The organism is Streptomyces griseorubiginosus (assembly GCF_001514195.1).
GTDB classification, from domain to species: Bacteria; Actinomycetota; Actinomycetes; order Streptomycetales; family Streptomycetaceae; genus Streptomyces; species Streptomyces griseorubiginosus.
In genome coordinates this window covers 1053706-1284391 of sequence record NZ_KQ948734.1, presented here as the reverse complement: position 1 = coordinate 1284391, position 230686 = coordinate 1053706, and the positions used below count along the sequence as shown (strand labels likewise).

At 71.2% G+C, this 230686-nt stretch carries 195 protein-coding genes and 2 riboswitches (1 of these 197 cut by a window edge); of the genes, 77 read left to right on the top strand and 118 right to left on the bottom strand.

Annotation, left to right across the window (positions count from 1 at the left end; all coding sequences use genetic code 11):
* The 5 genes from AQJ54_RS05710 to AQJ54_RS05690 form a co-directional block, all read left to right on the top strand.
* Nucleotides 1-219: the final stretch of a GTP-binding protein gene (locus AQJ54_RS05710; protein ID WP_007384912.1), read on the top strand. It extends 357 nt beyond the left edge of the window; the window shows 219 of its 576 coding nt (coding positions 358-576); its start codon lies beyond the left edge, outside the window; it ends in the stop codon at nt 217-219.
* Between the two features lie 402 nt (nt 220-621).
* Complete coding sequence (locus AQJ54_RS05705) at nt 622-3921, top strand: nitrate- and nitrite sensing domain-containing protein (RefSeq protein ID WP_062026780.1); 3300 nt, start codon at nt 622-624, stop codon at nt 3919-3921.
* 10 nt (nt 3922-3931) lie between these two features.
* Nucleotides 3932-4345, top strand: a complete 414-nt coding sequence (locus tag AQJ54_RS05700) for a roadblock/LC7 domain-containing protein (protein WP_004983065.1) — start codon at nt 3932-3934, stop codon at nt 4343-4345.
* A 96-nt stretch (nt 4346-4441) separates the two neighbouring features.
* A complete protein-coding gene (locus tag AQJ54_RS05695; RefSeq protein ID WP_028809822.1) occupies nt 4442-5014 on the top strand; it encodes a DUF742 domain-containing protein in 573 nt (190 codons plus the stop codon).
* Nucleotides 4995-5576 (top strand): GTP-binding protein, encoded by a 582-nt coding sequence (locus AQJ54_RS05690; protein ID WP_026248371.1) that lies wholly within the window; start codon nt 4995-4997, stop codon nt 5574-5576. Before AQJ54_RS05695 ends, AQJ54_RS05690 begins: the two co-directional genes overlap by 20 nt.
* Before the next feature lie 157 nt (nt 5577-5733).
* Here AQJ54_RS05690 and AQJ54_RS05685 read toward each other — a convergent pair whose 3' ends face one another.
* The 3 genes from AQJ54_RS05685 to AQJ54_RS05675 all read right to left on the bottom strand — a co-directional run bounded on the left by AQJ54_RS05685 (nt 5734) and on the right by AQJ54_RS05675 (nt 10057).
* Nucleotides 5734-5925, bottom strand: a complete 192-nt coding sequence (locus tag AQJ54_RS05685) for an acyl-CoA carboxylase subunit epsilon (RefSeq protein WP_062026781.1) — start codon at nt 5923-5925, stop codon at nt 5734-5736.
* A 57-nt stretch (nt 5926-5982) separates the two neighbouring features.
* Nucleotides 5983-7578 (bottom strand): acyl-CoA carboxylase subunit beta, encoded by a 1596-nt coding sequence (locus AQJ54_RS05680; RefSeq protein WP_062234465.1) that lies wholly within the window; start codon nt 7576-7578, stop codon nt 5983-5985.
* A gap of 151 nt (nt 7579-7729) precedes the next feature.
* Nucleotides 7730-10057, bottom strand: coding sequence for a polysaccharide lyase 8 family protein (locus AQJ54_RS05675; RefSeq protein ID WP_062234462.1), 2328 nt, complete (start codon nt 10055-10057; stop codon nt 7730-7732).
* A gap of 133 nt (nt 10058-10190) precedes the next feature.
* Between AQJ54_RS05675 and AQJ54_RS05670 the strand changes: the two genes are divergently transcribed.
* Entirely contained in the window at nt 10191-10745 is a 555-nt protein-coding gene (locus tag AQJ54_RS05670) for a YceI family protein (protein WP_062026784.1), read from the top strand.
* Between the two features lie 56 nt (nt 10746-10801).
* Here AQJ54_RS05670 and AQJ54_RS05665 read toward each other — a convergent pair whose 3' ends face one another.
* Entirely contained in the window at nt 10802-14974 is a 4173-nt protein-coding gene (locus AQJ54_RS05665; protein ID WP_062234460.1) for an nSTAND1 domain-containing NTPase, read from the bottom strand.
* A gap of 248 nt (nt 14975-15222) precedes the next feature.
* Between AQJ54_RS05665 and AQJ54_RS05660 the strand changes: the two genes are divergently transcribed.
* Nucleotides 15223-16506, top strand: coding sequence for a glycosyltransferase 87 family protein (locus AQJ54_RS05660; RefSeq protein ID WP_062234457.1), 1284 nt, complete (start codon nt 15223-15225; stop codon nt 16504-16506).
* A 251-nt stretch (nt 16507-16757) separates the two neighbouring features.
* A complete protein-coding gene (locus AQJ54_RS05655) occupies nt 16758-17540 on the top strand; it encodes a serine protease (protein WP_062234456.1) in 783 nt (260 codons plus the stop codon).
* A 299-nt stretch (nt 17541-17839) separates the two neighbouring features.
* Here AQJ54_RS05655 and AQJ54_RS05650 read toward each other — a convergent pair whose 3' ends face one another.
* Together AQJ54_RS05650 and AQJ54_RS05645 are read right to left on the bottom strand one after the other, a co-directional pair.
* The gene (locus tag AQJ54_RS05650) at nt 17840-19237 is read right to left on the bottom strand and encodes a hypothetical protein (protein WP_062234454.1); all 1398 of its coding nucleotides are present in this window, start codon (nt 19235-19237) and stop codon (nt 17840-17842) included.
* Between the two features lie 106 nt (nt 19238-19343).
* Nucleotides 19344-22358, bottom strand: a complete 3015-nt coding sequence (locus tag AQJ54_RS05645) for a glycoside hydrolase family 3 protein (RefSeq protein ID WP_062234452.1) — start codon at nt 22356-22358, stop codon at nt 19344-19346.
* 183 nt (nt 22359-22541) lie between these two features.
* Between AQJ54_RS05645 and AQJ54_RS05640 the strand changes: the two genes are divergently transcribed.
* Nucleotides 22542-23042 carry a hypothetical protein gene (locus AQJ54_RS05640; protein ID WP_062234450.1) on the top strand — a complete coding sequence of 167 codons (501 nt, stop codon included), beginning with the start codon at nt 22542-22544 and terminating at the stop codon, nt 23040-23042.
* A gap of 7 nt (nt 23043-23049) precedes the next feature.
* Here AQJ54_RS05640 and cimA read toward each other — a convergent pair whose 3' ends face one another.
* The 8 genes from cimA to AQJ54_RS05605 all read right to left on the bottom strand — a co-directional run bounded on the left by cimA (nt 23050) and on the right by AQJ54_RS05605 (nt 32034).
* Entirely contained in the window at nt 23050-24654 is a 1605-nt protein-coding gene (gene cimA / locus AQJ54_RS05635) for a citramalate synthase (protein WP_062234448.1), read from the bottom strand.
* Nucleotides 24655-25159: 505 nt separating this feature from the next.
* On the bottom strand, nt 25160-25762 hold the full coding sequence (locus tag AQJ54_RS05630; RefSeq protein WP_062234445.1) for a TetR/AcrR family transcriptional regulator: 603 nt from the start codon (nt 25760-25762) through the stop codon (nt 25160-25162).
* Nucleotides 25759-25908, bottom strand: a complete 150-nt coding sequence (locus AQJ54_RS45565; RefSeq protein ID WP_159055502.1) for a hypothetical protein — start codon at nt 25906-25908, stop codon at nt 25759-25761. Before AQJ54_RS45565 ends, AQJ54_RS05630 begins: the two co-directional genes overlap by 4 nt.
* A 9-nt stretch (nt 25909-25917) precedes the next feature.
* Entirely contained in the window at nt 25918-26943 is a 1026-nt protein-coding gene (locus AQJ54_RS05625) for an agmatine deiminase family protein (protein WP_062234443.1), read from the bottom strand.
* A 16-nt stretch (nt 26944-26959) separates the two neighbouring features.
* Complete coding sequence (locus AQJ54_RS05620; RefSeq protein WP_062234439.1) at nt 26960-28672, bottom strand: urease subunit alpha; 1713 nt, start codon at nt 28670-28672, stop codon at nt 26960-26962.
* Nucleotides 28673-28763: 91 nt separating this feature from the next.
* The gene (ureA, locus tag AQJ54_RS05615; RefSeq protein ID WP_062234436.1) at nt 28764-29459 is read right to left on the bottom strand and encodes an urease subunit gamma; all 696 of its coding nucleotides are present in this window, start codon (nt 29457-29459) and stop codon (nt 28764-28766) included.
* Between the two features lie 188 nt (nt 29460-29647).
* Nucleotides 29648-30736 carry a branched-chain amino acid aminotransferase gene (locus tag AQJ54_RS05610; protein WP_062026795.1) on the bottom strand — a complete coding sequence of 363 codons (1089 nt, stop codon included), beginning with the start codon at nt 30734-30736 and terminating at the stop codon, nt 29648-29650.
* Between the two features lie 254 nt (nt 30737-30990).
* On the bottom strand, nt 30991-32034 hold the full coding sequence (locus tag AQJ54_RS05605; protein WP_062026796.1) for a 3-isopropylmalate dehydrogenase: 1044 nt from the start codon (nt 32032-32034) through the stop codon (nt 30991-30993).
* 142 nt (nt 32035-32176) lie between these two features.
* Between AQJ54_RS05605 and AQJ54_RS05600 the strand changes: the two genes are divergently transcribed.
* Nucleotides 32177-33739 carry a purple acid phosphatase family protein gene (locus AQJ54_RS05600; protein ID WP_062234433.1) on the top strand — a complete coding sequence of 521 codons (1563 nt, stop codon included), beginning with the start codon at nt 32177-32179 and terminating at the stop codon, nt 33737-33739.
* 185 nt (nt 33740-33924) lie between these two features.
* Here the strand turns inward: AQJ54_RS05600 and AQJ54_RS47380 are convergent, their stop codons facing one another.
* From AQJ54_RS47380 to AQJ54_RS05585, 4 genes are all read right to left on the bottom strand, one after another.
* Nucleotides 33925-34056, bottom strand: a complete 132-nt coding sequence (locus tag AQJ54_RS47380) for a hypothetical protein (RefSeq protein ID WP_020138683.1) — start codon at nt 34054-34056, stop codon at nt 33925-33927.
* 271 nt (nt 34057-34327) lie between these two features.
* Nucleotides 34328-35146, bottom strand: a complete 819-nt coding sequence (locus AQJ54_RS05595; protein ID WP_062234431.1) for an alpha/beta fold hydrolase — start codon at nt 35144-35146, stop codon at nt 34328-34330.
* Between the two features lie 66 nt (nt 35147-35212).
* On the bottom strand, nt 35213-36844 hold the full coding sequence (pruA, locus tag AQJ54_RS05590; protein WP_062026799.1) for an L-glutamate gamma-semialdehyde dehydrogenase: 1632 nt from the start codon (nt 36842-36844) through the stop codon (nt 35213-35215).
* 77 nt (nt 36845-36921) lie between these two features.
* The gene (locus tag AQJ54_RS05585; RefSeq protein WP_062234429.1) at nt 36922-37848 is read right to left on the bottom strand and encodes a proline dehydrogenase family protein; all 927 of its coding nucleotides are present in this window, start codon (nt 37846-37848) and stop codon (nt 36922-36924) included.
* 146 nt (nt 37849-37994) lie between these two features.
* Between AQJ54_RS05585 and AQJ54_RS05580 the strand changes: the two genes are divergently transcribed.
* Nucleotides 37995-39536 (top strand): PucR family transcriptional regulator, encoded by a 1542-nt coding sequence (locus tag AQJ54_RS05580; protein WP_062234428.1) that lies wholly within the window; start codon nt 37995-37997, stop codon nt 39534-39536.
* Nucleotides 39537-39579: 43 nt separating this feature from the next.
* Complete coding sequence (locus AQJ54_RS05575) at nt 39580-40212, top strand: HAD family hydrolase (RefSeq protein ID WP_062234425.1); 633 nt, start codon at nt 39580-39582, stop codon at nt 40210-40212.
* A gap of 42 nt (nt 40213-40254) precedes the next feature.
* Here AQJ54_RS05575 and AQJ54_RS05570 read toward each other — a convergent pair whose 3' ends face one another.
* A complete protein-coding gene (locus AQJ54_RS05570; protein ID WP_062234421.1) occupies nt 40255-40845 on the bottom strand; it encodes a TetR/AcrR family transcriptional regulator in 591 nt (196 codons plus the stop codon).
* A 76-nt stretch (nt 40846-40921) separates the two neighbouring features.
* On the opposite strand from AQJ54_RS05570, the gene AQJ54_RS05565 reads away from it, so the two are divergent.
* Entirely contained in the window at nt 40922-42451 is a 1530-nt protein-coding gene (locus tag AQJ54_RS05565) for an MFS transporter (RefSeq protein ID WP_062234418.1), read from the top strand.
* A gap of 8 nt (nt 42452-42459) precedes the next feature.
* Here the strand turns inward: AQJ54_RS05565 and serA are convergent, their stop codons facing one another.
* The 6 genes from serA to AQJ54_RS05535 form a co-directional block, all read right to left on the bottom strand.
* Entirely contained in the window at nt 42460-44049 is a 1590-nt protein-coding gene (gene serA / locus AQJ54_RS05560) for a phosphoglycerate dehydrogenase (protein WP_062026805.1), read from the bottom strand.
* 392 nt (nt 44050-44441) lie between these two features.
* Entirely contained in the window at nt 44442-45440 is a 999-nt protein-coding gene (gene ilvC, locus AQJ54_RS05555) for a ketol-acid reductoisomerase (protein WP_037712202.1), read from the bottom strand.
* A gap of 112 nt (nt 45441-45552) precedes the next feature.
* A complete protein-coding gene (gene ilvN / locus AQJ54_RS05550) occupies nt 45553-46077 on the bottom strand; it encodes an acetolactate synthase small subunit (protein WP_062026806.1) in 525 nt (174 codons plus the stop codon).
* A gap of 33 nt (nt 46078-46110) precedes the next feature.
* Nucleotides 46111-47955, bottom strand: coding sequence for an acetolactate synthase large subunit (locus AQJ54_RS05545; protein WP_211278499.1), 1845 nt, complete (start codon nt 47953-47955; stop codon nt 46111-46113).
* 207 nt (nt 47956-48162) lie between these two features.
* Nucleotides 48163-51150 (bottom strand): putative bifunctional diguanylate cyclase/phosphodiesterase, encoded by a 2988-nt coding sequence (locus tag AQJ54_RS05540; RefSeq protein WP_062234414.1) that lies wholly within the window; start codon nt 51148-51150, stop codon nt 48163-48165.
* A gap of 393 nt (nt 51151-51543) precedes the next feature.
* The gene (locus AQJ54_RS05535; RefSeq protein WP_062026809.1) at nt 51544-52506 is read right to left on the bottom strand and encodes a 2-hydroxyacid dehydrogenase; all 963 of its coding nucleotides are present in this window, start codon (nt 52504-52506) and stop codon (nt 51544-51546) included.
* 76 nt (nt 52507-52582) lie between these two features.
* On the opposite strand from AQJ54_RS05535, the gene AQJ54_RS05530 reads away from it, so the two are divergent.
* A complete protein-coding gene (locus tag AQJ54_RS05530) occupies nt 52583-53581 on the top strand; it encodes an aldo/keto reductase (RefSeq protein ID WP_062234412.1) in 999 nt (332 codons plus the stop codon).
* Nucleotides 53582-53834: 253 nt separating this feature from the next.
* On the top strand, nt 53835-55010 hold the full coding sequence (locus AQJ54_RS05525) for a PQQ-dependent sugar dehydrogenase (RefSeq protein WP_079069747.1): 1176 nt from the start codon (nt 53835-53837) through the stop codon (nt 55008-55010).
* Here the strand turns inward: AQJ54_RS05525 and AQJ54_RS05520 are convergent.
* From AQJ54_RS05520 to AQJ54_RS05490, 7 genes are all read right to left on the bottom strand, one after another.
* Nucleotides 55003-55236 (bottom strand): DUF6191 domain-containing protein, encoded by a 234-nt coding sequence (locus AQJ54_RS05520; protein ID WP_062026812.1) that lies wholly within the window; start codon nt 55234-55236, stop codon nt 55003-55005. The genes AQJ54_RS05525 and AQJ54_RS05520 overlap by 8 nt on opposite strands.
* 34 nt (nt 55237-55270) lie before the next feature.
* Nucleotides 55271-58327, bottom strand: a complete 3057-nt coding sequence (locus AQJ54_RS05515) for a helix-turn-helix transcriptional regulator (protein WP_062234408.1) — start codon at nt 58325-58327, stop codon at nt 55271-55273.
* 140 nt (nt 58328-58467) lie between these two features.
* Nucleotides 58468-58656, bottom strand: coding sequence for a hypothetical protein (locus AQJ54_RS05510; protein WP_030315981.1), 189 nt, complete (start codon nt 58654-58656; stop codon nt 58468-58470).
* Nucleotides 58657-58852: 196 nt separating this feature from the next.
* Entirely contained in the window at nt 58853-59446 is a 594-nt protein-coding gene (locus AQJ54_RS05505) for a hypothetical protein (RefSeq protein ID WP_062234405.1), read from the bottom strand.
* 35 nt (nt 59447-59481) lie between these two features.
* A complete protein-coding gene (locus AQJ54_RS05500; RefSeq protein WP_062234403.1) occupies nt 59482-60054 on the bottom strand; it encodes a GNAT family N-acetyltransferase in 573 nt (190 codons plus the stop codon).
* Nucleotides 60032-62275, bottom strand: a complete 2244-nt coding sequence (locus tag AQJ54_RS05495; RefSeq protein ID WP_062234401.1) for an MMPL family transporter — start codon at nt 62273-62275, stop codon at nt 60032-60034. Before AQJ54_RS05495 ends, AQJ54_RS05500 begins: the two co-directional genes overlap by 23 nt.
* A gap of 205 nt (nt 62276-62480) precedes the next feature.
* Nucleotides 62481-62798, bottom strand: a complete 318-nt coding sequence (locus AQJ54_RS05490) for a hypothetical protein (RefSeq protein ID WP_030315986.1) — start codon at nt 62796-62798, stop codon at nt 62481-62483.
* A gap of 138 nt (nt 62799-62936) precedes the next feature.
* Here AQJ54_RS05490 and AQJ54_RS05485 point away from each other — a divergent pair, with 138 nt between their 5' ends.
* Nucleotides 62937-63740 carry an SAM-dependent methyltransferase gene (locus tag AQJ54_RS05485; protein ID WP_062234398.1) on the top strand — a complete coding sequence of 268 codons (804 nt, stop codon included), beginning with the start codon at nt 62937-62939 and terminating at the stop codon, nt 63738-63740.
* A gap of 61 nt (nt 63741-63801) precedes the next feature.
* On the opposite strand, the gene gatB is transcribed toward AQJ54_RS05485, so the two are convergent.
* The 9 genes from gatB to AQJ54_RS05440 all read right to left on the bottom strand — a co-directional run bounded on the left by gatB (nt 63802) and on the right by AQJ54_RS05440 (nt 74583).
* Nucleotides 63802-65316, bottom strand: coding sequence for an Asp-tRNA(Asn)/Glu-tRNA(Gln) amidotransferase subunit GatB (gene gatB / locus AQJ54_RS05480; protein WP_062234396.1), 1515 nt, complete (start codon nt 65314-65316; stop codon nt 63802-63804).
* Nucleotides 65317-65331: 15 nt separating this feature from the next.
* Entirely contained in the window at nt 65332-65571 is a 240-nt protein-coding gene (locus AQJ54_RS05475) for a hypothetical protein (protein WP_020139935.1), read from the bottom strand.
* Nucleotides 65568-67061, bottom strand: coding sequence for an Asp-tRNA(Asn)/Glu-tRNA(Gln) amidotransferase subunit GatA (gene gatA / locus AQJ54_RS05470; protein ID WP_062026818.1), 1494 nt, complete (start codon nt 67059-67061; stop codon nt 65568-65570). The genes AQJ54_RS05475 and gatA overlap by 4 nt, the downstream gene beginning before the upstream one ends.
* Nucleotides 67062-67066: 5 nt before the next feature.
* The gene (gene gatC, locus AQJ54_RS05465; protein WP_007384860.1) at nt 67067-67363 is read right to left on the bottom strand and encodes an Asp-tRNA(Asn)/Glu-tRNA(Gln) amidotransferase subunit GatC; all 297 of its coding nucleotides are present in this window, start codon (nt 67361-67363) and stop codon (nt 67067-67069) included.
* 168 nt (nt 67364-67531) lie between these two features.
* Nucleotides 67532-69766 (bottom strand): putative bifunctional diguanylate cyclase/phosphodiesterase, encoded by a 2235-nt coding sequence (locus AQJ54_RS05460; RefSeq protein WP_062234392.1) that lies wholly within the window; start codon nt 69764-69766, stop codon nt 67532-67534.
* A gap of 272 nt (nt 69767-70038) precedes the next feature.
* A complete protein-coding gene (ligA, locus tag AQJ54_RS05455) occupies nt 70039-72231 on the bottom strand; it encodes an NAD-dependent DNA ligase LigA (protein WP_062234389.1) in 2193 nt (730 codons plus the stop codon).
* A 15-nt stretch (nt 72232-72246) separates the two neighbouring features.
* Nucleotides 72247-73248, bottom strand: coding sequence for a methionine synthase (locus AQJ54_RS05450; protein WP_062234386.1), 1002 nt, complete (start codon nt 73246-73248; stop codon nt 72247-72249).
* An 82-nt stretch (nt 73249-73330) separates the two neighbouring features.
* On the bottom strand, nt 73331-74020 hold the full coding sequence (locus tag AQJ54_RS05445) for an SDR family oxidoreductase (protein ID WP_079069745.1): 690 nt from the start codon (nt 74018-74020) through the stop codon (nt 73331-73333).
* A 23-nt stretch (nt 74021-74043) separates the two neighbouring features.
* Nucleotides 74044-74583: an LOG family protein gene (locus tag AQJ54_RS05440; RefSeq protein ID WP_062234383.1), complete on the bottom strand. Its 540-nt coding sequence runs from the start codon at nt 74581-74583 to the stop codon at nt 74044-74046.
* A gap of 50 nt (nt 74584-74633) precedes the next feature.
* On the opposite strand from AQJ54_RS05440, the gene AQJ54_RS05435 reads away from it, so the two are divergent.
* The 5 genes from AQJ54_RS05435 to AQJ54_RS05415 all read left to right on the top strand — a co-directional run bounded on the left by AQJ54_RS05435 (nt 74634) and on the right by AQJ54_RS05415 (nt 80224).
* The gene (locus AQJ54_RS05435) at nt 74634-74957 is read left to right on the top strand and encodes a DUF427 domain-containing protein (protein WP_062026824.1); all 324 of its coding nucleotides are present in this window, start codon (nt 74634-74636) and stop codon (nt 74955-74957) included.
* Between the two features lie 37 nt (nt 74958-74994).
* Nucleotides 74995-75780, top strand: a complete 786-nt coding sequence (locus tag AQJ54_RS05430) for an alpha/beta fold hydrolase (RefSeq protein ID WP_062234379.1) — start codon at nt 74995-74997, stop codon at nt 75778-75780.
* Between the two features lie 120 nt (nt 75781-75900).
* Nucleotides 75901-77565, top strand: coding sequence for a glycosyltransferase family 2 protein (locus AQJ54_RS05425; RefSeq protein WP_079069744.1), 1665 nt, complete (start codon nt 75901-75903; stop codon nt 77563-77565).
* A complete protein-coding gene (locus AQJ54_RS05420) occupies nt 77562-78572 on the top strand; it encodes a glycoside hydrolase family 26 protein (RefSeq protein ID WP_062234376.1) in 1011 nt (336 codons plus the stop codon). Before AQJ54_RS05425 ends, AQJ54_RS05420 begins: the two co-directional genes overlap by 4 nt.
* Nucleotides 78573-78583: 11 nt before the next feature.
* Complete coding sequence (locus AQJ54_RS05415; protein WP_246091032.1) at nt 78584-80224, top strand: glycosyltransferase family 39 protein; 1641 nt, start codon at nt 78584-78586, stop codon at nt 80222-80224.
* 43 nt (nt 80225-80267) lie between these two features.
* On the opposite strand, the gene mnmA is transcribed toward AQJ54_RS05415, so the two are convergent.
* Entirely contained in the window at nt 80268-81398 is a 1131-nt protein-coding gene (gene mnmA, locus AQJ54_RS05410; RefSeq protein ID WP_062234373.1) for a tRNA 2-thiouridine(34) synthase MnmA, read from the bottom strand.
* Nucleotides 81399-81458: 60 nt separating this feature from the next.
* On the opposite strand from mnmA, the gene AQJ54_RS05405 reads away from it, so the two are divergent.
* Both AQJ54_RS05405 and AQJ54_RS05400 read left to right on the top strand, forming a co-directional pair.
* Nucleotides 81459-82124, top strand: coding sequence for an N-acetylmuramoyl-L-alanine amidase (locus tag AQJ54_RS05405; RefSeq protein ID WP_062234370.1), 666 nt, complete (start codon nt 81459-81461; stop codon nt 82122-82124).
* Between the two features lie 180 nt (nt 82125-82304).
* Nucleotides 82305-83855: a multicopper oxidase family protein gene (locus tag AQJ54_RS05400; protein WP_062234367.1), complete on the top strand. Its 1551-nt coding sequence runs from the start codon at nt 82305-82307 to the stop codon at nt 83853-83855.
* Nucleotides 83856-83879: 24 nt separating this feature from the next.
* On the opposite strand, the gene AQJ54_RS05395 is transcribed toward AQJ54_RS05400, so the two are convergent.
* The 3 genes from AQJ54_RS05395 to AQJ54_RS46015 all read right to left on the bottom strand — a co-directional run bounded on the left by AQJ54_RS05395 (nt 83880) and on the right by AQJ54_RS46015 (nt 85590).
* Nucleotides 83880-85049: a cysteine desulfurase family protein gene (locus tag AQJ54_RS05395; protein ID WP_062026837.1), complete on the bottom strand. Its 1170-nt coding sequence runs from the start codon at nt 85047-85049 to the stop codon at nt 83880-83882.
* A gap of 66 nt (nt 85050-85115) precedes the next feature.
* Nucleotides 85116-85382, bottom strand: a complete 267-nt coding sequence (locus AQJ54_RS05390) for a hypothetical protein (RefSeq protein ID WP_020139923.1) — start codon at nt 85380-85382, stop codon at nt 85116-85118.
* A gap of 43 nt (nt 85383-85425) precedes the next feature.
* Complete coding sequence (locus AQJ54_RS46015; protein ID WP_020139922.1) at nt 85426-85590, bottom strand: hypothetical protein; 165 nt, start codon at nt 85588-85590, stop codon at nt 85426-85428.
* Between the two features lie 157 nt (nt 85591-85747).
* Between AQJ54_RS46015 and AQJ54_RS05385 the strand changes: the two genes are divergently transcribed.
* Nucleotides 85748-86374, top strand: a complete 627-nt coding sequence (locus AQJ54_RS05385; protein ID WP_062026838.1) for a TetR family transcriptional regulator — start codon at nt 85748-85750, stop codon at nt 86372-86374.
* A 78-nt stretch (nt 86375-86452) separates the two neighbouring features.
* Here AQJ54_RS05385 and AQJ54_RS46340 read toward each other — a convergent pair whose 3' ends face one another.
* The 3 genes from AQJ54_RS46340 to AQJ54_RS05370 all read right to left on the bottom strand — a co-directional run bounded on the left by AQJ54_RS46340 (nt 86453) and on the right by AQJ54_RS05370 (nt 88987).
* Nucleotides 86453-86836, bottom strand: coding sequence for a hypothetical protein (locus tag AQJ54_RS46340; RefSeq protein WP_062026839.1), 384 nt, complete (start codon nt 86834-86836; stop codon nt 86453-86455).
* A gap of 114 nt (nt 86837-86950) precedes the next feature.
* Complete coding sequence (locus AQJ54_RS05375) at nt 86951-87955, bottom strand: helix-turn-helix transcriptional regulator (RefSeq protein WP_062234365.1); 1005 nt, start codon at nt 87953-87955, stop codon at nt 86951-86953.
* A 177-nt stretch (nt 87956-88132) separates the two neighbouring features.
* Nucleotides 88133-88987: a thioesterase family protein gene (locus AQJ54_RS05370; protein ID WP_062026840.1), complete on the bottom strand. Its 855-nt coding sequence runs from the start codon at nt 88985-88987 to the stop codon at nt 88133-88135.
* A 154-nt stretch (nt 88988-89141) separates the two neighbouring features.
* Between AQJ54_RS05370 and AQJ54_RS05365 the strand changes: the two genes are divergently transcribed.
* Nucleotides 89142-90362 (top strand): alpha/beta hydrolase, encoded by a 1221-nt coding sequence (locus AQJ54_RS05365; protein ID WP_062234362.1) that lies wholly within the window; start codon nt 89142-89144, stop codon nt 90360-90362.
* On the opposite strand, the gene AQJ54_RS05360 is transcribed toward AQJ54_RS05365, so the two are convergent.
* The 10 genes from AQJ54_RS05360 to AQJ54_RS05315 all read right to left on the bottom strand — a co-directional run bounded on the left by AQJ54_RS05360 (nt 90271) and on the right by AQJ54_RS05315 (nt 101678).
* Nucleotides 90271-90927: a trimeric intracellular cation channel family protein gene (locus tag AQJ54_RS05360; RefSeq protein ID WP_062026842.1), complete on the bottom strand. Its 657-nt coding sequence runs from the start codon at nt 90925-90927 to the stop codon at nt 90271-90273. The two genes, AQJ54_RS05365 and AQJ54_RS05360, sit on opposite strands and share 92 nt — an antisense overlap.
* Before the next feature lie 23 nt (nt 90928-90950).
* Nucleotides 90951-92342, bottom strand: coding sequence for a M1 family metallopeptidase (locus AQJ54_RS05355; protein ID WP_062234359.1), 1392 nt, complete (start codon nt 92340-92342; stop codon nt 90951-90953).
* Between the two features lie 98 nt (nt 92343-92440).
* Nucleotides 92441-93802, bottom strand: coding sequence for an ABC transporter ATP-binding protein (locus tag AQJ54_RS05350; protein WP_062234355.1), 1362 nt, complete (start codon nt 93800-93802; stop codon nt 92441-92443).
* Nucleotides 93799-94890, bottom strand: a complete 1092-nt coding sequence (locus AQJ54_RS05345) for an ABC transporter ATP-binding protein (protein ID WP_062234352.1) — start codon at nt 94888-94890, stop codon at nt 93799-93801. Before AQJ54_RS05345 ends, AQJ54_RS05350 begins: the two co-directional genes overlap by 4 nt.
* Nucleotides 94887-95894 (bottom strand): ABC transporter permease, encoded by a 1008-nt coding sequence (locus tag AQJ54_RS05340; RefSeq protein WP_020139913.1) that lies wholly within the window; start codon nt 95892-95894, stop codon nt 94887-94889. Before AQJ54_RS05340 ends, AQJ54_RS05345 begins: the two co-directional genes overlap by 4 nt.
* Before the next feature lie 69 nt (nt 95895-95963).
* Nucleotides 95964-97715, bottom strand: coding sequence for an ABC transporter substrate-binding protein (locus AQJ54_RS05335; RefSeq protein WP_062234936.1), 1752 nt, complete (start codon nt 97713-97715; stop codon nt 95964-95966).
* Between the two features lie 59 nt (nt 97716-97774).
* On the bottom strand, nt 97775-98773 hold the full coding sequence (locus AQJ54_RS05330) for an ABC transporter permease (protein WP_062026847.1): 999 nt from the start codon (nt 98771-98773) through the stop codon (nt 97775-97777).
* 335 nt (nt 98774-99108) lie between these two features.
* The gene (locus tag AQJ54_RS05325; protein ID WP_062234349.1) at nt 99109-99903 is read right to left on the bottom strand and encodes an enhanced serine sensitivity protein SseB C-terminal domain-containing protein; all 795 of its coding nucleotides are present in this window, start codon (nt 99901-99903) and stop codon (nt 99109-99111) included.
* Nucleotides 99904-100036: 133 nt separating this feature from the next.
* A complete protein-coding gene (locus AQJ54_RS05320) occupies nt 100037-100831 on the bottom strand; it encodes an enhanced serine sensitivity protein SseB (protein WP_062234347.1) in 795 nt (264 codons plus the stop codon).
* Nucleotides 100832-101009: 178 nt separating this feature from the next.
* The gene (locus tag AQJ54_RS05315; RefSeq protein ID WP_062234344.1) at nt 101010-101678 is read right to left on the bottom strand and encodes an AAA family ATPase; all 669 of its coding nucleotides are present in this window, start codon (nt 101676-101678) and stop codon (nt 101010-101012) included.
* Nucleotides 101679-101865: 187 nt separating this feature from the next.
* Nucleotides 101866-101962: riboswitch (glycine riboswitch) on the top strand.
* A riboswitch (glycine riboswitch) is annotated at nt 101963-102064 on the top strand. It abuts the riboswitch before it with no gap.
* A 44-nt stretch (nt 102065-102108) separates the two neighbouring features.
* On the opposite strand from AQJ54_RS05315, the gene gcvT reads away from it, so the two are divergent.
* From gcvT to AQJ54_RS05280, 7 genes are all read left to right on the top strand, one after another.
* Nucleotides 102109-103224, top strand: a complete 1116-nt coding sequence (gene gcvT / locus AQJ54_RS05310; protein WP_062234342.1) for a glycine cleavage system aminomethyltransferase GcvT — start codon at nt 102109-102111, stop codon at nt 103222-103224.
* A 98-nt stretch (nt 103225-103322) separates the two neighbouring features.
* On the top strand, nt 103323-103700 hold the full coding sequence (gene gcvH / locus AQJ54_RS05305; RefSeq protein ID WP_062026852.1) for a glycine cleavage system protein GcvH: 378 nt from the start codon (nt 103323-103325) through the stop codon (nt 103698-103700).
* 15 nt (nt 103701-103715) lie between these two features.
* Complete coding sequence (glyA, locus tag AQJ54_RS05300) at nt 103716-105002, top strand: serine hydroxymethyltransferase (protein WP_062026853.1); 1287 nt, start codon at nt 103716-103718, stop codon at nt 105000-105002.
* Nucleotides 105003-105058: 56 nt separating this feature from the next.
* Nucleotides 105059-106426: an L-serine ammonia-lyase gene (locus tag AQJ54_RS05295; RefSeq protein ID WP_062026854.1), complete on the top strand. Its 1368-nt coding sequence runs from the start codon at nt 105059-105061 to the stop codon at nt 106424-106426.
* A 35-nt stretch (nt 106427-106461) separates the two neighbouring features.
* A complete protein-coding gene (locus AQJ54_RS05290) occupies nt 106462-106824 on the top strand; it encodes a hypothetical protein (protein ID WP_062234339.1) in 363 nt (120 codons plus the stop codon).
* A 108-nt stretch (nt 106825-106932) separates the two neighbouring features.
* A complete protein-coding gene (locus AQJ54_RS05285) occupies nt 106933-107517 on the top strand; it encodes a sigma-70 family RNA polymerase sigma factor (RefSeq protein WP_062026875.1) in 585 nt (194 codons plus the stop codon).
* Nucleotides 107514-108266, top strand: a complete 753-nt coding sequence (locus AQJ54_RS05280; RefSeq protein ID WP_062234336.1) for an anti-sigma factor — start codon at nt 107514-107516, stop codon at nt 108264-108266. The genes AQJ54_RS05285 and AQJ54_RS05280 overlap by 4 nt, the downstream gene beginning before the upstream one ends.
* Nucleotides 108267-108300: 34 nt before the next feature.
* Here AQJ54_RS05280 and AQJ54_RS05275 read toward each other — a convergent pair whose 3' ends face one another.
* Genes AQJ54_RS05275 through AQJ54_RS05265 form a run of 3 tightly spaced genes read right to left on the bottom strand, consistent with a single transcriptional unit; the run spans nt 108301 to nt 109864 of the window.
* On the bottom strand, nt 108301-108651 hold the full coding sequence (locus AQJ54_RS05275) for an Asp23/Gls24 family envelope stress response protein (protein ID WP_062234333.1): 351 nt from the start codon (nt 108649-108651) through the stop codon (nt 108301-108303).
* Nucleotides 108648-109298, bottom strand: a complete 651-nt coding sequence (locus AQJ54_RS05270; protein ID WP_062234332.1) for an Asp23/Gls24 family envelope stress response protein — start codon at nt 109296-109298, stop codon at nt 108648-108650. Before AQJ54_RS05270 ends, AQJ54_RS05275 begins: the two co-directional genes overlap by 4 nt.
* A complete protein-coding gene (locus AQJ54_RS05265) occupies nt 109295-109864 on the bottom strand; it encodes an RNA polymerase sigma factor (protein ID WP_051735361.1) in 570 nt (189 codons plus the stop codon). The genes AQJ54_RS05270 and AQJ54_RS05265 overlap by 4 nt, the downstream gene beginning before the upstream one ends.
* 215 nt (nt 109865-110079) lie before the next feature.
* Between AQJ54_RS05265 and AQJ54_RS05260 the strand changes: the two genes are divergently transcribed.
* From AQJ54_RS05260 to AQJ54_RS05235, 7 genes are all read left to right on the top strand, one after another.
* Complete coding sequence (locus tag AQJ54_RS05260; RefSeq protein WP_062234329.1) at nt 110080-111657, top strand: molybdopterin-dependent oxidoreductase; 1578 nt, start codon at nt 110080-110082, stop codon at nt 111655-111657.
* 66 nt (nt 111658-111723) lie between these two features.
* Nucleotides 111724-112389 (top strand): fasciclin domain-containing protein, encoded by a 666-nt coding sequence (locus AQJ54_RS05255; RefSeq protein WP_062234327.1) that lies wholly within the window; start codon nt 111724-111726, stop codon nt 112387-112389.
* 131 nt (nt 112390-112520) lie between these two features.
* Nucleotides 112521-113048 (top strand): Asp23/Gls24 family envelope stress response protein, encoded by a 528-nt coding sequence (locus tag AQJ54_RS05250; RefSeq protein ID WP_062234322.1) that lies wholly within the window; start codon nt 112521-112523, stop codon nt 113046-113048.
* A 56-nt stretch (nt 113049-113104) separates the two neighbouring features.
* Nucleotides 113105-113290 (top strand): hypothetical protein, encoded by a 186-nt coding sequence (locus tag AQJ54_RS45560; RefSeq protein WP_132837562.1) that lies wholly within the window; start codon nt 113105-113107, stop codon nt 113288-113290.
* Nucleotides 113287-114273 (top strand): DUF6286 domain-containing Asp23/Gls24 family envelope stress response protein, encoded by a 987-nt coding sequence (locus AQJ54_RS05245; protein WP_062234319.1) that lies wholly within the window; start codon nt 113287-113289, stop codon nt 114271-114273. Before AQJ54_RS45560 ends, AQJ54_RS05245 begins: the two co-directional genes overlap by 4 nt.
* A complete protein-coding gene (locus AQJ54_RS05240) occupies nt 114273-114842 on the top strand; it encodes a hypothetical protein (RefSeq protein WP_062234316.1) in 570 nt (189 codons plus the stop codon). The genes AQJ54_RS05245 and AQJ54_RS05240 overlap by 1 nt, the downstream gene beginning before the upstream one ends.
* A gap of 16 nt (nt 114843-114858) precedes the next feature.
* The gene (locus tag AQJ54_RS05235; RefSeq protein WP_063806400.1) at nt 114859-115761 is read left to right on the top strand and encodes a YihY/virulence factor BrkB family protein; all 903 of its coding nucleotides are present in this window, start codon (nt 114859-114861) and stop codon (nt 115759-115761) included.
* On the opposite strand, the gene AQJ54_RS05230 is transcribed toward AQJ54_RS05235, so the two are convergent.
* The 11 genes from AQJ54_RS05230 to hisD all read right to left on the bottom strand — a co-directional run bounded on the left by AQJ54_RS05230 (nt 115731) and on the right by hisD (nt 128078).
* On the bottom strand, nt 115731-116441 hold the full coding sequence (locus AQJ54_RS05230; protein ID WP_062234310.1) for an alpha/beta hydrolase: 711 nt from the start codon (nt 116439-116441) through the stop codon (nt 115731-115733). The two genes, AQJ54_RS05235 and AQJ54_RS05230, sit on opposite strands and share 31 nt — an antisense overlap.
* Before the next feature lie 58 nt (nt 116442-116499).
* On the bottom strand, nt 116500-117321 hold the full coding sequence (locus tag AQJ54_RS05225; RefSeq protein WP_062234307.1) for a DUF1295 domain-containing protein: 822 nt from the start codon (nt 117319-117321) through the stop codon (nt 116500-116502).
* Nucleotides 117318-118613 carry an SAM-dependent methyltransferase gene (locus AQJ54_RS05220; protein WP_062234304.1) on the bottom strand — a complete coding sequence of 432 codons (1296 nt, stop codon included), beginning with the start codon at nt 118611-118613 and terminating at the stop codon, nt 117318-117320. Before AQJ54_RS05220 ends, AQJ54_RS05225 begins: the two co-directional genes overlap by 4 nt.
* Complete coding sequence (locus AQJ54_RS05215; RefSeq protein WP_062234301.1) at nt 118610-119860, bottom strand: SAM-dependent methyltransferase; 1251 nt, start codon at nt 119858-119860, stop codon at nt 118610-118612. Before AQJ54_RS05215 ends, AQJ54_RS05220 begins: the two co-directional genes overlap by 4 nt.
* On the bottom strand, nt 119857-120588 hold the full coding sequence (locus tag AQJ54_RS05210; protein WP_062234298.1) for a DUF1365 domain-containing protein: 732 nt from the start codon (nt 120586-120588) through the stop codon (nt 119857-119859). The genes AQJ54_RS05215 and AQJ54_RS05210 overlap by 4 nt, the downstream gene beginning before the upstream one ends.
* Nucleotides 120585-121853 (bottom strand): NAD(P)/FAD-dependent oxidoreductase, encoded by a 1269-nt coding sequence (locus tag AQJ54_RS05205; RefSeq protein WP_062234295.1) that lies wholly within the window; start codon nt 121851-121853, stop codon nt 120585-120587. Before AQJ54_RS05205 ends, AQJ54_RS05210 begins: the two co-directional genes overlap by 4 nt.
* A gap of 229 nt (nt 121854-122082) precedes the next feature.
* Nucleotides 122083-122337, bottom strand: coding sequence for a hypothetical protein (locus AQJ54_RS46605; RefSeq protein ID WP_248845302.1), 255 nt, complete (start codon nt 122335-122337; stop codon nt 122083-122085).
* Nucleotides 122338-122561: 224 nt separating this feature from the next.
* Nucleotides 122562-124349: a thiamine pyrophosphate-binding protein gene (locus AQJ54_RS05195; protein ID WP_062234292.1), complete on the bottom strand. Its 1788-nt coding sequence runs from the start codon at nt 124347-124349 to the stop codon at nt 122562-122564.
* Between the two features lie 23 nt (nt 124350-124372).
* Nucleotides 124373-125041, bottom strand: coding sequence for a ThuA domain-containing protein (locus AQJ54_RS05190; RefSeq protein WP_062234290.1), 669 nt, complete (start codon nt 125039-125041; stop codon nt 124373-124375).
* Nucleotides 125038-126648 carry an APC family permease gene (locus tag AQJ54_RS05185; protein WP_079069743.1) on the bottom strand — a complete coding sequence of 537 codons (1611 nt, stop codon included), beginning with the start codon at nt 126646-126648 and terminating at the stop codon, nt 125038-125040. The genes AQJ54_RS05190 and AQJ54_RS05185 overlap by 4 nt, the downstream gene beginning before the upstream one ends.
* A gap of 104 nt (nt 126649-126752) precedes the next feature.
* Nucleotides 126753-128078 carry a histidinol dehydrogenase gene (gene hisD, locus AQJ54_RS05180; protein WP_062234288.1) on the bottom strand — a complete coding sequence of 442 codons (1326 nt, stop codon included), beginning with the start codon at nt 128076-128078 and terminating at the stop codon, nt 126753-126755.
* 126 nt (nt 128079-128204) lie between these two features.
* Here hisD and AQJ54_RS05175 point away from each other — a divergent pair, with 126 nt between their 5' ends.
* The gene (locus AQJ54_RS05175; protein ID WP_062234286.1) at nt 128205-129812 is read left to right on the top strand and encodes a PucR family transcriptional regulator; all 1608 of its coding nucleotides are present in this window, start codon (nt 128205-128207) and stop codon (nt 129810-129812) included.
* A gap of 19 nt (nt 129813-129831) precedes the next feature.
* Here the strand turns inward: AQJ54_RS05175 and AQJ54_RS05170 are convergent, their stop codons facing one another.
* Nucleotides 129832-131418, bottom strand: coding sequence for a GMC oxidoreductase (locus AQJ54_RS05170; protein ID WP_062234283.1), 1587 nt, complete (start codon nt 131416-131418; stop codon nt 129832-129834).
* A 172-nt stretch (nt 131419-131590) separates the two neighbouring features.
* Between AQJ54_RS05170 and AQJ54_RS05165 the strand changes: the two genes are divergently transcribed.
* Complete coding sequence (locus AQJ54_RS05165) at nt 131591-133171, top strand: GMC family oxidoreductase (protein WP_062234280.1); 1581 nt, start codon at nt 131591-131593, stop codon at nt 133169-133171.
* A gap of 108 nt (nt 133172-133279) precedes the next feature.
* On the opposite strand, the gene AQJ54_RS05160 is transcribed toward AQJ54_RS05165, so the two are convergent.
* Nucleotides 133280-134041, bottom strand: a complete 762-nt coding sequence (locus tag AQJ54_RS05160; RefSeq protein ID WP_062234277.1) for a DeoR/GlpR family DNA-binding transcription regulator — start codon at nt 134039-134041, stop codon at nt 133280-133282.
* A gap of 90 nt (nt 134042-134131) precedes the next feature.
* Here AQJ54_RS05160 and AQJ54_RS05155 point away from each other — a divergent pair, with 90 nt between their 5' ends.
* The 3 genes from AQJ54_RS05155 (at nt 134132) to AQJ54_RS05145 (ending at nt 137073) form a co-directional block, all read left to right on the top strand.
* Nucleotides 134132-135349, top strand: a complete 1218-nt coding sequence (locus AQJ54_RS05155; RefSeq protein ID WP_248845301.1) for an MFS transporter — start codon at nt 134132-134134, stop codon at nt 135347-135349.
* Between the two features lie 80 nt (nt 135350-135429).
* Nucleotides 135430-136416 carry an LLM class flavin-dependent oxidoreductase gene (locus tag AQJ54_RS05150; protein ID WP_062234271.1) on the top strand — a complete coding sequence of 329 codons (987 nt, stop codon included), beginning with the start codon at nt 135430-135432 and terminating at the stop codon, nt 136414-136416.
* Between the two features lie 36 nt (nt 136417-136452).
* Nucleotides 136453-137073, top strand: a complete 621-nt coding sequence (locus AQJ54_RS05145; RefSeq protein WP_062234268.1) for an HAD family hydrolase — start codon at nt 136453-136455, stop codon at nt 137071-137073.
* A gap of 64 nt (nt 137074-137137) precedes the next feature.
* Here the strand turns inward: AQJ54_RS05145 and araD are convergent, their stop codons facing one another.
* The 9 genes from araD to AQJ54_RS05100 form a co-directional block, all read right to left on the bottom strand.
* Nucleotides 137138-137845 carry an L-ribulose-5-phosphate 4-epimerase AraD gene (gene araD / locus AQJ54_RS05140; RefSeq protein WP_062234266.1) on the bottom strand — a complete coding sequence of 236 codons (708 nt, stop codon included), beginning with the start codon at nt 137843-137845 and terminating at the stop codon, nt 137138-137140.
* Nucleotides 137846-137876: 31 nt separating this feature from the next.
* A complete protein-coding gene (gene araA, locus AQJ54_RS05135) occupies nt 137877-139394 on the bottom strand; it encodes an L-arabinose isomerase (RefSeq protein WP_062234263.1) in 1518 nt (505 codons plus the stop codon).
* 28 nt (nt 139395-139422) lie between these two features.
* On the bottom strand, nt 139423-141111 hold the full coding sequence (araB, locus tag AQJ54_RS05130) for a ribulokinase (protein WP_062234260.1): 1689 nt from the start codon (nt 141109-141111) through the stop codon (nt 139423-139425).
* A gap of 127 nt (nt 141112-141238) precedes the next feature.
* On the bottom strand, nt 141239-142975 hold the full coding sequence (locus AQJ54_RS05125; protein WP_107121018.1) for an RICIN domain-containing protein: 1737 nt from the start codon (nt 142973-142975) through the stop codon (nt 141239-141241).
* Nucleotides 142976-143063: 88 nt separating this feature from the next.
* Entirely contained in the window at nt 143064-145190 is a 2127-nt protein-coding gene (locus AQJ54_RS05120; RefSeq protein ID WP_062234257.1) for a beta-galactosidase, read from the bottom strand.
* A 42-nt stretch (nt 145191-145232) separates the two neighbouring features.
* Nucleotides 145233-146159, bottom strand: a complete 927-nt coding sequence (locus tag AQJ54_RS05115; RefSeq protein ID WP_062234932.1) for a carbohydrate ABC transporter permease — start codon at nt 146157-146159, stop codon at nt 145233-145235.
* Between the two features lie 23 nt (nt 146160-146182).
* Nucleotides 146183-147124, bottom strand: coding sequence for a carbohydrate ABC transporter permease (locus AQJ54_RS05110; protein ID WP_079069742.1), 942 nt, complete (start codon nt 147122-147124; stop codon nt 146183-146185).
* A gap of 79 nt (nt 147125-147203) precedes the next feature.
* Complete coding sequence (locus AQJ54_RS05105; RefSeq protein ID WP_062234247.1) at nt 147204-148601, bottom strand: ABC transporter substrate-binding protein; 1398 nt, start codon at nt 148599-148601, stop codon at nt 147204-147206.
* 470 nt (nt 148602-149071) lie between these two features.
* Nucleotides 149072-150322, bottom strand: a complete 1251-nt coding sequence (locus tag AQJ54_RS05100) for a LacI family DNA-binding transcriptional regulator (RefSeq protein WP_062234241.1) — start codon at nt 150320-150322, stop codon at nt 149072-149074.
* A gap of 265 nt (nt 150323-150587) precedes the next feature.
* Here AQJ54_RS05100 and AQJ54_RS05095 point away from each other — a divergent pair, with 265 nt between their 5' ends.
* From AQJ54_RS05095 to AQJ54_RS05085, 3 genes are all read left to right on the top strand, one after another.
* Nucleotides 150588-150962 (top strand): cupin domain-containing protein, encoded by a 375-nt coding sequence (locus tag AQJ54_RS05095; RefSeq protein WP_062234237.1) that lies wholly within the window; start codon nt 150588-150590, stop codon nt 150960-150962.
* A gap of 91 nt (nt 150963-151053) precedes the next feature.
* Nucleotides 151054-151611, top strand: coding sequence for a glycoside hydrolase family 25 protein (locus AQJ54_RS05090; protein ID WP_062026945.1), 558 nt, complete (start codon nt 151054-151056; stop codon nt 151609-151611).
* A 27-nt stretch (nt 151612-151638) separates the two neighbouring features.
* The gene (locus tag AQJ54_RS05085; RefSeq protein WP_062234232.1) at nt 151639-152181 is read left to right on the top strand and encodes an MOSC domain-containing protein; all 543 of its coding nucleotides are present in this window, start codon (nt 151639-151641) and stop codon (nt 152179-152181) included.
* A gap of 10 nt (nt 152182-152191) precedes the next feature.
* Here the strand turns inward: AQJ54_RS05085 and AQJ54_RS05080 are convergent, their stop codons facing one another.
* A complete protein-coding gene (locus AQJ54_RS05080) occupies nt 152192-152878 on the bottom strand; it encodes a FadR/GntR family transcriptional regulator (RefSeq protein ID WP_062026949.1) in 687 nt (228 codons plus the stop codon).
* A 214-nt stretch (nt 152879-153092) separates the two neighbouring features.
* On the opposite strand from AQJ54_RS05080, the gene AQJ54_RS05075 reads away from it, so the two are divergent.
* Nucleotides 153093-154838, top strand: coding sequence for a 2-isopropylmalate synthase (locus AQJ54_RS05075; protein WP_391146664.1), 1746 nt, complete (start codon nt 153093-153095; stop codon nt 154836-154838).
* Complete coding sequence (locus AQJ54_RS05070; RefSeq protein ID WP_062234225.1) at nt 154835-155635, top strand: ABC transporter ATP-binding protein; 801 nt, start codon at nt 154835-154837, stop codon at nt 155633-155635. Before AQJ54_RS05075 ends, AQJ54_RS05070 begins: the two co-directional genes overlap by 4 nt.
* A gap of 52 nt (nt 155636-155687) precedes the next feature.
* On the opposite strand, the gene AQJ54_RS05065 is transcribed toward AQJ54_RS05070, so the two are convergent.
* Nucleotides 155688-155906: an EF-hand domain-containing protein gene (locus tag AQJ54_RS05065; RefSeq protein ID WP_020139823.1), complete on the bottom strand. Its 219-nt coding sequence runs from the start codon at nt 155904-155906 to the stop codon at nt 155688-155690.
* Nucleotides 155907-156077: 171 nt separating this feature from the next.
* Between AQJ54_RS05065 and AQJ54_RS05060 the strand changes: the two genes are divergently transcribed.
* Nucleotides 156078-156713 carry a GNAT family N-acetyltransferase gene (locus AQJ54_RS05060; RefSeq protein ID WP_062234219.1) on the top strand — a complete coding sequence of 212 codons (636 nt, stop codon included), beginning with the start codon at nt 156078-156080 and terminating at the stop codon, nt 156711-156713.
* A gap of 28 nt (nt 156714-156741) precedes the next feature.
* On the opposite strand, the gene AQJ54_RS05055 is transcribed toward AQJ54_RS05060, so the two are convergent.
* From AQJ54_RS05055 to AQJ54_RS05030, 6 genes are all read right to left on the bottom strand, one after another.
* Nucleotides 156742-157935, bottom strand: coding sequence for a YncE family protein (locus AQJ54_RS05055; RefSeq protein ID WP_062234212.1), 1194 nt, complete (start codon nt 157933-157935; stop codon nt 156742-156744).
* Nucleotides 157935-158666 (bottom strand): polysaccharide deacetylase family protein, encoded by a 732-nt coding sequence (locus AQJ54_RS05050; RefSeq protein WP_062026956.1) that lies wholly within the window; start codon nt 158664-158666, stop codon nt 157935-157937. The genes AQJ54_RS05055 and AQJ54_RS05050 overlap by 1 nt, the downstream gene beginning before the upstream one ends.
* A gap of 101 nt (nt 158667-158767) precedes the next feature.
* A complete protein-coding gene (locus tag AQJ54_RS05045) occupies nt 158768-159271 on the bottom strand; it encodes an ATP-binding protein (RefSeq protein ID WP_062026958.1) in 504 nt (167 codons plus the stop codon).
* Between the two features lie 262 nt (nt 159272-159533).
* Nucleotides 159534-160301 (bottom strand): enoyl-CoA hydratase/isomerase family protein, encoded by a 768-nt coding sequence (locus tag AQJ54_RS05040; RefSeq protein ID WP_030316136.1) that lies wholly within the window; start codon nt 160299-160301, stop codon nt 159534-159536.
* 77 nt (nt 160302-160378) lie between these two features.
* Nucleotides 160379-161635 carry a L,D-transpeptidase gene (locus tag AQJ54_RS05035; protein WP_211278490.1) on the bottom strand — a complete coding sequence of 419 codons (1257 nt, stop codon included), beginning with the start codon at nt 161633-161635 and terminating at the stop codon, nt 160379-160381.
* Between the two features lie 112 nt (nt 161636-161747).
* The gene (locus tag AQJ54_RS05030) at nt 161748-162974 is read right to left on the bottom strand and encodes a L,D-transpeptidase (protein ID WP_162952015.1); all 1227 of its coding nucleotides are present in this window, start codon (nt 162972-162974) and stop codon (nt 161748-161750) included.
* Nucleotides 162975-163270: 296 nt separating this feature from the next.
* Between AQJ54_RS05030 and glgX the strand changes: the two genes are divergently transcribed.
* Both glgX and AQJ54_RS05020 read left to right on the top strand, forming a co-directional pair.
* Nucleotides 163271-165517, top strand: coding sequence for a glycogen debranching protein GlgX (gene glgX, locus AQJ54_RS05025; RefSeq protein ID WP_062234206.1), 2247 nt, complete (start codon nt 163271-163273; stop codon nt 165515-165517).
* Nucleotides 165518-165592: 75 nt separating this feature from the next.
* Nucleotides 165593-167005, top strand: a complete 1413-nt coding sequence (locus AQJ54_RS05020; RefSeq protein WP_211278489.1) for a sulfatase family protein — start codon at nt 165593-165595, stop codon at nt 167003-167005.
* Here the strand turns inward: AQJ54_RS05020 and AQJ54_RS05015 are convergent.
* The 4 genes from AQJ54_RS05015 to AQJ54_RS05000 are packed head-to-tail and all read right to left on the bottom strand — an operon-like array spanning nt 167002 to nt 170590.
* The gene (locus AQJ54_RS05015) at nt 167002-167640 is read right to left on the bottom strand and encodes a response regulator (protein WP_062026964.1); all 639 of its coding nucleotides are present in this window, start codon (nt 167638-167640) and stop codon (nt 167002-167004) included. The genes AQJ54_RS05020 and AQJ54_RS05015 overlap by 4 nt on opposite strands.
* Nucleotides 167630-168880 (bottom strand): sensor histidine kinase, encoded by a 1251-nt coding sequence (locus AQJ54_RS05010; RefSeq protein WP_107121000.1) that lies wholly within the window; start codon nt 168878-168880, stop codon nt 167630-167632. The genes AQJ54_RS05015 and AQJ54_RS05010 overlap by 11 nt, the downstream gene beginning before the upstream one ends.
* A gap of 25 nt (nt 168881-168905) precedes the next feature.
* Nucleotides 168906-169640, bottom strand: a complete 735-nt coding sequence (locus AQJ54_RS05005) for an ABC transporter permease (RefSeq protein ID WP_062026968.1) — start codon at nt 169638-169640, stop codon at nt 168906-168908.
* Nucleotides 169637-170590 (bottom strand): ABC transporter ATP-binding protein, encoded by a 954-nt coding sequence (locus AQJ54_RS05000; protein ID WP_062234192.1) that lies wholly within the window; start codon nt 170588-170590, stop codon nt 169637-169639. Before AQJ54_RS05000 ends, AQJ54_RS05005 begins: the two co-directional genes overlap by 4 nt.
* Nucleotides 170591-170796: 206 nt before the next feature.
* Here AQJ54_RS05000 and AQJ54_RS04995 point away from each other — a divergent pair, with 206 nt between their 5' ends.
* The 7 genes from AQJ54_RS04995 (at nt 170797) to AQJ54_RS04965 (ending at nt 182835) form a co-directional block, all read left to right on the top strand.
* Nucleotides 170797-172605 carry an ABC transporter ATP-binding protein gene (locus AQJ54_RS04995; protein WP_062234188.1) on the top strand — a complete coding sequence of 603 codons (1809 nt, stop codon included), beginning with the start codon at nt 170797-170799 and terminating at the stop codon, nt 172603-172605.
* Nucleotides 172602-174467, top strand: a complete 1866-nt coding sequence (locus tag AQJ54_RS04990) for an ABC transporter ATP-binding protein (RefSeq protein WP_062234186.1) — start codon at nt 172602-172604, stop codon at nt 174465-174467. Before AQJ54_RS04995 ends, AQJ54_RS04990 begins: the two co-directional genes overlap by 4 nt.
* Nucleotides 174468-174495: 28 nt before the next feature.
* On the top strand, nt 174496-176214 hold the full coding sequence (locus AQJ54_RS04985) for an ABC transporter transmembrane domain-containing protein (RefSeq protein WP_062234182.1): 1719 nt from the start codon (nt 174496-174498) through the stop codon (nt 176212-176214).
* Nucleotides 176211-177965 carry an ABC transporter ATP-binding protein gene (locus AQJ54_RS04980; protein WP_062234180.1) on the top strand — a complete coding sequence of 585 codons (1755 nt, stop codon included), beginning with the start codon at nt 176211-176213 and terminating at the stop codon, nt 177963-177965. Before AQJ54_RS04985 ends, AQJ54_RS04980 begins: the two co-directional genes overlap by 4 nt.
* 250 nt (nt 177966-178215) lie before the next feature.
* Nucleotides 178216-180273 (top strand): M4 family metallopeptidase, encoded by a 2058-nt coding sequence (locus AQJ54_RS04975; protein ID WP_062234177.1) that lies wholly within the window; start codon nt 178216-178218, stop codon nt 180271-180273.
* Between the two features lie 284 nt (nt 180274-180557).
* Nucleotides 180558-182222: a M4 family metallopeptidase gene (locus AQJ54_RS04970; protein WP_062026980.1), complete on the top strand. Its 1665-nt coding sequence runs from the start codon at nt 180558-180560 to the stop codon at nt 182220-182222.
* Between the two features lie 103 nt (nt 182223-182325).
* Nucleotides 182326-182835: a DUF1990 domain-containing protein gene (locus AQJ54_RS04965; RefSeq protein ID WP_062026983.1), complete on the top strand. Its 510-nt coding sequence runs from the start codon at nt 182326-182328 to the stop codon at nt 182833-182835.
* Nucleotides 182836-182890: 55 nt separating this feature from the next.
* Here AQJ54_RS04965 and AQJ54_RS04960 read toward each other — a convergent pair whose 3' ends face one another.
* Nucleotides 182891-185509, bottom strand: coding sequence for a glycosyltransferase family 1 protein (locus AQJ54_RS04960; protein ID WP_062234174.1), 2619 nt, complete (start codon nt 185507-185509; stop codon nt 182891-182893).
* Between the two features lie 298 nt (nt 185510-185807).
* On the opposite strand from AQJ54_RS04960, the gene AQJ54_RS04955 reads away from it, so the two are divergent.
* From AQJ54_RS04955 to glgB, 5 genes are all read left to right on the top strand, one after another.
* Nucleotides 185808-187010, top strand: coding sequence for a S8 family peptidase (locus AQJ54_RS04955; protein ID WP_062234171.1), 1203 nt, complete (start codon nt 185808-185810; stop codon nt 187008-187010).
* Nucleotides 187011-187226: 216 nt separating this feature from the next.
* The gene (locus AQJ54_RS04950) at nt 187227-189314 is read left to right on the top strand and encodes an alpha-1,4-glucan--maltose-1-phosphate maltosyltransferase (protein WP_062234169.1); all 2088 of its coding nucleotides are present in this window, start codon (nt 187227-187229) and stop codon (nt 189312-189314) included.
* Nucleotides 189311-191011 carry a maltose alpha-D-glucosyltransferase gene (gene treS / locus AQJ54_RS04945; protein WP_062234166.1) on the top strand — a complete coding sequence of 567 codons (1701 nt, stop codon included), beginning with the start codon at nt 189311-189313 and terminating at the stop codon, nt 191009-191011. The genes AQJ54_RS04950 and treS overlap by 4 nt, the downstream gene beginning before the upstream one ends.
* Before the next feature lie 96 nt (nt 191012-191107).
* Nucleotides 191108-192496 (top strand): maltokinase N-terminal cap-like domain-containing protein, encoded by a 1389-nt coding sequence (locus AQJ54_RS04940; RefSeq protein WP_062234163.1) that lies wholly within the window; start codon nt 191108-191110, stop codon nt 192494-192496.
* A gap of 31 nt (nt 192497-192527) precedes the next feature.
* Nucleotides 192528-195638 (top strand): 1,4-alpha-glucan branching enzyme, encoded by a 3111-nt coding sequence (glgB, locus tag AQJ54_RS04935; protein ID WP_248845300.1) that lies wholly within the window; start codon nt 192528-192530, stop codon nt 195636-195638.
* Between the two features lie 107 nt (nt 195639-195745).
* Here the strand turns inward: glgB and AQJ54_RS04930 are convergent, their stop codons facing one another.
* The 5 genes from AQJ54_RS04930 to AQJ54_RS04910 all read right to left on the bottom strand — a co-directional run bounded on the left by AQJ54_RS04930 (nt 195746) and on the right by AQJ54_RS04910 (nt 200832).
* Nucleotides 195746-197152 (bottom strand): cytochrome P450 family protein, encoded by a 1407-nt coding sequence (locus tag AQJ54_RS04930; protein ID WP_062234922.1) that lies wholly within the window; start codon nt 197150-197152, stop codon nt 195746-195748.
* A 78-nt stretch (nt 197153-197230) separates the two neighbouring features.
* On the bottom strand, nt 197231-199447 hold the full coding sequence (locus tag AQJ54_RS04925; RefSeq protein WP_062234919.1) for a HelD family protein: 2217 nt from the start codon (nt 199445-199447) through the stop codon (nt 197231-197233).
* A gap of 169 nt (nt 199448-199616) precedes the next feature.
* Nucleotides 199617-199931: a thioredoxin family protein gene (locus AQJ54_RS04920; protein WP_062234160.1), complete on the bottom strand. Its 315-nt coding sequence runs from the start codon at nt 199929-199931 to the stop codon at nt 199617-199619.
* A gap of 14 nt (nt 199932-199945) precedes the next feature.
* Nucleotides 199946-200332 (bottom strand): MerR family transcriptional regulator, encoded by a 387-nt coding sequence (locus AQJ54_RS04915; protein ID WP_030320191.1) that lies wholly within the window; start codon nt 200330-200332, stop codon nt 199946-199948.
* A 29-nt stretch (nt 200333-200361) separates the two neighbouring features.
* Nucleotides 200362-200832 carry an Lrp/AsnC family transcriptional regulator gene (locus AQJ54_RS04910; RefSeq protein WP_062234157.1) on the bottom strand — a complete coding sequence of 157 codons (471 nt, stop codon included), beginning with the start codon at nt 200830-200832 and terminating at the stop codon, nt 200362-200364.
* Between the two features lie 84 nt (nt 200833-200916).
* Between AQJ54_RS04910 and AQJ54_RS04905 the strand changes: the two genes are divergently transcribed.
* Complete coding sequence (locus AQJ54_RS04905) at nt 200917-201828, top strand: NAD-dependent epimerase/dehydratase family protein (protein WP_079069766.1); 912 nt, start codon at nt 200917-200919, stop codon at nt 201826-201828.
* A 69-nt stretch (nt 201829-201897) separates the two neighbouring features.
* Here the strand turns inward: AQJ54_RS04905 and AQJ54_RS46335 are convergent, their stop codons facing one another.
* Nucleotides 201898-202110 carry a hypothetical protein gene (locus AQJ54_RS46335; RefSeq protein WP_062234153.1) on the bottom strand — a complete coding sequence of 71 codons (213 nt, stop codon included), beginning with the start codon at nt 202108-202110 and terminating at the stop codon, nt 201898-201900.
* 57 nt (nt 202111-202167) lie between these two features.
* Nucleotides 202168-202836 (bottom strand): maleylpyruvate isomerase family mycothiol-dependent enzyme, encoded by a 669-nt coding sequence (locus AQJ54_RS04895; RefSeq protein ID WP_062026996.1) that lies wholly within the window; start codon nt 202834-202836, stop codon nt 202168-202170.
* Nucleotides 202837-202914: 78 nt separating this feature from the next.
* On the opposite strand from AQJ54_RS04895, the gene AQJ54_RS04890 reads away from it, so the two are divergent.
* Entirely contained in the window at nt 202915-203364 is a 450-nt protein-coding gene (locus AQJ54_RS04890) for a MarR family winged helix-turn-helix transcriptional regulator (protein WP_062234151.1), read from the top strand.
* An 18-nt stretch (nt 203365-203382) separates the two neighbouring features.
* Here AQJ54_RS04890 and AQJ54_RS04885 read toward each other — a convergent pair whose 3' ends face one another.
* A complete protein-coding gene (locus AQJ54_RS04885; RefSeq protein ID WP_062027000.1) occupies nt 203383-204150 on the bottom strand; it encodes a DUF2127 domain-containing protein in 768 nt (255 codons plus the stop codon).
* Nucleotides 204151-204318: 168 nt separating this feature from the next.
* Between AQJ54_RS04885 and AQJ54_RS04880 the strand changes: the two genes are divergently transcribed.
* On the top strand, nt 204319-204936 hold the full coding sequence (locus AQJ54_RS04880) for a TetR/AcrR family transcriptional regulator (RefSeq protein ID WP_079069738.1): 618 nt from the start codon (nt 204319-204321) through the stop codon (nt 204934-204936).
* 155 nt (nt 204937-205091) lie between these two features.
* Here the strand turns inward: AQJ54_RS04880 and AQJ54_RS04875 are convergent, their stop codons facing one another.
* Nucleotides 205092-206498 (bottom strand): cation:dicarboxylate symporter family transporter, encoded by a 1407-nt coding sequence (locus tag AQJ54_RS04875; RefSeq protein ID WP_062027004.1) that lies wholly within the window; start codon nt 206496-206498, stop codon nt 205092-205094.
* A gap of 121 nt (nt 206499-206619) precedes the next feature.
* Here AQJ54_RS04875 and AQJ54_RS04870 point away from each other — a divergent pair, with 121 nt between their 5' ends.
* The 3 genes from AQJ54_RS04870 (at nt 206620) to AQJ54_RS04860 (ending at nt 210102) form a co-directional block, all read left to right on the top strand.
* Complete coding sequence (locus AQJ54_RS04870; protein ID WP_062027006.1) at nt 206620-208296, top strand: ATP-binding protein; 1677 nt, start codon at nt 206620-206622, stop codon at nt 208294-208296.
* A complete protein-coding gene (locus AQJ54_RS04865) occupies nt 208293-208979 on the top strand; it encodes a response regulator (protein WP_062027008.1) in 687 nt (228 codons plus the stop codon). Before AQJ54_RS04870 ends, AQJ54_RS04865 begins: the two co-directional genes overlap by 4 nt.
* Nucleotides 208980-209397: 418 nt before the next feature.
* Entirely contained in the window at nt 209398-210102 is a 705-nt protein-coding gene (locus AQJ54_RS04860) for a helix-turn-helix domain-containing protein (RefSeq protein WP_107121016.1), read from the top strand.
* A 33-nt stretch (nt 210103-210135) separates the two neighbouring features.
* Here the strand turns inward: AQJ54_RS04860 and AQJ54_RS04855 are convergent, their stop codons facing one another.
* Nucleotides 210136-211161, bottom strand: coding sequence for an ATP-dependent 6-phosphofructokinase (locus tag AQJ54_RS04855; protein ID WP_030320213.1), 1026 nt, complete (start codon nt 211159-211161; stop codon nt 210136-210138).
* 196 nt (nt 211162-211357) lie between these two features.
* On the opposite strand from AQJ54_RS04855, the gene pta reads away from it, so the two are divergent.
* The 3 genes from pta to pyk all read left to right on the top strand — a co-directional run bounded on the left by pta (nt 211358) and on the right by pyk (nt 216171).
* Nucleotides 211358-213448, top strand: coding sequence for a phosphate acetyltransferase (gene pta, locus AQJ54_RS04850; RefSeq protein WP_062234147.1), 2091 nt, complete (start codon nt 211358-211360; stop codon nt 213446-213448).
* A complete protein-coding gene (locus AQJ54_RS04845) occupies nt 213445-214653 on the top strand; it encodes an acetate kinase (RefSeq protein WP_062234145.1) in 1209 nt (402 codons plus the stop codon). Before pta ends, AQJ54_RS04845 begins: the two co-directional genes overlap by 4 nt.
* A 90-nt stretch (nt 214654-214743) precedes the next feature.
* Nucleotides 214744-216171 (top strand): pyruvate kinase, encoded by a 1428-nt coding sequence (pyk, locus tag AQJ54_RS04840; RefSeq protein ID WP_062234143.1) that lies wholly within the window; start codon nt 214744-214746, stop codon nt 216169-216171.
* 96 nt (nt 216172-216267) lie between these two features.
* On the opposite strand, the gene AQJ54_RS04835 is transcribed toward pyk, so the two are convergent.
* The 4 genes from AQJ54_RS04835 to AQJ54_RS04820 all read right to left on the bottom strand — a co-directional run bounded on the left by AQJ54_RS04835 (nt 216268) and on the right by AQJ54_RS04820 (nt 220646).
* Nucleotides 216268-217578 carry a hypothetical protein gene (locus AQJ54_RS04835; RefSeq protein ID WP_062234141.1) on the bottom strand — a complete coding sequence of 437 codons (1311 nt, stop codon included), beginning with the start codon at nt 217576-217578 and terminating at the stop codon, nt 216268-216270.
* Nucleotides 217568-218170 carry a DUF6114 domain-containing protein gene (locus tag AQJ54_RS04830; protein WP_062027020.1) on the bottom strand — a complete coding sequence of 201 codons (603 nt, stop codon included), beginning with the start codon at nt 218168-218170 and terminating at the stop codon, nt 217568-217570. Before AQJ54_RS04830 ends, AQJ54_RS04835 begins: the two co-directional genes overlap by 11 nt.
* Nucleotides 218171-218356: 186 nt before the next feature.
* The gene (locus AQJ54_RS04825) at nt 218357-218998 is read right to left on the bottom strand and encodes a DUF6230 family protein (protein WP_062027022.1); all 642 of its coding nucleotides are present in this window, start codon (nt 218996-218998) and stop codon (nt 218357-218359) included.
* Between the two features lie 661 nt (nt 218999-219659).
* Nucleotides 219660-220646, bottom strand: a complete 987-nt coding sequence (locus AQJ54_RS04820) for a tetratricopeptide repeat protein (protein ID WP_062234138.1) — start codon at nt 220644-220646, stop codon at nt 219660-219662.
* A 247-nt stretch (nt 220647-220893) separates the two neighbouring features.
* Here AQJ54_RS04820 and AQJ54_RS04815 point away from each other — a divergent pair, with 247 nt between their 5' ends.
* Nucleotides 220894-221520, top strand: coding sequence for a TetR/AcrR family transcriptional regulator (locus AQJ54_RS04815; RefSeq protein ID WP_062027025.1), 627 nt, complete (start codon nt 220894-220896; stop codon nt 221518-221520).
* A gap of 95 nt (nt 221521-221615) precedes the next feature.
* On the opposite strand, the gene icmA is transcribed toward AQJ54_RS04815, so the two are convergent.
* The 8 genes from icmA to AQJ54_RS04775 form a co-directional block, all read right to left on the bottom strand.
* Nucleotides 221616-223316, bottom strand: coding sequence for a coenzyme B12-dependent isobutyryl-CoA mutase large subunit (gene icmA / locus AQJ54_RS04810; RefSeq protein ID WP_062234135.1), 1701 nt, complete (start codon nt 223314-223316; stop codon nt 221616-221618).
* An 86-nt stretch (nt 223317-223402) separates the two neighbouring features.
* Nucleotides 223403-223741, bottom strand: coding sequence for a DUF3817 domain-containing protein (locus AQJ54_RS04805; protein WP_062027028.1), 339 nt, complete (start codon nt 223739-223741; stop codon nt 223403-223405).
* A 78-nt stretch (nt 223742-223819) separates the two neighbouring features.
* Entirely contained in the window at nt 223820-224329 is a 510-nt protein-coding gene (locus tag AQJ54_RS04800; RefSeq protein WP_062027030.1) for a MarR family winged helix-turn-helix transcriptional regulator, read from the bottom strand.
* Nucleotides 224330-224890: 561 nt separating this feature from the next.
* Entirely contained in the window at nt 224891-225541 is a 651-nt protein-coding gene (locus AQJ54_RS04795; RefSeq protein ID WP_062234132.1) for a TetR/AcrR family transcriptional regulator, read from the bottom strand.
* Nucleotides 225538-226218, bottom strand: a complete 681-nt coding sequence (locus tag AQJ54_RS04790; protein ID WP_062234128.1) for a DUF4166 domain-containing protein — start codon at nt 226216-226218, stop codon at nt 225538-225540. Before AQJ54_RS04790 ends, AQJ54_RS04795 begins: the two co-directional genes overlap by 4 nt.
* Nucleotides 226215-226967 carry a hypothetical protein gene (locus AQJ54_RS04785; RefSeq protein WP_062234125.1) on the bottom strand — a complete coding sequence of 251 codons (753 nt, stop codon included), beginning with the start codon at nt 226965-226967 and terminating at the stop codon, nt 226215-226217. The genes AQJ54_RS04790 and AQJ54_RS04785 overlap by 4 nt, the downstream gene beginning before the upstream one ends.
* Nucleotides 226968-227108: 141 nt before the next feature.
* Nucleotides 227109-227402, bottom strand: coding sequence for an MTH1187 family thiamine-binding protein (locus tag AQJ54_RS04780; protein ID WP_020136527.1), 294 nt, complete (start codon nt 227400-227402; stop codon nt 227109-227111).
* On the bottom strand, nt 227399-227743 hold the full coding sequence (locus AQJ54_RS04775) for a DUF3817 domain-containing protein (protein ID WP_020136528.1): 345 nt from the start codon (nt 227741-227743) through the stop codon (nt 227399-227401). Before AQJ54_RS04775 ends, AQJ54_RS04780 begins: the two co-directional genes overlap by 4 nt.
* Before the next feature lie 826 nt (nt 227744-228569).
* Between AQJ54_RS04775 and AQJ54_RS04770 the strand changes: the two genes are divergently transcribed.
* Genes AQJ54_RS04770 through AQJ54_RS04760 form a run of 3 tightly spaced genes read left to right on the top strand, consistent with a single transcriptional unit; the run spans nt 228570 to nt 230648 of the window.
* Entirely contained in the window at nt 228570-229202 is a 633-nt protein-coding gene (locus AQJ54_RS04770; RefSeq protein WP_043217583.1) for an AIM24 family protein, read from the top strand.
* 1 nt (nt 229203) lies between these two features.
* Entirely contained in the window at nt 229204-229854 is a 651-nt protein-coding gene (locus AQJ54_RS04765) for an AIM24 family protein (RefSeq protein ID WP_020136530.1), read from the top strand.
* On the top strand, nt 229851-230648 hold the full coding sequence (locus AQJ54_RS04760) for an AIM24 family protein (RefSeq protein WP_062027042.1): 798 nt from the start codon (nt 229851-229853) through the stop codon (nt 230646-230648). The genes AQJ54_RS04765 and AQJ54_RS04760 overlap by 4 nt, the downstream gene beginning before the upstream one ends.
* Nucleotides 230649-230686 lie beyond the last annotated feature (38 nt).

Here is a 230686-nt window from a genome sequence, read left to right as displayed (position 1 = left end):
TTCCCGGCGGTCGACTACTTCGAGAACAGCGGTCTGCCGTTCGTCGTGGCCCTGAACGGGTTCGACGGGCACCAGCCGTACGCTCCCGAGGAGGTGCGCGAGGCCCTGCAGATCGGGCCGGACGCCCCGATCATCACGACCGACGCCCGGCACCGGTCGGACGCCAAGAGTGCCCTGATCACACTGGTCGAGCACGCCCTGATGGCCCGTCTGCGGTAACGCCCTCAGAGTGTGTCGAGCGACTGCCAAATCAACATCGTCATACGGCAGTTGTCGTAGATGTACCGGAGCCGGCTGTGGCCTTGGACACGGTCGGCCCCGGTGTTCATAACGTTTCGGCAGAGGAATCGGGTGGTATGGCCACGCGTGGTTGCCAACCGGTCTCGCTGCGCTCACAACAGCCCCGTCTTTTGACGGGGCTCGCTCTTTATGACCGTTTTATCTGGGGTTTACATCACGCGTAATCCCCGCGTACCAATGTTTGGAGGTGCGCAGGACGTCGTGCTGGAATGCCTGAACTGCCCAATAGTCAAAGACGTACTCACTAGTCGATGGCGTACTGGGCTCTGAGAGACTGCGGCACAACGTAGGTGCCGACCCCTCCGAGAGGTTGTTGGTCGAGTGAGGCGAAGCAAGAACGGTCCCGAGCCGTCGGCCCGGGGCAACTTCACCCCGCCGCCGCGCGGAGCGGCGCCCGCCCCTGTGTCCGGTCCGGAACCGACGGCCGCGCCGCCGTCGAGCGGCGGCCGTTTCTCCCCGCGCAACTGGCGGGTGCCGACCCGGCTGAACGCGATCCTGCTCATACCCGTGATCGTCGGCCTCGTCATGGGCGGCTTCCAGGTCAAGAGCTCGATCGACACCTGGCGGGAGGCCGAGGACGCGGAGAACACCGCGCGTCTGGTGCGGGCCTCCCTCAGTTACGCCGACGCCCTCTACAACGAGCGCGACAGCACGGCGGCCCCGCTGCTCAGCGGCCAGGGCCAGGACAACCCCACGGTCGTCGCCGCCCGCAAGAAGACCGACCAGGCCGCCGAGGTCTTCAACGAGGCCGCCGAGAAGATGCCGAAGAAGGCGGGCCTCGAACGCCGCCTGAAGCTGTTCCGGGACGGTGAGGGCGGCCTCCAGACGCTGCGCGCCGGCGCCTACACCTCCTCCAAGTTCACCGGGGTGAAGACCGAGGAGGGCTACACCCAGGTCGCGCACCCGCTGACCGAGTTCGCCAACGAGCTCGGTCTGGGCACCGGAAACATCACCAGCTACGGCCGTACGGTCTACGCCATCGAGCTCACCAAGGCGGCCCTGTCGCTCCAGCGCTCCATCGGCATGCACCTGCTGATCAAGCCGGGCCCCGGGCTGAGCAGCTTCGCCAGCCAGCGGGTCGCCCTGTCCTCGTACGCGTACCTCGAGGGCATCGCCGTCGAGGAGTACGTCGGCGGTGGCACCGCGGCCGACGCGGCGAAGCTCGACGCGGCCAAGAAGGAGATCCAGACGGAGGGCGTGGCGCTGGCCAAGGAGGCCGCCGCCAAGAACCCGAACTACGTTCCGCCGCCGTCCAACCCGGTGGTCATGGTCTCCAGCCTCGCCCAGCTGTCGTCGATGGACCAGAGCGCCCGTGAGTCGCTCGCCAAGGACGGCATCACCGCCGAGAACTGGTGGGCGGTCAACACCCTCAAGTACAACGCGTACCGCCAGATCGAGACCGACCTGGCCGACACCGCGGTGAACGAGGCCGCGGACATCGCCGACAACGCCAAGCGGGACGCCTTCATCGTGGGTGCCGCCGTCGTGGTCGCGCTGCTCCTCGCGTTCATCCTGGCCGGTGCCGTGGCCCGCCAGATGTCCCGCTCGATGCGCCAGCTGCGCAACGCCGCCTTCGGCATCGCCGAGCAGCGTCTGCCGATGCTGGTCGACCAGCTCTCCCGCACCGACCCCGGCCGGGTCGACACCCGGGTCGCGCCGATCCCGATCAACACCAAGGACGAGATCGGCGAGGTCGCCCGCGCCTTCGACCAGGTCCACCGCGAGGCGGTCCGGCTCGCCTCCGAGCAGGCCCTGCTGCGGGGCAACATCAACGCGATCTTCACCAACCTCTCGCGCCGCAACCAGTCCCTGATCGAGGGCCAGCTGACCCTGATCACCGACCTGGAGAACAACGAGGCCGACCCGGACCAGCTGGAGAACCTCTTCCGCCTGGACCACCTCGCGACCCGTATGCGCCGCAACGGCGAGAACCTCCTCGTCCTCGCCGGCGAGGAGCCCGGCCGCCGCTGGGACCAGCCGGTCCCGCTGGTCGACGTGCTCCGTGCCGCCTCCTCCGAGGTGGAGCAGTACGAGCGCATCGAGCTGTCCGGCGTCCCGGAGGCCGAGATCCACGGCCGCGCGGTCACCGACCTCGTGCACCTGCTCGCCGAGCTGCTGGAGAACGCGACCACGTTCTCCTCGCCGCAGACGAAGGTCCGGGTCACCGCGACCCGGCTGCCCGACGGCCGCATCATGATCGAGATCCACGACAAGGGCATCGGCCTCACCGCCGAGGACTTCGCGGACATCAACCACAAGCTGGCCAACCCGCCGACCGTGGACGCCGCGATCTCCCAGCGCATGGGTCTGTTCGTGGTCGGCCGGCTGTCCGACCGGCACGGCATCCGCGTCCAGCTGCGCCCCTCGGGCGAGCAGGCCGGCACCACCTCGCTGGTCATGCTGCCCGACGCGATCACCCACGGCGGTGGCGGCGAGCACCAGCCGGCCAACGACGAGTTCACCGTCTCGCAGATCATGCCGGAGCAGCAGTACCAGGGCGAGGACTTCAACAACGGTCTGCCCATGCGTACGGCCGCGGAGCTCGGCTTCGACGACAGCCGCTACTCCGAGGTCCCGGACGACATACGCGAGCTGGACCCGGTCGGCCGCTCCCTGATGCGTGAGGAGCGCCGCGCGGCCCTGGAGGCCCAGAGCCACGACCAGCCGCCGGCCCTCCAGGCCCCGGACCCGTCGTACACCGAGGCGTTCGACGGTCCCCAGAACGCCCCGCAGGGCGGCGGGCAGAACGGCTACGACCCCAACCGCAACGGCTTCCCCGAGCAGCAGCCCGCCGGGTACGACCAGCAGACGTCGTACGAGGAGGCTCAGCAGGCTCCGTACGAGGAGCAGCGGCAGCCGTCGTACGAGGAGCCGGGGCGCCCGGCGTACGACGAGCCGTACTTCGCGCAGAACGGCGGCCTGCCGCAGAACGACCCGTTCTCCACCAACGGCGGCTACCCGGAACCCGCGTATGCGGAGCAGGTCCAGGAGGAGCCGGCCGCGGTGCACGCGGCCGCCCCGGAGACCTTCTCGGGCTTCGAGGAGCGCCGCCACCAGGATGACTGGCCGCAGCCGGACGGTTACCGGGGCGGTTACGCGGACCAGTACGCTCCGGAAACGGAATCCGTGCAGGCCGCTGACGTGAGTGAGCGTGACCGCGTAGGCTTCGACCGTCCGGGGCCGGCCCCCGCCAACGTGGGTCACGAGTTGACCGACGCCGGGCTCCCCCGCCGTGGCTCCACCGGGAGCGGCGCGAACGGCTCGAACGGTACGCGGCACGCGCACCAGGAGTCGCCGGCCTCCGCGCCGGAGAGCAACGGCGGCGGCGACATCTGGCGCTCGGCCAACGACGCGCGGTGGCAGCAGGCCTCCCAGCTCCGGAAGCCCAAGGCGGGCGGGGTCACCTCCTCCGGTCTGCCGCGGCGGGTACCCAAGGCCAACCTGGTCGAGGGAGCCGCCGAGTCCACCCCGCAGGGGGGCCCATCGGTCTCCCGCGCCCCCGAGGACGTCCGGGGCAGGCTGAGCAACCTGCGTCGAGGGGTCCAGCGGGGCCGCAACGCAGGCAGTGAAACGAACGGTCAGGGCTTCGGTTCTGACAGCACCTACAACCAGGAGCGTTAGTGTGAGCCCGATGAGCCAGGCGGCGCAGAACCTGAACTGGTTGATCACCAACTTCGTGGACAACACCCCGGGGGTGTCCCACACGGTGGTGGTCTCCGCCGACGGACTCCTTCTGGCGATGTCCGAAGGCTTTCCGCGCGACCGAGCCGATCAGCTTGCGGCCGTCGCCTCCGGTCTGACCTCGCTGACCGCGGGTGCCTCGCGCATCTTCGAGGGCGGCAGCGTGAACCAGACCGTTGTGGAGATGGAACGGGGATTCCTGTTCATCATGTCCATCTCCGACGGTTCGTCGCTCGCGGTTCTCGCGCACCCCGAGGCGGACATCGGCCTCATCGGGTACGAGATGGCTCTTCTGGTGGACCGTGCCGGAACGGTCCTGACGCCCGATCTGCGTGCGGAGCTCCAGGGCAGCCTGCTCAACTGACAGACAGACGGTGCGTTTTGGCGTCCCGGGGCCGTAAGGTTTCGGGACGCGGCTCCACAGTGATGGGTGCGCGGCGCAGTCGGAGGAGGAGAGAAAGTGGCAACACCCCCAGGCGGTTCATCTGGCAATTGGTCGTACGGACCTGGCCAGGGTCCGAACGACGGCCAGAACCCGAACCGTTACAACTTCCCCTCCGCCCCCAGCCATCGGCAGCAGCCGTACGCGCCCCAGGGCCCCGGTCCTTCGCCGTACGACCAGCCGCCGGCCCCGCGCATCCAGCCCGTGCAGCCGCAGCGACGCTCCGAGCCGGCGCCCGCCGGGGCCTCGAACAACCCCCTGGTGCGTCCGTACGCCATGACCGGCGGCCGGACTCGCCCGCGCTACCAGCTCGCCATCGAGGCGCTGGTGCACACCACCGCGCAGCCGCACCAGATGCAGGGCCAGTTGCCCGAGCATCAGCGGATCTGCAACCTCTGCCGGGAGATCAAGTCGGTGGCGGAAATCTCCGCGCTCCTGACGATCCCTCTCGGCGTGGCCAGGATCCTCGTCGCCGACTTGGCGGAGGCGGGCCTGGTCGCCATCCATCAGCCCGGCGGCGACGAGAACGCCGGCGGCCAGCCAGACGTGACACTGCTCGAAAGGGTGCTCAGTGGACTTCGCAAGCTCTAGCGGCGGTCCTTCCCGCTCCACCACCTCGGCGAAGATCGTGGTGGCGGGTGGCTTCGGCGTGGGCAAGACCACGTTCGTCGGGGCCGTTTCGGAGATCAACCCGCTGCGCACAGAGGCCGTGATGACGTCCGCGTCGGCCGGCATCGACGACCTGACCCACACCGGGGACAAGACGACCACCACGGTCGCCATGGACTTCGGCCGCATCACCCTGGACCAGGACCTGATCCTGTACCTCTTCGGTACGCCCGGTCAGGACCGCTTCTGGTTCATGTGGGACGACCTGGTCCGCGGTGCCATCGGCGCGATCGTCCTCGTGGACACCCGGCGCCTCGCCGACTGCTTCCCGGCCGTCGACTACTTCGAGAACTCGGGTCTTCCGTTCGTGATCGCCCTGAACGGGTTCGACGGGAACCAGCCGTACAACCCGGACGAGGTCCGGGAGGCTCTGCAGATCGGGCCGGACACGCCGATCATCACGACGGATGCGCGGCATCGGGCGGATGCGAAGTCTGCTCTCATCACGCTGGTCGAGCATGCGCTGATGGCTCGACTGCGGTAGGCACGTGGTTCTTGCGGCTACTGGGCTGCCGCGGACGGTTGTGTGCCGTCTGCGGCAGCCTTGTGGCTTGTCGCGCAGTTCCCCGCGCCCCTGAAAGCGCCAAAACGCTCTGAGGGCCCCTCTCTTTCGAGAGGGGCCCTCAGGCGTCGTTACGGGCTCAGTGCCAGCTGTGCGGGGCGCGGAAGCCGCCCTCGCGCTCCAGGCGGCGCCAGCGGGCCTTGGGGTGGCCGGGGTGGGACGGGGTCTCGGAGGGCCGGGCTGCTGCGCGGGCCAGGAGGATCGCCGTGATGGCGGCGACTTCCTCGGGCTCGGCGTGGCCCTTCTCGACGCGGATGTCAGGGGTGCTCATAGGTCACAGTCTCCGTGAGAGAGGTTTCCGCGAGGGTGACGCGGAGGGTCCGCCGGGTTACTGCGGAGGGTTGCCGTGCTTGCGGGAGGGCAGGTCGGCGTGCTTGGACTGGAGCATGGCGAGGGACTTGATCAGGACCTCGCGGGTCTCGGCGGGGTCGATGACGTCGTCGACCAGGCCGCGCTCGGCCGCGTAGTACGGGTGCATGAGCTCGGACTTGTACTCCTTGACCATGCGGGCCCGCATCGCCTCGGAGTCCTCCGCCTCCGCGATCTGGCGGCGGAAGATGACGTTCGCGGCACCTTCGGCGCCCATCACGGCGATCTCGTTGGTGGGCCAGGCGTAGGTGAGGTCCGCGCCGATGGACTGGCTGTCCATGACGATGTAGGCACCGCCGTAGGCCTTGCGCAGGATCAGCGAGATCCGCGGCACGGTGGCGTTGCAGTAGGCGTAGAGCAGCTTGGCGCCGTGCCGGATGATGCCGCCGTGCTCCTGGTCGACGCCCGGGAGGAAGCCGGGGACGTCCAGGAAGGTGACGATCGGGATGTTGAAGGCGTCGCACATCTGGACGAAGCGCGCGGCCTTCTCCGAGGCCTCGATGTCCAGGACACCGGCGAGCGTGGAGGGCTGGTTGGCGACGATGCCGACGACCTGGCCGTCCAGGCGGGCCAGCGCGCAGATGATGTTGCGGGCCCAGCGCTCGTGGACCTCGAGGTAGTCGCCGTCGTCGACGATCTCCTCGATGACCTTGGCCATGTCGTACGGCCGGTTGCCGTCCGCCGGCACCAGGTCCAGCAGGACCTCGCCGCGCCGGTCGGCCGCGTCGGAGGACTCCACCCGCGGCGGGTTCTCCCGGTTGTTCTGCGGGAGCATCGACAGCAGGTAGCGGACCTCGGCGAGGCAGGTCTCCTCGTCGTCGTAGGCGAAGTGGCAGACCCCGGAGGTCTCGGCGTGCACGTCCGCGCCGCCCAGGCCGTTCTGGGTGATCTCCTCGCCGGTGACCGCCTTGACGACGTCCGGTCCGGTGATGAACATCTGCGAGGTCTCGCGGACCATGAACACGAAGTCGGTCAGGGCGGGGCTGTAGGCCGCGCCGCCCGCGCACGGGCCCAGCATCACCGAGATCTGCGGGATGACACCCGAGGCCTTGGTGTTGCGCTGGAAGATGCCGCCGTAGCCGGCGAGCGCCGAGACGCCCTCCTGGATGCGGGCGCCCGCGCCGTCGTTGAGGGAGACCAGCGGGGCACCGGCCGCGATGGCCATGTCCATGATCTTGTGGATCTTGGTGGCGTGGGCCTCGCCCAGCGCGCCGCCGAAGATGCGGAAGTCGTGGGCGTAGACGAAGACCGTGCGGCCCTCGACGGTGCCCCAGCCGGTGATCACACCGTCGGTGTACGGCTTCTTGGCCTCCAGGCCGAACCCGGTCGCCCGGTGCCTGCGCAGCTGCTCGACCTCCTGGAAGGACCCGGCGTCGAGGAGCAGTTCGATGCGCTCGCGTGCGGTCAGCTTGCCCTTGGCGTGCTGCGCCTCGGTCGCCTTCTCGCTGGGGCCGGCCAGGGCCGCCGCACGGATCTCGTGCAGCTCGGCCACTCGCCCGCGCGCGTCCGTCGGCTCGCCCGTCGACTCACTCGGCGCCTCATCCAAAACGGTCATGTAGCGACCTTACGAAGACCCGCGAGGAAAGCGAGCCGTCGACTCCGTACAGTCTCCGGCCCGTTTTCCTGGTGCCACTGAACAGAACCCTGGAGCCATGCAGGCCTTCTGACTGCTCAGGGGGTCTCTCGCTTGTAGGGGTCGCACAAAGTCAGCCCGTGAGAGCCACCTCACACACATGGGTGGCGCATACCTCCCCCGGAGTGACGCGCAGCCGGAGCAGACGGCCCGCGGCGAGCACCTCGACCGTGTCGTCGGCGCGGATCACCGAGCGCACCGGCCGGTTCCAGACGATCTCGAGGGGTTCACCCGTTCGGGTGGGTTCGGCCACGCAGAGCGTAGCCGTACGGCCCGTGCGGCGGACCAGCACGCTCGCCGGCGCCGACGTGGTGAGCGGTCCGGCCGTGCCCGGCCGCCAGAAGTTCGCGGCGGTCAGGCCGAGGCGGTCGACGTGGACCGCCTGGCAGGTGCCGTCGTTGGCGAGGACCGACAGCCAGTGGCGGTCGGCGGCCCGGGCGGCGACGGTACGGCGGGCGGCTCCTGGCAGGAGGACGTAGACGTACGTGGCGTCCACGGGGTCGGTGCCGTGGTCGAGCCAGAGGGTCTGCCAGCGCCGGGTGCGCCGCTCGGCCGTACTGCCGGTGTTGATGTCGGACCAGGCGCCGGTGCGGTCCTCGCGCAGGGTGTGCACCGCGTCGGGGACGAGCCAGCCGCCGTGTCCCTCCAGATGCGCCCAGCCCGGCCCCCGTACGAAGGCCTGCTCCCCGCCCTCCCCGAGGTTGCGGTTGTCGACGACGGTCTCGACCGGGACGCCGTCCGTGCAGGTGATCCCGGCGCCGAGACAGACCACGGCGTCCGCGAGGCAGAACCACGACTTGCGGGCCTGGAGCGTCGACTCCAGACCCTTCAGGTGCTGGCCGATCGCCGCGTACTCGCCGTCGGTGGTGCCGCCGACCCAGCGGACGTCCGGCCGGGGCTCGCCCCATTCGCCGCCCGCGCGGTCGGGAAGGCGACGGGTGGAGACGGTGGTGCCGGGGAGGCGGTACCAGTCGACGGTGGGCCAGTACCAGTCCGTGTACTGGTCGCTCCGCTTCCCGGTCCACCAGGAGAGCATTCCGGCGCCGGTGTGCCAGCCGCGCGGGTTCTCGCCGTTGCCGCACTCGTAGGCGGCGATGCGGTCGCTCGCCATGGCGATGCCGGCGACGAAACCGGGGCGGTGGTGGACGGCCCGGTCCATGGCGGCGAAGAGGCGGTGGCCGACGGGTGCGGGGGCGGCCGGGACCGGTGAGGCGGCCACCGCGTGCAGCCGGGCGAGGTCGGCGACGCCGAACTGGGGGGAGGTCAGGACCGGCGTGACGGTGTCCCGTTCGATCCACCCCTTCACCAGGCCGTACCAGCGCTCCCGTTCCGCCGTGCCCGCTCCGCCCGCGAGCAGTGCGACGGCGGCGACGATGCCGTGGCCGTGGAAGTGGTCGCTGCGCAGCACGTGCCGGTCGTCGGTCTTGAGATGGCCCCGGCTGATGGCACGGCCGTTGACGCCGTCCATCACCAGCCCGTCGTGGATCAGCGGGGCGAAGGCGTGCTCGACGCTGTCGAGGACGGTCCGCCGGTTGGGGTCGGTCACCTCCCACTCGGAGCCGGCGAGGAGGGTGAGGAGGCGGCCCAGGCCGTCGAGCAGGACCTGGCCGTAGGTGCCGGAGTAGGCGACCCGGGTGTGCTGGACGAAGGACCCGTCGGCATACAGGCCGTCGCCCGTCGTGACGTACGGGAAGACCGGGGAGAGTGCGTCGCGGGCCAGGGCGATCCGGTCGGGGGCCCGGCCGAGGATGCCCCGCAGGGCGACCGAGCGGCACAGGTCGACGCGGTTGGCGCCGGTGGAGGTGCCGGAGTAGTCGGTGAGCAGCGCGTCCGGGACGAAGTGGTCCACGGCGGCGCAGGCCGCTTCCCGGCGGGCGTCGGTGAGGCGGTCGTACAGCGCGGCCGTGATGTCCATGAGGAGCCGGGGGCTGCCGATCTGCCATTCCCACCAGTTGCCGTAGCGGGTGGTGGAGGGGTTGTAGACGGTGGCGGAGAGGTGGTCGAGGCCGCGCAGGACGGCCGCGAGGAGGTCCTCGTCGCCGGTCGAGCCGGTGCCCTGCTGGACGTGGGCCTGGGTCATGGTCCACAGGCGGCCGTAGCTCTGGGTGATGCCCGCCGGGGGGTCGAAGGGGATGCCGGGCCACAGGGAGGTGGGGGTCGGGGCCATGGCAGCGGCGAAGCCGCGGGCGAGTTCGCCGGTCTCGGCGAGGCGGCCGGCGTAGGGCTCGGTCGCGGGGTCGTAGCCGGTGCCGAGGGCGATGTCGAGCCAGCGGTGGCGCAGGGTGTCGTAGGGGTCGGCGGCGGCGCGGGCGGACGGAGCGGCGGTGGCCAGGAGCGCCGCCGCGAGTAAGACCGCTCTGCGGGTGGGAGGTCGCACGGGAGCTCTGCGCTGCGGTTTCATACGGGGGCATGTACCACCGCGGGACGGCGCCGCCAACACTTCGCGGATGACGTTGAAACCTTCAAGGAATAGGTCTACGGTCGTTTGCGTTGAGTGGTTCAACGTTCAACATCCTCAGCAAAGGAGCCCCGTCATGACGAACACCGACCTGACCGCGCTGACCGGCGACTACACGATCGACCCCTCGCACTCCACGATCGGCTTCACCGTCCGGCACGCCATGGTCACCAACGTCAAGGGCAAGTTCGACGAGTTCAGCGGCTCGCTGCACCTGGACGGCGGCGACCCGTCCCAGTCGACGGCCTCCATCGACGTCAAGATGGACAGCATCGACACCGGGGCGCCGGACCGCGACGGGCACCTCAAGAGCGCGGACTTCTTCAAGACCGACGAGTTCCCGACGATGACCTTCCGCTCCACCAAGGCGGAGGCGCTGGGCGACGAGGACTACCGCATCACCGGTGACCTGACCATCCTCGGCACCACCAAGCCGCTCACCATCGACCTGGAGTTCAACGGCGCCGCCAAGGACCCCTTCGGCAACGAGCGCGTGGGCTTCGAGGGCAAGGCCGAGATCAAGCGCTCCGAGTGGGGCCTGACCTGGAACGCGGCCCTGGAGACGGGCGGCGTCCTGGTCTCCGACAAGATCAAGCTGCACTTCGACATCTCGGCGATCAAGAACGCCTGAGCCGCCTGATAACGCCCGAGAACGCCTGAGCCGCCGACTGCGCTCGCGTCCGTACGTCAGCAGGTGCGCCGGTACGGCAGGTCCGGGAGGTAGGTCTTCCAGGCCGCCTCGGACAGTCCCGAACCGGCGCGCTCGCAGACCTCGCCGATCAGCCGGTCCGGGCGCAGGTCGTAGCGCAGTACGGGGACGTGGGCGCCGGAGGCGTGGAGCGTGCCGTCCGGGGCGAACGCAAGGGCGCGGATGTCGTCGCCCGGGGTGGGCAGTGCCGTTCCCAGGAGCGTCTGGGACGCCAGGTCCCACAGGTGCAGGGTGCCGCCCGCTCCGGCGGCGGCGAGCGTCCCCCCGTCCGGAGAGAAGGCGAGCGCGGTCACCCCGCCGGTGGCGTCGGTCGTCGGGTCGGACGTGGTGGCGTCCAGCACGCCGAGGCGGGCCCGCGCGGCACCGTCCCAGAGCGTGACCCGGCCCAGCACGTCACCCACGGCCAGCCGCGAGCCGTCCGGGCCGTAGGCCGCGGCGCTGATCAGGTCCTCGCCCAGCACCCGCGGCTCCATGCGGCCGACGCGCAGATCGGCGACCAGCCCCTCCTGCGTCACCAGGGCGGCCCCGTCGGACCGCAGGGCCAGGCGCACGCCCTCCGAACCGGCGGTGACGGAGTCGGCCTCCCGGACGCTGCGCACGGTCCTCACCCGCTGGTGCCGGTCCACGTCCCACACCTCGACCGCAGGCCGTGCCACCGACCGGTACACCAGCAGGGTGCGGCCGTGGGTGTCGAGGGCGAGACCGTCCACCGCGAGCGAGCCGCCCGGGGCGGCGCCGATCACCACGGTCGCGTGGACCCGGCGGTGCGCGAGGTCCCACACCGTGATCCTGGTCCGGTCGCGCGGCGGCCCCTGTCCCTCGGCGTAGGGGTTGAGGCCGGTGGCCAGGTATCTGCCGTCGCCGCTGAGCGCCATGAGGCCGGCGCAGGACTCGGTGCGGGGGCACGGCGTGGCCGGCGGCTCGAAGACCACGCGCCCCGCGCGCCCGACCCGGGTGTCCAGCACCTGCACCCGCCGCTCGCCACCCGTCTCCACGGAACGGGCCAGGACCCGGCCGTCGTCGGAGAGTTCCGCCCGGTACGCCGTGGGCTCCTGCCAGGGCGCGGCCGGGGCCGTGCCGAGGGCCAGTGAGCGTACGACAGTCGCGGAGCCGTTGAGATAACGCACGGCTCCCGCGGTCCGGTCGAAGGCGATGTCGTCCCAGTCGTCCGCGTCGATCCGCCGGCTCAGCACGGTCACCTGCGGGTGGGCGGTCCGCAGCACGACGAGCCGGTGGGGTCCGGTGGCCACCAGGAAGGCGCCGCCCCCGCCGGGCCACACCTGGGTCAGTCCGTCGGCCGTGAAGGACGGGGTCGCGCGTCCGGTGCGCAGGTCCCAGCCGTGGATCCCGTCGGCGGCGGCGACGGTGAGCGCGCGGCTGTCCGGGGTGAACGCCAGCGCGTGGTCACGGCAGTCGGCGGGCCGCGCGTTCGCCACCCAGGGCGCCGAGACCCGTCGCCGGTGCGTGACGTCCCAGAGCTCCGGGGCGTGACCGTCGCGCGTGCACAGGGCGAGCCACCGGCCGTCCGGGCTGGCCGCGACACCGCTCACGCCGCCGGCCGGTTCCGGGAGCCGCAGGGCGGAGCGACCGGTGCGCGGGTCCCGGACGTGCACACTGCCGTCGTCCCAGTCGACGGCGACCAGGGCGTGCGCGGTGTAGGCGAACGGGGTCTGCATGGCGTCCACGCCGGGGAGTGTCCTGGTCACCCGCCCGGTCCCCACGTCCCACAGCTCGACGCGGTCCCCGGCCAGCAGCGCGAGGGTCCGGCCGTCCGGGGCGACGGCGGCCGGGACGCCGTCCATCAGCTTTCCGGGTCCCGGCACGGAGCGGGTGAGCCGCCGGGTGCGCAGGTCCCAGATCCGGACCCGGTCCGCGGTGACGGACACCACGGACCGGCCGTCCGCCGTCAGCCGGTGCACGTCGTTGCCGGAGCCGTCGAAACCGGCGTCCGCGCCCGGCACCGCGAACACGTCCTCGTCCCGCTGGGCCATCGCCCCGATCAGCGCCGACCGGGTCTCCGTCGTGTCGGCGAGCCGGGCGGCGGCCACGCTGAGCCGCATCGCGGTGCGCGGGTCGGAGAACCGCATACCGTCGGCCACGGCGGCGATCCGACGGGCCTCGGCCTCCACCTGGCGGCGGTCGCTCGTCCGGTTCTGCTGCCAGGCTGCGGCCCCCGCGACCAGCGCGAGCACGAGCAGCGCGGCGAGGGCCCCGACGAGTCCGCGGCGCCTGCGGCGCTCACCCCGGTGTGCGGCACTGCTCGCCGTGAGGAAGGCCCGCTCCTGCGCGGTCAGCGAGGCCCCGGCCAGCTGTTCCTCGGCCGTGGCCAGCCGGGTGCCGCGGTACAGGGCGCCGGGGTCCCGCCCCAGGTCGTCCCAGGCCCGGGCCGCCTCGGTCAGCCGCCGGTGCGTGCGCAACTGCTCCCGCTCCTGCTCGATCCAGCCGGACAGCCGGGGCCAGGCGGTGATCAAGGCCTCGTGGGCGAGATCGACGGTGCCGTGATCGAGGGTCAGGAGCCGGGCACGGACGAGACGGTCCAGGACGAGGGCTGTGTCGGGGGTGGGGCCCAGGTCGGGGGTGGGGGCGCCGGAAGGGGGCGGGGGTGTCTGAGCGGGAGGCGGGCCGGGAAGGGCAGCGGGCGTCGGACAGGGGTGCGCGGCGGGCGTCGGGCAGGGGTGCGCGGCGGGTGTCGGGCCAGTGGATTCGGCGAGCGCCGAGCCAAGGGACACGGCGGCCCCTGAGGCGGGCGACCCGGCGGGTCCCGAGGCAGGCGACCCGGCGAACCCTGAGGCAGGCGACCCGGCAGACCCTGAGGCAGGCGACCCGGCGAACCCCGAGCCAGGCGACCCGGTGCGTGTCCGGCCGAGGCGCCACGTCGTGGGGCCCGGGGTCCCCGTACCCGCCGTCGGTGCCGTGAAGTCGAGTTCCGTGCGGTCGATCGGGCGGCGGGTGTCCTGGGAGCCCTCGCCGGGGGTGATGAGGCGGAGCAGGACGAGCCGGGCAAGTTCCGCGTGGTGCGGGGAGAGGTCCGCCCAGACCTCCTCGGCGCTCTGGGCGATGGCCCCGCGGACACCGCCCGCGGCCTCGTACGCCTCCTCGGTCAGCGCCCGGCCGCGACGGCGGCGCCAGGTCTCGCGCAGGACGTGCGACAGCAGCGGCAGTCCCCCGGGCTCGTCGGCGATCTCGTCGACCAGGCGGGCGGTGAGGGCCCGTTCGACGATGTACCCGGCGCCCTGGGCCGGCTTGACGATGACGTCGCGCAGCTCGGCCGGGTCCATCGGGCCGACCAGCAGCCCGGCCTCGCCCAACACGTCCGCCAGACCCCGGTGTTCGGCGCAGCGGCCGTAGAAGTCCGCCCGTACGGCGATGACGACCCGCAGTCCGCTGCCGGGCTCCCGGGCGGCGAGCAGCAGGTCGAGGAAGGCGCGGCGTTCGTCCGGGTCGCGGCAGAGGGTGAAGACCTCCTCGAACTGGTCGACGACGACCAGGGTGTCGCCCGCGGGCCCTGACTCGCCCGCCGCGACCGACGCGTCCGCCACCCCCGGCTCGCCCGCCGCGACCGACGCGTCCGCCGGCCCCGGCTCCCCCGCCGGTCGCAGCGCGTCCGCGTGGGTGCGGGCCGGGTGGGCGCCAGGGGTGAGGACGCGGATCGCGGCGAGTCCGCGCTCGGCGCGCAGGGCGGGGATGAGCCCGGCCCGCAGGAGGGAGGACTTGCCGCTGCCGGAGGGGCCGAACACCGCGGTGAAGCGCCGGTCCCGGACCAGCCGGCACAGCGCCGTGACCAGCCGGTCGCGCCCGAAGTACCGGTCGTGGTCGTCGGGTTCGAAGCGGGCCAGGCCCTGGTAGGGCGGTTCCACGTCGTCGTCCAGGCCGGCGGCCGCCTCGCGGACCTCCCGCTCGGCCTCCTTCCAGCGCCGCTCCCACTCCCCCGCGTCGCCGCCGCAGGCCGTGGCGTAGGCCAGGGTCACCTGGAGCGAGGGCAGGTGCTCGCCGGCCGCGGCCTGGGAGAGCGCGGTCACGGAGAAGTGCGCCCGGCGGGCGAGTTCGCGGTAGGTGGGGCCGCCGGCCTCCTGGCGGAGCTTGCGCAGTTCGTAGGCGAACCTCGGCACCGGTCCCGCGGCCGGATCGACCGGGGTCTCCCGACGGCCCATGTGCGCTCGTCTCCCCCGTGTCCACGCCCCGTGCTGCGGACGCCTGTTCGTCGCGGCCACCCTAAGGAACCGTCCCGACCCCCCGCAAGGTTCCGCCGCGCCCGTCACCAGGGGCTTTCGTTTTGTTCAGGGTGGCGGGCGGGGGCTGCTGAACAACGCGCCGCCCGCTGGACTCATGGTCACGGGCCTTGTTCCGGAGGCCGTACCGCAGCGTGCGGTCCCCGCGCTCAGACGCCATGAGAGACGACATGACCCTCATCGACAGGGCGGCGACGCCGGCCCCGCACACGGCCCGAGGTGTCCTCACGGGGGTGGGACACCTCGGGCAGACCACCCCGCCCGCACCACCGGCCGGACGGCTCGCCTTCCTCGCCCGCCGGATGTGGACGTACTGGCTCGGGTGCGCGGGCTTCGCGCTGATCCTGGCGACGACGACGGGGCTCGGCCCGCACCGGGTCTGGGGCGCCTGCGCGGCGGTCGGATACGGCACGGCTGCGGTGTTCGCCGTACGGAACTCGCCCCGCCGCGCCGCTTGGGCCGCGCTCGTGGGAGCGGTCCTGGTGCCGCTGACGGTGCTCGTCGTCTCGGGCGAGGCCCAGTCGGAGGTCGGCGTCGTCGAGCGGTCGGCGGCGCTGCTGCTGCACTCCGGCAGCCCCTACCTTCCGCATCCCGTCCACACGGTGGACTACGACCCGTACCTGCCCGGCATGGCGCTCTTCGGCGTTCCTCGGGCGCTCTTCGGGAACGGCCCGCTCACCGATGCCCGGGTCTGGTTCTGCCTCACCTTCCTGGCCTGCATGGGCGTCGCCGCGGGCTTCGGCCGTAGGCAACGCCGGTCGGACGGGGTGCTGTCGCTGGCCGCGTTCCCGGCGGTGGCCCTGCCGCTGGCCGTGGGCGGGGTGGATCTGCCGGTGGTCGCGCTGATGTGCCTGGGTCTGGCGCTGGCGGGCCGGGGCGGTTCGGGCACGGCGGCCGGCGTGGCCATGGGGGCGGCGGCAGCGCTGAAGTGGACGGCATGGCCGTTGCTGCCGGTGGGTCTGGTGCTGCTCGCGGTCACGGCGGGGCGCCGCCCGGCGCTGCGGGCGGGTCTGGCCGCGCTGTCGGTCGCTGCCACGGCGGTCGTGCCCGTCGCCCTCGCCGACCCGCACGCCTTCGTCGAGCACGTGGTGCTCTTCCCGCTCGGTGAGGGCGGCGTCCGCTCCCCGGCGACCAGCCCGCTGCCGGGCCGTCTGCTGGCCGAGTACGTCCCGGACGGTGCCGTGCTCGCGACGGCCGGGCTCGTCGTCGCCGCCGTGGGGGTGGCGGTGTCGCTGCTGATACGACCGCCCCGGACCGTCCGCGCGGCGGCGGACCGGCTGGCGGTGGGCCTGGGCCTCGCCATCTGCCTGATCCCGGCGACCCGCTTCGGCTACCTTGTCCTGCCGTTGGTCCTCGCGGGCTGGTTCCGGTACCCGACCGAAAAGGGTGGGGCCTCCTCCGCCGAGGCGGTCGGTCTGCCCGCGTGTCCGGTCGGCGGCGACACGGGCCCCTGACGCTCCGTCATCGCCGCTGCGGTGGCGCTCCGGGCGGTGGCGGTCGTACGGCTCACGAGGCGGGGGCGTACGACGTCACCGCTCCCCGCCGGCCAGGTGCTTGGCTGAATCGCGCCCCTTGTGCGGGAGTTCACGGGATTCTCATAATCCATCAGCAGATTTGACCGGCCCATGTCAGAACTTGGGCGTCTCTTTGCCGCCCAGATTTGGCATGTGCTCGCCAAAGCCACCCCCACCTGGAAGGCAGCACTGTGAAGAAACTCGTCTCGGCCCTCAAGAGATGTCTGGCGGTCGGAGCCGCCGCGCTCGCGATCGCCAGTCTCCAGCCCCTCTCCTCCGCCCAGGCCGCCCCCGCCCCCGTCGTCGGCGGCACCCGTGCCGCGCAGGGCGAGTTCCCGTTCATGGTCCGGCTCTCCATGGGCTGCGGCGGGGCGCTGTACACCCAGCAGATCGTGCTGACCGCCGCGCACTGCGTGAACGGCACCGGCGCCAACACCGGCATCACCGCGACCGCCGGCGTCGTGGACCTCCAGTCCACCAGCGGCCGGGTCCAGGTCAGGTCGACCTACGTCTACCGGGCCCCCGGCTACAACGGCGACGGCAAGGACTGGGCGCTCATCAAGCTCGCCCAGCCCATCAACCTGCCGACGCTGCCCATCGCCACGACCACGCAGTACAACACCGGCACCTTCACCGTCGCCGGATGGGGCGCGGCCACGCAGGGCGGTGCCCAGCAGCGGTATCTGCTCAAGGCGACCGTGCCGTTCGTCAGCGACGCCACCTGCAAGTCGTACAGCGGGTACAGCGGGCTCATCGCGAACGAGGAGATCTGCGCGGGGTATGCGACCGGCGGGGTGGACACGTGCCAGGGGGACTCCGGTGGGCCGATGTTCCGGCGGGACGCGAACAACGCGTGGGTCCAGGTCGGGATCGTGAGCTGGGGCATCGGCTGCGCCAGGCCGAACGCGCCCGGGGTCTACACCGAGGTGTCCACGTTCGCCTCGGCGATCGCGTCCGCGGCGGCGACGCTGTGAGGTGACGGGTTTCTTTGCGCGGGTCCGGTGCGGTGTGCCGGGCCCGTGCTTTTTCGCCCCCGCCGCCCCTACCCGTCCCATCTCCAGGGGGCGCGGCCCCCTTCGACCCCCGATTCGGGGGCGCTGCCCCCGGACCCCCGCTCCTCAAACGCCGGAGGGGCTGAATTGCCCGACCGGCTCCCGAGGGGCTGAACGGGACCAACCGGCTCGGCGGGACTGAACGGGACCGGCCGGCCCGGAGGGGCTGAACGGGACCAACCGGCTTGGAGGGGCTGGATGGGACCGACCGGCTGGGCGCCTCAGAAGCCGCCGCCTCCGAAGTCCCCGCCCCCTCCGCCGAAATCGCCGCCCCCGCCGAAGTCTCCGCCGCCCCCGAAGTCCCCGAAGTCGCCCGCGGCGAAGTCCGAGCCCGAGAGGTCGCCGCCCTCGTAGCCGGTGCCGAAGTCGCCGTAGCCGGAGCCGTAGTCGGCCGCGTAGGCGGGGGTGGCCATCATGGAGCCGAGGACCGTGCCGACGAGCAGGCCGGGGAGGATGCCGCCGCCGAAGTAGCCGCCCGCCCAGGGGCCGTAGGCCGGGCCCGCGTCCCAGTAGGGGCGACGGCCCTGGTCGGTGTCGACCTCGCGCATCACCGGGTCCCGGCCGTCGGACAGCCGGGTGGCGTCGGCCGCGCACACCGGCACCTCGCGCGCGGCACCGCCCGGCGGCGTCCACGTGGCGTCGGTGACGGACGGGCCGTGGCGCGGGTCGAAGAAGCAGGGCACCCGGCGTTCGGGCAGCGGCCGGCCCTCGCGGCGGGCGGCGAGCTGGGCCAGCGAGAAGCGGCCGTCCTCCAGGGCCTGGGTCACCCCGCGCACGTCCTCGGGCCGGGTGGCCGCCGCCATGAGCGACTTCGCCTGGTCGTAGGCGTCCAGCGCCCGCTCGTAGTCGGCACGCATCACGTCGTCGGCGCCCGCCTCGGCCGGATGGAAGTCCAGCCGGTCCAGTTCCTCGCCGAACGCGGTGATGTCCTCGTCCACCACCACCCGCAGCTTCTCCAGCGCGGCCCGCTGCTCCTCGGCGTGCCGGCGTCGGTTGCGGCGCACCAGCGTGTACGCGCCCGCGCCGCCCGCCACCAGGACGGCGCCGACGGTGATCAACGCGGTGCCGGACACCCCTCCGCCGTCCTGACGCGGGGACCGCCAGGTCGAGGGGGCCGAGCCGCCCATGTTGGTGACCGCGGCGGAGGTGAAGTCGGTGAGCTGGGTGCGGGTGTCCTCGCCCTGGACGGTGGTCACCAGGTTGCGCACGGCCGTGTGCGGCAGGACGGCGGAGTCGGCCCGGGCGTCGAAGGCGTCGCCGAGGCGGACCGCGTACAGGCCGGTGATGCCGGTCGCCGTGCGCAGCTTGGAGAACAGGTCCTTCTTCGGGTAGTCGGCGGGCAGCACCGCGATGAACAGCGGTCGGTCCGCCTTGGCGATCCGGTCCGCGAGGGCGTCCGCGTCCTTGGCCGACAGCTGGGCCGCGGCGGCCGGATCGACGTAGACGGGATTCCTCCGGAGGGCCTGCCCGATCTCCGAGGCGCTAGTGACGGAGTCGGCCGAGGCCGGCGGGGTGCCCGTCGACAGCACGGCCAGAGCCGCCACCACCAGGGCGAGCAACAGCTCCGGGAGGCTTCGGGTCCGTACGGTCCGTGTCACGGCCTGTGCGCTGGCCTTCATATCTCGACGCTACCCGAAGCCTCCCGGATGAGACCTCTGCGAAGGGCCCCGCCCGAAACCGCGGGGCCCTCCCGTGAGATCCCTTCGAGATCCCTGCGAGCTCCCCTCAGGCCGCCCGGTACGCCTGGGTCAGCTTCGCCACCGCCTCCCCGTAGCGTCCGGTCAGCAGCAGGTGGTCGGCGTCCGCGAAGGGAGCGGCCACGGCGGCCGTCATCCGCCCGGCCGCCCGCTGCTGGACGATCAGCCGGGCCTCGGCGACGAGCGCGCGGCCCGTCCCGTCGGCGCCCGCCCGCTCGGCCCTGCTCGCCGCGGCCCCGAGCGCCTTCAGGGTGCTCTGCCCGCCCTTGGGGACCTTGGTGAGGGTGGTCAGGCCCCAGCCGTACGGGAACTGCGGGTCGTACGCCGGGTCGCCGACGTTGATCGGCAGCTGGGCCTGTGACCGGGGCCAGGTGACGGGCAGCCGGCCGGTGAAGGGCCGCTTGCCGTACAGGACGTCCGCGACGCCGTCGCCCTCGGTGCCCGGCAGCCAGGAGGCGACCAGGGCGTCGATGTCGCCGAGCCGGTCGCCGACGATCTGCGGCCGCCCGGAGACGATCAGCACCGCGCACTTCATCGCCGCGCACACCTTGTCGACGGCTGCCTGGTCGGCGGCGGACAGCGCCAGGTCGTGGCCGTTGCCCACGTCCCCGACGCCCTCGGCGTACGGGGTCTCGCCGACGACGACCACGCCGACGTCGTAGCCGCTCAGCGGTGCGGAGGCGTCCTTCGAGTACGTCAGCGCGGTGGAGTTCTTCCGCATGGCCTCCAGGATCGTCGTCCCGGGGGTGATGGCGCCGGACGAGCCCTGCCAGGTGACGGTCCAGCCGCCGGACTGGTTGCCGATGTCGTCGGCGTTGGACCCGGCGACGTACACCTTCTGGGATTTCCGCAGCGGCAGCACGTCGCCCGCGTTCTTGAGCAGCACCTGCGACGCGGCGGCCGCCTCGCGTGCCACGGCGCGGTGACCGGCGGAACCGATCTTCGAGGCGCCGCTGGTGTCGGCGTACGGCTTCTCGAAGAGGCCCAGCCTGAACTTCTGGGTGAGGATGCGGGAGACGGCGTCGTCGATCCGCTGTTCGCTGACGCGCCCGGCCCGCACCTCCGCCATGAGCGCGGAGTGGAAGTCCTTGTACGCGTAGGGCGCCATGATCATGTCGACGCCGGCGTTGACGGAGGTCCGGACGTCGGAGGCGTAGTCGCCGGGGATCTGGTCGATGCCGTTCCAGTCGCTGATGACGAAGCCGTCGAAGCCCAGCTTCTGCTTCAGCACCCCGTCGATCATGTCGGCGCGGGCGTGCATCTTGACCGGGCCGAGGCCGTCGCCGACGACGTCGAGGGAGGAGTAGGACGGCATGACCGTGCCGACGCCCCGCTGCACGGCCTCCTCGAAGGGTGCGAGATGGACGGCTTCGAGCTGCTGCCGGGTGACCGTGGTGACGCCCTGGTCGATGGTGTACGTCCCCGTCGTGGACGAGCCGTAGGCGGTGCCGCCGTCGCCGACGAAGTGCTTGGCGGTGGCGAGGACCTTGTCGTCGCGGTCGAGGTCGTTGCCGTTCCTCGCCCCTTGGAGGCCCTGGATGATCGTCTCCATGGACTCGACGAGGGCCGGGTCCTCGCCGAAGGACTCGTAGGAGCGGCCCCACCGTTCGTCGCGGGTGACGCAGAGGCAGGGTGCGAAGTCCCACGGGACGCCGGTGGCGCGGACCTCGGCTGCGGTCACGGCCCCTGTGCGCTGGACGAGTTGGGGATTCCGGGTCGCGCCGAGTCCGATGTTGTGGGGCATCACGGTGGCGCCGACCAGGTTGTTGTGACCGTGGACGGCGTCGACGCCGTAGATCAGCGGGATCTGGAACCGCGTGGCCCGCGACCGGAGTTGGAAGGAGTCGATCATCTTCGCCCAGGCCTCGGGGGTGTTGGGCGTGGGGGTCGAACCGCCGCCGGAGAGCAGCGAACCGAGGTCGTAGGCGGTGACGTCGGCCCCGCCTCCGACGGCTCCGCGCTCGGCCTGGGTCATCTGCCCGGCCTTCTCCGCGAGGCTCATCCGGGAGAGCAGGTCGGCGACCCGTCTCTGCACAGGGAGCTTGCTGTTCAGGTACGGCAGTCCGTGCGCGTCGATGACGATCTGCGGGGTCTCGGCGGGCGGCTTGGCGCCGGTGACGGTGAGCTTGAGGGGGATGGTCTCGGCGGACTCGGCGCCCTTGTCCTTGAGGGTCGGGACCTGGACGGTCCTGGTCGCGCCGGAGGCCGTACCCGCCGGGAAGGTGAGGGTGCCGGAGGCGGGGGTGTAGTCCTTGCCGGGGGTGGCGGTGCCGCCGGACGTCTCGTAGGCGACCGTCACGGGGTCGCCGAGCGGGGCGGAGCCGGTGGTGGCGACGGTGACCTTGATCTTCGCGGTCCCGCCCTCCCGGACCGGGTGGACGACGGAGTCGGTGCTGACGCTCGCGCGCAGGGACTGGTCGGCCCGGCCGTACAACTCGACGCCGTCCATGGCGAATCGGCCGGGCGCTCCGACCGGGAGGGTGACGGCGTAGCCCCAGGTCTCGGTGAGTCCGAGGACCTGGTCGATGCCGCCGACGGGCTGGTAGTCGGTGCGGTAGGCGAAGTCGGTGAAGGGGAGCTCGATCTGCTTCCAGCCGGTGAAGTCGTCGGTGAAGGAGGTGGTCCACAGCTCGGCGGCCTCGCCGTTGGCGCCGCCGTCCTTGAGCTCGAAGGCGACCTTCTTGCCGTTGTTCTGTCCCTCCCACCAGAAGCGGACGCCCTTGCGGGCGGACCAGTCGTGGGCGGGCTCGGCGAAGGCGAAGTCGTGGGTGAAGCCGCCGTAGCCGCTGATGTCGTAGGTGCCGGCGAGGACCTTGTCGCCCTCGGGGGCGTCGCCGCGTGTGCTCAGCTGGAGGGCCGGCGGGTCGTCGCTGTCGCCGCCCCAGGTGAAGATGCCGCCCGCGGGCGGGCTCGCGAAGGGGACCTCGCCCTCGAAGCGGTCGACGGGGACCGGGGGCGGATCGTCGGCCGCCGCGCGGGCGACCGCCACGGGCAGCAGGGAGGTGAGCAGGGCGGCGGAGACGAGCAGGGCGGTTCTTCGCATGGACCTTCCCTCGGCTCTCAGTGGTGCACACAGGACTTACGTCACGGCGTGAGTGAACTGAGAGCACACAGATCCGTCAAGACACTCCGTCGGACATCGCGCTCGGGGCGAGTTGTACGACCGCAACCCGACCGGTGCACAACAGTGGTCGCACGCACGGTCGTTCGCCGGTGTGCTGGAGGGATGAGACGGGGCATCGTCGCGGTCGCCGGAGTGGTCGCCGCCGTAGGGCTGTTGAGCGGGTGCGGGGCGGAGGACCTGCCGTTGGTCGCGGTGCGGGTCGATGACGCGGGGGCGGCCGAGGTCGTGCTGCGGCCCTGCGGGGACGATCGGGTGCTGGGGCCTTCCCTGGAGGGCGTGCCCTCCGACCGCTTCGGTCAGGAGGACTCCGGCCCGAACGTGTCGGGTTGGAAGGCCCGGGGCAGCCGGCGTCCGGTGGACGCCGAGTTCCCGCTCTTCTCGCCGCCCGGCGCCTGGCATGTCCTCCCGGTCGGCGAGCAGCGGCTGTTGCCCGGCCACACCTATCAACTCGCCTTCGGCAAGGACGAGTACAACTACGAGTACACCGGCCTCGTGACCTTCACGGCCGCCGACCTCGCGCGCCTGACACCCGGTCAGGTCTGGGCCGACGGCCGGGCGATGAGCCTCGGCGAGTTCGAGAAGCTCGCCGAGGACTCCTGTTGAGCGGAGGCTACTCCGCGGGCTCCACCCCGGCCCGCAGCAGGCCGTACGTGTAGGCGTCCTCCAGGGCCTGCCAGGAGGCGGCGATCACGTTCTCCGCGACGCCCACCGTGGACCACTCGCCGGAGCCGTCCGACGTGGAGATCAGGACGCGGGTGGTGGACTGGGTGCCGTGCACGCCCTCCAGGATGCGGACCTTGTAGTCGACGAGGTCGAGCTTGGCGAGCTGCGGGTAGATCTTCTCCAGGGCCACGCGCAGGGCGCGGTCCAGGGCGTTCACCGGGCCGTTGCCCTCGGCCGTGGCGACGATCCGCTCGCCCTTGGCGAAGAGCTTCACGGTGGCCTCGTTGGCGTGGCTGCCGTCGGGGCGGTCCTCGACGATCGCCCGCCAGGACTCGACGGCGAAGTACTTCAGGGGCTTGCCCTGGACCTCGGCGCGCAGCAGGAGTTCGAAGGAGGCGTCCGCCGCCTCGTAGGTGTAGCCCTCGAGCTCGCGCTCCTTGACCCGCTCCACCACCCGGCCGACCAGTTCGCGGTCGCCGCCGAGGTCGACGCCGAGTTCCTTGCCCTTGAGCTCGATCGAGGCGCGGCCCGCCATGTCGGAGACCAGCATCCGCATGGTGTTGCCGACCTGCTCGGGGTCGATGTGCTGGTAGAGGTCCGGGTCGACCTTGATCGCGGAGGCGTGCAGGCCGGCCTTGTGGGCGAAGGCCGAGACGCCGACGTAGGGCTGGTGGGTGGAGGGGGTGAGGTTGACGACCTCGGCGATGGCGTGCGAGATCCGCGTCATCTCGCGGAGCCTGCCCTCGGGGAGGACCTTCTTGCCGTACTTCAGCTCCAGGGCGGCGACCACCGGGAACAGGTTGGCGTTGCCGACCCGCTCGCCGTAGCCGTTGGCCGTGCACTGGACGTGGGTCGCGCCCGCGTCCACGGCGGCGAGGGTGTTGGCGACCGCGCAGCCCGTGTCGTCCTGGGCGTGGATGCCGAGCCGGGCGCCGGTGTCGGCGAGGACGGTGGCGACGACCGCCTGGATCTGCGCGGGGAGCATGCCGCCGTTGGTGTCGCAGAGGATGACCACGGAGGCGCCGGCCTCCGAGGCGGCCCGTACGACGGCCTTCGCGTACTCGGGGTTGGCGCGGTAGCCGTCGAAGAAGTGCTCGCAGTCGACGAAGACCCGGCGGCCCTGCTCGCGCAGGTAGGACACCGTGTCGCGGACCATCTCCAGGTTCTCGTCCAGGGTCGTCCTGAGCGCCAGCTCGACATGCCGGTCGTGGGACTTGGCGACCAGGGTGATCACCTCGGCGCCCGAGTCCAGGAGGGCCTTGACCTGCGGGTCCTCGGAGGCCTTCGCCCCGGCCCGGCGGGTCGCACCGAAGGCGACCAGCTGGGCGTGCCTGAAGTCGATCTCCTGACGGGCCCGCGCGAAGAACTCGGTGTCCCGCGGGTTGGCGCCGGGCCAGCCGCCCTCGATGAAGCCCACGCCGAAGTCGTCCAGGTGCCGTGCGATGGCCAGCTTGTCCGCGACGGTGAGGTTGATGCCCTCCCGCTGGGCGCCGTCGCGCAGGGTGGTGTCGAAGACGTGGAACTGATCGTCGAGCTCGCTGGTTGCGGTCATGGTCTGAAGGCTCCTGAGAATCGGATCTCGGTCGTACCGGAATGACCGGCTCCACCGCCCCCACATACTCCCTCGCGCTCTCGCCTCCGGCTGCGGGTGGGCCAGAAAAAGCGAAAAACCCCTCGCGGGTGCGAGAGGTCTGCGCGCGGGTCGAGGACGACGGTGTCCACCCGTACCTGGTCGTACGTGGCGGTCACTGCGGACCGGCGCGCCTGCTGCCAATAATCATGGCGAACGAGAGCACGGGGGCAGTCTGGCACAGAACCGACCCCACGCTCACCCTCCGTCTCAGGATGCGAACAGTGCGCTGGTCATCCCGGGGTCGGCGGTGCCGGTTGCCGGGGTCGCGGGCGCAGGTGCGGGTGCGGGTCGGCGTCGGGGGCGGTGGCGGTGGCGGTGGCGGTGATGGGGGCGGTGGCGGTGGCGGTGGCGGTGGCGGTGGGCAGGGTCGCCGGGCGACGCCCTCGCAGGTGCCGAAACCGGTGCGGACGAACCGGGCGCGAGGTCACGCGTCCGCGAGGAGGCTCTCGTCCAGGAAATCCCGTACGTGGCCGAGAATCATCCCCCGGTCCGTGCCGCGCAGCCCGATCGCCACGTGAATGGAGAACCCGTCGAGCAGGGCCCGCAGCCGGGTCGCGAAGCGGTCCGGGTCCACGGCCCGGAACTCCGTCCGCGAGACCCCCTGCGCGATCAGGGCGACCAGGTCGCGGTGCCAGGCTCCCTCGATGGCGGCCTGCCGGTCACGCGCGTCGGCGTCGGCGTTCTGCGAGCGGTTCCAGACCTCCAGCCAGAGGGTCCAGTGCGGGTCGCGGTGGCCGTCGGGGACGTACAGGTCGACATACGCGTCGAGCCGTTCGCGGGCGGTCGCCGTGCGGGTGAGCAGGCGGGCACGCTCGACGCCGAGCCGCCCCTCGCTCCACTCCAGGGTCTGGAGCAGCAGCTCGTCCTTCGTGCGGAAGTAGTAGAGGAGGTGCCCACTGCTCATGCCGACCTCACGCCCGAGCGCGGCCATGGTGAGCTTCTCCAGCCCCCGTTCGGCGATCATCTCCATGGCGGCGGCGAGGATCCGCTCGCGCGGCGGGGCCGGGGTGCGGCGCGGGGTGCTCATACGGCGGTCACGCGCACGGCGTCGGGCAGGAAGTCCGTCTCGTACGGGCCGTAGGCGTCGGACTCCGGGCGCGGCGCCGACTCGGGCAGGAGTCGCGGAGGCTCGGTCAGGTGGCTTCCGCACGCGGCGCAGGTCAGCACGTTCACCTCTCTGTTCTACCGGACCTTCGTCCTCGGCTGCTGCTGGGTGATGCAGTGGATGCCGCCCCCGCCCGCGAACACGGTCCGGGCGTCGACCAGCGTGACCGTCCGCTCGGGGAACAGTCGCCGGAAGATCCCGGCCGCCTGCTCGTCGCGCGGGTCGTCGAAGCCGCAGAGCACGACGCCGCCGTTGCAGAGGTAGTGGTTGATGTAGGAGTAGTCGACCCAGTGGCCGTCGGCCTCCAGGACGGTCGGCGCGGGCACCTCGACGACCTCCAGGCGGCGGCCCCGGGCGTCGGTCGCCGACTTCAACAGGCCCACGATCTCCCTGGTCACCTCGTGGTCCGGGTGCGCCGGATCGGGCTGGTGGTGGGCCACGACCACGCCCGGGCGGGCGAAGGCGGCCACGATGTCGACGTGTCCCTGGGTGCCGTACCTGCCGTAGTCGCCGGCGAGGCCGCGCGGGAGCCAGATCGCCTTGGTGGTGCCGAGCTTGGCGTGGATCTCCGCCTCGACCTGCTCCCGGGTCCAGCCGGGGTTGCGGCCGGCACCGAGCTGGACGGTGTCGGTGAGCAGGACGGTGCCCTCGCCGTCGACGTGGATCGCGCCGCCCTCGTTGACCAGCGGGCTGCCGAGCACCGGTACCCCGGCGAGGTCCGCCACCTGACGGGCGATCTTCGCGTCGTGCTCCCAGCGGGCCCAGTCCTGGCCGCCCCAGCCGTTGAACACCCAGTCCACGGCGGCGAGTCGGCCCTTCTCGTCATGGACGAAGGTCGGGCCGATGTCCCGCATCCACGCGTCGTCCAGCTCGCGCTCCACCAACTCGACGTCCGGGCCGAGCAGTTCGCGGGCGGAGTCGCCGTGTCCCGGGCCGTGCACCATCGTCACCGGCTCGAAGCGGCGCACCGCGCGGGCGACGCAGGCCCAGGCGGCGCGGGCCCCGGCCAGCTCCTCGTCGTCGGTGAAGGTGGGGTTGGGGCCGGGCCAGGCCATCCAGGTGCGCTCGTGCGGGGCCCACTCGGGCGGCATGCGGTAGGTCATGACAGGTCCACGGGTCCTAGAGGAAGTACAGGCGGTTGAGGGAGACGGAGTCGGCCGGCTCGGAGTGCAGCGGCTCGCCGTCCAGCGTCACCAGGCCGGTGCGCTGGTCCACGTCCACCGCTCCGGTACGGGAGTTGAGGCGCAGGTCGGCCGGTCCGATGCCACGGGTGCCGCGGACGGCGACCCTTCTCCTGCGGGTCGGCATCAGGTCGTGGCCCTGGTCCAGGGCGGCCTGCGCGACGAAGGCGACGGAGATCTCGGCGGGGGTGGCGCCGTGCGCCCCGAACTGCGGTCCCAGCACCAGGGGTTCACAGGTGTCGGTGGCCGCGCCGGGGTCGCCGACCACGCCGTAGGCCGGGAAGCCGGACTTCAGGACCAGTTGCGGCTTGGCACCGAAGTACTCCGGCCGCCACAGCACGATGTCGGCGAGCTTGCCGACCTCGATCGAGCCGACCTCGTGCGAAAGGCCGTGCGCGATGGCCGGGTTGACGGTCAGCTTGGCGATGTAGCGCAGGACCCGCTCGTTGTCGTGGCCGTCGTCCGGGGCGCCGGACTCGGCCTTCATCTTCCCGGCCATGGCGAAGGTACGGCGGACCGTCTCCCCCGCGCGCCCCATGCCCTGCGCGTCCGACGAGGTGATGCCGATCGCGCCCAGGTCGTGCAGCACGTCCTCGGCGCCCATGGTCCCGGCGCGGATGCGGTCGCGGGCCAGGGCGGCGTCGCCGGGGAGGTCGGGCTTGAGGCCGTGGACGGAGACGATCATGCCGTAGTGCTCGGCGACGGCGTCCCGGCCGAAGGGCAGGGTCGGGTTGGTGGAGGAGCCGATGACGTTCGGGACGCCGGCCATCTTCAGCACGTTCGGCACATGGCCGCCGCCGCAGCCCTCGATGTGGAAGGCGTGGATGGTCCGGCCCTCCAGCACTCTCAGGGTGTCCTCGACGGACAGGCACTCGTTCAACCCGTCGCTGTGCAGGGCGACTTGGACGTCGTGCTCCTCGGCGACCCGCAGGGCGGTGTCCAGGGCGCGGGTGTGGGCGCCCATGTCCTCGTGCACCTTGAAGCCGGAGGCGCCGCCCTCGGCGAGGGCCTCGACCAGGGGGGCCGGGTCGGAGGACGAACCCCGGCCCAGGAAGCCGATGTTGACCGGCCAGGCGTCGAAGGCGCCGAAGGCGTGCTTGAGGGCCCAGGGCGAGTTGACCCCGACGCCCCACACGGGCCCGAACTCCTGCCCGATGATCGTGGTCACCCCGGACGCCAGCGAGGCCTCCATGATCCGCGGCGACAGCAGGTGGACATGGGTGTCGACGGCTCCGGCGGTGGCGATGAGCCCCTCACCGGACACGATGGACGTGCCGGTGCCGACGACCACGTCCACGCCGTCGAGGGTGTCGGGGTTGCCGGCCCGCCCGATCGCGCAGATCCGCCCTTCCCTGATCCCGATGGAGACCTTGCGGATGCCCAGCACGGCGTCGATCACGACGACGTTGCTGACCACGACGTCACAGGTCTCCCGTACGGCGGCGGCCTTGAGGTGCAGCCCGTCCCGCGCGGTCTTGCCGAACCCGGCGAGGAACTCGTCGCCGTACCGCTGCGAGTCCTCCTCGACCCGGATCACCAGCCCGGAGTCCCCGAGGCGCACCCGGTCTCCGGCACGTGGGCCGTGGGTGGCGGCGTACTCGCGGGGCGTGAGCCGCCTGGCTTCGGCGGGATGCCCACCGGGACGGCTCATCGGACGACCTCCTCGGAGCGGGCAGCCAGGTCGGGGAGTTCACCGTCAGCTGGAAGCGGCGGCGGGGACGGGTGTACGACGGCGGCGCCGTTCATCGCGGGACCTCCTCGTCACGCACGCCCAGGTATCCGCAGGCCGCAGCCCTCCGCAGGGCCTCTTCCCGCGCTCCCGGCGCGTCCAGCGGGCCGTCCACGAGGCCCGCGAAGCCGATGGCGACGCGCTCGCCGCCGATGGGCAGCAGGCCGACCCGCACGCTCTCGCCCGGCCCGAAGCGCACGGAGGACCCGGCGGGGACGGCGAGCCGCATCCCGTAGGCCGCGGCCCGGGGGAAGTCGAGCCGCGGGTTGGCCTCGAAGAAGTGGAAGTGGGAGGTGACGGAGACGGGCACGCTGGCCGTGTTGGTGACGGTCAGCCGTACGACCGCCTCCGGTTCGGCGTGCGCCGGACCCGGCAGCAGCGCGCCCGGGGCCGCGTCGCCCAGGCCCCCGCGGATCGGATCGCTCACGACCGCGAGCCGTGAGCCGTCCTCGAAGACCGCCTCGACATGCACCTCGGTGACGACGTCGGCGACGCCGGGCAGCACGTCGTCCGGCCCGAGCACCGACCGCGCCCGCTCGACGGCCTCGGCCAGCCGCACCCCGTCCCGGGCGGCCTCGCACACGGTGTCCGCGATGAGCGCGGTCGCCTCCGGGACGTTCAGCCGCAGTCCACGGGACCGGCGCGCCCTGGCCAGCTCGGCGGCCCCGAACAGCAGCAGCCGGTCGCGCTCGGTGGGAGTCAGCCGCATGTCGTCCCCTTCACTTAGAACGCTGCTCTAACTTTTAGAGCGCCACTCTAACCGACAGGGCCCCGGACATCGCAACGGCCCCGGACATGGCAACGGCCCCGGCTTCCGTCGTGACGGAAACCGGGGCCGGCCAGGATGGGAGCGCGGGGTGCACTCAGCCCAGCTCAGGGCTCAACCGCGCTCGGGGCTCAGCCCAGCTTGTGCATCCAGCCGTGCTTGTCCTCGGCCGTGCCGCGCTGGATGTCCAGCAGGGCCCGGCGCAGCCGCAGGGTGACCTCGCCGGGCTCACCGCCGGACTGCTGCCACTCGGCGCTCGCGCGCTTGACCGTGCCGACCGGGGTGATCACAGCCGCCGTACCGCAGGCGAAGACCTCGGTCAGGGTGCCGTTCTCGGAGTCGCGCTGCCACTGGTCGACGGAGACCCGGCCCTCCTCGGAGGTGTAGCCGAGGTCGCGGGCGACGGCCAGCAGGGAGTCACGGGTGACGCCCTCCAGGATCGAGCCGGTGAGGGTGGGGGTGACGATCCGGTCCCCGTACACGAAGTACAGGTTCATGCCGCCGAGCTCCTCGACCCAGGTGTGCTCGACCGCGTCCAGGTAGCAGACCTGGTCGCAGCCCTTGGTGGCGGCCTCGGCCTGGGCGAGGAGGGACGCGGCGTAGTTGCCGCCGGTCTTGGCGTCGCCCATGCCGCCCGGGACGGCGCGGACGCGGTCCTCGGAGAGCCAGATCGAGACCGGCTTGACGCCGCCGGGGAAGTAGGCGCCGGCCGGCGAGGCGATGACCAGGAAGAGGTACTCGTTGGCCGGCTTGACGCCCAGGCCGACCTCGGTGGCGATCATGAAGGGGCGCAGGTAGAGGGACTCCTCGCCGCCGTGCGCCGGGACCCAGGCCTCGTCCTGCTGGACCAGCACGTCACAGGCCTCGATGAAGGTCTCGACGGGCAGCTCCGGCATGCCGAGCCGGTGCGCGGACCGCTGGAAGCGCTCGGCGTTCTTCTCCGGCCGGAAGGTGGCGACGGTCCCGTCGGGCTGGCGGTAGGCCTTGAGCCCCTCGAAGATCTCCTGCGCGTAGTGCAGGACCATGGTGGCCGGGTCGAGGGAGATCGGCGCGTACGGGACGAGCTGGGCGTCGTGCCAGCCACGGCCCTCGGTCCACTTGATCGTCACCATGTGGTCGGTGAAGTGGCGGCCGAACCCGGGGTTGGCCAGGATCGCCTCGCGCTCCGCGTCGGAAAGTGGCGAGGCCGAGGGCTTGAGCTCGATCGTGGGCGTCGTCATGAGTGGTTGTCCTTCACCGGTTGGGTAGTGACGGGCCGCGCTCACGCCCTTTTACTGTCAGTGACCAGTGCTAGGACGTCCGAGCATTCCCTCATTCCGCGGCTCCTCGTTCGATTATCGCAAGCGGGGAGCCAGGGAAGAAACGGCGTGAAATGCGACCCGGGGGATGATGGTGGCACCCGGCGGGGGACATGCGAAAGCCGCCGGGTGCGGGTGACCCGGCGGCTTCGAATGGTTTCGAGTGGTCCGCCCGGTCAGCCGGCTACTCGTACGGCCAGCGCGTCACCGATCTCCGACGTGGAGCGGGCCGGCTTGCCGGAGCGCTCGGCGAGGTCGGCGGAGACCGCCTCGTCGATCCGGGCGGCCTCGGCCTCGAAGCCGAGGTGGCGCAGGAGCAGGGCGACGGACAGGACGGTGGCGGTGGGGTCGGCCTTGCCCTGGCCCGCGATGTCCGGGGCCGAGCCGTGCACGGGCTCGAACATGGACGGGAACTCGCCGCTCGGGTTGATGTTCCCGGAGGCGGCGACGCCGATGCCGCCGGAGACGGCCGCGGCGAGGTCGGTGATGATGTCGCCGAAGAGGTTGTCGGTGACGATCACGTCGAAGCGCCCGGGGTCGGTGACCAGGTAGATGGTCGCCGCGTCGACGTGGATGTAGTCGGTGGTGACCTCGGGGAACTCCTCGGCCACCTTGTTGAAGACGTTCGTCCACAGGTGTCCGGCGAAGGTCAGCACGTTGTTCTTGTGGACCAGCGTGATCTTCTTGCGCGGACGGGCCTGGGCGCGGGCGAAGGCGTCCCGGACCACCCGCTCGACACCGAAGGCCGTGTTCACGGAGACCTCGGTGGCGACCTCGTGCTCGGTGCCCTTGCGGATGGTGCCGCCGTTGCCGGTGTAGGGGCCCTCGGTGCCCTCGCGGACGACGACGAAGTCGATGGCCGGCTCGCCCTTGAGGGGCGTGTCGACACCCGGGAGCAGCTTCGACGGACGCAGGTTCACGTGGTGGTCGAAGGCGAAGCGGAGCTTGAGCAGGAAGCCGCGCTCCAGCACACCGGAGGGGACGGACGGGTCGCCGATGGCGCCGAGCAGGATCGCGTCGTGCTTCTTCAGCGCGTCGAGGTCGGCGTCGGTGAGGGTCTCACCGGTGGCGTGGTAGCGCTGGGCGCCGAAGTCGAAGTCCTTGGTCTCCAGCTTCACATCCTGCGGAAGGACGGCGGAGAGGACCTTCAGACCTTCGGCCACGACCTCCTGGCCGATGCCGTCACCGGGAATCACTGCGAGATTGATGCTGCGAGACATGCGGGAACCCTACTCCTCGTCCCATGGGATGACACGGCCTGTCCGCGATACGGACAGTGCAGGAAGGCCGGGCGTCAGCCCTTCTCCTGGCGTTCACCCCTAGGTGTGAGGGCCGTTGGGCTCGGCTGGGAACTTCACCGCCATGGACCTTCCCGACTTCGGCATTCCGCCCCAGCTCGCGCGCCGGATGAGCATGGCCGAGCAGCACGAGTACCTGCGGACGAAGCTGACCCGGCGGCGCACGCTGGTCACCGCGGGCGCGGTGGCGGGCGGCCTGCTGACCGGCTGTTCCGCCGAGGGGAAGGCCACCAGGGGAACGGCCGCCGCGGGCAGAGCCACCCCCTCGGTGCACGGTTCCGCCATCACCCCCTTCGGCCGCCACCTCGCCTTCGGCGCCGATCCGAGGACACAGATGCGGGTCTCGTGGCAGGTCCCGCTCGCGGTCCGCAAGCCGTACGTCCGCATCGGCCTGCGCCCCGACGACCTGAGCCGGAAGATCGAGGCCGAGCTGCGCGACCTGCACACCCCGGGGCAGAGCGGCGTCCGTCTCGCCCTCGACCAGTACTACCTGCACGCGGCCCTGGACGGACTGCGCCCCGGCACCACGTACTACTACGGCGTCGGCCACGAGGGCTTCGACCCGGCGGACGCCGGACACCGCGCCACCCTCAGCAGCTTCCGTACGGCCCCGACGAGCCCGGAGAGCTTCGTGTTCACGGCCTTCGGCGACCAGGGCGTCGGCACGGCCGCGGCCGCCAACGACAACCTGCTGCTGCGCCGGAAGCCCGCCTTCCACCTCCACGCCGGCGACCTCTGCTACGCCGACGCCAACGGCCAGGGCCTCACCTCGGACGGCTACGACCCCGGGTTCTGGGACCTGTTCCTCAAGCAGAACGAGGGGGTCGCGCGGAGCGTGCCGTGGATGGTGACGACCGGCAACCACGACATGGAGGCCTGGTACTCGCCCGACGGCTACGGCGGCCAGCTCGCCCGCTGGACCCTCCCGGACAGCGGCTTCGACCCGCGCTCGGCGCCGGGCGTCTACTCCTTCGCGTACGGCAACGTCGGCTTCGTGGCACTGGACGCGAACGACGTGTCGTACGAGATCCAGGCCAACCTCGGTCACACGGACGGGAAGCAGACGGCCTGGCTGGACCGGCGGCTCGGTGAGCTGCGGGCGGCCAAGGGGATCGACTTCGTGGTCGTCTTCTTCCACCACTGCGCGTACTCGACGTCCTCGCACGCCTCCGACGGCGGGGTACGGGCGCTGTGGCTGCCGCTGTTCGAGAAGCACCAGGTCGATCTGGTGATCAACGGGCACAACCATGTGTACGAGCGGACCGACGCCATCCGCGGCGGGGAGGTCGGCCGCAAGGTGCCGGTCGGCGGGGCCACGGACCCGACGCGGGACGGCATCGTCCACGTGACCGCGGGCGGCGGCGGCCGGGATCTGTACGGCTTCCCTCCGGGCGTGCAGGAGAGCTACGAGGGGCGGGTGCACGACCACGAGTCGGTGGAGACCTTCCACTGGACCAGGTCGAGGCAGGCCCACAAGGAGACCGTGGAGTGGTCGCGGGTGCGCTACCGGGGGTTCTCGCTGCTCTCCGTGGAGGCGCGCAGCGGGGCGCGGCCGAGCCTGACGGTGTCGGCGCTCGCGCAGGACGGCAAGCGGGTGGACCACTTCGAGGTGCGGCGCGGGGCGTGAGCACGGCCTTGCGCGTGGACCATTTCCGAGGTGCGGCGCGGGGCGTGAGCACGGCCTTGCGCGTGGACCATTTCCGAGGTGCGGCGCGGGGCGTGAGCACGGCCCGCGCCACACCTCGTGCGGGTGCGGCTCCCGGCTTGGGTCGGTCCTAGCCGGCGCCGGCGCTGCGGCGCCGGCTACAGGTGTCAGTGGCCGGTCGAGCCGCCGTTGTCCCGGCGGTCGAGGGCGCGCTGGAGCGCCGCGGCGGCGTTCTTGCGGTCGGAATCGCTCGTACGGGAGATGTGACGGACTCGACGGCGGGCGGTCGTCTCGGCCATGAGAAATCGACTCCTTCGAAGTACCTGGGAAGGGGATTACGAGACGCCGGAAGGGGCGGGGAGCACTGGCCGCAGGGGTTGCCTGCATCGGGCCCGGCTCACGACCGCCATTCGCTTGATCGAGCGAGACGTTCGGCTCCTACAAAGCTAAGGGAGGCGGGCCTGTCTGTCTCCACAATTACTCGGACTTCCTACTATCTGAGACGGTGAAGTGGATCACCCCGCGCTGACCTGCGCTTTCGCCGAAGGAAGATCCCGGGGCGGCGCCCCTTCAGGGCCCTGCCGTCAACGCCCCCGTCACGGCCTCCCGGAAGGCGTCCGGGGACTCCGCCCACGGCACATGCCCGGTGCCCGGCAGCACCGTCCGCCGTACGCGCGGCAGCGCCTCCGCGAGGGAGTCCACCGCCGAGCGCGGACGGATGTCCTCGGCGCCGTCGACGATCAGGACGGGCACGTCCAGGTCCCGGCAGGCCGCCCGGAGTTCAGGGGTGCCCCAGGCCCGCCTGCTCTCGGTGGTCAGGGCGCTGTTGCACGCGTAGTTGATCTCGAACCAGGGGTCGGCCATCCGCCGGGCCCGCTCCAGGGCCCGCTCACGGTCCGCGAAGTCGGCCGACCACTGGAGGACCACCTGCTCGCGCTCGCCCTCAGGGGGCTCCTGCCCGTCCAGGCGGGACGCGAGGTTCGCCTTGTAGGCGGCGTGCCAGTCGGACACCGGGCCGATCCCGTTCCCGCTCACGTAGACCAGCGTGCTCACCCTCTCCGGGTGGGCCAGGGTGTAGCTCAACGCCAGCTGCGCGCCCCAGGAGTGGCCGAGCAGGGCCGTCCGGTCCAGGCCGAAGTGCCGGCGTACGGCGTCCAGGTCGGCGACGAACCGCTCGGTGGTCCAGGGGCCGTCGCACCGCTCGGAGCGGCCGCAGCCGCGCTGGTCCCAGCGGATCACCGTGGTCCGGTCCTCGAACATCGCGGCCACGTCCTCGAACATGTCCCACAGCCCTGGTCCGCCATGGCACAGCACCAGCGGGTCGGTTGAGCCGGGGACACCCGAGCGGGCTGCCCACAGTCGTACGCCGTCCTCGGTGATCACGGTCATGCCCGCATTGTGCACACACGAAGGGGCCGGGCAACAGCCCGGCCCCTCAGGGTGACTGACGGGACGTCAGCCCATGTGCGGGTAGCCGTACTCGGTCGGCGGGACCAGCGTCTCCTTGATGGCGCGGGTCAGCGTCCAGCGCTGGAGGTTCTGCGGCGCGCCGGCCTTGTCGTTGGTGCCGGAGGCACGGCCGCCGCCGAAGGGCTGCTGGCCGACGACGGCGCCGGTCGACTTGTCGTTGATGTAGAAGTTGCCGGCCGCGTACCGCAGCTTCTCCATCGTGTACGCGGCGGCCGCGCGGTCCCCCGCGATGACCGAGCCGGTCAGGGCGTAGTCGGACGCCGACTCCATCTGGGTCAGCATCTCCTCGTACCGCTCGTCCTCGTAGACGTGCACCGCGAGGAAGGGACCGAAGTACTCGGTGGTGAAGACCTCGTTCTCCGGGTCGGTGCACTCCACGACGGTCGGACGGACGAACCAGCCCACCGAGTCGTCGTAGGAACCGCCCGCCACGATCGTGCAGGTCGGGTCCGCCTGGGCGCGGTCGATCGCGGCCTTGTTCTTGGCGAAGGCACGCTCGTCGATGACGGCGCCGATGAAGTTGGAGAGGTCGGTGACGTCACCCATGGTGATGCCGTCGACCTCGGCGGCAAACTCCTCGCGGAAACCGCTGTTCCAGATCGACGCCGGGATGTAGGCCCGGGAGGTGGCGCTGCACTTCTGGCCCTGGTACTCGAAGGCACCGCGGGTGAGCGCCGTCTTCAGGATCGCGCGGTCGGCGCTCGGGTGGGCGACGACGAAGTCCTTGCCGCCGGTCTCACCGACCAGGCGCGGGTAGGAGCGGTACTTCTCGATGTTGTTGCCGACCGTCTTCCACAGGTACTGGAAGGTCTTGGTGGAGCCGGTGAAGTGGATGCCGGCGAGGTCCCGGTGCTCCAGGGCGACCTTGGAGACCTCGATGCCGTCGCCGGTGACGAGGTTGATGACGCCCTTGGGCAGGCCCGCCTCCTCCAGGAGCTGCATCAGCAGCACGGCGGCGTGGGTCTGCGTGGGGGACGGCTTCCAGACCACCACGTTGCCCATGAGCGCGGGCGCGGTGGGCAGGTTGCCCGCGATCGCCGTGAAGTTGAACGGCGTGATCGCGTAGACGAAGCCTTCGAGCGGGCGGTGGTCGAGGCGGTTCCAGACACCGGGGGCGTTGGCCGGGGGCTGCTCGGCGAGCAGGTCACGGGCGTACTTGACGTTGAAGCGCCAGAAGTCGACCAGCTCGCAGGGCGTGTCGATCTCGGCCTGCTGGGCGGTCTTGGACTGGCCGAGCATGGTGGAGGCAGCCAGGGTCTCGCGCCAGGGGCCGGCGAGGAGTTCGGCCGCGCGCAGGATGATCGCGGCGCGGTCGTCGAAGGACATCGCGCGCCAGGCGGGCGCGGCGGCCAGGGCCGCGTCGATGGCGTCCTGAGCGTCCTGCTGGGTGGCGTTGGCGTAGGTGCCGAGGCGGGCCTTGTGGTTGTGCGGCTGCACGACGTCGAAGCGCTCACCGCCGCCCATCCGCTTCTCGCCGCCGATGGTCATCGGCAGGTCGACCGGGTTCTCGGCCAGTTCCCTGAGCTTGGCCTCCAGCCGGGCCCGCTCGGGCGAACCGGGGGCATAGCCGTGCACCGGCTCGTTGACGGGGGTGGGGACCTGGGTCACAGCGTCCATGGGTTCCGTAACTCCTTGTGCTTGAGCGGGTGTTCGGGATCAGCCCTTGCTGACCAAGCTGCGGGGGACGAGGCCTGTCAGCCTCGCGAGACCATGCTGCGGACGAAGAAGCGCAGGTTCGCCGGCTTCTCCGCGAGCCGCCTCATGAAGTAGCCGTACCAGTCCGTGCCGTAGGCCGTGTAGACGCGCATGCGGTGACCTTCGGCGGCGAGCCGCAGGTGCTCGTCGCTCCTGATCCCGTACAGCATCTGGAACTCGTACTCGTCCGGCTTGCGGCCGGTCTGGCGGGCGAGTTCCTGGGCGATGGAGATCAGGCGCGGGTCGTGGGAGCCGACCATCGGGTAGCCCTCGCCCTCCATGAGGATGCGCAGGACCCGGACGTACGCCTTGTCGATCTCGTGCTTCTGCTGGTAGGCGACCTCGGCGGGCTCCTTGTAGGCACCCTTCACCAGCCGCACCCGGCTGCCGGCGGCGGCGAGACGGCGGGCGTCGGCCTCGGTGCGGAAGAGGTAGGCCTGGATGACACAGCCGGTCTGCGGGAAGTCCTTCCGCAGTTCCTCGTGGATGGCGAACATCGAGTCGAGGGTGGTGTGGTCCTCGGCGTCGAGCGTGACCGTCGTACCGATCGCGGCGGCGGCCTCGACGACCGGCCGGACGTTGGCGAGCGCCAGCTCGTGGCCGCCTTCGAGGGCCTGGCCGAACATCGACAGCTTGACGGACATCTCCACCCGCTCGCCGAGCCCGAGGTCGCGCAGCCGGTCGACCAGCGCGAGGTAGGCGTCCCGGGCCGCGCCCGCCTGCTCGGGGGTGGTGATGTCCTCGCCGACGACGTCCATCGTCAGCTCCAGGCCGCGGCCGGTGAGCTCCTCGATGATCGGCACCACGTCGTCGACGCTCTCACCCGGGATGAAGCGGTCGACGACCTGCTTGGTCACCGGGGCCGCCGAGATCAGGCGTCGCATCCGGTCGCTGCGCGACGCGGCAAGAATCACGGGACCCAGCACGGGGCACCTCCACAAACCAGCAGATAGAACCACCGTGAAACCTAAGGATCCCTCCGATCGTCGGCCATCGACAGCTGTCACGCATCCGTGCCACCGATCTCAGACAGATGTATGAAGCGGCCGGTTCCGTGGGGGAGAATGCCCGGATGACGACGGATTCCCGAGGCGACTACCAGGAACTGGTCGACGAGATCTCGGAGCTCCTGGGCGTTCCGGCGACGCTGGAGAACCGGGACTTCGAGCTGATCGCCTTCGGTGCGTACGACAGCGAGGGCGAGCTCGATCCGTCGGCGCTGGACCCGGTCCGCACCCGCTCGATCCTGACCCGCCGTTCCACGGCCGCGGTCCGGACGTGGTTCGAGGGCTTCGGCATCACGCGGGCGACCGCCCCGGTCCGGATCCCGCCGACTCCGGAGGCGGGCGTGTACCGCGGCCGGATCTGCCTTCCGGTACGGCACCGGGGGGTCGTCCTCGGTTACGTCTGGCTCCTGGACTCCGAACCCGGTACCCCCGGCCCGACCGACCCGCAGCTGGACGCGGCCATGCGGGTGGCGGCCCGGATCGGGGCTCTGCTCGCGGACGAGGCGCAGCACGGGGCCGACCTCAGCCGGGAGCTGCGGGCCGTGCTGACCGCCGAGCGCGGCTGGCAGGCCGACATGGCGGTGGCCGCCCTGCGCACCGCACTGGGTCCCCGGGGCGACGGCCCGTACGCCGTCGTGTGCGTCGCGCCCTGGCCGTCCGCCGACCCGGACGACGCCCCGTCCGCCCGTACGGTCCCGCACGCGACGGCCCTCTGCACGGTTCCGTGGGGTCCCACGGCCCAGTGGCTCGCGGCCCTGATCCGCCTGCGCGCGACGGACACCCTGACCCCGGCGACCTCGGCGGCGACCCGACTGCTGGAGCGGGCACGGGGGGTGGAGGGAGGCGGGGCCGACACGGGCACGCAACGCACCCTGGGCACGCACGGCACTCCGGGCGCACACCCAGGCACGCAGGGCACTTCAGGCACACACGGCACCACAGGCACGCAGGGCACCCCGGGCACGCAGGGCACCCCGGTCACGCATCGCACCTCGGGCACGCACGGCACTCCAGGCACGCAAGGCACCTCGGGCACACACGGCATCCGAGGCACGCAAGGCACCACAGGCACGCCCGGCACCCCGGTCACGCAAGGCACCCCAGGCACGCCCGGCACTCCAGGTACGCCCGGCACCCCAGGCACGCCCCGCACCCCTGGCACGCGCGGCACCCCGGCCACGGCGGCCGCCCCCCTCACCGTCGCCGCCGGCATCGCCTCCCCCCGTGTGGCCCTCGCCGAGCTCGCCGCCGCCTGGCAGGAGGCGTCGGCCGCGGCCCGGGCCGCGCTGGCGGAGCCGGGGTTCGGACCGGTGGCGGAGTGGTCGCGGATCGGCCCGTACCGTCTCCTCACGTCCCTGCCCCCGGAGACGGCCCAGGACCCCGCCGTACGCCCCCTCCTCTCCCCCGCCCACCGCGAACTCGCCCGCACGGCCGAGATCTACCTCGACTGCGCGGGCCAGGCCGCCCGCACCGCGTCCGAGCTGGGCATCCACCGCCAGACCCTCTACTACCGCCTCTCCCGCGTGGAACAGCTCACCGGCCTGGACCTGGACGACGGCGAACACCGCCTGCTCCTGCACATGGCCCTCAAGGCGGCGAGACTCTAGACCCGGCCGGAGTCCTGTCGACGGGAACGGACGGGAGACCGATGTGCCCCTGCTGATGATCGACCTCGACAACACCCTCGTCGACCGGGACGCCGCCTTCCGCGCGGCCGCGACCGCGTTCCTCGCCGAACACGACCTCCCCGAAGCGGACTTGGACTGGATCACGGCTCTCGACGGCAGCGGTCTCACCCCGCGGCCCGAGGTCGCGAGCGCGCTGTCCGCACGGTACGGCGGCCTCGACTCCCGGGACTTCCTCGACCGGGGCGCGGCCGACCGGACCACGCTCGAGGACCCGGTTCGCGAGGCGCTCGTCGAGGTACTCGCCGCCGGCTGGTCCTGCGTGATCGTGACCAACGGGCGGACCGTCCAGCAGGAGGCGAAGATCCGCAACACGGGTCTCGACCGGCTCGTCCACGGCTGGGTGATCTCCGAGGATGCCGGCCACCGCAAGCCCGAGCCGGAGATCTTCCACCTGGCGGCGGCCCTCGCCGGAGCCCCGCTCGACGGCTCCTGGATGATCGGCGACTCCGCCCTCGCCGATGTCGGAGGGGCGCGGGGCGTCGGGGCCCGCAGCGCATGGGTCTCGGGCGGCCGGCCCTGGACGGAGACCCGCTGTCGGCCCACCTTCACCGCACCGGACACCGCGTCCGCCATCCGGAGAGCGACCGGCACCTGAGCCGGCACGAGGGCGTCGGCGCGCCGACCGCGACCGCCGGTGTCAGCTCCTCGTCGTGCCCTCGATCACCCGGCGCAGGCCCTCCGTGAGCTGGGTGGCGTTCGTTGCCGTCTCCGGGTTGAAGAGCCACTGGACCATGAGCCCCTGGAGGAGGGTCTGGTAGAAGCGGCCCTCGGTGTCGACGGCGTCCTTGCCCTGCTGTTCCTCCGGTACGCCATTGAAGAGCGGGAGCAGACCCGAGCGGCCCTGTTCCTCCGCCTCGACGAGCATCCGGCGCACCTCCGGCATCCGGTCGCCCTGGATGATCAGTTCGAAGCTCAGCATCCAGATCGCCCGGGACTCGCCGACCGCCTCGACGATGTGGGTCCACACCTCCTGGAAGCGCTCCAGCGATCCGGGGGCCGTGGCCATGGCCTCCCGCCCTGCCCGGCTGGGGTCGAAGCGGTCACCGGTCGCCTCGACGAGCGAGACGTAGGCCTGCACCAGAAGCGCGTCCTTCGAGCCGTAGTGGTAGCCGATGGACGCCAGGTTCGTCCCTGACTCCTTGACGATGTCCCGCGCGGTCGTCCGCAGGAACCCCTTCTCCAGCAGACAGCGCTTCGCGCCTTCGAGCAGATCCTCACGGTGTCCCATGCGCCCACCCTATCTAGACAAGCGATTTATACAAGTGTCATAGACAAGCGTTTAAGACGCTCGTATAGTCCTCGGCATGACGAACCCGACTCCCACCGGCCCTCTGGCCGGACGCCGCGAATGGACCGCACTCGTCGTCCTGATGCTGCCGCTGCTCCTGGTCTCGATGGACGTCTCCGTCCTCTACTTCGCCGTCCCCGCGATCAGCGCCGACCTGGAGCCCAGCGGCACCCAGCAACTGTGGATCTTCGACATCTACGCGTTCGTCCTGGCCGGCCTGCTGATGACCATGGGCTCCCTGGGCGACCGCATCGGCCGCCGCAAGCTGCTGCTGATCGGCGCGTTCGCCTTCAGCGCGGCCTCCCTGGCGGCCGCGTACGCGCACAGCGCCGAGATGCTGATCGCCGCCCGCGCGGTCCTCGGCATCGGCGGCGCGACCCTGATGCCCTCGACGATGGCCCTGATCCGCACGATGTTCACCGACCCGGGACAGCGCGCGAAGGCGATCGGCCTGTGGTCCGGAGTGATGACCGCGGGCATCGCGCTCGGCTCGGTGATGAGCGGACTGCTGGTCCAGTACTTCTGGTGGGGCTCGGTCTTCCTGGTCAACCTGCCCGCGATGGCCCTGCTGCTGGTCCTCGGCCCGATCCTGCTGCCCGAGTCCAAGGACCCCGCACCCGGCCGCTTCGACTGGTGGAGCGTCCCGCTGTCCATGGCCGCCGTCCTGCCCGTCGTCTACGGCCTCAAGGAGATCCCCTCCGAGGGCTGGCACGTCGGATACGTCGTCTCGATCACCGTCGGCCTGCTCTTCGCGACCCTCTTCGTGCACCGCCAGCGCACCACGGCCTCACCGATGATCGACCCGGCACTGTTCCGCGGCCACGGCTTCGCGCCCTCCGTCGTGCTCAACCTGATCGGCTCGTTCGCCATGATGGGCTCGGCGTACTTCACCACGCAGTACCTCCAGTCGGTGCTCGGCAAGAGCGCCCTGGACGCGGCCCTGTGGGCCCTGCTGCCCTCGGTACCGATCGGCGCTGCGGCCCCGACGGCGACCGCGCTCGTCCAGAAGGGCGTCAACCGGGCCTACGTCGTCACCGCCGGCTTCCTGATCGGCGCGCTCGGCTACGCACTGCTGGCCTTCGTGGGCACCGACTCCCTCTGGCTGGTCCTGGTCGCCTGCGGTGTCCTGGCCTGCGGGATCGTCGTGGTCATCTCGCAGATCACGGACCTCGCCCTGAGCAGCGCCCCGGTGGAACGGGCGGGCTCGGCATCCTCCCTGATGGAGACCGCCGGCGAGTTCGGCGGCGCCCTCGGGATGGCGGTCCTCGGCTCGATCGGTACGGCGATCTACCGCCACGACATTCCGGCCTCGGCCCCGGACACGGCCCGCGAGACGCTGGGCGGGGCGCTGTCCGTCGCGGACCGGGTCCCGGGTCTGGCGACGGCGGCGAGGGAGGCCTTCACCCACGGGATGCAGGGGGCGGCGATCGCGGGCGCGGTCCTGCTGGTGGGGGCGGCGGGACTGGCGGCGATGACGCTGCGACGGATTCCGGTGCACAGCAAAACGCCGGACGAGCCGAGTTCCCTCAGCCCGTCCGGCGTGTGAAACAGATGTCAGACCAGGTTCACCGCACGCGCGGACGTCGCCCCGATCTCCTCGGCGACCTCGGTCAGCACCCCGGCGGGCACCGTGTCGTCCACCGTCAGCACCGCCAGCGCCTCGCCACCGGCGACCGCCCGCGAGACCTGCATGCCGGCGATGTTGATCCCCGCCTCGCCGAAGATCCGCCCGACCGTACCGACGACACCGGGACGGTCCTCGTACCGCAGCACCACCATGTGGTCGGCGAGCGCGAGGTCCACGTCGTACTCGCCGACCGCGACGATCTTCTGGAGGTGCTTGGGACCGGCGAGCGTGCCGGAGACCGACACCTCCTCGCCGCTGCCGAGCGTGCCGCGCACGGTGACGACGTTGCGGTGGTCGGCCGACTCCGAGCTGGTCGTCAGCCGCACCTCGACACCGCGCTCCTGCGCGAACAGCGGGGCGTTGACGTACGACACCGTCTCGTCGACGACGTCCTCGAAGACGCCCTTCAGAGCAGACAGCTCCAGCACCTTCACGTCGTGCTGGGTGATCTCGCCGTACACCTCGACGTCGAGGCGGACCGCGACCTCGCCCGCGAGCGCGGTGAAGATGCGGCCGAGGCGCTCGGCGAGCGGCAGACCCGGCTTGACGTCCTCGGCGATGACACCGCCCTGGACGTTGACCGCGTCCGGCACCAGCTCACCGGCGAGGGCGAGGCGCACGGAGCGGGCCACGGCGATACCGGCCTTCTCCTGCGCCTCGTCGGTGGAGGCACCGAGGTGCGGGGTGGCGACGACCTGGTCGAACTCGAACAGCGGGGAGTCCGTGCAGGGCTCCTTCGCGTACACGTCGAGACCGGCACCGGCGACCCGGCCCTCCTTGAGGGCGGAGTACAGCGCCTCCTCGTCGACGATTCCGCCACGGGCCGCGTTGACGATCCGCACGCTCGGCTTGACCTTGCGCAGCGCCTCGTCACCGATGAGGCCGACCGTCTCGGGGGTCTTGGGCAGGTGGACGGTGATGAAGTCGGAGACCTCGAGCAGCTCGTCCAGCGACAGCACCTTGACGCCCATCTGGGCGGCGCGGGCGGGCTGGATGTAGGGGTCGTAGGCGACGACCTTCATGCCGAAGCCGGACATGCGCTGGGCGACCAGCGCGCCGATGCGGCCGAGGCCGACGACACCGAGGGTCTTCTCGGCCAGCTCGACACCCGTGTACTTGCTGCGCTTCCACTCGCCGTTCTTCAGCGCGGCGTTGGCCTGCGGGATGTGGCGGGCGGTGGCGACGAGGAGACCGCAGGCGAGCTCGGCGGCGGTCACGATGTTCGAGGTGGGCGCGTTGACGACCATCACGCCGGCCTTGGTGGCGGCGGAGACGTCGACGTTGTCCAGGCCGACGCCGGCTCGTGCGACGACCTTCAGCTTGTGCGCGGCGGCGATGGCCTCGGCGTCCACCTTGGTGGCGGAGCGGATCAGGATCGCGTCGACGTCGGCGATGGCCGGGAGCAGTTCGGCTCGGTCCGCTCCGTTGCAGTGCCGGATCTCGAAGTCCGGACCAAGCGCGTCCACGGTCGCGGGCGACAGCTCTTCAGCGATGAGTACGACAGGTTTCGAGCTCACGTGAGTCCTCACAAGTCCATTGCGGACGGCCGTCCCGACGGCCGCAGGCGGTGGAGGGAGCGGCGCCGGGGAATTGCCCGGTGCGTTCCCGCGTCGTTCGGTGCGTGCTCTCGGTGTGCCGGACGAAGGTCCTCGTAGCGGAGCTACTAGGGCCTTTGGCCGGTGCGGCGAGAGTGCGTGCCGGGCGGCGTGGGGGTGTGCTGGACAATTCCTCGGTGTCGCATAGCCGCGTGGAAGACGCACGACGTTGTGGGCCTGACGCGTATGTTGTGCGCCAGTGTAGTGGCGCGGTGGAGGGCGTATCGCGCCTCCGTGGAAGGATCACCCGGACGTGATCCGCCAGGTTGGACAACGGGACCGGAGCTGACCGCTCCGGCCCCGCCGGCAGAGGCTTACGCCTCCTCGTCGACCCACGACATCAGCTTGCGGAGCTGCTTGCCCGTGGTCTCCAGCAGGTGCTCGGAGTCCTGCTGCTTGTACTCGTTGTACTTCTTCAGACCGCCGTGGTACTCGGCCATCCACTCGCGCGCGAAGGTGCCGTCCTGGATCTCGGCGAGGACCTTCTTCATCTCGGCCTTGGTGGCGTCCGTGATGATCCGCGGGCCGGTGACGTAGTCGCCCCACTCGGCGGTCTCGGAGATCGACCAGCGCATCTTCTCCAGGCCGCCCTCGTACATGAGGTCGACGATGAGCTTCAGCTCGTGCAGGCACTCGAAGTACGCGATCTCCGGCTGGTAGCCGGCCTCGGTCAGCGTCTCGAAACCGGCCTTGACCAGCGCGGCCGTACCACCGCAGAGAACGGCCTGCTCACCGAACAGGTCGGTCTCGGTCTCCTCGGTGAAGGTCGTCTTGATGACGCCGGCGCGGGTGCCGCCGATGCCCTTGGCGTACGACAGCGCGAGCGCGAAGGCGTTGCCCGACGCGTCCTGCTCGACGGCCGCGATACACGGAACACCGCGGCCCTCCTCGTACTGGCGGCGCACGAGGTGACCGGGGCCCTTGGGGGCGACCATGCAGACGTCGACATTGGCCGGCGGCTTGATGAAGTCGAAGCGGATGTTCAGGCCGTGGCCGAAGAACAGCGCGTCGCCGTCGTTCAGGTTGTCCTTGATGGACTCCTCGTAGACCTGGGCCTGGATCGGGTCCGGGACCAGGATCATGATGACGTCGGCCTCGGCGGCGGCCTCGGACGGCGTCACCACGCGCAGGCCCTGCTCCTCGGCCTTGGCCTTGGACTTGGAGCCCTCGTGCAGACCGACACGTACGTCGACACCCGAGTCACGGAGCGACAGCGCGTGGGCGTGGCCCTGGCTGCCGTAACCGATGACCGCGACCTTGCGGCCCTGGATGATGGACAGGTCGGCGTCGGCGTCGTAGAACAGCTCGGCCACTTTGGGTTCTCTCCTTGGGTGCAGGTGTTGCGTCCCACCGTATGACGGCGGGGTGGGATGAAGTCTCGGGGTCTCGGTATACGGGCGGCCGGGTGGCCGCCCGTACCCGATGTCACGCGCTGCGGTCGAGGGCGCGCAGCGAGCGGTCGGTGATGGAGCGGGCGCCGCGGCCGATCGCGATGGTGCCAGACTGGACCAGCTCCTTGATGCCGAAGGGCTCCAGCATCTTCAGCATCGCGGACAGCTTGTCGCTGGAGCCGGTGGCCTCGATCGTGACGGCCTCCGGGGAGACGTCGACGGTCTTGGCGCGGAACAGCTGGACGATCTCGACGATCTGGGAGCGCGTCTCGTTGTCGGCGCGCACCTTCACCAGAACGAGTTCACGGTGAACGGCCTGCGCCGGCTCCAGCTCGACGATCTTCAGCACCTCGACGAGCTTGTTGAGCTGCTTGGTGACCTGCTCCAGGGGCAGCGCGTCGACGCTCACCACGATCGTGATGCGGGAGATGTCGGCGTGCTCGGTCACCCCGACCGCGAGCGAGTCGATGTTGAAGCCACGGCGCGAGAAGAGGGCCGCGATCCGGGCCAGGATGCCCGGCTTGTTCTCCACCAGGACGGAGAGCGTGTGCTTGGACATGATCTTTTACGTCTCTCTCTGCGTCTGTCTCGCTCAGTCGTCTTCGTTGTCGCCGAAGTCGGGGCGGACGTCCCGGGCGGCCATGATCTCGTCGTTGGAGGTGCCGGCGGCGACCATCGGCCACACCATCGCGTCCTCGTGGACGATGAAGTCGACCACGACGGGGCGGTCGTTGATGGAGTTGGCCTCCGCGATGACCTTGTCCAGGTCCTCCGGGCGCTCGCAGCGCAGGCCCACGCAGCCCATCGCCTCGGACAGCTTCACGAAGTCCGGCACGCGCGTGCCCTTCGCGTCCGGATTGATGTCCTCGGGACCGCTGTGCAGCACGGTGTTGGAGTAGCGCTGGTTGTAGAAGAGGGTCTGCCACTGGCGGACCATCCCGAGGGCGCCGTTGTTGATGATGGCGACCTTGATCGGGATGTTGTTCAGGGCGCAGGTGGTGAGCTCCTGGTTGGTCATCTGGAAGCAGCCGTCGCCGTCGATCGCCCAGACCGTGTTGCCCGGCATACCGGCCTTGGCGCCCATCGCGGCCGGGACCGCGTAGCCCATGGTCCCTGCGCCGCCGGAGTTCAGCCAGGTCGCGGGCTTCTCGTACTGGATGAAGTGCGCGGACCACATCTGGTGCTGGCCGACGCCCGCGGCGAAGATCGTGTTCTCGGGGGCGAGCTGCCCGATCCGCTCGATGACCTGCTGCGGGGAGAGCGAGCCGTCGGCCGGCAGGTCGTAGCCGAGCGGGTAGGTCTCGCGCCACCGGGACAGGTCCTTCCACCAGGCGCTGTAGTCGCCCTGGTGGCCCTCGCTGTGCTCCTTCTGGACGGCCTGGATCAGGTCGGCGATGACCTCGCGGGCGTCCCCGACGATCGGCACGTCGGCGGCACGGTTCTTGCCGATCTCGGCCGGGTCGATGTCGGCGTGGACGATCTTGGCGTGCGGGGCGAAGCTGTCCAGCTTGCCGGTGACGCGGTCGTCGAAACGGGTACCGAGGGCGACGATCAGGTCGGCCTTCTGGAGCGCGGTGACGGCGGTGACCGAACCGTGCATACCCGGCATTCCCACGTGCAGCGGGTGGCTGTCGGGGAACGCGCCGAGCCCCATCAGGGTGGTGGTGACGGGAGCTCCGGTGAGTTCTGCGAGGACCTTCAGCTCGGCGGTGGCGCCTGCCTTGATGACACCGCCGCCGACGTAGAGGACGGGCCGCTTGGCCTGGGTGATCAGCTTGGCGCCCTCGCGGATCTGCTTGGCGTGCGGCTTGGTCACCGGGCGGTAGCCGGGCAGGTCCATGACCGGCGGCCAGGAGAAGGTCGTCTTCGCCTGGAGGGCGTCCTTGGCGATGTCGACCAGGACCGGGCCGGGGCGGCCCGTGGAGGCGATGTGGAAGGCCTGCGCGATGACCCGCGGGATGTCCTCGGCCTTGGTGACCAGGAAGTTGTGCTTGGTGATCGGCATGGTGATGCCGACGATGTCCGCCTCCTGGAAGGCGTCCGTGCCGATCGCCTTGGAGGCCACCTGCCCGGTGATCGCCACGAGCGGCACCGAGTCCATGTGGGCGTCCGCGATCGGGGTCACCAGGTTGGTCGCGCCGGGGCCCGAAGTCGCCATGCAGACGCCGACCCTGCCGGTGGCCTGCGCGTAACCGGTGGCCGCGTGGCCCGCGCCCTGCTCGTGACGGACCAGGACGTGGCGCACGCGGGTGGAGTCCATCAGCGGGTCGTACGCCGGAAGGATGGCACCGCCGGGAATACCGAATACCGTCTCGGCGCCGACCTCCTCGAGAGAGCGGATGAGGGACTTCGCGCCCGTGACGTGCTCGGGTGCGGACTGCTGTCCTCCGGATCGGGGCCGCGGCTGCGGATGGGCCCCGGTGGCCTGCTCGGTCATCGTCATTCTCTTCTCGATGCTGAGGGTGTGAAGCTGAGGTGGGGAGGCTGGGCAACAAAAAACCCCTCGTGCCGTAAGGCAAGCGAGGGGAGCGCGCCGGGAGGGGATCGCTGAGCGGTCTGTGGCTCAGCGTCAGCCGACGCGCTTTCCAAGTACGAGAATTCGGGTGCGCATGGGACTGACCCTCCCCCCGGCACGCACTCACTGTCAAGTGGGTGGGACGGGAGTCTCATTATGTGAGCGGAGGGTCGTCCCACCACCGAGTACCGCCGTCATGCTTCCGGTGTACACCCCCGAACCGCCGCCCGCGAACGCGGGTTCGGCGGGACCGTGCGGCACCGGGTAGTGGCCCGAGGCCAGAGCGCGGCGGAGCCGGTACTCGTCGAGCGGTCCGGAGAACGCCATGCCCTGCCCGTGGGTGCAACCCATCGCGCGCAGGGCGACCACCTGCTCGGGCAGGTCCACCCCGTCGGCCACGGACTGGAGCCCGAGGTCCCCGGCGATTCTGAGCAGCCCGCTGGTGATCTTGTGCAACCGCGCGGACTCCACGACGCCCTCGACCAGGCTGCGGTCGAGCTTCAGCACGTCGACGGGGAGCCTGCGCAGCGCGGTGATCGCCGCGTAGCCGCTGCCGAAGCCGTCCAGGGCGATCCGGACCCCGACGCGCCGGAGCGCGGTCAGCCGGCGCTCCAGCTCGTCCAGGGAGACCCGGGGGTCGGTGTCGGAGAGCTCGATGAGCAGCGAGCCCGACGGCAGGCCGTGCCGGGTCAGCAGGGCCTCCACGGAGCCCAGGGGCAGCGAACGGTCCAGCAGCCGCTGGGCGTTCATCCGGACCGCGACCGGCACCGTGATCCCGTTCGCGGCCCGTTCCGCGGCCTGTTCCACGGCCTCCTCCAGGATCCAGCGGCCGAGCTCCTGCGTCCGGTCGCTGTCCTCGGCCACCCGCAGGAACTCGGCGGGGGTGAACAGCACCCCCTGCGAGGACCGCCAGCGCGCCTGGGCGCTGACGGAGGTGATCCGGCCGTCCTCCAGGCACACCACGGGCTGGTGCAGCAGGGCGAACTCGCCGTCGTGCAGCGCGGCACGCAGGCGCGTGGCCAGCTCCGCCTTCCGTACGACGTCCTGCTGCATCTGGGGCGCGTACAGCTCGACGCGTCCCTTGCCGCCCGCCTTGGCGCGGTACATGGCCAGGTCGGCGTTGCGCAGGAGCTCGCCCGCGCCGAGGCCGGGTTCGGCGAAGGCGACGCCGATGGAGGCGGCGACCCGGACATCGTTGCCGTCGATGAGGTAGGGCTGCGAGAGCGTGATTCTGAGGCGGTCGGCGAGTTCCAGGATGTTGCCCTCGCGGGCGGTGCGGTCGCGGGTGCCGTCCCCGACGATCAGGGCGGCGAACTCGTCCCCGCCGAGCCGGGAGGCGGTGTCGCCGTGCCGGACCGAGTCCTGGAGTCTGCGGGCGGCCTGGACGAGCAGTTCGTCCCCGGCCTGGTGCCCGATCGTGTCGTTGACGGCCTTGAAGCCGTCCAGGTCGATGAAGAGGACGGCGGTGCCGCGGTCGGAGGAGCGGCGGCCGGACAGGGCCTGCTGGACACGCCGGGTGAACAGGGCGCGGTTGGGCAGGTCGGTGAGCGGGTCGTGCTCGGCGTTGTGCTGGAGCTGCGCCTGGAGGCGCACTCTCTCGGTGACGTCCCGGCTGTTGAAGATGAGGCCGCCCTGATGGCGGTTGACGGTGGACTCGACGTTGAGCCAGCCTCCGTCGCCGGAACGGAAGCGGCACTCGATGCGGGTGGTGGGCTCCTCGAGGGGGTTGGCGGCGAGGAAGCGGCGCACCTCGTGCACCACGCAGCCCAGGTCCTCGGGGTGGATGAGACCGGCCAGTTCGGTGCCCACCAGGTCCTCGGCGGGGCATCCGTAGACGCCTGCGGCGGCCGGGGAGACGTACCGGAGGATGCCGTTCGGGGCGGCGATCATGATGACGTCGCTGGAGCCCTGCACCAGGGAGCGGAAGTGGTTCTCCTTCTGCGCGAGTTCCTGGGTCAGGGTGATGTTGTCGAGCAGCATGATCCCCTGGCGCACCACGAGGGCGAGCACGACGGTGCCACCGGTGAGCAGCACCACGCGGTCCACGCTGCGGCCGTTGAGGACGTTGTAGAGGATCCCCAGGGTGCAGACGGCGGCCGCCAGATAGGGAGTGAGCGCGGCCAGCGACCCGGTGATGGGGCGGGTGGCCGGGTACCGGCCGTGGTCACCGCCTTGGGCGGAGGGGTGGTGCTGGATCCCGAACCGGTGCCTGGGCAGGTGTTCGTGGACCACGCGCGTGCGCCCCGCCGGGGGCTTCCGGTCGGGTTCCGGGCGCCGGGGTGCGGCCCAGGGGGCGTAGGCGAGGAGCAGGGAGCCGGCGAACCAGCCCGCGTCCAGCAGCTGGCCCGAGCGGTAGTTGTTGTGCAGCAGCGGCGAGGTGAACAGGGCGTCGCACATCACGGTCAGGGCGAGCGCGCCGATCGCGGTGTTCACCGCGGTGCGGTTGACCGCCGAGCGCCGGAAGTGCAGCGCGAGGACCATGCTGACGAGGGCGATGTCGAGCAGCGGGTACGCCAGGGACAGTGCGGTGTGCGCGACGCTCGGCCCCTCGGACTTCGCCGCCTGGGCGAGGGCGAGGCTCCAGGAGAGCGTGAGCAGCGAGCCGCCGATCAGCCAGGCGTCCAGGCCCAGGCAGACCCAGCCGGCCTTGGTGACGGGGCGCTTGGCGAGGACCAGCAGGCCCACGATGGCCGGTGGCGCGAAGCAGAGGAAGAAGGCGTCGGCGTAGGAGGGACTGGGCACGGGCCGCCCCAGGACGACCTCGTACCACCCCCAGATCAGGTTGCCAAGGGCCGCCATCGCCGAGGAGAGCGCGAAGAGCAACCAGGCGGGTCGAAAGCGGACCCGACGCCCGCGGGCGTACAGGAAGCAGGATACGGCGGCGGTGCCGGCCGCGGCGCTCAGCCCGAAGTCGCCCATGATCAGGGCGGCTTCGCGCGAGCCCCAGTCGAGCGCGGAACCGATGGCGTACCCCGCGCAGACCAGGGCGAGGAGGAGTTGGTGGACCAGGCGCCTCCCGTCACGGGAGGTCGGTGGCCGGCCGGGCCGCGCCCCCCGCGCGGGCTGGACCCGCAGCGCTCCGTCGAGTGTGGTCGTGGGAGACGGGAGCGAGGTCACCGGGTCCTCCCGGTCCGCACCGCTCCGGGGTCCCGGGGGTCCGGGTGCGCCGGGTGCGCATGCCTCCTGCGGCTGTTGTGCCTGCGGTGGTGATGGCTGTGGTGGCCGCCGTGACCGGCGTGATGGCCGCGTCTGCGCGCGGCTGTCTGCCAGGGTCGCCGTCGGCGGCTCCGCCGCGTCGGATCGCTCGTCCATAGGCCGTGCATCGCCCGTCGCCCCCCTCACAGTCTGCAATGTCCATCCCCGGCGCCGAACGGTGCGCGGCGCAGCCCCTGTCCGGACGATACACCAGTCTCGTCACTCAGGGACATAGTTCCTCTACGCTCCGTGACGATCAGGGGAGTTGGGAGCGCGGACCGCGTCCGAAAGGTTGCGGAGGGTACCGAAAACGGACTACTCGCCTGCTGTGCCCGTCGTCAGGATCACGTTCCGCAGCGGCTCGTGGTTCACGAAGCGGTTCAACTGGTCCGTCAGGAGCCTCTTGGCCCGGGGCAGGAACGCCGAGCTGGGTCCGCCGACGTGCGGGCTGATGAGGACGCCCGGCGCCTGCCAGAGGGGGTGCCCCGGGGGCAGCGGCTCGGGGTCCACCACGTCCAGGGCGGCCGTGATGCGGCCGGTCTCCAGCTCGGCGAGCAGTGCCTTGGTGTCGACGACCGGGCCGCGGGCGACGTTCACCAGCAGGGCGCCGTCCTTCATCCGGGCCAGGAACTCCGCGTCCACCAGACCGCGCGTGGTGTCGTTCAGCGGGGTGGAGAGGATGACGACGTCCGCCTCGGGAAGCAGGGCGGGCAACTCGGTGAGCGGGTGCACCGGGCCGCGCTCCGTGGTGCGCGCGGAGCGCGCGACGCGCGCCACCCGCGCGACCTCGAAGGGCACGAGCCGGTCCTCGATCGCGGCGCCGATCGCCCCGTAGCCGATGACGAGCACGTTCTTGTCGGCGAGCGCGGGATGGAAGTCGCCCTGCCAGTGCTCCTGTTGCTGCGCCCGGACGAAGCCGGGGACGCCGCGCAGGGAGGCGAGGGTCAGGGTGAGGGCCAGTTCGGCGGTGCTGGCCTCGTGCACACCGCGCGCGTTGCAGAGCTTCACGCCCGGGGGCAGGTCCGACAGCCGTGGCAGGACGTCGTCGACGCCGGCCGTGAGCGTCTGGACGACCCGGAGGTTCGGCATCTGCGCCAGCGGCCGTACCTTGACCGACTGCCGCTTCATGTACGGCACGACGTACAGGACGCAGTCCGCCGGGTCGCCGGGGTACTCCTGATCGCCGTCCTCACCCCCGTCCCAGAACCGGTAGACGGGCCCTTCGGGGAGCCCTGCGATCTCGTCCGGCGGGATGGGGAGCCATACGTCAGCAGTCATGCCTGGAGGCTATGTCAGGCGGCCGGTGACCCAGAGGTTAGGTTGGGGGCTCGGGGAAAGAGAGGGTCACGGGCAGGTGGAGCGCAGGACGATCGGCGCGGCGGCGCTCGCGGTGGGAGCCGTCGGACTCGGGTGCATGCCGATGAGCTGGGCCTACAGCGGTTCGCGGCAGCGGGGCGACGAGTCGGTCAGGGCCGTGCACCGGGCGCTCGATCTGGGCTCGACCCTTTTGGACACGGCCGACATGTACGGTCCCTTCACCAACGAGCTGCTGCTCGGGCGGGTGTTGAAGGAGCGGCGCGAAGACGCGTTCGTGTCGACCAAGGTCGGGCTGCTGGTGGGCGAGCAGCACATCGTGGCCAACGGCCGCCCCGGCTATGTGAGACGGGCCTGCGACGCGTCCCTGCGGCGGCTCCAGACCGATGTCATCGACCTGTACCAGCTGCACCGCGAGGACCCCGAGGTGCCGGTCGAGGAGACCTGGGGCGCGATGGCGGACCTCGTACGGGCGGGGAAGGTACGGGCGTTGGGGCTGTGCGCGATGGGGGCGCGGGGCGGCCGCCGGTCCGGGACCCGGCTGCACGACGCGACGATCCGGCAGTTGCGGAGGGTCCAGCAGGTCTTCCCGGTGAGCGCGGTGGAGGCCGAGCTGTCGGTCTGGTCGCGGGAGGCGATGGAGACGCTGCTGCCGTGGTGCGCGGAGCGCGGCATCGGGTTCCTGGCAGCGATGCCGCTGGGCAACGGCTTCCTGACCGGCACCCTCACCCCGGGGCAGGGCTTCGAACCGGACGACGTCCGCGCCCGTCACCCCCGCTTCACCGCCGAGATGATGGCCGCGAACCAGCCGGTCGTCTCCGGCCTGCGCCGCGTCGCGGCACGCCACGGGGAGTCGGTCACCCCGGCCCAGGTGGCACTGGCGTGGGTCCTGGCCCAGGGCCCCCACGTGGTCCCGGTCCCGGGCGCCAAGCAAGAGCGGTGGGTGACGGAGAACGCGGCGGCGACGAACCTGCGCCTGACCGCACGGGACCTGACGGAGCTGGCACAACTGCCGGCCGCGCTGGGGTCGTGGGACTGAGCGGGACGGGCCGCTGCGCGGGGCGGGCGGTTGCGCGGGGAGGCGGTTGCGCGGGGCGGGCCTGGTTTGCCGCGGCGCCGGGCCGGGCTCGGCGGGCGGCTGCACGTGGCGGGCCTGGCAGGCGGCTGCGCGCGGCGGGTCGAGGGGCTCCGGCTCCCTGCGGGCATCGGGTCGTGCATCGGGTCGTGGAGATCGGGAACCTGTGGGGCGCGAGCGGTGTATGACAGGTAGAACCCGCCGCTTCGAAGGGACCATGATCGTGCATCGTCGAGCTGTGACGGCCGTGCTGGCCGCGACCACGCTCCTGCTGACGGCCGGCTGCTCCTCCGACGGCTCGGGAGACGACTCACCAGGCGGCGGCACCGGCCCCGCGTCCAGCGGTACGGCTCCGGGCTCCTCCCCCACCCGGCAGGCGGCCGAGGCGACCCCTCCGGCAAAGGGCTCGGTGAAAGTGCTGCGCACGGTCACCGAGGGCCTCAAGACCCCTTGGGGCCTAGCTCCGCTCCCCGACGGCGATCTGCTCGTCTCCTCCCGCGACGACGGCACGATCACCCGCATCGACGGCCGGTCCGGCAAGAAGACGGAACTGGGCGAGGTGTCCGGGGTCTCCGCGGCCGGCGAGGGCGGCCTCCTCGGCATCGCCCTCTCCCCGGACTACGCCTCCGACCACATGGTGTACGCCTACTTCACCTCCGACTCGGACAACCGCGTCGTCAGGATGGTCTACGACGAGCGGAAGACACCCGGCGAACAGCTCGGCGCCCCCGACACCGTCTTCAAGGGCATCCCGAAGGGCTTCATCCACAACGGCGGCCGGATCGCCTTCGGCCCGGACAAGATGCTCTACGCGGGCACCGGCGAGAGCGGTGACACCGGCCTGTCCCAGGACCGGAAGTCCCTGGGCGGCAAGATCCTGCGCCTGACCCCGGAGGGCGACCCCGCCCCGGGCAACCCGTTCCCCGGCTCCCCGGTGTACTCCTACGGCCACCGCAATGTGCAGGGCCTGGCCTGGGACGCGAAGCAGCGGCTGTTCGCCTCGGAGTTCGGCCAGGACACCTGGGACGAACTGAACGCGATCAAGCCCGGCGGCAACTACGGCTGGCCGGACGCCGAGGGCCGCTCCGACGACAAGAAGTTCCAGAACCCCATAGCCCAGTGGCACACCGACGACGCCTCCCCCAGCGGTGTCGCCTACGCCGAGGGGTCCGTCTGGATGGCCGGGCTCAAGGGGCAGCGCCTGTGGCGCATCCCGCTGAACGGCACTCAGGCCTCCGCCGACCCCCAGTCCTTCCTGAAGGGCGAGTACGGCCGGCTGCGCACGGTGGTCTCCGCGGGCGGGGACAAGCTGTGGCTCGTCACCAGCAACACCGACGGCCGCGGCAGCCCGAGGGACGGGGACGACCGGATCCTGGAGATACAGGTCAGCTAGCCGGACGCTCGGCCTCGCCCTCCCGGCCCTGCTCGCCCTCCTCGGGGACCGCCTCGCGCTCCTCGGGCCTGGGCAGGCGGACGACGACCTTCCCGGAGGTGAGGTCTATGGGTCCGCGCCCGGGGTCGCCGTCGCCGACGTCCTCCCGGGTCAGCTCCAGCCGCTTCTGTTCGTCGTGGGTGTGCTTGCGGCCGGGTGCGAACAGCTCCTCGAACATGTTGAACATGCGGCCTCCCTGCCGGTCTCCTCCACCGTACGCCTCACTCTGTGACCGGCGCGTGGAGAGCCCTCTGGGGAAACAGTCCCAGCCGGTGCGCGACCGCGGCGGCCTCGCCCCTGCCGGAGACGGCGAGCTTGGCAAGGATGTTGGAGACGTGGACGCTGGCCGTCTTCGGGGAGATGAAGAGCTCCTCGGCGATCTGACGGTTGGTGCGGCCGAGGGCGACCAGGCGCAGGACGTCGCGTTCCCGGCCGGTGAGGCCGAGCGAGCGGACCGGGTCGTCCGGCTCGGGGGACTGTGCCGCGGTCAGGCTGAGGCGGGCGCGCTGGGCGAGGAGGGTGACCGCGTCGGCGAGGGGCCGGGCGCCGAGGTGGTCGGCGGCGGCGTGGGCGAGGCGCAGCAGTTCGGTGGCCCGGTCGCGGTCGGGCTGCTCGGCGCCGCCGGGTGCGGACAGCAGGGCCTGGGCGAGCCGGTGGCGGACGCGGGCGAGGTCGTAGGGGCGTTCCAGGGGTTCGAAGGCGGTGACGGCCTCGGACCAGTGGTCGGGGGTGTCGGCGCTCTCGGCGCGCAGGAGTTCGGCGCGCAGCCAGCGTTCGTGCGCCAGCCAGACGGGGGCGTTGGTGGCGAGGGGTCGGGCGGCCTCGCGGATGCGGTCGAGGATCTTGGCGCGGTTCTGTTCGGCGACGGGCAGGCCGAGGGAGTCGGCCTCCATGGTGGCGGCGGTCAGGAGCAGGGGCCAGGCGTAGCGCTGGGTGCCGGGTGGGAAGCCGGTGTCCAGGACGCGTTCGAGTGCGGCGCGGGCGTCGAGGAGACGGCCTTCGCCGGCGGCGACCCCGATGGCGAGGTCGGAGAGGGGGAGGTCGTGTTGCGGTGCCCGGTCGTGGGAGCCGAAGTAGCCGCGGGCCGCGGTGAGATGACGTGCGGCCTCGGAGAGCTCGCCGCGGGCGAGGGCGAGGACGGCCCGGTTGGCGGCGTGGAAGCCGCGGGGCCGGGCGCTGCGGCCGACGCGTTCCGCCCTGACGGCGGCGTCGGCCGCCTGGTCCCAGCGGCCCAGGGAGTAGAGGGACTCGGCGAGGTTGCCCCAGATCCAGGCCTCCTTGTCGGACAGGCGGAACTTCCGGGCGTAGGCGAGCCCTTCCTCCAGGATCGGGATGGCTTCCCGGGAACGGCCGATGGCTTCGAGGGCGTTGGGCAGGTTCACATAGACGCGGCTGGCGACGGTGGAGAGCCCGTCGTCCAGGGTCTGGCGCAGGATCTCGAACATCTCGGCGAGGCCGGCCTCGACATCGCCGGACTCGACGGCCAGGCCCGCGTTGGTGAGGCAGGCGTTCATCTCGATCTCGCGGGCGCCGACCATGCGCGCGTACTCCACGGCGCGTTCGGCGGCCGTGACGGCCTCGGGTCCGGGGCAGTGCACCATGGACCAGTTCGCGAAGTTGGACAGCACCTCGGCGTGCACCTCCGACGGCGGCAGCCCGCGGACCAGTTCCTCGGCGGTGGCCAGTTCCGTCCAGCCGTCGCCCCGGGCCAGGCCCTGGACGAGATGGGAGCGCTGGACCCAGAACCAGGCGGCGCGCAGGGGGTCGCCGTCGTCCTCCAGGAGGTGCAGCGCCCGCTTGGTGATCTTCAGGGCGCGTTCCCGTTCGCCGCCGAGGCGTCCGGCGACGGCGGCCTCGGCCATCAGGTCGAGGTAGCGCAGCGGGGCGGTGGCGGGGTCGCAGCCGCAGGGCGGGTAGACCTCGGTGAAGTCGACGGGGCGCAGGGCGGCCCGGACGTCCTCGGGGGCGGTGTCCCAGAGTTCCATCGCGCGTTCCAGGAGCCGCAGTTGTTCGGCGTAGGCGTGCCGGCGGCGGGCGGTGACGGAGGCGTCCAGGACGGCGGGCAGGGCTTTGGAGGGGTCGTGGGCGTGGTACCAGTAGCTGGCCAGGCGCATGACCCGTTCGTCGGCGGGGACCAGTGTGGGGTCGGCCTCCAGGGCTTCGGCGTAGCGCCGGTTGAGGCGGGAGCGTTCGCCGGGCAGCAGGTCGTCGGCGACGGCCTCGCGGACCAGGGAGTGCCGGAAGCGGTATCCGTCGCCGTCGGGTGCCGGGCTGAGGATGTTGGCGTTCACAGCGGCCCGCAGCGCCTCGATGAGATCGTCCTCGGCGAGCCCGCTGACCGCGGCGAGCAGCCGGTACTCCACGGTGGAGCCGCCCTCGGCGACGACCCGGGCGACCCGCTGGGTGCTCTCGGGCAGGCCCTCCACACGGACCAGGAGCAGGTCGCGCAGCGAGTCGGTGAGCCCGGCGCAGCCCTCGGTGGCGCAGACGGCGAGTTCCTCGACGAAGAAGGCGTTGCCGTCGGAGCGTTCGAAGATGTCGTCGACCTGGCCGGGGTTCGGTTCCGTGGCGAGGATCCCGGCTATCTGGCGGCTCACCTCGTCCCGGGTGAAGCGGCCGAGTTCGATGCGGCGGACCGTGCGCAACCGGTCGAGTTCGGCGAGCAGGGGGCGCAGCGGATGACGGCGGTGGATGTCGTCGGCGCGGTAGGTGGCGAGGACGACCAGGCGGCCGGTGCGCAGGGTGCGGAAGAGGTAGGCGAGGAGGTGGCGGGTGGAGGCGTCGGCCCAGTGGAGGTCCTCCAGGGCGACGACCACGGTGCGTTCGGCGGCGACGCGCTCCAGGAGACGGGCGGTGAGCTCGAAGAGGCGGGCCAGGCTCTCCTCGTCGTGCCGGCCGGTGCGCCGGGCGGGGAGTCCCTCGCCCATCTCGGGCAGCAACCGGGCCAGTTCCTCCTCCTGGCCCGAGGCCGCTGCGGCGAACTCGGCGGGCAGGGCCCGGCGCAGGGCGCGCAGCGCGGTGGAGAAGGGGGCGAAGGGCAGTCCGTCGGCGCCGATCTCGACGCAGCCGCCGAGGGCGACGACCGCGCCCTGCCGGCAGGCCGCGGTGGCGAACTCCTCGACGAGCCGGGTCTTTCCGACACCGGCCTCACCGCCGAGCAGCAATGCCTGCGGCTCTCCCGCGGCGGCGCGGGAGAGCGCTTCGTTCAGGCTGTTCAGTTCTTCGGTGCGGCCGACGAACACGGGACTGACGGACCTGGTCTGCACGGGCCCGAGCATGACACGCGGGTCCGACAGCGGGGCACCGGTTTTCGGGGCGGGCCGGGTGTCCCGGCCCGCCCCGGTCGCCGGGAGGACGGTCGCGGGGGTGACCGCGGGGACGGGCGGAGCCGTACGGCCGTCCTCTCCTCCCCCGGCGCTCACGCCGTGCGGAGGAACCGGTGCCGCCGGGGGCGGCCGGTATGCGAGTCGGTCTCCGCGGTGCGCTCGGCGGCTTCGCGGCGGGCGGCGCGGCGGCTGCGCAGGGTCTCGCGGACGAGCCGCTCGTGCTCGGCCTGGCGGATCAGTTCGGCGGATCGGTACTGGGAGAGCTGGTACTCGGCATACATGGCGTCGTCCTTGTCGGAGTCGGTTTCCGGCTTCGCTTTCTGCGATGCCTCCACCTTCGTCTCCGAGGGGGGTCCGCCACATCGGGAGAGTTCCGCATCTTCGCCTCCCGTAGGGGCCTTAGACGCGCGAGAGGGGCCTCAGGGGCTCCGTAAGGTACCTACGGAGTTTCTGAGGCCCCTCGTGACCTGCGCTGATTCAGCTCGTGGACGGCAGGCTGAGCAGGAGGTCGGTGTACTTGAGGACGGCCAGGAGCAGTCCGACGACGCCGAGCGCGACACCGCCCCAGGCCACGGACTTGATCCAGCCGGCCTGCGGCTTTCCGGGGGCGCCGAAGGCCGGGCGGGCCAGCACCGCGACGCCGACGATCAGCGCGATCAGCGCGAAGACGCCGCCCCACAGCGCGGTGGCCTTCCAGGCGTCGCCGTAGCCCTCGTCGAGGAGCTTCGCCACGTCGGAGGAGGCCGCGGTCTGCGCGTGCAGCTGGCCGACGAGCGACTGCCGCGCGGACGCCACGGTGCCGACCCAGCTGCCGGTCAGGGAGACCAGGCCGAGCGCGGCGGAGACGACGGCTCCCGCGCCTTGGCCAACGCCGGTGGGGCCGTCCTGCTGGGCGGCCTCGGGCAGCTCCTCGCCCTCCTCGTCGTCGATCTCGTCGGTGGCGGTGTCCTCGGCCGGGACGGCCTCGGCCTCCGTCACCTCCTCGGTCTTGGCGACGTTCACCTTCTCCTCGTCGTTGGTGGCCTCGGCGCCCGTCGCGGCGCCGGTCTCGTCAGCTGTCTTCGTTCCCATGTCGGGCACCGTACGGATCCTGTCTGAGAGGTCTCTTAATGATCGCTGTGCACGGCACGCCCACGCGCTTCACGCCATTCGGGGGCCAGGATCGACCACACCTCCAGGTCGTGCCGCACGCCACGATAGGGGTAGGCCTCCCGCCGTACGCCATCGCGGGTCATGCCCAGGCGCCGGGCGACGTTCAGGCTGGGGGTGTTGCCGGCCGAGGCGACCCACTCGATCCGGTGGATGCCGCGCTGGTCCACGGCGTGGTCGATCAGCACCCGCATGGCGCGGGTGACCAGGCCACGCCCCGTGCCGGCGGGCTCCAGCCAGCAGCCGACCTCGGCGTTGCCGTTCTCGGCGTCGAAGTTGAGGAAGAGCACACCGCCCACGAGCTTGCCCTCCAGCCACAGGCCGTGCAGGGAGCCGGTGTCGGCGGCGCGCATGTCGGCGTAGCGCTGGAGCACCTCGCGCGCGCCCTGTGCGTCGGTGGCCTTGGCGGCGAAGGGGATGTACTGGTTGATGAACTCCCGCCCGCGCTCCAGGTGGGCCAGGAACTCCTCCGCGTGCCAGGGCTCCAGGGGCCGCAGCTCGGCGTCCTCACCCAGGGATATCGCGTACATCCTCGTCCCGCTCCCTCTCCATCTGCTCCACGACGTCCTGTTCGACGACATCGGTGAGCCTCTCATGCGCGGCGCGGCACTCGGGCGGCTCGATGCTGATGCGGGGCATGCGGCGGTCCAGCCAGCCGGGCAGCCACCAGTTGGCGCCGCCCAGCAGGTGCATGAGGGCGGGGACGAGGAGCGTGCGCAGCACGAAGGCGTCGAGGGCGACGGCAGCGGCGAGCGCGATGCCGAACATGGCGATCACGCGGTCGCCGCTGAGCACGAAGGCGAGGAAGACGGAGATCATGATCACCGCGGCGGAGTTGATCACCCGGCTGGTCTCGGCGAGGCCCACGCGCACGGCCCGCCGGTTGTCGCCGGTCTCCAGCCACTCCTCGTACATCCGGCTGACCAGGAAGACCTGGTAGTCCATGGAGAGCCCGAACAGGACCGAGACCATGATCACCGGGAGGAAGGGTTCGATGGGTCCCGCGCGGCCCAGCCCGAGCAGCTCGCTCCCCCAGCCCCACTGGAAGATCGCCACGACCACGCCGAAGGCGGCGGCGACCGCGGCCACGTTCATCGCGGCGGCCTTGAGCGGGATGCCGACGGAGCGGAAGGCGAGCAGGAGCAGCAGACAGCCCAGGCCGATGACGACGCCGACGAACAGGGGCAGCTTGCCGACGATGACGTCCGCGAAGTCGTCGTACGACGCCGTCATTCCGCCGACGTGGATGTCGAGCGTGGTGCCGGTCTCGGCGCGCGGCAGCACCTCGGTGCGCAGCCGTTCGACGAGGTCGCTGGTCTGCCGGGACTGCGGGGCGGAGTCGGGGACGATCGTGAAGTAGGCGAGGTCGCCGCCGGTGTCGTAGGTCACCGGGGTGGTGGAGGCGATGCCCTCGGTGGTGCGCAGGGTGGCGTCGAGGTTGTCGAGGAGCAGCTTGTCCTCGGCGCCGTCGACGCGGGTCACCAGGGTGAGGGGGCCGTTGACGCCGGGTCCGAAGCCGTCGGCCAGGAGGTCGTAGGCCTGTCGGGTGGTGGCGGACTTCGGGTCGTTGCCCTGGTCGGAGGTGCCGAGGCGCAGGCCCAGGGTGGGCAGGGCGAGGACGGTGATGACCAGCAGGGCGATCGCGCCGAGCAGTTTGGGGTGCCGTTCCACGAAGGCGGACCAGCGGTGGGCGAACCCGGTGGGCAGTTCGGGCTCGGGGCCGTGCTCGGCGAGCCGGCGTCGCTCGCGGCGGCTCAGGGCGCGGGTGCCGATGAGGGAGAGCAGGGCGGGCAGCAGGGTGACGGAGGCGGCGACCGTGAGGACCACGGTCAGGGAGGCGGCTATGGCGACGCCGTTGAGGAAGCCGAGCCGCAGGATCAGCATGCCCAGCAGGGCGATGCACACCGTCGCACCCGCGAAGACGACCGCGCGCCCGGTGGTGGTGACGGCGTTCTCGACGGCCTCGGTGACGCTCAGTCCGCGTTTCAGGCCGCGCCGGTGTCTGGTGACGATGAACAGCGCGTAGTCGATGCCGACCCCGAGTCCGATCAGCATGCCGAGCATGGGCGCGAAGTCGGCGACGGTCATGGCGTGCCCGAGGAGCACGATCCCGGCGTAGGCGGTGCCCACGCCGACCAGGGCGGTGGCGATGGGCAGCAGCGAGGCGGCGAGCGAGCCGAAGGCGAGGAACAGCACCAGGGCGGCCATGAGGACGCCGACGACCTCGGCGACGTGCCCGCCCTTGGACTCGGTGAGGGCGACGGCGCTGCCGCCCAGTTCGACCTGGAGCCCGTCGGCCTCGGCGTCCTTGGCGGTGTCCACCACGGCCTGCGCCTGGGACTTGTCGATGTCCTCGGCGGAGTGGGAGAAGGTGACGTCGGCGTAGGCGGTGTGCCCGTCGGCGCTGATCAGACCGCTGCCCGCGGAATCGTAGGGGCTGACCACGGAGGCCACCCCGGGCAGGTCCGCGATCTTCTCGAGGGTGGTGGTCATGGTCTGCTCGACGGCGGCGTCCCGGACGGAGCCCGAGTCGACGTGCCAGACGACGGTGTCGCTGTCGCCGCCGAGATGCGGGAAGCCTTCCCGCAGCAGCTGGGTGGCGCGGCCCGACTCGGTGCCCGGGACCTCGTAGTCGTTGGAGTAGGCGGAGCCGGTGACGGCGGCGGCCGCGCTCACTCCGCCGAGGGCGAGGAGCCACAGGAGGACGACGACCAGACGGCGTCGGACACACCAGCGTGCGAGGGCTGCCACGAACGTGCTCCCAGGGGTGGAGATTTGTGGATCTTTGGCCGGGAACAGTCGTCCATGTGGTGAACGGCCCGCAAAGAACGCATGAGCAATGTATGGGCCACTCTCGCAGGCGAAAGTGATCGTTTATTGCGATCGTGCGCTTATTCACAAGAGTGGGAGACAGATCACAGGACAGTAACGGTCACTCTGTCACGCCTGCCCGACCTCAGTCGAACTGGTCGCCCAGCGCCATCACCATCACGCCCGCGATCAGCAGCCACAGCGCTCTGCGGGTGCGCCCGCGGGAGCCCAGGACGGCCGCCAGCGCGCACACCGCGGCGCCGAGGGCGTAGGCGGCCGGGACCAGCGCGGGGGCGGAGCCGCTCAGCCGGAGCGCCGCCGCGGCCAGGCCGGCGAGGGCCAGCAGGGCGCCGGTGCCGGAGGCCGACCAGCGGGCCCGCCGGGCGTCCAGCACCTCGTCGTCGTACTCCTCCTGCATGCCGGACGGTATGCCGGACGGCTCGGAATTCGCAGGACCGTTCATGGCGGGCGAGCGTAGCGTGTCCCCGGAGAATCCCAGGGCTTGTCCGCCCCCGGCCGAAGCAGGTGCATTGTTTGAGCGTCCGACCGAGCTCCTCCGTATCCCTTTCCGCTTCTCCGGACTCAAGGAGCCCGTTCACCGATGCCAGACATCACCGGGAGGACCTCGGATGAGGACCTCTCCCAGCGACTGACCCATGCCCGCTACCCCCGCAGCAACAGCTACGACGCCCGCTGGGTCGTCGAGAACCAGATGGGCCCGAACGCGCTGTGGCTGCTGGAGTGGCTCGCGCCCGCCCTGGGCCTGGACACCCTGCGCCCCGGCGCCCGCGTGCTCGACCTGGGCTGCGGCCGGGCCATGACCTCGGTCTTCCTGGCCAGGGAGTACGACGTCCAGGTCACCGCGGCCGATCTGTGGGTCAAGCCCGACGAGAACGCGCAGCGCATCGCCGAGGCCGGTTTCGCCGACCGGGTGCTGCCCGTGTACGCAGAGGCGCACGACCTGCCGTTCGCCGAGGCGAGCTTCGACGCGATCGTGAGCATCGACGCGTACCAGTACTTCGGCACGAACGATCTCTATCTGCCCACGCTGACCCGGCTGTTGAAGCCGGGCGGGAGGATCGGGGTCGTCGTACCGGCACTGCGGGAGGAGCCGGACGGCATCGAGCCGCCCGAGCATCTCAAGCAGTGGTGGGAGCCGGACTTCTGGTGCTTCCACACCGCCGACTGGTGGCGCCGCCACTGGACCCGCAGCGGGGCCGTCGAGGTGGAGACGGCCGACTGGCAGCCCGAGGGCTGGCGGGACTGGCTGCTGTGGTGCGAGGTGATCGCCGAGGAGAGCCCTCAGGAGTTCCACCGCACGATGGCCCGCGAGGTCGGCGAGATGGTCCGGGCCGACGAGGGCCGGACGCTCGGTTTCGTACGGCTCACAGGACGCCGTAAGTAGCCGTACGGCTCCGGAGGACATGTCCTCCGGAGCCGTACCGCGTCGTACCGCGTGTCTGGGCTCAGCCTTCGCTGACGCCCAGCTTCTCCAGGATCAGTTCCTTGACGCGGGCCGCGTCGGCCTGACCGCGGGTGGCCTTCATGACCGCGCCGACCAGGGCGCCGGCCGCGGCGACCTTCCCGGAGCGGATCTTGTCGGCGATGCCCGGGTTGCCGGCGATGGCCTCGTCGACGGCGGTGCCGAGGGCACCCTCGTCGGAGACGACCTTCAGACCGCGCTTGTCGACGACCTCGTCCGGGGTGCCTTCGCCCGCGAGGACGCCTTCGATGACCTGACGGGCCAGCTTGTCGTTCAGGTCGCCCTTCGAGACCAGCTCGGTCACCCGGGCGACCTGCGCCGGGGTGATGGCCAGTTCGTCGAGCGCCTTGCCGGACTCGTTGGCGCTGCGGGCGAGTTCGCCCATCCACCACTTGCGGGCGGAGGCCGCGTCGGCACCGGCGTCGATCGTGGCGACGATCAGGTCCAGGGCACCGGCGTTGAGGATCGCCTGCATGTCCAGGGCCGTGATGCCCCACTCGGCGACGAGCCGGTTGCGGCGCACCAGCGGCAGCTCCGGCAGAGCGGCCCGGATCTCCTCGACCCACTCGCGCGAGGGGGCCACCGGCACGAGGTCCGGCTCGGGGAAGTACCGGTAGTCCTCGGCCTCCTCCTTCACACGGCCCGAGGTCGTGGACCCCGTGTCCTCGTGGAAGTGCCGGGTCTCCTGGACGATCGTCCCGCCCGAGGACAGGACGGCCGCGTGCCGCTGGATCTCGAAGCGGGCCGCGCGCTCGACGGAACGCAGCGAGTTGACGTTCTTGGTCTCGCTGCGGGTGCCGAACTTCTCGGTGCCGTGCGGGCGCAGCGACAGGTTCACGTCGCAGCGCATCTGGCCCATCTCCATGCGGGCCTCGGAGACGCCGAGCGCCCTGATGACCTCGCGCAGCTCACGGACGTAGGCCCGCGCGACCTCGGGAGCACGCTCGCCCGCGCCCTCGATCGGCTTGGTGACGATCTCGATGAGCGGGATGCCGGCGCGGTTGTAGTCGAGGAGCGAGTGCGAGGCGCCGTGGATACGGCCCGTCGCGCCGCCCACGTGGGTCGACTTGCCGGTGTCCTCCTCCATGTGGGCGCGCTCGATCTCCACACGGAAGGTCTCGCCGTCCTCCAGCTGCACGTCGAGGTAGCCGTTGAAGGCGATCGGCTCGTCGTACTGGGAGGTCTGGAAGTTCTTCGGCATATCCGGATAGAAGTAGTTCTTCCGGGCGAAGCGGCACCACTCGGCGATCTCGCAGTTCAGCGCGAGACCGATCCTGATCGCCGACTCGACGCCGATCGCGTTGACGACCGGAAGCGCGCCGGGCAGGCCGAGGCAGGTGGGGCAGGTCTGCGTGTTGGCGTCCTGACCGAGCTCGGTCGAACAGCCGCAGAACATCTTGGTCTTGGTGCCGAGTTCGACATGGACCTCGAGGCCCATGACGGGGTCGTACGACGCGAGAGCGTCCTCGTACGACACCAGGTCGGTCGTGGTGGTCACGGTGTAACTTCCCTCTCAGCCCAGCAGGACGTCGTCGTCGCCCAGCCGCTTCAGCTCGCGGTACAGGACGGCGAGGCCGGTGACGACGGCGACGGCGGCCACGGTCGCGTCGACCAGGACCAGCGTGTCGTTCTCGGCGCGCGCCTTCCTGAGCCGCTTGGCGACACCGATGGCGCCGAACGCCGTGGTGGCGATGGACAGGTACGTGCCGGACTTGGACTTCTTGAAGTCCTTCGCCTTGGTCAGCTTGCTCACAGCGACGGTGCCTCCTCCAGGAGCGGGTGGCCCCACCTTTCCACGAAGGCGGCCTCGACGGCGGCGCCGACCTTGTAGAGACGGTCGTCCTTCAGGGCCGGGGCGATGATCTGGAGACCGACGGGCAGGTTGTCCTCGGGCGCCAGACCGCAGGGCAGCGACATCGCCGAGTTGCCCGCGAGGTTGGTCGGGATGGTGCACAGGTCGGCCAGGTACATCGCCATCGGGTCGTCGGCGCGCTCGCCGATCGGGAAGGCGGTGGTCGGGGTCGTCGGGGAGACGATCACGTCGACCTGCTCGAAGGCCTTCTCGAAGTCGCGCGTGATGAGCGTGCGGACCTTCTGCGCGGAGCCGTAGTAGGCGTCGTAGTAGCCGCTCGACAGGGCGTACGTGCCGAGCATGATCCGGCGCTTGACCTCGGGGCCGAAGCCCTCCGCGCGGGTCAGCGAGGTGACCTCCTCGGCGGAGTGCGTGCCGTCGTCGCCGGACCGCAGGCCGTAGCGCAGGCCGTCGAAGCGGGCGAGGTTGGAGGAGCACTCGGACGGCGCGATCAGGTAGTACGCGGAGAGCGCCAGGTCGAAGGACGGACAGTCCAGCTCGACGATCTCGGCGCCCAGCTCCTTGAGGAGGGCGACGGACTCGTCGAACCGCTGGATGACACCGGCCTGGTAGCCCTCGCCGCGGAACTGCTTGACGACACCGACGCGCATGCCCTCGACGCTGCCGTTGCGGGCGGCCTCGACGACCGGCGGGACCGGCGCGTCGATCGACGTCGAGTCCAGCGGGTCGTGCCCGGCGATGACCTCGTGGAGCAGGGCCGCGTCCAGGACCGTACGGGCGCAGGGGCCGCCCTGGTCGAGGGAGGAGGAGAAGGCGACCATGCCGTAGCGGGAGACCGCGCCGTACGTCGGCTTGACGCCGACCGTGCCGGTGACGGCGGCCGGCTGGCGGATGGAGCCGCCGGTGTCGGTGCCGATGGCGAGGGGCGCCATGTGCGCGGCCAGCGCGGCGGAGGAGCCGCCGCCGGAGCCGCCGGGGATCCGGGTGAGGTCCCAGGGGTTGCCGGTCGGGCCGTAGGCGCTGTTCTCGGTGGAGGACCCCATGGCGAACTCGTCCATGTTGGTCTTGCCGAGGATGACGACGTCGGCCGCCTTCAGCTTCTTGGTGAGGGTCGCGTCGTACGGCGGGATCCAGCCCTCGAGGATCTTGGAGCCGACGGTCGTCGGGATGCCCTCGGTGGTGAAGATGTCCTTCAGCGCGAGGGGCACACCGGCCAGCGGGCCGAGCTTCTCGCCCCGCTCGCGCTTCTCGTCGACGGCACGGGCCTGCGCCAGGGCGCCCTCGCGGTCGACGTGCAGGAAGGCGTGCACCTTCTCGTCGACGGCCTCGATCCGGGCCAGGTGGGCCTCGGCGACCTGCACGGCCGTGAGCTCACCGGAAGCGATCTTCGCGGCGGTCTCGGCGGCGGTCAGCTTGATGATGTCCGTCATCCTGATCAGTCCTCCCCCAGGATCTGCGGCACCTTGAAACGCTGCTGCTCCTGGGCCGGGGCGCCGGAGAGCGCCTGCTCGGGGGTGAGCGAGGGACGGACCTCGTCCGCCCGCATGACGTTCGTCAGCGGAAGCGGGTGCGAGGTCGGCGGTACGTCTTGGTCGGCGACCTCACTGACGCGTGCGACCGCGCCGATGATGTCGTCCAGCTGTCCCGCGAAGTGCTCGAGCTCTTCGGGCTTCAGCTCCAGACGCGCCAGCCGTGCGAGGTGAGCGACCTCCTCGCGCGTGATGCCAGGCATGCAGCGATCCTCTGGGTGAGTGTGTGTGGTTTGGGGCCAATCCTAGGGGTCGCGGGGCTCGGGCCGTTAAACGGATTACCGGGCCGCGGCCGCCGACGGTGATCGAGCCCCACAGGGGCCACCCGCACCCGACCACGAAACCCGCACGGGCGGTGCGGGTGGGAACCGCTACTCGGCGGCCGGCAAGGCCGCACGAGGCCGCTGCCAGCCCCGCGACCCCCGTGCCAGCAGCCACGCCGTCGTCTCCTCCGGGGGCATCGCCGCCGCCACCAGCCAGCCCTGTACGGCGTCGCAGCCCATGTCCCGCAGCCGCTCCCAGGTCTCGTCGTCCTCGACGCCCTCCGCCACCACCAGCAGGCCCAGGGAGTGGGCCAGGTCCACCGTGCAGCGGACGATCTCCGCGTCCTCATTGTCGACGGCCAGCCTGGCCACGAAGGAGCGGTCGATCTTCAGTTCGCTGACGGGCAGGCGGCGCAGGTGGACCAGGGAGGAGTAGCCGGTGCCGAAGTCGTCGAGGGACATCTTGACGCCGTGGCCGGTCAGCGCGGCGAGGGTGTCCCCGGCCCGCGAGGGGTCCTCCAGGAGGACGTGCTCGGTGATCTCCAGTTGGAGCGCTCCCGCGGGAACGCCGTGCCGGGCGAGACGCGCGGCGACCGAGCCGGCGAAGCCGGGGGTGTGCACGTCCCGCGGGGAGACGTTGACGGCGACCGGGACGAACAGGCCCTGCGCCCGCCACTCGGCGACCTGCGCGAGAGCGGTGTCGAGCACGTACTCGGTGAGGTGCGGCATCAGCCCGGACGACTCGGCGATCGCGATGAACTCGTCCGGCGGCACCTTCCCGCGCTCCGGGTGCACCCAGCGCACCAGGGCCTCCAGACCGGCCACCTGTCCGTCGAAGCGGACCTTGGGCTGGTAGTGCAGCTGCACCTCGTGCGCGTCCAGGGCGCGGCGCAGATCGCCCAGGAGACCCAGGCGGTCGGGGGTGTTGGAGTCCCGCTTGGACTCGTACACCTCTACGCCCGTACGGTCCCGCTTGGCCTGGTACATCGCCACGTCCGCCCGCCGGAGCAGGCCCTCGGCGTCCAGGGCGTGGTCGGGGAAGACGGCGACGCCGGCGCTGGCCTCCAGGACGAGGGTGAGTCCGTCGAGGTCGAGCGGGGAGCTGAGGGCGGCGACGAGGGTGCGGGCGACGCGGGTCGCGGAGGTGGTGGAGTCGGCGACCGGCAGTAAGACGGCGAACTCGTCGCCGCCGAGCCGGGCCGCCTCCGCCCCGCGCGGCAGGGCGATCCTCAGCCGCTCGGCGATCTGGAGGAGCAGCCGGTCACCGGCGAGGTGGCCCAGGGTGTCGTTGACCGAGCGGAAGCGGTCGAGGTCGATGACCATCAGGGCGGACCGGGCGCCGATGCGTTCGGCGTCGTCCAGGGCGCTCCAGATGCGCTCCAGGAGCCACTGCCGGTTGGGCAGTCCGGTCAACGGGTCGCGCAGCTGCTCCTCGGCGCGGGCGCGGGCCATCCAGAGCGTGGAGTCGAGGGCGATCAGCGGGATCGCGAACAGCGGGAGCAGCAGGGGCTTCGCGGCGGCGACCACACAGACCAGCGGGGCGATGCCGAGCAGCGCGACCGCGACCAGGCCCTGCCTGACCAGGGCGGTGCGGGCCATGGTGGGCAGTCCCGCGTGGCGTGCGGAGTGCAGGTACCAGCCGAGCGCCCGGGTGACCGCGAGGTAGGCGGCCGCGACGAGCATCACCTCGGGGCCGGTGTAGAACGTCCAGCTGTCCGGGTTCCACGGGGTCTCGACGGACGGGGACTGGCCGAACACGGCGAGGACGAGGGCGCCGGTGGCTATGCCGAGGATGTCCACCGCGCCGTGCAGGATGCCCTGCCGCCAGCGGTGGCGCCTGGCTATGCCGACCAGCAGGACGACGGTGAGGCTGACCATTCCGGCGGCCACCCAGCCGTACAGCAGCAGGACGGCGAGGGTGAGGGCGGCGCCCGAGCCGGTGCCGCCCCACCAGCGGGCCCGGCCGAGGGCGACCAGATGGCCCACGATGACGCCGGTCAGTACGGCCAGGGCCCAGCCGACGGTGCCGGACGGGAAGAGGGCGTGGCTGCCGGTGAAGGCCCGGTAGAAGCCCGCGCCGAGCACGAATCCGGCGGCCGCGACGACCGCCGTGGGCAGTGCGGGCCAGGACAGCTGCCGGTCGGGGTCGGGGTCCGGCATCCCGGGGGCGCGCTCGGCGGTGAGCTGTGCGGCACCGGGGTTCTCGGCCGCGGTGTACGGTCCGGTGACACGCCCCTCCGCGCCCGGACGCTCCGAAGGCCGCACGGACCACCGGCTCGCCCGCCATGCGCCGCTGAGCCGGCGCAGCCGTGAGTCCGGGGCGGCGCTCTCGGTCGGTTCCATTCCCGTCCCTCTCACTGCCGGCGGTGCCCACGCCACGCGGCTCGTTCGCCCGACAAAACCCTGGACGGCGCCGCGTTGGAAAACCCTTTCCCCTGCTCATGAGGAGCAAGGGAATGCCCCGACCGCAACTGGGCACGGCAGGCGCACATCTCAACAGTAGGCCGCAGAAGGCTTCCACGGGCAGCGGTCGTCCACGGTTGCCCGAATGCGCCCCGGCCACCCGTATGCATCTGGTATGCGCCGATCGGGTGGCCTTCAACCGCCGCCGCTCGCTACTCCTCGGTGGGAAGCGCCACATCAGCGGCCGCTTCGGGGCCCTGCTCCAGGAGGACGTCGAAGCCGTCCTCATTCAGAACCGGCACCTTGAGTTGCATCGCCTTGTCATATTTCGAACCCGGATTGTCACCCACAACGACGAATGACGTCTTCTTCGAAACCGAACCGGTCACCTTCGCCCCTCGGGTCTGGAGGGCCTCCTTGGCCCCGTCCCGGGTGAAGCGCTCCAGGGTGCCGGTGACGACGACGGTGAGCCCTTCGAGGGGACGCGGACCCTCGTCCTCCCCGGAGCCCTCCTCCTCCATGCGGACGCCGGCGGCCTTCCACTTGCGCAGGATCTCCTGGTGCCAGTCCTCCGCGAACCACTCCTTGAGGGACTTCGCGATGATCGAGCCGACGCCGTCGGTGGCCGCCAGCTCCTCCTCGCTCGCCTGCTCGATGCGGTCGATGGAGCGGAAGTTGCGGGCGAGGGCCTCGGCGGCGACCGGGCCGACATGGCGGATCGACAGACCGGTGAGGACCCGGGCGAGCGGGCGCTCCTTGGCGGCCGCGATGTTCTCCAGCATGGCCACCGCGTTCTTCTTCGGCTCGCCCTGCTGGTTGGCGAAGACGGTAGCGACCTTCTCCTCGCCCGTCTTCGGGTCGCGCTTGGGCAGCCCGCTGTCCTGGTCGCGGACGTAGGCCTTGATGGGCAGCAGCTGCTCGATGGTCAGGTCGAACAGGTCGCCCTCGTCGGCCAGCGGCGGGTCCGAGGGCTCCAGCGGCTTGGTGAGCGCGGCGGCGGCGACGTACCCGAAGTGCTCGATGTCCAGCGACTTGCGGCCCGCGAGGTAGAACAGGCGCTCACGCAGCTGGGCGGGGCAGGTGCGGGCGTTGGGGCAGCGCAGGTCGACGTCGCCCTCCTTCATGGGCCGCAGTGCCGTGCCGCACTCCGGGCACTCGGACGGCATCACGAACTCGCGCTCGCTGCCGTCGCGCAGGTCCACGACCGGGCCGAGGATCTCCGGGATGACGTCACCGGCCTTGCGCAGCACCACGGTGTCGCCGATCAGGACGCCCTTGAGCTTGACGACGTCCTGGTTGTGCAGGGTGGCGAACTCGACCTCCGAGCCGGCCACCGTCACCGGCTCGACCTGGGCGTACGGGGTGACCCGGCCCGTGCGGCCCACGCCCACGCGGATGTTGATCAGCTTGGTGTTGACCTCCTCCGGCGCGTACTTGTACGCGATCGCCCAGCGCGGGGCGCGGGAGGTGGAGCCGAGCCTGCCCTGGAGCGGGATCTCGTCGAGCTTGACGACGGCCCCGTCGATCTCGTGCTCCACGGAGTGGCGGTTCTCGCCGAAGTAGGCGATGAACTCCCTTACGCCGTCGAGGCCGTCGACCACCTTGTTGTGCTTGGCGGTGGGCAGGCCCCAGGACTTGAGGAGGTCGTAGCCCTGGGAGAGCCGGGTCATGCCGTCGAAGCCCTCCAGGGCGCCGATGCCGTGCACGACCATGTGCAGGGGGCGGGTGGCGGTGACGCGCGGGTCCTTCTGGCGCAGCGAACCGGCCGCCGCGTTGCGCGGGTTGGCGAAGGGCTTGTCGCCGGCCTCGACCAGACGGGCGTTGAGCTCCTCGAACTTCTCCATCGGGAAGTAGACCTCGCCACGGATCTCCACGAGGTCGGGCACCTTGTCACCGGTGAGGCGGTCCGGGATCTCGGCGATCGTACGGACGTTGGGGGTGATGTCCTCGCCGGTGCGGCCGTCGCCGCGGGTGGCCGCGCGGGTGAGGCGGCCGTGCTCGTAGGTGAGGTTGACGGCGAGGCCGTCGACCTTGAGCTCGCACAGCAGGTGGTAGTCGGTGGTGCCGACGTCCTTGGCGACCCGGTCGGCCCAGGCCGCGAGCTCCTCGTCGCTGAACGCGTTGTCCAGGGAGAGCATGCGGGAGCGGTGCTGGACCGCCGTGAACTCCGTCGCGTACGCCCCCGCGACCTTCTGGGTCGGGGAGTCCGGGGTGCGCAGCTCGGGGTACTCCTCCTCCAGGGCTTCGAGGGAACGCAGCAGCTTGTCGAAGTCCGCGTCGCTGATGACCGGCGCGTCGTTCACGTAGTACCGGAAGCGGTGCTCCTCGATCTGCTCAGCGAGCTGCGCGTGCTTCTCCCGTGCCTCGGCGGGCACCGTCGTCTCCGCTTGCTTGTCGCCGGCCACCGTGTTGTCCTCCCGTTACTCAGGGTTGTCCGCGAGGGATCTCGCCGCCTGGACGCAGTGGGCGAGGGCCTTGCGCGCGTACCCCGGGGAGGCCCCCGCGAGTCCGCACGCCGGAGTGACCGTGACCGCCTCCGCGAGCAGTCCCGGATGCAGCCCCAGCCTGCGCCACAGCGTCCTGACACCCATGACGCTACCGGCAGGGTCTGACAATGCCGTGTCCGTGCCGGGCACGACACCGGCGAAGAGCCTGGTCCCCCCTTCCACCGCCTCGCCGATCACGTCGTCGTCACGCTCGGTGAGGAGCGAGAAGTCGAAGGAGACGGCCGCGGCGCCCGCCCTCCGCAGCAGCGCGAAGGGGACGTCCGGTGCGCACGAGTGGACCACGACCGGCCCGTCCGCGTGAACCCCGACGACGTCCCGGAGCGTGGCCTCCACGACCTGCCGGTCGACGGCACGGTGGGTGCGGTATCCGCTGGCCGACTTCACCTGGCCGCGCAGCACGGCGATGAGGGAGGGCTCGTCGAGCTGGAGGACGAGCTGCGCGCCGGGGATCCTCCTGCGGACCTCCTCCAGGTGCAGCCGCAGCCCCTCCGCGAGCGAGGCGGCGAGGTCCCGGCAGGCGCCGGGGTCGGAGAGGGCGACCTCGCCGTTCCTGAGCTCCAGCGCGGCGGCGAGCGTCCAGGGGCCGACGGCCTGGACCTTCAGCTGCCCCCCGTAGCCCTGGGTGAACTCCTCCAGCGCGTCCAGGTCCTCCCCCAGCCAGGACCGCGCCCGCCGGGTGTCCCGGCCCGGCCGGTCCCCGATCCGCCAACCGCTGGGCTCCACGCGCGCGTACAGCTCGACGAGCATCCCGGCGGTCCGGCCGATCATGTCGGCGCCGGGGCCGCGGGCGGGCAGCTCGGGCAGGAACGGGAAGTCCTCGAAGGAGCCGGTGGCGGTCCTGGCCGCCTCCCGGGCGTCGCCGCCGGGGAGGGAGCCGACGCCGGTGGCGGGGGCGAAGCTGAAGTCTGCGGTCACATGCGAAGCCTACGTAGGCGGGCGCCGGTGGTTGCCGCCCCCACCTGAGCCGCCCGCCTCACCGAACCGTCCCGTCGAACCGTCAGCGGCCCGGCCTGACCGTCAGGTCGTTGATCTCGGCGTCCCTCGGCAGGTCGATCGCCGTGAGGATCGTCGTCGCGACCGACTCGGGGTCGATCCAGCGGGCGGCGTCGTACTCCTTGCCCTCCTGCTGGTGCACCTTGGCCTGCATGGGGCTCGCGGTGCGGCCCGGGTAGACCGAGGTGACCCGGACGCCGTTGCCGTGCTCCTCGTGGCGCAGGGAGTCCGCGAGGGCCTTCAGACCGTGCTTGGAGGCCGCGTAGGCGGACCAGTCGGCGTGCGCGTTCAGGCCCGCGCCGGAGTTCACGAACAGCACATGGCCCCGGGCCGCCCGGAGTTGGGGCAGGAAGTGGCGGGTCAGCTCGGCCGGGGAGATCAGGTTGACGTTCAGCTGGTGGCGCCAGGTCTTCGGGGTCAGGTCGCCCACCGGGCCCAGGTCGACCACGCCCGCGACGTGCAGCAGGGAGTCCACCCGGTCGGGCAGCGACTGGTGCGAGAAGGCCCAGCTCAGCTTGTCCGGGTCGGCCAGGTCACCGACCAGCGTCCGCGCGCCGGGGAACTGTGCCGCCAGCTCCTTCGCACGGCCCGCGTCGCGCGCGTGCAGCACGAGGTCGTCCCCGCGCGCGTGCAGACGGCGGGCCACCGCCGCGCCGATGCCGGAGCCCGCTCCGGTGATCACATGTGTAGCCATGCCGCCATGCTCGCATCACGCGGTCACCGGGTGCCGAGCGACTCCTCCAGGTACGCCAGCGCCCCCACCGGCTCCTCCGCGAAGAACACCAGATCGGTCAGCGGACGGGGCAGGAACCCCTCGTCCTCCATGCGCCGGAACTGCTCCTTCAGGCCGTCGTAGAAGCCCGCGGTGTTGAGCAGCACGACCGGCTTCTCGGTGTGCCCGTGCTTCTTCAGCTCCAGGATCTCGGTCGCCTCGTCGAGCGTGCCGGTGCCGCCCACCATGATCACCACGGCGTCGGCCTTCTCCAGGAGCAGCTTCTTCCGCTCTGCGAGGTCCTCGGCGATCACCATCTCGTCGACGCCGGGGCGGACCTTGGACGCGAGGAACCGGACCGAGACCCCGACGAGCCGCCCGCCCGCCTCCTGCACCCCGTCCGCGACCACCTTCATCAGGCCCACGTCGGAGCCGCCCCACACCAGGGTGTGCCCGCCCTTGCCCAGCAGTTTCGCGAACTCCCGCGCGGGGCGCGTGTAACGGTCGTCGAGGTCGGCGGCGGAGAGGAAGACGCAGATTCGCATGCGGCCACGGTACGCGGGAAGAACCGGCGGCCCCCGAGCGCTGTCCCGGTATGGCCGAAGGACACACGATCACCATCGAGCAAGCCGACCAGCACGTGCGCGTGGTGCACGGCGACCAGGTCCTCGCGGAGAGCACGCGCCCGCTCGTCCTCAGGGAGACGGGCTGTCCCGCGCGGTACTACCTCCCCGCGGAGGACGTACGCCTGGACCTGCTGACCCCCTCCGACACGCACACCTACTGTCCCTTCAAGGGCACCGCGTCCTACTGGTCGCTGCCGGACGCGCCCGACCTGGTGTGGTCGTATCCCGAACCGAAACCCGCCGTCGCCGAGATCAAGGACCATCTCTGCTTCTACGAAGTCGACGTGTCCTGACCGATGATTTCCGTGCCGTGCGGCAGTCTCCACAGGCATGGACAAGAAGACCCTCTCGCGCGACGGCACCCCGATCGCGTACGAACGCACCGGGCAGGGCCCGGCGGTCATCCTCGTCAGCGGCGCGATGTCGACGGGAGGCACGGTCGCGCCGCTGGCCGTGCCGCTGTCGGAGCGGTACGAGGTGCTGGTGTACGACCGCCGGGGACGCGGGGCGAGCGGTGACACGGCCCCTTACGAGGTGGCCCGTGAGGTGGAGGACCTCGCCGCGCTGATCGAGGAGGCGGGCGGCGAGGCGAGCCTGTGCGGCATCTCGTCCGGCGGTGCGCTGGTGCTGGAGGCCGCGGCGAGCGGACTGCCGGTGCGCCGGGTCGCCGTGTACGAGACGCCGTTCGCCGACTTCCTCGAGGGCGGCGCACAGCAGAACGCCGAGTACACCGAGCACCTCACCGCGGCACTCGCGGAGGGCCGGCGCGGGGACGCCGTGGAGCTGTTCCTGCGGCTCACCGGCATGGGCGAGGAGATGATCCAGGGGGCCCGCAACTCCCCCATGTGGCCCGGCATGGAGTCGGTCGCTCCGACCCTCGCCTACGACAACGCGGTCATGGCGGGCGGCCTGGTCCCCCGGGACCGGCTGGCCTCGGTCACGGTCCCGGTGCTGGCCGTGGCGGGCGGGGCGAGCCCCGAGTGGATGCGCGAGGGCACCCGGGCGGTCGCGGAGGCGGCCCCGGACGGCTCGTACCGCGTCCTGGAGGGCCAGACCCACATGGTCGATCCGAGCGCCCTTGCACCGGTCCTGGCGGAGTTCTTCTCGATCACCTGAGGACGAACCTTGAGCAACCCAAGACCGAACCCCACTCGTTAGTCACATAAGATTCACCATTAACTCGCGCTTTCGCGGCGAGCCTCCTTCGCATTCCGGCTCGCTTGTGGAGCACGACCCATGAACACCCCGCACGCCCTGCCCGACGGCGCCCGAGCCACGGTGCCGCCGCCTCGCCGCCGCCGGGCAGAACCCCGCAAGGCCGTTTCCGGCCACAGCCACCACCCCGGGCTGCTGCCCGCGCCTCCCGACGACCGGGAGAAGGTCTCCTACGTCCGACGGCACACCTGGGTGCTGACGTACTCGTCGCTCGTCGGGTTCGTCTGCCTGGTGATCAGCCAGGTGCGGGCGGCGACGACGAGCGTCTGGATCTGGGCGTACATCCCGCTTCTGGTGCTGTCCATGGTCAGCTATCTGATCTCGTTCCGGCTGGACGCCTTCGCCCCGAGCTTCGATCTGCGCGGGCACCGGCGGCTGGTCAAGGGGTGGCAGCCGGAGCGGTACCCGGACGTGGACGTCTTCCTGCCGGTGTGCGGCGAGCCCATCGAGGTGCTGCACAACACCTGGCTCCATGTGCGCACCCTGGGCGAGCACTACCCGGGGCGGGTCACGCCGATCGTGCTGGACGACTCCGACGACCCGGAGATCGGCGCGATGGCCGCCGACTTCGGCTTCCGGTACCTGGTGCGGCCCAACCGCGGCTGGATGAAGAAGGCCGGCAACCTGCGCCACGGCTTCGAGCGGTCCTCGGGCGACTTCATCCTCATCCTGGACGCCGACTTCGCCCCGCGCGCCGATCTGCTGCACGAGCTGCTGCCGTACATGGACCGCGATCCGCGCACCGCGATCGTCCAGTCCCCGCAGTTCTTCCGCGTCCTGGACCAGCAGAACTGGATCGAGCGCGGGGCGGCGGCCGTGCAGGAGCTGTTCTACCGCAGCGTCCAGGTCTCCCGGCAGCAGAGCGACGGCTCGATCTGTGTGGGCAGTTGCGCGGTCTACCGGCGCAGCGCGCTCGCGGAGATCGGCGGCACCAGCCTGGTCGAGCACTCCGAGGACATGTACACCGGGTTCGAACTGCGGTCCCTGGGCTGGGACCTGACGTACGTGCCGGTCGCGCTGTCCACCGGTGTGTGCCCGGACACCGTGGTCGCCTTCTACAGCCAGCAGTACCGCTGGTGCATGGCCTCGCTGGCGATGCTGGGCAGCAAGGACTTCTGGCGGACCAGGATGCGGTTCGCGAGCCGGTTGTGCTACTTGTCCGGTTTCATCTACTACGTCGAGACCGGTCTGCTGACCTTCAGCGGCCCGCTCATCGCGCTCACGATCATGCTGGCGGCTCCCGAGCAGCTGAAGCTCGCGAACATCGGCCTGGTGGTGCCCAGCGTGCTCTACCTGACCGTGATCTACCCGATCTGGCACCGGAATCCGTACCGCCTGGAGGCATGGGCCACCCGCGTCCTGTACGGCTGGGCCCACGCCTTCGCCATCTGGGACACCGTCCGCCGCCGCCCCATGGGCTGGACGCCGACCGGCGCCGGCGGCGCCAAGGGCAGCAAGACGCGCCGCCTGTGGATCGGCATGTGGGCCTGGAGCGCGACGACCGCGGTGGCCTGGATCTCGGTCGCGGTCTGGCGGATGAGCACCTCCCTCAACCCGTCGGACTACGCCCTGATGCTCGCCTCGGGCCTCTTCTACGGCGTCGCGGTCGCCCGTGCCCTCATCCAGCCGCGCGCCGAGGAGGCCGCACCCGCGCAGCCGCAGCTCACCGAGGAGGTCGCCGTATGACCGGGCCCCACCGCGGCATGACCCGGCCCCGCCTCCTGCTGCTCGCGCTCGTCGGCTCTCTGCTCGTGACGCTCGGGGCCTGTGCGCCGCCCGCGCCCCAGGTCTCCTCGGCGGCCGCGAAGGCCCAGGTGGCGTCACCGAGCGCCGAAGCGCCGTACGACATACGTCCGCTGCTCAGGCCCGACCGCAAGTACCTCGGGGTCGCCTTCAACGGCTCGCCCCGCACGACCGCTCCCGTCACGGCCTTCACCGAGAAGGCGGGCAAGCGGCCCGACCTGCGCGAGTACTACGCCAAGTGGGGCGACCCGTTCCAGGCGGACGTCAACCGTGCCGTCTGGGACGACGGCCAGCTGCCCTTCCTGGTGTGGGAGCCCTTCTCCCACACGGCCGCGCAGATCGCCGACGGCGAGCAGGACACCTACATCCGGGAGTTCGCGGACGCCGTGCGCGACTACAACCGGCCGCTCGCGCTGAGCTTCGGGCACGAGATGAACGGCGGCTGGTACCCCTGGGGCAGCAAGAAGACGAGCGCCGCCGACTTCGCGCGCGCGTGGCGGCACATCCACGACCTGTTCACCGACGAGGGCGCGGCGGACGTCATCTGGGTGTGGAGCCCGAACGTGATCAACCCGGTCCCGGACGTGCGGCTCAAGCCGTACTACCCGGGTGACGCGTACGTCGACTGGATCGGTGTCGTCGGCTACTACGCGCTCAGCGGCCCGACCACCTTCGACACCCTCTTCGGGCCGACACTGAAGGAGATCCGGCGCTTCAGCCGCAAGCCGTTCCTGATCGCGGAGACCGGTGTGCAGGCCGGGGAGCGCAAACCCGCCCAGATCGCCGACCTGTTCGCAGGGGTACGCGCGCGTGCCGACATGCTGGGCCTGGTCTGGTTCAACCTCAAGAAGGAGGCCGACTGGCGCATCGACAGCGGCCCGTTGTCGCTCGCCGCGTTCAAGAAGGCGGCCGCGGACGACTCCTTCGGCGTCGACGTCCGGAAGCCGTAGGGGGCCCGTAGATGGAGCACAACGACTCCACCATGCAGATATCCGTGGCCCACCTCAAGAAGCGGTCCCGGGTCGCCGAGACGATGCAGCTGAGGGTGCTCAAGCAGGCCCCGTCCGGCTACACCCTCAGCCCCGTCCCGGACTCCGGCTGGTCGGCCGCCCCGAGCTCACGCCGGATCTGGGTCAGCCGGCTCGTCCTGCTCGCCCTGCTGGTGATCCAGGCCGGCCTGTCGCTGCGCTTGCAGAACACCGCCTTCGAGGACGAGGCCCTGTACCTCTTCGCCGGCCACGCGGAGATCGACCATCTGCTGCACGGCACCCCGCTCTACGGCGCCTTCGACAGCTACTTCTCCGGCGCGCCCGTCCTCTACCCGGTCCTCGCCGCCGCCGTCGACTCGGTGTTCGGGCTGGCCGGCGCCCGCGCCCTGAGCCTGGCCTGCATGCTCGGCTGCACCTCGCTCCTGTACGCGATGACGCGCCGCCTCTTCAACGAGCGGGCGGGACTGTGCGCCGCCGGTGTCTTCGCCGTGGCCCAGTCCACCGCGTTCATGGGCAACTTCGCGACCTACGACGCCCTCGCCCTGTTCCTGCTGGGGCTGGCCGCCTGGATCGTCGTCCGCACCGCGGACTCGCACCCGCTGCTGACCCTGCTCGCCGCGCCGGTCGCCGCGCTCGCCGTGGCGGTCAAGTACGCCTCGGCCCTGTACCTGCCGACGGTGGTGCTGCTCGGGGTGCTGACCGTCTACCAACGGCGCGGTCTGCCCAGGGCGCTCGGGCGCGGTGTGCTGCTCACGGTGGCGACGGTGGCGCTGCTGGGGGCGGGGCTGTACGCCTCCGGGTACCTGGCGGCGATCCAGTCCACCACGACGGCCCGTGCGGCCGGTACGACGCCCTCCTGGACCATCGTGAAGGACTCGGCCCGCTGGGGTGGCCTGGCAGTCGCCGTGGCCCTGGTGGGGGCCTTCAGCTACGTCCGCAGCGGCCGCATGAGCGAGATGCCCGGCTGGCGCGGGGCGCTGCCGGGTGCCCGCTGGCGGGCCGCTCTCGGGCTTGTCCTGGTCGGCACGGCCCTGCTCGCACCCGCCTACCAGCTGCATCTGCACACCGAGGTCTCGCTGCACAAGCACATCGGCTACGGACTGTTCTTCGCCGCGCCCCTCGCCGGGGTCGGCGTCACCCGCCTCATGGGCGCGCACTTCAAGTACCCGCAGTGGGCGATCTTCCTGGGCGTGGTGCTGCTCTCCAGCGGGATGTCGCAGGCCTACGACAACTTCCACGCGTGGCCCGACTCCAGGAGCCTCGTGGCCACGCTGCGGCCCTACATGAGCGCGCACGGCACCTACCTCGCCGACACCTACGAGGTGCCCGTCTACGCGCTGGGCAAGGACACCTCGTACCGGCAGTGGAACTCGACGTACACGATCGACTACACGAACCGCTCCGGTCAGCACCTGACGGGGGCGGCCGGCTTCAAGGCGGCCGTCGCCGACCGGCACTTCACCCTCATCGTGCTCGACCGGGGCAACCCGACGGGCGAGAGCACCACGGTCCGCGAGGCGCTCCTGCACTCGACCGGCTACCGCCTCATCGGCACGGTGCCCTACGCCACGGCATGGGGCACCAGCCGGTTCGAGCTGTGGGCGCCGTCGTAGGGCCCTGCGAGACCCCTCGGGCGACGGGGCCCCGCGGGACTCCTCAGGCGACCGGAGTCGTCGTCCTCGCGCGCGTGGTGGTCGCGATGGTCGCCGAGCCCACCACGCGGGTGTCGTCGTACAGGACGATGGCCTGGCCGGGGGCCACCCCGCGGACCGGCTCGGTGAACGAGACCTCCAGGCGGCCGTCGACCAGCTCGGCGGTGACCTCGGTCTCGCCGCCGTGGGCGCGGAGCTGGGCGGTGTAGGTGCCGGGGCCGGCCGGGGCGGTGCCGCACCAGCGGGGCTTGATGGCGGTGAGGGCGGTGACGTCCAGGGCCGCGGCCGGGCCGACCGTGACCGTGTTGTTCACCGGCGAGATGTCGAGGACGTAGCGCGGCTTGCCGTCGGCGGCCGGGGTGCCGATCCGCAGCCCCTTGCGCTGACCGATGGTGAAGCCGTACGCGCCCTCGTGGGTACCGATCTTCGCGCCGGACTCGTCGACGATGTCGCCCTCGGCCTTGCCCAGCCGGTTCGCCAGGAAGCCCTGGGTGTCGCCGTCGGCGATGAAGCAGATGTCGTGCGAGTCGGGCTTCTTCGCGACCGCGAGCCCCCGGCGCTCGGCCTCGGCGCGGATCTCGTCCTTGGTGGTGACGGTGTCACCGAGCGGGAACAGGGCGTGCGCCAGCTGCTTCTCGTCCAGGACACCGAGGACGTAGGACTGGTCCTTCGCCATGTCGGAGGCGCGGTGCAGCTCGCGGGAGCCGTCCGCGAGGGTGACCACCTTCGCGTAGTGGCCGGTGCACACCGCGTCGAAGCCCAGCGCCAGCGCCTTGTCGAGCAGCGCGGCGAACTTGATCTTCTCGTTGCAGCGCAGGCAGGGGTTGGGGGTGCGGCCGGCCTCGTACTCGGCGACGAAGTCCTCGACGACGTCCTCGCGGAAGCGGTCGGCGAGGTCCCAGACGTAGAAGGGGATGCCGATGACGTCGGCCGCGCGGCGGGCGTCGCGGGAGTCCTCGATGGTGCAACAGCCCCGCGCGCCCGTGCGGAAGGACTGCGGGTTCGCGGAGAGCGCGAGGTGGACGCCGGTGACGTCGTGGCCGGCTTCGGCGGCACGGGCGGCGGCGACGGCGGAGTCCACTCCTCCGGACATGGCGGCGAGAACGCGAAGGGGGCGCTGCGTGGTGTCAGTCATAACCCTTCAAGAGTAAGGGGGCGCGGGAACCGGGGCCGCCGGGTATCCGTTGACGATCACATGGGGGCGACAGAGGGTTCCAGGGACACCGACCGGCGCATCGGGCGCCGGGCGCTGCTCGTCGGCGGGACGGCGGCCGCGGTGGGCTCGGCCGTGCTGGCCCGGGACGAGCTGGCGCGGCTGTGGTGGCGGACACCGGGGGTGGAGAAGCCGCGGGTCGAGGGCGCGGTGGACTTCCGGGGCGCACGCTGGGTGGCGGCCTCCGACGCGAACTGGCGGCGCGCGGACCGGCCCGACGACTACCGCATAGACATGGTGGTCGTCCATGTCACCCAGGGCAGCTTCGCGAGCGCGGTGAAGGTGTTCCAGGACCCGGGCCACGGCGCGGCCGCGCACTACATCGTCGGCAAGGACGGCCGGATCACCCAGATGATCCGCGAGCTGGACGTGGCGTACCACGCGGGCAACCGCTCCTACAACGAACGCAGTGTGGGCATCGAGCACGAGGGCTTCGTGGACCGGCCCGAGGACTTCACGGACGCGATGTACGCGGCCTCGGCGCGGCTCACCGCCGGGATATGCGCGCGTTACGGCATACCCGTCGACCGGGAGCACATCATCGGGCACGTGGAGGTCCCGGGGACGGACCACACCGACCCCGGCAGGCACTGGGACTGGGACCGGTACATGAAGCTGGTGCGGCAGGCCGGGCGGGCCTCCGCGTAGATATGAACTTCGGGCCCGGCCCGCGTGCCCGACTTGTTCCGCGCCCCGCCCATGACCTGCGGGGCGTCAACTTTCCTTCTGCTCAAGGAAGTTGACCGCCCCCCGGCTTCACAGCTTCCCGGGCTCGCGCCCAGGTTCGCCCCAGTGTTCACACAGCGCTTACGTCGAGGCTCCCCGGCCATGACACACACCACAGAGCCCGGCGGCGGCGCGCACGCGAGGGACGGCCTGGCGGCCAAGGGCGAGCACACCAAGAGGACCGGCGGCCACAAGAAGGGCCTGCACCGGCGGAAGTTCCTCGGCGGCATGGCCGGGATCGGCCTCGGGGCGGTGGCGGCGGCCGGTGCGACCTTCTCCCTCCTCACCGAGGGCACCCGCAGCAAGGCCGCCGCGGCGACGGACGGCACCCTCACCATCCCGGACCTGCTGGAGGGCACCACCTCCGACGGCACCACCACCTTCACCCTGGCGGCCCAGACCGGCACCGCCGAGGTGCTCAGCGGTGTCACCAGCACGACCGCCGGCTACAACCAGTCCTTCCTCGGCCCCACGCTGAAGTGGACCAAGGGCGACACCGTCCTGCTGAACATCACCAACAACCTCAGCGAGGACACCACCGTCCACTTCCACGGCGCCCACGTCCCGCCGAAGATGGACGGCGGCCCGCAGAACGCCTTCTCCGCCGGCACCACCTGGGCCCCCACCTTCGAGGTCCTCGACGAGGCCAAGACCCTCTGGTACCACCCGCACGCCCTGGGCACCACGGCCGAGCAGGCCACCCACGGACTGGCCGGGATGATCATCGTGGAGGACGACTCCGACGCCTCGGCCGCTCTGCCCGGCGACTACGGCGTGGACGACATCCCGCTGATCTTCCAGTGTCTGGCCGTCGACAGCACTGGCGACATCAAGTACAACCAGAGCGGCTACCTCAGCAACGGCCTCAGCTTCCCGCTGCTGGTGAACGGCCAGAACGTCGACGACACCACCCTCGCGTTCGCCGCCACCAAGACCCGCAACCGCTTCCGGGCGCTCAACGCCTCACCCTCGGACATCATCACGCTCCAGCGCAGCGACGGCGGCACCCTGACCCAGATCGCCACCGAGCAGGGCTATCTGACCGAGGTCACGGAGGTCACCAGCATCCGGCTGGTCGCCGGAGCCCGCGCCGAGTTCGTCATGGACGTCACCGAGGACGTCACCCTGGAGGCGGTCGTCACGACCGGCTGGATCCGCGGCGGCTCCGGGACCTACGAGTTCCTCACCGTCACCGCGGGCGGCACCGACACCCCGGACGACCTGCCGAGCACCCTCAACACCATCGAGCGGTACGACACCTCCGACTTCACGGCGCGGACCATCACGCTCAGCAACACGGGCGCGACCATGAAGATCAACGGTTCGGCCGGTCTCTCCATGGCGAACATGGCGATGATCAGCACCACACTGGGCGCCAAGGAGATCTGGACGATCACCAACTCCTCGCAGCTGGAGCACTCTTTCCATCTGCACGACGTGCCCTACCAGGTGATCTCGATCAACGGCGAGGCTCCCACCGGGGTCGATCTGGGCTGGCGCGACACCTACGAGGTGGTCGGCGGCGGCACCCTCGTGATCGCCATGGAGTTCACGGACTTCGCCGACGACACCTACATGTACATGCTCCACTGCCATCTGCTCCAGCACGAGGACGAGGGCATGATGGCCTCCCTCATGGTCACGGAGAGCTGACAGCGCAGCGACTTCCCCGGAGCGTCACGTCAGCCCCGCCGCGCGAGCGCGCTCCACGGCGGGGCCGATGGCCTTGGCGACCGCCTCCACGTCCGTCTCGGTGGAGGTGTGGCCGAGGGAGAAGCGCAGGGTGCCGCGGGCCAGGTCGGGGTCGGTGCCGGTGGCCAGCAGGACATGGCTGGGCTGGGCGACACCGGCGGTGCAGGCGGAGCCGGTGGAGCACTCGATGCCCTGGGCGTCCAGGAGGAGGAGCAGGGAGTCGCCCTCGCAGCCGGGGAAGGTGAAGTGGGCGTTGGCCGGAAGGCGGCCCCCTGGTTCCGGGTCACCGCCGAGGATCGCGTCCGGGACCGCCGTACGGACCGCTTCGACCAGGGCGTCGCGCAGGGCGCCGATCTCAGCGGCGAACCACTCGCGCTGTTCGGCGGCCAGGCGGCCGGCCACCGCGAAGGAGGCGATGGCGGGGACGTCGAGGGTGCCGGAGCGGACATGGCGCTCCTGGCCGCCGCCGTGCAGGACGGGGACGGGGGTCCACTCCCGGCCGAGGACCAGGGCTCCGATGCCGTACGGGCCGCCGATCTTGTGGCCGGACACCGTCATCGCGGCGAGGCCGGAGGCGGCGAAGTCGACGGGCACCTGGCCGAAGGCCTGGACCGCGTCGGCGTGCAGCGGGACACCGGACTCCGCGGCGACCTCGGCGAGTTCGCGGACCGGCAGCACGGTGCCGATCTCGTTGTTGGCCCACATGACCGTGGCCAGGGCGACGTCGTCGGGGTTCCGGTCGATGGCCGCGCGCAGGGCGTCGGGGTGGACCCGGCCGTGCTTGTCGACGGGGAGGTACTCGACGGTGGCGCCCTCGTGCTCGGCCAGCCAGTGGACGGCGTCGAGGACGGCGTGGTGTTCGACGGGGCTGGCGAGGACCCGCGTCCTTGCGGGGTCCGCGTCGCGCCGGGACCAGTACAGGCCCTTCACGGCGAGGTTGTCGGCCTCCGTCCCGCCGGAGGTGAAGACGATCTCGCTGGGGCGGGCACCGAGCGCCTCCGCGAGGGTCTCGCGGGATTCCTCGACCGTGCGCCGGGCCTTGCGGCCGGATGCGTGGAGGGAAGAGGCGTTGCCGGTGACGCCGAGGTGGGCGCTGAGCGCCTCGACCGCCTCGGGAAGCATCGGCGTGGTCGCGGCGTGGTCGAGGTATGCCATGGTGACGCCGATTCTACGGGGCGCGGGTGAGCAGCCTCAGGCCAGGACCGGCCGGTGCCGACCGGCTCAGAAGCTCCAGGACGGCGTGCTGTCCAGCTGCATGAAGGCCACCAGGACCAGCAGGTCGGCCACACCGAGACCGAGACCCAGGTACGCGCGGCCGCGGCGGGCGGTGCCGCGCCACAGGGCCACCGAGGCCAGGACGATGGCGATCGGGCCGAGGAAGACGTTGAGGACGAGGAGGCCGAGGAGGCCGAGGACGAAGGACGCCACGGCCATGCCGTCGGCGTCACGGGCGCCGGTGCGGGGGCTAGCCTGCGCGGTGAGCTGCATGGGAATCAGTGCTCCTGGGGACGACGGGACGACGGGGCGGCGGTCAGTGGGACGGGGTGCGGCGGCGGGCGTGGCGCTCGCGGAGCGCGAAGATGCCCAGCCAGACCGCGATCACGGCGGCGGCGACGGCGGTGAAGGTGAACGGCGCGTGGGCGACGGTGCCCAGGACGACGCCGAGCAGCATGAGTGCGGCGACGAGGAACAGCATGGGACGGATCCCCCTCCGGTACGGCGGTCGTGGCGTGGCTTGTCACGCGGGGCGTTACGTTTGGGTGAACAGTTGTAGTTACAGTTGTTCACTGACTCCAGAGTCTAGCGCGCCGCGCGGCTTTCCAATTACGGAGAACAGTTGTTAACTGGATGACATGAGTCACACCCTCGGCATTCGGCAGGCGCAGAAACAGAAGACCCGGCAGTCGCTCCTGGACGCGGCGCTCGGCCTGCTGGAGGAACAGAGCCTGAGCAGCCTGGGTCTGCGTGAGGTCACACGTGCCGTGGGCGTCGCCCCGACCGCCTTCTACCGCCACTTCCGCTCCATCGCGGATCTCGGCGTGGCCCTGGTCGAGGAGGCCCTGGGCAGCCTGCACCCCATGATTCGGACGACGGTGTCCACGGCCGACGACCACGATCAACGCATCGAGCGCGCCATCGAGTTGATCGCCGGCCATGTACACGCGTACCCCGCTCACGTCCGTTTCATCGCCCGCGAACGACATGGCGGAGTTCAGCCGGTGCGGGAGGCCATACGCGACCAACTGGCCCGTTTCGGCCAGGAGGTGAAGGAGGAGCTGGCCAAGGACCCCGTGTCCGAGGGCTGGAGCGACGACGACCTGCTCATGCTGGCCAACCTCTACGTCGACCAGATGCTGATCACGGCCTCCCTGTTCCTGGAGGCGCAGGAGGCCTCGGACGAGGAGCGCGCCCGGGTGGCCCAGGTGGCCCAGCGGCAGATGCGGCTGATCAGCACCGGCCGCCACCACTGGCTGGACTGAGCCGGAGAACGCACAGCGGGGCGGCACCCTCCGGCTCACCGGGAGTGCCGCCCCTGCCGTACGGCGTCCTGCGCGCCGTCAGCTCTTGGTGGCCGCCGCGCTCGGGGCACCGCTGGGCGCGCCGCTCGGAGCCCCGCCGCCGGCACCACCGCCGGGGCCGCCGCAGCCGCCGCCCATCCCCGCCCCCGGGCCGCCCTGACCGCCACCGGGGCCGCCGCTCGGCATTCCGGAGGGGTTGCCGCTGGGCGCGCCCGAGGGCCGGGCGCTCGCGTTGCCGGTGGGGGCGCCCGAGGGGGCACCGCTGGGCATCCCGGAGGCGCCGCCGGTGGGCGCCTGACAGTTCTGCTGCCCCGAGGTGCCGCTGTTCGAGGTGGACGACGAGTCGCCCGATCCGCAGGCCACCAGGGCGAGGGGCGAGAGCGCCAGCAGGGCCACGGCGGGGAGGAGACGCACACGCTTCATGAGAGACAGCTCCAGGGAGGATGAGGAAGTCCTGAGGCCCGGAACTCAACCAACGGCCCTTAGGGACACCTTGGGCCCGCGCTGTCCCCCGGCTGTGCGCCGGGCAAAGCGCGGCTAAAGCACCCCCTCCGAGCTGGGACTTTCCTCCACCCCCTGCCCTGCCCGCTGGTACAGGTCCGTGACAGAGGCGGCCGCCGCGGCCACCTCCGCGCGCACCTCGGGCGGCGTGAGCACCTCCAACCGGTCGGAGAACATCAGGAGTTGCCGGGCCTCGGCGACCTCGCCGAACACGAGTTGTGCGGTCACCCATCTCTCCTCCCCCTCGTCGTCCGGGAGTTCGCTCAGATACGGCGTCATCAGCCGCCGGAACAGGTCGAGTCGGTCCCGGCGGACCCGCACGGTGACGTCCACACCGGCGGGACGCTCCTCCACCCGGCGGCGCAACACCTCCCAGACGTCGGCGAGTTCGACACCGGACCGCCGCCGCACGGGGTCGTCCAGCACGGTCGCCGAACGCACCCGGTCGGCGCGGAACAGCCTCGGGAGCCCGCGCCGGTCGGCCACCAGGTACCAGACACCCGCCTTGGCGACGAGGCCGTACGGGTCGACGGTGTACGTCCGGATCGCGCGCTCGCCACTGTGCCGGTACCGCAGCCGCAGCCGGCGGTCGGTGAAGACGGCGTCCTGCAACGCGTCGAGGTCGGCGTCGGGTGGGGGTCCGCCCTTCCAGCGGGTGGCGTCGACCAGGACGCGGCGGGCGGTGACCTCGGCGGCCGGCCGGTGCGGGGCGGGGAGCGCGGCCATCACCTTGCGCAGGGCCGAGGCGAGGGCGGAGTCCAGGCCGAGGGCCGCGTGGGCGCCCTGGGCGGCGAGGACGAACAGCGCGCGGGACTCGTCGGCGGTCAGGCCCGTGACGTCGGTGCGGAAACCGGCGAGCAGTTCGATGCCGCCGTAGCGGCCGCGCTCGGCGTAGACCGGGACTCCGGAGGCGGACAGCGCCTCCACGTCCCGGTAGATCGTGCGCACCGACACCTCCAGGCGGGCGGCGAGTTCGTGCGCGGGCACCCGGCCGCGGGCCTGGAGGAGCAGCAGGATCGACAGAAGGCGGTCGGACTTCACCCGGCCAGGATCCCGCGCCGTGCGCGGAGCACGACGTCCGGACCCTGCTCGACGTCCGGACCCTGCTCGACGTCCGCACCCTGCTCGGTCACGCCGTCGGCGCGTCCACCCGCACCGCGGTCCGCGGGGAGCAGGGCGACGGGCGCGAGGGACGCCGGCCCGGCGCGGCCCGCCCCCTCAGCCCAGCCGCACCCGGGCCAGCTGCCGGGACTGCGCCACCAGCCGGTCCGCGCTGTCCCAGACCTCGGCGTCCTCCTCCAGGAAACCGCCCGCGAGGTTGCGAGTGGTGAGGGAGACGCGCAGGGGGCCCGGGGCGGGGCGGCAGCGTACGTGCACGGTGAGTTCGACCGTGGGCACCCAGCCGCTGAGGCCGATCTCGAACGCGGTCGGCGGCAGCGCGTCCACCGCGAGGAGCAGCGAGAGGGGGTCGGCGTCCCGGCCGTCGGCGAGGCCGAACCAGGCCCGCATCTCGCCCTTGCCGGACGGCGCGCCGAGGGCCCAGCCCAGGGTCGAGGGGTCCAGCTTGAGCATCAGCCGGTCGGTGATGGCCGAGCTGCCCTCGACGGGGGCAGGACCGTCCTCGGGGCCGAAGCACTGGTCCATCGGCGGGAACGCGGGCGGCTTCGCCGTCGTACGGACGTCGTCGGGGAGGGCGTCGAGGTCGCCGTAGGAGGCGAGGACGCGGATGCGCTCGACCTCGGCGCCCTGCTCGTCGTACTGGAAGAGCGAGGCCTGGCCGGTGGAGAGGGTGCGGCCGGTGCGGACCACGTCCGCGCGGATCACCGCGGGGCCGGGCTGGGAGGCGGTGAGGTAGTGCGCGGAGATGGTGAACGGGTCGGGGTGCGGCAGGGTGTCCGCGAGGGCGCGGCCCAGGACCGCCAGGAGGTAGCCGCCGTTGACGGCGCTGATGATCGTCCAGCCCGCGGAGAGGTCGATGTCGTAGACGCCGGGGGCGCGGCGGGTGACCGCGGTGTCCCGGTCGAACTCGCTGTCGCCGATCGCGGCACGGGTGTCGGAGGCTGCTTCTGGCATGGCTGAACGGTACAACAACTAACTACTAAGCGGTAGCTTTCCATGTTTCGGGCTCTTGAACACAGCCCGCCCTCAGGTGAGACCAGGGCAATTTCCAGGTAAGCGTCCGTACACAGCCGTAAACCGATCCCCCGGGCCGCCCCTCTACAGGGACATGAGCCTCACCGGGACCGCGTTCCTCTACACGCTGATCGTGCTGTCCGTCGTCGCCATCGCGCTTCCGCTGGCCCTGTGGTCGCGGATCAGAGGGCCACGAGCCCTGCGGGCCGCGGCCAGGCTGCTCATGGTGCTCTTCGCCCAGGGCACGGCGGTCGCCCTCGTCTTCGTGCTGGTCAACAACCAGAACAACCTGTACGACAACTGGGCCGACCTGATCGGCACCGGCAACCACGTCCAGCAGGCCGCGAACCTCGGCGCCGACGGCACCGGCGGCATCTCGCTGAAACGGCTGCCCAAGGTGAAGCAGCGCTTCACGAACGCCTCCGGGCCCGGCATGAAGGGCGTGCGGGTGACCCAGCTCAAGGGCCGGGTCTCGGGGGTGAACGCCGAGGTCTACGCATGGCTGCCGCCGCAGTACACCGAGCCCGCCTACCGGCACCACAAGTTCCCCGTGGTGGAGCTGCTGTCGGGCTACCCGGGCTCCGCGAAGGCCTGGTTCGGGTCGCTGCACGCGGTCAACCAGCTGGCGCCGCTGATGCGCTCGGGCCGGGTCGCGCCGTTCATCCTGATCGCCCCGCGGATGAACCTGCTGGCCGGGGTGGACACCGGGTGCGCCAACATCACCGGCACGGTCAACGCGGACACCTGGCTCAGTGTCGACGTGCCGAAGATGGTCACCGACAACTTCCGGGCCCAGCCCGGTCCCACGGGCTGGGCGGTGGCCGGTTACTCGGCGGGCGGGCACTGCGCGACCAAGCTCGCCGTCGCGCACCCCGACCGCTACATGGCCGCGATCAGCATGTCCGGGTACAACGACCCGATCGGCGAGCGCAACTCGCTGGCCTCCGAGACCCCGGCCCTGCGCCGCGCCAACAACCCCTACGTGCTGCTGCGCGACGCCCGCACCCCGCCCGCCATAGCGCTCTACGAGTCCGGTCAGCCGGGCGACGGCTACGAGGCGGCCATGGGCCTGGAACAGGTCGCGAAGGCGCCGACGACCGTGCACGTGGTCTACATCCCGAAGAGCGCGGGCGGCCACAACATGGCGCTGTGGCGGCCGCAGGTGGTGCCCTCCTTCGTCTGGCTCACCGAGGAGATGGGCCTGCTGCACGGCCGCCCCGGAACTACTCGTCACGTACGGTCGAACGCCGGTTCCACGCCCGCGGCGCTCGCCAGTGGAACCTCATCGCGAGCAGGCGCAGTACGAAGGCCGTGAGCGCCGCGAGCCCGCTGGTGAACGGGGTGAGGGCGTCGTAGCGGATGCACAGCACGACCATGGTGGCGCCGACGATGGCCGGGACCGCGTACAGGTCGCGGTCCCAGCGCAGCAGCGAGGGCACCTCGTTGGCGAGCACGTCCCGGAGCACACCGCCGCCGACGGCGGTCGCGAGGCCGAGGGTCGCCGACTGGGTGAGGCCGAGCCCGTACTCGTACGCCTTGGTCGTCCCGGCGACGCAGAACAGGCCGAGGCCGGCCGCGTCGAAGACGTTCACGCCGACCTGGATGCGCTCCACGTGCGGGTGCAGGAAGAAGACCAGGAGGGCGGCGAGCAGGGGGGTGAGGAAGTAACCGAGATCCGTGAAGGCGGCGGGCGGTACCGCGCCGATGATCAGGTCCCGGAACAGCCCTCCGCCCAGCGCGGTGACCTCGGCGAGGACGGCGATGCCGAAGACGTCGAAGTTCTTGCGGACGGCCAGCAGCGCGCCGGAGATCGCGAACACGAAGATGCCGACGAGGTCGAGCGTGTGCTGGACGGAGGGACTGAACAGTTGCTGGAGCACACCGCATTGTCGCGCAGTGGCTGCTACAGGGCGGGCTTGCCCTTCGTGAAGAGCCAGGTCGCGAACAGGTCGTCGAGCTGCTGCCCGCTGATCTTCTCGGCGAGCCGGACGAAGTCGGCGGTGTCGGCGTTGCCGTAGCGGTGCAGTGCGGTCCAGGCCGGCAGGAGCTTGAAGAACGCCGTGTCGCCGATGCGCTCGCGCAGCACCTGGAGGGTCATCGCGCCGCGCTGGTAGACCGCGGAGGCGAACATGGTGTCGCGCTGCGGGTCGCCGACGGTGATCTGCCAGAAGGCGTTGTCCGCGGGCCGGGAGTTGTAGCCGGCGAGGAAGGAGTCGTGGGCGCTGCGGGTGCCCTTGTGCTCGGCCCACAGCCACTGGGCGTAGGTGGCGAAGCCCTCGTTGAGCCAGATGTCCTTCCACTGCGCGACGGAGACGCTGTCGCCGAACCACTGGTGGGCCAGCTCGTGCACGATCGTCGTCTCGTTGCGCACGGCCGAGTAGACCGGCTTGGACTGCACCTCCAGCGAGAACCCGGCCTGCGGCATGTCGTCGACGATCGCGCCGGTCTCCTCGAAGGGGTACGGCCCGAACACCTGCGACCAGTAGTCGGTGGCCTCGGCGGTGACGCCGTACACGTCGACGTTGTTGCTGTTCTCCAGGACCGGGTCGATGGCGGTGTAGATGGGGATGCCGCCGGGGGTCTTCCCGGTGCGGACGTCGAACTTCCCGATCGTGGCGGTCGCGAGGTAGGTCGCCATGGGCTTCTTCTCGCGCCAGTGGGTGAAGGTCGAGCCGCCCTTGTCGTACGTCGACACGAGCCGGCCGTTGGAGACCGCGGTCAGCCCCTTGGGGGTCTTGATGCGGATGTCGTAGGTGGCCTTGTCGGCGGGGTGGTCGCTGGAGGGGAACCAGGTGGAGGCGGCGTTGGGCTCACAGGCGACGAAGACGCCGTCGGGGGTCTTCATCCAGCCGTAGTCGGAGCCGAAGACGATGGGGCCGCTGAGGGGTTCCGGGACACCGCCGTAGGTGACGGCGACGGTGAAGTCCCGGTTCTTGCGCAGGGACTTCGCCGGGGTGATGCGGATCTCGTCGCCGTCGCGCGTGAACCGGGCCCGTCTGCCGTCGACTTCGACCCTGGTGACCTGGAGCTGCTGGAGGTCGAGGTCGAAGGAGGAGAGGTTCTGCGTGGCGCGGGCGGAGAGTGTCGTACGGCCGTCCAGCCGGTCGGTGTCGGGGTCGTACGCCACGTCGAGGGTGTAGTGGCGGGCGTCGTAGCCGCCGTTCCCGAGGTTCGGGAAGTAGGGGTCGCCTGTGCCGGGGGCGCCGGGTTGCGGGGCCGGGGCGGCCGCGATGACAAAGAAGGAAGCCGCCGCGGTCGCGACGGCTCCTAAGCGTGCCGAACGGGAGAGTCTCATGGTGTCGTCCCTTTCGAGCCTGTACCGATACGTCGGACAGGGACGACTCTTCACTCTCCCGTTCGGGCATGTGCATGACTTTGCCAACTCGTCATGCGTTAACTGTCGGTTGACTCCTGACTCGGAGCTTCCGGTTCGTCGGTCGGCTGCGGGTCAGTGGGGGTCGGTCGCGCAGTTCCCCGCGCCCCTGAGTGGGTCGACTGATCCTCGGTCTTGGCGCCCGGGCCCGTCTTCGTGATCTTTACCTCGGGCTTCTCGGAGACTTCCTCGGACACCTCGGTGTCGGCCACCCCCGCCGTCTCCGGCGAAGCCACCTCCGCCGCCACCGCCGCCGACGTCTCCGCGGACTCCGCAAGGACCTCGTCGGCGACCAGCGATGCCGCCTCCTTGGCCACCGACAGCAGGACCGTGTCCTGCGGAGCCTGGTCCGCGAAGTTCTCCGGGTGGTGGCAGGCCACCCGCTGGCCCGGGCGCAGCTCGATCAGCTGCGGCTCGGTCGTCTTGCAGACCTCCGTCGCCTTCCAGCAGCGCGTGTGGAAACGGCAGCCGGAGGGAGGGGAGATCGGGGACGGGACGTCGCCGCGCAGCAGGATGCGCTCGGACTTGGCGCCCCGGCGCTTGGGGTCCGGCACCGGGACCGCGGACATCAGGGCCTTGGTGTACGGGTGCATCGGCGCCTCGTACAGCGAGGTGCGGTCGGCGAGTTCGACGATCTTGCCGAGGTACATCACCGCGATGCGGTCCGAGACGTGCCGGACCACCGAGAGGTCGTGCGCGATGATCACGTACGTCAGGCCGAGCTCGTCCTGGAGGTCGTCCATGAGGTTCACGACCTGCGCCTGGATCGACACGTCGAGGGCCGACACCGGCTCGTCGGCCACCACCAGCTTCGGCTTGAGGGCGAGCGCCCTCGCGATGCCGATGCGCTGACGCTGACCGCCGGAGAACTCGTGCGGGTAGCGGTTGTAGTGCTCGGGGCTCAGGCCGACCAGCTCCAGGAGGCGCTGGACCTCCTTCTTCACCCCGCCCTCGGGCTCCACGCCCTGGAGGCGGAAGGGTGCCGAGACGATTCCGCCGATGGTGTGGCGGGGGTTCAGGGAGCCGTACGGGTCCTGGAAGATCATCTGGATGTCCCGCCGCAGCGGACGCATCCCGGCCGGCTTCAGCCGTGTGATGTCCTGGCCCTCGAAGTGGATCGAGCCGCCGGTCGGTTCCTGGAGCCGCGTGATGACCCGGCCCATGGTCGACTTGCCGCAGCCCGACTCGCCGACCACACCGAGCGTCTCGCCCTTGCGGACCTCGAAGTCGATGCCGTCGACGGCCTTGACCGCGCCGACCTGGCGCTGGAGCACGCCCTTGCGGATCGGGAAGTGCTTCTGCAACCCCTCGACCTTGAGCAGCACCTCGCGCTCGTCGGGGGCGGTGCTCACATCCGCATCCGTCTTCTTCGTCTCACTCACAGCTTCGGCGCAATCTCTTCGGTCCAGATCCGCGTGCGGTCCTCCGGCGAGAGGTGGCACGCGGAGAAGTGCCCGCCGCCGACCTGCTGGAGCTCCGGGCGCACGGTACGGGTGACATCGCCCTTGGGGATGTCCGCGTACGGGCAGCGGGGGTGGAAGGCGCAGCCCGAGGGGACGTTGATGAGGCTCGGCGGCTGGCCCTTGACGGGGATGAGCCGCTCGGAGGTCTCCCGGTCGATGCGCGGCATCGAGCCCAGCAGACCCCAGGTGTACGGGTGCTGCGGGCGCTCGAAGACGTCGTCGACGCTGCCGCGCTCCACGCACCGGCCGCCGTACATCACGAGGACGTCGTCGGCGATCTCGGCGACCACACCCAGGTCGTGGGTGATGAGGACGACCGCGGAGCCGAACTCCTTCTGGAGGTCGCGGATCAGGTCGAGGATCTGCGCCTGGACGGTGACGTCGAGGGCCGTCGTCGGCTCGTCCGCGATGAGCAGCTCGGGGTTGTTGACCAGCGCCATGGCGATCATCGCGCGCTGGCGCATACCGCCGGAGAACTCGTGCGGGTAACCGTCGACACGCTTGTCGGGCTCGGGGATGCCGACCCGGTCGAGCATCTCGATGGCCCGCTTGCGCGCGGTCTTCTTGTTGACGTCGTGGTGGACCCGGTACGCCTCCACGATCTGGTTGCCGATCGTGTAGTACGGGTGCATCGCGGACAGCGGGTCCTGGAAGATCATCGCCATCTCGCGACCGCGAAGCCGACGCACCTCGTCCGGGTCGGCGGAGACCAGCTCCTTGCCGCCCAGCCAGATCTCGCCGGACATCTGCACGTTCTTGCCGCGCGCCCCCAGCCGGTGCAGGCCCATGATCGCCAGCGAGGTGACGGACTTCCCGGACCCGGACTCGCCGACGATGCAGAGGGTCTTGCCCTTCTCCACCTCGAAGCTGAGCCCGTCGACGGACTTGACCAGGCCGTCGTCGGTCGGGAAGTGCACCTTGAGGTCGCGGACCGCGAGGAAGGCGTCGGGAGCGTTGCCGGGCGCGGGCTCGCCCAGGGCGGCACCGGTCTTGGACAGTTCGGTCACGAGAGCCTCACCCGCGGGTCGGCGGCGGCGTACAACAGGTCCACCAGGAGATTTGCTACGACGACGAAGATGGCGGCCAGCAGGGTGACGCCGAGGATCGGGGGCAGGTCGTTGTCGGTGATGCCCTGGACCGCGTACTGACCGATGCCGGGCAGCGAGAACACGGTCTCGGTGATCACCGCACCGCCGAGCAGCAGACCCAGGTCCATGCCGAACACCGTGATGATCGGCGTCAGGGCGGCCCTCAGGCCGTGCCGGCCGACCACGTTGCGCTCGCGCAGGCCCTTGGCGCGGGCCGTGCGGATGAAGTCCTCGTTCATCGTCTCCAGCATGCCCGAACGGGTCAGCCGCGCGTAGATGGCGGAGTACAGCAGGGCGAGCGAGCACCAGGCCGGGAAGAGCGTGTTGGCCCACTGGGCCGGGTTCTCCGTGAACGGCACATAGGTGCGGCCGAAGATCGGCCACTGGTAGGTGAAGAGCAGCAGCGCCAGGTTGCCCGTGAAGAACATGGGCAGCGAGACACCGGCGAGGGCGACGCCCATGAAGCTGCGGTCGAAGAAGCTGCCGGGCTTGAGCGCGGAGATCACACCGATCACGACACCGGAGACCAGCCACAGCACGGCGGCACCGAGGGCCAGCGACGCGGTCACGGGGATGCGCGAGGTGAGCTGCGGCCAGACCGCCTCGTGGGTCTTGAAGGAGTAGCCGAAGCACGGTGCGTCGCAGTGCGCGGTGGTGGGACCCAGGTTGTAGGTGGCCCCGGACACGACACCCTTGATGAAGTGCCAGTACTGGAGGTACAGGGGGTCGTCCAGACCCAGGTTCTGCTTGACCGCGAGGATGTCCGCCTTCGACGGGCTCTTCCCGAGGTACTGCTGCGCGAGCTGGTCGGCGGTCTGGCCGGCCATCCGCGGCAGCAGGAAGAAGATCGCGAAGGTGACCGCGGTGACGACCAACAGCAGGATCACTGCCGCGAACGTCCGACGGAGGATGTACGAGATCACGGGGACCGGCGCTGGTGCCCGTGGGCCGCGAAGCCCACGGGCACCAATGCCTTCACCTGCCTTCCGGGGCTACTTCTTGGTCGTGCCGATGTTGAGGTAGTCGTACTGACCGCTGAAGGCCGCCGTGGACACCAGGTTGGTGAAGCCGGCCGGACGGTACAGCAGGACCTTGAAGTAGGTCAGCGGGACCAGCGCCCCCAGGTCCATCGCACGCTTGTCGATCTGGGCGTACAGGCCGTTGCGCGTGGCGTCGTCCTCGGTGGCGATGGCCTTCTCCAGCATCTCGTTGATCTGCTTGTCGTTCAGGTACGAGAGGTTGGTGTTGCCGGAGGTGCCGATGGCGCCGCCGTTGAGGATCTGCTGGAGGAAGCCGTAACCGGAGTTCCAGTCGGCACCCCACTGCATCATGTGCAGGCCGATGTTCTGCTTCTTGTCGAAGGTGGGCACACCGGCGTAGTCGGTGAAGTACTTGCCCGACGGGTACTGCTTCAGGCTGGCGTTGATGCCGACCTTCTTCAGCGAGGCGATGATCGCGGTGGCCGCGTCGATCTCCTGCGGACGGTCGCTGCGCGCCGAGAGGTTGGTGCTGATGGTCGACTTGCCGCAGGCCTTCAGCTGCTCCTTGGCCTTGGCCACGTCGCCCTTGTTGCCGTCGGTCGCGTAGACGTCGGCCTTCTGGTAGCCGATGACGTCCGGCGGCAGCACGGTGGTGGCGATGTCACCGCGGATCGGGCCGCCCTCGGCGGTCTGCACGGAGACCTTGTCGATGGCGTACTCGACGGCCTTGCGGCACTCGACCTTGTCGAACGGCGCGACCTGGGTGTTGATCGCCATGTAGACCAGACGGCCACCGTAGGTGTTGTCCGTGTTGGCCTTCAGCTTGGAGTCGTTGACGACCTTCGCCTGGGTGGCGGCCTGGACACCGGTACCACCGAGGTCGATGGCGTCGCCGGCCTGGACGTCCTGGTCGATCGTCTCGGCGTTGACCTTCAGCTTGACGACGATCTTGTCCGGGTACTGCTTGCGCAGCGGGTCGGTCTTCGGGTCCCAGTTCTCGTTGCGGACGAGGACGGCCTCCTGGCCCTCCTTGTAGCTCTGGAACTTGTACGAGCCCGAGGACACGATGTTCTTGACGTAGTCGACGCCGGTGTCCTTGGCCTGCGGGACCGGAGCCGTCTGCGGGGTCGCGACCAGGTAGTCGAACTCCTGGAAGGGACGGTCGAGCTTGAAGACGATCGTGGTGTCGTCCGGCGTCTCGATGGACTTCAGGCCCTCGGGGCTCTTGTCCTTGTAGGGGCCCTTGTAGTTCTTGCCGCCGGTCAGGAACTGCTGGAAGTAGTTCGGACCGAGGGAGAGCACGTCACGCGCGAAGTTGGAGCGCTCGACGGCGTACTTGACGTCCTTCGAGGTGATCGGGGTGCCGTCCTGGAACTTCAGACCCGAACGGATCTTGTACGTCCAGGTCTTGCCGCCGTCGCTGGGCTGACCGGCGCTCGCGGCGAGGTCCGGGACCAGCTTGTTGCCCTCCTCGCCCGGACCGGGCTGGAAGGTCATCAGCGGGCGGGCGTAGAGCCGGCTGAGGTTGTACATGTAGGCGTAGTACGTGTTGCCGGGGTCGAAGGAGTCCGGGACGTCGGAGTACTCGTACGTGACCGTCCCACCCTTCTGGGTGGAGGCGTTGACGACACCCTTGGTCGCTGCGTTGGCCCCTGCCGACTTGCTTCCGTCTCCACCGTCGTTGTCATCGGCCTTGCTGCAAGCCGAGAGCAACAGGCTCGCACTGCCGATGGCCGCCACTGCGGCCAGCGCTGACCTTCGCATGATGGTCTGCTTCCCCTTCAATTGTCGGAAATCTTGTGGACTCTCACCGCCGCCGTTGGTCAGCGGCTGCGCGGGTCGAGAGCGTCGCGGAGACCGTCGCCGAGCAGGTTGAACGCGAGGACGGTCACGAAGATGGCCAGACCAGGCACGATCATGAACTGGGGGTCGACCTGGTAGTAGTCGACCGCCTGGTTGATCATGCCGCCCCAGGACGCCTGCGGAGGCTGGATGCCGACGCCGAGGAAACTGAGGGACGCCTCGAAGAGGATGTTGGTCGGGATGAGCAGCGTCGAGTAGACGATGATCGGGCCGACGAGGTTCGGCAGCAGTTCCCGGAAGAGGATGTAGGGCCCCTTGGCCCCCATCCCCCGGGACGCGTCGACGAACTCCCGCTCGCGCAGGGCCAGGGTCTGGCCGCGCACGATACGGCCCAGGTAGGGCCAGTTGAAGAAGCCGATGATGAAGATCAGCACGCTGATGTGCAGCGGCAGACCCTCCAGCCCGAAGGCGCCGCCCTGCAGGGTGGCCGAGATGGCGATGGCGAACAGCAGCAGCGGGAACGCCAGGAAGGTGTCCATCAGCCGGCTGATGATCGTGTCGACCCGGCCGCCGTAGTACCCGGCGACCACGCCGAGGACCGCGCCGATGGTGTTCGACAGGATGGTGGCGCCGAAGGCCACGACCAGCGAGACCCAGGAGCCCTCGAGGATGCGGGTGGCGATGTCGCGGCCGAACTTCGGCTCCACGCCGAGCGGGTGGTCCCAGCTCATGCCGCCCCAGGCGCCCTTGGGCAGCGAGGTGTTGGGGTCGATGAGGTCCTGGTGCAGGGCGTTCGGGTCCAGGTCGAAGATCGCCTGGATCGGACGGGCCAGCACCGCGATCAGGATCAGCAGGATGACGATCACGCCACCGGCGACCGCCACCCTGTCCCTCTTGAAACGGGACCAGGCGATCTGCCCCAGGGAACGGCCCTCGATCTGCCCCTTGCCGGCGCCGGCGAGGACAGCCTCAGGCTGCGCCTCGGCCTGCGCCCCGGTGGTCTCGATCGGTGCGGTCACAGTGACCCGACCCCTCTCGCCGGTGGTGACCGGCCTACACCCGCCGTGGATTACGGCTTTGTCGACTTGCTCAGCTCACAGGAACGTCTGTTCCTGCGTCTGCCTGGGGAGTCTTCAGCTTCGCTGCGATCACCCGCCAGGTCTGGCGAAGAAAGTATGCGTAACCGTGATGCAGTACGAGGGATTCCGTTATCCGAACAGCGGGTAACGCCTCCCGGACGCATGCCAGTTGGGACAGAACGGCACAATAAGGGACACCTGTCGCGATTCGCCGCTATCTACGCGCGAAGAAACGTGGCTGTTACGTAAACGAGCCGAACGGGTTGCCGTAGCTCTCAGTAAGCACCCCGGGCCGGGGGATAGCCGTACCCGGCCGCCGGGGCCTGCGCGGGCGCGCCGTGCGCCTCACGGTCGTAGAAGGGCCGGGCCCCCGCGCGCATCCACAGCGCCACCGGGTCGTACTCGTCGGACATCGCCACGGTCGACACCGGCAGCCCCTCCGGTACCGCGCCGATGGACTGCTGCATCATCGCGCGCACCGAGTCCACGGCCGACGGGCTGGTGTCGTACACATCCAGGCCGATGGCGAGATACGGCGCCCCGAGCGCCGGCTGCACCCAGGCACGGCGCAGGGAGCGGACCGCCGGGGTGCGGTGGGCGTTCTGCACGAGCAGGGCGTAGAACTGCGGGACCTCGATGCCGGGTTCCGAGAGCCGGAGCGGGCCGGCGGGCTGGCGCTCCAGGCCGGTGGCGATGCGGCGCAGGTCGAGCCAGGGGATGCCGACGCCGCCGCCCGGGGCGTGCGGGTTGAGCCAGAGGCCGTAGTGGTCGGGGTAGAGGGTGCGGGCCACGTCGACTCCGTCGACGACCTCGTAGGAACGGTTCCAGCCGCTGGCGGAGAGTTCCTGGGCCGAGGTCACGCAGGGGGCGTAGCCGTGGCCGTCGACCTCCATGTTTCCGTACTGGGCGTCCGGGGAGCCGGCCTGGCCGTGCCACAGCAGCATCCAGACCTGGCCGGCGGTGGGGGTCGCGAGGGCGCGCAGCAGTGCCTCGTAGGCGTCGTAGCGCCCGGGGGTCACCTGGCGCAGCATGTGCTCGACCGTGCCGGTCGCGGTGCCGCTGGCGCTCACGTCGTATCGCCCCTTCTTGAAAGTTCCCCGAGTATGAAACCAGCTTAAGCGCCTACCGGGTGGGGACCTGTGCGTCGTCGGCGAGTGCGGGTCGTCTGTGGCTCGTCGCGCAGTTCCCCGCGCCCCTGCGGAGTCACGTCCCCTGGGTGTAAAAGGGACGGACCTGGGCTCGCATCCAGTGGCCGACCGGGTCGTCCGCCACGTCCAGGAGGACCAGGTTGACCGGCCAGCGGACCGGGGTCGTGCCGAGGGCCCTGCCCAGGGCGTCCATCGGGAGGGTGCGCAAGTCGCCCTCCCACTGGGAGAGTTCGACGCCGACGAACATGACCGGGTCGGCCGTCTCGATGGCGGCCAGGCAGCGGCGGGCGGTGAGGACCACGCCGGTCGCCGCGAACTCGGCCGAGGCGGCGGCCAGGAAGTCGACCGGGTCGTCCTGCCAGTCGGGCTCGTAGAGCTTGACGCGGCCACCGGTGTTGGGGCCGTCCAGCGGGGTGCGGCCCACCCGGCACAGGTCGGCGACCGCGGCGGGCGGCAGCGGGACACCGACCACGCCGTCGGGGTTCACGGCGATGCCCACGTGCGGGGGCAGACCGCGGGCGAACTCCACCGCCGGGGCGATCGTGTACGACAGGTGCGAGCCGACGACCTGGCGGAACTGCTCCTCGGAGCTGAAGACCGGGACATACGCCTGGCCGGCGATCTCCAGGGTGGGCAGGTCGAGGGGCCCGCTGTGCGGGCCGCCGCCGTTGGGCAGCGGGACCCAGACGAAGCTGCGGCCGAGGACCTCGATGATCCGTCCGCCGGCCGAGGGGATGCCGAGGGAGGCCGAGAGCACCTCCTCCAGCTCGTTGCCGGGCCACCCGCCGTGCGGGTGGGGGTGTGCCGACTGTGCCGGGAAGTCCGCGGGAAGATCCGCCGGGAAGTCCATCTGTTCTGACCGCCTGCTGTGAACCGCTGATGTGGCTGAAAGGCTAGCGGGTGCACCGGCTGTGTGGCTCGGCCCGGGAAGCCGGGATGTGTGGGCTCGGCCCGGGAAGCCAGGATGTGCGGCTCGGCACGGGAGGCCAGGATGTGCGGCTCGGCACGGGAGGCCAGGATGTGTGGGCTCAGCCCGTGAAGCCGATCCTCTTCAGGACGTCCGCCGCGTCGCGGTCGATCAGGACCGCCGAGCCGCAGCCCGGGGGCAGGTCGCCGCGTTCCACGGAGCGGATCAGGCGGGCGGCCGCGCCCCGGTGCCGCAGGAAGGCGTACCGGGAGACGCCCCGGCCGCGCTCGCGCTGACCCTCGAGCGCGGTGTCCGTCGTGACGTCGAGGAGCAGCAGGTGCAGGGTGCCGCCGCGGCGGCGGGCCTCGCGGGCCAGCCAGCCGCGCACCCAGGTCTGGGTCCCGCAGTCGTGCACCACCACTCCGGCGCCGGAACGCAGGGCGCGGCGCAGTCCGGCGTAGTGCGCGAGCCGGACCAGGGGGCGGTAGACGGCGTACGGCAGGAAGCCGGACAGCAGGCCGTCCCAGCGGTCGCGGGTGTCCTGGGAGTCGACGCGGGTGCCGGTGACCGCCCGCTTCATGAGGGTGGACTTGCCGCTGCCGGGCAGGCCGGTAACGACGACGAGGTCCTGGGGACCGAAGAGCAGGGCGTGCGGGCTGTGACCCGCGCGCTCGCGCAGATCACGGACGACGGGGCGGGTGCCGCGGGCCTCGACGGCCGGCGCCGCGGGCTGCTTGGGCAGCGCGATGCCCGAGGTCGTCGCGTACGCGGTGGTCCTGTTCACCGTCATCGTCCTCCTCCGGGTTCAGGGGGTTCTACCCCTCCCCACCGAGCGTAAAGAGAAGGTAATGGATGATCTCTCGCGTTTCTGTACGCGTACCGCCACAGACCGGTTACAGAAGGGGGCCTCCGATCCGGCCCTGACGTCGGCCTCGAAGGCGTGCAATGATGGCGGCGCCAACTGCATACCGGCCGTTTGAATCCGCGCGGGAGAGTTCCGGGTACGTGTACCCGGGCGCCGAAGGAGCAAGTCCCTCCCTTGAATCTCTCAGGCCCCGTTACCGCGCGGGCGAGGCACATCTGAAAAGCGGGCCGCCGATGCCGGTGGCCCCACCCACGGTGCAAGTCATGTCCTTCATGGCGAACCTCTCAGGTTCCGATGACAGATGGGGAGGAAAGACCTCGCCTGTCATGCCTTGGATTCTGGAGACGACCGTCCGATGACCAGTTCTGCACCCCGGCACACCGCGCTCGACGCCCTGCACCGCTCCCTCGGTGCCACGATGACCGACTTCGCGGGCTGGGACATGCCCCTGCGCTACGGCTCCGAGCGCGACGAGCACAACGCGGTGCGCACCAGGGCCGGACTCTTCGACCTCTCCCACATGGGCGAGATCACCGTGACCGGACCGCAGGCCGCCGAGCTGCTGAACTTCGCCCTCGTCGGCAACATCGCCTCGGTCGGTGTCGGCCGGGCCCGCTACACCATGATCTGCCAGGCCGACGGCGGCATCCTGGACGACCTGATCGTCTACCGGCTGGGCGAGACCGAGTACATGGTGGTCGCCAACGCCTCCAACGCCCAGGTCGTCCTCGACGCGCTGACCGAGCGCGCGGCCGGCTTCGACGCCGAGGTACGGGACGACCGGGACGCGTACGCGCTGATCGCCGTGCAGGGGCCCGAGTCCCCGGGCATCGTGAAGTCGCTGACCGACGCCGACCTCGACGGCCTCAAGTACTACGCCGGTCTGCCCGGCACGGTCGCGGGGGTCCCCGCCCTCATCGCGCGCACCGGCTACACCGGCGAGGACGGCTTCGAGCTGTTCGTGAAGCCCGAGCACGCGGTCGAGCTGTGGCAGGCGCTCACCAAGGCCGGCGAGGGCGTCGGCCTGGTCCCCTGCGGGCTGTCCTGCCGGGACACACTGCGCCTGGAGGCGGGCATGCCGCTCTACGGGCACGAGCTGTCCGCCGACCTGACCCCCTACGACGCGGGCCTCGGCCGGGTCGTGAAGTTCGACAAGGGCGACTTCGTGGGCCGCGAGGCCCTGCGGGTGGCCGCCGAGCACAGCAACCACGAGGGACCGCGCGTCCTGGTCGGCCTGATCGCCGAAGGGCGCCGGGTCCCCCGGGCCGGGTACGCCGTCGTGGCCGAGGGCAAGGTGATCGGCGAGGTCACCTCCGGGGCCCCCTCCCCCACGCTGGGCAAGCCCATCGCGATGGCCTACGTCGAGCCCATGTACGCCGCTCCCGGCACGGAGGGTGTCGGTGTGGACATCCGGGGCAGCCACGAGCCGTACGAGGTCGTGGCGCTGCCGTTCTACAAGCGCCAGAAGTAACCGCCGTAGGTGATGCTGAGCACGGAGTCACGGCTCACGCACGCCTTCCGCAGTCCCCCCTTCGTCAGCAGTCCCCCGCGTACAGGAGAATTCAGGCCATGAGCAACCCCCAGCAGCTGCGTTACAGCAAGGAGCACGAGTGGCTGTCGGGCGCCGAGGACGGCGTCTCGACGGTCGGCATCACGGAGCACGCGGCCAACGCGCTCGGCGATGTCGTCTTCGTCCAGCTCCCCGAGGTCGGTGACACGGTGACCGCGGGCGAGACCTGCGGCGAGCTGGAGTCGACCAAGTCGGTCTCCGACCTGTACTCCCCCGTCTCCGGTGAGGTCACCGAGGTCAACGAGGACGTCGTCAACGACCCGTCGCTGGTGAACTCCGCCCCCTTCGAGGGCGGCTGGCTGTTCAAGGTACGCGTCGCGGAGGAGCCGGCCGACCTGCTCTCCGCCGACGAGTACACCGCCTTTTCCGCCGGCTGAGGAGTCGTACACCTGATGTCCGCACTGAACACGCCCCTGCACGAGCTCGACCCGGAGATCGCCGCCGCGGTCGACGCCGAGCTGGTCAGGCAGCAGTCCACGCTCGAGATGATCGCCTCGGAGAACTTCGCTCCGCTCGCGGTCATGGAGGCGCAGGGCTCGGTCCTCACCAACAAGTACGCCGAGGGCTACCCGGGCCGCCGCTACTACGGCGGCTGCGAGCACGTCGACGTGGCCGAGCAGATCGCCATCGACCGGCTCAAGGAGCTGTTCGGCGCCGAGTACGCCAACGTGCAGCCCCACTCCGGTGCCTCCGCCAACCAGGCCGCCCTGTTCGCGCTGGCCCAGCCCGGCGACACCATCCTCGGTCTCGACCTCGCGCACGGCGGTCACCTGACCCACGGGATGCGGCTGAACTTCTCCGGCAAGCAGTTCAACGTGGTCGCGTACCACGTGGACGAGTCGGGCCTCGTCGACATGGCCGAGCTGGAGAAGCTCGCGCGCGAGCACCGGCCGAAGGTGATCATCGCGGGCTGGTCCGCGTACCCGCGGCAGCTGGACTTCGCGGAGTTCCGGCGGATCGCCGACGAGGTCGGGGCGTACCTGTGGGTCGACATGGCGCACTTCGCCGGTCTGGTCGCGGCCGGGCTGCACCCGAACCCGGTCGAGTACGCGGACGTGGTCACCTCCACGACCCACAAGACCCTGGGCGGCCCGCGCGGCGGGATCATCCTGGCGAAGAAGGACTTCGCGAAGAAGCTGAACTCCTCCGTCTTCCCGGGCTTCCAGGGCGGTCCCCTGGAGCACGTGATCGCGGCGAAGGCGGTGTCCTTCAAGGTGGCGGCGGGCGAGGAGTTCAAGGAGCGCCAGCGGCGTACGGTGGAGGGCGCGCGCATCCTCGCCGAGCGCCTGACGGCCGACGACGCCCGGGAGGCCGGGGTCAACGTGCTCTCCGGCGGCACCGACGTGCACCTCATCCTCGTCGACCTGCGCGAGTCCGAGCTGGACGGCAAGCAGGCCGAGGACCGTCTCCACGAGGTCGGCATCACGGTCAACCGCAACGCCGTCCCGAACGACCCGCGTCCGCCGATGGTCACGTCGGGTCTGCGGATCGGCACGCCCGCGCTCGCGACGCGCGGCTTCACGGCCGAGGACTTCGCCGAGGTCGCGGACGTCATCGCGGCGGCCCTGAAGGCGCCCTCTCCCTTCGGGGAGGCCGACGTGGAGTCGCTGAAGGCCCGCGTCAAGGCGCTGGCCGACAAGCACCCGCTGTACCCCGGCCTCAACGGCCTGAACAAGTAGTTCCACGGTGGGGGCACCCGACGACGTGTGCCCCCACCCTTTTTGAAGGAGTTCCCGTGGCCATCTCGGTCTTCGACCTGTTCTCGATCGGCATAGGCCCGTCGAGCTCCCACACGGTCGGCCCGATGCGCGCGGCCCGCATGTTCGCCCGCCGTCTGCGCAACGAGGACCTGCTGCCGGCCGTCGCCTCGGTCCGCTGCGAGCTCTACGGCTCCCTGGGCGCGACCGGCCACGGCCACGGCACCCCGAAGGCGGTGCTGCTGGGCCTGGAGGGGGCGTCCCCCCGGACAGTGGACGTGGCGGGCGCGGACGACAGGGTCGCGGAGATCCGGTCCGCGGGGCGGCTGAAGCTGCTCGGCGAGCACGAGATCCCCTTCTCCTTCGACGACGACCTGGTGCTGCACCGCCGCAAGGCGCTCCCGTACCACGCCAACGGCATGACGGTGTGGGCCTACGACGCCTCGGGCGCCGAGCTCCTGTCGAAGACGTACTACTCGGTCGGCGGCGGTTTCGTCGTGGACGAGGACGCGGTCGGCGAGGACCGGATCAAGCTCGACGACACGGTGCTGAAGTACCCGTTCCGCACGGGTGACGAGCTGCTGCGCCTGACCAAGGAGACCGGCCTGTCGATCTCCGCCCTGATGCTGGAGAACGAGCGGGCCTGGCGCACGGAGGACGAGATCCGGGCCGGACTCCTGGAGATCTGGCGCGTGATGCGGGCCTGTGTCTCCCGGGGCATGTCCCAGGAGGGCATCCTGCCGGGCGGTCTGCGGGTGCGTCGGCGCGCAGCCGTGACGGCCCGTCAACTCCGGGCGGAGGGCGATGCGTTGGCCCACTCCATGGAGTGGATCACGCTGTACGCGATGGCGGTCAACGAGGAGAACGCGGCCGGCGGCCGGGTGGTGACCGCCCCGACCAACGGCGCGGCCGGCATCATCCCCGCGGTGCTGCACTACTACATGAACTTCGTGCCCGGCGCGGACGAGGACGGCGTGGTCCGCTTCCTCCTCGCCGCGGGCGCGATCGGCATGCTCTTCAAGGAGAACGCGTCCATCTCCGGCGCGGAGGTCGGCTGCCAGGGCGAGGTCGGCTCGGCCTGCTCGATGGCGGCGGGCGCGCTGGCGGAGGTCCTCGGCGGCTCCCCCGAACAGGTCGAGAACGCCGCCGAGATCGGCATGGAGCACAACCTGGGCCTGACCTGCGACCCGGTCGGCGGCCTGGTCCAGATCCCCTGCATCGAACGCAACGGCATGGCCGCGGTGAAGGCGGTCACGGCGGCGAAGATGGCCCTGCGCGGCGACGGCTCCCACAAGGTCTCCCTCGACAAGGTCATCAAGACGATGAAGGACACGGGGGCGGACATGAGCGTGAAATACAAGGAGACGGCCCGGGGCGGGCTTGCGGTGAACATCATCGAGTGCTGAGGGGAATCCCCGAGAAGCGGAGAGGTTCCCGGTCCATGACCCGGCCCTACGACCAGAACCACCGCGAGACCCTTGGCGCCCAGCTGCACCTGCCCGTGGCCGAACGGACCTGCCCCGTCTGCGGCCGCACGACCATGCGCCTCTACCACCACACGACGTACGGGCGGAGCGAGCCTTCGTGGATCAACTACCTGTGGTGCGGCAACTGTCACGCCTACTCGTCGTCCTTCACGGGGGCCGGCCGCAAGATGGTCGAGAGTGACCCCCTCCTCGAGCAGTACGGCGACCGGATCTCCGAGGTCTTCCGCGACCCCGAGCGTCTGCTCACGATCCTCGACGGCTACTGGAAGGCGGGAAAACTCCCTCAGGTGATCTCGCGCCGCCCACGCGGAGGCTGATGGTGTCGCGCCGCCCGCCCCGATTCCGATTCGTCGTCGGCGCAACCAATCCACCTGGTCCGCGGGAACGGATTACGTCCGGACATGTCCCGACGGTGGAGGCCCTCGGTGAAAGAAGCTGTGCATATCGTCAGGAACCCCGCCAAGGGGCCCGACCTTCAGGAACTCGTGGGGCGGGTGGCGCTGGGGGACGAGGATGCGTTCGCCCATGTGTACGACATCGTCGCCGGGCCGGTGCTGGGTGTCGTGCGGGCCGTGCTGCGGGACCACGCCCAGTCAGAGGAGGTGGCGCAGGAGGTTCTCGTGGAGGTCTGGCGGACGGCTCCCCGCTACCGGCCGGACCGCGGGACCGCGGTGAACTGGATCCTCACGCTGGCCCACCGCCGAGCCGTGGACCGGGTGCGTTCCGTGGACGCCGCGATGGCCCGGGACCACAAGGCCGCCCTGCTGGACAGGGTGCCGGAGTACGACGAGGTGGCCGAGCATGTCGAGGCGCGCCTGGAGCGGGAGCAGGTGCGGCGCTGTCTGCGCACCCTGACCGAGCTCCAGCGCCAGTCCGTCACCCTCGCCTACTACCGGGGCCTGACCTACCGCGAGGTGGCCGAGGCGCTGGGGCTCCCGCTGGGGACCGTGAAGACCCGACTGCGCGACGGGCTGATCCGGCTGCGCGACTGCCTGGGGGTGACCGCGTGACCACCGTCGACCTGCACCGGCTGACCGGCGCCTACGCCCTGCACGCCCTGTCCGACGAGGAGAGCGTCTCCTTCGAACGTCATCTCGCGGGCTGCGAGCCCTGCGCGCAGGAGACGGCCGAGCTGAGCGCGACCGCGGCCCGGCTGGGACTGGCCGTCGCCGCGCCCGTCCCCCCGGCACTGCGCGAGCACGTGCTGCGCCGGATCACCACTGTCCGCCAGGAGACGCCCGGCACGACCGTCCGGGTCTCCCCGGTGCGTGCCGGGCTGAGGGCCGGGCTGCTGTCCCGGTGGGCGCTCGCGGCCTGTCTCGCCGCGGCCGCGGCGCTCGGCGGGACGACCGTGTGGCAGCACCAGCAGGCCGCGGACGCCCGCGCCGAGGCACGTCAGGCGTCCCGGAGCGCCGACGAGATCGCCGCCGTGCTCGCGGCGCCGGACGCCCGGACGCGGGCCGCCGACCTGGCCGCGGGTGCCACCGGCACGGTCGTCGTCTCGCAGAGCAGGGACAAGGCCGTGTTCGTCGTCTCCGGCATGGCCCGGCCGCCCCGCGGAAAGGTGTACGAGCTCTGGTTCGACGACGCGGGGACCATGCGGTCCGCCGGCCTGATGGACGCCGACCGCGGCGACCAGACCGTCCTGATGCGGGGCAACGTCGACGGGGCGTCGGGCATGGGCATCACCGTCGAACCCGCCGGCGGCTCGACACACCCCACGTCCACGCCGATCGCCCTGATGGCGTTCCCCGGCTGAGCACCGACGGCCGGGGACTCAGACGGCCGGGGACTCAGAGGAGACCCGTGACCGTCACGGTGACCCGGGGCCGGGGCTCGCCGGGGGCCAGGACGCCCAGCCGGTGTCCGACGGCGTCGCGGACCCCGCGGGCCACGTCCACGGTCCGCGCCTGCCGGAGCGCCACGACGTGGATCTCGACATGCCAGGGTCCCTCGCCGTCCGGCCGGGTCAGGCGCACCCCGGCGGCGGTCCCGGCGGAGTGCGGCGCGGACCGCGGCAGCGCCGTGCGCAGCCGGTCGGTCAGGCCGGGCCTGAGGAAGGCCACGCCGGGCACTTCCGTCACGGAGGTGGCCAGTTCCGCGGCGAGCCGGCCGTACGGGGTGTTCGAGGTGTGGTCGTTCATGGCGTACGGCCTTCCCGGTCGTCGTCGGCCGTCGGGGGGAGGAGGTCGGTGACCCTGAGGTGCACGGCCGCCGTGGGCATGCCCAGGGCGCGGTCGGCCACCCGCCGCACCTGTTCCCGCACCCGTTCGGTGAAGTCGGGCAGCGGGACGCCGAGCGGGGCGTGGATGTCGAGGCGGACCTCGACCGTGCCGTCCTCATGGACGTGGCGGAGGCGGCAGGAGCCGGCGCGGACGCCCGGGACCGTCTCCGCCGCGGAGCGCAGGGTCCTGGCCGCGACGGCCTCCATGATCCACAGGTCCTCGGCGGGTTCGCCGAGCGGCAGCGGGCGGCCCGGACGCAGTTCGAGGCGGACGACGTCCATGATCCGTCGGGTCAGCGGCTCGCTGTCGTAGGAGTCGGCGGCGGCCGTCTCGGTGCGCAACCCTCGTACCGCGGACTCCAGTTCGTCGAGCCCGCGCACCGCCTCCCGGCAGTGCGGGCAGTTTCGCGGGTGGGCGTCGCCCGCCTCGCCGTCCCGGGACCGGTCGTCGCGGGCCTGGTCCTCCCAGTCGGCCCAGGCCCGGGACAGCAGGCGTCCGCAGGGCAGGAGTTCGTCGTCGTCCTCGTGGGTGGACGTGCCGTGCGGCGGTTCGATCGGGTCGGTCATCGCCAGGCCCCCAGTGCTTGTGTCAGACAACGGCGTGCACGGAAGACGCGGGCGCGGACGGCGTCCTGGCTGATGCCCACCGCTTCCGCGACGAACTCGTAGGACCGTCCGTCCAGTTCCCGCAGCACCCAGCAGGCGCGCTGTTCGGCGGAGAGCAGGTCGAGTGCCTCGCGCAGTTCGCGCACCGCGTCCCGGCCCTCGGTGATCCGGGCCGGTGACGTGCTGTGCTCGGCCGCGGCCACGTCCCCGACCGCCTCCAGCGGGGCCGTGGGCCTGCGCGAACGCAGCACGTTCAGGCACCGGTTGGTGACGATCCGGTACATCCAGGTGCCGAAGGAGGAGCGCCCCTGGAACTCGGGCAGCCTCCGCCAGGCGCTGAGGAAGGCGTCCTGGACGGCGTCCTCCGCCTCGGTCCGGGTGCCGAGCAGCCGGGTGGCGAGCTGGATGAGCGCCGGCGCGTGGCGTTGCACGAGCACGGCGAACGCGTCCTCGTCCCCTTCCGCGGCACGGACCACGAGCAGGGCGTCGTCCGTGTCGGGCCGGGTGTCGGGTGGTGCACCCACCACTGGGTTGCTCCTCTCGTCCGGTCTCCCGGAAGCCGGTCTTCCAGTGGTTGGACACCGCCACGCGACCTCTGTGACGCGGGACTTCGGGCTGTGAAAGAGAAAGACCTTTTTAAAGGGGATCCGTAGCCGGAGCGGGCGCGGATTGGTGGGAAAAGAAACTTCATCCGATCGGGGCTGCCACCAATCCGACGGCATTTCAGGACCGGATTCCCCACGTGACCGAGAACGAGAGGAAATCCTGCCGACTGCGGCTGCCGCTGGGCGCGTTCAGCGGTCTGCTGGCCGGCTGTGCCGCGCTAGCGGTCGCCGAGGCCTGCGCGGGGGCGGTGCGCCCGCAGTCCGGTCCCGTGGTCGCGGTCGGCGGCGCCGCGATCGACGCCACGCCCGCCGCGGTGAAGGACTGGGCGATCCGGAATTTCGGCACCGACGACAAACTGGTTCTCCAGCTGGGAATTCTCGCGGTTCTCGGTCTCTTCGCGGTGTTCCTCGGAATTGCCGGACTGCGGTTCCGCCGTACCGCCGCTGCCGGTGTGCTGCTGTTCGGGGCCGTGGGGGCGCTCGCGGCGACGCGTCGGCCCGACTCGGTCGGCCTGACGGACGCGGTGCCCTCGGTGGCCGGGGCGGTCGCCGGGGCCGTACTCCTGTACGTGCTCCTGGGCCGCCTCGCACCCCGCGCTTCCACGTCAGGGCCGCCTGATGGGGACTGGGACCGCCGGGGCTTCGTGATCGCGGCGAGCACGGCGGCCGTGGCCTCGGCGGGGGCCGGTCTGCTGGGCCGGGCCCTGGCGGGTGCCGGCGGCCGGGGCGCGGTCGCCTCCCGCCGGGACGCGGTGCTCCCCGCTCCCGCGTCCCCCGCCCGGGCCGTACCGAAGGGCGCCGGACCGCGGATCCCCGGACTCAGCCCGTTCGTCACGCCCACCGCGGACTTCTACCGTGTCGACACCGCGCTGGTGGTGCCCCGGGTGAACGCGACGACCTGGCGCCTGCGCGTGCACGGCAAGGGCGTGACCCGCCCGCTCACGCTCTCCTACGACGATCTGCTGGGCCGTCCGCTGGTCGAGCGTGACATCACGCTGACCTGCGTCTCCAACGAGGTCGGCGGCCCGTACGTGGGCAACGCCCGCTGGATCGGCGTACGCCTGGCCGATCTGCTCGCCGAGTGCGGGGTGCGGCCGCCGTCGAAAGGCGGCCCGGCCGACCAGCTGGTCGCGCGTTCCGTGGACGGCATGACCATCGGCAGCCCGGTCGAGGACGTGATGGACGGCCGCGACGCCCTGCTCGCGCTCGGCATGAACGGCGCACCGCTGCCCTTCGCGCACGGCTTCCCGGTCCGCATGGTGGTGCCCGGCCTGTACGGCTTCGTGTCCGCCTGCAAGTGGATCGAGGACATCGAGCTCACCACCTTCGACGCCTACGACCCCTACTGGGTCAAGCGCGGCTGGGCGCGCAGGGCGCCCGTGAAGACACAGTCCCGCATCGACACGCCCAAGCCCTTCGCCCGGCCGGCGGCGGGCACCGTCATGGTCGCCGGCGTCGCCTGGGCCCAGCACCGCGGCATCGACAGGGTCGAGGTCCGCGTGGACGACGGGCCCTGGCAGGAAGCCCGGCTCGCCGCCGAGGACACCACCGACACCTGGCGCCAGTGGACCTTCCCCTGGCAGGCCACCAAGGGCGGCCACACCCTCACCGTCCGGGCCGGCGACCGCACCGGCGCGCTCCAGACCGACAGACGCACCCGCACGATCCCCGACGGCGCCGACGGATGGCACTCCGTGGTCGTGACCGTCGACTGACCCCCCAGACCACCTTTTCCCCATGCCGAGGCAGCCCAGGCTGCGTCAACCAACAGGAGAGACACCATGAACACCCGTATCCGCCGTATCGCCGGGACCGTGGCCGCCGCGGCCGTCCTGCCGCTCGCCCTCAGCGCCTGCTCCGACAGCGGCAGCGACTCCACGAAGGCCGACTCCTCCGCCAAGGCGTCCACCGAGGCCTCCGCCTCCCCCTCGGACGAGGCCATGGCCGGCTCCGGCAGCACCGCCTCCGCCGACCAGCCCTTCGGCCCGGCCTGTTCCGCGGTGCCCAAGAGCGGTGCCGGTTCCTTCGACGGCATGGCCCAGGACCCGGTCGCCACCGCCGCCTCCAACAACCCGGCGCTGTCCACGCTGGTGGCAGCGGTCAAGAAGGCCGGGCTGGTCGACACCCTCAACAACGCCCAGGACATCACCGTGTTCGCGCCGACCAACGACGCCTTCGCGAAGATCCCCAAGGCCACCCTGGACAAGGTCCTCAACGACAAGGCCCAGCTCACGAAGATCCTCACCTACCACGTCGTCGGCCAGAAGCTCACTCCCGAGGACCTGGAGAACGGCTCCTTCGCCACGCTGGAGAAGTCGAAGCTCACCACCTCCGGCTCCGGTGAGTCCTACACCGTCAACGACTCCGCGAAGGTCGTCTGCGGCAACGTCAAGACCGCCAACGCCAACGTCTACATCATCGACAGCGTCCTCATGCCGACCAGCTGACGGGGCGTCGTCGGTGGGGTGTCACACCTGTGGCACCCCACCGACGCGTTCACGGACCCGCGTCACAACCGCGTCCGTGCCGGGTCGAAAGAAGTGAGAGCCCATCGAGAACCGAGCGAGAGGATCCCGCGATGACCACGCAGACCACGCCCGCCGCCAAGGACCTGTCCACCCCGCAGACCGCCCTCGCTGCCAAGGACCCGCAGACCGGCAGGCAGCCCCGCACCACGGCCGTCTCCGGTGGCGCGACCGGGGCCGACCAGCCCGCGCCCGACCGGGGCCGGACGTCGATCGCCGATGTCGTCGTCGTGAAGGTGGCGGGCATCGCGGCCCGGGAGATCCCGGGCGTGCACGACATGGGCGGCGGCCTCTCCCGCACCATCGGCGCCGTACGCGACCGGGTGCCCGGTGGCCGCGCCAACGTCGGACGCGGCGTCAAGGTCGAGGTCGGGGAACGGCAGACGGCCGTCGACCTGGACCTGGTCGTCGAGTACGGCGTCTCCGTCATGGACGTGGCCCGGGACGTCCGCGAGAACGTGATCGACGCGGTGGAGCGGATCACCGGCCTGGAGGTGGTCGAGGTGAACATCACCGTCAACGACGTCCACCTGCCCGACGAGGACGAGTCCGAGAACAGCACCGGCTCCCGCGTGGAGTGACGGCGGGCGGGCACCGGAGCAGACGGGGACCGACACGGGGTGAGAGGCAGAGGGACGTGAACACACCAGTGGTGGGAATGGCCGCGGGCATGGCTCTGGCGTTCGCCGGGTTCTTCGGCGGGTTCGGCGCCTTCCTGCTCGTGGCCGCGCTCGGTGGCCTGGGCTGGGCCCTGGGCCGGTGGATCGAGGGCGGCGGCAGCGTCCGCGACGTACGGGACGCGTTCGAGCGGAGCCGCCGATGACCGCCGCGGCCGAGCGGGGCACCACCACCGTCTCCGAGCGCGCGGTCCGCAGGATCGCCGGGCGGGCGGCCGCCGAGTCCCTGCCGCATGGGGACGGCGTCCGGGCGACCGGGAGCACGGCCTCCGTGCACGGCAGGAGGGCGGAGCTGTCCCTTGCGGTGACACTGCCCTACCCGGCGCCCCTCGCCGACACCGTGCGGGACGTCCGGCGCCATGTGGTCGAGCGGACCGGGCAGTTGACGGGCCTGGACGTGGCGGCCACCCGGCTCGCGGTCACCTCGCTCAGCGTGCCCCGGGTGCCAGTCCCTCCGGCCCCGGAGCACGACGGGGGCCGTACGCCCCGCCGTTGGTGGTCCCAGCGCCGGGTGCCGGTGGCCCTGCTCTCCGCGGTGGCCGCCGTGTGCTGGGGTGCGCTCGCCCTCGACCTGGTCCGGGTGCACACCGCGCACCGGGCGGCGGCCGCCTGGCGCAGGTCCGCGCTGCACTGGCTGTCCGGTCACGCGCCCGGCGACCCGGCCGTCGTCGCCGCCGGCGCGGCGGTCGCCCTGCTGGGTGTCTGGCTGATCCTGCTCGCCGTGACGCCCGGCCGTCGCCGTCAGTCCACGCTGCGGGTCCCCGCGGCCCGGGTGGACGCGGCGGTGGACCGCTCCGCGGTGGAGTCCCTGGTCCGCGAGGCGGTGGGGGACGTGGCGGGAGTCGGCGCGGTACGGGTGCGGGCACGGACCGGTCGCGTGACCGTGCGGGCCGGGCTCTGCTTCGGCGATCGCGCGGCCACCCGGGACGCCGTCACCTCCGCGGCCCGAGCCGCCCTCACCGCGTGCGGCCTGCGCCGGACGCCCCGGCTGCGGGTGAGGGTCGTCCCCGAACCGGTCTGGCGCCCGCCGCTCGGCCCGGGGCGGGAGGCGTCGGAACCCGTCGCCGCGGGGCAGGAGACGCCGGAACCCGTCGCTGCCACGTCCGGCCGTCCGGAAGGTGACCGGTGATGGCCCGCGCCCGTACGACCGTCAACCGAGCCGTCCTCGCCGCCTCCGGGCTCGCCCTGCTCCTCGTGGGCGCATGGCTCGCCCTCGCGAACCGGGCGCCGTCCTGGTGGCCGGCCGCGGACACCGGCGCCCTGTGGCCGACCCGGACCCGCCTGGCACGCCTGCGGGCCGAGGACTGGTGGACCCCCACCGTCCTGGCCACGGCGATCCTCCTGACCGTGCTCCTCGCCTACGTCTGCCTCGCACAGCTGCGTCCGGGCCCGGCCCGGCACCTGGCCCTGCCCTCCCCCGGCGGCACGGTCCGCCCCCGTGCCCTCGCCGAGGCACTGACCGCCCGCGCCGCCACGGTGCCCGGCGTCGCCCGCGCCCGGGCCCGCGTCCTGCCCCGCCGCCGACGGCGTCTGGACGTCGGCCTGCGGGTCTGGCTGCACCCGGGCACTCCCCCGGACGCCGTGCTGCCCTCGCTGCACGCCGTGACCGCCGAGGCCGAGCGGGCGACCGCCCCGTACACCGCGTACACCCGGATCCGGCTGAGCACGCCCTCGCGCCGGAGGTCCCGTGTCCACTGAGGCATGGGCCGGCCGGCTGCGCCGGATCGGCCGGGTGCCGCGCCCGCCCGCCGGCTGGTGGCCCGCGCTGCGCCGCACCCCGGTCTCGCTGTGGGACGACGACATCTCGGACTACGCGGCGGCCCTGACGTACTACGCGATCCTGGCGGTGCTGCCCGCGATGCTGGTCACCGTGCTGGCGTTCGGCATGATCAGCCCGGACACCGCCGAGGAGTTCGTCACCCATGTGACGGCCTACGCGCCCGCCGACTCCGGGGCCTCGCTGCACGCCGTGCTCAGCCGGGTGCTCGGCGCCGACCGGACGGCGTGGCCGCTGCTCGCGGCGGGATCGGCCAGTGCCCTGTGGTCCGCCTCCAGTTACCTCGCCGTCTTCCGCCGCGCCCTGCACCGCATGCACCGGGTCGAGGACCGGCGCTCCCCGTGGCGCAAGGCGCACCGGATCCTGCTCACCGCGTTCGGGCTGCTCGGCCTGCTGCTGGTCGGCTCGCTCACGCTGCTGCTGACGGGACCGCTGGCGGAGGCCGTCGGCCGGACCCTCGGCCTGGACACCACGGCGGCCTGGGCGTGGCGCCTGCTGCGCTGGCCGGTGCTGCTGTGCCTGGTCGCCCTGCTGGTCGTGATCCTCTTCCACACCGGCCCCACCGCGGCCCGCCGCCGCGAGCGCAGTCTGCCCGGCGGGGTGCTGGCGGCCGCCCTGTGGCTGACGGTCTCCGCCGGCTTCTCGGCGTACGCCGGCACGCTGGGCGCCTACAGCAGGCTGTACGGCTCCCTCGCCGGTGTCGTCGTCTTCCTGGTGTGGCTGTGGCTGTCCAACCTCGCCCTGCTCACGGGCGCCCAGTTCGCCGCCGAACTCGCACCGCGTGACCGGAGCACCGCTCGGAGCACTGCTCAGAGCACCGGGAAGTCGCCCGTCCCGTAGCACTCCTGGGGCAGCGGGTCCGGTACGGCTGCGGGGTCCAGGAGGTGGGCGACGACGGCCGCGGTGGTGCGGTGCCAGAGGCGGTGGTGGCGCAGCATCGCGTGGTCGCCGCCGGCGATGACGGCCATCCCGGCCCGCGCGGCGGTGGCCTGGGCGCGGTGGACGCAGTCGGCCGTCGCGGCGGGCGAGGTGACGCGGTCCCGTGCGCCGTGCAGGGCGACGATCCGCCGGCCCGCCGTCTGGCCGACCGGCTCGCCCGTCGGCCACCACGGCGCGAGGGCGCACACGCCGGTGACCTGGGGGTGTCCGGCGGCGTGCAGGGCGGCCCGGCCGCCCATGGAGTGGCCGAGCAGCACGGTGGGCACGGGCCCGGCCAGCGCGGTGAGCTCGTCCAGGGCCCGCAGGGTGTCCCGCCCGGCGTCGGCGCGGGTGCCGTTCCAGCCGCGCAGGCGGTAGCGGACCCGGGCGACCAGGACGTCCTGGTGGGGCAGCGCGGCGGTCACCGCCCGCAGGATCGGGTCCATCCGCAGGGCGGCGAGCTGCCGGGGGTGGGTGGGGTGCTCGCTCGTCTCCTGTCCGCCGTGCAGGACGAGGACGGCGGCCCGGGGCCGGGGCGGACACCGTCGGGGCAGCAGGGCGGGCGTGGTCCGGGCAGAGGTGTCGATGTCGTCGTGCGGCACGATCAGGGGCTCCTTGTCGCCGTGGGTCGCACTCGTGCATCCTGCCCCGCCCGGACCGTCACCGTCGCCCCCGTCCCGCGGCCCGCTTCGGAGGCCGGGGGAAGAAGCCGCTGGTGCGGGCCCGGTACTCGGCGTAGCCGGGCCGGTCGGCCATGTGTCTTTCCAGCAGCCGCTTTCCGCTGCCCCGGGTGAGCAGCAGGCTCATCACCACCGGCGACACCAGGGTCGCGGCGGCCGCCGCCGGGGTGTCGGGGACCAGCAGGAACAGGCCCCACCAGACGCAGAAGTCACCGAAGTAGTTGGGGTGCCGGGTCCACGCCCACAGCCCCCGGTCCATGATCCGGCCGCGCCGGGCGGGATCGGCCTTGAACCGGGCGAGCTGGGCGTCGCCGACCGCCTCGAAGCACACCCCGACCGTCCACAGCGCGACTCCGGCCCAGGCCAGGGGCGACGGCCGGCCGGGCACGTACTGCGCCGCCTGCACCGGCAGCGACACCAGCCAGACCAGGGCGCCCTGGAGCAGGTAGACCATGCGCAGGGCGTAGACGTTCCGGTTGCCGGGTGCCTTCGCGAGCATCGCCGCGTAGCGCGGGTCCTCGCCGTGGCCCCGGCCCCGGCGGGCGATGTGCACCGCCAGGCGCAGTCCCCAGGCCGCCGTCAGCCCGGTCGCCAGCAGCCGTCGTACGGGATCGCCGTGCCCGGCGGAGGCGGCGAGGGTCGTGAGGGCCACGGCGGTGAAGCCGATCCCCCAGGCCACGTCGACGATCCGGTGCACACCCCGCCGCAAGGCGACGGCGAAGGTGACGAGCATGACGGCCAGGGCCGCCGCGGCCGCCCAGGCCAGGCCGGTCACGAAGGCGCTCCACGGGAAGCCGTTCACAGGTCCGCGTACCAGGCGTGGGAGGTGGCTTCCATGCCGGACGCGCCGCCGGGTCCGGGCCGTACGGCGAGGATCTGGTCGACACCCATCCGGCCCTCCTCGAAGGCCAGCGCCCCGCCGGCCAGGTAGAGCCGCCAGACCCGTGCGGTCTCCGCACCGGCCAGCCGTACGAACGCGTCCCACCGCTCCTCCAGGGTGCGGTGCCAGGCGGTGATCGTGCGGACGTAGTGCTCGCGCAGCGACTCCGTGTGCCGTACCTCAAGACCGCCCTCCTCCAGCAGGGCCACGGTCTCGCCGAGGGGCCGCATGTGCATGTCGGGGGCGATGTACGCCTCGATGAACGCCCCGCCGCCCGGGGCGCCCGGACCCCGGGACATCTGCTGCACCAGCACCCGCCCGCGGGGCCGGACCAGTCGATGCAGGGCGGCCGCGAAGGCGGGGTACTCGGCGTCGCCGACGTGCTCGCCCATCTCGATCGTGGAGACGGCGTCGTACCCGCGGCCCCGGATGTCCCGGTAGTCCTGGCAGAGCACCTCCACCCGCTCGGTGAGGCCGCGCTCGCGCACCTGGTCGCGCACGTACGCCGCCTGCTCGCGGGCCAGCGTGACGGCGGTGACCCGGACTCCGTGCCGTTGCGCCGCGTGCAGGGTGAGGGAGCCCCAGCCGCAGCCGATGTCCAGCAGCCGGGCGCCGGGCTCCAGGGCCAGCTTGCGGCAGACCAGCTCCAGTTTGGCCCGCTGGGCGTCGACGGCGGTGAAGCCGGGCGCCTCGCTCGCCCAGTAGCCGCAGGAGTAGGCCATGGTCTCGTCGAGGAGGAGGCCGTAGAACTCGTTGGAGAGGTCGTAGTGGTGGCTGATCGCGGCTCGGTCGCGGGCCCGGCTGTGCAGGCCGCCGCGGAGGCGGGCCTGGGAGGCGGGCGCGGGCGGCGGGGGCCCCACGACACCGAGGCGTACGGCGGTGACGAGGGCGCGGGCCCGGTCGGCGGACGTCAACCGCGGTGGGCGCAGGCCCCGTTCGCGCTGGGCCGCCCACATCGTCCGCAGGCCCTCGGCGAGGTCGCCCTCGACGTCGAGCTCACCGGTGACGTACGCCTGTGCGAGGCCCAGTTCGCCGGGCTGCCACAGCAGTCGGCGCAGCGCTCGGCGGGAGCGCAGGACCACCACGGGTGCGTCGGCCGGTCCGGCCTCGCTGTCGTCCCAGGCGCGCAGGCGCAGCGGCAGGGGGCCGCCGAGCGTGTCCTCGACGAGGGCGGTGAGCAGAGGGGCGGCTCCGGGCCGGGCGAGGGTGCTCATCGGGCGGGGTTCTCCTTGGTGAACAGGTACTGCTGGACGTCGAGGTAGCCGGAGCGGAATCCGGCCTCGGAGTAGGCCAGGTAGAAGGTCCACAGACGGCGGAAGGTCTCGTCGAAGCCGAGGGCGGCGACCTCGTCGGCGCGTTCGGTGAACCGCTCCCGCCACAGGCGCAGCGTCTCGGCGTAGTGGGCGCCGAAGGCGTCGCGGCGGGCGAGGCGCAGCGCGGTGTGGTCGCGGGCGGTGTGCTCGATCGCCTCGGTGGACGGGATGAGGCCGCCGGGGAAGACGTACTTGTGGATCCAGGTGAAGGTGTCCCGGGAGGCGAGCATCCGCGCGTGCGGCATGGTGATGGCCTGGAGCGCCACCCGGCCGCCCGGGGCGAGCCGGGCGTCGAGCGTGCGGAAGTACACCGGCCAGAACTCGGCGCCGACCGCCTCGATCATCTCCACGCTGACCACGGCGTCGTACTGCCCGGTCGCTTCCCGGTAGTCGCACAGCTCGACCGAGACGCGGTCCTCGAGCCCCGCCGCGCGCACCCGTTCCAGGGCCAGGGAGCGCTGCTCCGCGGAGAGGGTGAGCGAGGTGACCCGGGCGCCCCTGGCGGCGGCCCGCAGCGCCAGCTCGCCCCAGCCGGTGCCGATCTCCAGCAGCCGGGTGCCGGCGCCGACGTCGGCCAGGTCGAGCAGGCGGTCGATCTTGCGGTGCTGGGCGGCCGCCAGGAGGTCCCAGTCGGCGGGGAAGCCGCGGAAGACGGCCGAGGAGTAGCTGAGGGTGTCGTCGAGGAAGAGGGCGAACAGGTCGTTGGAGAGGTCGTAGTGGCGGCTGATGTTGGCGCGGGAGCCGTCGGGGGTGTTGCGCTCCTCGTGCGGGTGTCTTGGAGCCCACAGTCCGCGCAGGCGTTGCAGCGGGGCCGGGATCAGGTCGGCCGCGTGCGCGGCCAGCACGGTGAGGGCGGCGACCAGGTCGGGGGCGTCCCACTCGCCGGCCATGTACGACTCGCCGAAACCGACCAGGCCGCCGGTGCCGATCCGGGCGTGGAAGGCGGCCGGGTCGTGCACCTGGAGGACCGGGCCGCCGAGCCCGAGGTCGCCGGAGCCGGCGAGACGGACGCGCAGCGGAAGTCCGCGCAGGGCCCGGCGGACGAGCGCGGCGGTCACGGTGTCCCGGGGCCGGGAGGGGCGGGGCACGGCGACGACGTCGGGCCAGCGGGCCGCGTCGGCCGGCGCGTCGTGGGCGACTGTGGTCATGTCAGGTTCTCCGGGGTGTGCTTCTCGGGTCGGGGCTGGACGGCCAGGCCCCGCAGGTGGAGGCGGATGCCGTGGAAGCGGATGGCCGCCGACACGGCGAGGGTGGACCAGGGGTGGCGCAGCGCCAGGCGCAGCAGGTTCGGGACGGTCACCGCGCGCCGGGCGCCGTGGACGGTGGCGGTCAGGGTGCGGCCGTCCTCGCGGTCCAGGTGCACGGTCAGGTCGAGCCGCGGTCCCGGATGCGGCAGCCGCATGCGGTAGCGGCCGTCGACGGGGAGGAACGGTGAGACGTAGAACTCCTTGTCGGCCTGGGCCGTCCCGCCCTCGTCCGGGTGGAGGAGGTAGGCGTGCCGGCCGCCGTAGGTGTTGTGGACCTCGGCGACCACGCAGCGGGGAGCGCCGTCGGGGCCGTGGCACCAGTAGAGGGTGATCGGGTTGAACACGTACCCGAGGACCCGGGCGTGGGTGAGCATCACCACCGGCCCGCCCTCCAGGTCGACGCCGTGCCCGGCGAGGTAGGCGTCGAGGCCCGCGCGCAGGGTGGGTTGGTCGCCGGTGAAGTGGTCGCGGGGGTCGAAGCGGGCCAACGGCCTTATGAGGAACGGCAGTCGAGGCGGCCGGTCGGGGTCGACGAGCCACAGGTAGGTGCGGTGGCGCAGCAGGTAGCGCCACGGGGTGGTCCGCACATGGCGGATCGTGCAGGCGTAGAGGGCGGGTACGGCGTTCACCAGCGCGCTCCCAGCGCGGCGGCGGCCTCGACTCCGGAGCGGCAGCCGTCCTCGTGGAACCCCCAGCCGTGGTAGGCACCCGCGAACACGCAGACGTCACCGGCCAGTTCGTGCAGCCGCCGCTGGGCGGCCACCGACTCCGGGGTGTAGACGGGGTGTTCGTAGACCATGCGGGCCAGCACCCGGTCCGGGTCGACGCGGTCCTCGCCGCCGAGGGTGACGACGAACGACTCGGCGGCGTCGAGGCGTTGCAGCCGGTTCATGTCGTAGCTGACCCGGACGCGGTCGGCGCCGGCCGTGCAGGACGGCATGAGGTAGTTCCAGGAGGCGCGGGCGCCGCGGGCGCGGGGCAGCAGCCGGGTGTCGGTGTGCAGCAGGGTGGTGTTGCGCGAGTAGCGGAACGCGCCGAGCACCTCCCGCTCCCGCTCGGTGGGATCGGCGAGCAGGCGCAGTGCCTGGTCCGGGTGGACCGCGACGACCACGGAGTCGTAGGACTCGGTGGTGCCGTCGGCGGCGGTCACTTCGACGCCGTCGGTGTGGCGGCGCACGGCCCGGACCGGGGTGCCGGTGCGGATCTCGGCGATCTGCTTGGCGATCCGGTCGACGTACTCCCGCGAACCGCCGGTGACCGTGCGCCACACCGGCGAACCGCCCACCGACAGCATTCCGTGGTGCTCCAGGAAGCGGAACAGGTAGGCGGCCGGGTAGCGCTGCGCGGTGACGGCGTCGCAGGACCACACGGCCGACACCACGGGGGTCATGAAGTGGGCGCGGAAGTAGGCGGAGAAGCCCTCCCGGTCCAGGAACTCCCCCAGGGTGAGGTCCTGTTCGTCGCCGTGGTGCCCTTGGGCCAGCAGCCGGCGGGCGGCCCGGTGGAAGGCGGGCACCTCGGCGAGCAGCCGCAGGTAGGTCCCGCTGAGGACGCTGCGGGGCCGGGCGAGGAGTCCGGCGGGGCCGCGGGCGCCGGCGTACTCCAGTCCGCAGCCCTCGCAGCGGACCGACATGCTCATCTCCGACTCCTGCGTGGGGACGCCGAGTTCGTCGAAGAGCCGCAGCAGGTGGGGGTAGGTGCGGCGGTTGTGCACGATGAACCCGGAGTCCACCCGGTGCACCCGCCCGTCGTACGACGACGTCACCTCATGCGTGTGCGCGTGCCCGCCGAGCCGGTCGTCGGCCTCGTAGAGCACGACGTGTCGCGTCCGCCCCAGGATGTACGCAGCGGTCAGCCCCGCCACCCCGGAGCCCACGACGGCCGTCCGCCTCATCCGCTTTCCTCCCGCACTCGCGATCACTCCGCGCGTAATCCGGAACAGGTCGCTTCGCGGATTGGCGGGAGGGGGGATCGGGTGGGGAGGGGCGTCGCGGGGGGGGCGCGTGGAGAGGGGCGTCGCGAGGGGGATTGCGAGGAGAGAGGCGTCGCGAGGGGCGATCGGGTGGGGAGGGGCGTCGCGAGGGGGATCGGGTGGGGAGGGGCGTTGCGGGGGGGGGCGACCGTCAGGCGAGCTGCCCGGTGGATCGCAGGGCCAGGCGTGCCACCGACGCGTCGACCTCGTCGACCGGTGGCTTCCCGTCGAACTCGCGCATCCGCTCGACGAACTCGACCGGCAGTGTCACGCCATGGCGTCCCACGTAGTGCCCGAGGTCACCGCGCCAGACCCAGGAGCCGTCGGTGAACAGTGACGAGCAGCCCACGATGTTCTCGCCGCAGCCCAGCAGGCACTGCTCGGTCTCGGTGAACGCGGCGACCATAGGGGCAGCCGCGAGATACGCGACGGCGAAGGCCGCGGTCTCCCGCCGTTCCGGGGAGTCCGAGCGCGTCAGCTCGTGGATTCCGGGGAGACCGACCGGCCCCGCGAAGAACTCCCTGACGAACCCGACTCTCAGCAGGGAGACATCCTGCCCGGCACGCGCAACCGCCCGTGCGGCCGGATCGCGGCTGCGCGGGCGGTCGGTGAGGGTAGGTGCGGGGACGGTCAGAGGTGCTGTTCCGTGGCCCTGATGCGGTCGTACTCGTCCTGGCGCTCGTCCTTGATGTACGCCGGGATCGGGAAGTCCCACCAGCCGGGGACCCAGGGGCCGGCGGCGTCGCGGTCCGTGGGGACCTCGATCACTGCGGGGGCGCCGGACTGGACCGCCTTGCGCAGCGTCGGCTCCAGGGAGTCGGCGTCGTTGACCTTGTACGACTCGATGCCGAAGGCCCGGCCCATGGCCGCGAAGTCGGGGCTGTACGGCGAGCCGTCGGGGTGCGAGAACTCGGTGCCGATGTGGCGCGAGGTCTGCTTGCGCTGGCCGCCGCGGATCGACATGTAGCCCGCGTTGTTCTGGACCACGAAGATCACCGGGGCGCCGGCGGTGACACTCAGGGCGATCTCCTGGGAGGTCATCAGGAAGTCGCCGTCGCCGAGGACGCACACCACCGGGCTCTCCGGCCGGGCGAGCTTGGCGCCGACCGCGGCCGGGATCGCCCAGCCCATCGAGGAGAAGCCGCCGGAGGTGAGGTGGGTGCGCGGCGAGTACACCGGGAAGGTCTGCTTGACCGCTCCCTGGGTGTTGCCCGAGCCCGCGACGATGATCGCGTCACGCGGGAGCACGTTGCGCAGGGCGCCGAGCGGGCGCTGGGAGGTGAAGGGGAAGCGGTCGCTGTCCCGGCGCCCGGCGAGCTTGTCCTCCCAGTCCTGCTTGAGCCGGGCCAGTTCGGCGAGGTACTCGGAGCGGTCGACACCCTGGGAGGGGAGCGAGTCGACGATGGCCGCGACGGCACGCTGGGCGTCGGCGACGATCCCGACCTCCGCCGGATAGTTCTTGCCGATCTCGTGCGGGTCGATGTCGATGTGGATGAGCTTCGCGGGCGGGATGGAGAAGCTGATGCCCTTGGCGTAGCTGGAGGCCGACCAGTCGGTGAAGCGGCAGCCGACGGAGATCACGACGTCGGCGGAGCTGGCGATCGCGTTGCCGGTCATCGTGCCGGTCTGGCCGACACTGCCCGCGAACAGCTCGTGGTCCTCGGGGAAGGCGCTCTTGCCGTTCCACGTGGTGACGACCGGGATCTGCCACTTCTCGGCGAGCGCGAGGACCACGTCGGAGGCCTCGGAGGTGATCGCACCGCCGCCGACCACGATGACCGGCCGGTTGGCCGCGCGCAGCACGTCGACCGCGCGGTCCACGGCCTCCGGGTCGGGGTGCTGGCGGCCGACGGGGATACGCCGCTCCAGGTCGTGGAGCTCGACGTTCGCCGCCTCGGCCTGGACGTCCATGGGGACTTCGAGGTGCACCGGGCCCGGCCGCCCGGTCAGCATGGAGTTGAAACAGCGGTGCAGGACGAAGGGGAGCTCCTCGACCCGGGTGACGACCCAGTGCCGCTTGCTGACGGCCTCGGCCACCTTGGGGAAGTCGTTGGCCGTGTAGCGGTCGAGTTCCTGGAGCAGACCGTGGCCGCGCATGTGGGTCGGCGGGCCGCCGGTGACGACGAGCACGCTGGTGGAGTCGGTGAACGCGGTGCCCATGCCGATGACGGTGTTGCTGGCGCCGGCGCCGATGGAGGTGACCGCGGCCTGCGGGCGGCCGGTGACACGGTAGTAGCCGTCGGCGAGGTGGACGGCGCTCTGCTCGTGGAAGGTCTGGATGAAGGGGATCCGGGACTCGTCGTCCAGGAAGGCGTCGGTCAGTGACCAGATGCCGTGGCCGGGGATGCCGGCGACGACGTCGACCCCGTAGTTGCGCAGGGTCCGCGCGACGATCTGGCCTCCGGTGAGGACGGGCATGTCGGGTTCCTTTCGGCGGTGGCTCAGTCGGAGGTGCGGGCGGCCCAGGCGAAGCCCTGGGTGCACAGGCGGGTGACGTCCGGGTTCTGCAGGTCGTCGAGGTCGTGGCCGACCGCGCTGTAGAAGACGCGGCCCTCCCCCCAGGTGCGGGTCCAGGCCTGGGGGATGGTCTTTCCGTCCAGCCAGGACAGGTGCTCGCCGGTGAAGGTGGACTCGGCGAGGACGTGGTTGTTGGGGTCGACCGACATGTAGTACTGCTCGGAGGCGACCCGGAAGTCCCGTACCCCGGCGGTGATCGGGTGATCGGTGTCCGTGATCGTGACCCCGTACGGGTACTTCACGCCTTCGCCGGCGGGGTGTTCGAGGAAGCTGCCGCCGAGGAGCCAGTGGTACTTGAGGCTGGTGCGGAACGCGGCGGCCGCGCCGTGCCAGGCGGCGATCCCGGTGCCGGCCTCCACCGCGCCCAGCAGGTTCGACTCCTGGGCGGCGGTCAGGCCCTCGGACAGCAGGGCGTTGTTCCAGTTGAGCGCGATGAGGTCGTAGCCGGTGAGGTCGGCGTCGAGGGAGAAGATGTCGTTGGTCTCCTCCACGTCGAAGCCGAGGTTCTTGAAGATCGGCAGGGCCCATTCCTCGGCCACCTGGTAGGGCTTGTGGCCGGGCCAGCCGCCGTACAGATACAGAACGCGGGTCATGCGGTGCTCCCTGAGGTCGTACGGGCAAGGGCTTCGGCTCGGCTGCGCAGCCGCTCGGCCACCTCGATGGCGTCGCCCTCCGGCGCGGTGGACTTGCGCTCCGGCTTCGCGGTCAACAGGTACACCAGGCCCACGGCGGAGACGATGAGGAAGCCGATGAGGGCGATCCAGCGGTCCACGAAGGAGGTTCCGGCGCCGCCGGTGGGCCAGGAGAGCAGCACCATCCCGAGCACGCCGTAGGTCAGGGCGGCCACGGTCACCGCGAAGCCCCAGCGGCCCAGCGTCCAGGCTCCGGCGGGGCGCCAGCCCTTCAGTCGCATCCGCAGGGCGGCCAGTACGACCATCATGAAGGCCGCGTATCCGGCCAGCATCTGGAACGCCGCGATCTTGGTGAGGGAGTCCGGCGAGTAGTAGACGAACACGAAGAGCAGCAGCGGGAGGACGTTCACCGCGAGCAGCGCGTTCAGCGGGACGCGGTGGGTGCGGGAGATCTTCGAGAAGACGCGGGAGCCCGGGAACATGTCGTCGCGGGCGAAGGAGAACACGATCCGGCTCGCGGCGGCCTGCTGGCTCATCACACCCGCGATGAACGAGGTCATGATCACCGTGAGGACGGCCTTGGTGCCGACGGTGCCGACCGAGCTCTGGAGGATCGAGGGGATCGGGTTGGTGTCCTTGCCGGAGAGGATCGAGGCGAGGTCCGGCGCCGCGAGGGCGTAGCCGACGAAGGCGAACAGCGCGGCCACCCCGCCGACGGCGACGGTCAGCTGCATGGCCCGCGGGATGCTGCGGGAGGGGTTGGGGACCTCTTCGGCGATCTCGCCGCAGGCCTCGAAGCCGTAGAAGAGGAAGAGCCCGACGAGCGAGGCGGCGATGAAGGCCAGGACGTAGTTGTCGTGGGTGGAGCTGCTGGTCTCGAAGAAGATCGAGACGGAGTTGTGCCGCTCGAAGATCAGCAGGTAGAAGCCCACGACGACGATGCCGATCAGTTCCGCGGCCAGGCCGATCTTGGAGATCAGGGCCAGGGTCCGGGTGCCGAAGCAGTTGCAGATCAGGCAGACGACGGTCACCGCGACGGCGATCCACAGGCGCTGGGCGGGGGTGGAGCTGATGGCGGGCTGGTCGGCGGTGCCGGCGAAGAGGCTGGCCGCGAAGTCGGAGCTGAACAGTGCGGTGCTGGTGATGCCGATGGTGATGCAACAGATGTACGTCCAGGCGTTGAACCAGGCGTAGCGCCCGTTCCACAGCCGTCTGACCCACTGGTAGAGGCCGCCCGCGAGCGGGAACTGCGAGACGACCTCGCCGAAGACCAGCGCGACCAGGAACTGCCCGGCGCCGACGATGCCGATCCAGAAGACGGACGGCCCGCCGGCGGTCGCCAGACCGACGGCGAAGAGGGCCACGACACCCACGAGGGGCGAGAGGTAGACGAAGCCGAGGGCGAAGTTCCCCCACAGGCTGACCTTGCGGTCGAACTTCTGCTCGTAGCCGAGTACGGCGAGCATTTCGGCGTCCGCCGCCGAGGAGACGGGGTCGGGCGCCCCGCCGGATCGGCCTACGGGGGTGGATGCGGGCGCTGAGTGCGCCTCGTTGTCGGTGGCTGACATGTCGATCTCCGTGGGTCTAGGGGGAGGTGCGGGAGGTGCTCCTTGCCGAAGGGCTGCCGGGCCGCTTCATCGCGTCGGCATAAGTCGCGATCCGTCATCGCGGATCAGCTCTGCTCGAAGGTGTGGTCGGTCCAGGCCAGCGGGGCCGATCCGTAGCGCGCGGCACGGACGTCTCCCGAGCGCGCGTGTCCCTCGAAGTTCTCGATGCGTGAGGCCCTGCCGCAGATCTCGCCGAGCCGGGCGCTGGAGGCGGGGTCCCGGACCTCCTGGTAGGTCACGGTCTTGAGGTACTTGCCGACCCAGAGGCCGCCGGTGTAGCGGGCCGCGCCGAGGGTGGGCAGCACATGGTTGGTGCCGATGACCTTGTCGCCGTACGCGACGCAGGTCTTGTCCCCGAGGAACAGGGCGCCGTAGTTGCGCATGCGGTGCAGCGCCTCGCGGGGTTCGGCGGTGAGGATCTGGACGTGCTCGCTCGCGTACTCGTCGGCGAGCGCGTAGGCGGCGTCCAGGGTGGGGACGACGATCACCTCGCCGTGGTCGCGCCAGGCGCGACCGGCGACCTCTCCGGTGGACAGGCCGGGCAGCAGCTTGTCCACCCAGGCGATGGTCCGGCGGCCCACCTCCTCGGAGGTGGTGATGAGGACGGCCGGGGAGTCGGGGCCGTGTTCGGCCTGGGACAGCAGGTCCGTGGCGACCACGAAGGGGTCCGCGGTGCCGTCGGCGACGATCAGCACCTCCGTCGGTCCGGCGAACAGGTCGATGCCGACCTCGCCGAACAGCTGGCGCTTGGCCTCCGCCACATAGGCGTTGCCGGGTCCCGCGAGCATGTCGACGGCGTCGATGGTCTCGGTGCCCAGCGCGAGGGCCGCCACCGCCTGGACGCCGCCCATGACGTAGATCTCGTCGGCCCCGGCCAGGTGCATCGCGGCGATGCTGACGGGCGGCGGGGCGCCCCGGTCCGGCGGGGTGGTCGCGGCGACCCGCTCGACACCGGCGACCTTGGCCGTCAGGACGGTCATGTGGGCCGAGGCGGTGAGGGGGTAGCGGCCGCCGGGGACATAGGCGCCGGCGGCGCCGATGGGGAGGTTGCGCTGCCCCAGGAACACGCCGGGCAGCGTCTCCACCTCGAAGTCGGTGAGGGAGTCCCGCTGCGCCTGGGCGAAGCCGCGGACCTGCGTCTGCACGAACCGGAGGTCGTCGAGGACGGTCTCGGGGACCGAGGAGACGACGGAGGCGATCTGGTCGGGTCCGAGCCGGTAGGACTCCGGGCTCCAGTTGTCGAACTTCTGCGACCAGCGGCGCACGGCGGCGTCGCCGTTGGCCCGGATGTCGGCGATCACGTCCGCGACGGTCTCGACGATTTCCGGACGGCTGGTCCGCGACGTCTTCACGGCGACAGGAGCCTTGATGGTCTGGTGTTGGGCTGACACTCTGCACTCCTTGCACGGGTCGTGCCTGCGGGCTTGCCCTGAAGTCTGGGTAAACGGGGGGTGGGACGACAGGCACAGTGTGTGCAATATTGAGCGCGCGTCCTGCACACACCGAGGTATTGGCTCATGGCTGAAGTCCTGACTGTCCGCGCCGCACTGGAACTCGAGGTGTTCTCACGCACGACCGTGCGCGTGTACGCCGGGGAGCGGAATCTCGACCGTCCGGTGCGCTGGGTGCACACCGGCGAGATCCCGGACATCCACCGCTTTCTGACGGGTCAGGAGATGCTGCTGACGGCGGGCCTCGGCATGGGGACGACCTCGCTGGAGCAGCGGGCCTTCATCCGGCGCCTCGCGGACGCCCGCGCGGCCGTGCTCGTCGTGGAGCTGGCCGGGCGCATGTTCGACGCCATGCCGGAGGCGGTGATCGAGGAGGCGGAGGCGGCCGGCCTGCCCCTGGTGGGACTCGCCGACGAGATCCCCTTCGTCGAGACCTCGGCCCAGGTCCACGAGGTGCTGGTCGGCATGCGGGTCAAGCAGATGATCGCCGAGGAGGCCACCAGCCAGGCGTTCATGGACCTGCTCCTCGCCGACGAGGACTACGTCGGCGTGGTCAGGGAGCTGGCCCGGCGCTCCGGGCACCCCGTGGTGCTGGAGGACGTCGCCCACCAGATGCTGGCGTACGGCGGCGCGACGCCGGAGGCCGACCAGGTCGTGGACGAGTGGAGCGCGCACTCCCGGGCGATCCACGAACGCCACACCTCGCTCGCGACGCAGGACTCCGGGGTGCCCACCGCGCCTGCGGCCTCGTTCCGCGAGGTCGCGCCCTGCGCCCGGCAGCCCGTGGTGCTCCGGGGCGAGTCATGGGGCTGGCTGCACCTGCTGCACGGCGGCCGACGGCCGAGCCCGCCCGAACTGCGCACGCTGGAGCGGGCCGCCGCGGCCATCGCGATCTCGCTGCTGAGCGAGCGGGAGAGCGGCGCCCGCGCCTCCCAGCGCCAGACGGCCCTGCTCAACCGGCTGCTGCTCGGCGACATCACCGGAGAGCGGTTCGTGATCCTCGCCCTCGCGCTCGGCCAGGACCTGCGGGGCCGGGAGCTGGTCGTCGTCACGGCGTGGGCGGGGGACGAGGAGCCCACCAAGGACCACCTCCTCGCCCGCCTCATGGAGGACGCCGGCTGGCCCGCGGTCGTGGGCGACACCGGGGACTTCGACGTGGCGGTCGTGGGTCTGCCCACCGGCACGGACGCGGGCCGGGTGCGAACGCTGCTGACCGAGCACGGGGCCCGGGCCGGCGTCAGCCGGATCGTGGAGCCGACGGCCCTTCCGCTGGCCCTGCGCCAGAGCCGCAGCGCGGCGTCCGTCGCCGCGGCGGCCTCGACCGCGGAGGTACGGCACTTCGACGACCTGGGCGCCCTGCGCCTCCTCGTCGCCCTCTCGGAGGGACCCGAACTCCGGCGGTACGTCGAGGACGAACTCGGTCCGCTCCTCGAACACGACGCACTGGCGAAGAACCCCCTGCTGCCGACCCTGCGCACGTTCCTGGACTGCGGCGGCAACAAGGCGCGGGCGGCGGAGGAGCTCTTCATCCAGCGGCGCACCCTCTACCACCGCCTCGACAAGCTCTCCGAGATCCTGGGCCTCGACCTGACCCAGGTCAACAACCAGCAACGACTCCAACTCGCCGTCCGCGGCCACGACCTGCTGCGCAAGCCGACGCTGCGACGGACGTGACGTGCGGCGGACGTGACCGCTACGACGTTTTCGTCGCCCTCGCCAGCGCCGGGGCGATCCGCAGGGCGTTCGCGCCGATCGTCAGGGCCGGGTTGAGGGCCGCGGAGGACGGGAAGAACGACGAGTCGGTCACCCAGAGGTTCTCGACGTCATGGCTGCGGCACAGCGGGTCGAGCACGCTGCGCGCCGGGTCGTGGCCGGCGACGGCCGTTCCGCACATGTGGGAGTTGGTCTCGATGCCCATGCGCTGGGTGAAGATCAGCGGGTAGCCGGCCTTGCGGACGGCACGGGTCACCCGGCGCACGAGTTCGTGGTGGGGCGCGAGGTTGGTCGGCGTCCAGTCGATGAGGATGCGGTCGCCGTCCACCCGGACCCGGTTGTCCCGGGACGGGAGGTCCTCGGTCGTCAGGTAGATGTCGAGGCTGCGGGCCGCCATGAGCTTCAGGGCCCAGGTCGGCGCCCACGGACGGGCCGGCTTCAGCATGGGCGCCTGGAGCTTGCCCAGCATCTGGAGGTTCCCGAGCGGGTAGCGGGTGCCCGGTCCGGCCTCGTAGAAGTCGTTCAGGCCGAGCGTCTTCTGCCACTGGGTGGGGTTGGTCCGCAGCGGGTTCACCCCGACGAAGAACGTGCTGTTGTGGACCATGTAGTTGCGGCCCAGCAGCCCCGACGAGTTGGCGAGCCCCTTCGGGTGCGCGTCGCCGCCCGAACGCAGCAGCAGGGCGGCCGAGTTGACGGCACCTCCGGCGAGGGCGAAGGACTTGGCGTGGATGCGGATGATCCGGCCCGCGTGCCGTGCCTCGGCGGCGACGACCTTGCGGCCGTCGGGCGAGGTGATCAGACGGGTGATCTCCGCACCCGTGAGGATCCGCACGCCGTCGCTCAGCGCGGGCAGCAGGAGCCGGTTCTCGGCGTCGGACTTCATGCCGGTCTCGTCCGGACAGCCGTCGGCGGTCGTCACGGCGGCGCGGTCGGCCTGAGTGCTGATGTTCAGGGCGTTCGGGGTGTGGAACGGGTGCAGGCCCTGGCGGCGCAGCGACCGGGAGAACCGCTCGATCTCCGGTTCGTGCTGGAGCGCCGGATACGGGTACGGCTTGGAGCGGGGCGGCTCGGTCGGGTCCTCCCCGGTCTGCCCGTGCACCTGGAGCAGCTCCTCCATGGCGGTGTAGAAGGGCTCCAGGTCGTCGTACGAGAAGGGCCAGGCCTGCGAGACACCCTCGTGGTGTTCCACCTCGGTGAAGTCGCTGCGCCGGAACCGGGGCAGCATCGCGCCGTAGAAACGGGTGTTGCCGCCCACCCAGTAGTAGACGCCCGGTGCGAACGGCTTGCCGTTGCTGCCGTCGTACCAGTACCCGGCGTTCTTGTACCGGCCCTTGATGTACATCTCGGCCGGCTGCGAGTTCTCGGGTTCACGGGGAAGGAAATGGCCCCGCTCGGCCACGAGCACGTCGAGACCGGAGTCCTTCAGCGCCCAGGCCAGCGCGGAACCGCCCATGCCGGAGCCGATGACCAGGACGTCGGTGCTGATCTCCTCGGCCGTGCCGACGGAGACGAGGGCCTCGGGCCGAAGCTCCGGGGGCGTGTAATCCTTGCGGACCGGGTCGGACATGAGTCGGGGTCTCCTCTTTGCCACGGTATTTCGAAGAGAGCCTAAGCAGCGGCACTGATGCAGCACATGCACGGAACGGGTAACGACTGCCGCCGGAATTGCTCACTTCGTGCATGGGCCGAGGATGTCCCGCCTCCCTAGCCTCTCCGGAAACCAGCTTCTTGGAGGCGACATGGCCGGGGAATCGTACGACTACATCGTGGTCGGGGCCGGATCGGCGGGCTGTGCGGTCGCCGCCCGGCTGTCCGAGGATCCGGAGGTCACGGTCGCGCTGATCGAGGCGGGACCGCCCGCCAAGGGCCGTCTGTTCGAGATCCCCGCCCTGTTCTCGCAGCAGCTCAAGACGGCGTTCGACTGGGACTTCGAGACGGAGCCCGAGCCGCGGCTCGGCGGGCGCCGCGCCTATCTGCCCCGGGGCCGGGCGATCGGTGGCACCAGCTCGATGAACACGATGCTGTACGTCCGCGGCCACCGCTACGACTACGACACCTGGGAGCGGCTCGGCAACCCGGGCTGGGGGTACGACGACGTCCTGCCGTTCTTCAAGAAGTCCGAGGACAACGAGCGCGGGGCCGACGACTTCCACGGTGTCGGCGGCCCCCTGACCGTCAGCAACCCGAACTCGGTGCACCCGCTGCTGACGGCGTGGGTGGAGGCGGCCCAGGACGCGGGCCACAAGTACAACGCGGACTTCAACGGGGCCGAGCAGGAGGGCGTCGGCTACCACCAGGTCACGCAGCGGAACGGGCTGCGGTGCAGCAGCGCGATCGCGTTCCTGGAGCCGGCCGCGGGGCGCCCGAACCTCACCGTGCTTCCCTCGACGACCGCGCTGCGGCTGAGCTTCGAGGGCACGCGGGCCGCCGGTCTGGAGGTCGACCACCTCGGCACCGTCCGGACGATCCACGCCGACCGGGAGATCGTGCTGTCCCTCGGCGCGTACAACTCGCCCCACCTGCTCCTCCAGTCCGGTGTCGGTCCGGCCGACGAACTGGCCGCGGGCGGGATCACGCCGCTGCACGATTTGCCGGACGTCGGCCGGAACATGCAGGACCACACCGGGTGCTTCATCAGCTTCTTCAGCGACACCGAGCCGCTCCTGGGCCCGGACACCTCCGCGGAGGAGCGGCTGCTGCGGGAGCGGGGCACCGGCCCGATGGCGTGGAACGAGACCGGCGGCTTCTTCAGCTCCGGGGACGACGTGCCCGCGCCGGACATCCAGGTGCACGCGGCGCTGGGCATCGTCCGCGACGAGGGCCTGGCCGCGCCGCTGGAGCCGGGCATGTCGTTCGGGCCGTACGTGGCACGGCCCGCGAGCCGCGGCTCGGTGCGGCTGCGGCACCCCCACCCCTATGCCAAGCCGCGCATCTTCCACAACTACCTGGACGACCCCGACGACCGCCGGAGGCTGCGCGAGGGTGTCCGGCTGTGCATGCGCATCGCCCGTGAGCAGCGGCTGACGTCCCTGTTGCAGTCGGATCTGCGCGGGGCCGCCGACGCCGGTCTCGCCCCCGTGTCGGACCGCGACCAGGACATCGACGACTTCATCCGCACGCAGTCGTTCTCCTTCTACCACCCGTCGGGCACCTGCATGATGGGCAAGGTCGTGGACCACGAACTGCTGGTGCGCGGGCTGGAGAACGTCCGGGTGGCGGACACGTCGATCATGCCGACCCTGGTCACCGGGAACACCAACGCCCCGGCCATCATGATCGGCGAGCGGGCCGCCGCGTTCGTCCGGTCGTCGGCGGGCTGAGACCGGGCGCGGGGGGGGTAAGGCTGCCGGGCGCGTGCAGGCTGAGACCGGGCGCGTGCGGGCCGGGTCTGCTAGGCGCCTGCGGGCCGAGCTGCCGGGCGCGGGCCGTCACACGGTTCGGACGGCGGTTCCGGCGGCTTCGAGCGCGGTGACCTCGTCGGTGGGCGCGGTGGTGTCCGTGACGAGGGTCTGCACGAGGGTGGCGGGGCCGACCCAGGCGTAGGCGGTGTGGCCGAGTTTGCTGCCGTCGGCGGCGGCGACGACCCGGCGGGCGGAGGCCATGCCCGCCTTCTTCACCGCGGCGTCGTCGAGGTCGTAGGCGGTCAGCCCGTCGGCCGCGGTCAGCCCGCAGCAGCCGATGACCGCGGTGTCGAAGCGCAGGGCGGCCAGGGAGGCGAGGGTGAGGGGCCCCGTGAGGGCTCCTTCGGCGGCGCGGGGCTGTCCGCCGGGCACGACCAGGGTGGCCGGGCCGGGCGCCTCGGCGAACAGGTGGACGGCCTGGAGGGACAGGGGCATCACGGTGACCGGCCGCTCGCGCAGGAGACGGGCGACCTCGAGGCAGGTGGTGCCGCTGTCCAGCAGGACGCTCTCGCCGTCGGCGACCAGGGCGGAGATCTCGGCGGCGATCCGGCGCTTGGCCTCGACCGCCTCGTGGGCGCGCAGCGCGAAGGGCGGCTCCTCGCCGCGCAGCAGCAGGGTGCGAGCCCCGCCGCGGACACGTTCGAGGACGCCCTGGGCGGCGAGGGTGTCGAGGTCCCGCCGGATGGTCATCTCGGAGGCGCCGGTCAGTTCCGCCAGCTCCTGGACGGTGGCGCCCCCGGAGTCCCGGACGACCTTCGCGATCAGCCCGTGCCGGTCTGCGTAGCTCATACGGCGATTGAACACCACGAGGAAACGAACAGACAATGTGTTCACTTGACCGACTTTCAAACATAGAAAATGTTCGTTACGGTGGACGGCATGGAACGTCCCCTGCGAGCCGCCCGTGTGGCGACCTACGTCTACTTCGTCCTGTGCGGCACCTTGACGGGCACCTGGGTGGTGCACATCCCCGCGATCGAGGAGCGCGTCGGCATCAGTCACGCCGCGCTCGGCGGCCTGCTGGTGGTGCTCGGGGTCGGGGCCTTCGCGGGCATGCAGGTGGCCGGTCCCCTGACCGACCGCCTCGGCACCCGCACCGTGGTCCCGGCCGGGGGCGTGCTGTGCGGAGTGACCCTGTTCCTGCCGGGCCTGGCCCAGGACCCGTGGACCCTCGCCGCCGCGCTGCTGGTCTTCGGGTTCTGCAACGGCTGCCTGGACGTGAGCATGAACGCCCACGCCGTGCACGTGGAGAAGGCGTACGGCCGCCCCGTGATGTCCGGCTTCCACGCCACGTTCTCCGTCGGCGGTGTCCTCGCCGCCCTCGCCGGCGCGGGCGCGGCGAGCCTCGGTCTGGCCCCGGCCCTGAGCATGGCCGCCGTGGGAGCCGCGGGCGTCCTCGTGGCCCTCGCGTCGGCCCGCGCCCTGCTGCCCGCCGCCGGCCGGCCCCGCCGGGGGGCGCCGACCGGTCAGCGGCGCGGCACCCCCCGCCGGGTCTGGCTGCTGGCCGGGCTGGCGCTGATGGTCATGCTGTGCGAGGGCGCCGCCAACGACTGGAGCGCCCTGCACCTGAAGGACGTCATGGGCGCGCCCGCCCCGACCGCGGCCTTCGCGTACGGCACCTTCGCCGCCGCCATGACCCTCGGCCGGCTGCTCGCCGACCGTCTCGTCCTGCGCTTCGGCGCGGTGGCGATCCTGCGGTACGGCGCGAGCGCGGCCGCCGTCGGCATCACGCTGGTGATCGTCGGCCCGTGGACGGGCGTCGTGTTCGCCGGCTGGGCGCTGTTCGGCCTGGGCCTGTCCGGCTGCATCCCGCAGCTGTTCAGCGCGGCCGGGCACACCGACCCCGCCGCCGCCGGTGCCAACGTCTCCCGTGTCGCCGGACTCGGCTACGTCGGCATGCTCGCCGGCCCCGCAGTCATCGGCTGGCTGACCCACCTCGTCTCCCTCGACCACGCCTTCGTCCTGCTGGCGCTGCTGTGCGTGACCACGGCCGTCGGCGCCCGCGTCCTGCGCACCGACCCGGTCGTCGTCCGCCGGGGCGAGAGGGCGGCGGCCGACGAGTCCCGCGAGCACGAGACGGCGGGCACCCCCCACTGACCGCTTGTGCGGCACGGTCCCTGACAACCGTGCCGCACAAGCACTCCCCCACCGCCGTCGGCCGACCGAAGGAGCCCCCGATGTCCGTGTCCCCCGCGCACCCCGCCCACCGCAGCGTCGGTGTCATGCTGCCGCTCGACCTCCCCGTGGCCGAGGTGCTGCCCTACGTCCGGCGGGCCGAGGAACTGGGCTTCGACCAGGTGTGGGTCGTGGAGGACCTCGGCTGGCGCGGCGGCGTCGCCCAGGCCGCCACCGTCCTCGCGTCCACCACGAACCTGACCGTAGGGATCGGCATCCTGCCGGCCGGTGCCCGCAACGTGGCGTTCGCCGCGATGGAGTTGGCCACCCTCGCCCAGCTCCACCCCGGCCGGGTCATCGCGGGCATCGGCCACGGCATGCCCGCCTGGATGCGCCAGGTCGGCTCCTGGCCCGCCAGTCCCCTGACCCTGATCAAGGAGTACGCGAGGGCGCTGCGCCTGCTCGTCGCCGGTGAGCCCGGTCCCGAGAACGGCCGGTACGTCCGCACCGAGGGCGTCGTCCTCACCGAGATCCCCGACATCGTCCCGCCGGTGATCCTGGGCGTCCGCGGCCCCAAGTCGCAGGCCGTCGCGGGCGAGGTCGCCGACGGGCTCCTGCTGGCGGAGCCGGCCGCACCGGAGTACATCACCGCTTCCCTGGGCAACCTGGGCCCCGCCGCGAACGCTCCGGAGATCGTCGTCTACGACGCGGCCGCAGTGGACGACGACGAGGAGGCCGCCCTGAACCGGGTCCGCGCCGCGTTGGAACCGGTGGGCGAACCGCAATGGGCCGCGCACATCGACCCCCTGCCGTTCGCCGAGGAGCTGCGCGCCCACCGCGCCGCCAGCCCCGACGCCCGGCACTTCGCGCGGACGATGCCCGCCGAGTGGGTGCGTGCGCTGAGCATCTCCGGCACTCCCGACCAGGCCCGTGCGGCGATCGAGGCCCGTCACGCGGCCGGCGCGACCAGCGTCGTCCTCGCCCCGGCGGGCCCCGACCGCATGGCAGCCCTGGACGCGCTCGCCCGCGCCCTCCCCCACCGCCACTGACCCGAACGCCCCGAGCCCCGACCCCGAGGGAACCCCATGTCCACCGACCGTCGCAGCATCGTGCTCTTCGACCTCTTCGGGGTCATAGCCCGCCACCAGCGCCCGGGCGCCCTGGAGAAGATGGCCGCCCGCGTCCGCGTCTCCGCCGACGCCTTCACCTCGGCCTACTGGGCTCACCGCCCGCCCTACGACGCCGGACGGCACACCGCGTCCGCGTACTGGACCGACGTCCTGCGCACGCTGTCCCGCCCCGCCGACGCCGACACGATCCAGGAGCTGCGGCTCACCGACATCGACAGCTGGTCCCGCGTCGACGAGAGCATGGTCGGCTATGTGCTCGGCCTGCGGGAGCGGGCCCGGGTCGCGCTGCTGTCAAACATCCCCGCGGACCACGCGGACGCCTTCCTCGCCGCCCAGCCCTGGCTGAACGACCTCGACCACACGGCCTTCTCCGGCCGGATCGGCGCGGCCAAGCCCGACCCGGCCGCCTTCCAGTACTGCGTGGTCGCCCTTCAGTCCGCGCCTGCCGACATCCTCTTCGTCGACGACCGCGCGGAGAACGTCCGCGCGGCGCAGGCCGTCGGTCTCAACGGGCACGTCTTCCGCACCCAGGGCGAACTCGCGGAGGTCGTCGACACCTGGCTGCCGACCCGCTGAGAGCGGGTACCGCCGGGCCGCCGGGTGCGTGACGAGCCGTCACGCGCCCGGCGGCCCGTCCGGCTCACGGGTTGCCGTAGTAGGCGTCCGGGCCGTGCTTGCGGGTGTAGTGGCGGGCGAGGAGGTGCGGGGGCGGGGGTGTGGTCACGCCCAGGCTCAGGGTGTGCAGGGCGATGTCGGCCACGGCCTCGCAGATGATCGCGTGCTCCAGGGACTTGCGGGCGGTGGCCCCCCAGGTGAAGGGCCCGTGGTTCGCCACCAGCGCGGCCGGCACCTCGACCGCTCGCTGGTCGTCCTCCTCCAGGAAGTCCACGATGACGCGCCCGGTGTTGTACTCGTAGTCCTTCGCGCACTGCTCCGCGGTCAGGTCCGGGGTGACGGGGATCGGCCCGTTGAAGGTGTCGGCGTGGGTGGTGCCGAGCACCGGTATGTCCCGGCGGGCCTGGGCGAAGGCGACCGCGTGGGTGGAGTGGGTGTGGGTCACCCCGCCCACCGACGGGAACGCCAGGTACAGGCAGCGGTGGGTCTCGGTGTCGGTCGAGGGGCGCAGGTGGCCCCCGACGACCTCACCGTCCGACAGCCTGACCGTGACCAGGTCGTCGATGGTCAGGTCCTCGTACGGCACTCCCGAGGGCTTGATGACGAACACCCCCGCCTCACGGTCGACTCCGCTCACGTTGCCCCACGTCAAGGTCGCGAGGCCGACCTGGGGGATCGTCAGGTTGGCGTCCAGGACCTCCTGTCGGAGGCCGGGGCGGACTTCTACGGTCATCGGGTCTCTCCTGGAGTCCGGTGCGCGGCCGTCACAGGGCCTGGGCCAGGCGGTGGTAGGCGGCGTTCCACCGGATCTCCTTGGCGAACTGGTCGGTGGTGGTGTTCTCGTCGATGGTGAGCAGTTCGACGCCGGTCATGGACGCGTAGTCGGTGAGCGTCTCCAGGTCGACGGCGGAGCTGAGCACCGTGTGGTGCGGGGCGCCGGCCAGCAGCCAGCTCTCGGCGGACTCGGCGAGCGAGGGCTGCGGCTTCCACACCGCGCGCGCGACCGGCAGGCGGTGCAGCGGCTCGCTCGGGGAGATCACGTCGACGGCGTTGGCGGTGAGCCGGAAGCGGTCCCCGAGGTCGGAGAGGCCGACGACCACGGCGGGGCCCTCGGCCGCGTTGAAGACCAGACGGACCGGGTCCTCGCGACCGCCGATGGACAGCGGATGGATCTCGCAGCTGGGGCGGTTGGCCGCGATGGAGGGGCAGACCTCCAGCATGTGCGCGCCGAGGATGCGGGGCTCGCCGGGGCCGAGGTGGTAGGTGTAGTCCTCCATGAAGGAGGTGCCGCCGGGCAGTCCCTGGCCCATGACCTTCAGCGTGCGCAGCAGCGCGGAGGTCTTCCAGTCGCCCTCGCCGCCGAAGCCGAAGCCGTCCGCCATCAGCCGCTGCACGGCCAGACCGGGCAGCTGGCGCAGACCGCCCAGGTCCTCGAAGTTGGTGGTGAACGCGGTGAAGCCGCCCTCGGTGAGGAAGGTGCGCAGGCCGATCTCCTGGCGGGCCGCGTACAGCAGGGAGTCGTGGCGGATGCCGCCGGGGCGCAGGGCCGGCACGACGTCGTACAACTCGACGTACTCGGCGGCGAGTTCGGCCGCCGCCTTGTCCTCGACCTGGTCGACGACGGCGACCAGGTCGTTGACGCCGTAGGTGTTGACGGAGAAGCCGAAGCGGATCTGGGCCTCGACCTTGTCGCCCTCGGTGACGGCGACGTCCCGCATGTTGTCGCCGAAGCGCGCCAGGCGCAGGCCGCGCGAGGCGTGGCGGGCGACGGCGGCCCGGGCCCAGGCGGCGATCCGCCGGATCACGCGCGGGTCGGTGGCGTGACCGGCGACGATCTTGCGGTCCACGCCGACCCGGGACTCGATGTGCCCGAACTCGCGGTCCCCGTGGGCGGCCTGGTTGAGGTTCATGAAGTCCATGTCGATGCTCGGCCAGGGCAGCGACAGGTTGTACTGGGTGTGCAGGTGCAGCAGCGGCACGTCGAGGGCGGACAGGCCGGCGATCCACATCTTCGCCGGGGAGAAGGTGTGCATCCACGCGATCACCCCGACACAGGTGTCGGAGGCGGAGGCCTCCTGGCACATGCGGCGGATCGCCTCGGCGTCGGTCAGGACCGGCTTCCACACGATCTTGACCGGCACCTTGCCGGGGCGGCCCAGCGTCTCGGAGATGCTCCGGGACTGGTCGGCGACCTGGCGCAGGACGTCGTCGCCGTACAGGCCCTGGCTGCCGGTGAGAAACCAGATCTCGTGATCGGGGTAGGCGGGGGCGTTGGTGTCCATGGGGGTGTGTCCCTTTCAGGCTTTCTCGTCAGGAGGAGGCGGAGACTTCGGCGCGGATCCGGCGCAGGCGGTGCATGACCTCGTTGGTGCCGCGGCCGAAGTAGTCGTGCAGCAGCCGGTACTCGGCGAAGAGGCGGTCGTAGGCCGCCGCCCGCTCGGGGTCCGGGAGGTAGACGGCGGGACGGGCCTTGCCCATGGCCCGGGCCGCGGCCCTGATGTCCGGGTAGGCGCCCGCGGCGACCGCGGCGTGCATCGCCGAACCCAGCGCGGGGCCCTGCGCGGAGTCGATGACGCCGAGGGGCAGGCGGGTGACGTCGGCGTAGATCTGCATCAGCAGCGCGTTCTTCGTCAGACCGCCCGCGATGATCAGCTCCTCGACGGGCACCCCGGAGGCGGTGAACGTCTCGATGATGGTGCGGGTGCCGAAGGCGGTCGCCTCAAGGAGCGCGCGGTAGACGTCCTCGGGGCGGGTGGACAGGGTCAGGCCCACGACGACGCCGCTGAGGTCGTGGTCGACCAGGACGCTGCGGTTGCCGCTCTGCCAGTCCAGCGCGATCAACCCGTGCTCCCCCACGGCCTGTTCGGCAGCCAGCGCGGTGAGGTGCTCGTGCGGGTCACGGCCGAGGGCGGCGGCCTCCTCGGCGTACGACGCGGGGAACCCGGTGCGCACGAACCAGCCGAAGATGTCGCCGACGCCGCTCTGGCCCGCCTCGTAGCCCCACAGGCCGGGCAGGATGCCACCGTCGACGACGCCGCACATGCCGGGCACCTCGGCCCACTGGTCGGAGCTCATCACATGGCAGGTCGAGGTGCCCATGATGGCGACCATCCGGCCCGGCTCGACCGCGGTCGCCGCGGGCGCGGTGACATGGGCGTCGACGTTGCCGACGCAGACGGCGATGCCCTCCGGCAGTCCGGTCCAGGCCGCCGCCTCGGCCGTCAACCCGCCGGCGCGGTCGCCGAGTTGCCCGATCGGGTGCTCCAGCTTGTCGGTGACGAAGTCGGCGAAGCCGGGGTTGAGCGCGGCGAGGTACTCGGGCGAGGGGTAGACGCCATCCTGGAACTGGCCCTTGTAGCCGGCGGTGCAGGCGTTGCGCAGGTAGGTGCCGGACAGGCGCCACACGATCCAGTCGGCCGCCTCGATCCACCGCTCGGTGCGGCCGTAGATCTCGGGGTCCTCCTCCAGGAGTTGCAGCGCCTTGGCGAACTCCCACTCCGAGGAGATCTTCCCGCCGTACCGCTTGATCCAGGGTTCCTTGCGCTCCACGGCGAGGTCCGTGATGCGGTCGGCCTGGGCCTGGGCGGCGTGGTGGCGCCACAGCTTGACGTAGGCGTGCGGGCGGGAGGTGTACTCGGGCAGCTCGCACAGGGGGGTGCCGTCGGCCAGCACGGGCAGCACCGTGCACGCGGTGAAGTCGGTGCCGATGCCGATGACCTGCTCCGGACGCACACCGGCGCGGGCCACCGCCTCGGGGACGGCGATCCGCAGGACGTCGATGTAGTCGGACGGGACCTGGAGCGCCCAGTCGGGCGGCAGTACGGTGCCGTCGGGCAGCTGCCGGTCGAGGACGGCGTGGGTGTACGGGTGCTCGGCGGCGGCCAGTTCGGCGCCGTCGGAGACGCGTACCACAACGGCCCGCCCCGAGAGTGTTCCGTAGTCGATCCCCACGACGTAGGTTTCGGGTTGAGGCTGCTGTCCCCTGTTGTCGGCGTTCACCCTCACATCACCCTTCTGTTCGATATTTCGAATGATGTTCGATATCCTGCATGGGAGTATGACACGCACCACCGGACGGCAGATAGATGCTGGTGGTCCGACGTCACCGCCGGACCACCACCGCCGCCTAGCGGACGAGCTTCCAGTCCTGCGAGCCGTCATCGGTCGCGTTCTGGAGGGTCAGCGGCGCCCCCGCGGAGGCGCCGGTGAGATAGAGCGCTGTGTTCTTGACGGCCTGGAACCGGTAGTAGCCGTCGGAGGTCTTGACGAGGTTCCAGCTGCCCGTCGAGCTGTTGTCGACCCACTGGCCGATGCGCTGCCCGACGGTGGCGTTGCCGGTCCAGATCGCGGCGGCGCGACCGCCCGACCTGTTCAGCAGAGTGGTGCCGCCGTTCGGCTCGTCGACCACGTGCCACTGCTGGGTCTCCGGATTCGCCGCCGCCCCGGAGTCCTCCAGGGCCACGTCCGGGGTGTTCCCGTTGCCGAGGTTGGCGTCGTTGGTCCTGTTGCCGGTGCCGATGACCTGGCCGGTTTTGCGGTTCACGAGCCGGTAGTAGGTGCCGGCCGTCTCGCCGAGGTCGACCTCGGCGAAGGCGATCGTGGACGTGCCCTGGTTGTTGAGGATCGCGACGCGGCCGGTGCCGTCGACGTACTGGAGGTTGCGGCTGTAGCCGGCCTGCGAGGTCGTCTGGTACTCGGTCCACACGCCGTCGCTGCGGCCGCTGTCGTTGACCCACACGTCACCGCTGTTCGCCGCGTTGTAGACGAGACGCCCGTCGGGCAGCCGGATCAGCACCGGGCTGCCGCCGCCGGCGAGCGGACGGGAACCGGAGACGACCGGCAGCGAGCCGACCGACATGCCCGTCTGGCTGCCCTTGAAGAACTTCAGCGGGTCATCGGCGATGACGTAGCGGGTGTTGGCCCCGCCGCCCCAGTACTCGAAGGTGAGCATCCAGCGGCCGTCCGACGTGGGCACGACGTTGGTCATGCCCGGCCGGCCGCCGCCGATCTCGGTCTTGCCGCCGCCCATGTCCTGCACCGACCCCGAGATGTCGACTACGGGGTCACTCCACTGGGCGCTCTTCCCGTCCCAGGTCTTGTGCACCAGGATCTGCCCGTGCGAGTCGGTGGCGGTGTCGTTGGCCGGGTCCTTCCTGGGCACGCCGGTGACCGGGTCGAAGCCGGTGTAGTCGTTCTCGTCGGAGTAGTAGCAGACCAGCTTGCCCTTGTAGACCATCAGGTACGGCTCCCACAGCGGGTCCACCTGCTGGTACTTGTTGGCCGCGGCGACGTTCTTCCCGACCGCGCCCGCGCTGCCGCCCTGCCAGCCGCCGGTCGCCACGACATTGAGGACCTTCCAGCTCTTGCCCTGGTCGGTGCTGGAGTACAGGGCGATGGCCAGATCGCTGCGGTCGCCGTCGTTGGACGGGGTCCAGTTCGGGTCGGCCGCCTTGTGCTCCTTGTAGTAGGAGTCGTCACCGGAGACGACACTGGCCAGGAGCAGGGTGCCCGCCTTCAGCCCGCCGACGCTCTTCGGCAGGACGTACAGGTACGGGTTGGTCCAGTTGCTCGTGTACTTGGCGTACTTGGGGTCCTTGGAGGCGTACGCCGGTGCCTTCACCTCCGAGAGCGGCTGCCAGCTCGTGCCGTCGTCGTCGCTCTTGTAGACCGGGAGGGTCTGCCCGGCCGCGCTGCCGGAGGACGCCACGACGGTCGACTTCTCGAACGAGGCGACCAGCCGACCGCCCGGGAGCTGGGCCGACTTCGGGTAGACCGCGCAGTTGCCGCGTCCCTTCAGGCACGGCTCGCTGCCCAGCTGGTACATGGTCCCGCCTGTTGGGTTGTACGCCTGCGCACCGGCCATGGAACCGGTCAGCAGTGCCGCCGCCGCGAGAGAACTGCCCAGCGCCTTTGCTGTGGTTCTTTTCTTCACTGCCCCTCCTCGGGGGATGTCACGGTGTTGCGGTGATGAGCACGCGGACGTCCCAGGGACCAAGAGCCAGCACCGTGCCGACGGGAACGGACGTGCCGTCCAGAACGTCGGAGAGGTCGACCGGGACGCTCGCGCGTGCGGACTCCCAGCTCCAGTTGTGGACGATGTGGACCCGACGGCCGTCGGGAGAGGTGCCGGTCGTCGCCGTGACCGACTCGGGAAGGTCCTGCCAGGCGTGGCTCGCGGAGGGCGCCAGCCACTCGGCGAGCGCGCGGGCGAGCTCGCGGCCCGGTGCCGTGCCGACGGTGGTGACCCGGCCCGCGCCGTGCGCCCGGGTGGTGATCGCCGGCCACCGGCCGAAGTGCGGGTGCTCGTAGTCGGCGAGCACCTCGGCGTCGGTGGGGTTCAGGCACTCGATCCAGTGGGTCGCGACAGCCGACTCGGACAGCCGCAGCGGACTGTCCGGCGCCGGGCGAACGGCCACGTCCTGGTGCAGGTTGCTGAATTCGTCGTACGACACCCCCGCGGCGTCGGCGAGACGGCCGGGGGCCGGGGTGAGCCGGGCCCTCGCCTCGTGGTCGGCGTAGCCGGTGCGGGGGCCGAGGACCAGGTGGCCGCCCGCCTCGGCGTAGGCCGCCAGCCGGTCGAGGCCGGCGTCGTCGACGACGTACAGGGCCGGGACCACGAGGACCGGGTGGCGTCGTACGGCCTCCTCCGGGGTGAGGTCCTCCAACTGCCGGGCGTGCACGATCCGCACCTGGCGGCGGGCGTCGAAGGCGCCGCGGTAGAAGGGGTCGAAGAGCCGGTGGTAGGCGGCGCCGTCCGGGGCGCCGTCGGGGGTGGCGAGCGGCGGGTACTTCTGCATGAGCCACTTGCTCGGGGTCGAGTACACGAGCGTGATGTCGGCGTCGGGTTCGAGACCGGCGACCAGCGGGCCCGCCTTCTCGAACTCCGCGCCCAGCCGCGCTATTTCGGCGTAGGTGCGGCCGGGCTTCCCGGTGTGCGGGAGGACTCCGCCCCAGTAGGTCTCCGCGCCGAAGCGCAGGGTCTGCCACTGCCAGTACTCGATCATCCGGGCGCCGCGCGCCACGTGCGCCCACGCGGCCTGGCGCCACTGGCCGTCGTAGCCGGGCCGGTTGTCCCAGGCGAAGCCGATGCTCTGGGCGTTGGTCTCGGTGACCAGGAAGGGCTCCTGGCGGGAGGAGAACATCCAGTCGGCGGTCTGGTACATCGACCAGACGCCGGTGGTCTTCCAGATCTGCTCGTGGGTGTCGGGGGTGGGGTCGGGGAGCAGCAGACCGTCCTGCATGTCGTAGTACGGGTTGCCGGAGGCGATGTCGAGACGGGCGGCGAGCTCGTCGTCGGAGACCCCCTGGCGGGTGTACGAGATGCAGGTGGTGACGAACTGCCCCTCGCGCGCGTACTCACGGACGAGGTCGGCCTGCCAGCCGATGAACTCGGTGACCTGACGGGCCTGGAACTCCCGCCAGGCGACGTCGTACTGGGGCTGCTCGTTGCCGTCGGGCGTCCACAGGTCGGACCAGTCGGACAGCCGGTGCGACCAGTAGACCAGGCCCCACTCGCGGTTCAGGGTCTCGACGTCGCCGTACTTCTCCCGCAGGTGGTCCACGAACCGCTGGAAGACCCCGCGGTTGTGGAAGAGGTGCAGCCCCGGTTCGTTGTCGACCTGCCAGCCGATGACCGCCGGGTGGTCGGCGTAGCGTGCCGCGATCCTCCGGATGACCCGTTCGGCGTGGAAGCGGAACGCGGGGTGGGTGAAGTCGATCTCCTGCCGGGCGCCCCAGCCCATCCGCTGCCCGGTGGCGCGCTCGGCGGTGATCTCCGGGTACTGGCGGGCCAGCCACGGCGGGGCCGCGTAGGTCGGGGTGCCGAGGATGACGGAGATGCCGCGCTCGTGGGCGCCGTCGAGGACGGGCTGGAGCCAGTCCAGGTCGAAGGTGCCGTTGCTGGGCTCCCACGTCGACCAGACCGACTCGCCGACCCGGATGACGGTGAAGTTGGCTTCGGCCATCAGGTCCAGGTCGGTCTTCAGCCGTTCGTCCGGCTGGAGTTCGGGGTCGTATTCCGGCGTGTACTCGTAGTAGTACGCGGCGCCGAACAGGACACGGGCAGGCAGTGCCGCCATGGGGGAACCTCCGGGGTACGGGAGCGAAGTGAGAAGTGTGCGCTACTGCTTGACGCCGCCGGAGGCGAGCCCGCTCTGCCAGTACCGCTGGAGCATCAGGAACGCCACGACCAGTGGGATGATCGAGATCAGCGAGCCGGTCACCACGAGCGCGAGCATGTCGCTGCTGGCGCCGGATCCGCCGTTCTGGGCCTGCGCCGCCCAGGAGGACAGCCCCACCGTGATCGGGTACAGGTTCGGGTCGTTGAGCATGATCAGCGGCAGGAAGTAGTTGTTCCAGGTCGCCACCAGCGTGAAGAGCAGAACCGTGACCAGGCCGGGGCCGAGCAGCCGGAGCACGATCCGGAAGAAGATCCGCAGCTCGCCGGCCCCGTCGATACGGGCGGCCTCCAGGATGCTCTCCGGGACGGCGTCCTCGGCGTAGACCCGCATCAGGTAGAGGCCGAAGGGGTTGACCAGGGAGGGCAGGATGATCGCCCACGGGGTGTTGACCAGGCCCGCCTTGGCGAACAGCAGATAGGTCGGGATGGCCAGCGCGGTGGCCGGGACCATGACCGCGCCGACGACGAGGTTGAACGCGAACCGGTCGCCGCGGAAGCGGAACTTGGAGAAGCCGTACCCGCCGGCCGCCGCGAGCAGGGAGGCGCCGACGGCGCTGACGCCCGCGTACACGACCGTGTTGATCAGCCAGCGCACGAAGACGCCGTCGTCCTGGGTGAAGGTGTCCTTGACGTTGGTGAGCAGCTGCGGGGCGTGCGAGAACCACAGGCCGAACGTGTTGAACAGGTCCTGGGTGCTCTTGGTGGAGGCGATGACCAGCCAGAACAGCGGCAGCAGGAAGTAGGCGAGGGCGGCCAGCATGGCGATGGTCAGCGGGGTGCTGCGGCGGGGGCCGCTCCGGCGCCGCCTCGGCAGTGCGGCGCGCGCCGGCTTCGCGGTCGGGGTCGCCGGGGGCGGGGTCCCCTGCATGAGCGCGGGCTGGGGAGTGGTCGTCATGACGTCCTCCTGCGGTTCGCGGTGAGCAGGACGCCGTAGGAGACGATCACGATGACGAGGCCGAGGAGGAAGGACACCGTGGCCGCGTAGTTGACCTGCTGGCCGGTGAAGGCGAGGGAGTAGGCGTAGAGGTTGGCGGTGTAGGAGCTGCTGATCACGTCGGGGGCGACCTTCATCAGCAGGTTGGGCTCGTTGAAGAGCTGGAAGCTGCCGATCACGGAGAACAGCAGGGTGAGCAGCAGCGCGGGGCGCAGCGCGGGCAGCTTGATCGACCAGGCGATCCGCCAGGCACCGGCCCCGTCCATCGCGGCGGCCTCGTACAGCTCGGTCGGGATCGTGCGCAGGGCGGCGTACAGGATGATCATGTTGTAGCCGACGAACTCCCAGGTGACGATGTTCGCGAGGCTCCCGAGTATCCAGCCGTCGCTGAGGAACTGCGGCACCGGCAGGCTGAGGTCCCGGCTGAGCTGGGCGAACGGGCCGAAGTCCGGGCCGTACAGATAGCCCCACATCAGGGCGGCGACGACGCTCGGCACCGCGTACGGGACGAAGATGCCGAGGCGGATCACCTTGGCCAGCCGCAGCAGGCCGCTGTCGAGCGCGAGGGCGAACACCAGCGCCAGCAGCAGCATCAGCGGGACCTGGATCAGGAAGAACAGCGCGACGCGGATGACGCCGTGGATGAGCAGCGGGTCGGTCACGGCCTGGATGTAGTTGTCGAGGCCGACGAAGACCGTCCCGCCGATCAGGCGTGACTGGTAGAGGCTGAGGTAGGCGGCGTAGCCGAGGGGGGCGAGGAAGAGCAGCAGGAACAGCACCATGAAGGGGGCGACGAACAGCGGCCCTGCCGACCGGCGACGGCGCCTGCCGCCGCGCGCGGGGCCGGCCGGCCCGTCTCGGCGCCGGCCTTTGGGGGAGGCCGCGGTGGTGGCAGTCATGGTCGGGCCTTTCTGGGGGATGGGGTACTGGGGGTGCGGGCGGGGTCCCGCGCGGGTCGGCGCGGGACCCGGCGGGCCGTCAGGACTTGACCGTGAAGCCCTGGTTCTTGGCGTACGTGGTGAGCCGCGTCTGCCAGGCGCCCAGCGCGCGGGCGGTGTCGGTCTTGTCGGCGAGGGACTTGCCCACGGTCTCGGTCCAGTCCGTCGCCGCCTGGTCGAGGAACGGCGGCCACTGGAAGGAGGGCGAGACCGTGGAACTGATGTCGGCGAAGACCTGGTTGACCTTCTGGCCGCCGTAGAAGGAGGGCGCGTCGCCGGTGAAGCTCGCGTCCCCGAGCAGGGCCTTGGTGGCCGGGAAGAAGAACTGCTCGGTGGCGAACAGCTTCGCGCTCGCCGGGTCGCTGTTGAGGAACTGGGCGAACATCGCGGCCGCGATCGCGTTCTTGGTGCCCTTGACGACCGCGGTGGTCGAACCGCCCCAGTTGCCCGCGCTCGGCTTGGCCGCGTCCCACTGCGGCAGCGGGGCCGCGCGCCACTTGCCCGCGGTGGACTTGGCCGAGCCGGAGAGGAACGACGGGCCCCACGCGGCGGTGATCCAGGTGGCGTACTTGCCCTTGTTCAGGGCCGCGTACCAGGAGTCGGCGAAGTCGGGCTCGGTGCCGATGACGCCTTCCTTGGCGAGGCCGCCCCAGTAGTCGCCGAGCTTGCGGGAGACGGCGTCGTCGACGCTGATGGTGATGTCGCTCTTGCCGGACAGGGCGTAGGGCTTGGCCCCCGCCTGCCAGAGCAGACCGTGCCAGGCGGCCGCCTCGTTCGCGGCGAGGTTGGTGAGGTAGACGTCCGGGTCGGCCTTGTGCAGCTTGCGGGCCGCGGCCGCGAACTCGTCCCAGGTGGTGGGGACGTCGATCCTGTGCTTGTCGAAGATGTCCTTGCGGTAGAGCATGCCCATCGGGCCGGTGTCCTGCGGGATCGCGAAGACCTCGCCGTCGGCCCCGCTGACCTGGCCCCACGTCCAGTCGACGAAGGTGTCCTTGAGCTTGGCGGCGCCGTACGGGCGCAGGTCGAGGAGGCTGTCGGTGATGGTGAAGGTCGGGATCGCCTGGTACTCGATCTGCACGGCGTCGGGGGCGCCGCTGCCCGCCTTGATCGCGGTGCGCAGCTTCGTGTAGTGGGTGACGCCCTGTCCGGCGTTGACGACCTTGACCTTGATGGCCGGGTACTTCGCCTGGAAGAGCGCGACCTCCTTGTCGATGTTCGGGACCCAGGTCCAGAACACCAGCTCGGTGGGCGTCTTCATCGCCTTGTCGATGTCGGCCTGGCTGACCGCCTTGGCGGAGGAGCCACCGCCGGAGCCGGAGCCACCGCTGCCGCCGCCGCAGGCGGAGAGGGTGCTCGCGAGCGTGAGGGCTCCGGTCGCGGCGAGGAAGCCGCGGCGGTTCAGGGAAGCCGAGGAGGCGGCTGAGAGGAATTTCGACATGGTGGACTCCGCAGAGGGCGTAGGAATCGGCGCACCGGCGACGGCGAGCGGTTCGGGAGGTCGGAAACGGGGTGCGGCGAGGGACACGGGACGGGGCCGGGGCGGACCGCGGGGATGGTCCTCGCGGGGCCGGGGCCGGACGCGTCACGCTCGTCGGTTCACAGGGGGGCTCACGCCGGGAGGGGCGGGAGGGGGCAGAGACTCCGGTCGCGATCGGCTCGTGGGGAGACGCCGGGGGCTCCGCGCAGGAGAGTGCTCGCTACGACGACCCGGTACGACGGGGTCGGCTCGCGCACTCGGGTGCGGGGGTGCGGGGTGAGCGGCGGTGCGGGTGCGCGCTGTGGGTGGGCGGGTCTCCCATCGGGATCGGGGAAGGGGGTGCCGGGCGGCGGGCCGGCCGCCGGCGGGACGGGCGGGACGGCTGGTCGCGGGCGCCTGCGGGGCGGGGCTGCGGGCAACCGGTCGGCCGGTCAGGCCGTGGGCTGCCGGGCCCCCGAGGGCGTTCGTCCGGGCGAGACCAACCGTCCCGGCGCGGTCGTACGGTTCGGCTGAGGTGCCGGCACCTGTGACGGACCGTCCGACGCACCCGGTGCGGTCGTCCGCGTCGTCCGCGTCGTCCGCGCCCTCCCCTCCGGCGCCGCCGTTCCGCCCGCTAAAACCGCCCCGCCGACCGACACCGCCCCACTCGGCGGAGGCCCCGTCGAGGCCCGTACGACCAGGTTGACCGGTGGGTCCTCGGCCGGGATCGGATCCGCGTCCGGGTTCTCGATGGCGTGGACGAGCCGTCTGAGGCCGTCCTCCGCCGTCGCGTCGAACGGCTGCCGGACCGTCGTCAGCGGCGGGGACACGTAGGCCGCCACCGGGATGTCGTCCAGACCGACCACGCTGACGTCCTCCGGCACCCGTCGGCCGGTCTCCAGCAGTGCGCGGATCAGCCCGATGGCCATGTCGTCGTTGGCGGCGAACACCGCCGTGACGTCACGGTCCCCGGCCAGTTCGAGCCCGGCGCGGTGGCCCGAGGCGGCCGACCAGTCGCCCACGAGCACCGGCGGTTCGCGCCGGCCGTGCGCGGCCAGCGTCGCCCGCCAGCCCTCCATCCGGTCCCTGGCCGCGTACCAGCGCTGCGGACCGGCGAGGTGGTGGACGGTCGGGTGCCCGAGGTCCAGCAGATGCTCGGTGACGGCCCGGGCCAGCTGGTGGGCGACGAGCCCCGCGGTCACCACCCGGTGCGCGGTGAACGGCGGCGGCGCCCCGAGGATCAGGAACGGCACGTCGACGCGGATCGCGAGGTCGGCGTCCCCCTCCTCGTCGATCGGCTCGGAGATCACGATGCCGTCCACGCCCTGGTCGAGGAGCGAGTCGACGGCACCGGCGATCCCCAGGGCGTCGCCTTCGACGGTGTTGACCACCCGGAGCGTGTAGCCGGTGTCCCGGACCGCCCGCTCCAGGCCCATCAGCAGCGAGGCGGGCCCGTACAGTGCCGTACCGAGCGTCACCACACCGATGGACCGGGTCCGGCCCGAGGCCAGGGCCCGGGCGGCGTGGTTGAGCCGGTAGCCGAGGGTCTCGGCGGCTTCCAGGACCCGTCGGCGCAGATCTCCGGAGACGTACTGCTCGCCGTTCATGACCCTGGACACCGTCTTCTGCGAGACGCCCGCCAGCCGCGCCACGTCGATGCTCCGTGGTGCGGTGCCGGTGCCGCGGCCTGCCAGTCGTGCCATGGGTCTCTCCTGATCTCCGGCAGCCGTCAGCGGGGTCTGTTTCAGTATGACTGCGCTGACATGACTGCGCAGACATATCTACGCAGCCGGAGAGGGCGAGTCAAGGGTTTCCGCAACATTGCCGTCATCCGAAGGCAACGCGACCCGCCGCCGCGGCACCCCGGACCGGCCACCGACAGGGCCCTGAGCTGCGGGGATCGCGCCCAGGGCCGGTGTACCGACGCGGCGCTTCCGCACGGAAGGGAAGTTGCTAGCATCCCCCGCCATGGACGACAGCGTGTACGTGGGCAACGCCGGCAAGGACGCCCCGCTGGACCGGGGCTGGCTCCTCGGCCACTTCAAGGAGGCCGGCGATCCGCGGCACAGCGAGGCCGTGGAGATCAAGTGGGGCGTCCACCCCCGCGGTGACCGCCGCGAGGAGTGGGTGCGGGGCGAGGCACGGACCGCCCTGCTGATCCTGATCAGCGGCCGCTTCCGGGTGGAGCTGCCCGGCCGGGACGTGGTGCTGGCGGAACAGGGCGACTACGTCGTGTGGGGGCACGGGGTCGACCACTCCTGGTACGCGGAGGAGGAGTCGGTGCTCATCACCGTCCGGTGGCCGTCCGTACCCGGTTACGCCGTGGCGCGGCACGAGAGCTGAGGCCGGTCGCGGCCACCCCAGGTGTCGTTCGGCCCATCGGGGGCATCATGACAACTCCCCTTCCCCCGACGACACTTCAAGGAGCCTCCCTATGCTCCGCGGTATCGATGTCAGCGCCTACCAGTCCTCGTCCTTCGCCACGGACGGTCTGTCCTTCGCCTTCATCAAGGCGACGGAGGGCCGCTCCTACGTCAACCCCAAGCTCGCGGCCCAGGCCAAGCACGCGCGCGACGCCGGGCTGGTCGTCGGCTTCTACCACTTCCTGTGGCCCGGCAACCTCACCGCCCAGGCCGAGTACTTCGTCAAGCACGCCCCCGAGAGGGCGGGCGACCTCCTCGCCGTGGACTGGGAGACGACCGGCGAGGGCACCCACGCGACCAACGCGGAGAAGGACGCCTTCATCCGCAAGGTGCGCCAACTCCGGCCGGACAACCGGGTCCTGCTCTACTGCAACCGGCACTACTGGCTGAACGTGGACACCACGTCGTACGCCGGCGACGGCCTCTGGATCGCCGACTACGTCACCGCGGGCAAGCCCCGCATCAAGGCGAAGTGGCGCTTCCACCAGTACACCGACGACCCGGTGGACAAGGACGTCGCCGACTTCGCGAGCAAGGCCGCGCTGCGCGAGTGGGCCGCGGACGCCTGAACGACACCGCTCTCCTAGGCTGGTCCCATGGGTGGGACGATCAGCGCGGTCAGCAGCAACGGAACGTACTCCTTCAGCAAGCCGAACCGGGAGAGCATCACCTTGCTCGCGGGGTTCGGCGTGGAGGGGGACGTGCACGGCGGGGCGACGGTGAAGCACCGGTTCCGGATGCGGAAGGACCCCTCGCAGCCGAACCTCCGGCAGGTGCACCTGATCCACGAGGAGCTGTTCGAGGACGTACGGCGGGCCGGGTTCGAGGTGGCCGCCGGGGAGCTCGGCGAGAACGTCACCACCCGGGGAGTCGACCTGCTGACGCTGCCCCGCGGCACCCGCCTGCGGCTCGGGGAGACGGCCGTCGTCGAGGTGACCGGGCTGCGGAACCCGTGCGCGCAGATCGACGGCTTCCGGAAGGGGCTGATGAAGCAGGTCGTGGACCGGGACGAGAACGGCCGGCCGCGCTTCCTTTCCGGGATCATGGGCGTCGTCGTGACGGGTGGCGTGGTGCGGCCCGGTGATGCCGTGGAGATCGACCTCCCGTCCGGCCCGCACGAGCCCCTGGACATCGTGTAGGGCGGGCGGCTCACCCCCGCGCTTCACCGAAGGGGTCCTCCAGCTCCGCCCGCAGGATCTCCGCAGCCGCCTCCGCGTCCCCGTCCGCCACCGCACGGACCAGAGCCGCGTGCGCCGCGTCGGCGGTGTTGGGGTCGGTGGCGCGCAGGCCGGTCAGGGCCAGCAGTTCGACCAGGCCCTCCCGCAGCACCGGGGTGAACTCCCCGAAGAGGTCGGCGAGCACGGGGTTGTGGGCGGCCGCGACCACCGCCGCGTGGAAGGCGATGTCCGCGTCGACGAAGTCGGCGTCGGAGGAGGACGCGGCGGCCCGGCGGCCCTCCAGCGCGCGCTCCATCGCCGTCACGTCCTCGGCGCTGCGGCGGCGGGCGGCGAGGCGGGCCGCGTGGACCTCCACCGCCATGCGGACCTCGTAGACGTCGGTGACCGCGGCCCGGCGCAGCCGGGTCGGCCAGTCCCCCACCTCTTCCGCGGCCGTGACGAAGACCCCCGCGCCCTGTCTCGGCCGCACCAGCCCGGCCCCCGCCAGCGCCCGCAGCGCCTCACGGACCGTGGAGCGGCCCACGCCGAGCTCCTTCGCGAGCGTGGTCTCGCCGGGCAGCCTGGTGCCGACGGGCCACTGCCCCGACGTGATCTGCTCACGCAGCCGCTCGGCGGCCTGCTCGACCAGCGGACTGGGGCGGACGGGACCCAGCGGCATCTGCGGTTCACCAACTCACGACTCGGGCAGAAAGCTTGCTCAGCGAATTCTCACTTGTCTGAGGAGCTGAGGAGTGACTAGCCTACCTCTCGTGATCTTCCGCGGTCTCCTTCTTCTCGGCTGCCGCGGCGGGGCCTGACGCGACCGGCACCCCGCCGCGGGACGCCGTGCTGCCGGTCCGAGTGCACCGACCGAGCAGAAGGACACCGGCCCCATGACCACCGCACCACCCACCAGGACCATGACCTCCGCACCGCCCACGAGGCCCGTCACCCCCGCCGCGACCGCCCCGCCCGTCACGGCCCCCGCCTGGAACCCCCAGCGCCCCGGCCCGATGCCGTTCCACCGCTACCGCCCCTTCCAGGACCGCGTGGACGTCCCGGTGGGCGACCGGAGTTGGCCCTCCGCCCGCATCGACCGGGCGCCCCTGTGGGTGCCCGTCGACCTGCGGGACGGCAACCAGGCACTGGCCGAGCCGATGGACACCGCCCGCAAGAGCCGCTTCTTCGACCTGCTGGTGCGGACCGGCTTCAAGGAGATCGAGGTCGGCTATCCCTCCGCGAGCCGCGCCGACTTCGACTTCGTACGGCACCTGGTGACCTCCGGCACCGTCCCGGACGACGTGACACCGGTCGTCTTCACCCCGGCCCGCCGGGACCTCGTCGACCGCACCTTCGACTCGATCGCCGGGCTGCCGCGAGCCGTCGTGCACCTCTACATCGCCACCTCCCCGGTGTGGCGGGACGTCGTCCTCGGCCGGGACCGGAAGGAGGTGTGGGAGACCGTGCGGGAGGCGGCCGCGCACATGGCACGGCGGGCGGACGCCCTGACCGGCACCGCCGTCCGCTTCCAGTTCTCCCCCGAGACCTTCAACCTGACCGAGCCCGACTTCGTCCTGGAGCTGTGCGACGGACTGACCGAGCTGTGGGACGCGAGCCCGGACCGCCCGGTCACGCACAACATGCCCGCCACCGTCGAGATCGCCACCCCGAACGTCTACGCCGACCAGATCGAGTACGTCCACCGCCATCTGGCCCGCCGCGACGCGGTCATCCTCTCCGTGCACCCGCACAACGACCGCGGCACCGGCGTCGCCTGCGCCGAACTCGCCGTGCTGGCGGGCGCCCAGCGCGTGGAGGGCTGTCTGTTCGGCAACGGCGAGCGCACCGGGAACGTCGACCTGGTGACCCTCGCGATGAACCTGTACGCCCAAGGGGTGGACCCCATGGTCGACTTCAGTGACATCGACGCGGTGAAGGCGACCGTCGAGCACTGCAACCGGCTCCCGGTGCACCCCCGTCACCCGTACGCGGGCGAGCTCGTGCACACCGCCTTCTCGGGCACCCACCAGGACGCGATCAGCAAGGGCCTCGCCCACCGCGACGCGCACCCGGAGGAGCCCTGGCAGGTGCCGTACCTGCCGATCGACCCGGCCGACATCGGACGCAGCTACGAGGCGGTCATCCGCGTCAACTCCCAGTCCGGCAAGGGCGGAACGGCGTATCTGCTGCGCACCCGGCACGGCATCGACCTGCCGCCCCGCATGCGCCCCGAGTTCGCCAGGACCGTTCAGGAGGCCACCGACGCGAGCGGCCGGGAGATGGACCCGCAGGAGCTGTACGAGCTGTTCCGGGCCACCTATCTCACGGAGGGCGAGGTCCGGCTGCACGAGGGGACCGTGTACGAGGAGGCGCCCGGCGTGCACCGCTTCGTCGGCACGCTGGAGTGCGACGGCAGGGTCGGCGACCACGAGGGCACGGGCACCGGTCCGCTGTCGGCCTTCGTGGACGCACTCGCCGGTGCCGGGCACACCGTCGAGGTCGTCGACTTCACCGAGGACGGCACGGCGGCCTACGCGGAGTGCCGCGTCGGCGGCCGTACGACCGTCTGGGGCGCCGGTACGGGCCCGGCCGCCGGGGTCCGGGCCGTGCTGTCCGCGGTGAACCGGGCGCTGCGGTGACGGAGGTCCTGCGCGCCGAGGACGTGCGGGTGGTCAGGGACGGCAGGCCGATCCTCCAGGAGGTCTCCCTGACCGTACGGGCCGGCGAGCACTGGGCGCTGTTGGGCGCCAACGGCGCGGGCAAGTCCACGCTGCTCGGCCTGCTGGGCGCCAGGGTGCACCCCACCGGCGGCACGGTCGAGGTGCTGGGCCGCCGACTGGGCCGGGTGGACCTGCGGGAGCTGCGGGCCGAGGTCGGTCACGTCGACCCGCGCCATCCGCTCGGCGCACCGCTGCGGGTCCGGGACGTCGTCCTGACCGGGCTGACCAACTCCGTTGCCCCGCTCCCCCGTTGGCGGCCGAGTCCGGAGCAGCTGCGTCAGGCCGACCGTCTCATCGCCACCCTCGGCCTCGCGGGCCTCGCCGACGCCCGCTGGCCGACGCTCTCGCAGGGGCAGCGCGGCCGTACGCTCATCGCCCGCGCGCTGATGCCGCAGCCGCGGCTGCTGCTGCTCGACGAACCGGCGACCGGCCTCGACCTGCCGGGCCGCGAGCAGTTGATCGACGCGCTGGGCGAACTGCGCCGGGAGCACCCGGCGTTGGCGACGGTCCTGGTCACGCATCACCTGGAGGAGCTGCCGCCCGGCACCACCCACGCGTTGCTGCTGCGCGAGGGCCGGGTCCTCGCGCGGGGCCCGGCGTCGCACGTCCTGACCGGCGACCAGGTCGGCAAGTGCTTCGACCTGCCGCTGGTGCTGGAGCGGCACGACGGCCGCTGGACGGTACGGCTCCGGGGCCGGGACCGGGGCCGGGCATGACGAAGGGGGCGCCCGCCGAAAGCCCGGTGCGGCGCCCCCCTCTCCGTACGCCTTACTTGTTCAGGAAGGCCCAGAACTCGTCGAACGACAGGAGCTTGTCGCCGTTCAGGTCGCGGGTCTTGATGATCGCCTCGGCGACCGACTCGGTCACGTTCCAGTCGCCGCCCTGGGCCAGGGCGGACTTGAACTCGGCGGCGGTGATGGAGCCGTCACCGTCCGCATCGATCCGCTCGAACTGCTTGCGTGCTTCCTCGATGTCGATGTGCGCCACCGGTCCGCCCCTCTTCTCGTGCTTCGTGTCTCACTGGCTTGCTGCCGCAGGTCAGATTAGCCGCCTGGCCGGATCCGCCGTACGGCAACCACCCGGGGAAACCCCGGTGCCCTCGTCGATCATGTCTGCGAGGGTGGGTCCTCCAGTGGCGGGAGACTCAAGGAGCCGGTGATGGAGACTTTGCGGGACATTCTCGACGCGGCGGCCCGCGGTGTCTTCCCGCCCGCGGACGGCGGGACCACGATCGTGCCGCAGGTCTGTCACCGGGACGCGGGCGTGCTCTCCTTCACGGCCCACTCCGTGGTCTTCACCGACGAGGACCCCGAGTGGGTCCGTGCCACCCTGCGCGGCCTGGACTGCGACCCGCTGGCCGCGACCATGAACCCGCGTTTCCTGACGGCCCTGCTGGAGCGGACCGGGCGCAGGTCGGAGACGATCGACGCGATGCTGGTCGCCGACCCGCTGCCGGGCGGACCGCCCCTCGCGCTCAAGGAGATCGAGGACGCGAACCATCCCCGTATCGCCTACGCCCGCGGGCGCCGCGACGACATCCGGGCCTGGACGGCGGACGGCGGGGTGCTGGTGACGGGACGCGGCGTCGGCGGCCGTCTGGAGGTCTCGGTCGAGGTCGACGAGGCGGTACGGCAGCGGGGCCTGGGCCGCGTCCTGGTGACCGCGGCCCGCCACCTGGCCGGGGAGCCCCTGTGGGCCCAGGTCTCCCCGGGCAACGCCCGCAGCCTGCGCGCCTTCCAGGCAGCGGGCTACCGCCCGGTGGGCGCAGAGGCGGTGCTGCTCGCGCCCCAGTGACGTACGGCCCGGGCGGGACCGGTGCGGGTCAGCGGAAGATGCCGGTGTGGCCGAGCGAGTAGCGTCCCGGTTGCGGGTACACCGCGAGGCCGTGCGGGCCGCTGCCGACCTTGATGCGGGCGAGCTGGGCGCCGGTGCGGGTGTCGATGGCGTAGACCTCGGAGTTGTAGCGGCCGGACAGCCACAGGACCTTGCCGTCTGCGGAGACGCCCCCCATGTCGGGGCTGCCGCCGTCGGGCAGGTGCCACTTCTTCGTGACCCGGTTCTCGGCGAAGTCGAAGACGGACACGGTCCCTTCGCCCCGGTTGGAGACGTACATCTCGCGGGAGTCGCGGCTGATGTACAGGCCGTGGGTGCCCTTGCCGGTGGGCAGCAGGGTCGGCTTGCCGAAGGAGTCGCCGTCGAGGACCCACATCCCGTCGGCCATCATGTCGGCGACGTAGAACCGCTTCCCGTCGGGCGAAACCTTGACGTCCTGCGGCATGGCCCCGGCGAACGGCAGCTTCTGCTGGCCGATCACCTCCATCTTCTCGGTGTCGACCTTCAGCAGCTCCCCGCTGAACTCGCAGGACACGATGAAGTACCGGCCGTCCAGGGAGAAGTCGGCGTGGTTGACGCCGTAGCAGCTGACCGGGACGGTCTTCCTGCGCTCCATGGTGTGCGGATCGCGGAAGACCAGCTCCCGGTCGAGGGAGGCCATCACGACGGCGTACTTGCCGTTCGGCGTGAAGTAAAGGTTGTAGGGGTCGTGCACGTCGACCGGCTTGCCCGCCTTGCCGGTGCTCGGGTCGATGGGGGTGAGGGTGTTGCCGCGGTCGTTGTTGACCCAGAGCGTCTTCATGTCCCAGGAGGGCACGACGTGCTGGGGCTGCCGTCCGACATGGATGGTGTCGATGATCTCGTACGTCGTCGGGTCGATGACGGAGACCGTGTCGGACTCGGTGTTGGGCACGTAGACCCGCGACGGGAAGTCCTTCACCACCGGGGAGAGCCGGTTCGGGCGGTCGGCGGCGTAGACGTCCTTCGGGTCGAGGATGGGCGGCATCCCGGGGAGCCCCTGGACCGCCTTCCGCACGGGTTTCACCGGTCGCACCGGGGCGGGGGCGGCCGCCTTGGTACCGAGGGCCTCCTTCGCCCCGTCCTTGGTCCCGGTGCCGCAGGCGGCGAGGACGACGAGGGCGGCACAGGCGATCAGAGCGCGCTGGGCGTGGGTACGGGTCATCAGCTGAACAACTCCGTGGTGGTCACCGCGGCCAGGCCGCGCCGGTCGAGTTCTTCCAGTACGACGGGGAGGGCGGCGACCGTGTCGGCGTACCCGAAGTGCAGGCTCACCACGGACCCTTCGCGGATCTCGGCGAGTACCTTGCGGGCGACGGCGGCGGCGCCGGGCGAGGTGAAGTCGAGGGAGTCGACGTCGTAGGACAGGACGTGGGGGTAGCCGGCCTCCTGGGCCAGCCGGGTGACGAGGGGTGAGGCGGTGGGAGTGCGGGAGGGCCGGAACCAGGTCCCCACCGACCCGGTGAGCCGCCGGATCCGCTCGGCGCAGCCGGTGATCTCCTGACGCGCCTCGGCCTCGGACATCGCGTTGATGTCGAGGTGGCTCAGGGTGTGGTTGCCGAGGTCGTGGCCGCCGTCGAGGATCCGGCGGGCGAGCTCGGGGTGGGTGTCGAGCCAGGTGCCCACGGCGAGCACGGTCAGCCGGGCACCGCGCCGCTCGGCCTCGGTGAGCAGCGCACGGGCGGTGGCGGGATCGCCGGCGCCGTGAAAGGTGAGGGCGACCCGGGGGCGGTCACGGGGGCCGTGGGTGAGCTGGGCGGGGAGGGGTGGGGCGCTGCCCGCGGAGGAGGGGGCGGGATGAGCGACGGCACTCCTGGTCGCACATCCCGCGGCCAAGGTCAGCCCTGCGGTGGCGAGCAGCACGGTCCGGCGGTCGGTAGCGGTCACCCGCCCCATTTAAGGGGTTCCGTCGCGGATTGGCCCTGATCGACCCACCGAGTACCGGTCGCCGCCGATCGACCCACCGAGTGCCGATCGTCACCGATCGACCCAACGGACTACCTGTCGGCCACCCGCATCTCGAACCAGGTGGTCTTGCCGCGGGGCAGCAGATCGACCCCCCACCGGTCGGACAGCTTGTCGACGAGGAACAGCCCCCGCCCGCTGACGTCCATCTCCTGCACCGGCATCAGACAGGGCAGTCCGCGCGAGGGGTCCCGCACCTCTATCCGGATCCACCCCCGCCGGCGCCGCATGCGCAGGCCGAACACCCGTGCCCCGGTGTGCCGTACGGCGTTGCCGACGAGCTCGGACACGAGTAACACCGCGTCCTCCGCCATCTTGGGGCTCAGCCCCCAGTCGCGCAGCACGATCACCTGGGTCAGGCGCCGGGCGGCGGCCGCGGACTCCGGCCGGGACGGCAGGGGGACCTCCGCCTCGGTGGGGTTTCCGAACAGTTCGAGCGCCTTCAGTGCGTGCTCGTCCTCGACCGCCGGAGACCAGCGCGCCGCCGTCGCACGGCCGTCTCCCCGCGGCTGTTCGAAACCCTCCAGCCCCGCCATGACCCCATCATGGCCGCCCAAAGCGCCCTCCGGGGCCGTTCCCGACGAATACGCCCCCCTGAACGCGCTGCTCCGAGAAGGGTGATCGGCATATGCCAACGGCACATCGGGGTCGTCAACAGCCCCGGTGACCTGCGGCGGAGGCTCATGAGGAGGCAATCGACGGACTCCCTCGACAAGGCAGACTTAAGGTTGCCTTAAGGCTCCCATAAACCGCCCCATCGAGGGACCCGGATCAGACATCGCGTCAATTGCAAGGGATTCAGAGGAATTTCGCCTTGCCGGGTCCCTCCTCGACGAAGCTCTTCATGCCCCGCGCGCGGTCCTCGGTGGCGAACAGGCCTGCGAACCAGTTGCGTTCCACCGCGAGCCCGGTCTCGATGTCCGTCTCCAGACCCGTGTCGATGGACTCCTTCGCCGCGCGCAGCGCGATCGCCGGCCCCTGCGCGAGCTTCGCCGCCCAGGCGTGCGCCTCGGCGTAGACCTCGTCGGCGGGGACGACCCGGTCCACGAGGCCCAGGGTCAGCGCCTCGTCGGCCTTGACCATACGGCCCGTGAAGATCAGGTCCTTCGCCTTGGACGGTCCGACCAGCCGGGCCAGGCGCTGGGTGCCGCCCGCGCCGGGGATCAGACCGAGCAGGATCTCCGGCTGGCCCAGCTTGGCGTTCTCCGCGGCGATCCGGAAGTCCGCGCACAGGGCGAGTTCGCAGCCGCCGCCCAGCGCGTAGCCGGTGATCGCGGCGACGACCGGCTTGGGGATGCGGGCCACGGCCGTGAAGGAGTCCTGGAGGGCGCGGGCGCGCAGGACCATCGCGGTGTGGTCCATGTTCTGCATCTCCTTGATGTCCGCGCCCGCCGCGAACACCTTCTCCCCGCCGTACACGACCACCGCGCGCACGTCGTCACGCCGGGTCGCCTCCTCGGCGAGCTCCTTCAGCCGGTCCTGGGTGGCCACGTCCAGCGCGTTCATGGGCGGCCGGTCGAGACGGATGACGCCGACGCCTTCGGCGACTTCGAGATTCACGGTCATGGGGGTCAGGTTAACCGTGGCTAACGACAACGGCCCCGGTGCCGTACCTCACACCGGGGCCGTCTGTCAGCGGAGCGTCACGCCGTCCACTTGTCCCAGGACATGTTCCAGCCGTTGAGGCCGTTGTCCGGGGCGACGGTCGCGTCGTGGGAGTTCTTCACGATGACCACGTCGCCGATCAGGGAGTGGTTGAAGAACCAGGCCGCCGGGACCCCGCTGTCGTAGCCGCCCTTGACGTCGCGCAGGCCCACGCAGCCGTGGCTGGCGTTGTAGTTGCCGAAGGCGTCGCCGCCCCAGTAGTTGCCGTGCAGGAAGGTGCCGGAGTCGGTGAGGCGGGAGGCGTGCGGGACGTCCTTGATGTCGTACTCGCCGCCGTACCCGACCGTCTCGCCGTTCATCCGGGTCACCGCGAGCTTCTCGCTGATGACCATCTGGCCGTTCCAGGTGTCGTAGCCGGGCTTGCCGGTGGTGACCGGGATGGTCCTGATGGTCTTGCCGTCCTGCGTGACCTTCATCGTGTGCTTCTTGGCGTCCACGACGGAGACCTGGTTGCGGCCGATGGTGAAGGAAACGGTCTTGTTCTGCTTGCCGTAGACGCCCTTGCGGCCCTCGACGCCGTCGAGGCGCAGCTGGACGGTGACCTTGGTGCCTTCCTTCCAGTAGTGCTCGGGACGGAAGTCCAGACGGTCGTTGCCGAACCAGTGGCCCTGGACGTCGACGGCCGGCGAGGTCTTGATCGTGATGGCCTTCTCGACGTCGTCGGGGCTGGTGATGCCCCGGGTGAAGCGGAGCGAGAACGGCATTCCGACGCCGACCGTCGAGCCGTCCTCGGGCGTGAACGTGCCGATGAAGGTGTTCTTCGGAGTCAGGGTGGTGAAGCCGGAGTCCTCGGCCGCCGTACGGCCCTTGGAGTCCTTCGCGATCGCGTGCACCGTGTAGGCGGTGCCGGAGGCGAGATGCGTGGACGGCGTCCAGGAGGCGCCGTCGGCGGCTATCTTCCCCTCCACCGCGGTGCCCTTGGCGTCCTTGACCTGCACCTCGGTCAACTTGCCCTTGGTGGCGGCGACCTTGAGGGCGCCGCTGGTGTCGACGGACTTCGCGCCGTCCTTCGGGGTGATGGAGACGATCGCCTCGGACTGCTTGGTCTCGGCGGCGGCCGAGTCACCCTTCCCGCTCTTGGCGTCCCCGGAGCCGGAACCGGACCCGGAGCCGGCCCCCCCGCCACCGCAGGCGGTCACGGCCAGCAGCAGGACGCCGAGTATCAGCGCCAGCAGGCCCTTGGCCCCACGCCCCCGCGCGTCAACCGACGCCCCCGATATCGGTCGCACGTTCAAGTCGATCTCCCCTCGCCGGGCCTGGTCAGGCCCGCATCACCCCCGCGATCACCGCGTGTCGGCGCATATTAACCGCATAAATTTCAGAATCTTGTGAGTGCAAGGTCACCATTCAGTCACTGCCCGCTTTCCACTGCTTCCACGTCATGTTCCATCCCCCGAGCCCATTGTCGGGAGCGACCTTTTTGTCATCGCTGTGGACGACCTCGACCACGTCACCGACGAGACTGCGGTCGAAGAACCAGCCCGCGGGCGTCTCCGAGCTGCCGCCCTTCACATCCCTCAGGCCCACACAGCCGTGGCTGACATTGACCCTGCCGGGGGCGTCCGGCGCCCAGTAGTTGCCGTGCAGGAAGGTGCCGGAGTCCGTCAGGCGCAAGGCGTGCGGGACGTCCGGGATGTCGTACTCGCCGCCGAAGCCGACCGTACGGCTGTTCATGCGGGTCACTTCCAGCATCTCGGTGACGACCATCTTGCCGTTGTACGTGGTGGTCCTGGGGGCGCCCGCGGTGATCGGCACGGTGGCGAGGAGTTCGCCGTCCCGCCGGACCTGCATGGTGTGTTCGGCCGCGTCCACGAGGGAGACCTGGCTTCGGCCGACGGTGAAGGAGACGGTCTTGTACTGGAGGCCGTAGACGCCGGGCGCGCCCTCCACGTCCCGCAGCCGCAGCGCTACCGTCACCCGGGTCCCGGGCTCCCAGTAGTGCTCGGGCCGGAAGTCGAGGCGGCCCCGGCCGAACCAGTGCGGGCGGATCTCGACGGGCGGCTGCGCGGTGACGCGGACGGCGCGTTCGACGGCCGCGCGGTCCTGGATCTCCCGGTTGAACGCCAGCGAGACGATCATCCCGGTGCCGACGGTGGAGCGGTTCTCTGGGGTGACGTAGCCGACGAAACGCTTCCCGGGGACGTACGTGGTGAAGGTCGCGTGCCGGGCCGAGCGGCGGCCGTGCGCGTCGAGGGCGACCGCGTCGACGGTGTACTTCGCGGCGAGCGCGAGCCGCGCCTCGTCGGGTTCCCAGCGCAGACCGTCGTCGGAGATGCGGCCGGGGACCGGAGTGTCCTGCGCGTCCTGGGACTTGACCACGGTGACCGACTCCAGGCGCCCGCCGGCCACCCGGACCCGCAGCCTCTCCTCGGGCGGCACGCCCCTGGTGCCGTCGTCGGGGGCGACCCTGATCACGTCCTCGGGGGCGGGGGGCTTGCCGAACCCTCCGACCCCGCTGATCCCGCCACCCCCGCCCGATGTGCACCCGGCGGCTCCGGCCACCAGTCCTGCCCATGTCACCACGGCGACCATCACGGTCCCGGCACGCCGAGCGCGCCCCTGTCCATGTCTCACGACCGGCTAAACGACGGGGCCTACCGGGGGGAAACGTGACCTTCGGATCTACGGCGACGGGGGCCTACCACTCTTTGGGGGGCGCGGGGAACTGCGCGACCAGCCCCCGCGGACCCGCAGTCGCCCGACAACCTGATCCGGCACTTCCGAAGGCGCCCCGCCCAACCCAGCGGAGCGAACCCGTGAGTGCGAGGCGACCCGTGGGCAGAACAGTGGGGAGGACGACGTGAGGGGGTGCCGCGGATGGGATGCCGTGCGCCCTTTTCCACCTCGTTCCACGAGCCGTGGGAGGACCGGTGTCCAGCGCAGCCGAGCAGGAGGCGGTGACCGAAGCCGCCGAGGAGCGCCCCGCCGCGCTGGTGAACGGCACGCGGCGGGGAGCACCACCCGTACCGGTGTGGCCCGGTGCGCCGACCCCGCTGGGGGCCAGGTTCCGGGTCGGCCCGGACGGGGTCGCCGGGACCAACTTCGCGCTGTGGGCGGGCGGCGCCGAGGCCGTCGAGCTGTGTCTGTTCGACGCGGACGGCAAGGAGACCCGGGCCCGGCTCAGCGAGCTCACCCATGAGATCTGGCACGGCTTCGTCCCCGGTGTCATGCCCGGCCAGCGCTACGGCTTCCGGGTGCACGGCCGCTGGGACCCGTGGACCGGCGGCCGCTGGAACCCGGCGAAGCTGCTCCTGGACCCGTACGCCCGCGCGGTGGACGGCGACTTCAGCCTGCCGCCCGAGGTGTACGGCCATGTCCGCGACTGGCCCCAGCAGCAGGTCGCGGACACCGTCCGGGACGAACGGGACTCGGCGCCGTACGTCCCGAAGGGCGTGGTCGTCCACGACGACGCCACCGACGACGAATGGATGGAGGACCGGAGGCCGAAGACCCCGTGGGCGGACTCGGTCATCTACGAGCTGCACGTGCGCGGGTTCACGGCCCTGCACCCCGGCATCCCCGAGGAACTGCGGGGCACGTACGCCGGGCTGGCCCATCCGGCCGCGATCGAGCACCTGGTGGAACTGGGCGTGACGGCCGTCGAGCTGCTCCCCGTCCACCAGTTCGCGCACGAGGACCATCTGTTGCGGCGCGGTCTGAAGAACTACTGGGGCTACAACTCCATCGGCTACTTCGCGCCGCATGCCGGCTACGCCGCCTCCGGTACGACGGGTCAGCAGGTCGGCGAGTTCAAGCGCATGGTCCGCGCGCTGCACGCCGCCGGGATCGAGGTCATCCTCGACGTGGTCTACAACCACACGGCGGAGGCGGGGGAGCTGGGCCCCACGCTGTCCCTGAAGGGCATCGACAACCGGGGCTACTACCGCCTCCAGTCGGACGCCCGGCGCTACGCGGACTACACGGGCTGCGGCAACACCCTGCACGTCGTCCAGCCGCACGTGCTGCGGCTGATCACCGACTCCCTGCGGTACTGGGTGACGGAGATGGGCGTGGACGGCTTCCGCTTCGACCTGGCGGCCGCGCTGGCGCGCTCGATGCACGACGTCGACATGCTCTCCCCGTTCCTCGCGGTCATCGCCCAGGACCCGGTGCTGCGGCGGGTGAAGCTGATCGCCGAGCCGTGGGACGTGGGCTCCGGGGGCTACCAGGTGGGCGCCTTCCCGCCGCTGTGGACGGAGTGGAACGACCGCTACCGCAACGCCGTGCGGGACTTCTGGCGGGGCGCGCTGCCGGACGTGCGGGACCTCGGTTACCGCCTGTCCGGCTCCAGCGACCTGTACGCGTGGGGCGGCCGGCGGCCGTACGCCTCGGTCAACTTCGTCACCGCGCACGACGGTTTCACCCTGCGCGACCTGGTGTCGTACGAGAGGAAGCACAACGAGGCGAACGGCGAGGGCAACCGGGACGGCACGGACGACAACCGGGCGTGGAACTGCGGGGCCGAGGGCGAGACGGACGACGAGCGGGTACGGGCGCTCAGGCGACGGCAGTTGAGGAACCTGCTCACCACTCTGCTGCTGTCGACGGGGGTGCCGATGCTGGTCGCGGGCGACGAGCTGGGCCGCACGCAGCGCGGCAACAACAACGCCTACTGCCAGGACAACGAGATCAGCTGGGTGGACTGGGGACTCCTGGAGGACCCGGGCTGGAAGGCGCTGTTCGATCTCACGGCCCGGCTGATCGACCTCAGGCACCGGCATCCGGTGCTCAGGCGGCGGGCGTTCTTCTCGGGGCGGGCGCACTCGGCGGACGGGCTGCGCGACCTGGCCTGGTTCACCGGACGCGGCACCGAGATGACGGAAGGCGACTGGTACGCGCCCGCCGCCACGCTCGGCATGTATCTGTCGGGGCGGGACATCCCCGGCCGCGACGAACGCGGGGCGCCGATCGTCGACGACAGCTTCCTGGCCGTCCTGCACGCCGGCGACCGCCCGACGCCCTTCCAGCTGCCGGGACCGCCGTGGGCGGAGCGGTACGAGGTGGTCGTCGACACGTCGAGGGAGGAGCAGTCAGGGCCACCCGGGGTGGTGCACCGGGCGGGGTCGTCGATCACGGTCCCGGCACGGGCGGTGCTGCTGCTCAGGGTGGCCGGCTGAGGCGGTGTTGCAGGTCCGTGAACAGCTCATGTGATCGCTGGCCATGACAACCACCGGCTGACCAGACTCGTGCGCATGCCTGAGATGTCCCGCCGTGCCTTCGGTGGTCTCGTCGGTGGCGGCGCCGTGACCGCCGTCGCCGGCACGACGACCACCGCCGAAGCCGCCCAAGCCCTGACCGAACGTCCCTTCAGGGCCCGGCCCCAGGGCGCCTCCGGCAGACGGCCCAACCTCCTCGTCATCCTCGGCGACGACCTCGGCTGGGCCGACCTGTCGTCATACGGCGCCCCGCACATCAGGACGCCGCACCTGGACCGGCTGGCCCGGCAGGGCGTGCGGTTCACCGACGCGTACTCGGGGTCCTCGACCTGCTCGCCGACCCGGTTCAGCCTCTACACCGGGCGGTATCCGGGGCGTACGCCGGGCGGGCTCGCCGAGCCCGTCGCGAACAGGACGCAGGGGCTGGACCCGAACCACCCCACGCTCGCCTCCCTGCTGAAGAAGGCCGGCTACGCGACCGCCCTGATCGGCAAGTGGCACTGCGGCTGGCTGCCCGACTACAGCCCCACCAAGTCGGGCTGGGACGAGTTCTTCGGCAACCGGGGCGGTGTGCTGGAGTACTTCTCCAAGCTGGGCCAGCTCGGCGACTACGACCTCTACGAGGGCGACGCCACGCACCAGGACCTGCGTTACTACACCGAGGTCCTCACCGAGCGGGCCGTCGACTACGTGAGCCGTGATCACTCGACGCCCTGGCTGCTGAACCTCAACTTCACGACACCGCACTGGCCCTGGCTCGCGGAGGGCGACGAGGAGACCGGCGCGGAGATCGCCGCGAGGATCCGCAGCGCGAAGAGCCAGGCGGAGGTGTCGGCGGCGCTCAACCACTACGACGGCGGCTCCGTCGCCAAGTACACCGAGATGGTGGAGAGTCTCGACGCGGCCGTCGGCGAGGTGCTCGCCGCTCTGCGCCGTTCGTGGCAGGAGGAGCACACCCTGGTGTACTTCGCCAGCGACAACGGCGGCGAGCGCTGGTCCTATCTGTGTCCGCTCAGCGGCGAGAAGTTCGTGCTCCAGGAGGGCGGCATCCGGGTGCCGACCATCGTGCGCTGGCCGCACCGGATCGACGGCGACCAGGTCAGTCACGAACCGAACTTCTCCCCCGACTGGACGGCGACCTTCCTGGAGGTGGCCGGCGCGCGCCCCGATCCTGCCTATCCGCTGGACGGCACCAGCCTGGCCGGGTACCTGCTGCGGGGCGAACGGTTGCCGGAGCGCGACCTGTTCTGGCGGGTGCGGGCCAACCGGGCCCTGCGGCGCGGGAGGTGGAAGTACTACCAGGACTCGGCCGGCAAGGACCACCTCTACGACCTCGGCGCGGACCTGCGCGAACAGGCCGACCTCGCGCCCGACGAGCCGGACCTGCTCGCCGAGCTGAAGGCCGCCTGGGAGCGGACCGCGGCCGGACTGCTGCCGTATCCCGGTTAGCCGAGGATCCCCCGCTGGTACGCCGTCGCGACCGCCGCCGCTCGGTCGTTGACGCCCAACTTGGCGTACAGGTGGGTGAGATGGGTCTTCACGGTCGCCTCGCTGATGAACAGCTCGCGGGCGATCTCGCGGTTGGAGGTGCCCCGGGCGACCAGGGTGAGGACCTCGCGCTCACGGGCGGACAGGGGCTCGTTCGCGGGTGCCTTGGGTGAGCGGACCGCGGAGACCAGCCGGGACGCCACCGCCGGGGAGAGGACCGTACGGCCCTCCGCGGCCGCCCGTACCGCGGTGAACAGTTCGTCGCGCGGGGCGTCCTTGAGGAGGTAGCCGGTCGCGCCCGCCTCGATCGCGGGCAGGGTGTCGGAGTCGGTGTCGTACGTCGTCAGCACGAGGACCTTCGCGCGGGCGGCCCTGCGGGTCAGCTCCCGGATGGCGTCGACCCCTCCCCCGCCCGGCATCCGCAGGTCCATCAGGATCACGTCGGGGTCGAGGGCCGCGGCCCGTTCGACGGCCTCGACGCCGTCGGAGGCCTCGCCGAGCACCGTGAAGCCGGGCGCGGAGGCGAACATGCCGCGCAGACCGTCCCGTACCACGGGATGGTCGTCGACGATCAGCAGCGAGATGTCACCGGTCATGGCGGACCAACGGTACGCGAGCCGACAGCGCGGTGCCGTTGCCCGGTTCGGACTCGACGGCGAGCGAACCGGCGATGCGTTCGGCCCGGGCCCGCATGCCGTCGAGGCCGAAGCCGCCGGCGTGGGTGCGGGCGGGCAGGTCGAGCGGGTCGAAGCCGCGTCCGTCGTCGCGGATGTCGAGGATGACCTCGTCGGTCAGGAAGCTCAGGGTGACGCCGACGCGGCCGGCGTGCGCGTGCCGGGCCGCGTTGGACAGGGCCTCCTGGGCGATCCTGAGCAGGGTCGCGGAGACCTCGTCGTGCAGCTGCTCGGCGGTGCCGGTGACGGTGAACTCGGCGCGCACACCGGTGCGTTCGCCCCATTCGGCGACCGTCTGCTTGAGCGCCTCGGGCAGTCCCGCCTCGGCCAGCGCGACCGGGGCGAGGTTGTGGACCGACCGGCGGGCCTCGCCGAGGCTGTGCCGGGCGAGGTCGATCGCCCGCTGCACGTGCTCGCGGGCCTGCCCCTCGTCCGAGGTGTTCGCGACGACCTGGAGCTGGGCGATGATCCCGGTCAGGCCCTGGGCGAGGGTGTCGTGGATCTCGGCGGCCAGCCGGCGGCGCTCGTCGGCGACGCCCGCTTCCCGTGCCTGGACGAGGAGTTGGGCGTGAAGAGCGGCGTTCTCGTCGAGCGCCTGCTGGAGCGCGGTGTTGGTGCGTTCCAGTTCCGCGATGGTCTCGGCCTGGAACCGGGCGCGATCCTGCTCCTGCAACGCGAACCGGGTGAACACGCTGACCAGGCCCATGTTGAGGCCCAGGACGAGGAAGAACCCGACCCACAGGAGCGTTCCGCGCGGCGGCATGCCGCCCACCTCGCTGCCGGCCATGGTGATCGCGGTCAGGAACAGACCGGGCATCACCAGCCGGCGGGGCAGCTCCCGTCCTGCCGTGTAGTAGCCGGTCACCGCGTAGAAGGCGAAGAACGGGTTGAGCCAGGTCAGCACGAACCCCAGGGCCCAGCGCAGGAAGTACAGGCACACCCCGGTCCGGCTCGGGCCGGGCTCGCTCCGCCGCACCCTGCTCCACCACACCTGGAGGACAGCACCCGCGACGACCAGGACCGCGGAGACGGCCATCGCGGGCGGGCCCATGCCGACCGGCCGGGCGGAGACGGCCGCCGCCACGACACCCGCGGCCAGCAACGCGTAGGGCCCCCAGTTGTCGAAGGAGGCCCGGGGCTCGAAGGGCCCTGTGGTGGTCATGGCCCCAGTGTCCGGCACGGCCGCCTCACTCCCAGCGGAACCAGCGCGACGCGGCGGCCGTCAGCAGCAGCGTCCAGATCACCAGCACGCCGAGGTGGGTCCAGCCCGGCCAGTGCCCTGCCGCGGCCCGGTTCAGCGCCTCGGCGGCCGCTCCGAAGGGGGTGTACCCGACGATCCGGGCCAGCAGGTGCGGCATGGTCTGCACCGGCGCCCACACGCCCGCGCAGAACATCGCCGGGAAGAACACGGCCGAGCCGATCGCGCCGGCCATCTTCGTGGTCCGGGACAGCGCCGAGACCACCGCGCCGAGCGCGAGGGCGGCGAGCACGGCGAGGACCAGGGCCAGCAGGTATCCAGCGGGCTGCTCGGGCAGTCGTACGGCGAAGCCGACCCGCCCGACCGCGAGGGCCAGCAGGCCCGACGCCAGGGCGGCACCGCCGTAGACCGTCATCTGCGCGACGAGCAGGGCGGTCGGGCGGACCGGGGTGGTGGACATGCGGCGCAGGATGCCCCGCTCGCGGTAGCCGGTGAGGGTCTGGGGCATCGACTGGAGGCCACCGACGATCAGGCCGAGGAGCACGGCCACCGGGACGTACACGTCGATGGTGCGAAGGCCGCCGAGGTCGGGGTCGTGGTGCCGGAAGGACGGGATCGAGCCGAGGATCACCAGGAGCAGGGTGGGGAACAGCAGGATCCAGAACAGGGCGCCGGGTTCGCGGCGGAAGAGTCGGACCTCGGTCCGCAGTACGGCGGTGTTCATGCCGTGGCCTCCTGGGTGTCGGTGATCGTGTCGGTCTTCGTGTCGGTCACCGTGTCGGTCTTCGTGAGGTCCAGGAACGCGTCGTCGAGGGTGGCGTCCACGACTCGCAGCTGGTGGGCGGTGACGTGCCGGCGGGCGAGCAGGGTGATGACGGCGTTCACCGTCTCGTCGGTGCCGGACAGGGTGAGCCGGCCGGCCCGGTCCTCGACCGAGGCGAGCGCGGGCAGGGTGTTCAGTTCGTGCGCGTCGAGCGGCGCGGAGGGGGTGAAGCTGATCACCGTGCCGCCCGCCGAGCGCCGGATGAGCCCGGCCGGGGTGTCCAGGGCGGCGACCCGCCCCTTGTCGATCACGGCGATCCGGTCGCAGAGGCGCTGCGCCTCCTCCATGAAGTGGGTGACGAGCAGCACGGCCACGCCGTTGGCGCGGACGTCCTCGATCAGCTCCCAGGTGTCCCGGCGGGCGCGCGGGTCGAGCCCGGTGGTCAGCTCGTCCAGGACGACGATCCGCGGGTTGCCGACCAGGGCGAGCGCGATGAACAGGCGCTGCTTCTGACCGCCGGAGAGCTTCCCGAACCGGGTGGTGAGCTTCTGGGTCAGCCCCAGGCGCTCGGCCAGCGGACGCCAGTCGAGGGGACGGTCGTAGAAGGTGCTGTAGAGCTCCAGGGCCTCGCGGACGGTGAGCTTGGGCTGAAGTTCGCTCTCCTGGAGCTGGGCGCCGAGGACGCGGGCCACGCGCGCGTGGTCGGCGACGGGGTCGAGCCCGGTGACCCGGACCCGGCCCGCGTCGGGGACCCGCAGCCCCTCGACGCACTCGACGGTGGTGGTCTTGCCGGCGCCGTTCGGGCCCAGGACGCCGAAGATCTCGCCCTCCTCGACGGCGAAGGAGACACCGTCGACGACGGCCCGGCCCCCGTAGGACTTCCGCAGTTCGCTGACTTCGATGACGGACATGGCATCAGCGTCCCGGTCCGGGGCCGGCTGCCACATCGCCCGTCGCGCTCGAAGCAGCATCAACCGATCGGTGGATGCGGGGCTACGACCCTCCCGGCAACTCCTGTGCGACCCCTCGAACACGCAGGTCGTAGGTCCATCGGCGGATTCCGGTCCGGCCAAAACTCGGTGGGCGTTGTCAGTGCCGGTCCGTAGGCTCGCAGCTGATGTCCACGACACATGCACCCACCAAGGACCGATCGGCCGCACGGACGCTGCTGCGCCTGTGGCCCTATGTCCGGCCGGCTCGCGCACGGCTGTTCACCGCCGCGTTCGTCGCGGTGCTCGCCTCCTGTACGGGGCTCGTGATCCCGCTCGTCCTGAAGTGGCTGGTGGACGGTCCGGTCGCCGACGGGGACACGGCGGCGGTGTGGCTGGGTGCGCTGTACCTGCTGCTGCTCGGGCTCGCGGAGGCGCTGCTCTTCGGTCTGCGGCGGTGGCTGGTGGCGAGACCGCTCTCGCACGTGGAGGCGGAGATGCGGGCGGGCCTGTACCGCCGCCTCCAGCGCCTCCCGGTGGCCTTCCACGACCGCTGGGCCTCCGGCCAGTTGCTGTCCCGGGCCACCACCGACCTCATGCTGCTGCGCATGTTCCTCGCCTTCCCGCTGACCTTCCTGCTGGTCAACGCCGTGACGATCCTCGTCGGCGTGATCATCATGCTGCTCCAGGACTGGGCCCTCGGACTGGTGATCCTGGGGCCCGCGATCCCCGTGGTGGTCACCTGCGTGATCTTCGAGAAGCGGTACCACCATGTGGCACGGCTCGCCCAGGACCAGGTCGGCGACCTCACCACGGTCGTCGAGGAGAGCGTGCTCGGCATCCGCATCATCAAGGGCTTCGGACGGCACAGGTCGCAGGCGCGGGCGTTCCGTGACCTGACGGCGAAGCTGCGCGGCACCGAGCTGCGCAAGGCCCGCCTGCTGGCCACGATCTGGGGCGTCATCACCACGCTCCCCGAGGTGGCCATCGGAGCCGCCCTGGTCCTGGGCTGCGTCCAGGTGGCCGACGGGGAGCTGTCGGCGGGCACGCTGGTCGCCTTCCTGTCGACAGCCCTCGCACTCAGGTGGCCCGTCGAGTCCATCGGCTTCCTGCTGGCCATGAGCCAGGAGGCGGCGACGGCGACGGAGCGCTATTTCGAGGCCATGGACGAAACACCGGAGCAGGAAGACGCGCCCCATAGGGGCGCGGGGAACGGCGCGACAAGCCCCCACGCACCCGCAGCCGACAACGAGGGCCTCCAGTTCCACAACGTCCGTTTCCGCTACCCCGACGCCCCCGAGGACTCCCCACCCATCCTCGACCTGATCGACCTCCACATCCGCCCCGGCGAATCGATGGCCCTCGTAGGCGCGACGGGCAGCGGCAAGACCACCCTCACCGCCCTCGTCCCCCGCCTCCACGAACTCACCGCGGGCCGCATCACGCTGGACGGCGAGGACATCACCGCCATGCCCAGGGAAGAACTGCGCTCCATGGTCGCCGTGGCTTTCGAGGACCCCACCCTCTTCTCCACCAGCGTGGCCGACAACGTCCTGATGGGCCAGGACGAACAGGAACTGGACCGAGCCCTCTCCGTGGCCCAGGCAGACTTCGTGCACGCCCTCCCCCAGGGCGCCGACACCCAGGTCGGCGAACAGGGCCTGAGCCTCTCCGGCGGCCAGCGCCAGCGCATCGCGCTCGCCCGGGCCGTCGTGGGCAGGCCGAGGTTCCTCGTCCTGGACGACCCGCTGTCCGCCCTGGACGTGCACACCGAGGCCGCCGTGGAGGCCGCCCTGCGGGACGTCCTGGCCGACACAACCGCGCTGATCGTCGCCCACCGCCCCTCCACCGTGCAGCTCGCCGACCGGGTCGCGCTGCTGTCGGAGGGCCGGATCACGGCCGTCGGCACCCACCACGAACTGCTGCGCAGCAACGCCGAGTACGCCCATCTGATGTCCGGGTCCGGGGACTCCGGGGAAGGGGAGGACGCCCGATGACGGCCCCCACCACGTCCGCGCCCACCAGCACGGACGAAGAGCCGCGGCCGCCCGGTCAGGAGCGCGCCGACGCGGCGTTCGACGAGGACCGGCTGCCCGCTCCCCCGCGCGCGACCTCCCTCCTGCTGCGCTCGCTGCTCGCCCCGATGAAAGCCCGCGTCACCGTCACGACCCTCCTGCTGCTGCTCCAGCAGGCGGCCGTGCAGGCGGGCCCGCTGATCGTGGCCTACGCGATCGACCGGGCCGTACCCGCGTTCCGGGACCACGACCATGGCCCGCTGATCGCGGTGGGCGTCGGCTATCTGCTGTGCGCGCTGGCCTCCGGCGCTCTCCAGTACGCGTTCATCCTGGCCTCCGCCCGCGTCAACCAGGACGTCCTGCTCGACCTCCGCGGCCGGATCTTCCGGCACGCCCAGGCGCTGAGCATCGACTTCCACGAGCGCTACACCTCGGGCCGGCTCATCTCCCGCTCGACGACGGACGTCGAGTCGCTGCGCGAGCTGCTGAACGAGGGCCTCCAGGAACTCGTCACCGTCGTGCTGTCCTTCCTGTACATCTCCGCGCTGCTGCTCTGGCTGGACCTCGGGCTCGGCGCGGTCGCGGTGGCCTCCTTCGTGCCGCTGTACGGGCTGGTGCGGATCTACCAGCGGCGCGCGGGCCGGGTGTACCGGAAGCGGTCGACCGCGATCGCCGCCGTGATCGTGAAGTTCGTGGAGACCATGAACGGCATCCGCCCGGTGCGCGCGTTCCGCCGCGAGGCCGCCAACGACGCCGACTTCGCCGTGCTGAACAAGCGGCACGAGCGGGTCAACGGCGACGCGCTGCTGGAGATGGCCCGCTACGTCGTCGGCTCCCGCGTGGTCGCCAACACGGCCGTCGCGGGGATCGTGCTGTGGGGCGCGTACCGGGTGGCGCAGGGCTCGCTGGAACTCGGTGTGCTGGCGGCCGCGGTGCTGTACCTGCGGCGGCTGTACGACCCGATCGACCGGCTCGGGATGTTCCTGAACTCCTACCAGTCGGCGGCGGCCTCCCTGGAGAAGATCGCGGGCCTGCTCGCCCAGACCCCGACCGTGCCGGAGCCGTCGGCCCCCCGGCAGCTCCCGGCGCTGGAGTCCGCGGACCGTCCCGGCCGTGAGGTCTCCTTCGAGGGGGTCTCCTTCGCGTACCGCACCGGCGGCGAGGTGCTGCCCCGCTTCGACCTCACGCTCCCCGCCGGACAGACCGTCGCGGTGGTCGGCTCGACCGGCGCCGGGAAGTCGACGCTCGCCAAACTCCTCGCCCGTTTCTACGACCCCTCCGAGGGCCGTGTCCTGCTGGACGGGGTGGACCTGCGCGAGCTGGCCGTGCCGGAACTGCGGCGCGGGGTGGTCATGGTGACCCAGGAGGCGTTCCTGTTCTCCGGGACGGTCGCCGAGAACATCGCGATCGGCCGTCCGGACGCGAGCCGCGAGGAGATCGAGCGGGCCGCGAAGGCGATCGGCGCCCACGACTTCATCAGCGCCCTGCCCGACGGCTACGACACGGACGTCCGCAAGCGCGGTGGCCGCATCTCGGCCGGGCAGCGCCAACTCGTGGCGTTCGCACGGGCGTTGCTGGCGGACCCGGCGGTGCTGATCCTGGACGAGGCGACCAGTTCGCTGGACATCCCGGGCGAGCGGGCGGTGCAGCGGGCCATGACGACGGTCCTGAGGGGCCGTACGGCCGTGGTGATCGCGCACCGGCTGTCGACCGTGGAGATCGCGGACCGGGTCCTGGTGATGGAGCACGGCCGGATCGTCGAGGACGGCACACCGGCCGAACTCGTCGCCGGCACCGGCCGGTTCGCGGATCTGCACCGGGCCTGGCGGGACAGTCTGGCGTGAGCCGGCACAGGGGCGATCGGGGGGACGAGTGATCGACGCGTACGAGGACCCGGGCACGCCGGATGTCCGGGGCGGCTGGCGGTATCTGTGGTGGCTGGTGCGCTGTCAGCCGGGGCGGTCGGTGGCCGGCGCCCTGCTGGGCAGTACGTGGATGGTGCTGCTGGCGGCGACGCCGTACCTGATGGCGAAGGCGATCGACGAGGGCCTGGAGCCGGGCGACTGGCCGGCGCTGTCGGGCTGGTGCTTCGCGCTGTTCGCGGTCGGTTCCTTCAACGCGTGGCTGAGCATCATGCGGCACCGCACGATGACCCGGGTGCGGATGGACGCCAACTTCCGCACGGTCAAGGTGGTCGTCGGGCAGGCCGTCCGTCTCGGGGCCGCGCTCTCGCGCCGGACCGGGGCCGGGGAGGTCGTCACGATCGGTGTGGGCGACGTGCAGACGATCGCGCAGGCCCTGACCGTCGTCGGGCCGGGCGTCGGAGCGTGCGTCGCCTACCTCACGGTCGCCGCGCTGCTGGTCTCGGTCTCCCTGGTCCTCGCGGCCGTGGTCCTCCTCGGCATTCCGGCGATCGTCGTCCTCGTGGGCCCCTTCCTGTCGCGTCTCCAGGGCGCCGAGACGGAGTACCGCAACCGTCAGGGCGTCCTCACGGCCCGTATCGCCGACCTGGCGGGCGGCCTGCGCGTCCTCAACGGCCTCGGCGGCAAGTCCCTGGTCGCCGACGCCTTCCACCGTGACTCCCAGCACCTGCGCACCCAGGGCTACCGGGTCGGTGCGGTCACCAGCTGGGTCCAGGCCCTCGGCGTGGGCCTGCCCACCCTGTTCCTGGCCGTCGTCACCTGGCTCGCGGCCCGCCTGGCCGCCCAGGGGGACATCACCGTGGGCGAGTTGGTGGCGGTGTACGGCTATGTGGCGGTGCTGGTCGGCCCGGTGGCGTTCTGGGTGGAGTGCGGATACCAGCTGAGCCGGGGGGTGGTGGCGGCCCGGCGGGTCGTCACCTTCCTGCGCCTGGAGCCACTGGAGGACAGGGGCACGAGGGACGCCCCGGCGGAACCGTCGGCACTGCACGACCCGGAGTCGGGCGTGACCCTCCTCCCGGGCCGCCTGACGGCCCTGGCCTCGGCACACCCGGCGGACACGGCAACGATCCTGGACCGCCTGGCCCGCTACACGCCGTCGCGGGCGACCTGGGCCGGAGTCCCCATGGACGAGATCCGCCTCCCCCAGATCAGGGAGCACATCCTGCTGGCGGACCACGAGGCAGACCTGTTCGCGGGGACACTGGGTGAGATGATCGCGCCCTTTAGGGGCGCGGGGAACGGCGCGACCAGCCACGACGCACTGGCAGCCGCCATACACGCGGCCGTGGCAGACGACATCGTCCAAGGGCTCCCCGACGGCCTCGACTCCCCCATGGACACCCAGGCCCGCAACCTCTCCGGCGGCCAACGCCAACGCATCCGACTCACCAGAGCCCTCCTCGCCGACCCGGAAGTCCTCCTCGCCGTAGAACCGACCTCCGCCCTGGACGCCCACACGGAAGCCCTGGTCGCCGAACGCCTCAAGGGCGCCCGAGAAGGCCGTACCACAGCCGTCACCACCACCTCCCCGCTCGTCCTCGACCACGCCGACACCGTCCTCTACCTGGTCGACGGCAAGCTCGCGGCGTCCGGCACCCACCAGCAACTCCTCACCCGGGAACCGGGATACCGCGCCCTGGTCGCACGAGACGTGGAGGTCATGAAGTGAGCAGGGCCCACCTCCCGGTCGCCGACCAGGCCGCCGTCCGGCGCGCCTCCCTCCGGCTGATCCGCAAGGACACCCGCGCCTTCACCGCGGTCCTCGCCCTGAACGCGGCCGCCGCCCTCACCGGCCTCGCGGGCCCCTGGCTGCTGGGGCGGATCATCGACGAGGTGCGGGCAGGGAACGGAGTCGCCGCGGTGGACCGGCTCGCGGCCGTCCTCGTGGTGTGCGCGAGCATCCAGCTGCTCCTCGCCCGCTGGGCCCGCTATGTCGGCCACCGCTTCGGCGAGCGCACCCTCGCCCGGGTCCGCGAGGAGTTCGTGGACCGCACCCTCGCCCTGCCGGCCAACGTGGTGGAGCGCGCGGGCACGGGCGACCTGACCGCCCGCGGCACCGCGGACGTGGCGACCGTGGGGACGACTCTCCGCGACGCGGGCCCCGAACTGCTCATCAACGCCGTGCAGTTCCTCTTCCTGCTCGGCGCGGTGTTCTTCCTGAACCCGCTGCTCGGCGCGGTCGGTGTGTTCGGTCTGCTGCCCATCTGGTTCGTGCTGCGCTGGTATCTGCGGCGGGCGAGGGACGGCTATCTGGCCGAGGGCGAAGCCACCTCGGAGGTCGCCGAGATCCTCGCGGCCACCGCGTCCGGGGCCCGCACGGTCGAGGCGTTCCGGCTGGAGGAGCGTCGGGTCAGGGCGAGCCGGGAGGCGCTCGACACGGCCCGCCGCACCCGTCTGTACACCCTCTACCTGCGCAGTGTGTTCTTCCCCGTGGTCGAGGTGGCGTACATCCTGCCCGTGGCCGGGGTGCTGCTGGTCGGCGGCATGCTGCACGCGCAGGGCGTGATGAGCCTGGGGTCGGTCGTCGCCGCCGCCCTGTATCTCCAGCAACTGGTCGGTCCGCTCGACCAGATCCTGGTGCGGGTCGAGCAACTCCAGTCCAGCGGCGCCTCGTTCGCCCGCGTGGAAGGCCTCGCCGGAGCACCGCGGACCTCCGCCCAGGACTCCCCCGCCCCCACCGACGACCGCATCGACGTCACCGACGTGCGCTACTCCTACGGCCGCGGCGGCGAGGTCCTGCACGGCGTCGACCTGACCGTGCGCCCCGGTGAGCGGCTCGCGGTGGTCGGCCCTTCCGGTGCCGGGAAGACCACGCTCAGCAGGCTGCTCGCGGGCGTCGACGCGCCCACGTCCGGCTCGGTGACCGTCGGTGGCGTGCCCGTCGTCGGTCTCGGGCCGGAACAGCTGCGCCGCCAGGTCGTGCTGGTCACCCAGGAGCACCACGTCTTCCTGGGCACGGTCCGCGACAACCTCCTCATCGCCGAACCCGGCGCCGGGGACGAGGAGTTGTGGGACGCGCTGGCCGCCGTAGGGGCGGACGGGTGGGTGCGGGAGCTGCCCGAGGGGCTCGACACCCAGCTCGGCCAGGAGGGTCACACCACGGACGGTTCACAGGCGCAGCAACTGGCTTTGGCCCGGGTGGTGCTGGCCGACCCGCACACGCTGATCCTCGACGAGGCGACCGCGCTGCTCGATCCCACGACCGCGCGGCACACCGAGCGGGCGCTGGCGGCCGTGCTCGAAGGGCGGACGGTCATCGCCATCGCGCACCGGCTGCACACCGCGCACGACGCGGACCGGGTGGCGGTGATGGAGGACGGCCTGCTGACCGAACTGGGCACGCACGAGGAGCTGGTGGCGGCGGGCGGGGCGTACGCGGCGCTGTGGGGGTCGTGGCACGGAGGGCCGGGCGGCAGCTGACCTCGGCCGCGAGGCCCTGCCCATGTGACCGCATATCGAACATGAACAACCGGACAACGAACTGTTTCCGGCCAACTTTCTGACGCGCCCCTGACAGACAGCGCAATCCACTGCCACTCTTCCCACGGCAACTTCACAGCAACCCCACAGCACCACCGTTCTGCGTACCTCCATGTTGTGCCCGGACGGTCGACCCACCGTCCGGTCTCCCCTGGCCGCGTGACCCGCGGCCGCGCAGAAGGAGTCAGTGTTGAGAGACAGTTCCTCCCACAGACGCGCCCCCCACGCCCCCCGCACCCTGCACCGCAAGGCCGCCGCCGTGGCCCTCGTCGGTGTCTCGGCCCTGATCGCCGCCGCCGTCCAGTCGGGCGCCGCCACCGCTGCCCCGGAGAAGGCACCGTCGGCCGCGAGCAAGGTGATCCCGGGCTCCGAGTCCCTCAAGCTCACCCCCGCCCAGCGCGCCGAGCTGATACGCCAGGCGAACGCGACCAAGGCGGACACCGCCAAGGACCTCGGCCTGGGCGCCAAGGAGAAGCTGGTCGTCCGTGACGTCGTCAAGGACGGCAACGGCACCCTGCACACCCGCTACGAGCGCACCTACGACGGCCTGCCCGTCCTCGGCGGCGACCTCGTCGTGGAGACCACGAAGTCCGGCGCGACCGAGGGGGTCGTCAAGGCGACCGCCAAGGCCATCAGGCCGGCCACCACGACCGCGGCCCTGCCCGCCGCCAAGGCGGAGAAGCAGGCGCTCACCCTCGCGAAGGCGGCCGGTGCCGACAAGGCCGACACCAACCGTGCCCCGCGCAAGGTGATCTGGGCCGGCAACGGCACCCCGACCCTGGCGTACGAGACGGTCGTCGGCGGCCTCCAGGAGGACGGCACGCCGAACGAGCTGCACGTGATCACCGACGCGGCGACCGGCGCGAAGCTCTACGAGTACCAGGGCATCGAGACCGGCACCGGCAACACCATGTACAGCGGCACGGTCACCCTCGGCACCACCCAGTCCGGGTCGACGTACAACCTGACCGACTCGGCGCGCGGCGGCCACAAGACGTACAACCTCAACCGCGGCACCTCCGGCACCGGCACCCTCTTCTCGGGCCCGGACGACATCTGGGGCAACGGCAGCGCCTCCAACACGGAGACCGCCGGCGCGGACGCGCACTACGGTGCCGCGCTCACCTGGGACTACTACAAGAACGTGCAGGGGCGTTCGGGCATCCGCGGTGACGGGGTCGGGGCGTACTCCCGGGTCCACTACGGCAACAACTACGTCAACGCGTTCTGGTCGGACAGCTGCTTCTGCATGACGTACGGCGACGGGTCGGGCAACACCCACCCGCTCACCGCGATCGACGTGGCCGGTCACGAGATGACCCACGGCGTCACGTCGAACACCGCGGGGCTCAACTACTCGGGTGAGTCCGGCGGGTTGAACGAGGCGACCTCCGACATCTTCGGCACGGCCGTCGAGTTCTACGCCAACAACTCCTCCGACGTCGGTGACTACCTCATCGGCGAGAAGATCGACATCAACGGCAACGGCACCCCGCTGCGTTACATGGACAAGCCGAGCAAGGACGGCTCATCCAAGGACAGCTGGTACTCGGGGATCGGGTCGGTGGACGTCCACTACTCGTCGGGCCCCGCGAACCACTTCTTCTACCTCCTGTCGGAGGGCAGCGGCTCCAAGACCATCAACGGGGTCACCTACAACTCCCCGACCTCGGACGGTCTTCCGGTCACCGGCATCGGCCGGGACAAGGCGGAGAAGATCTGGTTCCGCGCGCTGACCACGAAGTTCACCACGACCACCAACTACGCGGGCGCCCGCACCGGCACCCTCGCGGCGGCCGGTGAGCTGTACGGCACCACCAGTGCCGAGTACACGGCGGTCGCGAACGCCTGGGCGGGCGTGGCGGTCGGCTCGCGTCCCGGTGGCGGCGGCGGTGGCGGCACCTCCTTCGAGTCGACCACCGACGTATCGATTCCGGACAACGGGGCGGCGGTCAATTCGCCTATCACCGTCTCAGGGCGTACGGGCAACGCGCCGTCGAACCTCGCGGTCGCGGTCGACATCGTGCACACCTACATCGGTGACCTCCGGGTGCAGCTGATCGGCCCGTCCGGGACGGCGTACACGCTGAAGGCGTACGGCACCGGCGGCAGCACCGACAACCTCAACACCACGTACACGGTGAACGCGTCCTCCGAGGTCGCCAACGGGACCTGGCAGTTGCGGGTCCAGGACAACGCGGCCCAGGACACCGGTTACATCAACAGCTGGAAGCTCACCTTCCCGTAGACCCGCGGGCCCACGGACAGGGCGCCGCCCCGGTGGTTCGACTCCCCGGGGCGGCGCCCTCTTTTTGCCGTCCCATGACCGATGGGCTGTTGGCTCTTTGCCCAGGTCAACTCGCTTTACATGCCTGCAATGTTCATCCAGCCGTCGATTTTCGGCCAACATCACTTGAGGGTCCTGACATGTACGCGCCTTAATGCCACGCTTCCTCACAACCGCCGCACAACTTCACTACCACCCCGGTGGGCAACCCCACGCTCCCCGGGCTCCCCCACGAAGGAGCTTGTGTGACCCCCTTCTACGCGCGTCACAAGCGCACCACCCTTGCCATCGCCACCGCGGTCGCCGCCGGAGCCCTGCTCAGCACCGGCCTGACCACCGGCAGTGCCGCCGCCGTGACCCCGGCGGAGAGCACCGGCAAGGCTCTCGCGGGCGCCCCGGTCCAGCTGTCCGCGGCCGCGCGCACCTCCCTCATCAAGGAGCAGCAGGCGGACGCCACGACCACGGCCCGGGAGATAGGTCTCGGCGCCAAGGAGAAGCTGGTCGTCAAGGACGTCGTCAGAGACGCCGACGGCACGGTGCACACCCGCTACGAGCGCACCTACGACGGCCTGCCCGTCCTGGGCGGCGACCTGGTCGTCCACGAGTCGAAGTCGGGCGCCACCGAGGGTGTCTCCAAGGCGACGAAGGCCACCATCAAGGTCGCCTCCCTGACCCCGAAGGTCACCGTCGCCAAGGCCGAGACCCAGGCCCTGAGCGCCGCCAAGGCCGCGGGCTCGGACAAGACCGCCGCCGACGGCGCCCGCAAGGTGATCTGGGCCGGTTCCGGCACCCCCGTCCTCGCCTACGAGACGATCGTCGGCGGCTTCCAGGACGACGGCACCCCGAACCAGCTGCACGTCATCACCGACGCGGCCACCGGCAAGAAGCTCTACGAGTACCAGGGCATCGAGAACGCCACCGGCACCGGCAAGAGCCTGTACTCGGGCACGGTCAGCCTCAGCACCACGCTGTCCGGCTCGACGTACAACCTGACCGACGCCACGCGCGGCAACCACAAGACGTACAACAAGTCGCACGGCACCAGCTCCTCCGCCGGCACCCTGTTCACGGACGCCGACAACGTCTGGGGCACCGGCGCGGCCTCCAGCTCCACCGCCGACCAGACCGCCGCCGTGGACGCCACCTACGGCGCGCAGGTGACGTGGGACTTCTACAAGTCCACCTTCGGCCGCAGCGGCATCAAGAACAACGGCGTCGGCGCGTACTCCCGCGTGCACTACGGCAACCAGTACGTGAACGCGTTCTGGGACGACAGCTGCTTCTGCATGACGTATGGCGACGGCGACGGCAACACCCACCCGCTGACCTCGCTGGACGTGGCCGGTCACGAGATGAGCCACGGCGTCACCGCGAACACGGCGGGCCTGAACTACTCGGGCGAGTCCGGCGGCCTCAACGAGGCCACCTCGGACATCTTCGGCACCGGCGTGGAGTTCTTCGCCAACAACTCGTCCGACAAGGGTGACTACCTCATCGGCGAGAAGATCGACATCAACGGCGACGGCACCCCGCTGCGCTACATGGACAAGCCCAGCAAGGACGGCGGCTCGGCGGACTCCTGGTCCTCCTCGGTCGGCAACCTGGACGTCCACTACTCGTCCGGTGTCGCGAACCACTTCTTCTACCTGCTGTCCGAGGGCAGCGGCGCGAAGACGATCAACGGCGTGTCCTACAACTCGCCCACGTCCAACGGCTCCACGGTCACCGGCATCGGCCGGGACAAGGCGCTGCAGATCTGGTACAAGGCGCTGACGACGTACTTCACGTCGACGACCAACTACAAGTCGGCGCGCACGGGCACGCTCTCGGCGGCGTCGGCCCTGTACGGCTCCACCAGCGCCGAGTACAAGGCGGTGGCCGCGGCCTGGTCGGCGGTCAACGTCAGCTAGTCCCGGTGATCACGAGGCCCAGCCGGCCCCGGTGATCACGAGGCAATGACGGGCGGTACCCGGAACGAAGGCATTTCCGGGTACCGCCCTACTCTTGGGTCCCATGTCCTTCACGTACGACGACGTCGGCGCGACCCGGCGGAGCGGTTTCTGCCCGCCCGGCTTCCACCCCCTGCACGTCCGCACGCGCATAGGCGAGGGCCACGACGTCTTCCGGAAGGCCTCCGAGGCGGTCCTGACCTGGGAGATGCACCGCGCGATGGGCGTCGGCATAGACGCCACGGCGGACCGGGCCGCCCCCGACGTGGATGTGACGGTCACCCTGGCGGGCGTCATCAAGGCCCCCTGCCGGGTGGTCTGGACGGTCGAGGAACACCGCCGCGCGGGCTGGGCCTACGGCACCCTCGCCGGCCATCCCGAATGCGGCGAGGAGTCCTTCGTCGTCGACCGCACCGGCGACGGCACGGTCTGGCTGACGGTGTCGGCCTTCAGCAGGGCCGCCAAGTGGTACTCCCGGGCGGCCGGCCCGGCGACCCGCGGCCTCCAGCACGCCTACGCCCGCAAGTGCGGGGCGGTCCTGCGCAAGCTGTGCGGCGGGGAGGACGCGGGCTGAGCAACCGGCCCGCGCCCCGCTGCTCACCGCATGAGCAGCCCGCGCCCCCGCCCACTCACCGCATGAGCAGCCCGGCCCCCTCCACCCCGTCCTCCGAAGGCACCGCCACCACCCCCAACTCCGCGCCCGACGCGAGCAGTCGGTGCGCGGGCAGGACGCGGACCGTGTAGCCGAAGGGGCCCGTGCGGTCGAGGGACAGGGGGCCCTCGTAGACCCAGCGGCCCTCCGGGTCCGGGCCGCCGACCGGCTTCAGGGGGACGGTCGTGGCGTCCGCGATGCGGTCCTCCTCGTCCACGCGGCCGGAGAGCGCCTGGACCTCCACGTCGTCCGGGCCGAGGGCGCCGAGGCCGACGTGGACCCGCAGGCCGAGGGTGGTGCCGAGTTCGGCCGTGGTGGTCGCCGTCGTGGTCTCCACGTGGTCGACCGTCACCCCGTGCCACTGGGACCGCACCCTGGCCTTCCACTCCGCCAGCTCCCGTGCCCGGTCGGGGTTCATCGTGCGGTGGGCGTGGGCGGCGGGGGCGTAGAGCCGCTCGACGTACTCGCGGACCATGCGGCCAGCCAGGACCTTCGGGCCCAGGAGGGTCAGGGTCTGGCGGACCATCTCGATCCAGCGGTCGGGCAGGCCCCCCTGGCCGCGCTCGTAGAAGCGGGGGGTCACCCGCCGTTCGAGGAGGTCGTAGAGGGCTTCGGCCTCTATGTCGTCGCGGCGGTCGGGGTCGGTGCCGACGCCGTCGGCCGTGGGGATCGCCCAGCCGAAGTCGGGCTGGAACCACTCGTCCCACCAGCCGTCCAGGACGGACAGGTTCAGGCAGCCGTTCAGGGCCGCCTTCATCCCGCTCGTCCCGCACGCCTCCAGCGGGCGCAGCGGGTTGTTGAGCCAGATGTCGCAGCCGGGGTAGAGCTTCTGCGCCATCGCCATGCCGTAGTCGGGCAGGAAGACGATCCGGTGCCGCACCCGCGGGTCGTCCGCGAACCGCACCAGCTCCTGGACCAGCCGCTTCCCGCCGTCGTCCGCCGGGTGCGCCTTGCCGGCCACCACGATCTGGATCGGGCGCTCGGGGTGCAGCAGCAGCTCCATCAGCCGGTCGCGGTCCCGCAGCATCAGCGTCAGCCGTTTGTACGACGGGACACGGCGCGCGAATCCGATGGTGAGGACGTCGGGGTCGAGCACACCGTCGATCCAGCCCAGCTCGGCCGTACCGGCGCCGCGCTGCCGCCAGGACGCCCGCAGCCGCTCCCGCACCTCGGTGACCAGCTGCTCGCGCAGGGTCCGGCGCAGGTCCCAGACGTCCTGGTCGGGGATCTCGCCGACGGAGTCCCAGCGTTCCGAGCCGCCGACGGTCAGCGCGTCCTCGGTGCGCTGGACGCCGATCTGCCGGGCGCCGAGCCGGAACACCTCGGGGGCGACCCAGGTCGGGGCGTGCACCCCGTTGGTCACGGAGGTGATCGGCACCTCCTCGGGGTCGAATCCCGGCCAGAGTCCGGAGAACATCTCCCGGCTGACCTGGCCGTGCAGCAGCGAGACGCCGTTGGCGCGCTGGGCGAGCCGGAGGCCCATCACGGCCATGTTGAAGAGGTTGGGTTCCCCGCCCGGGTAGGTCTCCATGCCCAGCGCCAGGATGCGGCCCACGTCCAGGCGGGGCAGCTCGGCGTCGGGCCCGAAGTGCCGGGCGACCAGCTCACGGTCGAAGCGGTCGATGCCGGCCGGGACGGGGGTGTGCGTGGTGAACACGGTCCCCGCGCGGACGGCCTCCAGCCCTGCGTCGAAGTCCAGGCCTTGGTCGCAGAGTTCGGCGATCCGCTCCAGTCCGAGGAAACCGGCGTGGCCCTCGTTGGTGTGGAAGACCTCGGGGTCGGCGTGGCCGGTCAGCCGGCAGTACGTCCGTACGGCCCGCACTCCTCCTATGCCGAGGAGCATCTCCTGGAGCAGGCGGTGTTCGCTGCCGCCGCCGTACAACCGGTCGGTCACCCCGCGTTCGCCGAGGCCGTTCTCCTCGACGTCGGAGTCCAGCATCAGCAGCGGCACCCGGCCGACCTGGGCGAGCCAGATCCGGGCGTGCAGCTGGGTGCCGCCGGGCAGGGCCAGCGAGACCCGGGCCGGGGTGCCGTCGGCCTCCTTGAAGAGCGACACCGGCAGCTCGTTGGGGTCCAGGACCGGGTAGTGCTCCTGCTGCCAGCCGTCCCGGGACAGGGTCTGGCGGAAGTAGCCGTGGCGGTAGAGGAGACCGACACCGATCAGCGGGACGCCGAGGTCGCTGGCGGCCTTGAGATGGTCGCCGGCCAGGATGCCCAGGCCGCCGGAGTACTGGGGCAGCGCGGCCGTGATGCCGAACTCGGGCGAGAAGTAGGCGACGGCGGCCGGTAGTTCACCCGGATGGGCCTGGTACCAGCGCTCGCCGGAGACGTAGTCGTGGAGGTCGTCGGCGACCGCGGTGAGCCGGCGCAGGAACCGGCGGTCCTCGGCGAGCTCGGCGAGCCGGGCGGGGCGCACGCTGCCGAGCAGCCGTACGGGATCACCGCCCGACGCGGCCCAGTGCTCCGGATCGACGGACTGGAAGAGGTCACGGGTCTCCGTGTGCCAGGACCAGCGCAGATTGCGCGCCAGATCGCTGAGCGGCTGGAGGGGTTCGGGCAGGACGGGTCGGACGGTGAAGCGACGGATAGCCTTCATTGCCACCTCGTCAGGCGTGCGGAGGGGGACACACGGCGGTGTGGGTCCCGTCGTCACCCCTGACCGTATCCGTGCGGGGGGTCTCGTCACCACGGCGCCGTTCCGGATCGAACAGTCCGAAAATCGCCGCAACCTCCCCAGCTCCTCCCAAGGCGGATATGGCCGATTCCACCCCCTCAGGCGTCCTTGTGGTACTTCGCACCGCACGAGAGGCTTCCCCTGGCGTACCGGCCGGCGGCGGGTGCACTCCGCGGACAGCGGGCTTCGGTACGCCGATCGGAGGAGGGGAAGTCAGGCCATGGCACGGACGCGACATCGGCGTCTGCGCCGGCTGGGGGGATTGACCGCGGTGGGCTGTGCCGCCGCGCTTTCGGCCATCACCCTGCCCGCGCAGGCCGCACCACAGGGACGGATACTCGGCGCCGGAGAGCCCGGTTCCGTCACCGGGAGTTACCTGGTGACACTCAAGGGAGGCACCGAGGCACCCTCGGCGACCGGAAAGGGCCTCGCCGAGAAGTACGGGGCGAGAATCAGCCATACCTACGGCACGGTCCTCAACGGCTACGCCGTCCGCGCCGACGAGAGACAGGCCCGGGAGCTCGCCGCCGATCCCCGGGTCGCCTCGGTCGTCCAGGACACCCGGGTGACGCTGGAGGGGACCCAGAAGAACCCGCCGTCCTGGGGGCTGGACCGTGTCGACCAGCCGGCGCTGCCGCTCGACGGGTCGTACACCTCGCCGGCGTCCGGGGGCGCGGGGACGACGGTGTACGTGATCGACACCGGCATCCGGATCTCCCACCAGGACTTCGGGGGCCGGGCGAGCTACGGCTGGGACTTCGTGGGGGACGACCGGTCGGCGGGGGACGGGAACGGACACGGCACCCATGTGGCGGCCACCGTCGCCGGCGCCGCATACGGGGTGGCGAAACGGGCCAAGGTGGTCGCCGTACGCGTCCTCGACGACACGGGGTCGGGTACGACGGCGCAGGTCATCGCCGGTATCGACTGGGTGACGAGGAACGCGCGGAAACCGGCGGTCGCCAATCTCAGTCTCGGCGGCCGCTACAACGCGCAACTGGACGTCGCGGTCCGCAACTCCATCGCCTCCGGGGTGACCTACACGGTCGCGGCGGGCAACGACGGGCTGCCCGCCGGGCTCTACTCACCGGCCGACGTGTCGCAGGCGATCACGGTCGGCGCGACCGACAACAAGGACCGGCGGGCGGCCTTCTCGAACTACGGTTCCGCCGTCGACCTGTTCGCCCCCGGCGTGTCGATCACTTCGGCGGGCATCACGAGCGACACCGCCAGGGCTACGTACTCGGGTACGTCGATGGCGACCCCCTTGGCGGCCGGCGCCGCCGCGCTGTACCTGGCCGAGCATCCGCGGGCCACTCCGGCAAAGGTAGGTAAAGCCCTGGTGAAGTCGGCCGTCACCGGGAAGGTGTCCGGTCGTGGGACCGGTTCGCCGGACAAGCTTCTCCAGGTTTCGGGTTCTTAGCGGAAGCGTCCACCGACCGGTCCCGTTCGGCCAGAACGGGACCGGTCTTGTGTGGAGAGATACGAGTGAGTAGTTAACAAAGGGCCGGATTGCCCACCCGAATAGGGTGGGAAGGCTCCCCGGGTACACGGCTCAGGTAGGTTCACTGAGACGCCCCGCAGGACCCCCTCCCCACATCCATCCGCCCACCCGAAGTTGACGCGGACAGGAGCGGTCATGCCCGCCACGCACCACTCGTCGGCACCCCCGACGACCAGCACCGAAGCCTCCACGCGCGCCCTCGACACCGGACCACCGCCCCCGGAGCGATCCTCCGCGGCAGCGGATCGGACTCCGGCCGTCGGGCGCATCCCCGTCCTCGACGTCCGGCCGGTCGTCCAGCGCGGCCGCCGGCCCGCCAAGGCGGTCGTCGGAGAGACGTTCGAGATCTCGGCCACCGTGTTCCGTGAAGGTCATGACGCGGTCGCCGCCAATGCCGTACTGAAAGATCCGGAAGGGCGCATCGGGCCCTGGACGCCGATGCGCGAGCTGGCCCCGGGGACCGACCGCTGGGGCGCCACCGTCGCTGCCGACGCACCCGGCCTGTGGAGCTTCACCGTCGAGGCCTGGAGCGACCCGGTCAGCACCTGGCGGCACCACGCCCAGATCAAGATCCCGGCCGGCATCGACACCGAGCTGGTGCTGGAGGAGGGCGCCCGGCTCCACGAGCGGGCCGCGGCCGGAGTCCCCGACGACGGGCGCAACGGCGTGCTCCTCGCGGCCGTCCGGGCCCTGCGCGACGACACCCGGCCCGCTGCCGCCCGTCTCGCCGCCGCGCTGACGCCGGAGGTGGACGCGGTGCTCGCCCGGTATCCGCTGCGGGAGTTGATCACGGCGTCGGAGTCGTTGCCGCTGCTGGTGGAGCGGGAGCGGGCGTTGTTCGGCTCGTGGTACGAGTTCTTCCCGCGTTCGGAGGGCACGCCCGAGAGGCCGCACGGCACGTTCCGTACGGCGGCGCGGCGGTTGCCGGCGATCGCGGCGATGGGCTTCGACGTGGTGTATCTGCCGCCGATCCACCCGATCGGCACGACGTTCCGCAAGGGCCGCAACAACACCCTGTCCGCGGGGCCCGAGGACGTGGGGGTGCCGTGGGCGATCGGCTCGCCGGAGGGCGGCCACGACGCCGTGCACCCGGACCTGGGCACGATCGAGGACTTCGACTGGTTCGTGCGGGAAGCCGCCTCGCACGGTCTGGAGATCGCGCTGGACTTCGCCCTCCAGTGCTCCCCCGACCATCCCTGGGTGCAGAAGCACCCGGAGTGGTTCCACCACCGCCCCGACGGCACCATCGCCTATGCGGAGAACCCGCCCAAGAAGTACCAGGACATCTACCCGATCGCCTTCGACGCCGACATGGACGGTCTGATCGCGGAGACGGTCAGGGTGCTGCGGCACTGGATGGGCCACGGGGTGCGGATCTTCCGGGTGGACAATCCGCACACCAAGCCGGTGGTGTTCTGGGAGCGGGTGATCGACGACATCAACGCCACCGACCCGGACGTGATCTTCCTGGCGGAGGCGTTCACCCGGCCCGCGATGATGCACACGCTGGCCCAGATCGGTTTCCAGCAGTCCTACACGTACTTCACCTGGCGCAACACCAAGGAAGAGCTCACCGAGTACCTGACCGAGCTGTCCGGCGAGGCGGCCTCCTACATGCGGCCGAACTTCTTCGCCAACACCCCCGACATCCTGCACGCCTTCCTCCAGCACGGCGGCCGTCCCGCGTTCGCCCTGCGCGCGGTCCTGGCCGCGACCCTCTCGCCGACCTGGGGCATCTACTCCGGCTACGAACTGGCCGAGCACACCCCGCTGCGCGAGGGCAGCGAGGAGTACCTGGACTCGGAGAAGTACCAGCTCAGGGCCCGCGACTGGGACACCCCCGACAGCCTCGCCCCCCTGATCACCCGGCTCAACACCGTTCGGCGGGACAACCCGGCCCTACGACAGCTGCGCGACCTGCACTTCCACCACGCGGACAAGGACGAGGTGATCGCGTACTCGAAGCGGAGCGGATCGAACACGGTTCTGGTGGTCGTGAACCTCGACCCGCACCACACCCAGGAGGCCACGGTCTCGTTGGACATGCCGCAACTCGGCCTGGAATGGCACGAGTCGGTACCGGTGCGCGACGAGCTCACCGGTGAGACCTATCACTGGGGCAGGGCGAACTACGTGCGTCTGGAACCGGGCACTCGCCCCGCGCACATCCTCACCGTCCTGCGACCGTCCACCCCGCAGATCGGAGGGTCACCCACAATATGATCGTCAACGAGCCCGTCCAGGACACCTTCGAGGACACCCCGGCCAAGGACCGGGACCCCGACTGGTTCAAGCGCGCGGTCTTCTATGAGGTGCTGGTCCGCTCCTTCCAGGACAGCAACGGCGACGGTGTCGGCGACCTCAAGGGCCTGACCGCCAAACTGGACTACCTCCAATGGCTGGGCATCGACTGCCTGTGGCTGCCGCCCTTCTTCAAGTCACCGCTCAGGGACGGCGGTTACGACGTCTCCGACTACACCGCCGTGCTGCCCGAGTTCGGTGACCTCGCCGACTTCGTGGAGTTCGTCGACGCCGCCCACCAGCGCGGCATGCGCGTCATCATCGACTTCGTCATGAACCACACCAGCGACCAGCACCCGTGGTTCCAGGAGTCCCGCGCCCACCCCGACGGCCCTTACGGCGACTACTACGTCTGGGCGGACGACGACAAGCAGTTCCAGGACGCCCGGATCATCTTCGTCGACACCGAGGCCTCCAACTGGACCTTCGACCCGGTCCGCAAGCAGTACTTCTGGCACCGCTTCTTCTCCCACCAGCCGGACCTCAACTACGAGAACCCGGCCGTGCAGGAGGAGATGATCTCCGCGCTGCGGTTCTGGCTGGACCTGGGCATCGACGGCTTCCGCCTCGACGCCGTGCCGTACCTGTACCAGCAGGAAGGCACCAACTGCGAAAACCTTCCGGCGACCCACGAGTTCCTCAAGCGGGTCCGCAAGGAGATCGACGCCTCCTACCCGGACACGGTGATCCTGGCGGAGGCGAACCAGTGGCCGGAGGACGTCGTCGACTACTTCGGCGACTACGAGTCCGGCGGCGACGAGTGCCACATGGCGTTCCACTTCCCGGTCATGCCCCGCATCTTCATGGCGGTGCGCCGTGAGTCCCGCTACCCGGTCTCCGAGATCCTCGCCAAGACGCCGGCCATCCCGTCGAACTGCCAGTGGGGCATCTTCCTGCGCAACCACGACGAGCTGACCCTGGAGATGGTCACCGACGAGGAACGCGACTACATGTGGGCCGAGTACGCGAAGGACCCACGGATGCGCGCCAACATCGGCATCCGGAGGCGTCTGGCGCCCCTGCTCGACAACGACCGCAACCAGATCGAGCTGTTCACGGCTCTCCTGCTCTCCCTGCCCGGCTCGCCGATCCTCTACTACGGCGACGAGATCGGCATGGGCGACAACATCTGGCTCGGCGACCGCGACGCCGTCCGCACCCCGATGCAGTGGACACCGGACCGTAACGCGGGATTTTCCTCCTGTGACCCCGGGCGGCTCTATCTGCCGACCATCATGGACCCGGTCCACGGCTACCAGGTCACCAACGTCGAGGCGTCGATGGCGTCGCCCTCCTCGTTGCTGCACTGGACCCGCCGGATGATCGAGATCCGCAAGCAGAACCCGGCGTTCGGCCTCGGCTCCTACACCGAGCTCCCGTCGTCGAACCCCGCGGTCCTCGCCTTCCTGCGGGAGTACGAGGACGACCTGGTCCTGTGCGTGCACAACTTCTCCCGGTTCGCGCAGCCCACCGAGCTGGACCTCCGTGAGTTCGTCGGCCGGCATCCTGTCGAGCTGTTCGGCGGGGTGCGGTTCCCGGCCATCGGTGAACTGCCGTACTTGCTGACCCTGGGCGGGCACGGCTTCTACTGGTTCCGGCTGCGCAAGGACGCGGCCTAGCCGACCGGGCCCGGGCGGGCCGGTTTCCACCGGCCCGCCCGGGGCACGCATCAGTAACACCCCGACCAGCCAGCCCGGGGAAAGGACGCCCCCACCATGTCGGAAGCCGTCACCCCCACCGCCACGACAAGCCCCGGCCTCCTCGCCTCACTCGACCCCCTGCTGCGCGAGTGGCTGCCGCGGCAGCGCTGGTTCGCAGGCAAAGGACGCCCGGTCACCGGGTTCTCGCTGGTGGCGGCCACGGAGCTGCTGCCGCCCACCGCCAAGCTCGGTCTGTACCACCTGCTGGTCCGCGCCCACCAGCCGGCGGCCGTGGGCGCGCCGACGCATCCCGGGGACTGCTACCAGCTGCTCATAGGCGTGCGCGAGGCGCTGCCGCCCCGGCTGGCGCCCGCGCTGATCGGCCATGTCGAGGAGGGCCCGCTCAGCGGCCGTACCGCGTACGACGCGCTCTTCGACCCCCTGCCCGCCGAACTGCTCCTGGAGGCGATCCGCACCGGAGCCAGGATCGGCGGGCTTCGTTTCGACCGGGACCCGCAGCAGGAGATCCGGGACGGTCTGGTGGCCCGGGTGGTGACCGCCGAGCAGTCCAACTCGTCGATCGTCTTCGGAGATACGTTCATCCTGAAGCTGCTGCGCCGGATCGTGCCCGGCGTCAACCCCGACCTGGAGCTCCCGCTGGCGCTGGCCCGGGAGGGCTGCCCCCGGGTGCCCGCGCCGACGGGATGGCTGCGCACGGAGGTCGCGGGTGAGCCGTACACCCTCGGAGTGCTCCAGCCCTTCGTGCAGGGCGCGTCCGACGGCTGGGAGCTGGCCCTGCGGGAGCTGGCCAAGGGCGAGGACTTCAGCGCGGAGGCGCACGCCCTCGGCCGGGCCACCGCCGAGGTGCACACCGCGCTCGCCCGCGCCCTGCCCACGGTGACACTCGGCCACCAGCAGCTTCACCAGCTCGTCGACGGCATGATCGAGCGGCTGGAGGCGGCCGTGCAGGCGGTTCCCGCGCTACGGCCGTACGCGCCGGGCCTGCGCACCGCGTTCACCGCGCTGGGGGACCTGGCGTCCGAGGGCACCACCTGGACCGCGCAGCGCATCCACGGCGACCTGCACCTCGGGCAGTGCCTGCGCTCGGCCTCCGGGCACTGGTCGCTGATCGACTTCGAGGGCGAGCCGTCCAAGCCGCTGTCCGAACGACGGCTGCCGCAGCCGACCGTCCGGGACGTCGCGGGGATGCTGCGCTCCTTCGACTACGCGGCGCACTCGACCGACCTGCCGGTGCCGGGCTGGGCCGAGGCCTGCCGGGCGGCGTACTGTTCCGGCTACGCCGAGGTCAGCGGGGTGGACCCACGGACCGATCCGGTGCTGCTGCGGGCGTACGAGACCGACAAGGCGATCTACGAGGTCGTCTACGAGGCACGGCACCGGCCGGACTGGCTCCAGGTGCCGATGGCCGCGGTGGCGCGGTACGCGACGACCGACCTGACCTGACCGACCTTTCCCGGCCGAGGAGGCTCCTCCTGTGACTCCGCCCACCCCCAGCGGTTCGGAACCGAAGAAGACTGCGAAGAAGAAGACGCCTCCGGCGGGGAAGGCCGGTGGGACGTCCGGTGCGGGGGTGTCCGGTGCCGACAGGACGGGTTCGGTGAAGGCTGCTGCCGAGAAGGTGGTCGCCGATACGGCCGGGGCGGTGAAGGCGGTCGCCGACGGGGCCGAGGCGGTGAAGGCGGTCGCGAAAAAGGTCGGTGCGAAGAAGGTCGCGGGTGGGGGGACGGCCGACGGGAAGCCCGCTGCGGAGAAGGCCGTCACCAAGAAAGCCGGTGCAAAGAAAGCCGTGGCCAAGAAGGCCGGCGCGGAGAAGACCGGTGCGGAGAAGGCCCTAGCCAAGAAGGTCGCGGCCAAAAAGGTTGCTGCCAAGAAAGCCGTCGCGGAGAAGCCCGTGGCCGAAAAGGCCGTGGCCAAGAAAGCCGGTGCGGAGAAGGCCGTAGCCAAGAAGGCCGGTACGGAGAAGACCGTCACCAAGAAGGCGCTGGCCAAGGAGACCCCCGTGGAGAAGCCTGCCGGGAAGAAGGCCGCCGCGAAGAAGGCGACGGCGGAGAAGACCACGGCCAAGAAGGTGACCGCCCGGAAGACAGCGACGCAGAAGACGGTGGCCGGGAAGGGCCCGGCGCAGCCGGTCGCCCCCGCGGAACCCACCGCCACCACACCGGCCCCCGCGAAGAAGCCGGCGACCCGGAAGACAGCCGGCGCCAAGCCCGCGACACAGCCGGTCACCGCCGCAACACCGGCTCCCGCCAGGAAGCCGGCGACCCGGAAGACAGCCGGTGCCAAGCCCCCCGCGCAACCCGTCGCCGCCGCGGAACCCTCCGCGACCCAGCCCACTCCCCCTCAGCCCGTCGCCGCCACCCCCGCACCCGCCGGACCGGTCGCCGCCCCGCCGCCGGAGGCATCCGTCCTGGACGTCGGGGATCGGGAGCGGTTGCTGGCCGGGGCTCATCATGATCCGCACTCCGTGCTGGGGGCGCATCCCGTGCCCGGTGGGGTGGCGTTCCGGGTGTTCCGGCCGTACGCGCTGGCCGTGACCGTCGTCGCCGGGGAGCTGCGGGCCGAACTGCACGACGACGGCGACGGGTTCTTCTCCGGGGCCCTGCCGCTGACGGAGGTCCCTGACTACCGGCTGCTCGTGACGTACGAGGGCTCGGTGCAGGACACCGCGGACGCGTACGCGTTCCTGCCCGCGCTCGGCGATCTCGACCTGCATCTGATCGGCGAGGGCCGGCACGAGGAGCTGTGGACGGCGCTCGGCGCGCAGCCGATGACCCACCAGGGCGTCACCGGCACCCGCTTCACGGTGTGGGCGCCGAACGCCCGGGGAGTCCGGGTCGCCGGCACCTTCAACTTCTGGGACCCCTCCGCGTTCGCGATGCGTTCGCTCGGCTCGACCGGTGTCTGGGAGCTGTTCGTGCCCGGCGTCGGCGAGGGCGAGCTGTACAAGTTCGAGATCACCCGGCCCGACGGCTCGAAGACCCTGCGCGCGGACCCGCTGGCCCGCCGCACCGAGGTCCCGCCCAACACCTCCTCGATCATCCACGCCTCGCACCACGAGTGGCAGGACGAGGAGTGGCTGGCCCGGCGGGCCGAGGGTGCCCCCGCGCACGAGGCCCCGTTCTCCGTCTACGAGATCCATCTCCCTTCCTGGCGACCGGGGCTGACCTACCGTCAACTGGCGGAACAGCTCCCCGCGTACGTGAAGGACCTCGGCTTCACCCACGTCGAGCTGATGCCGGTCGCCGAGCACCCCTTCGGCGGCTCCTGGGGCTACCAGGTCACCGGGTTCTACGCCCCCACCGCCCGCCTCGGCACCCCCGACGACTTCAAGTACCTGGTCGACGCGCTCCACCAGGCGGGGATCGGCGTACTGATGGACTGGGTGCCCGCGCACTTCCCGCGCGACGACTGGGCGCTCGCGGAGTTCGACGGCCGCACCCTGTACGAGCACGAGGACCCGCTGCGGGCCGCGCACCCCGACTGGGGGACGCTGGAGTTCGACTACGGCCGCCGCGAGGTGCGCAACTTCCTCGTGGCGAACGCCATTTACTGGTGCGAGGAGTTCCACATCGACGGTCTCAGGGTCGACGCGGTCGCCTCGATGCTCTACCTCGACTACTCGCGCGAGCCGGGCCAGTGGGTGCCGAACGTGCACGGCGGCCGGGAGAACCTGGACGCGGTGGACTTCCTCCAGGAGATGAACGCGACCGTGTACCGGCGGGTGCCGGGAGTCGTCACCATCGCCGAGGAGTCCACCGCCTGGGACGGCGTGACGCGCGCGACGCACCACATGGGGCCCGGCGGCTTCGGGGGCCTGGGCTTCGGTCTGAAGTGGAACATGGGCTGGATGCACGACTCGCTGGACTACATGGCCCATGAGCCGGTGCACCGCAAGTACCACCACCACGAGATGACGTTCTCTATGGTGTACGCGTACAGCGAGAACTACGTGCTGCCGATCTCGCACGACGAAGTGGTGCACGGCAAGCGGTCGTTGGTGTCGAAGATGCCCGGCGACTGGTGGCAGCAGCGGGCCAACCTGCGCGCCTACCTGGCCTTCATGTGGGCCCATCCCGGCAAGCAACTCCTCTTCATGGGGCAGGAGTTCGCGCAGGGCGCGGAGTGGTCGGAGGCGCACGGCCCGGACTGGTGGCTGCTGGACCCGGCGTACGGGGCGGAGGCCGACCACCGCGGTGTCCGCGACCTGGTCCGGGACCTGAACATCGTGTACCGCCACACCCCGGCCCTGTGGCAGCGCGACACGGACCCCTCGGGCTTCCAGTGGATCGTGGGCGACGCCGCGGAGGACAACGTCTTCGCGTTCCTGCGGTACGACGCGGAGGGCACCCCGCTCCTCGCGGTCTCCAACCTCTCCCCGGTGGCCCGCCCCGACTACCGCCTCGGCGCGCCCGACGACATCCCGGCCTGGGTCGAGTCCCTCAACACCGACACCGGGAAGTACGGCGGCAGCGACGTCACCAACCCGGACGTACTGAAGCCGGACCCGCAGGGCTGGCACGGCCGCCCGGCCAGCCTCCAGCTCACACTGCCGCCGCTGGCGACGGTGTGGCTGCGGCCGGCGTAGGGGACGGTCCGCGGGTTCGACGGCGGCGGCCGCGGGGGGACGGAACCCCTCAGCGGCCGCCGTGGGGAACGAGAGTCGTCAGCGGCCGCCGAGGGGAACGAGAGTCGTCAGCGGCCGCCGAACATGAACTTGCGCAGGGCCGCCAGCAGACCACCGGCCCGGCCGTCGGCCTCGCCGCCGGACCCGGGCGCTCGGTGCTGCGGCCGCATGGGGGCCGTTCGCCGTGCGACGGCCCCCGGCCCGAGCTCGTAGCGGACCGGCAGCAGCCTCAGCCCGCGCACCACCGGACCCGACCGCCAGGGCAACTGGTCCGGTGGCAGGGTGAGTTCCGCGCGGGTGAAGTGGTCGAGGAACCGGCCGACCGCCGTCGAGACGATCATGCCGCCCAACTCACGTGCGGCGCTGGGGCATTGGTGCGGTCCGGCGCCCCAGCCGAGGTGTGCCCGGGTGGACACCGTCGCCCCCACCAGGTGGGAGGAGCTCAGCGCCAGCAGCTCCTGGTGCGCCGCCGCCGCGGACGGGGACACCGCGTCGCCCGCCCGCACCCACACCTTGCCCAGCCGCACGTCCCGCGCCGCGAACCGGAAGCACATGTTGGCCACCGGAGGGTTCACCAGCGCCGCCCGGTTGACCGTCTCGCCGAGCTGTCCGGCCGAGAGGCTGCGCCGGACCGTGGTGTTCCCGCGCAACACCTCCAGCAGCGTGTTGAGGACCATGTTCCCGGTGATGTCGTTCAGGTACACGGCGTTCATGAACAGCTCCCGCCCGAGCTGCTCGTCGCTCAGCCCGGGGTCCGCGAGCAGCAGGTAGGAGGTGAGGTCGTCCCCCGGCCGGGCCCGCCGGTGCGCGGCGAGCCGGGTGAACGCGGCCAGCGCCCGGGCCGTGGCGGGACCGGAGTCCGCTCCCCCGTCGAGCATCCGCCACAGGTCCATGACCAGTTCGTCGCCCAGCTCGACAGGACAGCCGAACAGCTTGGTCGTCACCATCAGCAGCAGCGGCCGGGTGTACTGCGCCCCGAGATCCGCGAAGCCCACGGACCCGGACTCGGCGGCCAGCATGCCGACCAGCTCGTCGGCGTACCGGGCGACCGCGGCCCGTACCTCCCACCCTTCCGGGCTGCGCGGGTCCTGGAAGGGGGTGAGCGCCGAGTGGTGGGTGCGCCGGGACGCCAGATGCTCCTCGTCGTCCATGAACATCGTCTGCCGTACCTCGTAACCGGCCAGCAACGGCCAGTCCCGCGGCAGCCGGCCCTCCGCCCGGGCGCGCCAGTACCGTACGTCCCGCCGCCACAGGCTCTCGTTGCGCAGCACCTCGGTGACCTCGGTGTAGCCGAGCACCAGCCACACCGGCACCCCCGCCAGGGAGACCGGGGCGACCGGCCCGTAGGTGCCGCGCAGCCGCTCGTAGACGGCGCCCGGGTCGACGTCGAACTCGGCGGTGAGCAGCGGTTCGACGGGCAGCGACGCGAGGGTGGGGCCGTCGGCCGGCGGGGTCGCGTGGGCATGGGCTTCCATGTGCACACGCTTACCGCACCGACCGTGCACGGGCAGTCACTCCGGCGTGAACTGTTACGTCTTGGTGATGACTGATCCTCAGGTGGTGACCAGCGCCTTCGGCAGCCGGCCCGTGTGCAGGACGCCCAGTCGCTGGGTCGCCCGGGTCAGGGCGACGTAGAGGTCGCTCGTGCCGTACAGCGCGGGTTCGACCACGAGCACCGAGTCGAACTCGAGTCCCTTGGACTGCCGGGGGTCGAGGAGGACGACGGTCCGGGTCAGGTCCGGTTCCGCGCCGGCGGTCACCCCGTCGAGGCGGGCCGCGAGCCTGCGGTGCAGATGGCGCGGGGCGATGACCGCGAGCCGCCCCTCGGCCGGGGTCAGCTCCTGCACGGCCTCGGCGACCGCGCCGGGCAGGTCGTCGGTGGCGCGCACCCAGGGCCGTACACCGGTGGAACGGACCGAACTCGGGGGTTCGAAGTCCGGGTTCTCGGCGCGTACGACGGCCGCCGCGAGTTCCATGATCTCGGCGGGGGTGCGGTAGTTGACGCCGAGGCGGGTGTGCTCCCAGCGGTCCTCGACGTACGGCTGGAGGATCTCCTGCCAGGAGCCCACGCCCGCCGCCTCCGCGGTCTGCGCCGGGTCGCCGACCAGGGTCATGGAGCGGGTCGGGCTGCGCCGCATGAGCAGCCGCCAGGCCATCGGGGACAGCTCCTGCGCCTCGTCGACGATGATGTGCCCGAAGGCCCAGGTGCGGTCGGCCGCCGCGCGTTCGGCGGCGCTGCGGTGGTCGTCCTCCTCCTGCCGCTCGGCGAAGCGCTCCGCGTCGATGATGTCGTGGGCGGACAGGACCTCGGATTCCTCGTCGTCGATGTCCTCGAACTCGTAGGTCCGCGAGGCGTACGACACGTCGAGCACGCCCTGCGCGTACGCGATCTGCGTCTCGCGCTCGCGTTCGGCCAGCGCCCGCGCCACCCGCTCGTCGACGCCGAGGAGTTCGGCGGCCTCGTCGAGCAGGGGCACGTCCGCGACGGTCCAGCCCCGGGTCACCGGGCGGCGGATCGCGGCCGCGTCCTCGTCGGGGAGGTAGCCGACCGGGTCGGCGAGGAAATCCGCGACCAGCCGCTGCGGGGTCAGCCGCGGCCACAACTGGTCGATGGCGGCCCACACTTCGGGGTTCTCGGCGATCTCGTCGCGGATCTGGGTGATGTCGGCCGGGTCGAGGAGGCTGCTGCCGTCGTAGGGGTCGGTGCCGACCCGCTCGGCGTACAGCTCGGTGAGCGTGTTGAGGATGTGGCCCTCGAAGTGCTCCCGGGCCACGTTGTGCGGCAGCCGGGCGGCCCGGGTCTTCTCGCGGGCGACCTTGACCAGGCCGTCGTCGAGCATCAGGATCTCCCGGTCGTGCTCGATCGCGATCACCGGGTCGGGCAGCGCCTGCCAGTCGCGTACGGCGTCGGCGAGGACGTCCGCCATGGCGGCCCGCCCCTTCACCGCGGCCGCCGCCCGGCTGTCGGTGGCGGTCGCCTTCACTCCGGGGAAGAGCTCGCCGATCGTGGCGAGCAGCACGCCGGTCTCGCCGAGGGAGGGCAGCACCTCGCCGATGTAGCCGAGGAAGGCGGGGTTGGGGCCGACGATCAGCACGGCCCGCTTGGCGAGCAACTCGCGGTGTTCGTACAGGAGATAGGCGGCCCGGTGCAGGGCCACCGCGGTCTTGCCGGTGCCGGGGCCGCCTTCCACCACCAGCACGCCGCGGTGCGGTGCGCGGATGATCTCGTCCTGTTCGGCCTGGATGGTCTGCACGATGTCGCTCATGCGGCCGGTGCGCGCGGAGTTCAGCGCGGCGAGCAGGACGGCGTCGCCGGTGGGGTCCTCGTGGCCGGTGCGTTCCTGGTCGCCGAGGTCGAGGATCTCGTCGTGCAGGTCGGTGACGCGGCGGCCGTCGGTGCCGATGTGCCGGCGGCGGCGCAGGCCCATCGGGGTGTGGCCGGTGGCCAGGTAGAAGGGGCGGGCGACCTCGGCCCGCCAGTCGATGAGGATCGGGGTGCGCTCGGCGTCGTCGGTGCGCAGGCCGATCCGGCCGATGTGGTGGGTGACGCCCGAGGTGAGGTCGATGCGGCCGAAGCAGAGCGAGCCGTCGACCGCGTTCAGGGCGGCGAGCAGTCCGGAGCGTTCGGCGACCAGGATGTCCCGTTCGAGGCGGGCCTGCATCGGGGTGTTGCCCTGGGCGAGCGCGTCGGTGACCGACGTCTCGGTGTCGCCACGCAGGGCGTCCACGCGCGCGTACAGGCCGTCGATGAATTCCTGTTCGCGCTTGATTTCATGGTCTGGCAAACCGGTGTTTGACAATTCCACTCCCGCCCGGATATACTGTGCTCACTGAGCTTCTTTGCGACCTCAATTGCCCTGAAGTCGCGAATCATTGAATATAGCAAAAGAAATCCCCCGAGCACAATTGCTCGGGGGATTTCTTATGTATTGCCTCAGGTCACAGCGCGTCCGCGAGTTCCTCCAGGAGCCGCCGCTTGGGCCGCGCCCCGACCATCGAGCGCACCGGCTCCCCGTCCCGGAACAGCATGAACGTCGGCATCGACAGCACCTTGTAGGCGTTGGTGGTCAGCGGGTTGGTGTCGACGTCCAGCTGCACCACCCGGAAACGCTCGCTCTCCTCCGCGGCGAGGGCCGTGAGCACCGGCCCCATCTGCCGGCACGGCGGGCACCAGTCGGCGGTGAACTCCACCAGCACCGGCAGCCGCGAGCCGATCACCTCCGTCTCGAAGTCCGCGTCCGTCACCTCGGTCACTCCGGCTGCCCTGATCACAGGTCCCGCCCTCCCAGTTCGCACATCGGATCCGTACCGTCGAGCGTGGCCAGCCGTACGCCGATCTTCGCCCGCACCGCCTGCAACTCCCCGATCAGGGAGTCGAGTTCGTCCAGCTTGCGGCGGTAGACGTCGATCGACGCGGGACAGGTGTCGCCCTCCTCGTGCCCGGCCCGCAGACACTCCAGGAACGGCCGGGTCTCCTCCAGGTCGAACCCGAAGTCCTGGAGCGTCCGGATCTGCCGGAGCAGCTTGAGGTCCGCCTCGTCGTAGGTGCGGTACCCGTTCTCGCCCCGCCGCCCGGGCAACAGCCCCCGCGCCTCGTAGTACCGCAGCGTCCGCGTGGTGGTCCCGGCCCGTGCGGCCAGCTCGCCGATTCGCATACCGGTGAACGTAACCCTTGACGCCGACGTCAAGGCAAGAGCGGTTTGCGTTCCACCGGTGAGGTCAGCACGATCGACGTCGTGGTGCGGCCGAGCGGGGAGACCACCTCCAGGACCTCCTCCAGGTGCACGGTGTCGCGGACCGCGACCTTGAGGATCCAGCAGTCCTCGCCGACGACGTGGTGCACCTCGGTGATCTCCGGCCGCTCCATCAGCTCCAGGGTCCTCGGGTGCTTCAGGGTGTAGCCGCCGTGCGGGCTGACCCGGACGAACGCCTGGATGCCGTAGCCGAGCCGGCCCGGCACGACCTGGGCGCCGTAACCGCTGATCACCCCCGCCGCCTCCAGCCGCCGTACCCGCTCGGTGACTGCCGCCGGGCTCAGACGTACCCGGCGACCCAGCTCGCTGAGCTTGATCCGGCCGTCGGTCTGGAGGAGCTCCAGGATCTGACGGTCGACCCCGTCGAAGCCGACTGAGGTTTCGACGGCGGCAGGTCTCATATGCCGTTGTTCTTTCGGCGCTGCCGCCTGAACTCCCATAGTTCCCCCTTCATTGCTTCCTGATCCGCCGGGAGAATTATGGTCATGGAAACCGCACGAGAGGTACTGGTCATCGGCGGCAGCCGCTATTTCGGCAAGCGGCTGATCGCGAGGCTGCTGGCCGCCGGCGACCGGGTCACGGTCCTCAACCGGGGTTCGGCCGCGCCCCCTTCGGGGACGGTCCATCTGGTGGCCGACCGCGACGACGAAGCCTCCTTGAACAGCGCCCTGGGCTCCCGCACCTTCGACGTGGTCGTCGACCAGGTCTGCTACACCCCGCGTCAGGCGGCCGTCGCCCGCCGGGTCTTCGCCGGGCGCACCCGCCGCTATGTGATGACCTCGACGGTGGAGGTGTACGAGTACGAGGACTCCATCGCCCTGGTGCGGGAGGACGCCGTCGTCCCGCGGAACGTGCCGGTGGATCTCGGCCTTCCCTGGCACGACCCCGATTTCCTGGAGTCGCATTACGGCGAGGGAAAGCGCCAGGCCGAAGCGGTGTTCTCGGTGGACCCCGCATTTCCCTTCACGGCCGTCCGCGTGGCCCACGTCCTGGGCGGCGACGACGACTTCACCGGGCGGCTCGCCCACTACGCCGACCGTATCCGCACCGGCGCTCCCGTCGCCGTGCCCGTCGACAACCAGCCCGCCACCTACATCCACGTCGAGGAGATCGCCGACTTCCTGGCCTGGACGGTGGGTGCGGACTTCACCGGTCCGGTGAACGCGGCCTCGCACGGGTTGCTGGACACGGAGGAGCTGTGCGAGGCGGTGGCCGCACACCTCCCCGAGGGCAGGACGGTCCTCCAGGAGGTCGAGGTGGGCGAGACGTCCCCGTTCTCCTTCACCCGCGCCTACGGCATGGACAACTCCCGCGCCACCCGCCTCGGTTTCACCTTCGACGACGCACGCCGCTGGCTGCCGAAGGCCGTGGCGGAGACGCTGGGGAAGGACGCATGAGGCGTGGCGGGCGTCAGCGCGGGGGGGGCGTGGCGGCCCGGGGCATGCCGGGTATCCAGCGGCGGGGCGTCATGCCCGGGGCACGCAGCGCACGCCGAGCAGTCGGCCGTACAGGCCGAGGAGGCGGGCGCGGCCCCCAGGGTTCGGCAGCGGGACCTCGACGGCCAGGTCCACGCGGGCCGGGCGCTGGACGGCGAGTCCGAGGGGGTCGGCGGTCGTGTTCCGGAGAGCACATCGACGCGGTCGGCCCACCTGCTCGCTCGCCCGGATGCTCCAGCCCACCTCGCGACGCCGACGTGGCCCTTCTCGTCGCCGCCGCCAAACCCGCGGAGCACCACGTCACCGGGGAGTCGTGACCCCCGTCCACGGCTCCCCGGTGCGGTCGGCCCACTCGGCTGCCGCCTGCGGGCGGCCGGTGAGGAGCAGGAGCAGGGCCGCGATCGGGCCGCGTACCTCCTCGCCCTCTCCCCGCATCCACTCGATGTCCGTGGCCACCAGGCGCGCCTTCGGCAGGGGCCAGGGTCTCGGGGGGAAGCGCATGGTCCAGACCCTCTCGGCGGAGTCCCGGGCGGCCCGCGGCGGGACCGGTCGGTCGCGGTCGAGCGCGAGGGCGATGTCCTGGCCGTGGACGAGGAGGTCGAGGAGGGGCTCGTGGGGTGACGTGGTCGGCGCGAGGCGGCGGGAGCCGATGATCGAGCGCAGGTTGGCGACGATCTCGCCCACCGGCAACGACGCCTCACGCACCGCCGAGTCGTGGATCATCCGGTTCCAGTCGCCCCGGGCCCGGACCATCTCCCGCACGACCTGGCCGTAGGAGAAACGCGCCGCGATCGTGAGGTGCGCGGCGACCTCCCGCACCCGCCAGTCCCCGCAGCGCGTCCGTGTCTCCCACTCCTCGGGGCCGAGCCCCTCCAGCAGGTCGGCCAGGCTCCCCCGCTCCTGGTCGACGATCCGCCAGAGCTCGTCGGTGTCCAGCACTGCGTCCGATACGGCACCCACGGGAATCACCCACTCAAGTGGTAAGCTTCTCTGACCAAAGTAGTCAGAGACTCTGACCAGTGTCAAGCGGCGCGAGGAGCATCGACCATGGTGGCGGAGAGCGATCTCAACACGGGGCTGCTCCTGTTCCTCCCCTACCGGGCCCTGGAGAACCGGATCTTCGCCAGGCTCGCGGAGGCCGGTTTCGACGACTTCACGCCCGCCCAGGCCCGGGTCATGCAGCGCATCGGGCCGAACGGCACCCGGCTGACGGAACTCGCCGAGCAGGCCCAGATCACCAAGCAGACCGCGGGCTTCCTGGTGGACCAGCTGGAGAAGGCCGGCTATGTCGTCCGCGTCCCGGACCCGACCGACAAGCGGGCCCGGCTGGTGTGCCTGGCGGAGAAGGCCGCGTCGGCCCAGCGGATCGCCGCCGCGGTGGTCGCGGAGGTCGAGAAGGAGTGGGAGGCACACCTCGGCAGCCGTCGGATGAAACAGCTGCGCGAGGCCCTGACCCTGCTGCGGGAGATCACCGACCCATGGGCCGAGCCCTCCTAGGTCTCCTCCGCCCTCTCCCTAGGCCGCGACCGGCTTCGCCGCCTCCTCGACCTCCAGCAGGGACGCGCTCTGCCGTTCCGCCTCGAAGGCACGGTGGCCGCCGCGCAGGCCGAACAGGCGCTTGGTGAGCAGGATGTAGAGGACGGCGAGGATGTTCAGGACCAGGGTGGCGATCTTCAACCAGCTGATGTGCTCGGTGAGTTCGTAGATCTCCAGGGGGAGGAACGCGGCCGTGGCGACCACCGTCAGATACTCCGCCCAGCGCTTGGCGTACCAGAGCCCGACCGCCTCGACGAGTTCGATCACGGCGTACGCGAGCAGCAGCACCGCCACCAGGACGAGCGTGTCGTGGTGGTAGCCGAAGGTCTTCTGGACCGTGCCGACGATCGGCGAGTGGTCGAGGTCGTAGTGGAAGTGCCGGAACACCGGCCGGAAGACGTCCAGGTACTCGTCGAAGAGCCGGCGCACCGCGTCCTGGCTGTTGCTGAACTTCCACACCGCGACCGCGGCCAGCACGATGAACACCCCGCGCACCGCCCGTTCGAGGGCGAGGAAGCGCAGCACGAACAGGTCCCTGAGCACCTTGCCGCGCGGGACGAGGGGCGCGTGGTCCGCGGGGCCGGAGCCGTGCGGCTCGCCGAGGGCGAAGTCGCCGCAGCGCAGACACCGCCAGGCCGCTCCGAGGGCGGTCTCGGCGTACAGCCGCTCCCGCAGCCGGGGTTCGTCCGGCGCGTAGGTGACGTGTCCGCGCCGGGCGCAGGTTCGCCGGTCCCAGTCGATCTTCATCCCCCGTGTGCCTCCGAAACCAAGAGCGTGCCGTCCGGGGACGGCACGCTAGTGGCGCAGGGTAAGAATTCGGTGAGTCAGCGGGCGCCGGCACCGTACGCCTGCTCAACACCGTGCAATGTGCGCTCGATGCACAGAACTGTGCAAGCCCGCTGCGGTACGTGCACAATGACCGCCATGACCACGGGCCCCTCCAGTCGCGCCGACGCCAACCGCCGCCGCATCCTCGACGTCGCGCTCACCGAGCTGCTGCGCGACCCCGACGCGTCCATGGAGCAGATCGCGCGCGCCGCGGGCGTCGTACGACGGACGGTGTACGGCCACTTCCCGAACCGGGAGACGCTGGTCGGCACGCTCGTCGACGGTGCCGTGGCGGCGGTGGCGGCCGCGCACGCGGCGGGCCGCGAGGGCACCGAGGATCTCGCGCAGGCCCTGGCGGGCTCCGTGCTCGCGGTCTGGGAGGTCGCCGACCGCTACCGCATCCTGGTCGCACTCGCCCAGCGCAGCGTCACCGTGCAGGGCATCCAGGAACGGCTCGCGCCGGTGCGCGCGGCGAGCACCGAACTGCTCCGGCGCGGTCTGAACGAGGGCGTCTTCGTCTCGCCGCTGCCCGCGCCGGCGCTGGCGCACGTCCATGAGCAGATGCTGTTCGCGGTCATGGAGGCGGTCAACAACGGTCTGCTGGCAGCGGAGGAGGCGGGCCGCTCCGCCGCGGTCACGATGCTGACCGCGGCGGGCGTGCCCGCCTCTCTGGCCACCGCGCTGGTGGCGAAACTGAGCGTCTGATCCCGGCTCGATCCGGCTCGATCCTGCTTGATCCCGCTTGACCCTGCTGTACGGAGTGGGTCCGGGCGGCCGGACAACGGGGGAGTATCCGACCGCCCGGGGAGGGTGAGCCGGGCCCGGGTTCAGGTCGGGCCCGACCCTGCTCTGCGGGCCGCTCAGGCCTTGGCCAGCTCCTTCTCGCCGCCCTGCTCGGGGATCCCGGCCACGGGCTCGTCCTCGGCGTGGTCCAGGAGGGTCTTCTCGTCGAAGGGCAGGTGACCGGCGAGCACCTGGTCGACCCGCTCGCGGTCGATCTCCTTGGTCCAGGTGCCGATCAGGACGGTGGCGACCGCGTTGCCCGCGAAGTTGGTCAGGGCACGCGCCTCGCTCATGAAGCGGTCGATGCCGACGATCAGGCCGATGCCGTCCACGAGGGCCGGCTTGTGCGACTGGAGACCGCCCGCCAGGGTCGCGAGACCCGCGCCGGTGACACCGGCGGCGCCCTTCGAGGCGACGAACAGGAACAGCAGCAGCGGGATCTGCTCGCTGACGGCCATCGGCGTGCCCATGGCGTCGGCGACGAACAGCGAGGCCATGGTCATGTAGATCATGGTGCCGTCGAGGTTGAAGGAGTAGCCGGTCGGGATGGTGATGCCGACCACCGGCTTGCTGACGCCCAGGTGCTCCATCTTCGCGATGACCCGCGGCAGCGCGGACTCGGAGGAGGAGGTCGACAGGATCAGCAGGAACTCACGGCTCAGGTACTTGAAGAGGGTGAGGATGTTCAGGCCGGCGACGAGCCGCAGCAGCGTGCCGAGCACGATGAAGACGAAGAGCAGACATGTGACGTAGAAGCCGAGCATCAGGACGGCGAGGCTCTTCAGGGCGTCGACACCGGCGGAGCCGACCACGGCGGCCATCGCGCCGAAGGCGCCGATCGGGGCGGCCCACATCACCATGGCGAGGACCCGGAAGACGAGCCGCTGGATGTGCTCGACACCGCGCAGGATCGGCTGGCCCACGGAGCCCATGGCCTGGAGCGCGAAGCCGCACAGGAGCGCGATGAGCAGGGTCTGGAGGACCTCGCCCTCGGTGAAGGCGGAGACGAACGTCGTCGGGATGATGCCGAGCAGGAACTCGGTGGTGTCCTTGGCCTCCGCGTCGACCTGGGCGTGACCGGCGTTCTTGACCGCGTCGGTGACGGCGAGGCCGGTGCCCGGCTCCAGGATGTTGCCGACGACCAGGCCGATGCCCAGCGCGACCAGCGACATGACCATGAAGTAGCCGAGGGCGATACCGCCGACGGCGCCGACCTTGGCGGCCTTCCGCACCGAGCCGATGCCGAGCACGATCGTGCAGAAGATGATCGGCGAGATCATCATCTTGATCAGGTTCACGAACCCGGTGCCGATCGGCTTCAGCTCGACCGCGAAGTCGGGCGCGACCAGACCCACGGTGATACCGAGGGCGACCGCGACGATCACCGCGATGTACAGGTAGTGGGTGCGGTCCTTCTTGACTGCGGGTGCCGTATCGGGGGTGCTGGCGGCCACGGCTGCCCTCCTTGACGTCGTCGTCGGCATGACCGGCGTGCGGCTCACGTCCGGGCTTTTAGAGGAATGCCGTGACTATGTCGCGCCCTGTGAGGGTGGTCACCCTTCCGTTCATTTAGTTCACAATCAGCCAGGGAGGCAGACTGACGACATGCGCATCCCCGCCGTACCGAGACCCCGCAGCCTGGCCGCTCAGCTCTTCGCCATGCAGGCCGTGCTGATCGCCGTGGTCGTGGCGGGATACGCGCTGTTCACGTACGTCAGCGACCGGGGGCAGGCCGAGAACGCGGCACGGGATCAGGCCAGGGTGGTGGCACGGGCGGTCGCGGACTCGCCGTCGGTGCGGGAGGCGATCGGCACACCGGATCCGACGGCCGAACTCCAGCCCTACGCGCTGCGGGTCATGGCCGACACCGAGGTCGACTTCGTCACGATCATGAGTCCCCAGGGCATCCGCTGGACGCACCCCGACAAGAACCAGATAGGCAAGCACTTCCTCGGCAACACCGAGCGCGCGCTCAAGGGCGAGACCTTCACCGAGACCTACAAGGGCACCCTCGGCTACTCCGTGCGCGCCGTCACCCCGGTCAAGGACGACAAGGATCGGGTGATCGGCCTGGTCAGCGCCGGCATCCAGGTCGAGAAGATCAGCAAGCGGGTGCAGGGCCAGCTGACCGCCCTGCTCGTCGTCGCGGGCAGCGCGCTCGCGCTCGGCGCCGTCGGCACGTACGTCGTCAACGCCCGCCTCCGCCGGCACACCCACGGCATGAACGCCACCGAGCTCAGCCGTATGCACGACTACCACCAGGCCGCCCTGCACGCCGTGCGGGAGGGGCTGCTGATGCTGGACGGGCAGTACCGTGTCGCGCTGATCAACGACGGCGGGCGGGAGCTGCTCGGCGTCGGTGACGTGGTGGGCCGTTCGGTGGCGGACCTCGGGCTGCCGGTGCCGCTGACGGGGGCGCTGCTGGCGTCCGAGCCGCGGGTGGACGAGGTGCATCTGACGGCGTCCCGGGTGCTCGTCGTCAACACCTCGCCGGTCTCCGGCGGGGAGCAGCGCGGCACCGTGGTCACCCTGCGCGATGTCACCGAACTCCAGTCCCTGATGGGCGAGTTGGACTCGGAGCGCGGTTTCACGCAGGCGCTGCGTTCGCAGGCGCACGAGGCGGCGAACCGGCTGCACACGGTCGTCTCGCTGATCGAACTGGGCCGCTCGGAACAGGCGGTGGACTTCGCGACCGCCGAACTGGAGCTGGCGCAGGCACTGACGGACCAGGTGGTCGCGGCGGTCGGTGAGCCGGTGCTGGCCGCGCTGCTGCTGGGCAAGACCGCGCAGGCGAACGAGCGGGGCGTGGAGCTGGTGGTGTCGGAGGACAGCCGGCTCGACGACGGACTGCTCCCGCCGTCGCTCCCCGCCCGCGACCTGGTGACGATCCTCGGCAACCTCATCGACAACGCGGTGGACGCGGCGCAGGGGAGCGTGCGGGCGCGGGTGACCGTGACGGCGTACGCGGAGGGGCCCGAGCTGGTCCTGCGGGTCTCGGACACCGGCGAGGGCGTCGACCCCGCCCACGCCGAGGCGGTCTTCCGGCGCGGCTTCTCGACGAAGCCGGCCGGCCCGGGCGGCCGCGGCCTGGGCCTCGCCCTGGTCCGCCAGGCGGTGACCCGCCGCAAGGGCGCCCTGACGGTGTCGGAGGCGGCGGAGGGCGGCGCGGAGTTCGAGGTACGACTGCCCCTGGGAACGCCCTCCGCCACCCCCCACGACAGCCCGCCGCCCCCGACCGCTAGCCTCCCCCGCAGCTCCACGGTCCCCGGAGGTGACGCGTGACCGCTCAGCAGGCCATCCGTGTCCTGGTCGTCGAGGACGACCCGGTCGCCGCCGACGCGCATGTCCTGTACGTCAACCGCGTGCCCGGGTTCACGGCCGTCGGCAAGGCCCACACCGGTGCGGAGGCCCGGCGGCTCCTGGACCGTACGGCCGTCGACCTGCTCCTGCTCGACCTGCACCTGCCGGACGGGCACGGGCTCCAGCTGGCCCGGCAGCTGCGCGCGGCCGGGCATCAGGCGGACGTGATAGCGGTGACGTCGGCCCGGGATCTGACGGTCGTCAGGGAGGGCGTCTCGCTCGGGGTCGTGCAGTACGTGCTGAAGCCGTTCACCTTCGCCACCCTGCGCGACCGGCTCGTCCGCTACGCCGAGTTCCACGCGGCGGCCGGCGAGGCGAGCGGTCAGGACGAGGTCGACCGCGCGCTGGCCACGCTGCGCGCACCGGGTCCCGCGGCCCTGCCCAAGGGGCTCAGCGCGCCCACCCTGGAGCGGGTGACCCTCGCCCTGCGGGACCGCGCGGAGGGGCTGACGGCGACCGGACTGGCCGAGGTGGTCGGCATCTCCCGGATCACGGCCCGCCGCTACCTGGAGCACCTGGTCGACGCGGGGCGGGCGGCCCGCAGCCCGCAGTACGGCACGGTCGGACGGCCCGAGCTCCAGTACCGGTACGTCAAGGGCCAGTGAGACCCGGCTCACCCTTTGGCGGGAGAGGAACCGTTCGGATTGCGCCGCCCGTTTTCCTCGCTCACTCGCCCGATCGCGGTGTCGACCATGGCGTACTCATTTTCTAGATCCGCCCACACGGGCGAGACCTGCGGCGCTCCGTGCGGGTCGACCGTCACGAGATGCCGGAACTTCGGCCGCCCGCAAGCACTCGTGAATATGCCCCTCTACCTTGCCATTCACTGCGCACCCGAAGATCACATCTCTTTCCGGCCACCCGCCCGGGCGCCCGGCGCCCTCCTCGCCACCCCGCCCGCACCACCGGCAGCCGATCTTCGGACAGCTCGAACCCGCACGCGAAACCGTAGCTTCCTACAATCCGTGTTCCTGGCCGAACAGCCCGTAGTCACCGGCCGTAGGCTTCCCTAGCTTGTGGGCCGTGCGCCGACCCCCAGCCCTGCCCAGCCAGCCCGGACCGCCCTTCGACCACCTCACCGCCCGCAGACTCCGTGTCGCCCTCGGCATGGGGCCCGAGCACGTGGCCTACGGGCTGCGCGTCTCGTACGGGCTGCCGTACGTCACGCCGGATCTCGTCGCCGCCTGGGAGCGCGGGACCGTCAGTCCCACCAGTCCGGAACTCACCGCTCTGGCGGGCGTGTTGTGGTGCTCCCCCGGCGAACTCATCGGCCGCCCCCGGACCCTGCGCGAGCACCGCGTCGCACGCGGCATCGCCCCCGAGGACGTGGCCCGTGCCGTGGGGCTCGAACTGCTCGTCTACCTGGGCATGGAGGAACAGGACGCGTGGCGCGGCACCGACCGCCAGTCCGCCGCCCTCGCCGAGCTGCTGGAGCTGTCCCTGCCGGACTTCGTGGCCGTCACGGGGCGTGAGAAGCGGCTCGCCGAGTGCCTGCGCGGCGCGGTCGGCACCCGCTGGCAGGCCTACGTCCGTCAGGTCGCCAGGATCGTGCCCCTGGACCGGCGCCTGGTGGAGGACACCCTCCAGGAACTGCACCGGCAGTACCAGGGACAGATGGTGTCCACCCTGAGCTGGGGCGGGGGCGGCGAGCGCTCCGGCGAGGCCGGCCAGGAGTTCCTGGACGAGATCGTGGAGCGCTTCTGGGACGCGGTCGAGGGACCGCCGTAGCCCCCGCGAAGACCCTGGTGGGCCGCGAAGGGCCTAGAAGACCGACTCCGCCTCGTCCATGCGGTCCTTCGGGACCGTCTTCAGCTCGGTGACCGCCTCCGCGAGCGGCACCATCACGATGTCGGTGCCCTTGAGCGCGGTCATCCGGCCGAACTCGCCCCGGTGCGCGGCCTCCACCGCGTACCAGCCGAAGCGGGTGGCGAGCACGCGGTCGTAGGCGGTCGGGACGCCACCGCGCTGCACATGGCCGAGGATGACCGGCTTGGCCTCCTTGCCGAGCCGGCGCTCCAGCTCGTACGCCAGCGCCGTGCCGATGCCCTGGAAGCGCTCGTGGCCGAACTTGTCGATCTCACCGGTGCCGTAGTCCATGGTGCCCTCGGCGGGGTGGGCGCCCTCGGCGACGCAGACGACCGCGAACTTCTTGCCGCGGGCGAAGCGCTCCTCGACCATCTTGACCAGGTCGGCCGGGTCGAAGGGGCGCTCGGGCAGGCAGATGCCGTGGGCGCCGGCGGCCATGCCGGACTCCAGGGCGATCCAGCCCGCGTGCCGGCCCATGACCTCGACGACCATCACGCGCTGGTGGGACTCGGCGGTGGTCTTGAGGCGGTCCATGGCCTCGGTGGCGACGCCGACCGCGGTGTCGAAGCCGAAGGTGCGGTCGGTGGAGGAGATGTCGTTGTCGATCGTCTTCGGCACGCCGACGACCGGGAGACCGGCGTCGTACAGCATGCGCGCGGCGGTCAGGGTGCCCTCGCCGCCGATCGGGATCAGGGCGTCGATGCCGAACTGGTGGATCATGTCGGAGGCGCTCTCGCACGCCTCGCGCAGCCGGTCGCGCTCGAGCCGGGAGGAGCCGAGGATGGTGCCGCCGCGGGCCAGGATGCCGCTGACGCTGTCCAGGTCGAGGGCGCGGTAGCGGCCGTCCAGGAGGCCGGAGTAGCCGTCCTCGAAGCCGATGACCTCGTCGCCGTAATGGTCGACCGCGCGGTGCACGACCGACCGGATCACGGCGTTCAGGCCGGGGCAGTCGCCGCCTGCGGTGAGAACTCCGATACGCATCGTGCTGTGTCTCCTGCTCGCTGTTGACACCGGTGAGCCGGATCCGATTCTTTCACGTCCCCGGGAGCACCGTCGCATCCCCTACTGACGGGCGCCTTATCCGTCGACCGGGGTACTGTCAAGAGGGTTTCCGCTCACCTCGGTGGGCAATTTTCATGTCCTGTTGTCCTGCCCGTGCGAGAGAGGGAGATCACGCGTGACCCGCAGCGTGTACGTGACCGGGATCGACCGCGGCGACGGCCGCCAGGTCGTCGAGCTGGGGGTCATGGAGCTGCTGACCCGCCAGGTCGACCGGGTGGGGGTGTTCCGGCCGCTGGTGCACCACAGCCCCGACCGGCTCTTCGAGCTGCTGCGCGCCCGCTACCGGCTCTCCCAGGACCCGGCCACCGTCTACGGCCTCGACTACCACGAGGCGTCCGCGCTCCAGGCCGAGCGCGGCACCGACGAGCTGGTCTCCACCCTGGTGGACCGCTTCCACCGGGTGGCCCGCGAGTACGACGTCGTCCTGGTCCTCGGCACCGACTTCGCCGACACCCAGCTCCCGGACGAGCTCTCCCTCAACGCCCGGCTCGCCAACGAGTTCGGCGCCTCGGTGATCCCGGTCGTGGGCGGTCGCAAGCAGCCCGCGGAGTCGGTGCTCGCGGAGACCCGCAACGCCTACCGGGCCTACGACGGGCTGGGCTGCGACGTGCTCGCCATGGTCACCAACCGGGTGGCCCGCGAGGACCGGGACGAGATCGCCGAGCGGCTCTCCGGCCGGCTCCCGGTGCCCTGCTACGTCGTCCCGGACGAGCCCGCGCTCGCCGCACCCACCGTCGCCCAGATCGGACAGGCCCTCGGCGCGAGGGTGATCCTGGGCGACGACTCCGGGCTCGCCCGGGACGCGCTGGACTTCGTCTTCGGCGGCGCGATGCTGCCGAACTTCCTGAACGCCCTGACCCCGGGCTGCCTGGTGGTCACCCCGGGCGACCGCGCGGACCTGGTGGTGGGCTCGCTCGCCGCGCACAGTGCCGGCACCCCGCCGATAGCCGGGGTGCTGCTCACCCTGGGCGAGGTGCCGAGCGACGAGGTCCTCACCCTCGCCGCGCGCCTGGCCCCCGGCACCCCGGTGCTCTCGGTCGCGGGCACCAGTTTCCCCACCGCCGCCGAACTCTTCGCCCTGGAGGGCAAGTTGAACGCGGCCACACCCCGCAAGGCGGAGACCGCGCTCGGCCTGTTCGAGCGGTACGCCGACACCGCCGACCTCGCCCGCCGGGTCTCCGCACCGAGCAGCGACCGGCTCACGCCGATGATGTTCGAGCACCAGCTCCTGGAGACGGCCCGCTCCGACAGGCGCAGGGTCGTGCTGCCCGAGGGCACCGAACCGCGCGTCCTGCACGCCGCCGAGGTGCTGCTGCGCCGCGGGGTCTGCGACCTCACCCTGCTCGGGCCGGTCGACCAGATCCGCAAGAAGGCCGCGGACCTCGGCATCGACCTGGGCGACTGCCAGTTGATCGACCCGGCGACCAGCGAACTGCGCGACCGCTTCGCCGAGCGGTACGCGGCCTTCCGGGCCCACAAGGGCGTCACCGTCGAGCTCGCCTACGACGTCGTCTCCGACGTGAACTACTTCGGCACGCTGATGGTCCAGGAGGGCCTCGCCGACGGCATGGTGTCGGGTTCCGTGCACTCCACGGCGGCCACCATCCGCCCGGCTTTCGAGATCATCAAGACCAAGCCGGACGCCGACATCGTCTCGTCGGTCTTCTTCATGTGCCTCGCCGACAAGGTGCTGGTGTACGGCGACTGCGCCGTGAACCCCGACCCGAACGCCGAGCAGCTGGCCGACATCGCCATCCAGTCGGCGGCGACCGCCGAGCAGTTCGGTGTGACCCCGCGGATCGCGATGCTGTCGTACTCCACCGGTACGTCGGGGTCCGGCGCCGACGTGGACAAGGTGCGCGAGGCCACGGAGCTGGTGCGCTCCCGCCGGCCCGACCTCAGGATCGAGGGGCCGATCCAGTACGACGCCGCGGTGGAGCCGACCGTCGCGGAGACCAAGCTGCCGGAGTCGGACGTGGCCGGGCAGGCGACGGTGCTGATCTTCCCGGACCTCAACACCGGCAACAACACCTACAAGGCCGTGCAGCGGTCGGCCGGCGCGATCGCGGTCGGGCCGGTGCTCCAGGGGCTGCGCAAGCCCGTCAACGACCTGTCCCGGGGCGCCCTGGTCTCGGACATCGTCAACACCGTCGCCATCACGGCGATCCAGGCCCAGAACCCCAACGAGAAGGCATCCCAGCTGTGAGCGCCACCCGCGTCCTCGTCCTCAACTCCGGCTCGTCGTCGGTGAAGTACCAGCTGCTCGACATGCGGGACAGCAGCCGGCTCGCGACCGGGCTCGTCGAGCGCATCGGCGAGCGCTCCTCGCGGCTCAGGCACACCCCTCTGGGCGGGCCCTCCCGTGAGCGGACCGAGCCGATCGCCGATCACGAGGCCGCCCTGAAGACGGTGGCGGCGGAACTGGCCAAGGACGGGCTCGGCCTGGACTCCCCCGAGCTGGCCGCCATCGGCCACCGTGTGGTGCACGGCGGCAGGACCTTCACCGAGCCGACCGTGATCGACGAGAGGGTGCTCGCCGAGATCGAGCGGCTCATCCCGGTCGCGCCGCTGCACAACCCGGCCAACCTCACCGGCATCCGCACCGCGCGGGCGCTGCGCCCGGACCTGCCCCAGGTCGCCGTCTTCGACACCGCGTTCCACACCACGATGCCGGAGTCGGCGGCGCGCTACGCGATCGACGTGGCGACAGCCGACGCCCACCGCGTACGGCGCTACGGCTTCCACGGCACCTCGCACGCGTACGTGTCCCGGGCGACGGCGAAGCTGCTCGGCAGGGCGCCCGAGGACGTGAACGTGATCGTGCTGCACCTCGGCAACGGCGCGTCCGCCTCGGCGGTGCGGGGCGGGCGGTGCGTGGACACCTCCATGGGGCTGACGCCGCTGGAGGGACTCGTGATGGGCACCCGCTCCGGGGACATGGACCCGGCCGTCATCTTCCATTTGGCGCGCGTTGGCAAAATGTCCATCGACGAAATCGACACTCTTCTCAACAAGAAGAGCGGACTGGTCGGCCTGTGCGGTGACAACGACATGCGGGAGATTCGGCGCCGGATCGACGAGGGTGACGAGCGGGCCGCGCTCGCCTTCGACATCTACATTCACCGTCTGAAGAAGTACATCGGCGCCTATTACGCGGTACTCGGTACGGTGGACGCGATCGCGTTCACCGCCGGGGTCGGCGAGAACGCGGCACCGGTACGGGCGGCCGCCGTGGCGGGCCTGGAGACCCTGGGCCTGGCGGTGGACGGCGAACTCAACGCCGTACGAAGCGACGAGCCGCGGCTGATCTCGCCCGCCGACGCACGGGTGAAGGTCGCCGTGGTGCCCACCGACGAAGAACTGGAAATCGCGACCCAGACTTACGCACTGGTCGGAGAAGAAAGCGACTGAGCGGTAACCGCAACTGAGCACGGCCCCGCCCATTTGTTTCTTCCGCCAGACGGAATATTCCGTTGCGAAACAAACCGATAGGATCGCCCCATGCGCCGTTCGAAAATCGTCTGTACTCTCGGCCCCGCGGTCGACTCCCACGAGATGCTGGTCTCGCTGATCGAAGCCGGCATGAACGTGGCCCGTTTCAACTTCAGCCACGGCTCGCACGCCGAGCACCAGGGGCGGTACGACCGCGTCCGTGCCGCCGCCAAGGAGACCGGCCGGGCCATCGGTGTCCTCGCCGACCTCCAGGGCCCGAAGATCCGCCTGGAGACCTTCGCGGAGGGCCCGGTCGAGCTGGAGCGCGGTGACGAGTTCGTCATCACCACCGAGGACGTGCCCGGTGACAAGCAGATCTGCGGCACGACCTACAAGGGCCTGCCCGGTGACGTCGCCAAGGGCGACCAGATCCTCATCAACGACGGCAACGTCGAGCTGAAGGTCACCTCGGTCGAGGGCCCCCGGGTGAAGACGATCGTCATCGAGGGCGGTGTCGTCTCCGACCACAAGGGCATCAACCTGCCCGGCGCGGCGGTCAACGTCCCCGCGCTGAGCGAGAAGGACGTCGAGGACCTCCGCTTCGCGCTGCGCATGGGCTGCGACATGGTCGCGCTGTCCTTCGTGCGGGACGCCAAGGACGTCGACGACGTGCACAAGGTGATGGACGAGGAGGGCCGCCGGGTCCCCGTCATCGCCAAGGTGGAGAAGCCGCAGGCGGTGGACAACATGGAGGGCGTCGTGATGGCGTTCGACGCCGTCATGGTGGCCCGCGGTGACCTGGCCGTCGAGTACCCGCTCGAGAAGGTCCCGATGGTGCAGAAGCGCCTCATCGAGCTGTGCCGCCGCAACGCCAAGCCGGTGATCGTGGCGACCCAGATGATGGAGTCGATGATCACCAACTCCCGCCCGACCCGCGCCGAGGCCTCCGACGTGGCCAACGCGATCCTGGACGGCGCGGACGCCGTCATGCTGTCCGCGGAGTCCTCGGTCGGCGCCTACCCGATCGAGACCGTCAAGACGATGTCGAAGATCGTCGCCGCGGCCGAGGAGGAGCTGCTGAGCAAGGGCCTCCAGCCGCTGGTCCCCGGCAAGAAGCCGCGCACGCAGGGCGGTTCGGTGGCCCGCGCGGCCTGCGAGATCGCCGACTTCCTCGGCGGCCGGGGCCTGGTGGCCTTCACGCAGTCCGGCGACACCGCCCGCCGCCTGTCGCGCTACCGCGCCCAGCAGCCGATCATCGCCTTCACGACGGACGAGAACACCCGCAACCAGCTGGCGCTCAGCTGGGGCGTCGAGTCCCACGTGGTGCCCTTCGTGAACACCACGGACGAGATGGTCGACATGGTCGACCAGGAGATCGCCAAGATCAACCGCTTCAACCCGGGCGAGATCGTCATCATCACGGCCGGCTCGCCCCCCGGCGTCCCGGGCACGACGAACATGCTCCGCGTGCACCACATCGGCGGCGCCCAGCAGTAGCACTCCCCGTACGACACCGAGGGCGCCCCCCTGTGAAAAGGGGGGCGCCCTCGGCTTGTGCGGCTCCCGGAAGGGTCGTGGGAATCGTTGGAGGGGTCAGCCCTCGCTGTACTGGTGCATCCCGGGGACGGTCAGCGTTCCGCCGTACTGCCCGGCCTGCTGGACCGTCACGTTGGTGAAGTAGATCAGCGGGATGTTCAGCGGCGGAGGACTGTCGGGACTGAACGTGATCGGGATCAGCCCCAGCAGGTTGCCGGAGATGCTCTCGGTGTACATCGTCGTCTTGCCGCCGGTGATCTTGGAATGCGTGCCCTTGCCGGCCTGCACGTGGTACGTCTTGCCGCGCTCGGTGACGATCTGGTGGAGGTCGCCGATGTCGGTGCCGCCGGAGATCACATACTTCAAGACCCTCTTGGTCTTGCCGCTCGCGGTCTTGACCTTGACGATGCCCTGGTAGTCGGCGCCCGTGAGGGTCAGCGAACTGGCCTTCAGGGTCCAGGCGTTGTCGGCCACCGTCACGCCCGGCTCGGTGTCACCCACGTCGTCGGTGGCGACCGGGCAGTTCTCCGGGTCCGTGGAGGAGCTCGCGGAGGGGCTCGGGGTGGCTGTCGCGGCGGCCGCGGCCTTGGCGGTGTCCTCGACGGTCTTCGTGGTGTCCTCGGCCGCCTTGGACGCCGTGCCGGTCGTGTCCTTCACGGTGTCCTTGACCGTGTCGGTGACCTTGTCGGTCGTCTCCTTGACCGGGTCCGAGGCGCTCTGCGAGGCGGACGGGGTCGGCGTCGGAGTGGGGGTGGCGCTCGGCTCGCTCCCCGACGAACCCGACGAGGTCTTGCCGCCGGTGAAGATCCCGGTGATCGCGTCGCCGATGTCCGTCAGAAGGTTGCCGTCGTCGCTCGCGGAGGGCGAGGGGGACGGCGTGACGGCGTCGGAGCCCGAGTCCTTGGAGGAGGAGCTGCTCTCCGCCTTGCTCGCGGAGGCGGACGGCGACGGCGTCGGCGTGGCCTTGTCGCCGGAAGCCGAACCGGAACCCGACGAGGAGGAACCGCCGGAACCGGAGCCCGATCCCGAGCCGGCGGAGGCCGACGGGGAGGGCGTCGCGGTGGGGGTGTCGGTGGACGGGGAGGCGCTCGCCGACGGCGAGGCACTGCCGTCCAGTGCCGCTATGCAGTCCTTGTACTCGTCCGCCGTCAGGCTCTTCGCGGCCGGTGTGTCGTCGGCCAGGGCCAGGGTCGGCGTGAATCCGATGCCCATGAGTACGGCGGTGGGCATGGCCGCCATGGCTATCGCCTTGCCGGCCGGCATGTGGAACCTGTTGAACAGCGGCTTCTTGGGCGCCGCGTGCCGAGGCCCGGTTCTGACCTCCGCGGCGACCGCGGAGCCCTCGCCCTGAAGGTTCTCAGCCGACACGGGACCCCCCGATCGCGTCCTCGCCGCCGGCCCACGCGTTCTCGGGCGTCCGGTCCGACGGCGCCTCGTGGCCGGTCTCCGGCTGGTACGGCGTGGGCTCCTCGGTCACCGGACGCAGGATCGCGGTGTCGGGGTCGGCGGCCTGGGGCGCACCGCCCTCCGTGCCGCCCTCACCCAGCGGCTGCGGCTGCGGCGGCACTCCCGGTGCCCAGGAGACCGCGAGCGCGCCGCCGAGCAGGGCGAACAGGAAGCCCAGGATGAAGCCGCCGATGTTGGAGACCACCAGGGACACCAGGGCGAGGACGATCGCGGCGACACCGGCGAAGACACGGGTGGCCTGCTGGAACCACATCGTCAGGCCCAGCGTGACCAGCAGTACGCCGATGATGAGGGAGCCGGCACCCGCGGTCGTCGCCATGGCGATCGACATGGTGCCCAACTTGAGCGTGGCGTACGGGAAGTAGGCGATCGGCACCCCGCCGAGCAGGGTGAACAGGCCCGCCCAGAACGGCCGGTTGCCCCGCCAGGCGCGGAATCGCAGACGCAGCCGGGTGAAGGTCCCGACGCTCTGGACCGGAGTCTCGGCACTCATGGAAAAAGCTCCCTGGGTCCGGTGGAAGTTCGTACCGGCTCGGCCGTGGGCGTGTGAAGCCGGAAGATCTGAGTCTGTACGGGTGCGCGCGGCACCCGTCGCCCGGGCGGGGGCGGAGGAGCGAACGCTCCGCCGCCCCCCTGAGGACGGCTCAGCCGCCCCCAGGACACCCCGGTGCCGGAGCCGTCAGTAGCACTCCATGTCGGCGTCCGTGCCGAGCTTCATCGACAGGCCGCTCAGCTTGAACGTGCCGGCCGTGGTCGCCCAGGCCGTCTGCTTGACGTCGTAGAGGTCGGCCTTCTCCGCCTGCTGGGCGAAGCCGCCCGGCAGCACGTTCTCGCCGGCCTTCACGTCGGGACCGCGGGTCTTGTCCTTGACCGCGACGCCGATGTCGATGTTGGTGAACTCCGCGTTGGCCTGGAGGTCGGCAACATCGATGTACAGGTTGTGGGCCGCGACCGGCGTCTTGCCACCACCCGCGTCAAGACGCAGGTAGAACGTCTTGTTGATGAGGGGGATGGTGGTCTTGACCGACTGGCACATCTTGCTGATGGTCGCGTCGTCGAACGACGAGATCGCGACCGGCACCTGGGTCTTTTCCTTGCCGTCGACCTGCTTGTAGACGGTGTCTATACCGCCGTACTGAGCGAAGCCCGTGCCGTGCAGCTCAGCCGCCGACACCTTGAACTGCTGGCCGGACACGCTGAACGACGCGGCGAGCGCACCCTGCGCAAGCCCGACGCCCACCGCGGCGGCCGCGGCGACGCTGGGCACCATGACCACAGCGAACCGCTTCCATCTGGTCCCGCCACGCACCTGGGACTCCATATTTCCTCCTTCTCGGACGTACATCTCCTGGCCCTGACTGCCCTCTCGAAAGGACGGCTCAGCCGGGCAGGGATGGGAGAAGTGCTACGTCCTCGGGAAGGAGAGCGCCTGCCTTCGGAGGCGCGAACCGCGCACCGATCACCGGCGATCACCCCCGAGCGACAACCACTGGTCGCGCCTGACACGCATCACGCACAACCTTGCTGGACAGGCTTCGCCCTGTGGACGAAGACCCCCCTGTCCAAGAACCGGCGCACCTGCCGCCGGTTCTGCTCGGTGGGGACCCAGGGACTCCCGTGGCCCGACCGGCTGTCGGGGTACGGGAAAGGACCGAGCGTCGCCGATCGTGGTGCATTCTCGCCGCCCGCACAAGGGGCTTCGTTACTCGGTAGTAACGGCCGGATAACCGAACAACGACCCGCTGGTCTCGGTCGGCGACTCTGGGTGTCAGAGAGGGGGAGGACAAAGCAGTTGATCGGTGGACAGAAACCGACAGTTCAACGCCTCTGACTTACTGGAAGTAACAGCGGCCGCAATTGCCAAGTTTTGGCAAAGTGCGGCCGCATCGACACCCTGACGGCAAATCTTTCACTCCGGCATCACATGCCGGGGTGTTTAGCGACTGGTCAGAACCGGGCTCGCGCCCCGCCCGGACGCGTCCTCAGAACAGGGCGCGGGACAGCGCCCGGCGCGCGGCCGAGACCCGCGGGTCGTCGGCGCCGACGACCTCGAAGAGCTCAAGTAGCCGAATCCTTACGGTGTCCCGCTCGTCACCCGCCGTGCGCCGCACGGTGTCGATGAGCCGTCCGAAGGCGTCCTCCACATGACCGCCCACCAGGTCCAGGTCGGCGGCGGCGATCTGCGCCTGCGCGTCACCCGGCTTCTCGGCCGCGTCCTGACGGGTGCGCTGCGGATCCAGGGACTGCACTCGCTGGAGCAACTCCGCCTGGGCGAGACCCAGTTTGGCCTCCGAGTTGCCCGGGTCGTCGCTCAGCACGTTCTTGTAGGCCTGGACGGCACCGCCGAAGTCCCCCGCGTCCAGGGCCTGTACGGCGGCCTCGAGGAGCGCGTCGTACGGCCCCGCCGGCACCGCGGCCGCCTGCTGGGCCCCGGCACCGCCCCCGGGCACGGCGTCCGGGTCCACCGTGAGTCCGGTGAGCCCGAAGCGCTGCTCGGCGACCTGCACCAGCTGGTCCAGGGTCTGCTGGATCTGCTCCTTGCCGGCCGCGCCCTGGAAGAGCGGCAGGGCCTGGCCGGCGACGACGGCGAAGACGGCCGGGATGCCCTGCACCCCGAACTGCTGCATCAGCATCTGGTTGGCGTCGACGTCGATCTTGGCGAGGAGCAGGCGTCCGCCGTACTCCACGACGAGCTGCTCGAGGACCGGGCTCAGCTGCTTGCAGGGCTCGCACCACTCGGCCCAGAAGTCGATGACGACCGGGACCTCGGTGGACCGCTGGAGGACATCGCGCTCGAACCCCGCCTCGTCGACGTCGATGACGAGATCGGCCGGGGAGACGGCACCCGGGCCGCCGCCCTGCCGGGCCGCCTCGGCGCGCGCCTGCTCCGCCTTCGCCTTGGCCTCCTGGGCCGCCTTCACCGCGGCGAGGTCGACGACTCCGCTCATGGACATGTTCCGTGGCTGCATGCGCCTATCCTCCCCCGTCCACGCGCGTGTGTGAAAAGCATGGTGAAAGCCGGTCGTGCGGGGCGGCTCCGGCGCCGGGTCCCCACCCCACGCCGTGCGTGCCCTCCACTCGTTCGCGTCCGCTCGCGCACGTCCGTCGCCAGCTTTCGCTACGAGTCGTAGCGTAATGGCACTGAGTGCCCGCCCGGTACCCCACCCCGGTGATCTCCCTCACTGCGCCACGGGAAACCCCCGTTATGGTCGTGGGATGCAGAGCCGCACCCCCGCCCCGCGCACCGCCGGGCGCCCGCGCAGCGCCGCCGCGGACACCGCGATCCTGGCGGCGACGCGCGACGCGCTGGTCGAGCTGGGCTGGTCGAAGCTGACGCTGGGAGACGTGGCTACCCGTGCGGGGGTCGCGAAAACCACCCTCTACCGCCGCTGGGCCGGCAAGAACGAACTCGTCGTCGACGCGGTGGCCGAACTCTTCGACGAACTCCAGCTCCCCGACCGCGGCACCCTGGCCGACGACATCGAGGGCGTGGTCCTCCAGTTCGCGGCGATCCTGGCACGGCCGGAGGCCAGGAACGGGCTGATGGCGGTGGTGGCGGAGTCCTGCCGCGACGACGCGCTGCGCGAACGCATCCGCTCGTCGATCGTCGACCGCCAGAAACGCCTGGTCCTGGAGGGCCGCGAACGCGCCCAGGCCCGCGGTGAGCTGCCTCCGGAGGCGGACCCCGAGGAGGCGGCCCGCACGGTCGACCTGATCTTCGACATGGTCGCGGGTGCGGTGGTCCACCGCACGCTGGTCAGCGCGGAACCGGCGGACGAGGCATGGGTGCACGGCTTCACGCGGGTCCTGCTGACGGGCCTGGCGGGGACGCCGCCGGGGTAGGCCGCATCGGGGTGGGTCGCGACGATGTACGTCGCAGCAGGGTGGGTCGCGACGACGTACGTCGCATCGGGCCAGGTCGCGACTGTGTGGGTCGCTCAGAACCCGGGCGGCTCCGTGTACACGCCCCACTCCTCCCGCAACAGCCCGCAGATCTCCCCCAGGGTCGCCTCCGCGCGTACGGCGTCCAGCATGGGCTCGATCATGCCGGTCCCGTCGCGGGCGGCAACGAGCATGCCGTCCAGGGCAGTTCTGACAGTTCCCTCGTCCCGCCCCGCCCTCCGCCCCGCGAGGGCTCGCACCTGCTCCCGCTCCACCTCGTGACTCACCCGCAGGATCTCCAGGTCGCCGGTGACCGAGCCGTGGTGGACGTTCACGCCCACGACCTTCTTCTCGCCCTTCTCCAGGGCCTGTTGGTGACGGAAGGCGGCCTCCGCGATCTCGCCGGTGAACCAGCCGTCGTCGATGCCCCGCAGGATCCCGGAGGTGAGGGGCCCGACGGGGTGCCGGCCGTCGGGGTGCGCCCTGAGTCCACGCTCCCTGATCTGCTCGAAGATCTTCTCGGCGTCCGTCTCGATCCGGTCCGTCAGCTGCTCGACGAACCACGAACCGCCCAGCGGATCGGCCACATTGGCCACCCCGGTCTCCTCCATGAGCACCTGCTGGGTGCGCAACGCGATCTCCGCGGCCTGCTCGGAGGGAAGGGCGAGCGTCTCGTCCAGGGCGTTGGTGTGCAGCGAGTTGGTGCCGCCCAGGACGGCCGCCAGCGCCTCCACCGCCGTACGGACGACGTTGTTGTACGGCTGCTGGGCGGTCAGCGAGACCCCGGCGGTCTGGGTGTGGAAGCGCAGCCACTGGGCCCGGTCGGACCGGGCGCCGTACACGTCCCGCATCCAGCGGGCCCAAATGCGCCGTGCGGCACGGAACTTGGCGATCTCCTCGAAGAAGTCGACGTGCGCGTCGAAGAAGAAGGAGAGGCCGGGTGCGAAGACGTCGACGTCCAGGCCGCGCGAGAGCCCCAGCTCGACGTACCCGAAGCCGTCCGCCAGCGTGTACGCCAGCTCCTGCGCGGCCGTCGAGCCGGCCTCCCGGATGTGGTACCCGGAGACGGACAGCGGTTTGTAGGCGGGGATACGGGACGCGCAGTACTCCATCAGGTCGCCGATGAGGCGCAGGTGCGGCTCGGGCGGGAAGAGCCACTCCTTCTGCGCGATGTACTCCTTGAAGATGTCGGTCTGGAGGGTGCCGTCGAGGACGGCGGGGTCGACGCCCTGGCGTTCGGCGGCGACGAGGTACATGCAGAAGACGGGGACGGCGGGCCCGCTGATGGTCATGGACGTGGTCACGTCCCCGAGCGGGATGCCCCGGAACAGGACCTCCATGTCGGCGGCGGAGTCGACCGCCACCCCGCAGTGACCGACCTCGCCGAGCGAGCGGGGGTCGTCGGAGTCGCGGCCCATGAGGGTCGGCATGTCGAAGGCTACGGAGAGCCCGCCGCCTCCCGCTGCAAGGATCTTCCGGTACCGCTCGTTGGTCTGCCCGGCGTTCCCGAACCCGGCGAACTGCCGGATCGTCCAGGTCCGCCCCCGGTAGCCGGTCGCGTACAGTCCGCGCGTGTACGGGTACTCCCCCGGCCACCCGATCCGCTCGAACCCGGCGTACACGTCCCCCGGCCGCGGCCCGTACACGGCCTCCAAGGGCTCCCCGGACAGCGTGCTGAACTCCCCCTCCCGCTTCCGCGAGGAGTCGTACCGAGCCTGCCAGCGTCGCCGGCCGTCTTCGATGGCGTCAGCGTCCATGCTCTGGCAGTTTACTAGGATGTCCTAGTAAATGCCGCTGGGCGACCGCCGCACGGGTACCGTCCGGGTGCCGTACGGCGGTGGGGTTACGCCTTGACGGGGGTGGGGGCGGTGTCCGCGAAGGTGCCCTCCAGCTCGTGGCTGATCTTCCGCTCCACGAAGAACGCGGCGGTGGGGACGGTGCCGGCGAGCAGGACCCACAGCTGCTTGGCGACCGGCCACTTCGCCTTGGAGCCCAGGTCGAAGGCGAAGACCAGGTAGACCACGTACAGCCAGCCGTGCGCGATACCGACGACCGTCGTGAAGCTGTCGGCGCCGTCGATCTCGAGCAGGTACTTCGCGATCACGCCGAGGGTCAGCAGGACCAGCAGCACGCCGGTGACGTAGGCCATGACGCGGTAGCGGGTCAGCACGCTCTTTTTCATGCCTACGAGCGTAACCACGCGTTCCGGGCGATCTTCCTGCGGGTCAGCCTCGTGCCGCTCCGCGTGCCACTGCTCGTGTCATACCTCGTCGAAGTCCCCCGCCGACACCCTCAGCGGGCGCAGCATCGCGAAGATCTCCGCGCATTCCTCCGCGTCGTAGACGCCGAGGCCGAAGTCCATCGCCATGAGGTCGCGGGTGGCGGCCTCGACGACCTCGCGGCCCTTGTCCGTGATGGAGGCGAGGGTGCCGCGGCCGTCGTTGGGGTTGGGACGCTTGTCGACCAGGCCGGACCTGACCAGGCGGTCCACGGTGTTGGTGACCGAGGTGGGGTGGACCATGAGGCGCTCACCGATCTTCGACATCGGCAGTTCGCCCGCCTTGGCGAAGTTGAGCAGCACCAGCGCCTCGTACCGTGCGAACGTCAGCCCGTACGGCTTGACCACCGCGTCGACCTCGCCGAGCAGGATCTGCTGCGCGCGCATGATCGAGGTGATCGCGACCATGGACGGCACGTTTCCCCAGCGCTGCTTCCAGAGTTCGTCGGCGCGGGCGATGGGGTCGAAGGGAAGACTGAGCGGCTTCGGCACGGCATCGACCTTACCGGCCGGTCACATCGTGGTCAGCACCGTCTCGCCTATCGGGCGGGGGCGGGTCTTTGTCTGCGGGTTCGGTGGGGGCGGGCGTTTTGCGCAGTTCCCCGCGCCCCTGGAGGCCTGCGGCGGCCCGCTCGGCTTCGGTGGGGGCGTGCGTAGCGTGTTTCGCCCGGTGGGTGGGTCGGTGCCGGGGTGGGGGGTATCCGTCCTCGGTCCGGCGGCTCGGTCCCTCGATCAGTTCTCGGCTCCGGACGCCGGCCGCTGCGGGCGGACACCCCCCACCCCGTCCCCTTCGCGCCGTACGCGGCGAACGGTTCGATGGGGCGGGCGCGGCGGCCAACGGCTCGTCGTGGCGCAGGTGGACTGCAACTCCCTAGGGGCGCGGGGAACTGCGCGACCAGCCCCCACCGGGCCGCACTCGCCGAACAACCGAACCCGGCACCTTCGTAGGCGCCCGGCCCAAGCCCAGCGCAGCGGGGGCGCGGGGAACTGCGCGACCAGCCACGACGGACCGCAAGCCGCCATGCAACCGCACCCGGCACCCCCGTAGGCCCCCTACCGCTGGCTCGTCCTGCGGAGGTGGTGGCGGACCGCGCGCTGAGCCACCGGCCCCAACGCCTCCAGCGCAGCGACCAGCGCGCCCAGTTGCTCCAGGGCGTCCAGCGCGGCCGTGGCGCCAGGGGCGTCGACCCCCTCGTACAGCTCGATGCCCACGAAGGACGCCGCTACGGCCCGGGCCAGCCCCGCGGGGTCGGTGAACTCGCCGAAAGGCGTCGCCGCGAGGAGGCGGGTGAGGACGTGCTCGATCTCGGTGATCCACAGCCGCAGGCCGGCCGCCGTGGCCGGGCCGAGGGTCGCGTGGGTCTGGGCGCCGGCCAGGAGTTGGCCGAGGAGGGCGACGTGGCCCCCCGCCCGCTCCTCCTCGTGGACCTGCCGTCCCACCACCAGGAGTTCCGACAGCGAGGTCACCGCGGCGAGACGCTCGCGGTAGCGGGCCACGGTGCGCTCCGCACCGTAGTGGCAGGCGGCCGCGAGGAGTTCGTCGACCGAGCCGAAGTGGTAGAAGACCAGGGCCTGGTTGACCCCCGCGGCCGCGGCGACCGTGCGGGCGGACGTCTTGGCGATGCCCTGCTCGGTGAGGGTCCGCAGGGCGCCTTCGAGGAGTTTGGTCTTGGTCTCCAGGGCCTTCGCGCTCTCCGGGCTCACGCGCGCGCCTCCTCACGCACGGGGCGCAGGCCAGGGCGGACCCCGTGGGACGCCACGTCGGTGTAGGTCGCCTGGAAGGAGCCCTCGTAGCCGAAGAGCGGGCCGAAGCGGCGGTTGACTACCTGGACGCGGATACGGAAGCGGCCCGCCTCGTCGTCGTACGACTCCCTGACCTCCGCCGTGGCGCCGATCAGCTCGGGCACCCGCACGTCCACGACGCCCTCCCGGAACCGGTGTTCCCCGGAGCGGATCAGGAGCGAGCCGTCGGGCTCGGCGTGGAAGTGGAGCTCGCTGGCGAGGTGCTGGTGGGTGCCGAGGTAGTCGAGGATGCGGTCGCCCTTCGGGCTCAGCACCATCTGGGCGTCGAAGCGGCGGGGGCGTCCCGGCAGGTGGAAGGTGCGCACGAAGCTCACCGTCTCACGGCCGTAGGTGTCCACGTAGGGGACGTTCTCGATGACGAAGGGGACGTGCCGGCCGGGTCGGGGCACCAGGATGTTGCGGGTCGCACCGAGCGCGAGGAACGGCTTCACGAAGGCCCCGCCGTGCCAGACGCGGTCCATCACGCCCCGGCCGGTGCAGGCCTCACCGCTCGCCAGGCCGACCGAGAAGCGGCGCCGGAGTTGCGGGTGGAGGCGGTCGAAGTCGGCGGCCATCACCGTGCGGAACATCGAGGTCATCGCGGGGTCTCCAGGGTGCGCAGGACACGGGGGGCACGCACGCGTGCGGGCGGTTGACGCAGACAGCGGCGGGCCGCGGGAGTGCCGGGCAGCGGTGACATGAACAGGGCCAGCGAGATCGCGACGGCGAGCAGCAGCGGCCATACGTACGCCAGGGACGCGGCCAGGGGGCCGAAGAGCCGGAGGAATCGTTCCTGTCCTAGGCCGGTGCAGCCGACGGTGACGACGAGGGCGCGTACGAGGAGTTCGGCCAGCCAGTTGCGCAGCGCCCGCTCAGGGGTGATCCCGCGCTCCAGCCACAGGCGCAGCCGGTCGAAGGACCAGGCCGTCGCCCAGCCGATCAGGGGGCGGAAGAGCAGCCGGTCGGCGACCTTGCCCAGGCGGCCCCAGCGCGGGCGGTAGTCGTAGCCGGTGAGGAAGGTGACGCCCTCGGAGTCCGGTATGTAGCGCCAGTAGCCGCTGCCCTCCGCGAGCAGCGAGAGCGGGTGCGGGGAGGAGAACCGCAGAGCGGAGGTGCGGGTGCCGTCGGGGCGTTCGCGCTCACCGGCGGAGACGCCGGTGCCGGCGACGGTGAGACCGGGCAGCACGCGCGTGGCGTACCGGAAGCGCTGCGGCTCGCCCTCGGCGCGCGGGAGGTAGTGGATCCGGGTGAAGCGGAGGTCCCAGCGCTGGTGCTGGGACGGGTCCTGCGTACGGGTCCAGAGGTCGTCGAGATCGGCGCGGATGCGGGCCTCGATGTAGAGCCCCATTGATTCCCCCAGGTGAGCTCGTTGTTTGAGCGATCGCTCAAACACTCGGGACAGGAAGGTACACCCTTTTGAGCGGTCGCTCAATCACGAGGCACAAGAAAACCCCGGCCCGCGCGGGCCGGGGTTCACGGGTACGGGACGTCAGTCGGCGAGATGCCGCTCGACGGTCTCCACCTTGGACGTCAGACCGTCCGTCACGCCGGGCCGGATGTCCGCCTTGAGGACGAGGGACACCCGCGGCGCCCGCGCCTCCACGGCGGCGACGGCACGCTTGACGACGTCCATCACCTCGTCCCAGTCCCCCTCGATCGAGGTGAACATGGCGTCGGTCCGGTTCGGCAGCCCCGACTCACGGACGACCCGCACCGCGTCGGCGACGTACTCCCCCACGTCCTCGCCGACCCCGAGCGGGGTCACGGAAAAGGCGACGATCATGCGTTCACGATTCCTTCCTTGCGGGCGCGGGAGGCGATGACGGCGTCCTCGGACTCGCGCTTGAGCTTGCGCTCGGCGAAGAAGCCGCCCGTGGGCAGCACGGAGAGGACGAAGTACCAGATGCCGGTCTTCGCGGACCACTTGGCGCGGAACCAGGCGTCCAGCCAGAAGATCAGATAGATGATGAACAGGACGCCGTGGACCATGCCCATCACCGGCACGGCGTTGAAGTCCGTGGTCCGCTTCAGCACCGAGCAGACGAGCAGGAGCAGGAAGGAGACCGCCTCGGGAGCGGAGACCAGGCGGAGGCGTCGGATGGCGGAAGCTGTCTTGAGGTCCACGGGTCACCTTCGGTGGGAGTACGTCGGCGGTCTGGCCGTTTGTGAACGAACGCACAAGCGTTCGCCCATTGTGGCAAACGGTTCTGTGCCGCCAGGGTGGGGGGTCAGTGGTCCAAGCCCCCGGGGAGCGCCTGTGCAGTTCGTTTTCTTCATGACCCTGCCTGGCCTGGTGGCGCTTCTCACACTCCTCGCCTTCCTGGACCAGCTGCTCCTGCGCGCGGGCCGGGCGCGCACGGGGGTGCCGGGTGCGGTCGTAGGGCGACTGCGGGTGCGTTGTGCGTGTCGCGGAGTTCCGCGCGTCCCCGCTGTGCTCGGCTTCGGCGGGGCGCCTAGGGGAGTGCCAGTGCGGTCGTCAGGCGGCTAGAGGTCCATCGTGGCTGGTCGCGCAGTTCCCCGCGCCCCCGCTGCGCTGGGCTTGGGCCGGGCGCCTAGGGGGGTACCGGGTTCGGTTGTTCGGCGGGTGCAGGTCCGTCGTGGCTGGTCGCGCAGTTCCCCGCGCCCCTAAGTCGGTCATGTGGACGCTCGTGCAGACGCTGACGGCGCGCAGGGGACGGGGTGGGGGGTGTCCGCCCGCAGCGGCCGGCGTCCGGAACCGAGAACTGACCGAGAGACCGAGCCGCCGGACCGAGGACGGATACCCCCCACCCCGGCACCGACCCACCCACCGGACGGAACGCGCTACGCACGCCCTCACCGGACAGCAAGAGGCCGCCGCAGGCATCCAGGGGCGCGGGGAACTGCGCAAAAACGCCCGCCCCCACCGAACCCGCACCCAAACAGGATCTGTCGGCAAGGCCTTTCCTCCGGCTACCTTCACCCCGTGGCGATGTTTCGACTCCAAGGCAGCAAAGTGCTGGCCGTAGACATGACCGGCGACGCCGTGAAGGCGAAGAACGGCTCGATGGTCGCGTACGACGGCCAGATGGCGTTCAAGAAACTGAGCGGCGGTGGCGAAGGACTCCGGGGCATGGTCACCCGGCGCATCACCGGCGAGCAGATGACCGTGATGGAGGTGTCGGGGCACGGAACCTGCTGGTTCGCGGACCGTGCCTCGGAGATCAACCTAGTGAGTCTCCAGGGGGACAAACTGTTCGTGGAGTCGAGCAACCTGCTCGCGACCGACGCCGGCCTCAGGACCGGCACCAGCTTCACCGGCCTGCGCGGCGCGAGCCAGGGCAACGGACTGTTCACCACGACCGTGGAGGGCCACGGCCAGGCCGCGATCATGTCCGACGGCCCGGCCGTCGTGCTGCGCGTCAGCCACCAGTACCCGCTGACCGTGGACCCCGGCGCCTACATCGCCCACCAGGGCAACCTCAACCAGTCCTTCCAGTCCGGCGTGACCTTCAGGACGTTCATGGGCGAGGGCGGCGGCGAGGCCTTCCAGATCCGCTTCGAGGGCGACGGCCTGGTGTACGTCCAGCCCAGCGAGCGCAACACGATCGCCGGGGATGTGTGACATGCCCTTCCGTGAGATCAACTCCAAGATGGTCGAGGCGACCGTCATGCCGGGCCAGCGTCTGTTCAGCCAGCGCGGCGCGATGCTGGCGTACAAGGGGGAGGTGTCCTTCACGCCCAACATCCAGGGCGGCCAGGGCGGCATCATGTCGATGATCGGCCGCCGGGTGGCCAACGAGGACACGCCCCTGATGACCGTGGAGGGCAGCGGCACCGTGCTCTTCGGGCACGGCGGCCACCACGTCACGGTCATCAACCTCACCGGTGACACCCTGTACGTCGAGGCGGACCGGCTGCTCGCCTTCGAGGGCACCCTCCAGCAGGGCACGATGTTCATGGGCTCGCAGGGCGGCGTGATGGGCATGGTGCGCGGCCAGATCAGCGGCCAGGGCCTCTTCACGACCACGCTCAAGGGCCACGGCTCGGTGGCGGTCATGGCCCACGGCGGTGTCTTCGAGGTCCCGATCACCCCTCAGCGGCCCGTCCACGTCGACCCGCAGGCGTACGTCGCCCACCACGGCGACGTACGCAACAAGCTGTCGACGGCGCTCGGCTGGCGCGACATGGTGGGCCGCGGTTCCGGCGAGGCCTTCCAGCTGGAGCTCAGCGGACACGGCGCGGTGTACGTCCAGGCCTCGGAGGAGAAGCTGTGAGTCACTACCCGGGCACGGGACCCACCGTGTACGACCCGATGACGCTGCCGTCGGACGACAACGTCAACAACTACACCTTCTGCGTGGAGCTCAAGGGGAGCCAGTGGTTCCTGCAGAAGGGGAAGATGATCGCCTACTACGGCCAGATGGACTTCAACGGCATCGGACACGGCCGTCTCGACGGTCTGGTCCGTACGTCGTTCCATTCGCCTCTGCACGCGAGCGACTGGGTCGTGGCCCAGGGCTCGGGCAAGATGCTCCTCGCCGACCGGGCCTTCGACGTCAATTCGTACGACCTCGAAGACGGCAACCTGACCATTCGCTCCGGCAATCTGCTTGCTTTTCAGCCAAGTCTCGCGCTGAAGCAGTCGATCGTGCCGGGCTTCCTGACCCTCATCGGAACCGGAAAGTTCGTGGCCGCGTCCAACGGTCCGGTGGTGTTCATGGAGCCCCCGATCCGGGTGGACCCGCAAGCGCTTGTGGGCTGGGCCGACTGCCCCTCCCCGTGCCACCACTACGACCACGGCTACATGACCGGCGTGATGGGCGGTCTACGTGCGATGACGGGCCTCGGCGGGGCCTCCGGGGAGGAGCACCAGTTCGAGTTCGTGGGGGCCGGCACCGTGCTGCTCCAGTCGACGGAGGTCCTGATGGCCGAGCAGGCCACCGGGGTGGTGCCGAACGAGCCCGGGGTACCCGGCGGCTACGGCGCACCCACAGGGCATCCACAGCAGCCGGGGGTACCGCGCCTTCCCGGACAGCTGGGTGACCTCCAGCGTCGCTTCGGGCTGTGAGCGGTAGTCTGCGGAGTGTGACATCGAACGTGTGCGCA

Bases quoted from the DNA above. Each gene is read 5' to 3' on its own strand.
- AQJ54_RS05085 (WP_062234232.1), top strand. From the start codon at position 151,639: ATGGGTGGGACGATCAGCGCGGTCAGCAGCAACGGAACGTACTCCTTC.
- AQJ54_RS05145 (WP_062234268.1), top strand. From the start codon at position 136,453: ATGTCCACCGACCGTCGCAGCATCGTGCTCTTCGACCTCTTCGGGGTC.
- AQJ54_RS05270 (WP_062234332.1), bottom strand. From the start codon at position 109,298: ATGACCGACCCGATCGAACCGCCGCACGGCACGTCCACCCACGAGGAC.
- AQJ54_RS05460 (WP_062234392.1), bottom strand. From the start codon at position 69,766: ATGGAACCGACCGAGAGCGCCGCCCCGGACTCACGGCTGCGCCGGCTC.
- AQJ54_RS05015 (WP_062026964.1), bottom strand. From the start codon at position 167,640: ATGACCGGTGACATCTCGCTGCTGATCGTCGACGACCATCCCGTGGTA.
- AQJ54_RS04770 (WP_043217583.1), top strand. From the start codon at position 228,570: ATGTTTCGACTCCAAGGCAGCAAAGTGCTGGCCGTAGACATGACCGGC.
- AQJ54_RS04780 (WP_020136527.1), bottom strand. From the start codon at position 227,402: ATGATCGTCGCCTTTTCCGTGACCCCGCTCGGGGTCGGCGAGGACGTG.
- AQJ54_RS05595 (WP_062234431.1), bottom strand. From the start codon at position 35,146: ATGACCGTGATCACCGAGGACGGCGTACGACTGTGGGCAGCCCGCTCG.
- AQJ54_RS05420 (WP_062234376.1), top strand. From the start codon at position 77,562: ATGACCGGGCCCCACCGCGGCATGACCCGGCCCCGCCTCCTGCTGCTC.
- AQJ54_RS05040 (WP_030316136.1), bottom strand. From the start codon at position 160,301: ATGACCGTGAATCTCGAAGTCGCCGAAGGCGTCGGCGTCATCCGTCTC.
- AQJ54_RS04960 (WP_062234174.1), bottom strand. From the start codon at position 185,509: ATGAAGGCTATCCGTCGCTTCACCGTCCGACCCGTCCTGCCCGAACCC.
- AQJ54_RS05680 (WP_062234465.1), bottom strand. From the start codon at position 7,578: ATGACCGTTTTGGATGAGGCGCCGAGTGAGTCGACGGGCGAGCCGACG.
- mnmA (WP_062234373.1), bottom strand. From the start codon at position 81,398: ATGACTGACACCACGCAGCGCCCCCTTCGCGTTCTCGCCGCCATGTCC.
- AQJ54_RS05100 (WP_062234241.1), bottom strand. From the start codon at position 150,322: ATGGCACGACTGGCAGGCCGCGGCACCGGCACCGCACCACGGAGCATC.
- AQJ54_RS04955 (WP_062234171.1), top strand. From the start codon at position 185,808: ATGGCACGGACGCGACATCGGCGTCTGCGCCGGCTGGGGGGATTGACC.
- araA (WP_062234263.1), bottom strand. From the start codon at position 139,394: ATGGACACCAACGCCCCCGCCTACCCCGATCACGAGATCTGGTTTCTC.
- AQJ54_RS04855 (WP_030320213.1), bottom strand. From the start codon at position 211,161: ATGCGTATCGGAGTTCTCACCGCAGGCGGCGACTGCCCCGGCCTGAAC.
- AQJ54_RS05170 (WP_062234283.1), bottom strand. From the start codon at position 131,418: ATGTCCGACCCGGTCCGCAAGGATTACACGCCCCCGGAGCTTCGGCCC.
- AQJ54_RS04910 (WP_062234157.1), bottom strand. From the start codon at position 200,832: ATGAGACCTGCCGCCGTCGAAACCTCAGTCGGCTTCGACGGGGTCGAC.
- AQJ54_RS05215 (WP_062234301.1), bottom strand. From the start codon at position 119,860: ATGACCACAGTCGCCCACGACGCGCCGGCCGACGCGGCCCGCTGGCCC.
- AQJ54_RS05545 (WP_211278499.1), bottom strand. From the start codon at position 47,955: ATGACCGAGCAGGCCACCGGGGCCCATCCGCAGCCGCGGCCCCGATCC.
- AQJ54_RS05240 (WP_062234316.1), top strand. From the start codon at position 114,273: ATGGCCCGCGCCCGTACGACCGTCAACCGAGCCGTCCTCGCCGCCTCC.
- AQJ54_RS05150 (WP_062234271.1), top strand. From the start codon at position 135,430: ATGTCCGTGTCCCCCGCGCACCCCGCCCACCGCAGCGTCGGTGTCATG.
- AQJ54_RS05620 (WP_062234439.1), bottom strand. From the start codon at position 28,672: ATGAGCCGTCCCGGTGGGCATCCCGCCGAAGCCAGGCGGCTCACGCCC.
- AQJ54_RS04870 (WP_062027006.1), top strand. From the start codon at position 206,620: ATGCGCATCCCCGCCGTACCGAGACCCCGCAGCCTGGCCGCTCAGCTC.
- AQJ54_RS05580 (WP_062234428.1), top strand. From the start codon at position 37,995: ATGACGACGGATTCCCGAGGCGACTACCAGGAACTGGTCGACGAGATC.
- AQJ54_RS05670 (WP_062026784.1), top strand. From the start codon at position 10,191: ATGACGAACACCGACCTGACCGCGCTGACCGGCGACTACACGATCGAC.
- AQJ54_RS05005 (WP_062026968.1), bottom strand. From the start codon at position 169,640: ATGAACACCGCCGTACTGCGGACCGAGGTCCGACTCTTCCGCCGCGAA.
- AQJ54_RS46605 (WP_248845302.1), bottom strand. From the start codon at position 122,337: ATGGTCGCCGCGTTCACCGAGACCGAGCAGTGCCTGCTGGGCTGCGGC.
- AQJ54_RS05645 (WP_062234452.1), bottom strand. From the start codon at position 22,358: ATGCGAAGAACCGCCCTGCTCGTCTCCGCCGCCCTGCTCACCTCCCTG.
- AQJ54_RS05355 (WP_062234359.1), bottom strand. From the start codon at position 92,342: ATGAGACTCTCCCGTTCGGCACGCTTAGGAGCCGTCGCGACCGCGGCG.
- gatC (WP_007384860.1), bottom strand. From the start codon at position 67,363: ATGCCTGGCATCACGCGCGAGGAGGTCGCTCACCTCGCACGGCTGGCG.
- AQJ54_RS05185 (WP_079069743.1), bottom strand. From the start codon at position 126,648: ATGTCAGCCACCGACAACGAGGCGCACTCAGCGCCCGCATCCACCCCC.
- AQJ54_RS05075 (WP_391146664.1), top strand. From the start codon at position 153,093: ATGACCACCGCACCACCCACCAGGACCATGACCTCCGCACCGCCCACG.
- AQJ54_RS46340 (WP_062026839.1), bottom strand. From the start codon at position 86,836: ATGAAGCGTGTGCGTCTCCTCCCCGCCGTGGCCCTGCTGGCGCTCTCG.
- AQJ54_RS05390 (WP_020139923.1), bottom strand. From the start codon at position 85,382: ATGCAGCTCACCGCGCAGGCTAGCCCCCGCACCGGCGCCCGTGACGCC.
- AQJ54_RS05665 (WP_062234460.1), bottom strand. From the start codon at position 14,974: ATGGGCCGTCGGGAGACCCCGGTCGATCCGGCCGCGGGACCGGTGCCG.
- AQJ54_RS05685 (WP_062026781.1), bottom strand. From the start codon at position 5,925: ATGAGCACCCCTGACATCCGCGTCGAGAAGGGCCACGCCGAGCCCGAG.
- AQJ54_RS05660 (WP_062234457.1), top strand. From the start codon at position 15,223: ATGACCCTCATCGACAGGGCGGCGACGCCGGCCCCGCACACGGCCCGA.
- gatA (WP_062026818.1), bottom strand. From the start codon at position 67,061: ATGACGGACATCATCAAGCTGACCGCCGCCGAGACCGCCGCGAAGATC.
- AQJ54_RS05445 (WP_079069745.1), bottom strand. From the start codon at position 74,020: ATGGCTACACATGTGATCACCGGAGCGGGCTCCGGCATCGGCGCGGCG.
- AQJ54_RS05335 (WP_062234936.1), bottom strand. From the start codon at position 97,715: ATGCGAAGGTCAGCGCTGGCCGCAGTGGCGGCCATCGGCAGTGCGAGC.
- AQJ54_RS04785 (WP_062234125.1), bottom strand. From the start codon at position 226,967: ATGGGGCTCTACATCGAGGCCCGCATCCGCGCCGATCTCGACGACCTC.
- AQJ54_RS05520 (WP_062026812.1), bottom strand. From the start codon at position 55,236: ATGTTCAACATGTTCGAGGAGCTGTTCGCACCCGGCCGCAAGCACACC.
- AQJ54_RS04830 (WP_062027020.1), bottom strand. From the start codon at position 218,170: ATGAGTGCCGAGACTCCGGTCCAGAGCGTCGGGACCTTCACCCGGCTG.
- AQJ54_RS05610 (WP_062026795.1), bottom strand. From the start codon at position 30,736: ATGACGACGCCCACGATCGAGCTCAAGCCCTCGGCCTCGCCACTTTCC.
- AQJ54_RS05055 (WP_062234212.1), bottom strand. From the start codon at position 157,935: ATGACCCGTACCCACGCCCAGCGCGCTCTGATCGCCTGTGCCGCCCTC.
- AQJ54_RS05165 (WP_062234280.1), top strand. From the start codon at position 131,591: ATGGCCGGGGAATCGTACGACTACATCGTGGTCGGGGCCGGATCGGCG.
- AQJ54_RS05190 (WP_062234290.1), bottom strand. From the start codon at position 125,041: ATGACCCGCGTTCTGTATCTGTACGGCGGCTGGCCCGGCCACAAGCCC.
- gcvT (WP_062234342.1), top strand. From the start codon at position 102,109: ATGACCAGTTCTGCACCCCGGCACACCGCGCTCGACGCCCTGCACCGC.
- AQJ54_RS04995 (WP_062234188.1), top strand. From the start codon at position 170,797: ATGTCCACGACACATGCACCCACCAAGGACCGATCGGCCGCACGGACG.
- AQJ54_RS05395 (WP_062026837.1), bottom strand. From the start codon at position 85,049: ATGGCATACCTCGACCACGCCGCGACCACGCCGATGCTTCCCGAGGCG.
- AQJ54_RS46015 (WP_020139922.1), bottom strand. From the start codon at position 85,590: ATGCTGTTCCTCGTCGCCGCACTCATGCTGCTCGGCGTCGTCCTGGGC.
- AQJ54_RS05385 (WP_062026838.1), top strand. From the start codon at position 85,748: ATGAGTCACACCCTCGGCATTCGGCAGGCGCAGAAACAGAAGACCCGG.
- AQJ54_RS04765 (WP_020136530.1), top strand. From the start codon at position 229,204: ATGCCCTTCCGTGAGATCAACTCCAAGATGGTCGAGGCGACCGTCATG.
- AQJ54_RS05625 (WP_062234443.1), bottom strand. From the start codon at position 26,943: ATGACCTACCGCATGCCGCCCGAGTGGGCCCCGCACGAGCGCACCTGG.
- AQJ54_RS47380 (WP_020138683.1), bottom strand. From the start codon at position 34,056: ATGGCCGAGACGACCGCCCGCCGTCGAGTCCGTCACATCTCCCGTACG.
- ureA (WP_062234436.1), bottom strand. From the start codon at position 29,459: ATGCGGCTGACTCCCACCGAGCGCGACCGGCTGCTGCTGTTCGGGGCC.
- AQJ54_RS04885 (WP_062027000.1), bottom strand. From the start codon at position 204,150: ATGAAGATCGACTGGGACCGGCGAACCTGCGCCCGGCGCGGACACGTC.
- AQJ54_RS05400 (WP_062234367.1), top strand. From the start codon at position 82,305: ATGACACACACCACAGAGCCCGGCGGCGGCGCGCACGCGAGGGACGGC.
- AQJ54_RS05440 (WP_062234383.1), bottom strand. From the start codon at position 74,583: ATGCGAATCTGCGTCTTCCTCTCCGCCGCCGACCTCGACGACCGTTAC.
- AQJ54_RS04815 (WP_062027025.1), top strand. From the start codon at position 220,894: ATGCAGAGCCGCACCCCCGCCCCGCGCACCGCCGGGCGCCCGCGCAGC.
- AQJ54_RS05000 (WP_062234192.1), bottom strand. From the start codon at position 170,590: ATGTCCGTCATCGAAGTCAGCGAACTGCGGAAGTCCTACGGGGGCCGG.
- AQJ54_RS04790 (WP_062234128.1), bottom strand. From the start codon at position 226,218: ATGACCTCGATGTTCCGCACGGTGATGGCCGCCGACTTCGACCGCCTC.
- AQJ54_RS05430 (WP_062234379.1), top strand. From the start codon at position 74,995: ATGGACAAGAAGACCCTCTCGCGCGACGGCACCCCGATCGCGTACGAA.
- AQJ54_RS04990 (WP_062234186.1), top strand. From the start codon at position 172,602: ATGACGGCCCCCACCACGTCCGCGCCCACCAGCACGGACGAAGAGCCG.
- AQJ54_RS05080 (WP_062026949.1), bottom strand. From the start codon at position 152,878: ATGCCGCTGGGTCCCGTCCGCCCCAGTCCGCTGGTCGAGCAGGCCGCC.
- AQJ54_RS05485 (WP_062234398.1), top strand. From the start codon at position 62,937: ATGCCAGACATCACCGGGAGGACCTCGGATGAGGACCTCTCCCAGCGA.
- AQJ54_RS05090 (WP_062026945.1), top strand. From the start codon at position 151,054: ATGCTCCGCGGTATCGATGTCAGCGCCTACCAGTCCTCGTCCTTCGCC.
- treS (WP_062234166.1), top strand. From the start codon at position 189,311: ATGATCGTCAACGAGCCCGTCCAGGACACCTTCGAGGACACCCCGGCC.
- AQJ54_RS05570 (WP_062234421.1), bottom strand. From the start codon at position 40,845: ATGGGACACCGTGAGGATCTGCTCGAAGGCGCGAAGCGCTGTCTGCTG.
- AQJ54_RS05320 (WP_062234347.1), bottom strand. From the start codon at position 100,831: ATGGACTTCCCGGCGGATCTTCCCGCGGACTTCCCGGCACAGTCGGCA.
- AQJ54_RS05195 (WP_062234292.1), bottom strand. From the start codon at position 124,349: ATGCCCGTCCTCACCGGAGGCCAGATCGTCGCGCGGACCCTGCGCAAC.
- AQJ54_RS04805 (WP_062027028.1), bottom strand. From the start codon at position 223,741: ATGAAAAAGAGCGTGCTGACCCGCTACCGCGTCATGGCCTACGTCACC.
- AQJ54_RS05605 (WP_062026796.1), bottom strand. From the start codon at position 32,034: ATGTCTCGCAGCATCAATCTCGCAGTGATTCCCGGTGACGGCATCGGC.
- AQJ54_RS05490 (WP_030315986.1), bottom strand. From the start codon at position 62,798: ATGAACGGTCCTGCGAATTCCGAGCCGTCCGGCATACCGTCCGGCATG.
- AQJ54_RS05275 (WP_062234333.1), bottom strand. From the start codon at position 108,651: ATGAACGACCACACCTCGAACACCCCGTACGGCCGGCTCGCCGCGGAA.
- AQJ54_RS05205 (WP_062234295.1), bottom strand. From the start codon at position 121,853: ATGAGGCGGACGGCCGTCGTGGGCTCCGGGGTGGCGGGGCTGACCGCT.
- AQJ54_RS04825 (WP_062027022.1), bottom strand. From the start codon at position 218,998: ATGGAGTCCCAGGTGCGTGGCGGGACCAGATGGAAGCGGTTCGCTGTG.
- AQJ54_RS05600 (WP_062234433.1), top strand. From the start codon at position 32,177: ATGGACCTTCCCGACTTCGGCATTCCGCCCCAGCTCGCGCGCCGGATG.
- AQJ54_RS05250 (WP_062234322.1), top strand. From the start codon at position 112,521: ATGACCACGCAGACCACGCCCGCCGCCAAGGACCTGTCCACCCCGCAG.
- gcvH (WP_062026852.1), top strand. From the start codon at position 103,323: ATGAGCAACCCCCAGCAGCTGCGTTACAGCAAGGAGCACGAGTGGCTG.
- AQJ54_RS05525 (WP_079069747.1), top strand. From the start codon at position 53,835: ATGATCGTGCATCGTCGAGCTGTGACGGCCGTGCTGGCCGCGACCACG.
- AQJ54_RS04965 (WP_062026983.1), top strand. From the start codon at position 182,326: ATGTCCTTCACGTACGACGACGTCGGCGCGACCCGGCGGAGCGGTTTC.
- AQJ54_RS05050 (WP_062026956.1), bottom strand. From the start codon at position 158,666: ATGGGGCGGGTGACCGCTACCGACCGCCGGACCGTGCTGCTCGCCACC.
- AQJ54_RS04820 (WP_062234138.1), bottom strand. From the start codon at position 220,646: ATGCAGCCACGGAACATGTCCATGAGCGGAGTCGTCGACCTCGCCGCG.
- AQJ54_RS04930 (WP_062234922.1), bottom strand. From the start codon at position 197,152: ATGGAAGCCCATGCCCACGCGACCCCGCCGGCCGACGGCCCCACCCTC.
- AQJ54_RS05255 (WP_062234327.1), top strand. From the start codon at position 111,724: ATGAACACCCGTATCCGCCGTATCGCCGGGACCGTGGCCGCCGCGGCC.
- AQJ54_RS05370 (WP_062026840.1), bottom strand. From the start codon at position 88,987: ATGCCAGAAGCAGCCTCCGACACCCGTGCCGCGATCGGCGACAGCGAG.
- AQJ54_RS04880 (WP_079069738.1), top strand. From the start codon at position 204,319: ATGACCGCCATGACCACGGGCCCCTCCAGTCGCGCCGACGCCAACCGC.
- AQJ54_RS05120 (WP_062234257.1), bottom strand. From the start codon at position 145,190: ATGGCGGCACTGCCTGCCCGTGTCCTGTTCGGCGCCGCGTACTACTAC.
- AQJ54_RS05510 (WP_030315981.1), bottom strand. From the start codon at position 58,656: ATGTATGCCGAGTACCAGCTCTCCCAGTACCGATCCGCCGAACTGATC.
- AQJ54_RS05220 (WP_062234304.1), bottom strand. From the start codon at position 118,613: ATGAGCACCCTCGCCCGGCCCGGAGCCGCCCCTCTGCTCACCGCCCTC.
- AQJ54_RS05155 (WP_248845301.1), top strand. From the start codon at position 134,132: ATGGAACGTCCCCTGCGAGCCGCCCGTGTGGCGACCTACGTCTACTTC.
- AQJ54_RS05405 (WP_062234370.1), top strand. From the start codon at position 81,459: ATGGGGGCGACAGAGGGTTCCAGGGACACCGACCGGCGCATCGGGCGC.
- AQJ54_RS05515 (WP_062234408.1), bottom strand. From the start codon at position 58,327: ATGCTCGGGCCCGTGCAGACCAGGTCCGTCAGTCCCGTGTTCGTCGGC.
- AQJ54_RS05640 (WP_062234450.1), top strand. From the start codon at position 22,542: ATGAGACGGGGCATCGTCGCGGTCGCCGGAGTGGTCGCCGCCGTAGGG.
- AQJ54_RS05435 (WP_062026824.1), top strand. From the start codon at position 74,634: ATGGCCGAAGGACACACGATCACCATCGAGCAAGCCGACCAGCACGTG.
- AQJ54_RS05175 (WP_062234286.1), top strand. From the start codon at position 128,205: ATGGCTGAAGTCCTGACTGTCCGCGCCGCACTGGAACTCGAGGTGTTC.
- cimA (WP_062234448.1), bottom strand. From the start codon at position 24,654: ATGACCGCAACCAGCGAGCTCGACGATCAGTTCCACGTCTTCGACACC.
- AQJ54_RS05095 (WP_062234237.1), top strand. From the start codon at position 150,588: ATGGACGACAGCGTGTACGTGGGCAACGCCGGCAAGGACGCCCCGCTG.
- icmA (WP_062234135.1), bottom strand. From the start codon at position 223,316: ATGGACGCTGACGCCATCGAAGACGGCCGGCGACGCTGGCAGGCTCGG.
- AQJ54_RS05020 (WP_211278489.1), top strand. From the start codon at position 165,593: ATGCCTGAGATGTCCCGCCGTGCCTTCGGTGGTCTCGTCGGTGGCGGC.
- AQJ54_RS05315 (WP_062234344.1), bottom strand. From the start codon at position 101,678: ATGACGGTGAACAGGACCACCGCGTACGCGACGACCTCGGGCATCGCG.
- AQJ54_RS05105 (WP_062234247.1), bottom strand. From the start codon at position 148,601: ATGTCGAAATTCCTCTCAGCCGCCTCCTCGGCTTCCCTGAACCGCCGC.
- AQJ54_RS05365 (WP_062234362.1), top strand. From the start codon at position 89,142: ATGAGCCTCACCGGGACCGCGTTCCTCTACACGCTGATCGTGCTGTCC.
- AQJ54_RS05500 (WP_062234403.1), bottom strand. From the start codon at position 60,054: ATGTACGCGATATCCCTGGGTGAGGACGCCGAGCTGCGGCCCCTGGAG.
- AQJ54_RS05245 (WP_062234319.1), top strand. From the start codon at position 113,287: ATGACCGCCGCGGCCGAGCGGGGCACCACCACCGTCTCCGAGCGCGCG.
- AQJ54_RS05290 (WP_062234339.1), top strand. From the start codon at position 106,462: ATGACCCGGCCCTACGACCAGAACCACCGCGAGACCCTTGGCGCCCAG.
- AQJ54_RS05045 (WP_062026958.1), bottom strand. From the start codon at position 159,271: ATGGCGGGGCTGGAGGGTTTCGAACAGCCGCGGGGAGACGGCCGTGCG.
- AQJ54_RS05115 (WP_062234932.1), bottom strand. From the start codon at position 146,159: ATGCAGGGGACCCCGCCCCCGGCGACCCCGACCGCGAAGCCGGCGCGC.
- AQJ54_RS04950 (WP_062234169.1), top strand. From the start codon at position 187,227: ATGCCCGCCACGCACCACTCGTCGGCACCCCCGACGACCAGCACCGAA.
- araD (WP_062234266.1), bottom strand. From the start codon at position 137,845: ATGACCGTAGAAGTCCGCCCCGGCCTCCGACAGGAGGTCCTGGACGCC.
- AQJ54_RS04905 (WP_079069766.1), top strand. From the start codon at position 200,917: ATGGAAACCGCACGAGAGGTACTGGTCATCGGCGGCAGCCGCTATTTC.
- pruA (WP_062026799.1), bottom strand. From the start codon at position 36,844: ATGGACGCTGTGACCCAGGTCCCCACCCCCGTCAACGAGCCGGTGCAC.
- glyA (WP_062026853.1), top strand. From the start codon at position 103,716: ATGTCCGCACTGAACACGCCCCTGCACGAGCTCGACCCGGAGATCGCC.
- AQJ54_RS04890 (WP_062234151.1), top strand. From the start codon at position 202,915: ATGGTGGCGGAGAGCGATCTCAACACGGGGCTGCTCCTGTTCCTCCCC.
- AQJ54_RS05060 (WP_062234219.1), top strand. From the start codon at position 156,078: ATGGAGACTTTGCGGGACATTCTCGACGCGGCGGCCCGCGGTGTCTTC.
- AQJ54_RS05535 (WP_062026809.1), bottom strand. From the start codon at position 52,506: ATGACTGCTGACGTATGGCTCCCCATCCCGCCGGACGAGATCGCAGGG.
- AQJ54_RS05650 (WP_062234454.1), bottom strand. From the start codon at position 19,237: ATGAAGGCCAGCGCACAGGCCGTGACACGGACCGTACGGACCCGAAGC.
- AQJ54_RS05700 (WP_004983065.1), top strand. From the start codon at position 3,932: ATGAGCCAGGCGGCGCAGAACCTGAACTGGTTGATCACCAACTTCGTG.
- AQJ54_RS05425 (WP_079069744.1), top strand. From the start codon at position 75,901: ATGAACACCCCGCACGCCCTGCCCGACGGCGCCCGAGCCACGGTGCCG.
- AQJ54_RS05565 (WP_062234418.1), top strand. From the start codon at position 40,922: ATGACGAACCCGACTCCCACCGGCCCTCTGGCCGGACGCCGCGAATGG.
- AQJ54_RS05160 (WP_062234277.1), bottom strand. From the start codon at position 134,041: ATGAGCTACGCAGACCGGCACGGGCTGATCGCGAAGGTCGTCCGGGAC.
- AQJ54_RS05675 (WP_062234462.1), bottom strand. From the start codon at position 10,057: ATGAAACCGCAGCGCAGAGCTCCCGTGCGACCTCCCACCCGCAGAGCG.
- AQJ54_RS05630 (WP_062234445.1), bottom strand. From the start codon at position 25,762: ATGAGCACCCCGCGCCGCACCCCGGCCCCGCCGCGCGAGCGGATCCTC.
- AQJ54_RS05505 (WP_062234405.1), bottom strand. From the start codon at position 59,446: ATGGGAACGAAGACAGCTGACGAGACCGGCGCCGCGACGGGCGCCGAG.
- ilvN (WP_062026806.1), bottom strand. From the start codon at position 46,077: ATGTCCAAGCACACGCTCTCCGTCCTGGTGGAGAACAAGCCGGGCATC.
- AQJ54_RS05415 (WP_246091032.1), top strand. From the start codon at position 78,584: ATGGAGCACAACGACTCCACCATGCAGATATCCGTGGCCCACCTCAAG.
- AQJ54_RS04875 (WP_062027004.1), bottom strand. From the start codon at position 206,498: ATGCCGACGACGACGTCAAGGAGGGCAGCCGTGGCCGCCAGCACCCCC.
- AQJ54_RS05110 (WP_079069742.1), bottom strand. From the start codon at position 147,124: ATGACTGCCACCACCGCGGCCTCCCCCAAAGGCCGGCGCCGAGACGGG.
- AQJ54_RS04915 (WP_030320191.1), bottom strand. From the start codon at position 200,332: ATGCGAATCGGCGAGCTGGCCGCACGGGCCGGGACCACCACGCGGACG.
- AQJ54_RS05125 (WP_107121018.1), bottom strand. From the start codon at position 142,975: ATGGCCGGTGCGCAGGCGTACAACCCAACAGGCGGGACCATGTACCAG.
- pyk (WP_062234143.1), top strand. From the start codon at position 214,744: ATGCGCCGTTCGAAAATCGTCTGTACTCTCGGCCCCGCGGTCGACTCC.
- AQJ54_RS05010 (WP_107121000.1), bottom strand. From the start codon at position 168,880: ATGACCACCACAGGGCCCTTCGAGCCCCGGGCCTCCTTCGACAACTGG.
- AQJ54_RS04940 (WP_062234163.1), top strand. From the start codon at position 191,108: ATGTCGGAAGCCGTCACCCCCACCGCCACGACAAGCCCCGGCCTCCTC.